Here is a 217,553-nt window from a genome sequence, read left to right on the forward strand (position 1 = left end):
CGCGGCCATCGACAACAGCCGGGCCTATCTGATGACCGGGGCGCTGGCCCTGAGCTGGACCCCGCTGATGCTGGTGGCCCTGCGGGACGCGGTGCGCTCGGAGAAGAAGACCTAGACCAGCGTGGAATACAGCGCCCGCGCCTCAGCCGGGGGGCCTCGGCGTTCCCCCAGGCCCTCCACCGACACGGCGATGAGCCGGCCGCCGACCGCGAAGACCAGCTGATCTCCGATCTTCAAGGGGCGCGCGCACTTGTCGATGCGGGTCTCGGTGCCGGCGCGGGTAAGGCGGACCTTGCCCTCGTCCAGGAACTTGGCGGCCAGCGAGCGGGTCTTGAAGAACCGCGCTCGCCACAGCCAGACATCGGCGCGGCAGCCCGTCTCGCTCATGGATTGGCGGCCTTGCCTTTGCGGCGGCGGCGCGGACGGCGGGCGGGGGTGGGCTTGTCCTTCAGGGCGGCCAAGGCGGAGAAGGGCGAACTGGGCGACGGCGCGCTCGGGCGCAGGTCGGGCTTCTCGCCCCGGCGGCGCCAGACCATGGCCTCGCCGGCCTTGGGCTTGGTGGTGGGGGCGAATCCCAGGGCGCGCAGGATGTCCTTGGCCTCCTGCTCGCTCCAGCCCAGGGCCTCGCGGTCGGCGTCGGTGAGCTGGCCGGGCTTGCCGGCCCGCATCAGGTCGTCCATCCGCTCCAGGGTCTCGACGGGAACCGCGTGCCGTCCCACGGCCCGCAGGCCGAAGGCCGACAGGGCCGTCGCGGCGGGGGGCGGGTCCGGCAGGCGGCTGATCGCCTGGGTGGGGGGGCGCCAGGCCCGGTCGGCGAACCCCTGGACGAAGCTCAAGGCCTCAGGCCGCAGCATGGCGGGCAGGTAAAGGGTGAAGTGGCCCAGGCGCACGCCCAGGCCCTTGAGCATGCGCCGTTCGACTTGGCTCAGCGCCTTGGTCTCGGCATGGACAGTGGTGCGGTCGAGGATCCCCCCGGCCTCGATGAGGCGGTAGGCGAGGCCACGGGCCAGGCCCTTGATCCTGCCCTCCGACACGGCGGTCTCGAGCCGGCGCAGGGCGCCCAGCCGGCGGACCGCCTCGGCGGCGAGGAAGGCCTCCAGCCGGCGGGCGGCGCGTTCGCGGGCGGCAGGATTGCCCAACTCCCCCAGCAGCCGCACGCGCGGCGCAAAGGGCGAGCCGCCGGAGATGGCGCCGGCCGCCTGGCCGCGCCACAGGACCAGGCCGTCCGGGGTCAGGCGGAAGGCCTCGTCGGCCTCGCCGGCCAGTTGGCCCAGCCGCTTGGCGATCTCCGGCCCCACCGCCAGGGTGGCGGCGGCGCGCAGGGCCTTCTCCTCCATGATCGAGGCCCCGTGCTCGGCCTCGAAGGTGACGCCCTGGAGCTTGCCGACATAGTGGCCCTCGACGGTGACCGTGCCGTCCTCGGCGACCCCCGCCAGCATGTCCTCGTGCACGCGCAGGCCGCGCATCAGGGCGCTGGTCCGGCGGTCCACGAAGCGGGCCATCAGCTTCTCGTGCAGGGTGTCGGAGAGCTTGTCCTCCAGCACCCGGGTCTTGGCCTGCCAGGCGCCGGCGTCGGCCAGCCAGTCGGGGCGGTTGGCGACGTAGGCCAGGGTCCGGACGCTGGCCAGGCGGGCCGACAGGGTGTCGATCTCCCCGTCGGTGCGGTCCAGGTGGCGGTACTGGCCGGCGATCCAGTCCTCGGGAATCCGGCGGGTCCCGCGGGTGAGGTGGTGGAAGAACTCCCGTGTCAGCCGCAGGTGCTCCTCGTGGCTCTGCTTGCGGAAGTCCGGGGTCTGGCAGACATCCCACAGCCGCATCAGGGAGGGCCGGTCGCGGCAGCGGTCGGCGATGTCGGGGTCGCCCGCCAGTTGGCGCAGGGTGATCTCGTCCAGGCTCTCGGCCGAGGCCTTCAGGACATCGAAGGTGGGGGGCGCGGCCAGGGAGGACATCAGGCTGGGGAGCGAGGTGAAGTCGAGCTTGGCGTTGCGCCACTCGGCGGCGGCCACCGGCTGGAAGCGGTGCTCCTGAACGGCCTCCACCAGATCGGCGTCCATGTCCTCGCACTCGCCGGTGACCCCGAAGGTGCCATCGGTGCGGAAGCGCCCGGCGCGGCCGGCGATCTGACCCACCTCCTGGGGATGCAGATAGCGGGTGCGCTTGCCGTCGAACTTGCGCAGACCGGCGAAGGCCACGTGGTCGACGTCCATGTTCAGGCCCATGCCGATGGCGTCGGTGGCCACCAGGAAGTCGACTTCCCCGGACTGGTAGAGGGCGACCTGGGCGTTGCGGGTGCGGGGGCTGAGGGAGCCCATCACCACGGCGGCCCCGCCCCGCTGGCGGCGGATCAGCTCGGCGATGGCGTAGACCTGGTCGGCGGAGAAGGCGACGACCGCCGAGCGGCGGGGCAGGCGGGTGAGCTTCTTGGGTCCCGCATAGGTCAGGCTGGAGAACCGCTCGCGGGTGACGATCTCGGCATGCGGCAGCAGCCGGCGGATCAGGGGCGCCATGGTGCCGGCGCCCATCAGCATGGTCTCGTAGGCGCCGCGCGCGTGCAGCAGGCGGTGGGTGAAGACGTGGCCGCGCTCGGGATCGGCGCAGAGCTGGATCTCGTCCACCGCCAGGAACTCAACCTCGCGGCTGAGCGGCATGGCCTCGACGGTGCAGACGAAATAGACGGCACGCGGCGGGACGATCTTCTCCTCGCCGGTGATCAGGGCCACGCAGCGCGCGCCGCGGGCCTTGACGATGCGGTCGTAGATCTCGCGCGCCAGCAGCCGCAGCGGCAGGCCGATCATCCCCGAGGCGTGGCCCAGCATCCGCTCGACGGCGAGGTGGGTCTTGCCGGTGTTTGTCGGCCCCAGCACCGCCACGAGGCGGGGCGGCGGCGCGCCGGTCGGGCGGTGACTCATGGCTTCAAGTTGGGGTGGGAATCGGCGGTCGGCAAGCGGCGCCGTGACTTGCCGGCCTCCTCATGATGCCGCATGCTCGGAACGGTTGAGGCTGGGGGGCGTCAATGGCTGAGATTGAACAGGCCGGGGGGGAGCCGGAGATCTTCGGCGCCCAGCTGACCGAACGGTTCAAGAGCGCCGGGACCTACATCACAGGCGGCTTTGTCGCCCTGCTGCTGATCTATGTGACGGCCGTGGAGATGAACTTTTCCACCATCAGTCCCGATTGGATCCGATACGTCGTCCTGGATCAGGTCTACGGCAAGATCAATCGGCGCGACGGCCACAGGCCCCCGCCGGTTCCCCTGCCCAGGCCGCCGCCCGACAAGGTGATCGGCAAGATCGCGGGCCTGAAGGCCGAGCGGCCCCGAACCTATCGCCTGATCGTGCCCCCACCCTCCGGGGCGCAGGCGCCCGTTCGGGATGGTGAGGACGCGGCTGACTTCGACGCTCAACTCCGGTCCAAGGCGACCAAGTCGGCGGCAACCAGTTCGGGCGTGGTGACACTGGAGGAAGTTGAGGATTCCTCGTCCGCCATCGGCAAGCTGCGCAAGAGCCTGGGCGATAAGCTGCGGGAGCGGGCGGACTTCTCGCTGCTGGGCTTCTCGATGAAACTGCCGCTCGCCCTGCTGACCGCGGCCTGGCTGCTGGGCTCGGCACTACTGATGTTCCAGGCCGGACGGCAGCGGGACGCCTTCTACCGGGCCCTGGCGAAGGCGGCGGAGGCGCCGGTCACGACCAAGGCTGATCCGCCGCCGCTCTGGACCCTACCGTTCGTTTGGCAGACCAAGCCGGCGGTCATGATCCGAGCGGCCTTCGAAGACCGGAACCAGCTGGCCTGGTCCATCGGCCTCACGGTCTTCGCGCTTCTGTTCCTACTGGTGACGCTCGAAGTGGCCTTGCTGGGTCACGAGGCCCACTCGATCTTTGCCCGGGTCTCGGAGGCACCGTTCCAAACCTTCCGCAGCCGCCTGGGGGATGTGCTCACGTGGGCGCTCACCTTCCTGCCGGTTGGCGTCGCGGTGTGGGGAGCGGCCTATGCCATCTCCTCGCCACACGCGCCGAAGCCAGGGACCGCGCCGGTGGGTCTCAAGGCGCGTCGCGAGCTGCTGGGCGGCCTGATCGCCGGAGCGGTCGCTGTTCCGGCGGTCTGGGCGGTCCGAAGGCTGTCCCTGCCGTTGGACCGGCGCCTGACCGACATGGTCTGGCGCGAGACGACGCGCTACAGCAAGCGCCGGAAGCTGAGAAAGAAGGTGGCGGCGCCGGCTCTGAGCTTCCTGCTGAATCCGAAGTCCGAGCGGTATCACTTCGTGGAGCGCGACCAGCAGGTGAGGGGACTCGCTGATGGTCTTAAGGTGAGCTCGTGGAAGTCACTGGAGGCGCGACCTCACCTCGCCGTTTTCAACGGCCCTCGTCGCGTCGCCGCAATCGAAGCCCACGCCCTGGTTGAGGTCACGAAATACGCCGACAAGGTCGAGGCCGCATACGCCGGTGCTCGGTTTGTATTGGCTTATGTCGGAGCCCTTTCAATCTCTGGAAGGTCAACGATCCGGTTGTTCGACCTGGCGGCGGGACTTGCCGTCCGAGCGAGAAACCCAGACCTGTTGGGCGAGGTCCTAGCCCTGGCGGAGGAGCAGCTGCCGCCTAAGGATATGGAGCGCCGCTCTGTCGTTTGGCGTCGGCATGTGGGGGCGCTGCATGCGGTGCTGGCGGGACGACGGGCTGAACTCTCGCGCTGGGGCGCGCGATGGCTGAGTTCGGCCGACATCCCCTGGAAACAACCTTGACGGCAGCGGGGCGTCGTCTCACCTTCGCAGCAAGTGCGGTGTTCTAGGGGAAGATATCCGTCGCTTATGGCGGAGATGCGGGTTCGAATCCCGCCCGCACCCTAATCAAGGGTCCGCCGATACCGGGCCATGGCCAGCGCCGTGACCACGCAGACGAAGGCCAACAGGGCCAGCAGTTCGCGCCACATGTCGGTGAGGCTCTGGCCCTTCAGCAGGGCGCCGCGGACCACCCGCAGGAAGTGGGTGACCGGGATGGCCTGGCCAATGGCCTGGGCCCAGGCAGGCATGCCCCGGAAGGGGAACATGAAGCCCGAGAGCAGGATCGAGGGCATGATGTAGAAGAAGCTCATCTGCATGGCCTGCAGCTGCGACCGCGCCGCCGTGGAGATGAGAAAGCCGAGCGCCAGGGAGCCCACGATGAACAGGGTGACCCCCAGGGTCAGGCCGATCCAGCCCCCCATCATCGGCACGTGGAACAGCAGCTTGGCGATGACCAGGATGATCACCGCCTGGGCCACCCCCACCAGGACATAGGGGGCCAGTTTTCCGATCATCACCTCAATCGGTTCGACAGGCGTGGCCAGCAGGCTTTCCATGGTGCCGCGCTCGGTCTCGCGGGTGACGCTCAGCGAGGTCATCATGACCAGCGTCATGGAGAGGATCACTCCCAGCAGGCCCGGCACGATGTTGTAGGCGGTGACCGCCTCGGGATTGTAGCGGCGGTGGACCACGACCTCGAAGGCCGGCTGGGACCGGCCCCTGGGCGCCAGGGCGCCCTTCAGGTCAGCGGCGAGCGCCTGGGCGGGCAGGGCGGCGAGGGCGGCCACCGCGCCGCCGGTGGCCGAGGGGTCGGTGGCGTCGGCCTCCACCAGGATCTGGGCCTTGTCGCCGCGGGCCACCCGGCGGGTGAAGTCGCCGGGGATGGTGATGGCGAACTGGACGTCGCCGCGGCGGATCATCTCGTCCAGCTCGGCCGGCGTGCGGGCCTGGGCCGTGAGGTCGAAATAGGCGCTGTTGCGCAAGGACGACAGGATCGAGCGGGCGAAGACGCTGTCCTCCTGCACCAGGACGGCCGTGGGCAGGTGGCGGGGCTCGGAGTTGATGGCGTAGCCGAACAGCAGCAGCTGGATCACCGGCAGGGCCAGGATCATGGCGTAGGTCAGGCGGTCGCGGGTGAGCTGCTTGAACTCCTTGATCAGCACCGCCCAGACCCGGGTCGTGGAGAATCCTGCTTCGCGCCTCGGGGCGCTTCGCAGGACAGGTCCTTGCTGGGGGGCTCGCCCTTCGGAGCCTCGGCGAAGAAGGGTCATCGGAAGTTGTCCTCCGCCCCTTCCATCAGCTGGATGAAGACGTCCTCCAGGGTGGGGTCGACCTCGGTCCAGCGGAACGGCGCGCGGCGATAGGGGGCGATGGCGGCCTCCAGGGCGGCGCGGTCGGAGCCGCTGACGTGCAGGGCGGCGCCGAAGGGGGCGGCCATCTCCACCCCGGGGCGGGCGGCCAGTTCCCCCGACAGCCGGTCGATCCCCGGCCCTTCGCCGTTGAAGGTCACCAGGTTGGAGCGGGCGACCACCTCGTCGGCCGTGCCGCGGGCGATCAGCTTGCCATAGGCGATATAGGCGATCTCGTGACAGCGCTCGGCCTCGTCCATGTAGTGGGTGGAGACCAGCACGGTCAGGCCCTCGGCGGAGAGCGCGTGGATCTCGTCCCAGAAGGTGCGGCGGGCCTTGGGATCGACCCCGGCCGTGGGTTCGTCCAGCAGCAGCAGCTTGGGCTCGTGCAGGGTGGCGGTGGCCAGGGCCAGCCGCTGCTTCCAGCCGCCCGACAGCGTCCCGGCCAGCTGGCCGCGCCGCTCCAGCAGGCCCAGGCGCTCCAGGGCGTGGATCACCCGCTCCTTGCGATGGTCCAGCTCATGGACCCGGGCGGAGAACATCAGGTTCTCCTCCAGGGTCAGGTCCTCGTAGAGCGAGAACTTCTGGGTCATGTAGCCGGTCTGGCGCTTGATGGCGTTCGCCTCCCCGATGATGTCCAGGCCCAGGCACGTGCCCTGGCCGCTGTCGGGGGTGAGCAGGCCGCAGAGCATGCGCAGGGTGGTGGTCTTTCCCGAGCCGTTGGGGCCCAGGAAGCCGCAGATCCGGCCATGCTCCACCTGGATGGAGACGTCCTGGACGACGCGCTTGTCGCCGAAGCTCTTGTTCAGGCCGTGGACGTCGATGGCCAGGTTCACCGGGCCGCTCCCAGGGGCGTCACGTCCACCGGCTGGCCGGGATTGAGCCGCGCGGAGGGGCGGGCCTCCACCATGTAGACCAGGCGGTCGCGGGCCTCGCGGCTGTAGATGACCGGCGGGGTGAACTCCGGGCGGGGGCTGACGAAGGTGATCTTGGCGGTCATGCCCTTGGCGCAGCCGTCGCAGGCGAAGCGGACCGTCGCGCCGATGCGATAGGCCGAGAGATTACGCTCGGGCACGAAGAAGCGCAGCTTGATGCGGTCGTCGGGTAGCAGGGACAGGATGGGCTGGTTGGCGCTGGCCCATTCGCCCTGCTGGAAGAAGACCTCCTCCACCCGCGCGTCGGACGGGGCGACGGGGGCGAGATCGGAGAGGCGGGCGTCGGCGGCCGAGAGGCCGGCCAGGGCCTGGGCCACGCGGCTGTCGGCGGCCTGGACCTGGCCCTCGCGGGCGCCCAGGGCCGCGGCGTCCCGCTGGCGGCGGGCGGCGACGAGCTGGGCGTTGGCGGTCTGCAGGGCGGCGCGCACATCGTCCAGGCGGGCGGGCGCATAGATGCCCTTGCGCACCAGGGGCTGGACCCGGCGCATGTCGGCCGCGGCGTCGCGGGCCCTCGCCTCCGCGGCGGCGATATTGGCGTCATAGACGGCCAGTTCGAGGGGGCGCAGCCCCTTGCGGGCGTCCTGCGCCTGGGCCTCGGCGGCGCCCACCTCGGCCTGGGCCTGGGCGCGCTGGGCGGTGAGCTGCTTGGGGTCGACCACGAAGAGGCGGTCCCCGGCCTTCACCCGGTCGCCGCGCTGGACCCGGATCTCGGCCACGGCGCCCGAGACCGGGGCGGCCAGATAGAGCGGCTCGCCCTCCACATAGCCCGAGAGGACGGCCGTGCGGTTCAGGCGCGGGACCAGGAACAGCGCGCCGACCATGGCCGCGGCGGCCAGCAGCAGGACGATGACGAGGAGGCGTTGTTTCATGGGACCATTCCCCGCAGCAGGGTCTCGACGTGTTGGGTGGCCAGGGCCGGCAGGTCGAAGGGCTCGGCCCCGATAGGCAGGAAGGTCTCGCGCCAGATCACCCCCACCAGCAGGGGCGAGATCAGGGAGACGGCGTAGTGGCGCGGGTCGCCGGGGCGGATCTCGCCGCGCGCCTGGGCCGCGGCGATGGCGGCGGTCAGGCCCCCCAGGGCCGGGACGATCAGCCGGTCGTGCCAGACCCGGGCCAGCTCCGGGAAGTTCCGGGCCTCGCCGATGACCATCTTCACGATCCCCCCGAGCGGCGTGGCGCCGGCCAGGTGGGCGATCAGGCCCACGGCGCCGCGCAGGGTGTCGGGAAAGTTGGGCGCGCCGGCCAGGGCCTGGATGTGGGCCAGGTTGGGGGCCACCCCCTGGTCCACCACGGCGCGGAAGATGTCCTCCTTGGTGGCGAAGTAGAGATAGATCGCCCCCTTGGAGACCCCCGCCCGGGCGGCGATGTCGTCCAGCCGCGCGGCGGCGAACCCCTTCTGCGCGAACACCTCGAAGGCCGCGGCGATGATCTCGTCGGGGCGGTCGGCCTTGCGGCGGCGGAACTTGGGCTGGCCGGCGGGGAGCATGGATGCCCACTAATAACTGACTGGTCAGTTATCAATATGCCCGGTCCGCAGGTATGGCAAGCTTCACCCTGTAGCGCCCAGGCCTCACTGTCCGTGAAAAGACCGATCTAGCGTTGCGGGGGGGCTGGCTCGGCCCGCGCGAAGGCCTATGAAGCCCGTCCGGGGCGGGGAGCCCCATTCCAATGTTCATGCGCCACCTCATCCTGCTCGCCGCAGCGTGCCTCTGCGGCTGCTCCGCCGTTCCCGGCTCGCCCCCGCATGACGCGCGGGCGCACGCGGTCGTGCGCGTGCTGGACGGGGACACCCTGGTGGTGGACGGCGAGGGGGTGCGCCTGGCCAATGTCGACGCCCCGGAACTGCCGCCGGAGGCCCGCTGCTGGGGCGAGGGCGCCCTGGGGGTCCAGGCCGCCGCCAAGGCGCAGGACCTGGTGAGCCATGCCGCCCGCATCGAGCTCGTGCGCGAGGGCCATGACCGCTACGGCCGCACCCTGGCCCGCGTGACTCTCAACGAGAGCCGCGACCTGGGGGACGCCCTGGTCTTCGCCGGCGTTGCGGCGCGCAAGGGCGAACGGGCCTGGGACTGGTGCGGTCCGGCCGATTTCCGTCTGGCCGGCGGCCCCGGCTTCGACACCGGACCGGTGGCCAATCCGCGCTTCATGGCCTGGGTCAGCGCCGAGCAACTCCCCGCCCTGTCGCCGGACGTCGCCAGCCTGATGCTCTCCAACGAGGACGGCGAGCCCCTCAGCCCGTTCTTCTGAGCCCCGGCTCTCCCTGGACGGCTTGGCCGTCGCGCCGGCCCATGCCACCGTGAGGCGAGCGGGGCGCTCACGGCCCCCTACGGAGACCCGATGAGCGACCAGGTCCGCAACCTCGCCTTCCACACCCTCTCCGACGAGTGGGCGACCCTGAAGCGGGTGACCTTCGACTATCGCCGCCGCGACGGGACCTGGGAGACCCAGGTGCGCCAGACCTACGACCGCGGCGACGGGGCGGTGATCCTGCCCTACGACCCCGAACGCGGGACCGTGCTGCTGACCCGCCAGTTCCGCATCCCGGCCTATGTCACCGGCCACCCGGAGCCGCTGATCGAGGCCGCCGCCGGCCTGCTGGACGCCGACGATCCGGAGACCGCCATCCGGCGCGAGGCCGAGGAGGAGCTGGGCTACCGGTTCTCAGCCGTCACCCCGGTCTTCAAGGTCTATATGAGCCCCGGCAGCGTCACCGAGCAGCTCAGCTTCTTCACCGCCCGCTACTCGCCGGCTGACAAGGTCGGCGCCGGCGGCGGCCACGCCGAGGAGGGCGAGGACATCGAGGTCTTGGAGATGCCGCTCGACCGGGCCCTGGCCCTGGTGGCCGAGGGCGTCATCGTCGACGCCAAGACCATCATGCTGATCCAGCACCTCAAGCTGGCGGAGAGCGCCTAGAACCTCGCATTGATCCCCACGAAGAACCGGCGGCCCAGGACGTCGAAGCTGGACGGGTCGGTGTTGGAGTTGGGATAGCTGGTGAAGTAGGGCGGGTCCTTGTCGCCGATATTGTTCACCCCCGCCCGCAGGCTGACCCGGTCGTCGATCTTCCACGAGCCCGACAGGTCGTAGACGTTGTAGTCGGGGGTGTTGACCGCCGTGGGGCTGAAGGTAGGCACGCTGCGGGCGTCGGTCATGGCGCCGATGCGCCGCCAGCGCAGGGTGGTCTTCACCGGGCCGACGCTCCAGGTCGCCGACAGCACCGACTTCCATTCCGGCAGGGCGCCGCCGGAGAGATCGGCGCCGATGGTCCCGGCATATTGCACGAAGGCCGCGCCTGGCCTGGCCTGGCGCTCGAAGCTGTCGAGCTTGGAGACCACCAGGTTGAAGGCCAGGGCTCCGGCCTCCTGCGGCAGGCCGAGATCGGCGAGGTCGAAGCCCCAGTCCACCTGCGCGTCGAGGCCGGCGGTCTTCACCGAGGCCAGGTTCACCTGGGTCTGGGTCACCCCGGTGATGTTGCCCGAGGCCAGGCGAGTGAACTGCTGGCAGTAGAAGTTGGCGTTGGAGAGCCCCGGGTTGGAGCCGTCGGCGTTGAAACAGGAGGAGAGGATGGTGGGGACCCCGATGGTCCCCACAACGTCGGCCACCTCGATCCGGTAATAGTCCAGGCTGACGCTGAACCGGCGCAGGAAGCGGCCGTCCACGGCGGGGGACCAGACGGCCCCGGCGGTGACGCTGTCGGCCGTCTCCTCGGTGAGGTTGGGATTGCCCCCGCCGGTGATCTCCACCTGGGTCGAGGCCTGGTTGAAGCTGTCGATAATCGAGGCCGGCACCCCTTGCGCCAGGCAGAGGGTCCGCACCGCCGCGGCGTTGGCGCCCGTGCGGAAGGAGGAGCGCACGTCGCACGGGTCACCCGCCGTGGTGCCGGCGCCCGGCGTGCCGACGCCGACGAAGCCCAGGGACTGGGGGGAGAACAGCTCGGCGATGTTGGGGGCGCGCACCGCCCGCTGATAGCCGCCGCGCACCAGCAGGCTGGAAACCGGCTTCCAGGTGAGGTCGGCCTTGTAGGCGCTGACCTGGCCGGTGGTGGAATAGTCGGCCACCCGGCCCCCCAGGGTGACGTCCAGGCTCTCGATCAGCGGCAGCTCGGCCAGGATCGGGACCAGCAGCTCGGCATAGATCTCCTTCGACGTGATGTCGCCGCTGACCGGCACCGCCGGATTGAAGCCGACGATGTCGGGGCCCTGCAGCAGGGCGTCGGGGGCGTAGTCGAAGTCGTCCTTGCGGTACTGGGCGCCGGCCGAGAATTTCAGCGGGCCCGCTGGCAGGTCGACCAGGCTGCCGGTGGCGTAGCCCTCGACGACCGTCTGCTTGATGGTGGTGGAATTGGTGACGTTGCGGGCGATGTAGGCCGCGCAGCCGGGGCTCACCTTGCCGGCCCCGAAGATGTTGAAGCCGCCGCAGAGGGCCGCCCCCCCGTCGGCGGCGAAGGTCAGGGTGCGCATGGCCGCCCGGCTGACATTGCCGAACTGGTGCTCGGTGTGGTCCATCTGGCCGTAGCTGGCGTAGAGGTCCCACTTCCAGTCCTTCACCGGCAGGGCGCCGCGCAGGCCGCCCACCAGCTGCAGGGTCTCATAGGTGTTGTTGGAGAGCCGGCCCCCCACTTCGGTGAAGGCCCGGCGGGGATAGAAGTCCGCGGTCGGATTGGCCCGCGAGGCCAGCAGGGTGCGCAGGTCGGTCGGGATGAAGGGGTTGGTCACCGGGACCACGATGTCGGGGCCTGGGAAGGCGCCGTCGCTGGCCGAGGCCGGGCCGAGCTGCCGCGAGACGTCATAGGTGGTGTAGCTGGCCGTCCCATAGGCCTCCACGGCGTCGCTCAGGTCATAGCGGCCGGTGGCGTAGAGGCTCCAGCGCTCCAGGGGGAGGTTCAGGTAGCGGTAGGCGGCGCTGTTGAAGGTGTAGCTGGTGGCCGAGAAGCCGGGGTCGCGGGCGCCCTTGTAGTTGTTCACCGGGGCGGTGGAGAACAGGGTCCCGTCGGCGTTGAAGCTGAGGCTGGCGCCGCGGGCCACGGTCCCGGGCGCGAAGCCATAGGCGCCGAAAACCGCGTTCATCGCCGCCTGGCTGGGCAGGTTGGCCGCGCCGCCAGCGTTGGAGGTCGGATCGAAGCGGCCGTCGGGGATGGTGGCGGCGCCCGAGGGCGTCAGGCCGGTGGTGAGGATCGAATAGCCCACGGCCGCCCAGTCGCGGTCGGCGGCCAGCAGACCCTCGCGCTTGTCGTAGGTGAGCGCCATCGCGACATTGCCCCGGCCGTCGGCGAGGCTGCGGCCCCAGCCGGCGGAGACCGTCGTCTGGCCGGCGTCGTTGCGGCTGGCGGCCCCGAACTGGGCGTCGACCTGGAACCCCTCGAAATCGCGCTTCAGCTTGAAGTTCACCACCCCGGCGATGGCGTCCGAGCCGTAGACTGCCGAGGCGCCCCCGGTGATGGTCTCCACGCTCTCCACCAGGAAGGTCGGGACGGTGTTGAGGTCCACCACGGCGTTGGGGTTGCCGGCCACCACCCGGCGGCCGTCGATCAGCACCAGGGTGCGGGTGGGGCCCAGGCCCCGCAGGTTGGCGTAGGCCTGGCCCGGCGTGGTGACGAAGTTGGTGGTGTTGGTGCCGGCCCCGTTCGAGGGCGTGAACTGGGGCAGCTGGTTGAGGGTGTTCTCGATCGTCACCATGCCCACGGCGGCGATCTGGTCTGCGCCCACCGTGACGATGGGGCTTTCGGAGACGTAGTCCTTACGCGCGATGCGGCTGCCGGTGACCACGATCTCGGAAACCTCCGAGTCGGGGGTCTGCGCCGCCGCCGGGGCGGCCTGGAACGCCAGGAGGCTCGCCAGGGCGCTGGCGCACAGCAGGCCCGATCGCATCGTCGTCATTTGAATATCCCCACCCGGAACAGCCCGATCCACCCTCGCGGGTGATTTGCAGCCCAGGCTAGGGGAAGCGCCGCGCCGCCGCTACAGGTCGCGCAAGGCCTTGGGATTAACGGGATTGGGGAACCGCGGGAACACGCCCGCAACGAATCAGGACCGAATCGGTGACTCGGCGCGATTCGGGATTTGTTCCCTACAAGGTATTGTAGCTCAGACCGCTCGAGGCACAAGTCGCCGGGTTCGGCGACCGACGGCCTCGATGAGAAGAATGCGCCCGCGCGAGCTGCGAAGGGCGGCTCCGCCTTGACGCCGCCGCTTCCCTTCGACTATATCGCCCGCTCTCGCGCGGGTCCGCTCGCCGTCACTCTTTTCTCGCTTAGGTCTTAAGCCATGTCGCGTCGTTGCGAACTCACCGGTATCGGCCCCATGGTCGGCCACAATGTGAGCCACTCGAATATCAAGACGAAGCGCCGCTTCCTGCCTGCCCTGGCGCCCGCCAGCCTGCAGTCGGACGCGCTGGGTCAGACCTTCAAGCTGCGCATCTCCAATGCGGCCCGCCGCACCCTGGACTTCCGCGGCGGCCTGGACGTCTTCCTGGTCAAGGCCAAGGACGAGCAGCTCTCGCCCCGCGCCCTGAAGATCAAGCGCCAACTGAAGGCCAAGCTCGCCGCGCAAGCGCCGGCCGTCGCCTAAGCGTCACACGCTTCGAGATTTGGAAAAGGCCGGCGGTGACGCCGGCCTTTTTCTTTGGGTGGTTATTTCAGCGTCTCGTCGAACAGCGCGATCAGTTCGCGCCAGTGGCGCTCGGCGCCCTGCGGATTGTGCACCGGCATGTCGCTGGGCACCCAGCCGTGCTTGCAGCCCTCCCAGGTCGAGACCTCGGCGTCGACGCCGGCCTCGCTCAGGGACTTGATCAGACGGTCCTTCTGGGCGTCGTCGAAGCTGCGGTCCTCGATGGCGCCGGCCACCAGCACCTTGGCCTTGATCTTGGGGGCCAGCAGGTGGGGGCTGCGCTCGTCGTCGGTGGCCATGTTGCCGCCATGGAAGGAGGCCGCCGCGGCGATCCTGTCGGGATAGGTCCCGGCGGCGCGCAGGGCGATGGAGCCGCCCATGCAATAGCCGGTGACGCCCACCTTGCCCGGCTTGGCGTCCGGATCGGCCTCGATGTAGTCGAGGCAGGCCTTCACGTCGGTCATCTGGCGTCCGACGCCGGTGCTGGCCCGCAGCTTGGCGAACAGGGCGCCGGCCTCCGGATCGCCCGCCCGGGCCGCGGCGATGTCCAGGGGCGGGTAGGGCCCGGCGCGCCAGAACAGGTCCGGCAGCAGGACGTAGTAGCCGGCGGCGGCCAGGCGCTCGCCCATCTCGAACAGGGCCGGGCGGATGGCCGGGGCGTCCATGGCGATGATGGCGGCGGGCCAGGGGCCGGCGCCGGTGTCGGGCTTGAAGACGAAGGCGCGAGCGTCGCCCTCGGGGGTGGGGAGGGCGATTTCGGTACGGCTCATAATGGCGCCTCGCGGGAGGGAGTGAGGAAAGGTGGGAGCGCGCTTTCCGCCCGCATCCCGCGCAAATTCAATGTTTCTGCGGCTTCCAGTCGAAGGCCAGCAGCAGGGTCTTCTGGGACTTTGAAAAGTTGTCGTCGGAAATCAGGTAGAAGCGCGTCGTGCCGTCCCTGTTGGGGACCGCCGAGACGCCCTCGATATTGTCCACGGTCAGGGGCCGGGCCAGGTCCAGGCGGGCCACCTCGCCGGCGGGGCCGAGAATCTTCAGGGTGATGCGGCTGCCCTGCAGCGGATCCCAGGCGCGGAACAGCCAGGCGGTGTTCCCACCCGCCAGCCGGTTGACGGCCACCACGCCGAACTCGACCGGCTTCTGCAGGGTGGGGCCCTTCACGCAGGGACTGCTGACCTTGCAGGTCCAGGTTTCACCGGAGTCCTCGCCCGCCGTCACATAGGCGTCGGGGCCGGCGTCCGGATCGGCCGCCAGGGCCTCCATGCCGCCGTTGGAGGGGAAGGTCGCCACCGGGGCGGGAACCACGCGCGGGACGCCGCCCTTGGCCGGATAGAGCAGGATGCGGTCGATGGCCTCGAAGCTCACCAGGCGGTCGCCATTGGCCAGCACCGCCAGACCCTCGGCGTCGGCCTCCTTCTTGCCCTGCAGCGGCTTGCCGTCGGGGCCGGTCAGGACGGTGAGCTTGCCCGGCCCCAGCCCCGCCAGGCGCCCGGCCTTGTCCAGCACCAGCCGGGTCTCCAGCAGATCGCCCTCGTCGCTCAGGGACAGCAGCTTGCCGTCCGGGGTGACCCTCAGGTCCGACAAGCCGTGCAGCCGCGCGGTCTGCTCGGAGGACAGCACCAGGCCGCCGGCATAGACGAAGTCGCCGACCCGATCCTGGGCCGGGTCCTGGGGATTGAGGGCGACGGGCGTCGCGGTGAGGGTGATCCCGGAGCCGGCGGCCACCGGTCCCTTGGGCAGGGTGGCCGGTTGGGCGCAGGCGGTGAGCGCCGCGAGCGCCGCCCCCAGGATCAGTCGCCTCACGCCACGGCCCTCCGGACTTCCTTGAAGGTGGACCGGCGCGCCGCTCCGCCCTGCGGCCCTTGCGTATTGGGCGGCGGCTGCAGCAGGCCCGCGGTCTTGCGGTTGGCCTTGCGCGGCTCCTCCTGGAAGAGTTCGGCCAGTTGCTCGACGATGGCGCCGGCCAGTTGCTCGACATCCACGATGGTCACCGCGCGGCGGTAGTAGCGGGTGACGTCGTGGCCGATGCCGATGGCGATCAGCTGCACCGGGCTCTTGTCCTGGATCTCGGCGATCACCTCGCGCAGGTGGCGCTCCAGATAGTGGCCGGAGTTCACCGACAGGGTGGAGTCGTCCACCGGCGCGCCGTCGGAGATCACCATCAGGATGCGGCGCGCTTCCGAGCGGCCGATCAGCCGTTGGTGGGCCCACATCAGGGCCTCCCCGTCGATGTTCTCCTTCAGCAGCCCCTCGCGCATCATCAGGCCGAGGTTGCGCCGGGCGCGGCGCCAGGGGGCGTCGGCGGACTTGTAGATGATATGGCGCAGGTCGTTCAGGCGGCCGGGCTGGGCGGGCTTGCCGGCCTTCAGCCAGTCCTCGCGGCTCGCGCCGCCCTTCCAGGCCCGGGTGGTGAAGCCGAGGATCTCGGTCTTCACGCCGCAGCGTTCCAGGGTGCGGGCCAGGATGTCGGCGCAGACAGCCGCCACCATGATCGGGCGCCCGCGCATCGAGCCGGAATTGTCGATCAGGATGGTGACCACCGTGTCGCGGAACTCGGTGTCTTCCTCCTCCTTGAAGGCCAGGGAGGCGGTGGGGTCGGTGATCACGCGGGTCAGGCGCGCCACGTCCAGCATCCCTTCCTCCAGGTCGAAGGTCCAGGAGCGGTTCTGCTGGGCCATCAGCTTGCGCTGCAGCTTGTTGGCCAGGCGGGAGACCACGCTCGACAGGCTGGCGAGCTGCTGGTCGAGATAGGCCCGCAGCCGGGTCAGCTCCTCGAGGTCGCAGAGCTCCTCGGCGGCCACCACCTCGTCGTTGGCGGTGGTGAAGACCTTGTAGGTCGGGGTCTTGGCGTCCCCCTTGAGGTCAGGGCGTGCGGGCTGCTCGCCCTCGCCCATCTCCGGCGGTTCGTCGGAGTCCTCGGCGTTGGGATCGTCCTCGGCCTGCATCATCTGGCTGTCGGCGTCCTCGCTTTCGCTGTGGGTCGCCTCGCTCTCGTCCATGGAGGCCTGCTGCGGGGACTGGCCCTCGCCGTCGCCCTCGCCGCCGTCCTCGGAGGACTCGGCCTCGCCCTCGTCGCCTTCCTCGTCGTCCTGATCGGCCTGGTCGGGGGCGTCGGAGAGATCGTCGCCCATGGAGAGGTCGCGCAGGATGGTGCGCGCCATCTTGGCATAGGCCTTCTGGTCGTCGATCTTGTCGATCAGCTTGTCGAGATCCTCGCCGGCGCGCGCCTCGATCTCGTCGCGGAACATGTCCACCAGCAGCTTGGCGTTCGGTGGCGACTCGACCCCCGTCAGTCGTTCGCGCGCCATCAGGGCCACGATGTCGGCCATGGGCGGATTGGCCTGGGCGTCGACGGGATTGAAGGGGCGCTTGGCCCAGGCCTGCTCGTGCACGACCTTGAGATTCTCGCGGACGCCGCCGAGCGCGTTGGACCCGATGGCCTCGATGCGGACCTGCTCCAGGGCGTCGTAGAGCGGCGCCCCCAGGGCCGAGCCAGGCCGGGTGCGGGCGTGGACCTGGGCGTCGTGGTGCGAGATGCGCAGGGCCATCTGATCGGCCAGGCCGCGGATGCGCGCGGCGTCCATGGGCGTCAGGTCGCGAGGCGGGTGCGGCAAGACCGCGCGATTGCCGCTGAGCAGGGGGCCTTCCCCGGAGTAGACGATCTCCAGATCGGGCGACTCCGCCAGGGAGCGCGCCGCGTTCGCAAGCGCGCGTTTAAAGGGCTCGAGCGGGCTTTCCGGGTTCTTGGCCATGATCGAACTTCATAGCCTGACGGGGGGAACCGAGGAAAGTCCTGCTTGGCCGATGGCCCGCGGCGAAAACTTGTCAGCAGCAATCTGTTTACGTCTTCCAGCGCCCCTGGGCGGTGGGGCCCGGGTTAGGAGTTGAGCGGTGACGGCGGTTGCGTGTCTGAGGGTGGCGGTGGATGTGGAGAAGACGGGGCTTAGCCCCGCCGTCCTCGGTCCCCTGGTCGCCAAGTTTTCCGGCATCTACCTGGAGGGCCGCTGGCAGTGGCCCCGCCAGTTCGCGCCCCTGACCCACTATTCCTTCCTGCTGACCGACCCGCGGGCCGATGAGCTGGACGTGCAGGAACTGGCCCGCCTGGGGGAAGAGCTCCAGATCAAGCTGTTCGGCGAGGGTGAGGACGGCGACGTCCGCCTGCTGCTGTTCGAAGGCACGCCGGACGCCGTCCAGGCCTTCGCCGCCATGGACGAGGCGGCTGTCGGTCGGGCGCTGCTGGATCCTTCCCTGCTGGCGCCGGGCCGTCTGAGCCGGGTCGAGAGCACAGACGGGGTGGCCCGACGCACAGAGCAGGCCGATCCCGCCGTCGGCGCCGAGGCCGGCCCCAACTGGGTGGAACAGCATCTGGCGCACGGTGCGCCCGGCGAGGTGGTCGCCGGCCGCCCCATGCCGCAGCTCGAGGGCGTCCAGGGCATCTACTTCACCCTGCGCGGTGTCTTCGTGGGCGACGTGGTGAGTTCGACGCCCGGCGCGGCGAAGACGCACTACAGCCTGGTGGAGGGCGACGACCACATGCCCGCCGACACCCAGGCCTTCGACGCCGATTGCGCGGCCGCGGCGGTCCGGATCCTGTCCCAGCCGGGATCCCACGCGACGCTCTACCTGCCCGTCTGCTATTCCAACCTGGTCCGCGCCTCGCGGCGCACGGCCTATGAGACGATGCTCGCCACCCTGCCGGCGGCGCACAAGGCCCAGCTGGCCGCCGCCGTCTACGACGTCCCGCGAGACCCCGCCTTCACCGCCTTGGCCACCATCAAGGCCACCCTGTCGCGCTATGTCACCAATATCGACCTGCGGACCCAGGATCCCGGGTTCGAGATCGAGAAGCTGCCGCCCCAGGCGGTGACCAGCGTCACCCTGGTCCTGCCCCAGGGCGATCAGCGGGCGCGGCTGGCGGCCCTGCGGCGGTTCGCCGACCGTTTGCACCTCTATCGCAAGAAGCAGATCTGGGCGGCGGTCACCAACGTGCGCAACCGACTCGAGCTCGACGCCTGCATCGCCGCCCACGTTCCCTTCGTCACCGGGCCGGGGGTCTGCCGGCTGCAGATGGCGCCGGTGGGCGGCCGCATGCAGCCCCCCGAAGCCCTGCCCCTACTGGCCGCCTGAGCCCAGCTTCTCCATCACCAGGGGCGCGCCCCCGGCGGGATCGGCGACATAGGCGCCCTGCGCCTTGGGTTCGAACCGCAGGAGAGTGTGGCGCAGCGGATCGATGAGGCCGATGGCGCCGTTCGGATAGACCGTCCAGGCCGCCACGTCCCGGCTCAACCCTACCGACCTGAAGCACCGCCGGGGGATGGCCAGCCGCCAGCCGCCGATCGCCGCGCCCTTCTTCAGCGTGAGGGTGCAGGCCGCGTCGCCCTCGTCGACCCCCGCCAGGGACCAGACGCCGGCGAAGGCCCCGGGCGCATTGGCCTGGGTCATCGCCATGGGCGCGGCGCTGGCCGGCGCCGCCGCCGCCAGGAACGCGACGGCGAGGCCTGCGTTGAGCAAGCAAGACCTTGGATATCTCTGGCTGGAGTTCGACATGTTGAAATGGGCCCTGATTTTCGCGGTGGTCGCCTTGATCGCCGGCGCCCTCGGTTTCACCGGCATGGCCGGCGCCGCCGCAGGTATCGCCAAGCTGCTCTTCTTTGTCGCCGTGATCGGCTTTGTGCTGTTCCTGGCCCTGGGCGCCTTCGTGGGCAAGAAGATCAGCGGCGGCTGAACCGCCTTCCACCCTGATCGGAGAAGGGCGCGGAGTCACCTCCGCGCCTTTCTGATTCAGGCTGTGGCGGTCGCACCCGTGGCGGGCTCGGCCTGGGCCGACAGCGCCTCGTCGATGGCCGCGAACAGCCTGGCCGCCTCGATGGGCTTGGGCACGAAGCCCGTCATGCCGGCGGCGAGGTACTCGCTGACCTGGTGGCGCATGACATTGGCCGACAGCGCCAGGATCGGCAGGGGCGGACGGCCCTGTTCGGCCTCCAGCCGCCGGATGGCCTCGGTGGCCTCGACGCCGTTCATCTCGGGCATCTGGACGTCCATCAGCACCAGGTCGAAGGCCTGGGCCCGGACCGCGTCCACCGCCTCACGGCCGTTGGAGACCACGGTGAGGTCCACGCCGAAGGGCTCCAGCAGGGACTTCAGGATCAGCTGGTTGGTGGCGTTGTCCTCGGCCGCCAGGATCTTGGCCACATAGGTCTCGGCCGAGGGCTCGTCGGCCTGGGCCGCGCGCGGCCGCGCCTCGGCCCGCTTCTCGAGGGGCAGGGTGAAGCTGAAGGTCGAGCCCTCGCCCGCCGCGCTGGTCACGCCGATCTGTCCCCCCATCAGCTCCACCAGCTCGCGGCAGATGGCCAGGCCCAGGCCGGTGCCCCCGAAACGGCGGCTGGTGGAGGCGTCCACCTGGTTGAACTTCTGGAACAGGTCCCCCAGGCGCTCGGGCGGGATGCCGATGCCGCTGTCGCGCACGGAGAAGGCCAGGCCCTGGGCCGCGGGGGCCACGCTCACCCTCACCGCGCCATCGGCGGTGAACTTGATGGCGTTGGAGACCAGGTTGGCGATGACCTGGCGCAGTCGGGCGCCGTCGCCCCACCAGATCCCGTGCGCCTCGGGCGCGATCTCGACGATCAGCTCGACGTCCTTCTGGGCGGCGAGGTTGATGAAGGTGGCGCAGGCCTGGTTCACCGCCTCGGCCAGGTCGAACTCGTGGGCGTCGACGTCGAGCCGGCCGGCCTCGATCTTGGAGATGTCCAGGACGTCGTTCAGCACGCCGAGCAGGGTCTGGCCGGAGGTGCGGATCACGCCCAGCCGGTCGGCCTGGGCCGGGGTCAGCTCGTCGCGCTCCATCACCTGGGCCATGCCGAGGATGCCGTTCAGGGGCGTGCGGATCTCGTGGCTCATATTGGCCAGGAACTGCGACTTGGCGATATTGGCGGTGTCGGCCTGATCGCGGGCGCGCACCAGTTGCGACATGGTCCGGTCCAGGGCGGCGTCCCCGGCGGCGAGGTCGCGCAGGATCGCCCGGATGCGGAGCGCCAGGGCGCCGCCGCTCATCAGCAGCACCAGGAAGGCCAGGACGAAGATGGGCGCGGCGTCCCTCAGGACCTTCAGCCCCGGCCGCTTCTGGGTCCAGGCCAGGTCGCCGACGACGAAGCCGTTGGCGTCGACGATGGAGGTGCTGGCGCGGGTCTTCACCGTGCCGGGCGGGGTGATCCTGGCGCCGGAGACCCGCAGGTTGCTTTCCATCTCCCTCAGGAAGCCGCCGTCCATGCGGCGGGCGGAGACGATGATCGGCGCCGGGCCAGGCCGCTGCGTTGGGCCGGCGGTCTCGGCCGTCACCGAGGTGGCGCCCACCAGGAAGTAGTGGCCGCTCGAGACGACGACCCCGCTGGTGGTCGTTTCGGCCTCCAGGCCGTAGGGCTTGCCGGCCCGGCTGACGCCCCGGGCCTGTTCCTCGGACCGCAGCCGCGCCAGCAGGGGCGCCACGTCGCGCGGGAAGGCGCCGAGCTGGTCGGCCGCGACCCGGCCCTCGCCGCGCCACGCGTAGACGGGGCGGTCCTGGCCGTCGAAGATCAGGCTGAGGTCGTGATGCAGGTACTGGGCGTAGTAGCGGCCGATGTTCTCGTCGGCCCAGGTCTCGTCGATGTTGGGTCCAAGCCGCACATAGGCGTCGTCCCAGACGCTGGCGGAGCTGATGTCGGTGACGATCTGCTCCAGGGTCCGTTCGACCCGCCGCGCCACCAGCAGCCGCTCTTCCTGCACCTGGACCTGGTCCACCGAGGCCGCGGTATAGGCCAGCATCGCCACGCCGCCAGCCACGACGATCGCCAGGATCACCATCGCGAGCTGGATGATCCTTCGCGCGGCTCTCTGGCTGTGGGGAAGTTTGGGGGACATCAAACTCACAAAGGGAACAGGCCTCGTTCCTAGCAAGGTGAGGTCATCAAACTGTAAAGCCGAGGCCGAATCTACTTTACCCAAAATGAGTGTAGTCGATTTGACGGAATGTTTAGTGCTGGTCCGGCAGAACAGACCTCTGTTCCACCAGAGGTTTCTTCATGCTGCGTCTCGCCCTGATCTCGATCGCCGCCCTCTCTGTCGCCGGGGCCGCGCAGGCGCAGGATCTCAAGCTGTCGGGAGACCTGGCGGTGGTGTCCGACTACCGGTTCCGCGGCTATTCCCTGTCGGACGAACAGCCGGCCGTGCAGGGCGGCCTGACCCTGACCGGATCGTCGGGCTTCTACGCCGGCGCCTGGGCATCGACCATCGACGAGTACGGGGCCGACGCGGCCGGCAAGGGCGCGACGGTCGAGTTCGATCTCAGCCTGGGCCGCGCCTTCAGCCTGGGCGCCTATGACTTCGACGTCGGGCTGGCGGCCTACACCTATCCCGGCGGGCAGGACGTGAACTTCGTGGAGATCCCGGTCTCGGTGGCGCGCACGGCCGGCGCCTGGACCTGGACCCTGGGCGGCGCCTACGCCCCGGCCCAGGCCAACACCGGGGACGAGGACAACACCTATGTCTATGGCTCGGCCGCCCTGGCGCCCGCAGCCTGGCCGGTGAGCCTGGACGCGACGCTCGGCTGGGAGGACGGCGCCTTCGCCGACCGCAAGACCGACTGGTCGCTCGGGGTCAGCAAGAGCTTCGGCCCGGTCAGCCTCTCGGCCCGCTATGTCGGGACCGACGCCGCCGGGGTGGACTCGACCGTGGTGGCCTCGCTCGGGGTGGCCTTCTAGGCCACCCGCACGCGGGCGGTCGATTCCGGCAGGTCCTGACCGAAGGCGCGCTGGAAGAACTCGGCGACGGTGCCGCGCTCCAGCTCGTCGCACTTGTTCAGGAAGGTCATCCGGAAGCCGAGCGCGATGTCGCCGCCGAAGATCTCGGTGTTCTGCGCCCAGGTGATCACCGTCCGCGGGCTCATGACCGTGGAGATGTCCCCGTTCATGAAGGCGTTGCGGGTCATGTCGGCGACGCGGACCATGGCGGCGATCGTGCGCTTGCCCTCGGGGGTGTTGTAGTGCGGCGCCTTGGACAGCACGATCTCGGCTTCCACGTCGTGGGCCAGGTAGTTCAGGGTGGTGACGATCGACCAGCGGTCCATCTGGCCTTGGTTGATCTGCTGGGTGCCGTGATAGAGGCCGGTGGTGTCGCCCAGACCGATGGTGTTGGTGGTCGAGAACAGCCGGAAGAACGGGTTGGGCCGGATCACGCGGTTCTGGTCCAGCAGGGTCAGCTTGCCCTGGGCCTCCAGGATGCGCTGGATCACGAACATCACGTCCGGGCGGCCGGCGTCGTATTCGTCGAACACCAGGGCCACCGGCCGCTGGATCGACCAGGGCAGGATGCCTTCACGGAATTCGGTGACCTGCTTACCGTCCTTCAGGACGATGGCGTCCTTGCCCACCAGGTCGATACGGCTGACGTGGCTGTCCAGGTTCACCCGGATCAGCGGCCAGTTGAGGCGCGCGGCCACCTGCTCGATGTGGGTCGACTTGCCCGTGCCGTGATAGCCCTGGACCATCACCCGGCGGTCGAAGGCGAAGCCCGCGCAGATCGCCCGGGTGGTCTCCGGATCGAACTTGTAGGACGGGTCGAGGTCCGGGACATGGCTGTCGCGCTCGCTGAAGGCGGGCACGGTCATGTCCACATCCACGCCGAAGGTTTCGCGGACGGAAACCTTCCGGTCCGGGACCAGGGTGAGGAGCTTGTCGTCTTGGTTTTCGGCGAAGGAAGTCATGGTGCGGTTCGATTACAGGCTTACGCGTGCGAAGCAAACGTGTGTTTGATGAAGGTCTGTCCCTGCGACCCATACCGGAATGACGAAGGGAGCGTCCACCCATGTTGCAGCAAGCCGTGCGGCCATATCGTGCGATTCAGGTCTTCGCCACTGAGTCGGGCTTCGGCGCCGAGATCGTCGGCGTGGACCTGTCGCGCCCGCTTTCCCCAGAGGCCCGCGAGGAAATCCGCACCGCCTGGGCCCGTCATTCGGTGGTCAGCTTCCCGGACCAGCCCCTGAGCCTGGACGAGCTTGAGGCCTTCACCCTGGAGATGGGAAAATTCGGGGTCGACCCGTTCATCGCCCCCATGCCCGGCCATCCCAACGTCCTGGAGCTGCGCCGGGAGCCCGACGAGAAGGCCACCAACTTCGGCGCGGGCTGGCATTCCGACTGGAGTTTCCAGGAAAAGCCCCCCGCCGCCACCCTGCTGCACTCCCAGGTCGTCCCGCCGGTGGGCGGCGACACCCTGTTCGCCGACTGCGCCAGCGCCTACGACGCGCTGTCGCCGGCCATGAAGGCCCTGCTGGCGCCGATGAAGGCCGTGCACTCGGCCGGCCGCGCCTATGGGACCAAGGGGGTCTTCGCCCGCGAGACCGAGAAGCGGACCATGGCCATCATCGTCTCCGAGGCGGCCGACCAGAGCCTGACCCATCCCCTGGTCCGCACCCACCCGGTCACCGGCCGCAAGGCCCTGTTCGTCAGCCCGGTCTACACGGTGGGCATCGAGGGGTTCGAGGCCAAGGAGGCCCAGGCCATCCTCGGCTTCCTGTTCGCCCACATCACCCAGGACCGGTTCGTCTATCGCCACAAATGGCGGCCCAACATGCTGCTGATGTGGGACAACCGCTGCACGGTCCACTTCGCCGAGGGCGGCTATGACGGCCACCTGCGCCTGATGCATCGGACCACGGTGGCCGGAGAGACGCCGGTCTGACCGCGCCCCTAGGCCATCTTGGCCTTGCGGAGCTGCTGGTAGGCCTTGATGACCCGCTGCAGCTTGTGCTCGGCCGAGCGGTCGCCGCCGTTGGAGTCCGGGTGGGTGCGCTTCACCAGCTCGATGTAGCGGGCGCGGATCGCCGGGCCGTCGGCGTTCTCGTCCAGGTCCAGGTCGGCCAGGGCGTTGCGCTCCAGCTTGCCCAGGCGTCGGCGCTCAGGGGCGTTGGCGGCCCGTGGGTTGCCGTTGCCGCTGCCGAACAGGTTGAAGGGGTCGCGATAGCCCTTGCCCTGACCAAAGCCCTGGGCCGCGGCGGCGGCCTCGCGGGAGAAGCGGCCGGCCTTGAAGTCCCAGGTCGGACGGTCGCCCTGGGCGCTCTGGGCCTGGCGCTGCTTGATCTCGCCCTCGCTCATCCCGGCGAAGAAGTTCCAGTTGCGGTTATATTCCGCCGCGTGCGGCTGGCAGAACCAGTAGTGCTCGTTGAGCATGTCCCGGGACTTGGGCGCGCGCGCGCTGCCCGCCAGCCGGCATCCCGGATGGTCGCAAGCCCGTTCCCCGGGCTTGAGCGCATAGACGTCGTCGGTCTGCGCGGCCTCCCCGGGGGTCGGCGGGCGCACCCGGATATCGACGAACTTAGGCTTGTATTGAAACGCGCCGGCCATGACCCAAGTATGAAGCGGTCTGAGACCCTTTCAAGAATTGAAGATTATCCAAATGGGCGCCATATTTGAGGCCATCCACGACAAGCTCACCGAAGCGTTCTCCCCCACCCGCCTGGAAATCGAAGACGATTCCGCCCGACATGCGGGACATGCGGGGGCCAGCGCCTCGGGCGAGAGCCATTTTAATGTAGTCATTCAAGCCCAGGCCTTCGAGGGCGCCCCCAAGGTGGCGCGGCAGCGGATGGTCTACCGGACATTGGCCGAGGAGCTGGCAGGTCCCCTGCATGCGCTCTCGGTGAAGGCCCTCGCACCGGGCGAGGACTGATCTAACTTTCGAAATGGCGCCGCCGGCCAAGGCGGCCCCGCGCTGGGGAGGCGTGTTTGAAGACGACCATCACCGTAAACGGGCAGGCGAGGGCGCTCGACCTCGATCCCCGCACCAGCCTGCTCGACGCCCTGCGCGAGCATCTCAACCTCAAGGGCTCCAAGAAGGGCTGCGACCACGGCCAGTGCGGCGCCTGCACCGTCCTGGTGAACGGGGTGCGGATCAATGCCTGCCTCAGCCTGGCGGTGATGCACGACGGCCATGAGGTCACCACCATCGAGGGCATCGGCGGCGAGGCCAACCTGCACCCGATGCAGCAGGCCTTCCTGGAGCAGGACGCCTTCCAGTGCGGCTACTGCACCCCCGGCCAGATCTGCTCGGCCGTGGGCATGCTGCAGGAGGCCGCGGAGAACTGGCCCAGCCAGGCCACCGACGACCTCACCGGCGCCATCGCGCTCACCGACGCCGAGATTCGCGAACGGATGAGCGGCAACATCTGCCGCTGCTCGGCCTATCCCCAGATCATCGCGGCGATCCGCGACGTGGCCGGAGAGGTGGCATGAGGCCCTTCACCTACGAACGTCCCACCGATGTCGCCGCCGCGGTGAAGGCCGTGGCCGCCACGCCGGGCGCCAAGTTCCTGGCCGGCGGAACCAACCTGCTGGACCTGATGAAGCTCGATATCGAGCAGCCCACCCACCTGGTGGACGTCAACCGCCTGCCGCTGTCGGCCATCGAGGACACCGCCGAGGGCGGCCTGCGGATCGGCGCCATGGTCACCAACAGCCACCTGGCCGCCGACGCCCGGGTTCGCGCCCGCTATTCGGTCCTGACCCAGGCCATCGTCTCGGGCGGCTCGGGCCAGTTGCGCAACAAGGCCACCACCGGCGGCAACCTGCTGCAGCGGACCCGGTGCGCCTATTTCTATGATCCCTCCAAGCCCTGCAACAAGCGCCACCCCGGCTCCGGCTGCAGCGCGCTGGAGGGCCTGAACCGCAACAGCGCCATCTTCGGCGCCAGCGACGCCTGCATCGCCACCCATCCCTCGGACATGGCCGTGGCGCTCACCGCCCTGGACGCCCAGGTGGAGACGGTGACGCCGCAGGGGGCCACGCGGACCCTGGCGGTGGCCGACCTGCACCGCCTGCCCGGCGACACCCCACACATCGAGACCAACCTGGCGCCCGGCGAGCTGATCGCCGCGGTGATCCTGCCCCCGGCGGCTGCGGGCGGGCAGATCTATCACAAGGCCCGCGACCGGGCCTCCTACGCCGGCGGCCTGGCCAGCGTCGCGGTGGTGGGGACCAAGGTCGCCTTCGGCGCCGTGGCCCACAAGCCCTGGCGGGCGGAGAAGGCCGAGGCCGCGCTCGCCGCCGGCGCCAGCGCCGTCGAGGCCGCCCACGCCGAACTGGCCGGCGCACAGGACAATGGCAAGAACGGCTTCAAGATCGCCCTGGTGGCCCGCATGACGGCGGCGGCCCTGGACGAGGCCAAGCAAGGGAGAGGCGCATGAGCTCGGTCAAGGATTGGGCGGCCCCGAACCCCGTCACGGAAAACCGCAGCGGCATCATCGGCAAGGGCGTCGACCGCTACGAGGGCAAGCTGAAGGTCACCGGCACGGCGGCCTACGCCTATGAGGTCGAGCCGCCCTCGCCGCCGGCCTATGGCTACCTGCTGCCGGCCACCATCGCGCGAGGCCGGATCACCGCCATCGACACCGCCGCCGCCGAAGCGTCCCCCGGCGTCCAGATCGTCTGGACCCACCTGAACGTTCCCAAACAGGCCCGCCGGGGCGAGCGGGCCAACCCCCGCAGCCAGCGGGCGGCCAACCCGGCCCTGGCCTCCGACCGCGTGGAATTCTTCGGTCAGCCGGTGGCCTTCGTCGCCGCCGACACCTGGGAGAATGCGCGGGCCGCCGCCCACCTGATCCGGATCGACTATGCCGCCGAGCCGGCGGTGCTGGACTTCCGCGCCGCCCTCGCCTCTGCCGAAATGCCCCACGGGGAGGAGGACGTCCGCATCGGGGATTTCGACGGCGCCTACGCCAAGGCCCCGGTGCAGATCGACGAGACCTATTTCAGCCCGATCCAGAACCATGTGCAGATGGAGCCCTGCGCCACCACCGCCTGGTGGGATGGCGACAAGGTCACGGTCCACACCTCGATCCAGATGGTGAAGGGCGGCCAGCACGCCCTGGCCGAGACCCTGGCCATCCCCTCGGACCGGGTCCACCTGCTGACCCGCTACATCGGCGGCGGCTTCGGCGGCAAGGGCCAGTCCTATGACGACCTGACGCTCGCGGCCCTGGGCGCCCAGGCGCTGGGGCGGCCGGTGAAGGTGGCCTACACCCGCCAACAGATGTTCCAGGCCACGATCCACCGCCCGGCGGTCAGCATGCGGGTGCGCCTGGGGGCCGAGCCCGACGGCCGACTGAACGCCTTCGCGGTCGAGGCGGTCACCCACTGCGCCCGCAACGCCCCCTTCGTGGAGCACGCGGCCAACTTCTCCCGCAACCTCTACGCCGCCCCCAACCGCCTCACCGGCCACCGGCTGGTGAAGATGGACATCCCGGCCGCCGGCCCCATGCGGGCGCCGGGGGAGGCCTCGGGCATGCTCAGCCTGGAATGCGCCATGGACGAGCTGGCGGAGAAACTGGGGATCGACCCCATCGAGTTGCGCCTGCGCAACGAGCCGGACGTCGACCCGGAGACGGGCAAGCCCTTCTCCATCCGCCAACTGGTCCAGTGCCTGAACACCGGCGCCCAGCGCTTCGGTTGGGAGCGCCGCAACCCCAAACCCGGGCAGGTGCGTGACGGCCGCTGGCTGGTGGGCATGGGCATGGCCTGCGCCATCCGCGGCAACTTCCTGCTGCCGGCCAAGGCCGGGGTTCGGATCGACGCCGACGGCACGGTCACCCTGCGCCAGGGCATGACCGACATCGGCACCGGCACCTACACCATCCTGGCCCAGATCACCGCCGAGACCATGGGGGTGACGATGGAGCAGGTGAAGATCGAGCTGGGGGATTCCGACTTCCCGCCCGCCCCCGGCTCCGGCGGCCAGTTCGGGGCGGCCACGGCGGGCTCGGCGGCCTTCGAGGCCAATATGAACCTGCGCAAGGCGCTCGCCGAACTGGCCATCGGCGACCCCAACTCGCCGCTCTATGGCGGGGATCCCACCTACGTCACCTTCGGCAATGGCAATATCGCCATCGAGAACCGCTCGGAGAGCCTGGGCGCCCTGGTGGCCCGCGCCGCGCCGGAGGGGGTCTATGTGGAGGGCTCCATCACGCCCGCCGCCGACGCCCGCGACTATTCCCAGCACACCTACGGCGCCCACTTCGCCGAGGTCGGGGTGGACACGGTCACCGGCGAGGTGCGCATGCGCAAGATGTTCGGGGTGTTCGCCGCCGGCCGCATCCTCAACGCCAAGACCGCCCGGAGCCAGGTCACCGGCGGCATGATCTGGGGCGTCGGCACGGCGCTCACGGAGGGCAATGTGGTGGACGCCCGCTACGGCTCCTTCATCAACCAGGACATGGCCGGCTACCTGGTGCCCACCCATGCCGACATCGTCGACCTGGACGCGATCTTCCTCGACGAGGCCGACGACAAGGCCAATCCCATGGGGATCAAGGGGGTGGGAGAGCTGGGAATCTGCGGCGCCGGGGCGGCGGTGGCCAACGCCATCTACAACGCCTGCGGGGTCCGCCTGCGTGACTTCCCGATGACCCCGGATAAGGTGCTGGAAGGCCTGATGGCGAAGGGTCTCTAGGGCCCTTCAGCCTCGGCGATCACTTGTTTCGATTGAGATAGGTGATCGCCAGGCCCGCGGCGCAGCCCAGGAACAGGATGCCCGCGATCACCCGGATCGCGTCGATCAGGAAGCCCGCGATCGCCGCGGCCACCATGACGGCGAGGAAGACGCCGGCCCACTTGGCCATGGCGGTCTAGCCGACCTTGGCGCGCAGTTCGCCCAGGATGCGGGCCAGGTCGCTCTCGCGGAAGGGTTTCTGCAGGACCGGCGAACCCCTGTCGACGTCGCGCAGGCCCGCGTCGCCATAGCCGGTGGCGAAGGCGAAGGGCGCGCCCTTGGCCCGCAGGATGTCGGCCAGCGGAAAGATCGGCTGGCCCCCCAGGTTCACGTCCAGGACCGCGCAGTCGATGGGGGTGGATTCGGCCAGCGCGATGGCCTCGTCCAGGCGCGCGGCCGGGCCGATCACCACGCAGCCGAGGTCCGACAGCATGTCCTCGATCAGCATCGAGACCATCATCTCGTCCTCGACCACGAGAACCCGCAGACCCGCCAGATCGGTCAGAGCGCTCATTGGGAAATCTCCAGCAGGTTTACCGACGTCACCATATCGCAGGACGGCTCCGGGCCACGATAGTCAAGTCCGGTGTGGCCGTCTGTCCGGTGCCGCACATGGTCAAGCTGGCTCCCCGCCCGCATTTCGCCTTGCGAGAAAACCACGCGGCCTTCGGTTCGGTTCCACACGGTGAAAACTCCCGTCTGGCCGCGTCATGCCTCCAGCGGGGCGTTCTGATCCAGGGGCGGCGATATGCGCAGGGTGGTGATCTGGTTCCGGACCCGTTTGACCACCTGGAAGCGGTGGCGGTGGAAGATGAAGGTCTGGCCGATCTTCGGAATGGTCTGGGCCTCGTGGATCACCAGGCCGGCCACGGTCACCGCGTCGTCGTCGGGCAGGTCCCAGTCCATGGCGCGATTGAGATCGCGGATGGTCACCGAGCCGTCCACCACCACCGCCCCGTCGGCCTGGCGGCGGACGCCGTGGATGGCGCTGTCGTGCTCGTCGTCGATCTCGCCGACGATCTCCTCGAGGATGTCCTCCAGGGTCACCAGGCCCTGCAGGGCGCCGTACTCGTCCACCACCAGGGCGAAGTGGCTCTGGCGCTTGAGGAAGGCGTTCAGCTGGTCCTTCAGGTTGGTGGTCTCGGGTATGAACCAGGGCTCGCGGATGATCTCGGAGACCCTGAGGTCGTCCATCCGGCCGCCGGAGTCGGCGATCGCCTGCAGCAGGTCCTTGGCGTGCAGCACGCCGACGATGTTTTCGGCGTCGTCCCGATAGAGCGGCACCCGGGTGTGGGCGCTGGCCAGCATGGCGGTCACCAGCTCGGCGGGCGGCAGGTCGGCGTCGATCATCGAGATCGACATGCGGTGGACCATCACCTCGCTGACGTCCATGTGGGAGAGGTCCAGCACGCCCCCCAGCATGCGGCGGTCGCGCTCCTCCACCAGGCCCTCGGAGTGGTGGTACTCCACCGCCCCGCGGATCTCCTCGTGGGCGGCCAGGACGTCGATGTCCATGGACAGCTTGATGCCGAAGGGCCTCAGGGTCTGACGCACCACCCACTGGGCGCCGTTGGCGAGCGGCCCGAAGATGCGCACCACCCAATAGGTGGGGATCGACAGGGCCCGGGCCACGTCGTCGGCCCGGGCGATGGCCAGGGACTTGGGCAGGATCTCGCTGAAGATCACGATCAGCACCGTCATCACCCCGGTGGCGATCAGGGCCCCCAGGGGCCCTGGGAAGGCGGTGGACAGCGCCAGAGTGGTGAGGGCCGAGGCGCCGATGTTGATGACGTTGTTGGAGAGCAGGATGGCCCCGATCATCTTCTCCTGATCGGACATCATCACGTTGATGCGGCGGGCGGCGCGGTCGCCCTCGCGCTCCAGCTGGTGCATCCGGCCGCGGCTGGCCGCCGTCATCGAGGTCTCCGCCGCCGAGATCAGGCCCGACAGGCTGAGCAGGGCGATCAGGATGGGGGCGAGACCTGCGATGATCGCCAGGACGCTCACGGCTTGGCTCCTTCCGAGATGAGGAATTCACGCACGGCCTGGGCGCTGACGTCCTTGGCCACGAAGGTGTCGCCGAGCGCGCGCGCCAGGATGAAGGTCAGCTTGCCGCCGTCGGCCTTCTTGTCCTGGCCCATATGGCGGACCAGGGCCTCGGCGTGGAAGGGCGCGGGCGTCACCGCGTCCATGCGGGTGGGCAGGCCGGCCGCGGCGATGGCGGCCTCGGCGCGGACCGCGTCCTGGGCCGAACACAGCCCCTGGGCGGCGGAGAACCGGAAGGCGATGGCCGAACCCGCCGCGACGGCCTCGCCGTGCAGCAGGGCCTCGCCGTAGCCGGTCTCGGCTTCCAGGGCGTGGCCGAAGGTGTGGCCGAGATTGAGCAGGGCCCGGCGGCCCGCCTCCTTCTCATCCTCGATGACGATCTCGGCCTTCATCTCCACGGAACGCGCGACGGCATGGGAAAGCGCCTCGGGTTGCCGCGTCAGGACGGCGGCGGCGTTGGCCTCCAGCCACTCGAAAAAGGAAAAATCCCCCAGCAGGCCGTACTTGATGACCTCGGCGTAGCCCGCCCGCATTTCGCGGTCGCTGAGGGTGGACAGCACGTCGAGGTCGGCCAGGACCAGGCGCGGCTGGTGGAAGGCGCCCACCAGGTTCTTGCCGCGCGGGGTGTCGATGGCGGTCTTGCCCCCCACCGAGGAGTCCACCTGGGCCAGCAGGGTGGTGGGGATCTGCACGAAATCGACGCCGCGCTTGTAGATGGCCGCGGCGAAGCCGGCGAGATCGCCCACCACCCCGCCGCCGAAGGCCACGATCAGGTCGTTCCGGTCCAGCTCCAGGGCCAGCAGGCGGTCCGACAGGTCGGCCAGACCCTCGAAGCTCTTGGTCTGTTCCCCCGGCGGCACCACGATGGCCGGGCAGGCGATGCCGGCGGCCTCCAGCGAGGCGGTCAGCCGCGCGCCGTGCAGGCGCCACACGGTCTCGTCGCTGACCACCGCCACGCGCTTGTTCTTCACGAAGGGGGCGATGCGCGTCCCGGCTTCGTCCAGCAGCCCTCGGCCGATCACGACCTCGTAGGACCGCTCGGCGAGACCCACGGGGACGATGCGGGGCGTCATGACGAGGCTTCCTCGGACTTCGACTGCACGTAGGCCGACAGGGCCTGGATGACCTGGTCCACCGTCACGTGATGGGCGGCGTCGCCGGTCTCCACCATGACGTCGGCCTGGGCGTAGATGGGGTAGCGCTCGGCGGCCTGGTCCTGCAGCACGCTCAAGGGGTCGCGGCCGGCGATGAGCGGGCGGTTGTCCTTGCGCGACACCCGGCGGGCCAGGACCTCCAGGTCGGCCTTCAGCCAGACGGAGATGGAGCGGGCCTTGATGAGGGCGCGGGTCTCGGGGTTCATGAAGGCGCCCCCGCCGGTGGCCAGTACGTGGGGCGGCTCGTCCAGCAGGCGGGCGATCACCCGGCGCTCGCCCTCGCGGAAGGCGGGCTCCCCCAGATCGGCGAAGATGTCGGGGATGGAGCGGCCGGCGGCGGCCTCCACCTCGGCGTCGGCGTCGCGGAACGGCAGTTCCAGAGCGTTGGCCAGGCGACGGCCCACGCTGGATTTGCCGACCCCCATCAGGCCGACGAGGGTGATGGTGCGGGCGCGTAGCGGTTTGTAACGGTCCATGAACGGCGCAGGTCTACATCAGGGCGAGCCCGCGCGCCAATGCCCGCGCTGTGCGTTAGGATAAGGCCATGATCGGTCGAAGCGTTTCCCTGGCGGTCCTGACCGCCCTCGTCCTGGCCCCGCAGGCCTCCGCCCAGGCCGTGGAGGTCGCGCCTCTCGCGGCGCCTGACTTCTTCTCCACCGGGGCCCGGGACACCGGGCTTCCGCCGGAACTCTGGCGCGGCGCCTCGGGCCAGACGATGCGGACGGTCCTGCCCCTGCTGACCGCGAAGCCCCTGTCGCCGGCCGCCCAGGCCCTGGCGCGGCGCGTCTTGGCCACCGGCGCGGCTGGTCCCGATGACGCCGGGCGCGACGCCGGCGTGGCCGGCGCCCGGGTCGGCGCCCTGATCGCCCTGGGCGGGGTGAAGGACGCCGCGGCCATCCTGTCGCGCACCGCGGGCCTGGATCAGAACCCGGTCCTGGCCCAGGCCGGGGCGGAGGCGGCCCTGCTGTCGGCGGACGACGACGGCGCCTGCGCGATCTCCGACAAGCTCGTCGCCGGGCGCGAGGAGGCCTACTGGCTGCGCCTGCGGGCCTATTGCCAGCTCAAGGCGGGCAATTCCGGCGCCGCCCAGCTCACCTTCGACCTGGCCCAGAGCCAGGCCCGCGATCCCGTCTACGGCCGCTTGATGGGCGCCAAGCTGGCCGGCGGCGGCGATCCCGGCGCACCCTCCCTGCGCAATGGCCTGGACTACGCCCTGACCCGCAATCTTGGCCTGCCGGTGAACGGCCCGGCCGCCCCTGCCGTCGCCGCCGCCCTCGCCGGCGCGGGCGCCGGTCCCGCGACCTGGCCCATCGAGGGCGGCCCGGGTCCGGTGAAGGCCGCCATGGCCGCGATGGCGGCCGGCGACCTGGCGACCGCCCAGACGATGCGGTCGGGCCTGACCTCCGACACGATCCCGGGCGCCACCATCACCGACCTGGCCCTGCTGGACGCCATGATCTCGGCGGTCTCGGGCAAGGCCGACCCCCAGACCCTGGACCGCCTCATCGAGCGCGGCGCGGTGGGCGACCCCAAGACCCGCGCCCGGGCCCAGCAGGCCGCCCTGCTGCTGGCCGCCCTGGGCGCCCCCATGAGCCCCCAGGCCCGGGGTCAGTTCGCGGGCTTCACCGCCGCCGAGGCCAAGGCGCCGGCCGCCCGCGCCTTCGCCCTCGACCGGGCCGGCGCCGAGAAGTTGCCGGGGGAGACCGCCCTGCTGGCCCTGTGGATTTCCGCCGACGCCGGGGCTGCCGGTCCCGCCGCCGGGGACCGGGCGCGGATCGTCCGCGCGCTCAAGGCTGCGGGCCTGGAGGAGGACGCGCGGGCCTTCGCCGTCGAAGGCCTCCTGGCCGTCCGATGAGCGCCGCATCCGGCTGGGCCGAGGCCTTCCTGGAAATGATGGCCGTGGAGCGGGCGGCGGCCAAGAACACCATCACCGCCTACGGCAAGGACCTGGCCGACGCGAGCGGCTTCCTGGCCGGGCGCGGCCGCGACCTGGGCGACGCCTCGGCCGAGGACATCGAGGCCTATTTCGCCGCCATCGGCGCGCGCGGCCTGTCCCCGGCCACCGCCTCGCGCCGCCGCGCGGCGGTTCGGCAATTCTACCGCTTCGTCCTGGGGGAGGGCTGGCGCAACGACGACCCGTCGCGCCGGGTGGACGCCCCCAAGCGCGGCCGCCCCCTGCCCAAGGTCCTGAGCCGCGACGAGGTGGACCGCATCATCGCCGCGGCCAGCGCCAAGGACGGCGCCCAGGGCCTGCGGATCGGTTGCGTGGTGGAGCTGATCTACGCCTCGGGCCTGCGGATCTCCGAGCTCACCGCCCTGCCGCTGGCGGCCCTGGCGCGGGACCCCGCCTACCTCATGGTCACCGGCAAGGGCGGCAAGGATCGGCTCGCCCCCCTCAATGACGCCGCGCGCACGGCGGTGAAGGCCTATCTGGAGGTCCGCAAGGTCTTCCTGCCCAAGGGGGACCTCGCCAATCCCTGGCTGTTCCCCTCGCGCGGCAAGGCCGGGCGCATGACGCCGCGCCGCTTCGCCCAGCTGCTGGACGAGGCCGCCGCCGACGCCGGGATCGACCCGGCCCGGGTCAGCCCCCACGTCCTGCGCCACGCCTTCGCCACCCACCTGCTGGAGGGCGGCGCCGACCTGCGGGTGGTGCAGAAGCTGCTGGGCCACGCCGACATCGCCACCACCCAGATCTACACCCACATGGCCGGCGAGCGCCTGGCCCAGGTGGTGGCCAGCAAGCATCCGCTCTCGAGAAAGTCCTGAACGGGAAAAGCCGCCCGCGTGAGCGGACGGCTTCCCTCAGGGCTCTGGATCAGGCTGGGGGTCAGCCGGTGATCCGATAGCGGCCCTGGCTGTCGGGGCAGACGCGGACGTAGCGCACGTCGCGGCCGTACTCGTCCACCGGCGCGGGGGCCAGGCGGCAGCGGCTGCGGTTGTAGTAGCTGTAGTCGTACTGGCCCGTGCGCTGGCCGCGGTCGTAGCGGCTTTCGCGATAGGGCACGGTCTCGGCGTAGTTGTAGTAGTAGCCGGCCTGGTCGCACTTGGCCTTGGCCGACTGCTTGCCGATCTGCGAGCCGGCGAGGCCGCCGACCACGGCGCCCAGCACCGCGCCCTCGGTCCGCGCGTTGCGGGCCGCGACGTTGGAGCCGATAGCCGCGCCGGCCAGGGCGCCGATCAGGCCGCCGGCCACCTGGCCGTTACGGTTGTTGGACGAGCGGCAGGGGTCGGCATAGGCCGAACCCGAATAGGAGGTGTCGCGGCCATAGCCGTTGGCGTCCCAGCGCGCGGAATCCCAGGTCGGGGCGGGACCGTAGGAGCGGGCATAGGCGCCGTAGCCGTAGCGGGCGTCATAGCGGGCGCGGTCGCGCTCATAGCGGTCGCGCCTGGCGTCGTATTCGGCCCGGGCGCGATCGTACTCGGCGCGAGTGACCTGATAGTCGGCCTGGTCCTGCTGGTAGGCGCGCATGTCGCGCTGGTACTGCTGGGTGGGTTGGTATTGGGCGAAGGCGGGGGCGGCCGTGGCCAGCATCGCCGTCGTCACCAAAGCGGTCTTAAGCGTCTTCATGGTGTGCGTTCTCCTCGAACAAACGACGGACCGCTCCCGTCCCGGCGGTCTCGTGAACAATGGGGTCCTTGCGACCTCGGCTTACCAAACGTGGAGTCTTGGCGGCGGTTGCACGAACACTGTTCGAATACGCTAGACCTTGCGGGCAGGGCTCTTGAGCAACTCTACCAGGGCGAGAGACAGGGCCCGGGTGGAGGTCAGCTTGTCGGCCAAGCTCAAGGCGATGACCGGCCCGACGTCGGTCTTGTTGACGTCGACGATGTAGATCTTGCCGCTGGGCTCATCGCGCAGGATGTCCAGCCCGCCCCAGTCGAGTCCCATGCGCGCCGCGAACCGCGCGATCAGATCCAGCTCCTGCCGGCTGTAGATATCCTCCGGGGCCGCGCGGGTGACCGCCAGGTTGTGGATCGAGAAACGGTTCGCCGCCGGCTTTCGCTTGATCCAGACCACGGCGGGCTTGCCCCCCACGCAGGGGGTCCGCAGGTCGTGGATGTAGGGGCCGACCGAGGTGTCGACGAGCTTCTGGTAGGTCTTGCCCGGCGCCCGGGGGTGGGGGCAGATGATCACCCGCCCGTCATGCACGCCGTTCAATTCGCCCTTTTCCACCGCCGGGCCGACGAAGGTCTCCGGATCGATGGCCAGGGGATAGCCGAACACCTCCTCGAACACCGCCGCGACGCGGCTCTTGGAGACGTCCAGGCAGCCGAAGTTGAAGGCCCGCGCGTGGGCAGGCGTGGCCCTCAGGCCCCAGGTGGCGTCCTCGAAGCAGAAGCTGGCGTCGGCCTCGTCCGGTGACCTGGCCATGCGACAGCCGCTCCAGGCCATGGCCGCCCAGATGAGGTACCAGGGTCGCGGCTTGTCGGGGACGAACCAGATGGCCGGCCCCGGGGCCCGCGTCGCCATCAGCCACCAGGACCGGGCGCGGACGATCAGGTGATAGCCGAACCAGTTGAGACACTCCCCGATCAGGGTGGCGTCCAGGGCGATCTTCGTCCCGGTCTTGTGGACGGTCAGGCCGCCGCGATGGAACTGGAAGTCGCTGAACCAGCCGCCCTTGGGCGAGAGCCCGGACGCCCCCGGCATCAGGGGCGAGGGCGTCTGCAGTTCGCTCATGGGAGCCTCGCAATGTCTCAGAGACCGGGCACGACCCCATAGTGAACCCGCCAGGCCAATACGCTCAAGCTGGCGAGGCGTTCCCGGCCGTCTCCATCACGGCGCCCACCGCGGCGATGCGGTCGACCCGGCGATAGGCGGGGTGCAGCAGCATGCCGCCGAAGACGTCGGGATCGATCTCGCGATAGCGCAGGCTCGCCCCCAGCTCGGCCGCCACGGTCTCCAGCTCGGCCTTCAGCCGGTCGCGCCCCTCGACGATGGCGCTGCCGGTGTAGAGCAGCAGGCGGCCGCCGGGCGGCAGACGGGCGAGCGCCGCCCGCGCCCAGTCCAGGGACAGCCGCGCCCCCAGCAGGTCGCCACCGTCGCGATAGGTCCGGCCGCCCGAGCCCAGCAGATAGGGCGGATTGGCGATCGCCGTGTCGAAGGGCCCGATCACCTTGGCCAGGCCGTCGCTCTCGACGATCTCGGCGCTGACCACGGCGGCCGCGGCGTTGATCCGAGCCAGGCGCAGGGCCTGGGGATTGATGTCGGCCAGCACGATGGCGGCCTGGGGACAGACCCGCGCCGCGGCGATCCCGCCGACCCCGGCGCCCGCGCCGATGTCGACGATGCGCCGAGCCGGGCCCAGCTCGGCGCGCAGGAAGTCGGCGAACCGGTAGCTGTCGGGGCCGAAGAACACCGCGTCCTTGGCCCGGGGCGGGAAGGCCGAGTGCAGGAACAGGTCCTCGCCGAGGCTGGCGACCCGCACCTTGCTGGAGAGCCGCGGGCCGCGCTCGGCCAGCACGCCGCCGGACCGCATCAGGTCGAGGATCTCGCTGTCGACGTCGCCGGAGCGGAACGGCCGGTTCCAGCCGAAGATGTCGCGCAGGGTGTGACGCCCGCCCTGGAACAGCCGCCACAGCACCTTGCGGTGGGTGTCGGGGGTGGGGGTGACGAACCGGTAGTCGCGGGCCTTCAGGGCCTGAAGCAGGGCCACCAGGGCCTCGTCCTCCGCCGTCACGAGGCGTGCGCCTGGGCGAGCGCTTCCTTGCGCAGGGCCAGCATGGAGGCCGGCATGCCCTTGGCCACCGCGCCGCGCACCATGCCGGCCGGGACGGGGGCGTCCACCGCCACGTGCAGCTCATAGGTCACGTGGGTTCCTCCGGGGATCGGGCGTAGCCGCCACTCGCCGTCCGAGCGCTTCCAGTCTCCGCCGGTGCGGTGGAAGGCCAGGCGGCGGGGCGGCTCCAGGGTCGTGCGGAAGACATTGCGCATCACCGGCTTGAAGGCGGCGCCCTGCAGACGGTGCTCGCGCACGTCCCACCGGCCCGCGGGGTCGCGCTCCAGGGTCTTGCAGGAGAGCAGCTTGGGCATGTAGCGCGGAGCGTCCGCGCAGTCGCTCAGCACCTTCCAGACCACGGCGGGCGGGGCGGCCACGTCCATGGCGGCGCGGATCACCCCGGCCGAGCCGCCCTCGGCCTGGGCCGAGACGGTGGGCGGGGCGTTGAAGCCGCCGGCGGCCAGGGCGGGGGAGGCCAGGCCGGCGGCCAGCAGCAGGGGAAGGGCGATTTTCATCCTGGCTGAGGTCTTCAGGGCTGATTTCGTTCCCGTTCGGGGCCACAGGGAACTGGCGCCGCGCCACCTACTTGTTAGGCTGAAGGTTCCCGCCTAGTTTCCGGCGCTTCCGCAAACGGAAGGAAGATTCCGCGCATGGTCGGCCACTATCTCGAATTCGAGCGCCCCATCGCCGACCTCGAAGCCAAGATCGAGGAGCTCTCCAAACTGTCGGAGACCACCGGTTCCGGCGCCCTGGAGACCGAGATCGAGGCTCTGCGCAGCCGCGCGCAGAAGATGCGCCGCGAGGCCTATTCCAAGCTGGACGCCTGGCAGAAGACCCTGGTGGCCCGCCACCCGGACCGCCCCCACTTCGTCGATTACGCCGCCGGCCTGATCGAGGAGTTCGTGGAGCTGCGCGGCGACCGGAAGTTCGCCGACGACCAGGCGATCATGGGCGGCCTGGGCCGTTTCCGCGGCCAGCCCGTGGTGGTGATGGGCAACGAGAAGGGCCGCGACACCGTCACCCGGGTGAAGCACAATTTCGGCTATGGCCGTCCCGAGGGCTACCGCAAAGCCATCCGCCTGATGGAGATGGCCGAGCGTTTCCACCTGCCGGTGATCTCCTTCGTCGACACCGCCGCGGCCTATCCCGGCGTCGGCTCGGAGGAACGTGGCGTGGCCGAGGCCATCGCGCGCGCCACCGAGAAGTCCCTGATGCTGGGCGTGCCCATGGTGGCGGTGGTCACCGGCGAGGGCGGCTCGGGCGGAGCGCTGGGCATCGCCTGCGGCAACCGGGTGCTGATGCTGGAGCACGCCATCTACACCGTGATCCCGCCGGAGGGGGCCAACTCCATCCTCTGGCGCGGCGCCCGCACCGCCGAGGAGGCCGCAAAGGCCCTGAAGATCACCGCCCAGGACCTGATCGCCATGAAGATCGTCGACCGGATCATCCCCGAACCCCCCGGCGGCGCCCATTCCGATCCGGAAGCCACCATCGCCTCGGTGGGGGACGCGGTGGAGGAAGAGCTGGCCACCCTGATCAAGATGGACTCCGCCCAGCTCAAGAAGCAGCGGGCCGATCGCTTCTACGCCATCGGCCGGACGGGCCTGCAATGAGGGCCCTGCTGATCGCCGCCGTGCTCGCGGCCGCGCTTCCGACGGTCTCGCAGGCGGCGCCGAAGACCGCCCTGGACCGCTGCCTGGCCTCGCCGGCCGGCGCCAGCACCATGGGTCAGATCCAGTGCATCGGTGACGCCGTTCAGGCGCAGGACGCACGCCTGAACCAGAACTACGCCAAGGCCATGAAGCCCCTGACCCCGGCGCAGAAGGCGAAGCTCCGCGCCGCCCAGCGCGCCTGGATCGCCTTCAAGGCCGCCGACTGCCAGTCGCTGCAGGACGATGAATGGGGCACGATATCCCGCGTGACCGCCAACATGTGCGTCCTGGACCGCACCACCGAACGCGCCGACGAGCTGGCGAACTATCCCGACCGCTGACCGCGTGGGGTGATCATGACCCCGTTCCGCGACTATTCCGGCTTCCAGGATCTGCGCGCCATGCAGAGCCTGACCCAACGCATTTGGTCGCCGACCACTCCGTTTCACATCGGCAACCTGGCCTGGGAGCGGTTCGAACATGTCGGCCGCGAACCGGAGTGGAAAACCAGGCTGTGGTTTGAGGGCGAGACCGTCCTCGCCTGGGGCTGGATCCACGATGGAAGTCACCTCTATTTCCAGATCGATCCGGCGCGGCTCGATCTGTTCGAGGAGGTCTTCAGCTGGTTCGAGACGGCGGCGATCGAGCCTGACCTCACCACCATGGTCCTGGACGCTCAGGCCGATCTGCTGGCCCGTCTCGCGGGCCGCGGCTACCGTGTGGTCGGCGACGATCATCCGTTCGGCCTTCGCACCTCGCGGGACCTGGAGAACCTCAAGCCCGTGGTTCTGCCGTGGGGCCACCGCGCCCTGTCCATGGCCGACCTGCGCGATCCCGAGCGCCGGGCCCTGGCCCATCGCAACGCCTGGAGCCGGATCGCCGGACGGGAAGCGGACCCTCCCGGGCGCTCCAGGGTGACGGGAGAGAGCTACCGCCAGGTGATGGCCGCCTGGCCGTATCGTCCCGACCTGGACTGGGTGATCGAGGCGCCAGACGGCCGGCTTGCGGCCAACGCCTGCGTCTGGCTCGATGAGGTCAACGGCGTCGGCCTCTTCGAGCCGGTCGGGACGGACGCGGACTTCCGCCGCCTTGGCTTGGCGCAGGCTGTTTGCCTCGCGGCGCTTCATGCCCTGAAGGCGGCCGGAGCGCGGCTCGCCTTGGTGGGGCCGCGGGGTGACGAGGGCTATCCGGCGCCCCGCGCCTTGTATGCCGGCCTCGGCTTCACGGCCTGCGGCCGTGAGATGATCCACGCGCGCAAACGGCTTGCTTGACCCGGCGTCGCGGGTTTCAACTGTCTCAAACATCCGTTTGGGAGGACGTCATGGCCCTGAAGACCCGTTTCACCGAGCTCGTCGGGATTGAGCACCCCATCGTCCAGGGCGGGATGCAGTGGGTCGGTCGCGCCGAGCTGGTGGCGGCCGTGGCCAACGCCGGGGGCCTGGGCTTCATCACCGCCCTGACCCAGCCCACGCCGGACAAGCTGCGCGAGGAGATCGCCCGCTGCCGGACCCTGACGGACAAGCCCTTCGGCGTGAACCTGACCATCCTGCCGGCGATCAACCCGCCGCCCTACGCCGAGTATCGCCAGGCGATCATCGACAGCGGCGTCAAGATCGTCGAGACGGCCGGCAACAAGCCCCAGGAACACGTCGACGAGTTCAAGAAGCACGGCATCATCGTGGTCCATAAGTGCACCTCGGTCCGCCACGGCCTGTCGGCCGAGCGGATGGGGGTGGACGCCATCTCCATCGACGGCTTCGAATGCGCCGGCCACCCGGGCGAGGACGACGTCCCCGGCCTGATCCTGATCCCGGCCGCCGCCGACAAGATCAAAATCCCGATGATCGCCTCGGGCGGCTTCGGCGATGCGCGCGGCCTGGTGGCGGCCCTGGCCCTGGGCGCCGAGGGCATCAACATGGGCACCCGCTTCATGGCCACCAAGGAAAGCCCCATCCACCAGGCCATCAAGGAGCAGATCGTCGCCAATGACGAGCGCTCCACCGACCTGATCTTCCGCACCATGCACAACACCAGCCGGGTGGCCCGCAACGCCGTCAGCCAGCAGGTGGTGGCGCTGGAGAAGCAGGGCGCCAAGTTCGAGGACGTGCGCGAACTGGTGGCCGGCAGCCGCGGCCGCAACGTCTACGAGGTGGGCGACAACGACGCCGGCATCTGGTCGGCCGGCCAGATCCAGGGCCTGATCCACGACATCCCCTCCTGCGAGGAGCTGATCCACCGCATCGTGGCCGAGGCCGAGGCCCTGATCACCGGGCGCCTGGCCAACTTCGTCACCAAGAAGCAGATGGCCAGCGCCTGATATCCCAGGTCGTATCGGCGCGGGTTGTGTAAGCTGAAGGTTCCCCGGAGCCTTCGAGACACAGCCCGCCCGTGCCGCCCCCCAGTCTGACACCCAAGGCCAAGGCCAACGTCTCGACGGTGATCGAGACCATGTACGCCATCGCCGCCGAACCCGATCGGTGGGAGCAGATCGTCCAGGCCCTGGATGTCGACGCCAGCGAGGCGCCGCCCGAGGCCCAGGGCGCCGCCCGCCTGGCGGTCCTCGCCGCCGACCGGGCCGAGCCCGCCTCGGTGGGGGTGGTGCTGATCAACGCCAGCGGCGGGGCCAGCGCGTGGAACGCCGCGGGCGAGGCGGTCTTCCACCAGCGCCTGGGGGTCATCGAGGCTCAGGGGCTTCGGTTCTTCAACCCCGCCAACCACGAGGCCCTCGACCAGGCCCGCCATCGCCTGCGTGGGACCCAGGGCCGCCAGGTCATCGTCAAGTTCGCCCAGGCCAATGACGAGGCGCCCCACTTCGCCTACGTGGTCCCCGCCGACGGCCTGCCCCCGGCCCTGGCCACCGGCCTCGGCGGCCCCGCGGCCACGGGGGAGGGCGCCTGCGCGGTGGTCTTCCCGGCGGTGGAGGCCACCGACCGCCTGTGGGCCAACCTGCGCGAGAGCTTCGGCCTGACCCCGGCCGAGACCCGGCTGGCCGCCCGGCTGAAGGACGGCCTGACCCTGAAGGAGGCCGCGGGCGAGCTGAACGTCAGCTTCAACACCGTCCGCAACCAGCTGCGCGCCATCTTCGACAAGGTGGGCCTGTCGCGGCAGAGCGAGTTGATCCGCACCCTGACCCAGCTCGGATCCCTGGCCACCTCGTTCCAGGAGAGCTCCAGCCGCGGCCTGCTGGGCCCGCCCATCGCCGCCACCGAGCGCGGGGCGGTGGAGGCCGCGCCGCCCATCCGCCTCCTGACCCTGCCCGACGGCCGCCGCCTGGCCTGGCGGGCCTATGGCGATCCCAAGGGCCGGCCCGTGCTGATCGTCCACCAGGGCCTGGGTTGCAGCGTCATGCCCCGCGGCACCGACATCCTGGCCCGCGATCTCGGTCTGCGCCTGATCTGTCCCGAACGTCCGGGCGCGGGCCGCTCCGATGCGCGACCCGACTTCAGCTATGAGGGGGTCGGCCGCGACCTGGCCGACCTGTGCCGCGACCAGGGCCTGTCCCAGGTCCAGGTGGCCGCCTTCATGTCCGGCGCCCCCTTCGCCCTGATGGCCGCCCGCGACCTCGGCCCCCTGGCCAGCCGGGTGCTGCTGGCCTCGGCCCGGCCGTCGGGCCAGACCCTCGAGACCGAGAAGGACAGGGGCCACGCGGTGGTGCTGTTCCGGCGCCGAATCCTGCGCAACGCCTGGCTGGCCGACATGATCTTCGCGGTCATGCGCCTGCAGCTCACCCGTCGGCAGCTGGAGAAATTCGTCCGCGCCGCGGCCTCGGCCCCTGGCGACGCGGCCTATCTGCGCAGCCATCCCGGCGTGCTGGACTTCATCATCGACTACATCTCGGTGTCCCTCGCCGTGACCAGCCGGGGCATCGCCGACGAGATCAAGTGCTCGGCCCGCAGCCCGACCCTGGACCTGGCGGGCCTGGGCGCCCCCATCACCGTCTGGCACGGGGAGGAGGATCCCATGTCCAGCGCCGCCGATGTCACGGCCTGGCTGAACGATCGCCAGCAGGCCGTCCGCACCTTCCCGGGGGTGGGCCATTTCCTGCCGCACAAGCATTGGCCCGAGGTTCTGGCCTGGCTGGCTAGCGGATAGAGGCGAGCGCCTGGCCCAGCTCGTCCACGGCCTCGGGGGTCGTGGCCCAGGAGCACATGAACCGCACCGAGCCGTCGATGAAGCGGTAGACGAACCAGCCGGCCTTGTGCAGCCGCTTCAGGGTGGCCTCGTCCATGGTGACGAAGACCGCGTTGGCCTCCACCGGGTGGGCCAGGGGGAAGGGCATGAGGCCCGCCAGGCGCCGGGCCATGGCGTTGGCGTGGGCGGCGTGGCGGACGAAGGCGCCGTCGGCCAGCATGCCGATGAAGGGGGCGGCGTAGAAGCGCCCCTTGGAGGGCAGCTGCCCCGACTGCTTCAGCCGCGCGTCGAGCCGGCGGGCCAGGGCGGGGTCGAAGATCACCACCGCCTCCGACGGCGTCATCCCCGACTTGGTTCCCCCCACCACCAGGATGTCGACCCCCAGGTCCTTGATGGCCGTCAGGTCGAAGCCGGCCGCCGCGGCGTTGGCCAGGCGCGCGCCGTCGAGGTGGACCCGGTAGCCCTTGGCCTTCACAGGATCGATCAGGGCCTTCAGGGCTTCGACAGAATAGACCGTGCCGTATTCGGTGGCGTTGGTGACCGACAGGACCGCCGGAGCCTGCCAGTGGGGCTGGTCGGGGGCGGCCAGGGGCGCGACGAGGCTCGCCGGATCGATGCGCCCCGAGGCGCCGGGCAGGGGGATCATCCCCAGGCCGTGGCCGAAGAAGCCGGGCGCCCCGGTCTCGTCGGTGGCGACGTGGGAGTGCTCGTGGCAGAGCACGGCCTCGAAGGGCTGGCACAGGGTCGCCAATGAGATGGCGTTGGCCGCCGTGCCCGAGGCCACGAACCGCACCGTGGCGTCGGCGTCCAGCAGGGCGCGCACGGCGTCGGCGCCGGCCTTGGTGATGTGATCGGAGCCGTAGCCCGAGGTGACGCCGCTGTTGGCGGCCACCAGGGCGTCCATCGCCTCGGGGGTGGCGGGGGCGGTGTTGTCGGATGCGAAGTCGTATCGGGCCATCCGCCGAATAGAACCGATCCCGCCGTCTTGGAAACCGCTTTTGCGCCTAGACGCCGCGGCCCCAGTCCCGCACGTCGGCGACGAAGAGGTCCGGCTCCTCCATGGCCGCGAAGTGCCCGCCCCGGGGCATCTCGGTCCAGCGGCTGATGTTGTAGGCCCGGTCGGCCCAGGAGCGGGGCGGGGCGGTGTAGAGCGGCTCGCCGGGGAAGTTGGCGAAGGCCGTCGGAGTCTCGCAGCGCTCGCCCTCCTGGAAGGCGATCCCGCCTTCCTCCAGCAGGCCGCGATAGTACCAGGCGCCGGTCGCGAAGCTGCCGGTCATCACGTAGATCATGATGTTGGTGAGCATCCGGTCCTTGGGATGGGCCGCGTCCAGGGACTTCTCGCGCAGGTCCGACCAGTCGTGGAAGCGCTCGGCGATCCAGGCGGCCTGGCCCACGGGATTGCCCGCCCCCATCCAGGCCAGGGACTGCGGCTTGGACGCCTGCAGGCGGAAATAGGCGCCCATGACGTCCATCATGGCGCCCTGGCGGGTGAGCCACGCGATCTCGTCGGGGGTCTGAGGGCCGCCGAACGGGCGGAAGGCCATCATGTTCAGGTGGATGGCGCGGACCTGGGTCCCATGGTCGTGGCCGAGCCAGGAGGTCACCATGGCGCCCCAGTCGCCGCCCTGGGCGATGTAGCTGGGATAGCCCAGGACCTCGGTCATCAGCCTGTTGAACAGCCGCGCCGTGGTCCGCTGGCCGATGGGGCGGGCGGGCTTGGAGGAGAATCCGAAGCCGGGCAGGGAGGGGATCACCAGGTCGAAGGCGTCCTTGGCGTCGCCCCCGAAGCGGGAGGGGAAGGCCAGCTTCTCGATTGCGCCCCAGAACTCGTAGTGGGAGCCGGGCCAGCCGTGGGTCACCAGCAGGGGCCGCTTGCCGCCCGCCTCGCCCACCACGTGCAGGAAGTGCAGGTCGTAGTCCTCCACCTTGGCGGTGAACTGCGGGAAACGGTTGAGGTCGGCCACCGCCGAGCGCCAGTCGTAGCGCTCGGTCCAGTGTTCGCAGAGCCCCTTCAGATAGCCCGCGTCGCAACCATAGGCCCAGCCGTCCGGAACCTGCGGGATCGCCGGCCAGGGATAGGCGCGCACCTGGTCCAGCACGGCCTGGACATCGGCCTCGGCCCAGCGGACTTCAAACGGTCGAATCTCGGCCACACGCGCCTCCCTTTGGAATTTGGCGGCAAGCTCGGCCAATGACGCAGGGGCGGTCAAGCGGGGAGCTAGTTTCCCGGGCGCAGGCCCCGGGCCAGGGCATGGTTCAGGTGGCGGTGCAGTTCGCGGGCCGCGCCCGGCGGCAGTTTGCCGGCCAGCTCAAGGCCCACCGCGCCGTGGGCCGCGGCCCAGAACATCTTGCCGATCTCCTCGGGGTCGCCCTGCAGCACGCCGTCAGCCACCAGGGTCTTGACGTACTGGGTCTGGGTCTCGTGGGCCCGATGTCCCGCCGCCACCAGTTCGGGATATTTCTCGACGTGCGGCTGATCGAGGTCGAACATCAGCTTGTAGGTCTGGGGATGCTCGAAGGCGAAGTTCAGATAGGCCTCGCCGACCGCCGCCCCCTTGGCCCGCGCCCCCTCGGCCTTGGCGTAGGCGGTCTCCAGGGCCTCGGCGAAGCGGTTGAAGCCGTTGGTTCGCACCGCCGCCAGGATGTCCTCCTTGTCGGCGAAGTAGCGGTAGGGGGTCATGGGACTGACCCCGAGCTCGGCGGCCAGCTGTCGCATGGTCACCGCGTCGGGCCCGCGCTCGGCGAACAGCTTCTCGGCCGCCTCGCACAGGCGCTCCCGGAAATCGGCGACATCGGTCTCGGACAGGACGCGGGGCATACCGGAAACTCTACCAAACAATTCGCTTGCAAGGCGTTACCTCTTACGCAATAAATTTACAACGTAAGAAAAGACAAGGGCGGATGATGGGCGATTGGGACCTGCTGGTGGACCGCAAGGACCTGCGCAAGGCGCAGATTGTCCCGGCTCAGGCGCCGCCCCTGGCCGACGGCGAGGTTCGCCTCCGGGTCGAGCGCTTCGCCTTCACCGCCAACAACGTCACCTACGGCCTGATGGGGGACTCCTTCGGCTACTGGAAGTTCTTCCCGGCCCCCGCGGGCCAGGGTCGCATCCCGGTCTGGGGCTTCGCCACCATCGTCGAGTCCAGGGTCCCCGAGGCGCCGGTGGGGCTGCGCCTGTTCGGCTACCTGCCGATGTCGAGCGCCTTCACCATGCAGCTCGCCAAGGGCCGCACGGGCTTCGTCGACCGGGCGCCCCACCGCGCCGACCTGCCGCCCACCTACAACGCCTATGCCGAGGCCCCGGCCGATCCGCTGGACGACCACCGCGCCCTGCTGCGGCCCCTGCTGATGACCTCGTTCCTGCTGGACGACTTCCTGGGGGAGGACGCGAACCTCAGGTCCCTCGTGCTCTCCAGCGCCTCGAGCAAGACCGCCATGGGCCTGGCCTGGTTCGCCAAGGCCCGCGGCCGGGAAGTCATCGGCCTCACCTCGCCGGCCAACGCCAAGCTGATCGCGGGACTCGGTCTCTATGACAAGGTCCTGACCTATGACGAGGTCGCCTCGCTGAAGACCAAGGGTCCCGCCGCCTTCGTGGACTTCGCGGGCGACCGGGCGGCGACCGCCAGGGTGCATGCGGCCCTGGGCGCGAGCCTGGCCCGCAGCATCATCGTCGGCGCCACCCACTGGGAAGCGGGGCGCGACGAGATCGCCATTGTCGGGCCAACGCCGACCCTGTTCTTCGCGCCGGACCAGATCCGCAAGCGCATGGCCGACTGGGGACCCGGCGAGGTGGAGACGCGCTTCGATGCGGGCCTGCGCGCCTTCGTCGCCGACGCGGGTTGGTTGAACCTGGTCCAGCACCAAGGTCAGACGGGCCTGACCGACGCCTATCACCAGGTCCTGGAAGGCCGCGTGCGGCCCCAGGACGGACACATCATAACGCCGGGCTGAACCGGCCAAAAAAAGGGAGACACGCCATGGACGGCGAGGTTCGCATCAACCCCTATCTGTCGGGCAACTTCGCCCCCGTGCGGTCGGAGGACGACTTTGATCTGGCCGTCACCGGCGAGATTCCGGCGGGCCTGCGCGGCACGCTCTACCGCACCGGCCCCAACCCGCAGTTCGAGCCGCGGGACCCCAACTATCACTGGTTCACCGGCGACGGCATGCTGCACGCCTTCCGGGTCGAGGACGGCAAGGTCAGCTATCGCAACCGCTATGTCCGCACCCCGAAGTGGGAGCTGGAGCACGAGCACGGCCGCTCGCTGTTCGGCGGCTTCAACCCGATGCTCAGCGACCCGCTGGCCGCCGGCAAGGACAGCGGCGTGGCCAACACCAACATCCTCTGGCACGCGGGTCATCTGCTGGCCCTGGAGGAGGGCCATATGCCCTTCGAGGTCGCGCCGGGGACCATGACCCCCATGGGCTATTCGCAGCAGTACAAGGGCCGGGTCACCGCCCACCCGAAGATCGACCCCAAGACCGGCGAAATGGTCTGGTTCGGCTACGGCGTCGGTGAGGCGCCGCTGTCGGCGGGGATGAGCTACGGCGTTACCGACGCCAAGGGCGTGGTCACCCGCCGCTCGGACTTCCAGGCGCCCTATTCGGCCATGATCCACGACTTCCTGGTCACCGAGAACTACGTCCTGTTCCCGGTCCTGCCCCTGACCGGCAGCCTGGAGCGGGCCATGAAGGGCCTGCCGCCCTATGCCTGGGAGCCGGAGAAGGGCGGCTATGTCGGGGTCATGCGCCGCGACGCCGACGTCTCCACGATCCGCTGGTTCAACGTGGCCGCCTGCTACGTCTTCCACCCGATGAACGCCTACGAGGTCGACGGCAAGATCGTCGCCGAGGTGGCCCGCTACGACGCCGCCCCCCTGTTCCCCATGGCCGACGGCTCGCCCGGCCTGCGCACCGCCGCGCGCCTCTATCGCTGGACCTTCGATCTGTCGGGCGCCAGCGACGCGATCAAGGAAGAGGCCATCGACGACCTCGACTGCGAGTTCCCCCGCTTCGACGAACGTCTGGCGGGCGGGGCCTATCGCCACGGCTTCTATGCTGGCGACACAACCAACTCGAAGTCGGTGAAGCTCAACGCCATCGCCCACATCGACCTGACCACCGGCAAGCGGCAGGTCCACGCCTTCACCGGCGGCGACCTGACCTCCGAGCCGGTCTTCACCCCCCGCGCCCCCGACGCGTCCGAGGGCGACGGCTGGCTGACGGCGGTGGTCTACCGCGCCGCCGAGGACCGGAGCGACTTCGTGGTCTTCGACGCCCAGGACGTGGCCAAGGGCCCCATCGGCATGGCTCACATGCCCCGCCGCGTGCCCTTCGGCTTCCACGGCAACTGGGTGGCCGACTAGGTCTTCGCCAAGACCCTGGCCAGGTAGGTCTCAAGCCGCGTCAGGTCCTTCAGGGACCCGCGGGCGGCCACCACCTGGTCGGGGCGGATCAGCACCCAGCCCGGCCCCCGCACGCGATAGCGGCGGGCCGCGGTTCCCTGTCGGGGGTCCAGGGCCATGACCTGCAGCCGCTCGCCGGCCGGCTTGGTGAGGCTCGCGACCCTGGCGGCGGGGACGCCGAACAGCATCAGGCTATGGCAGGGCCGGGAGATCCTCGGCCACAGGGTCGTCCCGTCTCCCAGCTCGGCGTCGAGGGCGCGGGCGCCGGCCTCGCCCCGCCCGGCGCGCCGCCGCGGCGCCCCCAGGGTGACGAGGCCGCCCCCGCGGTAGACGATCTCCGTCTCCGATAGCTCCGCCTGCAGGCGCCGCTGCACCACCGGCAGCCGGCCGATCACCGCGACGGCGGCGTCGCGCGCGAGGCCCAGCTTCGAGGGCGCCATGCCCAGGCGCAGCTTCTGGGCGGCGGCGGCCACTACCGCCTTGGCCACCGGGCGCCGCTCGGCCTCATAGCTTTGCAGCAGCAGGTCGCGGTCGCCGTGGCCGCTCACCGCGTGGGCCAGCTTCCAGCCCAGGTTCACCGCGTCCTGCAGGCCAGTGTTCATGCCCTGGCCGCCGGCCGGGCTGTGGATGTGGGCTGCGTCGCCCGCCAGGAAGCAGCGTCCTTTGCGGTAGCGGGCGGCCAGCCGTTCGTTGATCTTGAAGGCCGAGAGCCACGTCGCGTCGCTCAGCCTCAGGCCGCGCGGCCCATGGCGGTCGGTCAGGGCCTGCAGCTCTTCGAGGCTCGGAGGCGCCTGGCCGAGCGCCGCATCGTCACGGGCCGCGACGATGCGCCAGACGTCCTCTCCGAAGGGAAAGAGGGCGATGGAGCTGTCGTTCCGCCAGCGGACATAGATGCTGCGCCGGTCCAGCTTCCCGCCGGCGATCCTGACGTCCCCCAGCAGATAGGTCTCCGGCTCGGTGAACCCCTCGAAGGGAATCTCCAGGGCGTGGCGCACGAAGCTGCCGGCCCCGTCGCATCCGCCCAGATAGAGCGCCTGGGCGGCCTCCGTGGAGCCGTCGGGACGCCGCAGGGTGGCGACGACTCCGTTCATCTCCTGCTCCAGGCCAGTCAGTTCCAGGCCGCGCTCCACCTCCACCCCGAGGGACGAGAGCCGGTCCGTCAGCAGGGCCTCGGTGCGCGATTGCGGGACCAGCAGGGGGTAGCCGAAGGGGCTGTCGATCCCGACGCCCACCGCCAGCCGGGCCAGCTCATGGTCGCCGTGGCCCAGGGAGAGGGCGCGGAGCCGCACGCCCTCGGCGACGAAGGCCTCTGCCGCGCCCATGCCCTGCAGGGCCTCCAGGCTGGCGCTCCAGACCGCCAGGGCCTTGGAGACCGTCGTCGCCTGGGCGGCGCGGTCGATGATCCGCACCCGCACCCCGAACTGCCGAAGGGTGACGGCGAGCGCCAGGCCGGTCGGTCCGGCCCCCACCACCAGGACGTCGGTCATGGTGGGGTTCAGGCTGGCATCGCGGCGAACCGCTCGGGCTGCATATAGGCGGCGTATTCCTGGGCCATCTCCTCGGTGACCACCTCCAGCAGGATGCGGTTCTCCACCCAGAACTCGATGACGTGGAAGGCCGGGGGCCTGCCCGGCGCGGCGCGGCCGAAGAAGCGGGTGCGCCAGCCCTCCCGCTCGCCGATGGCCTCCACCGCCGCCCGGCTGCGGGGGGTGGAGATCAGCAGGTGGAATGGCGCCAGGCCGCAGGCCTCGTCGGCCGGGGCGTAGATCACCTGCTGCTCGCCCTCGCCCGGCGCCATCACCACCAGGTCGGGATAGACCTCGATCATGGTGCCGTGCGGGTCGCCGCTCACCGCCATCCGCGCGCCGGGCAGGGGACCGGAGAAGGGAAAGGCGCGGCCGCCGATCAGTTCGGCCAGGACCTCCGCGACCCGGGTCGGGTCGTGGGCGGGGATGGAGACGTGATGGATCATGGTCTGTCCTCCGGGGGGAGGCCCTGCTTCAGGGCCTGGATGAGGGTGCGGACCGTCCAGCTCGCCGAGGCGACGGCGTCGGCCTGGGTCAGGCCGCCGGTGTCGGTCAGCCAGCGCCAGTGGGTCGGCGACCAGCAACTGGCCACGGCCAGTCCGCCACGGCGCCGTTCGTCGGCCGCCAGGTGCGGCAGCTCCGCCCCGATCGCCTCGATCCAGGCGCCGATGCGCCGGTCGCGCCCGGCCAGCCGGCGGCGGTCCCAGCTCGGGCTGTCCATCAGCTTGCGCAGCAGGGCGCCGTTGGCCTCGTAGAGCGCGAACAGCCGCGCCGGCATTCCCGGCAGCTCGGCCAGGGGCGGCAGGGGCTCGTCCATGCCGATGCGCGGCGACAGCCACTGGAAGAAGGCCGCCATTAGGTCGTCGAGGGTGGGGAAATGGGCGTAGACGGTGGGCGGCGAGACCTGGGCCAGCTCGGCGGCGCGGCGCAGGGTCAGGCCGTCGATGTCGTTGGCCTCCAGGAAGCTTCGCGCCGCCTCCAGGATGCGCTCCCGGGTCTGGGCGGCCTGGGCCTCCCGCAGGGGGCTCTTGTAGACTCTGGCGTTGGTCATGGCGGGGTCCGTTCGCCGCTTTCAATTCACATTACAGATGAAAGATGAATTGTCACGCCTCATCGCGCTTGCCGCGCGGTTGCGCGGCGCCCACCATCGCGGCATGACCTCCCAGCCCCTCGATATCGGCCGACCCCATCCGCGTCTGCGGGCCGGACTCCGATGGCTGCTGGCCCTGATCTACGCCTTCGTCGGCCTGGCCCACCTGCGCGGCGCCCACGGCTTCCTGGCCATCATGCCGGCCTGGATCCCCTATCCGCTGGAGGTCGTTCTGGTCACCGGGGTCTGCGAGATCCTCGGCGCGATCGGCCTGTTGATCCCGCGCCTGCGCTGGCTTTCGGGACTCATGCTGGCGCTCTATGCGATCTGCGTCTATCCGGCCAACCTGCACCACGCCTTCGGCGGGGTGACCGTGGGCGGCCTGCGCTCCAGCTGGTGGTACCACGCACCTCGGCTGGCCTTTCAGCCGGTCTTCGTCTGGTGGGCCCTGTTCGCCGGCGGGGTGATCGACTGGCCGTTCAAGCGGAGCGCGACATGAAGGCGATCTGGTACGACCGCACGGGCCCGGCCCGCGAGGTCCTGGAATTCGGCGAGCGGCCGACCCCGGAGCCCGGCCACGGCCAGGCCCTGATCCGGGTGAGGGCCTCGGGCGTCAATCCGTCGGACGCCGGGATGCGGGCCGGCCCCGCGGCCATGGCCTATCCGCGCATCACCCCCAACAGCGACGGCGCCGGCGTCGTCGAGGCGGTGGGCCCCGGCGTGGCCCAGACCTGGGTCGGCAAGCGGGTCTGGTTCTACAACGGTCAGCGCAACGGCCGGGCCTTCGGCTCGGCGGCCGAATATATCGAGCTCGACACCGACCTGCTGATGGAGCTTCCCGACAGCGTGGACTTCGCGCAGGGCGCCACCCTGGGCATTCCTTGCATGACCGCCCACCGCAGCCTGTTCGTGGCCGGTCCGATCCAGGGCCGCACAGTGCTGGTGACCGGCGGGGCGGGCGCCGTGGGCCACTACGCCGTGCAGCTCGCCAAGTGGGCGGGCGCCACGGTGATCGCCACGGTCAGTTCCGAGGAGAAGGCCGAACGCGCGAGGGCCGGCGGCGCCGACCACGTCATCGACTACCGCCAGGAGAAGGTGGCCCGACGCGTCCGCGAGCTGACGGACGGAGAGGGTGTCCACCACGTCGTCGACGTCGACTTCGGCGGCAATATCGCCACCACCCTGCAGGTGCTGCGGATGAACGGCTCGGTGGCCTTCTACGCCACCAAGGGCGATCGTGAGCCGGTGGTCCCGGCGGGGGCGGTGATGGGGTTGAACCTCGGCGTTCACGGGGTCTATCTGCCGGTCACCCCGCACGAGGCCCGCAAGCGCGCGCAGGCCGACATCACGCGGTGGATCGCGACCGGGGCGCGCATCCTCTCCGTCGCCGGCCGCTTCCCCCTGGCCGACTGCGCCGGGGCCCACGAGTTGGTGGAGTCGGGCGGCAAGGTCGGCACCGTGGTGGTGGAGCCGTGACCCCGGCCGAGACGGCCATCCGCGCGCGGCGTAAGCTGACCAACAAGCTGATCGCCGGCCACGAGGCCGCCCGCCTGCGGCCGTTCCTTGCGCCGGACATCAACCTGATCTCCGGGGACGGCGGCCTGCTCGTGGGGATCGAGGCGGTGCTGGCCGCCTTCGAGGCGCAGTTCCGCGATCCGAGCTTCGTCACCTATCTGCGCACCACCGAGACCGTCCGCCCCGACCAGGACGAGGCCCGCGCCGCTGAGACCGGAACCTGGGTCGCCACCTGGCGCGGCGCTCCCACCCTGACCGGAACCTACCTGGCCGTCTGGCGGAAGGTCACCGGCCAATGGGTCATCGAATCCGAGCTCTATGTCACCCTGGCCGCCGCCTGACCCCATGCAGTCCTGCAGAGCGGGTCTGCAAACTTGGCCACTAACGCAAGGGTCAAGCTACCCCCATATCAGGGCCGTCGCCGCTCCCCCGGCGACGATCTTGCTCTTGGAGATAGACGTGAAAATCCTTTGGCCGCTGCTGACGCTCGGCGTGACGATCAGCATGGCGATGTCGACCTGGTCCGGTCACGCCTTCAGCTGACCTATCGGCCCGACTCGGCGAAGCCCGGGACGGGCGGGGTCGAGGCTAGGCCTTGACCGTCGCCGGGATCAGCGAGGGCCGGCTGTTCAGCGCCTCGCGATCGAAGCCGGCGAGCTTCTTGTATTCCCCCGCCGTCGCCTCCAGCTCCTCGCGGCTGATCACGTCGTGGACGTGGGAGAAGCCCTTGGGCGCTCGCTCCTCGGCCATCTGCATCACCTGCTCGGGGCCGTTGCCGCGGTTGGAGAGCACGATGCGGCTGGTGGCGGGCCGTCTGCCCCCCTCATAGGCCGCCAGGGCCGCGTCGACGTCGTTCCGGGTCGCCAGCTCATAGGCCAGGGTGCGGGCGTCCAGGATGGCCTGGGAGGCCCCGTTGGAGCCGATCGGGTACATGGGATGGGCGGCGTCCCCCAGCAGGGTGGTGCGGCCGAAGGTCCAGCGCTCCACGGGGTCGCGGTCCACCAGGGGGTATTCGTAGACCTGGCTCGCCCCGCGGATGATGTCGGGCACGTCCAGCCAGCCGAAGTCCCAGGTCTCGAACCGGGGCAGGAAGTCGGCCAGCTCGCCCTTTCGGTTCCAGTCCTCGCGGCGCCACTCCACCGTCTCGGGGAAGCGCAGCTCGGCGATCCAGTTGATCGTGGAGGTCCCCCGTCCCTTGGCCTTGGGGTCGATGGGGTAGCAGACGAACTTCATGTCCTGATGGCCGGCCATGACCATGGTCGCCCCGCCCAGGAAGGGGGCGCCCTCGGTCACCCCGCGCCACAGCACCCGGCGGTTCCAGATCGGCGGCCCCTCGTCGGGGTAGAACTGGGCGCGCAGGGCCGAGTGGATGCCGTCGGCGGCCACCACCACGTCGCCATGGGCGCTGGGCAAGTCGGCGCCCGTCGTCCGGGAGCGGAAGCGCACCGTGGCGCCGTCCTCGCCGGTCTCGACGCTGATCGCCTCGTGGTCCAGGCGCACCGCCCCCTTGCCCAGGCGCTCGCGCACGGCGTTGAACAGCAGGAGCTGCAGCACGCCGCGATGGATGGAGTACTGAGGCCAGTTGTAGCCGGCGTGGCGGCCGCGCGGCTCGCGCCAGATCTCCTGGCCGAACCTGTTGGCGTACATCAGGGCCTCGGTGGCCACGCCGTTGTCGGCCAGGCGGTCGGCGAGCCCCAGGTCGGTCAGCTCTCGGACCGCGTGGGGCAGGACATTGATCCCGACCCCCAGGGGCAGGATTTCCGGGGCGGCCTCGTAGACCTCCGCCTCGATCCCGGCGGCGTGCAGGCTGAGCGCCAGGGTGAGGCCGCCGATCCCGGCGCCGACAATGACGACACGCATATAGTTGAACCTTCCCCGTAATTGCGCTCGTTGCTAGGCGGGCGGGGGCGAAGGCGCAAGCCTGGATGCGGGCTTGGCGGTCAGCTCAGCAGGCGGCGGATCGTCTCACGGACGCCCTTCCAGGGCGCCGGCAGGCCGTCGGGGGTCACCTGGGACTGGGGCTCCTTGCGGGAGACCAGAACCTCGATGTACTCGGCCCGGATGCCCCGGCTCATGTCGTCCAGGGTCCAGATGGTGGTGGACAGGCCGCTGGCCTCGTCCAGGTAGTCGGCGATGTCGTAGCCCCAGTCGACGGTCACCAGGGAGCCCTGAACGTCGATGGGATTGGCGTGATAGACCGGCTCCATCAGGTGCTCGACCTTGCCCTGCCGGTCGCGCCGGGCCCGCCGCACCGAGGGCGCGGCCTTGTTGACGATCGGCACGGTGCAGATGTGGAAGCCGCCCGGCTTGAGGGTGCGCGCCACCTCGGCGATGGCCCGGTCGGGCGCGAACAGGTGCTCGAACACGTCCTGGGTCACCACCAGGTCGAAGCTCTTGTCGGGAAAGGTCTGGTTCTCCAGGTCCTCGCAGCGCCAGCCCCATTGCGGATGGGCGGTTCCCAGCGGCACGTCGGGGCCGTAGTGGCTGGACACGTAGCCCGGCGCCTCGGCCGCCAGCCGGCGGCTGGCCGCCGTGCCCGGCGAACTCTCATGGATGGCCAGGCTCCGCCAGTCGGGGCGCAGGTCGGCCAGGACCTTCATCAGGGCCCGCTCGCGGGGCTGGCTGCCGCAGTTCCCGCACAGGAAATGGTCGCGCAGCCAGTCGTCCTTGGCCGTGAAGGTGACCTGCTGTTCGCAGACCGGGCAGACGCCATCGACCTCCAGCAGGAAGCCTGACACCTAGATCAGCGCCCCGTGGCAGTGCTTGAACTTCTTGCCCGAGCCGCAGGGGCAGGGCGAGTTGCGTCCGGTCTGCTGCCAGCCGTCCGGCAGGGCTGACAGCGGCAGGGCCTGGCGCTGCTCCACCGACAGCCCGTCCGGCAGGGCGCCCATCTCGGCGGCGTTCTCGCCGGTGAGCGGGTCCATGTGGACCTCGGTGTAGTTGGAGAGCGGCGCGGGCTCTTCCGGCTCGGCGTAGCTGAACTCCACCGTCATCAGCCAGCGGGTCACGTTCTGGCGCAGGTCCACCAGCAGCTTCTCGAACAGGGAGAAGGCCTCGGTCTTGTACTCGTTCAGCGGATCGCGCTGGGCGTAGCCGCGCAGGCCGATGACGTTGCGCAGGTGGTCAAGGTGCATCAGGTGCTCGCGCCACTGAAGGTCCACCATCTGCAGCAGGAAGCTCTTCTCGATGGTGCGCATCTGCTCAGGCGAGACCGCGGCCTCGCGCTCGGCGGCGCGCGCGTCGGCGGCCTTCTGGATGCGCTCCTGGATTTCCTCGTTGGCGATGCCCTCCTCGGCCGCCCACTGGGCGATCGGCAGGTCCATGCCCAGCATGGCCACCACGTGCTCATGCAGCCCGACCACGTCCCACTGCTCGGCATAGGCCTTGGGCGGCAGGTGGCGGGTGACCAGGTCCTCGATGGTGTCCTGGCGCATCTCGGTGATGACGTCGGACAGGTCGGCGGCGTCCATGAACTCGGCGCGTTGCTCGAACACCGCCTTGCGCTGGTCGTTCACGACGTCGTCGTACTTCAGCAGGTTCTTGCGGATCTCGTAGTTGCGCTGCTCGACGCGCTTCTGGGCCGTGGCGATGGCGCCGTTCAGCCACTTGTGGGTGATCGCCTCACCCTCCTGGACGCCGAAGGTGCGCATGATCCCGTCGAGGCGCTCGCCGGCGAAGATCCGCAGCAGGTCGTCCTCGCAGGAGAGGAAGAACTTCGAGTGGCCCGGGTCGCCCTGACGGCCGGTGCGGCCGCGCAGCTGGTTGTCGATCCGGCGGCTCTCGTGGCGCTCTGTGCCCAGCACGAACAGGCCGCCGGCGGCCAGGGCCTGGACCTTCAGATCGGCGATCTCGGTCTCGATCTCGGCCTTGCGCTTGATGGCCATCTCCGGCGTGACCTCGATGCCCAGGCCCAGCTGTTCCTCGCGCCACTTCAGCACCCGCATGTCGACGTTGCCGCCGAGCTGGATGTCGGTGCCGCGGCCGGCCATGTTGGTGGCGATGGTCACCGCGCCGGGAATGCCGGCGTCGGCCACGATCAGGGCTTCCTGCTCGTGGTAGCGGGCGTTCAGCACGTTGTGCGGGATGCCCTTGACGGTCTTGCCGTTGGCGTCGGTGAACTTGTGGGCCTTCAGCAGCTCCGACAGGGTCTCCGACTTCTCGATGGAGACGGTGCCCACCAGGATCGGCTGGCCGCGCAGGTGGCATTCCTCGATCTGCTTGAGGATGGCCAGGTTCTTCTCGGCCTCGGTCCGGTAGACCTCGTCGTCGTCGTCGATCCGCGCCACCGGGCGGTTGGTGGGGATCTCCATGACGTCCATCTTGTAGATGTCGCCGAATTCCTGAGCCTCGGTGGTGGCCGTGCCGGTCATGCCCGACAGCTTCGAATAGAGGCGGAAGTAGTTCTGGATGGTGACCGAGGCCAGAGTCTGGTTCTCGGGCTGGACGTGGGCGCCTTCCTTGGCCTCGATGGCCTGGTGCAGACCTTCGGACAGGCGGCGGCCCTGCATCATGCGGCCGGTGAACTCGTCGATCAGGATCACCTCGCCGGAGCGGACGATGTAGTCCTTCTCGCGGGTGTAGAGGACGTTGGCCCGCAGGGCCTGGTTCACGTGGTGGACGATGGAGACGTTGGCGGCGTCGTAGAGGCCCGCGGAATCCTCGGCCAGGTGGCCGCCGGACATCAGGATGTCCTCGATCTTCTCGGCGCCCTCCTCGGTGAGGATGACCTGCTTCTGCTTCTCGTCGTGGTCGAAGGTGCTGGGATCCTTGATCAGCTCCTTCACCAGCAGGTCGATGGTCTTGTAGAGCTCGCTGCGGTCCTCGGTGGGGCCGGAGATGATGAGCGGGGTGCGCGCCTCGTCGATCAGGATGGAGTCCACCTCGTCGACGATCACGAAGTGATGGCCGCGCTGCACCATCTCGCTGGCGTCATAGACCAGGTTGTCACGCAGGTAGTCGAAGCCGAACTCGTTGTTGGTGCCGTAGGTGATGTCGGCGTTGTAGGCCGCCTGGCGCTGGCCCTGGGACAGGCCGTGCACGATGTTGCCGCTGGTCAGGCCGAGGAAGCTGTAGACCTGGCCCATCCAGTCGCCGTGAAGTTGGGCGAGGTAGTCGTTGACGGTGATGACGTGGACGCCCTTGCCGGCGAGCGCGTTCAGATAGACCGGCGCGGTGGCCACCAGGGTCTTGCCTTCCCCGGTGCGCATCTCGGCGATGCCGCCCTGGTGCAGGACCATGCCCCCCACCAGCTGGACGTCGAAGTGGCGCTGGCCCAGGACCCGGCGGGCGGCCTCGCGCACGACGGCGAAGGCTTCCTCCAGCAGCTGGTCGAGGGTCTCGCCCTTGGCCAGACGCGCCTTGAACTCGGCGGTCTTGCCCCGCAGCGCCTCGTCGGAGAGGCCCTGAATCTGGGGTTCGAGGGCGTTGATCTTCGCGACCCGCGCCATCATGGCCTTGACCTTGCGGTCGTTGGAAGAGCCGAAGAACCGTTGGAAGAGCATGCGAGGGGGACGTCCGGATGATGCGGGGCGGCGGCGGCGGCCGCACTGGACCCTTCGCCTGCCCGGAAATTCCGCTCTTTTCAGGGCGCGCGAGACTTAAGCAGCGCCCCTCCAAGTGTCAACGCGGCGAGGGTGAACCAGCTTAACGCTCAAGCTCGGGATTCGCCCAAAGAAAAGGCCCTCCCGGTGAGGGGAGGGCCGATCTCGTCGTTCAATTCGGCTTCCCAGGTCTTAGTAGACCTCGAACAGGCCCGCAGCGCCCATGCCGCCGCCGATGCACATCGACACAACGGCCCACTTGGCGTTGCGGCGCTTGCCTTCCTGCAGCACGTGGCCGGCCAGACGGGCGCCGGTCATGCCGTAGGGGTGGCCGATGGCGATGGAGCCGCCGTTGACGTTGTACTTCTCGGGATCGATGCCGAGCTTGTCGCGGGAATAGAGGCACTGGGAGGCGAAGGCCTCGTTCAGCTCCCACAGATCGATGTCGTCGATCTTCAGGCCGTGGCGTTCCAGCAGGCGCGGGATGGCGAAGACCGGGCCGATGCCCATCTCGTCGGGCTCGCAGCCGGCGACGGCCCAGCCCTTGAAGGCGCCCATGGGCGACAGGCCGGCCTTTTCGGCGGCCTTGGAGTCCATGATCACCACGGCGGCGGCGCCGTCGGAAAGCTGGCTGGCGTTGCCGGCGGTGATGAACTTGTTGTCGCCTTCACGGACCGGCTTCAGCTTGGCCAGGCCTTCCAGGGTGGTGTCGGGACGGTTGCATTCGTCCTTGTCGACCACGGCGTCGACGATCGACTCTTCCTTGGTCTCCTTGTTGACGACCTTCATCTTGGTCTTCAGGGGGACGATCTCGTCCTTGAACTTGCCGGCCTGCTGGGCGGCGGCCATGCGGCGTTGGGATTCCAGGCTGTATTCGTCCTGGGATTCGCGGCTGACCTTGTAGCGCTCGGCGACGATGTCGGCGGTGTCGATCATCGGCATGAACACGCCGGGATACTGCTGGAACAGGGCAGGGTCGTTGTTTTCACGCGAGCCGCCGCCGCCGGGGAAGGACAGGCTCTCCACGCCGCCGGCGACGACCGCATCGGCGCCGTCGTTGCGCACGTAGTTGGCCGCCGTGGCGATGGTGTTGAGGCCCGAGGAGCAGAAGCGGTTGATGGTCATGCCCGAGGTGGTGATCGGCATACCGGCCAGCAGGGCGACCTGACGGCCGAGGTTGCCGGCGCCGTGCGCGACGTTGCCGATGACGCAGTCTTCGATGGCCGAGGGATCGAGGCCCGACTTGGCCACGGCGTGCTTCACGGCGTGGGCGCCCATGGTCATGGTGGGGGTCATGTTGAAGCCCCCACGACCGGACTTGGCCAGGCCCGTACGGGCATAGGAAACGATTACGGCTTCGCGCGTCATGAAAATAGATCCTCCCGGAAAATGAACCGCGTCGACCGCAATGTTAGAGCCGCGCGGGGCTATATCGGCGGCAACCTTTGCATCCCGTGGCGTAAATGGCTAGGGACGGACGCCGGACGAGTGGCGATTTTCGACTTAGAGGTATGGCCGATGGCGCAGGGAAGTTTCACCCGCATTTCGCACCCGGTCCGCACGATGTTTGTCGTGCTGGCGGCGACCCTGATGCTGGCTTCCTGCGGGAACCGCACGGGCGCGGAACATCCTCCCGAGCCGGGCGATGCGGCGGTGGCCAAGGTCGACGGCCACACGGTGTGGGCCTCTGACGTCAAGCGCGAGGCCGTCGCGCAAGGCCTGATCGGCGAGGGCGAGCCCCTGGACGTCTCGTCGGATCTGTTCCGGCGGGTGATGGACGAGGTGGTGGACCAGAAGCTGCTGGCCAGCGAGGCCCTGAAGCGCAAGCTCGACAAGGACCCCGCCGCCCAGCGCCGCCTGGCCGCGGCCCGCGAGCGCATCCTCGGCGACATGCTGGTGGAGAGCACCGTCTCCGACGCCGTCAACGAGAACGCGATCCGCGGCCTCTACCAGGAGCAGCTCAAGCTCGCCAAGCAGTCGGAGGAGATCAAGGCCCGCCAGATCGTGCTGGCCAGCCTGGCCGAGGCCGACGCGGTCAAGAAGCTGCTGGCGACCGGCGCCTCCTTCGAGGCCCTGGCCATGGAGCGCTCCACCGACGCGGCCACCCGCTTCAACGGCGGCGACCTGGGCTACTTCACCACCGACGTCATGCCCGAGGCCTACGACGCCAACCTCAAGGCCGCCAAGGCCGGCCAGATCGTCGGCCCCTTCGAGGTCGACGGCGGCTGGGCCCTGGTCAAGGTCGAGGACCGGCGCCTGGAGCAGCCCATAACCCTGGAGGCCGCCCGGCCTCAGATCGTGCGCTTCCTGACCTATGACCAGGTCCGCGACCTGCTGGAGAAGCTGCGCGCCCGCTCCAAGATCCAGACCCTGATCCGCGCGCCCCAGGACGTGCCCGGCGCGCCCAAGGAGCCCGCCAGCGCCCCGCCGGCCGCCCCCGGCGCCGCTCCGGTTCCCGCCGCGCCTGTGGCCGGCGCGCCGGCGGTCAAGGCGCCCGCGCCCGCCGCCAAGGCCCCCGTGCAACCCGCAGCCAAGGCGGCCAAGCCATGACCCGTCCGCCCGCCAAGACCCCCAAGGCCGCCCAGCCTGCAGCCAAGAAGGCTCCGGCCAAGACGCCGCCCAAGGCCGCCGGCAAGACCCCGGCCGCCATCGCCATGGAGGTCGCCTCCAAGCCGGTTGAGGTGATGGGCCAGACGATCGAGCGGGCCCTGGACCCGCTGGCGACGGCCCTGAAGCGCGCGACCCAGAAGCGGTCCGACAAGCCGGCCGAGGCCGCCGCCGCCGCCGCGGCTCCCGCGCCGGCCAAGGGCGCCCTGCCGGTCTCGCCCCTGGCGGTGCCCTTCCCCAAGATCCCGCCCATCGCCGGCGTCCAGATCGCCACCGCCCGGGCCGGCTACTACAAGCATGACCGCGAGGACCTGATGGTCATGCGGTTCGCCCGCGGCACCTCGGCCGCGGGGGTGTTCACCCGCCACGGCATCGGCTCGGCGCCGGTGGACTGGTGCAAGAAGCATCTGGAGATGTCCAAGGGCGCCGACGCGCGGGCGCTGGTGGTCAACGCCGGCTGCGCTAACTCCTTCACCGGCAAGCCCGGCGCCGACGCGGTGCGCCGGGTGGCCTCGGCCGTGGCCAAGCGCTTCGACTGCCGCCAGCGCGACGTGATGGTGGCCTCCACGGGCGTCATCGGCGTGCTGCTGGACGACGCCAAGATCACCCAGCGCCTGCCCGACATCGAGACCCGCCTCACCGACGACGGCTGGGCCGGGGCGGCGCGGGCCATCATGACCACCGACACCTTCCCCAAGGGGGCCTATGCGGAGGCGATGATCGACGGCGAGAAGGTCAAGATCGCCGGGATCTGCAAGGGCTCGGGGATGATCGCCCCGGACATGGCCACCATGCTGGCCTTCGTGGCCACCGACGCCGCCATCTCGCCCGCCGCCCTGCAGACGCTCGCCAGCCTCTATACGCGGACCACCTTCAACTGCGTGACCGTCGACGGCGACCGCTCCACCAACGACACCCTGCTGCTGTTCGCCACCGGCCAGTCCAACGCGCCCAATATCAGCCGCGCCGGCGACAAGCGCCTGGCCGACTTCCGCGAGAAGCTGGAGGCCGTGCTACTGGACCTGGCCCTGCAACTGGTCCGCGACGGCGAGGGCGCCAGCAAGTTCGTCAAGATCAACGTCACCGGCGCCGAGAGCCCGGCCTCGGCCCGCAAGATCGCCCGCACCATCGCCGAGAGCCCGCTGGTGAAGACCGCCTTCGCCGGCGAGGACGCCAACTGGGGCCGCATCGCCATGGCCGTCGGCCGCGCCGACGAGCCCATCGACCGCGACCGGGTGAAGATCCAGTTCGGTCCGCTGGTGGCCGCCCAGGACGGCCTCATCTCGCCCACCTATGACGAGGCCAAGATGAGCGCCTACATGAAGAACCCGGAGCTGGAGGTCAGCGTCGACGTCGGCGTCGGCCGCGGCGCCGCCAGCGTCTGGACCTGCGATCTCACCAAGCAGTACGTCGCCATCAACGGCGACTACCGCAGCTAGGCCGCGCGTTCGTCCGCCGCTTCGTCGCCGCGCCAGGCGGTCAGGAACGGGCCCAGCTCCGCCAGGGGGATGGGACGCGAGACCAGGTAGCCTTGGATGGCGTCGCAGCCGAGCAAGGCCAGGGTCGCCTGGACCTCCCGGGTCTCCACGCCCTCGGCCACCACCACCATGCCCAGGCTGTGGGCCAGGTCGATGGTCGACTTGACGATCAGGCGGTCGCGCTGGCTCTCGGTGACCGAGACCACCAGGGACTTGTCGATCTTCAGCTCGTCGGCGTCGAGCAGCTTCAGATAGGACAGGGACGAGAGACCGACGCCATAGTCGTCGATGGACACCTTCAGGCCGGCGGCGCGGAAGTCGCCGATCGCCGCGGTGGCCGACGCCGGGTTCTCGATCACCGCGGTCTCGGTGATCTCCAGGCAGAGGCCATGGTCCTTGCCCGCGACCAGGGCCCGCACCTGATCGCAGAACCCCCGGTCGGCCAGCAGGCGCGCCGAGATGTTCACCGAGACCAGGAGGTCATGGCCGGCGGCCTTCAACGCGGCGCGGTCGGCGAGGGCGCGTTCCAGGGTCCATTCGGTGAGTTCCCGGATGCTGCCGGTCTCCTCGGCGACGCCGATGAAGTTGTCGGGCGCGATATTGCCACGGACCGGATGCTTCCAGCGGATCAGGGCCTCGACGCCGCGGATGACGCCGTCGGCGGCGGTGAGCTTGGGCTGGTAGTGCAGCGCCAGCTCGCCGGCCCCCAGGCCGCGGCGCATCTCCGACATCAGGGCCAGGTTGAGGGAGGGATCGACATAGGCGCCGGCGTCGAAGGCCACCAGCCGCCGGTTCGACCGGCGGGCCTCGTCCAGGGCCAGGGTCGCGTGCTCCAGCAGGCCTTCGGCGTCCTGGTCGGTGGAGGTCCTGTGGGCGACGCCGAGCTTGAGGAATACGTCAACGGCGTGGCCGGCCACCTGGCGCCCGGGGTCCAGGCCCTCCAGGCGCTGAAGGTCGGCCGCCAGCGCCTCGGCGTCGGGGCGGCGCAGGATCGCCCCCAGGACCGAGGTGGAGAGGTGAGCCACCTCGCCATCCTGGCACAGCGTCTGCAGTTCGGCGGCCACGTCGCGGACGATGAGGTTGGAAAGGCTGTAGCCCACCGCGCCGCGCATGGTCGGATAGCGGTCGATGCCCACGGCCACCACCGCCAGGGCGTCGCTGTCGGACCCCGCCAGCCGCGCCTCGAGGTTCCGCAACAGGGCGCGGCGGTTGGGCAGGCCGGTCTCCGGCTCGTGCATGGCCAGGTGCAGCAGACTGGCCTCCCGCGCCCGGACGATGGACTTGGCGCGCCGGTCCAGCTCCGCCCGCGTCGCCCACAACAGGCAGAGCAACTGGGCGACCAGCAGGGGCGCCACCGAGAGGCTGACCGGAGCCAGGTCCTGGATCAGGACAGGCAGGGCCAGCAGGCCGACACCCACGGCGGCGTGCCGCCGGGACAGGGACTTCAGATAGGCCGCGCCGGCCTCGACCCGCAGCACCCAGGCCAGCAGGCAGGCCAGGGCGAAGGTCATCCAGGCGGGCGGAGTCATCAGGGCCCGGCCGGCCGCCAGGTTCTCGAAGGCCAGGGCGTGGATATAGACGCCGTTGACGGTGCCGGCCTGCGGCGTGGCGAACTCGTCTCCGAGCTCCAGCGCCGTGGCGCCGATCAGGATGGTGCGACCCCGCACCGCCTTGGGGTCAAATCGGTTGCGGTAGACGTCCTCGAAACTGAGGTGCGGAATCTCGGTCGCCTTCATCCCGTAGTCGATGAGGAAGGTGTCGTTCCGCTGATTGGGGATGTTCGCGAGGGACGCGGCCATGGACTGGCGGTAGTTGTCCGCCTCGCCGAAGCCGTAGGCGTAGCGCCGCACGCGGCCGTCGGCGTCGACCGGCACGTTGACGCTGGCCAGCAGGGCCTCCGCCGAGAGGCCCCCCAGGGGCGAGGTCTCGACGAGTCGGTCGTCGGCCCGGTCCGCCGGTTGGACGAAGGTGGGCAGGATCACCGATCCCGGCTGCCGGGCGATGGCCTTGGCCAGGATCTGGTCGGCCTCGGGCGCGGCGTGGGCGCTGAAGTCGACGTCGAAGGCGACCACCTTGGCGCCGGCGGCCTGCAGGTTGGCGATGGCGGTGGCGAACCGGTCTCGGCCCCAGGGCCAGCGGCCGGCGGCGCGCAGGCTGGGGACGTCGATCTCCACCACCGTGATCTGGTGGCTGGTGGGCCGCTGGACGCCCGTGAAGCGAAGGGTCGCCAGGCCGTCCTCGAGGGGAACGAGGACCCCGGTGGCCATGGCCAGGGCCACGGCCACGGCGACGATTCCCAGCCCTAGGACCGACTGGAATCGCCGCGCCAGGCCGAGCAGTCGGCTCACTTCGTCACTTTGCCCGAGCCGTTTCCGGCGCCGTTCCCGGCGCCGGCGCCGGTGATCACGACGCCGGTGTCGGTGGAGGCTCCGCCGTTTCCGTTGCCGTTGTTCCCATTGCCGTTTCCGGTGGTCACGGCGCCGGTGGTGGCTCCGCCGTTTCCGTTGCCGTTCCCGTTGTTCCCGTTACCGTTGCCGGTGGTCACGGTCCCGGCGTCGGTGGCGCCCCCGCCATCCCCGTTGCCGTTGTTCCCGTTGCCGTTGCCGGTGGTCACGGCGCCGGTGTCGGTGGAGGCGCCGCCATTCCCGTTGCCGTTTCCGTTGTTTCCGTTGCCGTTCCCAGTGGTCACGGCGCTGGCGTCGGTGGCGCCGCCGCCATTCCCGTTACCGTTGCCGTTGTTTCCGTTGCCGTTCCCAGTGGTCACGGCGCTGGTGTCGGTGGCGCCGCCGCCATTCCCGTTGCCGTTTCCGTTGTTCCCGTTTCCAGCGTTTCCGCTGTTTCCCGGAGCAGCGTCCGTCGAGGTCGCGCCGTTCCCGTTCCCGGCGCCATTGTTTCCGGTCCCGGCGTCGCCGCTGTTGCCAGGCGCGTTGTCGGTCGAGGTCTGACCGCCGCCGCCGTTCCCGGCGGACAATTCCGGCTGGCGTTCGTTGCGGGCCACTTGGCTGGCCACGGCGGACGGGCCGCCGGCTTCGGCGGCGCCGCTGGGCGCGCCGGTCGCGGCGGCGATGGCGCGCGCCTCGCTGGCGATGGCCGCCGGTCCGCCGGAGTCCACCAGACCGCCGGAGACGCTCTTGTAGTCCAGGGGCTCGATCTTCACGGCCGCCGTGTCTCCGGACGTCGGCGTCACCGCCGCCCCGACCTGGACGGCCTGCGGCGCGTTGCGCCAGATGGTGCCGCTGGCGCCGGCCGGCACGTCGCTGCCGGTGTCGGCGGCGTTGGCGCGCACCTCCACCAGGCCTTCGGCGACGTTCACCGCGTCGGCCTGCGGCCCCACCACGACGGTGAAGGTGGTGCCCTTGACGATGGCGGCCAGCAGGGGCGTGTCGACCCGGAAGTGGGGCGCCTTCTGCTTGTCCACCTTGAACATGATCGCGCCGAGATCCTGGGCGATGCGGGTGAAGCCGCCGGCGTCCGGAGCCACGGTCATGCGGCTGTTGGGCCCCACCACGATGTGCTGCGCCCCGTTGTCGAGGCTCGCCCGCGCGCCGAGGGTGGTGGTGACGCTGGAGCCGGTCGGCAGGATCTGGTTCAGGCGCGCCGGGGCGGCCTCCGCGCCTGGAACGGCGATCCGCACCGTGCCGGTGACCTCGGTCAGCCGCCATTCGGCCGCCTGGGCCGAACCGGCGGCGAGGGCCAAGGCGAGGGCCGAACAGGCGAGCAGGCGGGCGTGCGCGCGGGAAGGTTGAAGCATGGTCTGGCGCCTCCACGAGGCAGATAAAATTAGCGTTGGAGACAGAAATACCGCGCTCGTGGCTAAGCCTTTGCTAAAGCGGGAGAAATTTTTGATCTGTTAGGGTGTCGTTCACCATATTCCGGCACCACGGTCCGTTGTGGTTCGCAGGTGGGCAAGGCGTGTCGGGGATATCAGCAGCAGCGGAGCGGACCGCGAACTGGCCGGTCCGCCTGGCCATGCTGATCGCCGCGGTCATGTTCGTCGCGGTTCCGGTCTTCGCCTGGCCAGGGTCTGACGCCCCCATCGGCGCGGCCTGCGGCCAGCCCGACAGCGGCTGCTTCCAGCTCAACGCCGTCGGCCTCGAGGGCGTCACGGTCTACAAGCCCGGCGAGCTCGCCCCGCTCTACCAGGCCTATCTGACCCGCGAGGTCAGCACCTCCGACCTGGTGGCCATCGCCACGGCGATCACCGACAAGTACCGGGCCGACGGCTATTTCCTCTCCCGCGCCGTGGTGCCGCCCCAGACCCCGGGGACCGGCGTGGCGCGCATCCGGATCTATGAGGGCTATATCAGCGCCGTGGAGCTGACCGGGATCGGCGCCCCGGCGGTCAGCCCCTATCTGAAGGGCCTGGCCGAACAGCGCCCCCTACGGCTGGCCGACCTCGAACGCCGCCTCAGTCTTGCCGGCGACGAGCCGGGCGTCAGGGTCCGGACCGAACTGGAGCCGGTCCTGGACGATCCGGCCCGCCATCGGCTGATCGCGGTGGCCGAGCTGAAGCCCCTGGTGGTGACCACCTACGTCGACAATCGCGGCCCCAAGACCAGCGGCCCCTGGCAGGCCTACGCCCGCGGCGCCCGCAACTCGGTCATCCGTCCCGGCGACCAGCTGGCCCTGGCGGTGCTCACCGTGCCCAACGATCCGCGCGCCTTCACCTATGGCGAGGTCAGCTATTCGGCCCCCCTGCAGGGCGGCGCCCGCCTGCGCGGGTCGATCGGCGTCGCCCGGGCCCGCGATGGCGCCAATCCCGCCTCGAAGGACGTGGGCAGCGAGAGCCTGGCCGCCAGCCTCAGCTACGTGAAGCCCCTGCAGCGCAGCCGCAAGCTCAACACCTGGGCCCAGGCCACCGCCCAGGCCCGCCACATCGAGCAGGACTGGACCGACACCGGCGGCTACGCCGACAACGTGGTGGTGCTGCGCGGGGCGCTGAACGCCGACGTGACCGAGCCGGGGCGCGCCAGCAACCTGTTCGCCCAGGTCTCGGCCGGCCAGCGCGGCAAGCCCGGCCTGCAGCCGGGACGCGGACTCTCCCGGGCCGACGCCTCGAAGACCTTCGTGAAGGTCAACGCCCACGCCTCGCACTACCGCGACCTCGGCCCCTGGGCCGGACTCTATCTCTCGGCCGACGGCCAATGGTCCCCCCACCGCCTGCTCGCCTCCGAGGAGTTCGTGGTGGGCGGCGCGCCCTATGGCCGGGGCTACAACTACGCCGAGATCGGCGGCGACAGCGGCCTGGCGGGCTCGGCCGAGCTGCGGGCCGGCTTCAGCCCCAAGTCCGGGCCCTTCAGCTTCCTGCAGGGCTACGGCTTCCTCGACGCCGGCAAGGTCTGGAACCTCAAGCCCACCGGCGGTCGCGCCGACCTGGCCTCCACGGGGATCGGCGTCCGCGCTCGCTTCGGCGACCGCGCCACCCTCGGGGTCGAGGCCGCCCGGCCCCTGACCCGCACCCCCTACGACCGGCGCAAGAAGGGCTGGCGACCCTTCTTCTCGCTCTCGACGCGGTTCTAGCCACAGCAAAACGCCCCGCGGCGTAAGCCACGGGGCGCTTGGTATCTTCAGATCAGATCAGGCCACCGGCTAGTCGATGGGGCTCCAGCGCTTGGCCGGGGCCTCGTCGCGCTTGGGGCCCTTGAAGGCCGCCTGGCTGATGGGGGTGGTGGAGGCCCGCTCGCCGCCCGTGCGGGCGCCGTGGGGGTGACGATCGCCACCGCCGCCGTTACCGCCAGCCGCCTTGGCCGGACGGTTGCGCTGCTTGCGCAGGCCGCCCGGCAGGTCGCTGCGGCCCTGAGGCTTGCGCTGGCCACGGTCGGTGTTGCGGTCGCCGGCGCGATCGCCGCCGTGGTTCTTGCGGCCGGCCTCGGCGCGCTCGGCGGCCACTTCGGGCATGGCTTGCGTCATGACCATCAGGGCGCGGTCGCCGCGGCGTTCCTCGGTGGGGATGGTCTGGCGGGTCACCTTCTGGATGTCGCGCAGCAGGTTGCGTTCGTCGTCGGCGCAGAAGGCCACGGCCGAACCGCCGGCCCCGGCGCGGGCCGTACGGCCGATCCGGTGGACGTAGGATTCCGGCACGTTGGGCAGTTCGTACTGCACCACGTGGCTGACGGCGTCGACGTCGATGCCGCGGGCGGCGATGTCGGTGGCCACCAGGGCGCGGACCTCACCGGCCTTGAAGGCGGCGAGCGCGCGTTCCCGCTGGCCCTGGCTCTTGTCGCCATGGATGGCCGCGGCTTCGACGCCGGCGGCTTCCAGGGACTTGGCCACCCGGTCGGCGCCGCGCTTGGTGCGGGTGAAGACGATGACGCGCTTGAAGTTCTTCTCGGCGAACAGCTCGCAGAGCAGGGCGCGCTTGCGGGCCGTCTCGACGAAGATCACCTTCTGGTCGACCCGTTCCACGGTGGTGGCCTGCGGGGTGACCGAGACCTTCAGCGGGTTGGGGTTCAGCAGCTCGCCGGCCAGCTTGCCGATCTCGGTGGGCATGGTGGCGGAGAAGAACAGGTTCTGCCGTTCCTTGGGCAGGTACTTCACGATCCGGCGGATGGGCAGGATGAAGCCCATGTCCAGCATCTGGTCGGCCTCGTCGAGGACGAAGATCTCCACGCCGCCAAGGGTGATGGTCTTTTCGCCCAGGTGGTCGATCAGGCGGCCGGGGGTGGCCACCAGCACGTCGACGCCGCCGGCCAGGGCGCGCATCTGGCCGCCGTACTTCACGCCGCCGAACACGACGGCGACGGAGACGCCCAGGTGCTTGCCGTAGGTCTTGAAGCTCTCGCCGATCTGGGTGGCGAGTTCGCGGGTGGGGGAGAGCACCAGGACGCGGCAGCCGCGGCGCGGCGCGGGCTTACGGTCGGCGGCCAGGCGATGCAGGATCGGCAGGGCGAAGGCGGCGGTCTTGCCGGTGCCCGTCTGGGCGATGCCCAGCAGGTCCTTGCCGGTCATGACGCCGGGGATGGCCTGGGCCTGGATCGGGGTGGGGCTGGTGTAGCCTTCGTCGGCCAGGGCCTTCAGCAGGGGTTGGGCGAGGCCGAAGTCGGTGAACTTGGTCAAAACGGATGTATCTTTCACATATGCGCCGAATGCGGCCGCTCGCCGATGGCGAGGGTCGCGAAGACGCGGGTCATTTGTGGAAAGCCCCCGCGTGGCGGGGCGATCTATGCGATCTCTTTCGGCGCTCGACAGGCTGGGACCTTCGAAAATCCCATCACGCGGCTGGAGCGCCATAGCGCCGCGAATTGCTGCAGCGCGGGGCTCATATGGGCTGCGAAGCCTTGGAAGTCAACCGAATACGGCCTAGCTGGTTCGCAGGTGCGGCGCCTAAGTCGAGCCGAGCGCTTCCCTACGAGTGTCATCCCGGAAAGCCCGGAGGGCTTGTCCGGGACCCAGACGCGCGGGGCGCGCCGGAAAGATCGGTGCTTCTGGGTCCCGGTCTTCCGCGCCGCGGAAACCGGGATGACACCTTAGGAGCGCGCCACCACCCCCGGATCATCCCCCGCCGCATAGGGTCGCATCTCGAAGCTGAGGACATGGACGCCGGCGCCGATCTTGTAGCGGTCCAGGGTGTCGGGACCGCAGCTCGCGGTCCCCAGGCCGCGCTGGCGGACGTCCAGGTTCACCCAGGTCTCCGCACGCGGCGTCAGGTCCGTCGTGTGGGTCGCGGCGAACAGGTCGGCGGGCGTGAAGTGGCTGGCCGAGCCCTCGCACTGAGCCACGAACACCAGTCCCGCCTCCGGCCCCTCGACCGCCAGCCAGCGCAGGTCGGTGCGGTTTCCGTGTTCCTGGGGCAGGACATAGGGCACGTACTGGCCGCTCACCGTCCCCGCGAACCGCCCGATCCAGCCAGCGGCCTTGCGGTCCACATAGGTGTCGCCAGGGCCTCGGCCGAACCAGGCCATCTGTTCGAAGCCATCCGGCAGGGCCAGGGTCACCCCTAGGCGCGGCAGGTCGGGCAGGACCTCGTCGACCTCGAAGCGGTTGGTCACCGCCAGCCGGCCGTCGGGGGTGATCTTGTAGACGTGGAGATGGACCACGGCCTGGGGGCTGGCGGCGCAGGCCCAGGCCTGGCTCACCGTGACGACGACCCCGCTGGCCGCCTCCGCCACCGAGACCTGCGGCGCGGCCGGCGCCAGGGCGTCCAGCCCCGCCGCCAGCCAGCGGCCGAGCGGCTTGGCGTCCTGGTTGGACCAGCCCTTGATCCCGTCATTGTCGGTGGCCCCGCGCCAGACCTGCAGCCGCGGTCCTTCCAGCAGCAGCGGGTGGTTGCGCCAGAGGTAGCGCTCCAGGGTCCCGGAGCTCTTGGAGAAGACGAGCTCGAAGCCGTCGCCGCTGACCCGCACCGTCTCGTCGGTCTCGGCCAGCACAAGGGTTCCGGTGACACGTTCGGCGGGCGGCGCCTCCGCGACTGGCAGGTCCGCCGGCAGCTGGACCCAGGCCACCTCGTGTCCCGCCGGCGCCCAGGCGGTGGCCTCGGCCTGGTTGAGCCGCACCATCAGGAAGGCCTCCTGACCCGGCTGGATCTCGGGCCTCGGCAGGTCCAGCGCCACGATCTCCGTCATGCCCGGCGCGGTGGTCAGCCGGGGCAGGGCGCCCTGCGCCACCGCCCGCCCGTCGACCTCCAGGCTCCAGGTCCCCCTCAGGTCCCCGAGCGTCGTGAAGTCGCGCCGGTTGGTGACCGCCAGCCGTTCGCCGTCCCAGGTCACGCCCACCGGCTGGGCCAGGGTCTTGAATTCCCAGAGACCCGGATGCGGGACCCGGTCGGCGCCGACGATGCCGTCGCAGCAGAAGTTGAGGTCGTTGGGGCTGTCCCCGAAGTCGCCGCCATAGGCCATGTAGGTGCGGCCGTCGGCGGTCTGCCGGGCGATGCCGTGGTCGGCCCATTCCCAGATGAAACCGCCCTGCAAACCGCGATGGGTCTCGAAGGCCTCCCAGTAGTCCGAGAGGCTGCCGTTGGAATTGCCCATGGCGTGGGAATATTCGCAGAGGATCATCGGCCGCCGGTCGGCGGGATCGTCGGCCCTCGCCCAGGCCACGATGTTCTCGATAGGGGGATACATCGGGCAGACGATGTCGCTGGCCAGGGCGCCCGGCGCGCCGCCCGCCTTCACCCCGCCCACGGCGGTGATGTGCTGCAGGGCGGCGCTGGGGTCCCAGCCCCAGATGGCGCCCTCGTAGTGCAGGGGGCGGGAGGGATCGTACTGGCGGATCCAGCCGGCCATGGCGTCGTGGTTGGGGCCGTAGCCGCTCTCGTTGCCCAGGGACCAGAGGATGACGCTGGGATGGTTCTTGTCCCGCTCCACCATCCGCAGCCCGCGCTCCAGGAACTGGCTGGCGTAGCGGGGATCGCGGCAGAGGCCGTGCAGGAAGTCGTGGCTCTCGATATCGGCCTCGTCCACCAGGTAGAGGCCGTATTCGTCGCAGAGGTCGTACCAGGCCTCGTGGTTCGGATAGTGGCTGGTGCGCACCGCGTTGACGTTGAAGGCCTTCATCAGCAGCACGTCGGCCAGCATGTCCTCTCGCGTGATGGCCTTGCCCCGGGTGGGGTGATGCTCGTGGCGGTTCATGCCGGCGATCATCACCGCCTTGCCGTTGATCAGCAGCTCGCGGTCGCCGATCTCCACCCGCCGGAAGCCGACCCGGATCGAGGTCGCCTCCACCGCCGGACCGTCGCCCCGGTGCAGGCTGACCACCAGGGTGTAGAGGTTGGGCGTCTCGGACGACCACGGGCGCGGCGCGGGCACGACGGCCTCCAGCACCGCCTGGCCCAGGGGCGGGCGATAGGGATTGTGCCCCTTCACCGCCGACCAGACCTTCTTGCGGAGCGGCGTTTCCAGCACGGCGGTGTCGCCGTCATAGAGCTGGGCCTGCACCACCCAGCCGTCGTCGGGCTCGCCCGGGAAGCCCAGCTTGGCGGTGATCCGCAGCGTCCCGGTGGCGTAGTCGTCCTCCAGCCCCGCCAGGGCGAAGACGTCGGCGAGGTGGGTGGGGGCGGTGGAATAGAGGGTCACGTCGCGGTGGATGCCCCCCATCCACCACTGGTCCTGGTCCTCGATGAAGGAGGCGTCCGACCACTTCACCACCACGCAGGCCAGCAGGTTCTCCCCACCCGGCCGCACGAAGGCGGTGACGTCGAAGTCCTGCGGCAGGCGGCTGTCCTTGCCCATCCCCACCGCCTGGCCGTTCACCCAGACATAGAGCACGCTCTCGGCCGCCCCGACCCGCAGCACGATGCGCCGCCCGTCCCAGTCGGCCGGGACCTCGAAGCGGGTTCGGTAGAGGCCCGTCGGGTTCTCGTCGGGCACGTTGGGCGCGGCGAGCGGGAAGGGCATCTGGACGTTGGTGTAGTGGGGCTTGTCGTAGCCGTGCATCGTCCAGTTGGACGGCACGTGCAGCCGGTCCCAGCCGGCGTCGTCGAAGGCCTCCTGCGTGAAGTCCGCCGGGACCGCCTCGGGGCGCTCGGCCAGGGCGAACTTCCAGTCGCCGTTCAGGGACCGGACGAAGGGTGAGGGGCCTCGCGCCCGGGCGCTGTCGGCGTCGCCATAGGGGGTGAAGGTCGCCCGCGCGGGCAGCCGGCCCAGGGAGACGGTTTCCGGATGCGTCCACGTCCGGACCGCGCCTTGGACAAGCATTTCCATCAGGGTCTCGGGCTAGAGGTCGAGGCGGTAGATCTGGGTCGCCGTGCCGGAGAACAGCGCGGTCTTCTCGCTCTCCGAGGCGCCCTTGGCGAGCACCTTGAAGGCGTTCCACAGCACATCGTAGTCGCAGCTGCCGATGTCGACGGGGAAGTTGCTCTCGAACATGCAGCGCCGCGGTCCGAAGGCCTCGATGCAGGTCTCGATATAGGGCTTCCACTCCGCCGCCAGGGTCTCCGACGACGCGGGCGGGAAGGCCATGAAGGAGTCGAACCCCGGGAACACCATGGCCAGGCCCCCCAGCTTCACCGCCACGTTGGGCAGGGCCGCGAACTTCAGGATGTTGTCCTTCCAGATCGGGAACCGCTCGTCGCGCTTGCCGGCGTAGCTGGCGATCCCCAGCGGGGTGCCGACGTGGTCGAGGATGATCTGGGTCTCGGGGAAGGCCTTGGCGAGGTCGATGAGGTCGGGGAGCTGCGGCTCCAGCATCCAGGCGTCGAAGGACAGGCCGAGCGGCGCCAGCTGGGCGAAGCCCTCGCGGAACTTCGGCGACAGGTAGAGCCCGCCCTCGATGCGGTGCAGGGGGCCCAGCACGTCCTTGTCGGGATTGGCCGAGGCGCTCTGGCGGATGCCGCGGAAGCGCCCGCCGCCGGCGGCGATGTGGGCCTCCAGGGTCTCGCGAACCGCCGCGCCGAGATTGCAGTCGGCGTGGCCGACGATGCCGGCGCAGGCCAGGACGTCGCCATAGAGGCCGCTGGCCGACATGGCCGCGATCCCGTTGACGAACTCGGTTTCCCCCACCGGTTTGAGGGCCGCGGGGCCGCGGCCGCGGTACATGGAGCCGCACTCCATGTAGACGGTGGCCTTGACGTTGTGGCCGCGCTTCATGTCGGCCAGCAGTTCGTCCAGCAGGTAGCGGGGGACCTTGCGGATGATGTGCTCAAAGCCGTGCTTGGGCGGGGGCAGGGCGGCGATCAGGGCGGCCGGGCGGTCCCACAAATGATGGTGCGGATCGACGATCGGCAGATCGGGTTCGAGGATGGCTTCGCTCACGAATGGACCTCCTGCAGGATGGCGTCGGCCATCAGGGTCTGGGTGGTGGCCTGGAGGGCCGGGGCGGTCTCGGACAGCAGCTGGACCATGCCGACGAAGATCAGGTCATGGGTGGGATCGACCCAGAACCAGGTCCCGGCCGCGCCGTCCCAGTGATAGGTCCCCAGGCCCGCCGGCACCCCGGCCGCGGCGGGATCGGTGAACACCACCCCGTTGTAGCCGAAGCCGAACCCCGGCCGGATCTGCTGCAGGCCGATGCCGAAGCCGCCGGCCATGATCTCGTCGGAGATCTGGTTGGTCATCATCTGCTTCACCCCCGCGGCGCTGACGATCCGCCGGCCGGCGAACTCGCCGCCGTTCAGCAGCATCTGGGCGAAACGGGCGTAGTCGCCCACCGTGGAGATCAGGCCCCCGCCCCCTGAGGCCAGGGCCGGCGGCCTTTCGTGGTCGGGCAGCAAGGGGTTGCCCGCCAGGGGGACGAGCCCTCGGCTGGCGCTGTTGCGGTAGAGGGTCGCCAGTCGGTGCTTCTTCTCCGGCGGGGTGTGGAAGGCGGTGTCCACCATCCCCAGGGGCCCGAAGATCTCGGCCTGCATGAAGTCGGGCAGGCTCTGGCCCGAGAGCGCCTCGATGATCGCCCCCTGCAGGTCCATGGAGAGGCCGTAGAACCACTGGCTCCCCGGCTGGAAGGCGAGCGGCAGGCCGGCCAGCTTGTCGGCCATCTCCGCAAGGCTGGCGGAGCGCCAGACATCGGCGGCCTTGTAGAGGTCCTCCAGCCCGCCCAGGGGCTCGTGCCCATAGATCAGGCCCGCCGTGTGGGTCAGCAGCTCCCGCAGGGTGGGGGGGTGGTCGGGGGCGAGCCGGATGACCTCGCCGGCGGCGTCCACCCCGCCGAACACCTTCACGCCCTCGAAGGCCGGCAGATGCCTGGCGATGGGGTCGTCGGGGGACCAGAGGCCGCGATCGTGCAGGATCATCATGGCCACGGCCGTCACCGGCTTGGTCATGGAGAAGATGCGGAACATCGTGTCGGGCGCCATCGGCTCGCCTGAGGCGATGTCCTTCTTCCCGATGGTGCTGAGGTGGGCGCGCCTGCCGTGCCGCGCGGTCAGGGTGACGAAGCCGGCGTTGATCCCCTGGTCCACCAGGCCCTGCAGATAGGCGTCGATGGCCGCCAAGCCGGCGCTGGAGAGGCCCGCCTCGGCGGGGGTGGAGGGCGTCAGATCACGGTTGGGCATCAGGTCGCAGCCCTCGCCGCCAGGACCGCGGCCCGCACCAGGGGCAGGCGGTCATTGCCGAAATACATGTCCGTCCCCCCCACGAAGATCGTCGGCGATCCGAAGCCGCCGCGGGCCATCACCTCCTCGGTGTTGAGGCGCAACTGCTCCTTGATGGCGGTCTCGGCGATCCCGGCCAGGAAGGCGGCGGGCTCGACTCCGACCTCGTGGCAGATCCCCGCCAGCACCTCGTCCTGGGAGATGTCGAGATTGTCGCCCCAATAGGCCTCGAACACCTTGGTGGCGAAGGGAACCAGCTTGCCCTGGGGCGTCAGCCACAGGCAGCCGCGCATGGCCTTGACGCTGTTCACCGGGAAGACCTTGGGCGGGAAGGTGATCCGGATCCCGGAATACCGGGCCCAGTCCTCCAGGTCCTTCTTCATGTAGCGCGCCTTGGCCGGCACCGGGGTCGCCCGCTGCTCGTAGACCGAGGGGTTCACCGTGTTGAAGATGCCCCCCACCAGGATCGGCCGCCAGCTCACCTCGACCGCCAGCTCGGCGGCCAGGGGCTGCAGGTTGTGGAAGGCCAGATAGGTCCAGGGGCTGGAGCAGTCGAAGAAGCACTCGATCATGTTGCGGCGATCCCGAAGAGGTTCTGCTTGGTCTGCGCGTCCATCTCGCCCGGCCGCGCCATCCGCCCGACGCTCGTGCCCGCCACCACGCCGGGCCGGGCCCGCACCTGCGCGAACCAGCGCTTGATGTTCGGGTAGTCGTCCAGGGTGAGCCCTTGCGCCTTGTGGGTGATCAGCCACGGGAAACAGGCCATGTCGGCGATGCTGTAGTCGTCGCCGGCCACATAGGCGCCGGTCCGCTCGAGCTGGCCGTCGAGCACGCCGTAGAGACGGGCCGCCTCCCGCTCGTAGCGGTCGATCGCGTAGGGGATCTTCTCCGGGGCGTAGAGCTTGAAGTGGCCGTTCTGGCCCAGCATCGGCCCCAGGCCCCCCACCTGCCACATCAGCCACTGCATCGCGACGCTGCGTCCGCGCACATCGTGGGGCAGGAAGCGCCCGGTCTTCTCCGCCAGATAGACCAGGATCGCCCCGGTCTCGAAGATCGGGATCGGCGCCCCGCCGTCCGCCGGGTCCTGGTCGACGATGGCCGGGATGCGGTTGTTGGGGCTGAGCTTCAGGAAATCGGCCGCGAACTGCTCCCCGCGCCCCAGGTTCACCGGATGGACGGCGTACGGCAGGCCGCACTCCTCCAGCATGATGCTGATCTTCCAGCCGTTGGGGGTGGCGGCGTAATGGAGGTCGATCACCGGCGTCTCCCGGGCCTCTGGGCGGGCCTTGGCCGACAGACTACCGGCCTGACGTCTCGACGCCAGCCTCTCCGCGCGTCAGGCCTGTTGCATTCGGCCGCCAAGCCCGCGATGCAGGCGTCATGGCTGATCCCAAACCCATGGTGCTCGTCGCCGCCGCCGCCCTCATCGACTCCGACGGCCGGGTGCTGATCGCCCAGCGGCCGGAGGGCAAGCAACTGGCCGGGCTGTGGGAGTTTCCCGGCGGCAAGGTGGAGCCCGGCGAGACCCCGGAGGAATGCCTGATCCGCGAGTTGGACGAAGAGCTGGGCATCCGCGTCACCAACGCCTGCCTGGCCCCCTTCGTCTTCGCCAGCCATGGTTATGAGTCCTTTCACCTGCTGATGCCACTCTACCTGTGCCGTCGCTGGGACGGCGTGGTCACGGCCCGGGAGCATTCGGCGCTGGCATGGGTGAAGCCCTCAAGACTCAGCGACTATCCGATGCCGCCGGCCGATGCGCCGCTGGTGGCCTGGCTGCGCGATCTTATCTGAGCCGTTTCCTGCGCGACGAGCGCGGGGCGACCATGATCGAGTACGCCATCCTGGCCGGGGTGCTGGGCATGGCGGTGGTGGCCGCCATCGGCGCCTTCCAGACCGTCCTGTTCGACCTGATGAACAAGGCCGCCAGCGCCATCGAGGCGGCGATCTAGGCTAGGGTCCCGCCATGGACGCCTGGCTTTCCGACTTCATCGCCGCCGAGGGCCTGCCGCCCGACTTCGCCGCCACCGCGACGGCGATCTGCGCGCCGCTCGCCGAGCGGATCATGGCCGCGGCGCGGGCGCCGGGCTTCGTGGTGGGGATCTGCGGGACCCAGGCCAGCGGCAAGTCCACCCTGACCGCCGTGCTCCGGCACATGCTGGAGGTCCGGGGCCTGAAGGTGGCCTCCCTCTCCCTGGACGACCTCTACCTGACCCATGCCGCCCGCCAGGCCCTGGCCCGCGAGGTCCATCCCCTGCTGGCCACCCGCGGCGCGCCCGGAACCCATGACGTGGCCCTGGGCCTGGCGGTCCTCGACGGCCTGACCCGACCCGGCGAGACCCTGCTGCCGAGCTTCGACAAGAGCACCGACGATCGCCGCCCCGATGGCGTCCCCGTCGCCGGCCCGGCGGATGTGATCCTGTTCGAGGGCTGGTGCGTCGGGGCGGCCCCCCAGGACCGCGCCGCCCTGGCCGAGCCGATCAACGCCCTGGAACGGGAGCGCGACCCCGACGGCCGCTGGCGAGCCTTCGTCAACGCCGCCCTGGCCGGCCCCTACCAGGACCTGTTCTCCCGCATCGACCTGCTGGTCCTGCTCAAGGCCCCCAGCTTCGAGGTGGTCCTGGCCTGGCGGCGCGAGCAGGAGGCCAAGCTCCGCGCCCGCCTGGCCCGCGAGGGGGGCGACCTCAAGCGCGCCATGACCGACGACGAGGTGGCCGCCTTCATCGCCCACTACGAACGGCTGACGCGACACATCCTGGCCGAGATGCCGGGGCGGGCGGACGTGGTGGTGGAGCTGGACGCCGAGCGGCGGCCGAGGATCTAGTCGCAGCCGTCACGCCCCTCCGCGGCCGCCACCCTTGCCGCGTGCCGCGCCTTCATCCTTTCGATGTCCTCGGCCCGGCGCTCCTCCATCACCCGTCGCCACTTGGCGCGCAGGACGGCAGGCCGCTCTGGGTAGCGATCCTCGAGGAACTCCGCGCCCGTCACCCGATCGGCGCGGAAGGAGCGGAAGTCCTGGCGCATCTCGCACCAGGCCATCAGCATGCGGACGGTGTCGTGATAGCCGATGGTCACCGGCCAGATCACCCGCTGGCTGTCGCGGCCCTGCTCGTCCTTGTAGTGGATGGAGATCTTGCGGCCGGCGTGGATCTGGGCGCGCACCTGGGCCATGTCGATGGCGTCCGGATGGATCTTCCAGGACGTGGCGGCGCCCAGGGAGGGCGCGTCGATATAGGGGCGCAGGCGCTCGGGGATGGCGGCGCTGATCTTGGCGATCAGGTCCTCGGCGGCCCGGGCGAGCGCTGGGTCGCCTCGGCCGGCCACCCACTGGGCGCCCAGCACCGCGGCCTCGATCTCGTCGGGGGTCAGCATCAGCGGCGGCAGGTCGTAGCCCTGGTCCAGGACATAGCCGATGCCCGCCTCGCCCCGCACCGGCACCCGCTGGGCCATCAGGTCGGCGACGTCGCGATAGACGGTGCGCTTGGAGGTCTCCAGCTCCTCGGCCAGCGCGTCGGCGGTCACCGGCCGGCGGGCGCGGCGCAGGATCTGGATGATCTGGAACAGGCGGTCGGCGCGTCTCATGAGTCCAGAAGCTCCACCATTGCTGCCACCATGTTGGCAGCAGGATGGCAATAGAACCGGGATCGACGCAACCGGAGAAACGCCATGACCAAGCTGATCACCCTCTACGCCTGCGGCGAAGGCTTCGGTCTGCCGGAAGTCAGCCCCTATGTGACCAAGAGCGAGGTCCAACTCCAGATGGCCGGCCTGGCCTATGTGAAGGTCCAGGGCTGGCGCGAGGACTCGCCCAAGGGCCAGCTCCCCTACATCGAGGACGCCGGCCAGAAGATCGCCGACTCCACCTTCATCCGCGGCCACATCGAGGCGCGCTACGGCGTGGATCTGGACGCTGGCCTCACCACGGTGGCGCGCGCCCAGGCCTGGGCCATCGAGCGGATGTGCGAGAACCACCTGGCCTGGACCTCGGGCTATTTCCGCTTCCTGCTGCCGGAGAACTTCGAGAAGGGCCCCGCCCATTGGTTCGACAACGCGCCGGAGACCGCCCGGCCGGTGCTGAGGGCCCAACTGCTGGAGGCGGTCGCGGCCAATATCCGCGCCGTCGGGGTCGGACGTCATTCCGAGCATGAGATCCTGGCGCTCGCCGCCCGCTCCCTGATGGCGCTGGACGCCCTGCTCGGGGACAAGGCCTTCATGATGGGAGACGAGCCCACCAGCCTCGACGCTTTCGTCTTCGCTGTCCTGGCGGGGATGCTGACGCCCTTCTTCGACTCCCCGCTGCGCCGCCGCGCCGAGCGCTTCCCGCGCCTGGTCGGCTACACCGCCCGGATGATGGCCCGCTTCTACCCCGACTTCGCCTGGGCCGCGGCGCCCGAGGCGGTGGCGGCCTAGTCTTCGTCGCGCGGTAGCGGCTGTTCGACGGCGCCCAGGGCGTCGGCCAGGCGCATCTTGGCGCTGCCGGGCTTCAGGGGCTGCTGCTGGCTGGCGTCCGGAGTCCAGCCGGTGAGGGTGAGGATCTCGAAGGTGGCCGGCACCCGGCCGTCCGGCTCGGCGAACCGCTCGACATAGAGCTGCAGGGCGCGGGCCAGGATGGTCTTGGTGAGCGCCCGGGGATGGCGGTCCGCCAGCACGCTGGTCTCCCCCATGGCCCGCAGGTCGGCCAGCAGCTTGATGGGGTGGCTGTAGCGCACCGTCACCCGGTCGACGTCGGCCACCGGCAGGGCGAAACCCGACCTCTGGAGCAGGCCCGCGGCGTCATAGGCGTCGGCGAAGGGGGAGATGCGGCTGCCCGCCCCGCCGGTCAGCTCGATCTCCGCCGACAGCAGGGAGGCGCGCAGTTCGGTCAGGGTCGCGCCCCCGAACATCGAGCCGATGAACAGGCCGTCGGGCTTCAGCGCCCGGCGGATCTGGATCAGGGCGCCCACCACGTCGTTGGTCCAGTGCAGGGCGAGCGTCGAGACCACCAGGTCCAGCGAACCGAAGGCGAAGGGCAGGCGCTCCTCGTCGGCGACGATGCGGGGGCCGTCGCGGTCGGCCAGCATGGCCGCGGAGAGATCGGCCTCCACCAGCAGCCCCACGCGGGCGGCGGCGTCGCTCTGGGCCAGGGCCCGGCGGAAGGCCCCGTTGCGGGCCCCCAGGTCGACGGCGCGCGGAAACTCGCGCAGGATCGCCTCCAGGCGAACCACGGCGTCCTCCGCCGCGCGGCGCTTGAGGAAGTCGGCGTTCCCGTAGCCGGGGGCGGCGCGGGTGAGACGGGCGCGCAGGGTGGCGCGGTCGAAGAGCAGGGGTGGGGCGGACATGAGCCTGCAAGATGGCCTGTCGGAGGCCTGGTGGAAACCTGGGCCGCGTCTAAAATCCGCCGCGCGGTCCGCCCTCGACCTGCTGTTCCCGCCCCAGGCCCTGGATGACGGCCCTCGGCCCCTGGCCACCGGCCTCTCGGCGGCGGGCTGGAGCCAGATCAGCTTCCTCGACGATCCGGTCTGCGACGGCTGCGGGACGCCCTTCGAATATCCCCTGGGCGAGGGCGTGCGTTGCGCCGCCTGCATGGCCAGGCCCCGCGCCTTCGACCGGGCCCGGGCCGCCTGCCTCTATGACGACGCCTCCCGGGGACCGATCCTGCAGCTGAAGCACGCAGACCGCACCGACCTCGCGCCCCTGTTCGCCCGCTGGATCAGCCGCTCGGCGCGGGCTCTGCTGGCGGACGCCGACGCCATCGCGCCTGTGCCCCTGCATCCGACCCGCCTGCTGGGCCGCCGCTACAACCAGGCCGCCGAGATCGCCCGCCCGCTGAGCCGGCTGGCGCGCGTGGCCTACCTGCCCGACGCGCTGATCCGGGTGCGCGCCACGCAGACCCAAGGGGGCAAGTCCGGCTCCGGACGGCGCAGGAACGTGGCGGCGGCCTTCTCCGTGCCCGCCTCGCGGGCGAAACAGGTGGCGGGCAAGCGAATCCTGCTGATTGATGACGTCATGACCACCGGGGCCACCGTCGAGGGCTGCGCGCGGGCCCTGCTGAAGGCGGGGGCGAGCTGCGTCGATGTGGCGGTGGTGGCCCGGGTGAAAGAAGCCGCGAACACCACCATATAGGACCCATCAACCCCTTTCGGCGTTAGTTGAGACATGGCCCAAGTCACCATCTACACCAAGCCCTATTGCCCCTACTGCGTCCGCGCGGTCTCCCTGCTGGAGAAGAAGGGCGTCGACTTCACCGAGATCGAGGCCGCCTTCGATCCCGAGAAGCGCAAGGAGATGATGCAGCGCGCCGGTGGCCGCGCCACCTTCCCGCAGATCTTCATCGGCGAGGAACACATCGGCGGCTGCGACGACATGATGGCCCTGGAGCAGGCGGGCAAGCTGGACCCCCTGCTGGCGGCTTGAGCCTTGCCAAGCCAGGGCTGACCGGCTTCTAGAGAAGGCCATGACCTTGCGCGTCGGACTGATCCAGACCCGGACCCCCGCCAGCCATGCCGCGGCGCTCGAACACCTGACGCCCCTGGTGCGCGAGGCCGCCGCCCAAGGCGCGAGCTTTATCGCCACGCCCGAGGGCAGCAATATCCTGCAGAAGGACAAGGCCGCCCTGCTGCCGCAGCTGACCCTGCTGGCCGACGATCCGGTGGTGCGGGGGATGCAGGCGCTCGCCAGGGAGCTTTCCGTCTGGCTGCTGATTGGCTCGGCCCTGGTCAAGCGCGAGGACGGCAAGGCCGCCAACCGCGCGGCCCTGATCTCCCCGGCCGGCGAGATCACCGCCACCTACGACAAGCTGCACATGTTCGACGTCGACCTGCCCACCGGGGAGACGGCGCGCGAGAGCGAGACCTACGAGCCCGGCGACCGCGCCGTGACCGCCATGGCCGGTGAGACGCCGCTGGGCCTGACCATCTGCTACGACATGCGCTTCCCGGCGGTCTATCGGGCGCTTGCGCTGGCCGGCGCCCAGGTGATGCTGGTCCCGGCCGCCTTCACCCGGCCCACCGGCGAGGCCCATTGGGAAATCCTGCTGCGCGCCCGGGCCATCGAGACTGGCAGCTTCGTGCTCGCGCCCGCCCAGGGCGGCTTCCACGAGGACCGCCGCGGCACCTGGGGCCACACGATCGCCATCGCCCCCTGGGGCGAGATCGTCGGCCAGCTCGCCCATGACGAGCCTGGCGTGCTGGTGGTGGACCTCGACCTCGACGCCGTCGCCAAGGCTCGTTCGGCGATCCCGGCCCTCGCCAACGCCCGGCCCTTCGCCGCCCCGACGCCGCTGTCATGATCCGCTACGCGCTTGCCTGCGACCACGCCCATGAGTTCGAGGGCTGGTTCGGCTCGTCCGACGACTTCGAGGCCCAGGCCGCCGCCGGCCAGATCGGTTGCCCGGTCTGCGGCTCGACCGCCGTCACCAAGCAGATCATGGCCCCCATGGTGGCCGGCACGAAACGCAACACCCCCGACATGACCCCCGCCGCCCGCGAGGTGATGATGCAGGCCCTGGCCCAGGTCCGCCAGCACGTGGAGGAGAATTTCGACTATGTCGGCGAGGACTTCGCCGACGAGGCCCGCGCCATCCACGCCGGCAAGTCCGAGGAACGCGGCATCTATGGCGAGGCCTCCCTGGCCGAGGTCCGCGAGCTGGCGGAAGAGGGCGTCAATATCGCGCCACTGCCCCCGGCGCCGGTGAAGAAGGCGTCGCTGAACTAGGCGGCCAGTCGCGATCCGCGCCGGACGCGTGACATTCCTTGCGGCGAGCCAAAGCGGCGCCTACGGTCTGCGCAAAGCGTAACCGGGGCCCGTCCATGAAACTCACCCTCCTCGCCGCCGTCGGCGCCGCGACCCTCTCGGCCTCCGCCGCCCAGGCTCAGACGCGGCCCGACCAGGCCGCCTTCCGGGCGCTCTACAAGGAGCTGGTGGAGACCAACACCACGCTCTCGGTGGGCAGCTGCACCGCCGCCGCCGAGAAGATGGGCGCGCGCCTGAAGGCCGCCGGCTATGCGGATAAGGATGTCCAGGTCCTGGTCCCGACGGAGCGTCCCAAGGACGGCGCCCTGGTGGCGACCCTGGCCGGAACCGACCCCAAGCTGAAGCCGATCATGCTGCTGGCCCATATCGACGTGGTGGAGGCCAACCGCGCCGACTGGGTGCGCGATCCCTTCACCCTGATCGAGGAGGGCGGCTATTTCTACGCCCGGGGCGCCAGCGACGATAAGGCCATGGCCTCGGTCTTCACCGACTCCATGATCCGCTACAAGACCGAGGGCTTCAAACCCCGCCGGGGCCTGAAGCTGGTGCTGACCTGCGGCGAGGAAACCTCCGACACCTTCGACGGGGTCGAGTGGCTGCTGAAGAATCACCGCCCGCTGATGGACGCCGAATTCGCCCTGAACGAGGGCGCCGGCGGCCGGCTGAACGAGAAGGGCGAGCGCCAGTTCCTGGGCATCCAGGCCGGGGAGAAGGTCTATCAGGACTTCACCCTGGTCACGACCAACCCCGGCGGCCACTCCTCGCGGCCCTCCAAGGACAACGCCATCTACCACCTGGCCGCGGCCCTGGACCGGCTGGCCGCCTACGACTTCCCGATCCGCCTCAACGAGGCGACCAAGAACCACTTCGAGAAGATGGCGGTGATCGAGGGCGGCGCCTCGGGCGCGGCCATGGCCGCCGTGGCCAAGGACCCCACCGACGCCGCGGCCGTGGCCGAGGTGATCAAGGAGGCCAGCCGCAACTCGATGATGCGCACCACCTGCGTGGCCACCATGGTCAACGCCGGCCACGCCCCCAACGCCCTGCCGCAGCGGGCCGAGGCCAACGTCAACTGCCGCATCCTGCCCGGCGAGAGCCTGGACTCGGTGAAGGCCCAGCTGGTGAAGGTCTTCGCCGACGACAAGATCGCCGTCTCGATGGTGGGGGTCCCCAGCCCGGTCTCGCCGCCGCCGCCGCTCACCAAGGCCATCGTCGGCCCCATCGAGCAGGTCTCCCACAAGATGTGGCCCGGCGTCGCCTTCGTGCCGGCCATGTCCACCGGCGCCACCGACAGCCGCTTCACCAACGCCGCCGGCATTCCCAGCTACGGCCTCTCGGGCATGTTCGGCGACCCGGACGGCGGCGGCGTCCACGGCCTGAACGAACGCATCCGGGTGCGCTCGCTCTATGAGGGCCGCGACTTCCTCTATGAGGTGGTGAAGCTCTACGCGACCCAGAAATAGGGGCTGCAAGCCCCTCTTTCCGTCCTCCGGAAAAACTGGCATCTCTTCTGCCAATAGTTTTCCGGAGGTCGAGATGGCGGCGAAGATCGGGCGAACCCTGGCGGACTCGACCCCCTATTGGCCGCCGGCGCCCAAGGCGCCGAAGGGGGCGCCCAACATCCTGGTGGTGCTGTTCGACGACGTCGGCTTCTCCGACTTCGGCTGCTACGGCTCACCCATCAAGACGCCGACCATCGACGCCCTGGCCGCCGAGGGTCTGCGCTATACGGGCTTCCACACCACGGCCATGTGCTCCACCACCCGGGCGGCCCTGCTGACCGGGCGCAACCACCACTCGGTGGGCATGGGCTGCCTGTCGAACTTCGACTCAGGCTTCCCCGGCTATCGCGGCAAGATCGCCCGTGAGGCCGGGACCCTGCCGGAGATGCTCAAGCCGCACGGCTACTCCACCTACATGGTGGGCAAGTGGCACGCGACGCCGCTCACCGAGACCGGACCGTCGGGTCCGTTCGACGGTTGGCCGCTCGGCCGCGGTTTCGACCGCTTCTACGGCTTCATGGACGCCGAGACCGACCAGTTCGCCCCGGAACTGGTGCGCGACAACACCCCCATCGAGCAGCCCGCCAGCTACGCCGAGGGCTATCACCTGACCGCCGACCTGGTGGACCAGTCGATCCGCTTCATCGCCGACCACGAGGCCGATGCGCCCGACAAGCCCTGGCTTCTGTGGCTGGCGCCCGGCGCCTGCCACGCCCCCCACCAGGCGCCGCAGCACATCATTCGCCAGTACGACCCGGTGTTCGAACACGGCTGGGACGTGGAGCGCGAGCAGCGCCTAGCGCGCCAGAAGGCCATGGGCATCGTGCCCGCCGACACCGTCATGCCCGAGCGCAACGACGGCATCCGGCCCTGGGACGAGTGCCTGCCCGACGACAAGCGGGTCTTCACCCGCCTGCAGAGCGCCTATGCTGGCATGCTCGACCACGCCGATCGTCACCTGGCCCGGCTGATCGCCTTCCTGGAGGACGCGGGGATCAAGGACGACACCCTGATCGTCGTCATGTCCGACAACGGCGCCAGCCAGGAGGGCGGGCCGCTGGGCATGGTCAACGCCATGGGGCCCTACAATCTGAAGTTCGAGCCCATGGCCGAGAAGCTGGCCCGCCTCGACGACATCGGCAGCCCCGACAGCCATTCCAACTTCCCGCAGGGCTGGGCCATGGCCTCCAACACCCCCCTGCGCCGCTACAAGCAGAACACCCACGGCGGCGGTATCCGCGATCCCCTGGTGATCAGCTGGAAGAACGGCCTGCCGGCGCGCGGCGAGCTGCGCACCCAGTTCGCCCACGTTTGCGACTTCACGCCGACCCTGCTGGACATCCTGGGCATCGAGCCGCCGGCGGTCATCGCCGGCGTGCCGCAGATGCCCCTGGAGGGCGTCAGCTTCGCCGCCTCCCTGAAGGACCCCGCCGCTCCCAGCAGGACCAAGGCCCAGCACTTCGAGATGTTCGGGCACCGCGGCCTCTGGAAGGATGGCTGGAAGGCGGTGGCCTTCCATCCGCCGGGCACGGCCTTCGACACCGATGTCTGGGAGCTCTACCACCTGGACGCCGACTTCTCGGAGACCCGCGACCTGGCGTCCGCAGAGCCGGAAAAGCTGGCGGACCTGGTGGCCGAATGGTGGAAGGCGGCCGAGGCCTACAAGGTCCTGCCCCTGGACGACCGCTTCGGCCCCCGCTTCGCCGAGAACGCCCTGCGCTATCACGGCGCCCGCAAGCGCTTCGTCTTCCACCCCGGCATGGGCCACCTGCCCGCCGACGTGGCGCCCGACGTGCGGAGCCGCTCCTATATCATCGAGGCCGAGGCGATCATCCCGCCCGGCGGCGCGGAGGGGGTGTTGCTGGCCCACGGCGACGCCACCTGCGGCTATAGCTTCTACCTTCAGGACGGCCGCCTGCATCACACCCTCAACGTCGGCGGGGCCCTGGCCACGGTCAGCTCCGCCGAGCCCATCGCGCCGGGCCTGCGCAAGCTCGCCCTGCGCTGCCGCCAGACCTCCGACGGCCGGACCTTCACCCTGGCGGTGGACGGCCGCGTGGCCGGCGAGGTGAAGACCCACATCGGCTTCGCCACCTTCATCTCCTGGTCGGGCCTGGATATCGGCCGCGACCGGGGCAGCCCCGTGGCCCCCTATCCGGCGCCGTTCACCTTCACCGGCAAGCTGCGGCGGGTGGTGGTGACCATGGACGCCGACCAGGATCTGGACGGCGAGCTGCTGGGCGAGGCGGAGATGGCGCGGCAGTAAACCTAGAGCCGGGCGGCGGCGTACAGGATGCCGGCGATCGCCGCCGGGGTGGCCGGCGCCTGGCCCGAGAGCCAGGCGGCCAGCAGGCCCATCTGCCCCCCGGCGAGGTGGGCCGCCTGAAGGGCCGGGTTCCCGACCTCGGGTCGGGCCCGCAGCCGCGTCTCGATCAGCCCGGCCAGAGTCTTGGCCAGCAGCGGCCGGGTCGGGCCGGCGAACAGCACGTTGCCCACCCGCCGGTTCTCCCAGAAGTGCTCCACCACCGCCAGCAGCCGGGCGTCGTCGTGCTGCGGGCCGAGCATGTCGGCCAGGACCCCGAAGGGCCCCGACAGACCGGCCTTCAGAAGTTCGTCCTTGCCCTCGTAGTGCTCGTAGAAGGTCGATCGTCCGACCCCGGCGCGGGCGATGATGTCGGCCACCTTCAACTGGTCGTAGCGGCGTTCCAGCACCAGTTCGACGAAGGCGTCGAACAGGGCGGCCTTGGTGCGCTGGACCGGCCGACTGTCTGCGAGATCCACCACGATCACCTCCGGACCGGACAATGCGCGCCCGGTGTCCGGAAACCGGACAGACCGCGCGCCGTGTCCGGCCTGGGCGGGTCGGACTGACGCTAGAGGTTAGGGCCAGGGCGGGGCGGCGCAAGGCCCCGCCGATCCCGATGGAGCCCGCTCATGACCACCAAGGCCGATCGTCGAAATCCTCACAGCCACATGTGGCTGATGGGGGTTCTGGGCATAGCGGCGGGCCTGGCCTTCATGGTCTTCGTGCCCCGACTGACGGTGGTGTCGAAGTCCCTGCTGCTGTTCGCCGGCTTCCACGTGGTGGGCGGGGTGGTCCTGCTCAGCAGCCTCTATGTCTCGGGTCTGCGGGATCCGGTCCGCAGGCTCACCGGCGCGGCCGCGCGGCCGGCGGCGACCTACGATTTCGGCTGGGGGCCGGGCTGGATGAACGGTCTGGCCATCGCCGCCCTCATCGCCCTGGCGGCGGCTGTCGTCCTGCAACTGACCCATCCGGGCGCCTGGCCCCTGACCTTCATCCTGGTGGCGGCCTCGGGCCTGCTGCTGGTGGGCAATGCGGTGATGCGCAGCTTCCGCCGCACCGACCATGTGGTCCTGCCGATGGTGGACCTGCTGTCGAGCGACCATGACCTGGTGCTCGACGCCGGCTGCGGCGCCGGGCGGACCACCATCGCCCTGGCCCGCATCCTGAAGTCGGGCCGGGTGGTGGGCCTCGACCGCTTCGACGCCGGCTATATCGACGACGGCGGCCGGGCCCTGCTGGACAACAACCTCAAGCTGGCCGGCCTCGCGGGGAAGGTCCAGGTGGAGACCGGCGACCTGACCGCCATGGTGTTCGCGGACAACCACTTCGACGCCGCCGTCAGCACCCACGTCTATGACCACCTGGGGCAGGGCAAGGCCCAGGCGCTGCGGGAGACCGCTCGCGTGCTCAAGCCCGGCGGTCGGTTTCTGATGGCGGTCTGGGTCCCCGGTCCGACCATGTTCGCGGTGGCCAACATCCTGTCCCTGTTCCTCACCACCAAGGCCCAGTGGCGGACCCTGGCCGAGCAGGCGGGATTCCGGGTGTTGGACGAAGGCATGTTCAATCACGCCTGGTTCGTGCTGCTGGAGAAGCCGGCCGCCTAGGCCCCGGGGTTGCCATCGGCGGCGGGGGGCACGATCTAGCGGGCGCGCCCTGGAGCCCGTCGTCATGGCCTACCGATACCTCGACCTGCTCGCCACCCCCCGCGTCCAGGCGGCCCAGGCCGCCAACGGCGCGCGCGAGATCTGGGAGCGCTTCGAGGGCGACCGCGCCTCGGATCGCTTCACCGAGAGCGAGGCCGCCTTCATCGCCGAGCGGGACAGCTTCTACCTGGCCAGCGTCTCGGAGAGCGGCTGGCCCTATGTGCAGCACCGGGGCGGCCCGGCGGGCTTCCTGCGGGTCCTGGACGAGACCACCCTGGGCTTCGCCGACTACCGGGGAAACCGCCAATATATCAGCCTGGGCAATGTGGCCGCCGACGACCGGGTGGCCCTGATCCTGATGGACTATCCCAATCAGGCGCGGCTCAAGATCCTGGCCCACATGGAGGCCCGCGACCTGACGGCCGACCCGGACCTGGCCGCGCGGCTCGCCAGCCCGGGCTACAAGGGGCGGCCGGAGCGCGGGTTCGTGCTGAGGCTGGAGACCTTCGACTGGAACTGCGCCCAGCACATCACCCGGCGCTTCACCGGCCCGCAGATCGAGAGCGTGCTGGCGCCCCTGCGCAACCGGGTCGCCGAACTTGAGGCCGAGAACCAGGCGCTGCGGGATCGCCTGGCGGCGCGCTGAGTTTTCCTCCGGCGCTCCCTTGTGTGGCGCAAAGGCCACACCTACATCGGGCCCGTGGAGGTTGCGCTTGATCAAGGCGACCCCGCTAATCCGCCTTACGAGGGGACCTCATGAATATCGACCTCTACTCCGATCGCGCCAAACAGGCGATCCAGTCCGCCCAGAGCTTGGCCATGGCCCGCGGCCATCAGCAGCTCGCCCCCGAACACCTGCTCAAGGTTCTGCTTGAGGAGAAGGACGGCCTCTCCCGCGCCCTCATCGAGAGCGCCGGCGGCCGCCCCGATGTGGTGGAACAGGCTGTCGACAGCCTGCTCACCAAGCGCCCTCGCGTGGAGGGCGGCTCGGGCCAGATCTACATGGCCCCGGAGACCGCGCGGGTCTTCAACGAGGCCGAAACCGGCGCCAAGGGCGCGGGGGACGCCTTCGTCACCACCGAGCGCCTGCTGATCGCCATCGCCAAGGAAGGCGGCGACGCGGGCAAGGCCCTGTCGGCCGCCGGCGCCACGAACGCCGGTCTGGAGGAGGCCGCCAAGGCCGTCCGCAAGGGCCGGACCGCCGATAGCGCCTCGGCCGAGGAAGGCTATGACGCCCTGAAGCGCTACGCCCGCGACCTGACCCAGGCCGCCCGAGACGGCAAGCTCGACCCGGTGATCGGTCGCGACGAAGAGATCCGCCGCACCATCCAGGTCCTGCAGCGGCGCACCAAGAACAACCCCGTCCTGATCGGCGAACCCGGCGTCGGCAAGACCGCCATCGTCGAGGGCCTGGCCCTGCGCATCGTCAATGGCGACGTGCCGGAGGGGCTGAAGGACAAGAAGCTGCTGTCCCTCGACATGGGCGCACTGATCGCCGGGGCGAAGTACCGCGGCGAGTTCGAGGAGCGCCTGAAGGCCGTGCTCAACGAGGTGATCGCCGCCGAGGGCTCGATCATCCTGTTCATCGACGAGATGCACACCCTGGTGGGCGCCGGGAAGAGCGACGGGGCGATGGACGCCTCCAACCTGCTCAAGCCGGCCCTGGCGCGGGGCGAACTGCACTGCGTCGGCGCCACCACGCTCGATGAGTACCGCAAGCACGTGGAGAAGGACCCGGCGCTGGCCCGCCGCTTCCAGCCCGTCTTCGTCGACGAGCCCACGGTGGAGGACACCGTCTCGATCCTGCGCGGCCTGAAGGAGAAGTACGAGCTGCACCACGGGGTGCGGATCTCCGACAGCGCCATCGTGGCCGCCGCCACCCTCTCGCACCGCTACATCACCGACCGTTTCCTGCCCGACAAGGCCATCGACCTCATCGACGAGGCCGGCAGCCGCGTGCGCATGGCCGTCGACTCCAAGCCCGAGGAGCTCGACGAGATCGACCGTCGCGTCGTGCAGCTGAAGATCGAGCGCGAGGCCCTCACCAAGGAGACCGACGCGGCCTCCAAGCACCGCCTCGAGAAGCTTGAGGAGGAACTCGGCGAACTCGAGGCCGAGTCCGAGGAGATGACCGCCAAGTGGCGCGCCGAGAAGGAGAAGGTCGGCCAGTCCGCCCAGCTCCGCGAGGCCGTCGACCGCCTGCGGGCCGAACTCGTCGCCGCCCAGCGCCGCGGCGACCTGCAGCGCGCCTCCGAGATCGCCTATGGCGAGATCCCCGGCCTTGAGCGCCGCCTGGCGGAGGAGGAGGCCAAGGAGCCGGCCGACGCCGTCAGCCCCGAGGTCGTCGACGCCGAACAGATCGCCGCCGTGGTCAGCCGCTGGACCGGTGTTCCCGTCGAGAAGATGCTCGAGGGCGAACGCGAGAAGCTGCTGAAGATGGAGGACAGCCTGCGCAATCGCGTGGTGGGCCAGGAGGAGGCGCTGGTCGCCGTCTCCGACGCCGTGCGCCGCGCCCGCGCCGGCCTGCAGGATCCCGCCCGCCCGATCGGCTCCTTCCTGTTCCTCGGCCCCACGGGCGTTGGCAAGACCGAGCTGACCAAGGCTCTGGCCGAGTTCATGTTCGACGACGAGGCCGCCATCACCCGGATGGACATGAGCGAGTACATGGAGAAGCACTCGGTCAGCCGCATGATCGGCGCGCCCCCCGGCTATGTCGGCTACGACGAGGGCGGGGCGCTGACCGAGGCCGTGCGCCGCCGGCCCTATCAGGTCGTGCTGTTCGACGAGGTGGAGAAGGCCCACCCCGACGTCTTCAACATCCTGCTGCAGGTGCTGGACGACGGTCGCCTGACCGACGGCCAGGGCCGCACCGTCGACTTCCGCAACACCATCCTGATCATGACCTCCAACCTCGGTTCGGAGTTCCTGGCCGGCCAGGCGGACGGCGAGGATGTGGATGAGGTCCGGCCGATGGTCATGGACGTCGTGCGCCGCCACTTCCGGCCCGAGTTCCTGAACCGGATCGACGAGATCATCCTGTTCAAGCGGCTGGGCCGCTCGGAGATGGACAACATCGTCGGTATCCAGATGCAGCGGGTCGAGAAGCTGCTGGCCGCCCGGCGGATGTCCATCGTCCTGGACGCCGCCGCCAGTCACTGGATCGCCGAACGCGGCTACGACCCGGTCTACGGGGCCCGGCCGCTGAAGCGGGTGATCCAGAAGGAGCTGATCGACCCCATCGCCAAGCGGCTCCTGGCCGGCGACTTCCAGGACGGCTCGGTGATCGAGGTCGGCGCCAGCGACGAGGGCCTGGAGATCGGCAAGGCCAAGGTCCACTAGCCCAAACCAAAACGGCCCCGCTCAGCGATGAGCGGGGCCGGATTCTGTCTGAGGTCAGGCCAGCCTAGAGCCGGCAGCGCACCCAGACGCGACCCGTGAAGTACATGTCGCGGGCGGGGCTGTAGCTGCGATAGCGCATCTGGCAGGCGCGGACGTGGCCATACCAGCTGCCGCTGTGGCGCCAATGGCGCGGGGGCGGAGCCGGGTGACGGCCCCAGCGGTTGTCCCAGCGGCCATAGCGGTTGTCGTACCCGTCATGGCGGTTGCGGACGCCGTCTCCGTCACGGTCGCGGTCGTAGCGGTTTGGAACGCCGTCACGGTCGAGGTCGCCGTAAGGCCGGGGCTGGGCCGAGGCCGCGCCAACGCCAGCCGATGCGGCTAACGTGATGGCGGCCAGGCCAATAGTGATGAGTTTACGCATCCAGTCACTCCCTTGGGTTCCGTCCCGGCACAGTTAACGCCCTGGTCATGGGTTAGTTCGGCAAAACCCGCCGATCTGTGCTATGGGTGTGGATATGACAGATCGCGTCTCTGCTGTTCGCGCCTGCGAACGCCTGCGCGTCTCCCACGACCAGTAAGGAATCCCGCCCCATGCCCGAGGAACAATTCATCCAGATGTATGTCCGCGACTTCGCCACCATGGCGTCGCGGGTCGAGGCCGGGTCCGACATCGAGGCCCAGCTCAACAAGCGCATCTCGGAAACCCGTTCGCACGCCGCCCTGATGGACGCGCGCAAGGCTGAGGGTCACCTGGCCGCCGTGATCGACCGCCTGCGCTCGGAGGCCCGCAAGGACGCCTCCCAGGCGGTGAAGAACACCCCCGACCCGATCGCCGCCGCCGCGCGCCGCCAGGAATTCATGCTGCGCGTGGCCGACATGCTCGACGCCGAGATGGCCGAGCCCGAAAAGCGCGGCGCCGCCCGCTTCTAGAGCGGGACAGCCCGACACCGCACTCCCGGCCTTCGCCGGGACGCGCGGGTTCTTACAGTTCGATCGCCACGGCCTTGCCCTGGCGGATCTCGACGCGGCGCATGATCGCCATGTCGGGGCCGCCGCCGCTCACCGGCTTGGCCACCGTGATCACGAACCACGCCCCATTGGCCAGGCCCTGGAAGCTGAAGTGGTCGGCGGCGTCGCAGGTGGTGCGGCGCACGAAGGCCGAATAGTCGCCGCTGGGGGCCGAGGGCGTGCGGGCCCGCACCTGTTCGGCCGGCAGGGCCGCGCGGTCGGGCGAGTTGTAGAGGATGGTCATCCGCCGACGGGTCCACAGGGTCTCCGGCGTCAGCACCACCCCGGCGCCGGCGCAGGTGTAGCGCGACACCCCGCTGCGGAAGGTCATCTTCCCGTCGATCCGTCCCTTGCCGGGCACCGCCGACCAGGAGAAGTCGCCCGGCCTGAAGACGCCCGCCGACGGCGGCCCCCCCGCGCCCGGCGGCGGCGGCGGCGGGCCCATGGGCGCGGTGGTGGCGCAGGCCGAAAGCCCTACGAGGGCGGCGGAGATCAGCAGGAGTCGAGCGGGGGTCATGACGCGCGCACCATAGGCAAGGGGAGGGGCGCGCGCCAAGGGGGTTCGTCACCTGGCGTAAGCTAGTCTTCCCCGCGGACCTTGCCCCGGGTCGCCTTCACCCCGCCGCGCTTGACCTTGGAGTCCACCCGCCGGGCCTTGGCGGCCTTGCTGACCTTGGTCTTCTTGCGGGGCGGCGGCGGCGGTTCGGCCGCCTTGCGGATCAGCTCCAGCAGGCGGTCCAGCGCGTCGGCCCGGTTCCGCTCCTGGGTGCGGTGGGTCATGGCCACCAGGACGAGCACCCCGTCCTGGGTCACCTTGCGCCCCCCCAGCTTCATCAGCCGAATCGCCACGTCATTAGGCAGGGAGGGGGAGCCGCGCACGTCGAAGCGCAGCTCCACGGCTGTCGAGACCTTGTTGACGTTCTGCCCGCCGGGACCGGCGGCGCGGATGAACCGCTCCTGGACCTCGTCGTCGTTCAGGCTGATGTCGGGGGTGACTTCGATCATGGCTTCCAGCAGCGCTTGTGAGCCGCTAGTCTCACATCATGCGCAGCGTAGCGACCCTTATGCAGATTTGCACCGCCCGGCCCGGGCTGGTGAGAGCTGCTGTGCGCTAGGACCTCTACGACACGCCGCAGATTCACCAGCCCCGCCGGCGACGGACGGGGCTTTTTCTTGGCCCTCTCCGCGCCGACCCTTGGAGAGAGACCATGAGCGACATCCTGATCCGCGCGCGAGAGCCGGCGGACATGGCCGACCTGACCGAACTGCTGAACCAGCCGCGCGCCATCTGGGGCACGCTCCAGATGCCCTTCGTCAGCCTCGACGCGCGCCAGAAGCGCGCCGCCGCCGGCTCACCGAACGACCTGCACCTGATGGCGGTGATCGACGGCAAGGTGATCGGCTCGGCCAGTCTCAACCGCTTCGAGAACCGCCGCGCCCACGCCGGCTCGATCGGCATGGCGGTGCATGACGCCTATGCCGGGCGCGGGGCGGGCACGGCCCTGATGGCGGCGCTCATCGGCCAGGCCGACAACTGGCTGAACCTGAAGCGGCTGGAACTGAACGTCTGGTCCGACAACAGCCGCGCCATCGCCCTCTACGAACGCTTCGGCTTCGAGCGGGAAGGGCTGTTCCGGAACTACGCCTGGCGGGACGGCGCCTATGCCGACTCCGTCGCCATGGCGCGGCTGCGGCCCTGACCTACTGGCAGGCGGGGCAGAGGCCCCGGGCCTCCAGAGTCACCGCCCGCACGGCGTAGCCCGCCGGCGCGGCGGCGGCGATCTGGGTGTCGAGGTCGGGTTCGAACTCCTCGGCCGCCCCGCAGCAGTCGCAGATCAGGAAGGCCGCCCGATGGCTCTGATCCTCACGGCGGCAGGGCACATAGGCGTTGAGGCTCTCGATGCGGTGGGCGAAGCCCAGGCGCTCCAGGAACTCCAGGGCGCGGTAGACGGTGGGGGGCTTGGCCGGCTCCCCGTCGGCGCCGAAGGCCGCGATCAGGTCATAGGCCTTGAGCGGCGCGTCGGCCTTCAGCAGCAGCTCCAGCACGCGGCGGCGCGGGGTGGTCAGGCGCTCCTGGGTCAGGGCGCAGCGGCTCTCGGCCTCCACCAGGGCATGGGAGAGGTCCGCGCCCTTGATGCCCGCGTGCGCGCCGTCCTCGTGATGGCACTCTGTTCCCATGCCTATTGGCTACCTGTCCGCGCGGTTTCCCGCAACAGGGGGAAGATGGGGAGCCGGGACCCAAAATGCGAAGGCCGGGATCATCGATCCCGGCCCCGCTGGAGTTCTAGGCGTCTTCGGTTTCCGAAGGAGGGCCGCCTTCGCCGCCCTCGAAGCTGCGCGGGGCGCGGCGACGCTTGGGCTTGGCGGGCGTCTCATCGGCGGCCGCCGCGGCGGCCGGGGCCTCGGCGCGGGGCGCGCGGGGCGCCCGCGGCGGGGCGGCCTTCAGGAAGGCCGGGGCGTGGCTCTCGCCGCCGTCGTCGTCGCGCAGCACCGGGGAGCTGCGGGTCTCGGCGGCCACCAGGGGCGCGCTCTGCGGCTCCACCACGGCGAGGGGATCGCGCTCGGGGCGGTCCTCGCGCGGGCGGTCGTCGCGCTCGCGCCAGCGGTCACGGCGTCCGCCGCCCTCGGTCCGGGGGCCGTCGGTGCGCTCGCCACGGGGGCGATCGTCGCGCGGCCGGTCGTCGCGGTTGCGGGCCTCGCCCTGCGGACGGTCCTCACGGGGGCGGTCCTCACGGGGACGGTCGTCCCTGGGGCGGTCGTCGCGATTGCGGTTCTCGCCCTGGGGACGGTCATCGCGGTTGCGGTTCTCGTCGCGGGGCCGGTCCTGACGATCCTGCCGGGGGCGGTCGTCACGATTGCGGTTCTCGCCCTGAGGACGATCGTCGCGGTTGCGGTTCTCGCCCTGCGGGCGGTCGTCGCGGTCGCGCCAGCCAGTGTTCCGGTCGCGGCTCTCGACAGCTTCGGAGCTGGCTTCGGAGCCGTCTTCCTTGTCGGCCTTCTCGGCGGCGTCGGCGTCCGCCTGGGCGGCGGCCTGGGCGCCGCTCTCGTCCTCGAAGTCGATGTCGAAGCCGGAGGAGAATTGATCGCGGCCCAGGATCTCGCTGGCCGGGCGAGTCGGCTGCATGGCGCGCACGACCCGGAAATAGTGTTCTGCGTGTTGCAGGTAGTTCTCGGCGAGGACCCGGTCCCCGGCCGTGGAGGCGTCTCGCGCCAACTGCTGGTATTTCTCGAAGACGTGCTGGGCGTTGCCGCGGACCTTCGCGCCTTCCGGCCCGTTGGAGTCGAACGCCCGGTTGGCGTTCTGCTGCTGCGGTTTCCCGCCGCCACCACCGCCGCCGCGATTGCGACCGCGCTGACGCTTCATACCCTTGAAATCTCTCATTATTCGCTAACCGTTCCGCCGGCGCTCCAGCTCATGCTGGTATGCGCGGACTTGCCTTTTCGCCTTTGCCTTGGGCCAGGGGCCCAAGATCCGTGTTGAAGACGTAAGTGTTCCCCGTCATCCGCCCTGAGCTGAGGCGAGCGCCACTTGAAGCCGCGCCTGTCGGTGTGGTGCTCGATTCCTGCTTTTCAGGAGGCCGAACCCCGGGCGCCGACGAATTGGGTGGAGACAGGTATCTGATCTAGCGATTCAGACCCGAGTTTCCAAGGGGTTTTTCGTGCCCGTGACAACACGGTCGCGGGTGGAGAGGTCGCGGATGGTCCTCACCCCCCGGGCGCCGGCCGCGCGGAACAGGTCCTCGACGGCCTGCTTCTGGTCAAAGCCGATCTCCACGGCGAACATGCCGCCGGGCTTGAGCACCCGCAGGATCTCCGGCGCCAGGATGCGGTAGTGGTCCAGGCCGTCGGGGCCGCCGTCCAGGGCCAGGCGCGGTTCGTGGTCGCGCACCTCCGGCTCCAGGGTCTCGATGACGTCGGTGGCGATATAGGGCGGGTTGGAGACCACCAGGTCGAAACTCTCGTCTCCCAGGCCCGCGGTCCAGTCGCCCCGCAGCAGGGCCAGGCGGCCGGCCAGGCCCAGATTGGCGGCGTTCTCGCGGGCCACGGCCAGGGCCTCCTCGGAGACGTCGATCCCCAGGCCCTTGGCGGCGGGCCGCTCGGCCAGGATGGCCAGCAGGATGGCGCCCGAGCCCACCCCCAGGTCCAGGACGTTGAAGGCCATCTCCTCCGGGAAGGCCGGCAGGACGGCGTCCATGATGGTCTCGGTGTCCGGGCGCGGGGTCAGGACGTCGGGGGTGACCGACAGCATGATCTTCCAGAAGCCCTTGCGGCCCAGGATGTGGCTCACCGGCTCGCGGTTCTCGCGACGGTTCAGATAGTCGGCCAGCGTCACCTCCTGTTCGGCGGTCAGCTGGCGGTAGGGGTCGCCGACGATGTCGGCCCGGGTGGCGCCGGCCGCGGCCTCCACCAGCAGGCGGGCGTCGATCACCGGCCCGCCGAGGCCTGCGGCCTCCAGCCGGGCCTTGGCGCTCTGCCAGGCCTGCAACAGGGTCAGGCTCATCGGACGGGCTCCATCTGGGGGGCGGTGCAGGCGTCGCCCACGGTGATCCGGCCGCCGTCGGTGACGTGCAGGTAGATGCCGCAGAACATGTGACCGTAGTTGTCGAACAGGGCCTTCACCACGTCCATGTCCCGCTCGGCGGTCTCCGGATCGACGTGGGTGGCTGCGCAGCGGACGATGGGCTTGAACACCTTGGCCCGCGCGAAGCCCACCATCAGCTCGCGGCCGGCCCAGTCCATCTCCGCCCAGGGCTCCCAGCCCTCCACATAGAGGTTGGCCCGGAATCGCAGGGGATCCAGCGGGCGGCCGATCCTCTGTTCCAGGTCCCGCAGGCTGGCCAGGTTGATGATGGAGACGTGGCCCAGGGGGTGGTCCATGAACCGGTGGCCGGGGGCCTCGATGACCTTCAGCTCGCCGCGCGCCTCCTCGCCGAGCAGGGCGGTGAGCCAGGCGGCGAAGGCCGCGCGGCCGGCGGGCTCGGTCATGACGCCCTCGAAGTCCGGCTGGCCCTTGGCGCTGGCGCGCAGGGTCCCGGTGGCCTCGTCATAGGCCGTCCGCGCCCTGGCCACGTCGGCGATCGCCATCAGGACGGTGAACTTCTGCTTGGGAATGAAGGCCGGAGCGGCCGGATCGAACCCCGAGGGGCCGTTCTCCACCGCCCACATCCGGTCGCAGGGGAACGGCTGGCCCGCCGCCAGATCGGCGAAGTTCAGGCGCTCGGGCGTGAATCCCTTGATCGGGTGTCGATAGAGGGCGGCGAGGTGACCGGTCATCCCGCCCTGTTGCCGCAAGCCCCCGCCGCGTGCAACCGGAGCCGCGCCACATTCATGGCGCCGCTCGGGACCAGCCTTGGGGTTAAGGTCACCCAGGGCCCACGGAACGCCTGTCGCAAATGGGTGTTCAAGCTGTGGCTTTGCGCCTGGAGGGTGGGAGAACTTGCGCAGGCTGTTTGCGAGGAAGTGGACGGCGAAACAGGTGGCGCCCCTGGTGATCCAGGCCGCCCCCTGGCTGGCGCTCGCCGCCCTGGCCGCCTTCTGGCCCCGCGGCCACGGCAAGCCCAAGCCCGGGCTCAGCGTCCAGGCCGCCGCCGAACCGGAATCCTTCGAGGTGGCCGAGCCCGGCCGCGGCCGCCTGGCCGACGCCCCCCACCGCATCCCCATGCGCGGCTGGAAGGACGTGCTCTGGCGCACCTACCGCGAGATCACCTGCGACCGGCTGAGCGCGGTGGCCGGGGGCGTGACCTTCTACACCCTGCTGGCCCTGTTCCCGGCCATCGGGGTCTTTGTCTCGCTCTATGGCCTGTTCAACGACGTCACCGCCGTCCAGACCCAGCTCGTCCAGTTCGCCGCGGTGATTCCCGGCTCGGTCATCGACATCGTCGGCGACCAGATGCTGCGCCTGGCCACGCGGCCCCACGCCTCCCTCAGCGCGGCCTTCGTCATCTCCCTGCTGCTGTCGGTCTGGAGCGCCAACGCCGGGATGAAGGCGCTCTTCGACGGCCTGAACATCGCCTATGACGAGTCCGAGAAACGAAGCTACGTGCTCCGCACGGCCATGACCTACGCCTTCACCCTGGGCCTGCTGGTCTTCCTGACCCTGGTCACCGCCATCCTGGTGGCCGTGCCGCTCTATTTCAGGGACGCGGGCCTGGCGGACTTCGCCGTGGTCTGGGCGCCGATGCGCTGGCTGGTGATCCTGGGGTTGGCAGCGACCGCCTTCGCCATGGTCTACCGCTATGGTCCCAGCCGCGCCCAGGCCCGCTGGCGCTGGGTCAGTCCGGGCGGGGTGTTCGCCGCCCTGCTGTGGCTCGGGGGCTCCCTGGGCTTCTCCTGGTACGTCAACAACGTCGCCCACTTCGACGTCACCTACGGTTCCCTGGGGGCGGTTATCGGCTTCATGATGTGGATCTGGTTCTCGGTGATGGTGGTGCTGATCGGGGCCGAGCTGAACGCCGAGATCGAGCACCAGACGGCGCTGGACTCCACCACCGGCGCCCCCCAGCCCATGGGCGCGCGCGGGGCGGCCATGGCCGACACGGTGGGCCTGGCCTTCCACCTGGACCTGAAGAAGCTGACCTCGAAGGTCTGGATCGACGGCCGTGACCAGGCCGAGCGGGTGCTGACCGCCGCCCGCCTGCGCAAGCCTCAGCCGAACTCGTCTTCCAGCGCCGAGAGCCGCGCGGCCTGATCCTCGGCGATCAGCGGGTTGATGATGTCGTCGAGATCGTCGCCGCTCATCACCTTGGGCAGGTTGTAGAGGGTCAGGTTGATGCGGTGGTCGGTGACCCGCCCTTGCGGGAAGTTGTAGGTGCGGATGCGCTCGGAGCGGTCGCCGGACCCCACCTGGCTCTTGCGGGCGTCGGCCCGGGCGGTGTCGAGGGCCTCGCGCTTCTGGTCGTAGAGCCGGGCCTGCAGCACCTTCATGGCCCGCGCCCGGTTCTGGTGCTGCGACTTCTCCGAGGAGGTCACCACGATGCCGGTGGGCAGGTGGGTGATGCGCACGGCCGAGTCGGTCTTGTTGACGTGCTGGCCGCCGGCGCCGGAGGAGCGATAGGTGTCGATGCGCAGGTCGGCGTCGTTGATGACGATGTCGACGTCCTCCACCTCGGGCAGGACCGCCACGGTGGCGGCCGAGGTGTGGATGCGGCCGCCGGCCTCGGTCTCGGGCACCCGCTGCACGCGGTGGACGCCGCTCTCGAACTTCAGGCGGCCGAACACCCCGTCGCCGGTGATGGAGGCGATGATCTCCTTGTAGCCCCCGACCTCGCCCTCCGAGACGCTGTCGATCTCCATCTTCCAGCCGTGCAGGGCGGCGTAGCGCTGGTACATGCGGAACAGGTCGCCGGCGAACAGGGCCGCCTCGTCGCCGCCGGTGCCCGCCCGGACCTCGAGAATCGCCGAAGCGTTCTCGTCGCGGTCCTTGGGCGCCAGCAGCAGGGCCACCTCGCGCTCCAGGGCCGGCAGCTTGTCGTTGAGGATCTGAAGCTCGTCGCGGGCCATGGCCGCCATCTCGGGATCGCCCGAGGCGGCCATCTCCTCAAGCTCCGGCCCCTCGGCGCGCACGCGGGCGAGGGTCATGACGGCGTCGGCCACCGGCTTGAGCTCGGCATGCTCCTTGGACAGCCGCACGATCTCCTGGCCGTCCGAGGCCGCGCCCATACGGGCCTCGATCTCGCGGAAGCGGTCGAGAACCTGGTCGAGTCTGGCTTGGGGAAGGCGCACGGGGTGATCACCGGAGAAAACGGAGGCTTCCTCTAACGCCCCGGGGCGGGCTTGCCAAACACCCACTCGCCCGTCGCGGGGCGCCGGCTTGCCAAAGCCAGGCTTTGGTGGTCGTTAACCATGACCATGGGGGCATGTCGTTCAGGGGGCGTGGGCTGGTGAGTCGCGGAATCGGGAGGCTGGGCGGTGAGTGACCACGGCGCGCCCGCGACGCCGGCGGCGACGCCTGGGCAATCGGCCATCTGCCGCTGCGGCTTCGCGGGATTCGCCCAGCCGATGATGGTCTGCACCTGCCCGCTGCACCCGGCCCCGGCCAAGCCCGAGGCCCCCAAGAAGCCCGAGCCCCCCACCTTCAGCGACCAGGTCCCCGAGGCCTTCGCCAAGGGGTTCAAGGATGTCTGGGCCGGCGTCGCCTCGGGCCGCTCGCCGGTGGGGCTGATCGCCGACTGCCGGATGCTGCTGGCCGTGCTGCTGGTGGAGCTGGAGCGCCGCACGGGCGGCCCCCAGAAGTCGCCGTGGCCCAGTCGCCAGGCCAAGGCCGGGCTGAAGGCCAAGATCGATTCGCTGGTGGCCCGGCATGTCCTGCTGCAGGGGGTCGCCGACCTCGCCCGGCGCATCTCCCAGCTGGAGCCGGGCTCGGAGGTCAATGTCCTCTATCCCATGGGCGATCCGGCCCAGGCCCGCGACTATATGAACCTGATCTGGCAGGTGGCCGAGCAGGGATTCGAGCACGACCGCTGGAGCCGCACCGGAGAGCTCCCTCCGCGTGTGGCGCCGGCCGCCAAGGACCATCATTGAGGGAGTTGTTCGCCTCCCACCCCAGTCTGGGCGCCGATGTTTCGCCTGCGGCGCGTTGACGGGTTTCGCCCCGGCGAGAGCCCACGTAAGGTTGCGACATGCCGTCGATCCTAGAGCCCGAAAAACGCCGACCGCGCCGGACCAAGACGTCCGGCCGTGTCGATCCGCTGGTGGGCGAGATCGCCGAGGCCCTGCTGCGCTTCGGCGGCTCGGCCCATCGTGACCGGGTGATCGAGTACCTGGCCCTCAACCGCTCCCCGGAGGGCGGCGTCCAGCTCAGCCTGCGGGCCCGGGCGGTGGCGGCCTTCGACGCCCACAGCGGATCCGACCGCGACAGCCGCGGGGTGCGGCCCCTGTTCCGCAAGCCCTTCGGCCCGGGCTCCCATCGCTGGGCGCTCACCGCCGAGGCCGAGGCCTTCCTGCGGGCCGGCGGCGCCGCCCGCGACGTGGAGAGCGCCGCCAGCCTCTAGGCGGGCAGGGCCTCCAGGTCCGAGCCGTCGTCCTCGAGGCTCACCCCGATCCGCTTCAGGTGGATGTAGAGGCGACGCAGGTTCAGGAAGCTGGCCCGGCAGATGCGGGTCATCTGCTCGCCGGCCATCACCTGGGTCGGCACGATCAGGCCGCCCTCGACCCGCGCCAGCAGACCCTGGGCGATGAGGGTCTTCACCTTGCGGCGCACCGTTTCGTTGGGAATCCCCAGGGTGGCGGCCAGGGCCACGCCGGTGACCGGCCGGCGCATGCTGTCGGGGGGCACGCGGTCCATGCCCTCCAGGCCGGCGGCGGCCTCGGGCGTGCGCGACAGGTGGCCGATATTGGCCTCCAGCACGGCGGCGAAGACCAGGGCCAGGGTTATGTCCCCGCCCAGTTCCTTGTTCACGGTGTCCACGGCGCGCAGGATCGCGCTGATCGCCATGCGCACGGCAAGGCGTTCCTTCAACTCACTGTCCAAGACCAAGCCCCCGATTGGCCCGCGGCGACGGCCCGCGGAGGCGCCCATTATGGTGAGGGTCGAGGGTAAGTGCGATCTCCGACTCACCCGAATTGGGGAGTTTTGACAATGGTTTACATTCTCAGGTCGGAGGCGCGAAAAAGGGCGGCCCGGCATGGTCGCCAAACCGCCCCTTCGAAATCTGAACGCAGTTAGCCTTAGGCGCGGGTGCCGGTCAGCGGCGCGTTGCCGAAGGCGCCCAGCTTCACGTTGCCGGTCATCGTGTCACCGCTGACGGTGGCCTCGAATTCCAGGGTCATGGGCATGGGCTGGGTGATGGCGGTGGACCAGGTCAGCTTGTCGCCGTCGACCTTGCCTTCGATGGCCTGTTCACCGGCAGGCGTTTGGGTGGTTCCCGTGAAGGCGCCGCCATTGGTCTTGATGGTGGCGGTGACCTTCTGCGCGCCCATGGGCGAGTTGATGGTGATGTTCCAGTTGCCGTCCGCGGACATGGTGTCCCTCCCTAATGGAGGCGGCACCTAATCAAGGCTCTCGCTCGCGCGCAAGTGGTGACGCTGGCGTCATCTTTGAATTCGTCTGCGGATCGCCGGTCAGGCCGGCTCCCCGAAGCTGAACCCGACCCCGCGCAGGGCGCTCACCAGGCTCATCACCCGGGCGTAGAGCTCGTTGTTGCCGTCCATCATCTGCGGCCGGGTGAAGACCGCCGACGGCACAACCAGCCCGCCGGGGACCCGCTCGACGATCCCCTCGGCTTCGAGGGTCTCGACATAGCGGGCCACGATGTCCTCGGGCATGCACAGCATGTGGACCAGGTCCTCCTGCGGGATGGGCCGGCGCTGGCTGTCGGGCGGGATGTCGTTCTGTTCGGCGTAGCGGCCCTTTGTCCCCAGCAGGTGCTGGGTGTTGGCGCTCCAGATCCCGCTGAACACAAGGAACTGGATCATGTCCCCGCCGCCCGACCGGGCCATGGCCGCCAGGCCGCGGAGCACCTCGTGGGTCATGATCCGGGCCAGGACACGGCGGTTGTCGACAGACTTGGGCGGGGGAACTGACATGACACTGTACCGAACACATTCAACGCCCGAACAGTGTCAGGGGTTCGTGACGGCGGGGTAAACGGGCGGGCCCGGCGCGGGCCGCGCGCCTGCGGCTATTCCGCCGCTTCCAGGGTGCTGGCGGCGGCGTCCAGCTCGGCGGCCTTGGCCTCCACCAGGGCGACGATGTGGTCGACCATGCCCTCGTTGTCCATCTTGTGGTCGGGTTTGCCGGCCAGATAGACCATGCCCGCCCCCTTGCCGCCGCCTGTGAAGCCGACATCGGTCATCAGGGCCTCGCCGGGGCCGTTCACCACGCAGCCGATGATCGACAGGCTCATGGGGGTGGAGATGTGCGCCAGGCGGCTTTCCAGGGCCTCCACCGTCTTGATGACGTTGAAGCCCTGCCGGGCGCAGGAGGGGCAGGCGATGATGTTCACGCCGCGGTGGCGCAGGCCCAGCGACTTCAGCATGTCGAAGCCGACCTTGATCTCCTCCACCGGATCGGCGGCCAGGCTGACGCGGATGGTGTCGCCGATCCCGGCCCACAGCAGGTTGCCCATGCCGATGGAGGACTTGATGGTGCCCGAGCGCAGGCCGCCGGCCTCGGTGACGCCGACGTGCAGCGGGCAGTCGATGGCCTCCGCCAACATCTGATAGGCGGCCACGGTCATGAAGATGTCCGAGGCCTTCACGCTGATCTTGAACTCGTGGAAGTCGTGGTCCTGCAGGATGCGGGCGTGGTCCAGCGCGCTCTCCACCATGGCCTCGGGGCAGGGCTCGCCGTACTTCTCCAGCAGATGGGGCTCGAGGGACCCGGCGTTGACGCCGATCCGCATGGAGCAGCCGTGGTCGCGGGCCGCCTGGATCACGTCACGCACCCGGTCGGGCCGGCCGATATTGCCCGGATTGATCCGCAGGCAGGCCGCCCCGGCCTGGGCCGCCTCGATGCCGCGTTTGTAGTGGAAGTGGATGTCGGCCACGATCGGGACCTTGGAGGCCTTCACGATCGTGCTCAGCGCCGCCGTCGACTCCACGTCGGGGCAGGAGACGCGGACGATGTCGGCCCCGGCCTCCTCCAGCTGACGGATCTGGCCGATGGTGGCGTTGGCGTCGGCCGTCAGGGTGTTGGTCATCGACTGGACGGTGATCGGGGCGTCGCCGCCGACCTCCACGTTCCCGACCCGGATCTTGCGCGAGGGCCGGCGCGTGATGGCGCGCCACGGACGGAGATGGGTGTGATCGGTCATGATGCCCTCGAAAATAGGCGGCTTGGGCGGAAATCCCAAGCCCGTCCCTTCGAGACTATTCCGCGGTGAGCTTGGCCACCGAGGTTTGGGCCGCCGGCAGCAGGCCCTTGCTGTGGCCGCCCACGAAGACCTGCATGGCCCCGGGGTCGGAGACGTCCACGGTCAGGCCCTTCAGCATGGGCGCGCGATAGGCCTCTCCGGCCGCCAGTTGGCGGGCGAAATAGACCGAATTGTCGGCCCCCCGCACGATCAGCGAGGTGGGCTTGCGCGCCTGCAGGGTCAGGATCGAGGCCGCGGCGGGGGCGCCATAGACCGGGCCCTTGGCGGTGAAGGTGCTGGCCAGGGGCTCGCTGGGGGCGGCCACCACGTTCTCGGGATGCTCGCGGGCCAGCTTGGCGGCGTCGTCGGCGGCCTTGCTGGAGCCGTCGCCGGCGGTGGCGGCCTCCAGGCCGGGGGTCTCGTAGGGGGTCGGGGTGGTGGATTCCACCGGGGCGGGCAGGGGGGCGCCCAGCGCCACGGGGCCTTCGGTGACGGGCGCCAGGGCCACGCCGACGGCGGCGGCCTCCGGGGCGGTGGGGGGCGGGGGCGCCTGCTCGCTCATGGCGCGCTGGGCGATGTTCCACATGACGATCGCGCCGACGATCAGCAGGCCGACGATGACGATGGCCATGACCCGCGGGTCGCCGTCGCGACGCACGCCGACCGGCGCGCGCAGGGGCTCATCGGGGGCCGGCTCGTCGGACTTGAAGCGCTCGACCGCCGCCTCGCCGTCCATGCCGAGCGCATTGGCGTAGGCGCGGACATAGCCGATGGTGAAGGGCCGCGAGGGCAGCTCGTCCAGGCGCATGTCTTCGATGGCCGCCAGGTAGGCGCGGCGGATGCGGGTGGAATCGGCGACGTCCTGCAGCGTCAGGCCGCGGAACTCGCGCGCCGACTTGAGGGCCGCGCCAATGTCTGGTCCGGTGTCCATGGTGGGCATGTAGGAGTCCGACAGACCGGGATCGCGATCCCCGTCCGCTCGCAAATGCAGATTTGTAACCCCGCCAGTATCGAGAGGCATGGCTACCTGACACCCCACTGTTTGACCGCGGCTTAACTTCGCGGCGACGCCCCGCTCCGCGTGTTCGCGGAGTTGTTAATTCAATAGTGTGGATATCACGCTAGGTTACGGAATTCAATGCGTTATTTGGTCACCGATGGTTAACTCGCGCGGCGGGCGAAGCCTGGGAGCTTGGCCGCATTTCTGCAGGTTCCGGCGCCGCTTGTTCTGAAGCGGGACGCTTTCGCGCCCTCGCCGCTGCGGGGAATGTCGCGCTATAGGCTGCAGGCCGAGCGAGGGGACCCGCCACATGCGCGCGCAGGACGTTGCAGGGATCAACCAGGCCGGCTGGGACCGTCGGGTCGAGGCGGCCGACATCTGGACCCGCCCGGTCTCGGCCGAGGCGGTCGACCGCGCCCGCCGGGGCGACTGGTCGGTGGTGCTGACCCCCAACAAGCCCGTCCCCCGCGACTGGTTCGGCGAGGTCGCCGGCAAGGACGTCCTGGGCCTGGCCTCCGGCGGCGGCCAGCAGGGCCCGATCCTGGCGGCGGCCGGCGCGCGGGTGACGGTGTTCGACGCCTCGCCGCGCCAACTGGCCCAGGACGAGGCGGTGGCCGCCCGGGACGGCCTGTCGCTCACCACCCGCCAGGGCTTCATGCACGACCTCTCGGCCTTCGAGGAGGCCAGCTTCGACATCGTCTTCCACCCGGTCTCCAACTGTTTCGCCCCGGAGATCCTGCCGGTCTGGCGCGAGGTCGCCCGGGTGCTGCGGCCCGGCGGCGCCCTGCTGGCCGGCTTCATGAACCCTATGGTCTACATCTTCGACGCCGAGGCCCAGGACCGCGGCGAGTTGGTGGTGCGTCACCGGCTGCCCTATGCCGATATCGACGACCTGCCCGCCGAGGAGCTGGGGCGGCTGGTGGCCCGCGACCACACCGTGGAGTTCAGCCACAGCCTGGAGACCCAGATCGGCGGCCAGCTCCAGGCGGGCCTCGTCCTCACCCACCTGTTCGAGGACCACGACAGCGGCGGCGGCGAGAGCGGCCGCTCGCGCTACTTCCCCACCTGCCTGGCGACGCGGGCGGTGAAGCCCTAGGCGAAGCCCTGCCGCTCTAGGCGGCCACCAGCCGTCGCACGCCCCCGCCGTCGTCATTGACCAGCAGGGCCGCGATGCCGTCGGCGCCGATGGGGCGGGAATAGAGGAAGCCCTGGATGTGCGAGCATCCGGCCCGGCGCAGGCCCCGGCGCTGGGCGTCGGTCTCCACCCCCTCGGCGATCACCTCCAGATTCAGCGCCCGGGCCAGCTTGACGATGGCGCTCACCACCGCCTCGGATTCCTGTTCGACCCCCAGGCCGGTGATGAAGGAGCGGTCGATCTTGATCTTGTCCACCGGATAGCGCCGCAGATAGGCCAGGCTGGAATAGCCGGTCCCGAAGTCGTCCAGGGCCAGGGAGAAGCCCAGGCTCCGCAGGGCGTTCAGGGTGTCGTGGGTCACCTCGTCGTCCTCCAGCAGGACGCTCTCGGTGATCTCCAGTTCGATCCGTTTGGGATCGGCGCCCGTCGCCTTCAGCACCGTGGCGGCCAGGTCGGCGAAGCCGCCGCCCCGGATCTGGCTGGCCGAGACGTTCACGGCCACCTTCAGGGTCGGCCAGCGCAGGCTGTCGCTGAAGGCGCGGCGCAGGGTGAATTCGCCGAGCGCCTCGATCAGTCCGCACTCCTCGGCGATGGAGACGAAGAAGGCCGGCGACACCGGTCCGCGCACGGGGTGGTCCCAGCGGACCAGGGCCTCGACCCCGACGACTTCGCCGTCGCCGTCCACCTGCGGCTGGTAGGCCATGGTCAGGACGTCGTTCGCCAGGGCCTCGCGCAGGTCCTGCTCCAGGGCGCGGCGGGCCTTGAGGGCCAGGTCCATGTCGGGCTCGAAGAAGTGGTAGCGGCCGCGCCCGGCGTCCTTGGCGCGGTACATGGCCAGGTCCGCCTGGCGCAGGGCTTCCTGGCCGTCGATATGGGTGTCGCTCACCAGGGTCACCCCCACCGACACGCTGGGGAAGACGCGGCCGAAGGGCAGGTCGATGGGCCGCGACAGGGTCTTGACGATCCTTTCGGCCAGGGCCGCCAGGCCGTGGGGGGAGGCGTTGGCCTGCAGGATCGCGAACTCGTCGCCCCCCAGCCGCACCACCGTGTCCCCGGCCCGCGCCAGAGCCTTCAGGCGACCGGCGATCTCGACGATCAGCGCGTCGCCCGCCCCGTGGCCATAGGTGTCGTTGATCAGCTTGAAGCGGTCCAGGTCCAGGGCCAGCACCCCCACGGCGCGGGCGTCGCGGCGCATGGCGGCCAGGGCGTGGGAGATCCGCTCGCTGAACATGGCCCGGTTCGGCAGGCCGGTCAGGTGGTCGTGATAGGCCATGTGCTTGGCCTGGGACTCGCTGGCGATCAGGGCCCGCGCCGTGTTGCGGCCGCGCAGGAAGATGGCGGTGGTCAGGGAGCAGAAGATCATCATGGCCGCGATCAGGCCCGGCAGGGTGCGCATCAGCAGCTTGTGGCCCGGGCGCTGCGGGGTCCAGTCCAGCCGGGCGACCCGCGCGCCGTCGCCGCGGCGCAGGTCCGCCGAGGCGCCCAGGGTTCGCGGGGCGTCGGCCGGGACGACCCGCAGATCCTCCAGCAGGAAGCGGGCGCTGAACCGGGCCAGCAGGTCGGGGTCGATGGCCTCCAGGGTGACGATGATCGGCGCCCGGCCGCGCAAGGCGACCTTGCCGAAGTCGGACTGCACCAGGGTGGCGGTGACGATGTTGGGCTGGCCCGCCACCAGCTCGACGGCGCTGGCCTGGATGGCCGGGGGCATGGGCGGGGCGGCGCCCTGGACCGGGCGGGCCGCCGGGCGGGCGGTCTCCGCCGAACGGACGCGCGCCACCAGGGCCGCGGCGGCGGCGCGCCTGGCGGCGTCGGTCGCCGGCGGCTCGTCGCGCCCGTCCGCCATGGCGTAGAGCGGCTGGTCGGCGCCATCCAGCACATAGGCCTGCTCGAAGCCGGAGACGTCGTGCAGGAAGACGCCGATATTCTCGTGCGCCCAGGCGGCGTTGTAGGCCTCGCCCAGGTTGAGGGCGGCGGCGTCCCAGGTGGTCTGGCCGACCACCTTGCCCTCCACCTCGCCGATCCAGCCCCGCAGGCCGTTCTCGATGAGCGTCTGCTCCCGCGCGCCGACGTTCCGGTCCGAGACGGTGGCGGTATAGACCCGCACGGCGATCAGGCTCGCCATGAGGGTGAGCGCCAGGGCGGCCACGGCCGCGGCGGATCTCGATCCGAACGTCATCTTCCAGAACTCCCAGTCCGGCCGGGAGTTAGCGCGGTCACGCTTAAGGGAGGAATAAGTTCAGAGACGAAATATTATACCCAGAACGAGTGTACGAACTCGGGACATCAATCATTCGGGTTAGGTTCGAAGTATATGTTGAGTAGATGTTCGCCTTGGAGGGCTCGACGTCTGACCTGGTGTCGCGCGCAAGGCCTGGGTCGCCCTGCGCCTATTGCGAAGGGTCGGCGGCGGCGCGCGGAGGACGACCCCGCGCGCCGCGCCGCGCCAAGGTCAGGCGGTGGCCGTCACCGGCGGCAGTTGGTAGGGCGGGGCGCCGGGGGGCCGGCCGATCCAGATCTGGCCGCTGCGGGCCATGACCTTGCCGCCGGCGTCGAACAGGGCGACGCCGGCGAAGTGCTTGCGGCCCTCGACCTTGTCGGCCCAGGCGACGACGACATAGGTCTCGCCGGCCCGCGGCTTGACCAGAACCTCGCCGGCCATGGTGCCCAGCAGGCCCACCGGGGTGTCGGTCTTCATCCACCAGGCCATGGAGCCCGAGCAGTCCAGCGCCGCCCAGGTGATCTCGTCGGGGATGGTCCCGTCCGGATTGGCGAAGTTGGCGTGCGGGGTCCAGGTCCCGGCGCAGACGCCGGGCTCGGCGCCCTCGATCTGGCCGACATGGACCCCCAGGCCCTCGCCGGCCTCGCGCTCCACGCAGCAGGAGAAGCAGCCGCGGTGCAGGGACTTCTGCGCGAACCGCGAGGCCGCGGCGTAGCGCTTGGCGTCCTCGACGCTGGGCGGGGCCGGCGGCATGGGGATGGCGTCGTCGGCGGCGGGCTTGGCCGAGCCCAGGGGCTGGCCCTCGGCGTTGCTCAGCACCACGCCGCCGTCCTCGGTGGGCGTCAGGGTGACGGGGACGTCCAGCGGCACCCCGCTGCGCAGCATGGCGCTGCCGCGGCCGCCGACCGCATTGGAGAGCACGCCGCAGATATAGCCGCCGTTGGCGGTGACGGGCGGGCCGCGGAATTGTCTCGGAACAATGATCTCAGACATGGAAATGGATCTCAGGTTCGTTGAAATGAAAAAGGCTATGACCGTTCTCTGCCGTCGCACGGCCAAGTTCGCAATGGGTCTGGGCGCCACAGGCCCTCAAGAATTGCGCGGCGGCCTCAATCGCGGCAGGGTCGCCGCCAATTGAAAAGGGAGGGTGCGTTCATGAACCCCAAGGCCGAATTCGACATCATCGTCTATGGCGCCACCGGCTTCACGGGCCGTCTGGTGGCCGAGTATCTCGCCCGGACCTACGGGGTCGGCGGCGAGGTGAAGTGGGCCATGGCCGGCCGGTCCGCCGACAAGCTGGCCGCGGTCCGCGACGAGATCGGCGCGCCCAAGGACACCCCGCTGATCGTGGCCGACGCTTCGGACCCGGCCTCGGTGAAGGCCATGGTCTCCCGCGCCAAGGCGATCCTCACCACCGTCGGTCCCTACCAGCTCTATGGCTCCGACCTGGTGGCCGAGTGCGCCGCCCAGGGGACCGACTATCTGGACCTCTCCGGCGAGCCCAACTGGATGGCCGAGATGATCGGCAAGCACGAGGCCGCCGCCAAGCAGAGCGGCGCGCGCATCCTGTTCTCCTGCGGCTTCGACTCGATCCCCTTCGAACTGGGCGTCTATTTCGCCCAGAAGACGGCGAAGGAAAAACTCGGCGCCATGGTCCCCCGTGTGAAGGGCCGGATGCGCAAGATGCGCGGCGGCCTGTCGGGCGGCACGGCGGCCTCGGGCCGGGCCACCATGGCGGCCCTGCAGAAGGACCCCAGCCTGTTCGCCCTGATGATCAACCCCTTCGCCCTGACGCCGGGGTTCACCGGCCCGCCGCAGCCTCCGGGCAACAAGCAGGAGCACGATCCGGACGTCGGCGCCGAGGTCGGCCCCTTCATGATGGCGGCCATCAACACCAAGAACGTCCACCGCTCGAACCTGCTGCAGGGCCACCCCTACGGGACCGACTTCGTCTATGACGAGATGTCGATCATCGACCCCAACACGCCGGCCGCCTTCGCCGACATGCCCGCCGAGGGCGGTCCGCAACCGGGCGAGGGGCCCAGCAAGGAGGAGCGGGAGGCGGGCTTCTACGACGCCCTCTTCATCGCCATCGCGCCGGACGGCCGCAAGGTCCAGGTGTCGGTCTATGGCGACAAGGACCCCGGCTACGGCTCCACGTCGAAGATCATCGCCGAGACCGCCATCGCCCTGGTCAACGCGCCCGACGTGGCGGGCGGGATCTGGACGCCCGGCGCGGCCCTGGGGAACCGGCTGGTGAAGCGGCTGTCGGACAAGGCGGGCCTGACCTTCAAGGTCGAGAGCTGAAAGCGGCTCTGGGGCGTTACACGCTCCAGAGCCCGAGGAACTGTCCATGAGCGTTGCGTTCACCAAGGAAGGGGATGCCGAGGCCACCGCCGCGGATCTCCCCGACCGCCCGATCTCGCCCCACCCGAACCTGGTCACCGTCGAGGGCCTGGCGGCCATCGACGCGGCCCTGGCCCAGGCGCGGGCGGCCTATACGGCGGCCCAGAGCGCCGGCGGCATCGAGGCCGACCGCACCGCCATGGCGCGCGCCACCCGCGACCTGCGCTACTATTCGGCCCGTCGCGCCAACGCCCAGCTGGTGGAGACGACGGGCCAGACCGACACCGTGCGCTTCGGCGGCGGGGTCACCATCGACCGCGAGGACGGCCGCCGCCAGACCTTCCGCATCGTGGGCGAGGACGAGGCCGATCCCGCTCACGGCAGCGTCTCCCACGTCTCCCCCCTGGCCCGCGCCCTGCTGGGCAAGCACGTCGGCGACACCGCCATCCTGGCCGGCGCCGAGGTGGAGATCGTCGCGGTCGACTGAGGCCTTCAAAGGCAGGACCCGCGCCCGGCGCCCGTGGCGAGGCCGATTGTCGATCCCGGGGTTGGGAAAACGCCGTTCGCCGCTTGGCGGGGCCGACAACCTGCACAATAGTCGCCGGTGCAGTCGACCAGGCTGATCGGTCGGCGTCACAGGGTCCCGGGGGGAACGAGATGGCCACAGTGTCCTATGGATCGCCCGCGTCGGCTGGCCGCGACGAGGGCTTCTTCCTCCGCGGCGCCGCCGCCATGGCCCTGGTGATCGTCGCCGGTTTCTCGGTGCAACTGGCGATGGGGCGATCAAGCTTCTCCTCGCCGCCCCTCGTCCACGCCCATGCCATCGTGTTCATGGGCTGGGTGGTGATCTATCTGCTGCAGAACGTCTTCGCCGCGACGGACCGCATGGCCCTCCACCGTCGTCTTGGCTGGATCGCGGCGGCTTGGGTCGTGCCCATGATCGTCCTGGGGTTCGCCGTGACCCTCGCCATTGTGCGTCGCGGCCAGGTCCCGTTCTTCTTCCAGCCGCTGCAGTTCCTGGTCTTCGACCCCGTGACGCTGCTCACCTTCGCCGGCCTGACCACGGCCGCGATCCTGCTGCGCGGCCGCACGGACTGGCATCGGCGTCTGCACTTCAGCGCGATGTCGATCCTGCTGGGCCCCGGCTTCGGTCGGCTGCTGCCGATGCCGCTGATCTCGCCCTGGGCCTGGGAGGTCATCCTCGCGGTGTGCCTGTTCTTCCCCCTGGCGGGAATGTGGGCGGACAAGCGGCGCAGCGGTCGGGTTCATCCGGCCTGGTTCTGGGGCGTCGCCGCGATGATCGGCTGCCTGCTGGTGACGGAGGCGATCACCTACAGCCCGGTCGGCGAGGCGATCTATCGGAGCGTCGTGGCGGGAACGCCGGGCGAGGCCGTGGCGCCCCTGGCCTTCGCGTCCCCGCCCGGGCCGCCGCCCGCGCCCTAACCCCTTCGCCCGCGACCGCCCGGACGGATCGGGGAGGGCGCGGCCTGGCCGCCGCGCGTGCGGCCGCCCGCATCCTGCCAGCGGGGTCGGGAGGCGCCGTGCGCGCCCTTGGAGGCCGCGCCCGCCATCGCCTCCCACTTCACGACATAGCGGACGAAGGCCAGGGTCTGGGCCACCGCCCGCGGGTCGGCGGGCGCCAGCTTGGCGGCCAGGGGTGATCGCCCGATGGCCCAGGCGCTGTCGATCAGCCCCGCCCACTTCGGATCGAGTCGAGCCTTGGCCCAGGCGCTGGCGGCCTTCTTGGAGGTCACCGTTCCGGTCTCCAGGCTGTGCAGCATCCGGCAGTAGAAGGTGACGATGAAGGCCTGCAGCCAGGCCTGGTCGATCTTCCCCGGCGCGCCGAGCCACAAGGCCGTCACCCGCCGGAACAGCGGCAGGATCTCGGCCCGCAGGGCCTGGGGCGTCACCGGGTCCACCAGGTCGGCGGGCGGCGGGCCGGCCAGCGCGATCCCCTTCTCCCGCAGGCACCAGCGGACCACCTGGCTGTTGTCGTGCTCGGAGCGCACCAGGCGGTCGGCGCCGTTGTCGAGATAGAGGAAGGGATAGACCCGCGCCGGCAGGTCCGACATGCCAGGATCGCCCCAGCCCGGCTCGCGCGGCTCCTCCGGCGGATCGCGAGGCTCGGTGCTCCAGCGGCGGAGGATGGCGGCCGGCGCATAGGAGCCCTCCAGGTGCTGCGCCCAGCGCGAGGGATGGTGGAACAGTTCGGCGTGCATCGCCTGCAGGGCCGGCTGCTCGGCCAGGGTCACGTCGCGGCGGGTGACGATGAGGAAGTCGACGTCGCTGGCCTCGTCGGCGTCGCCCACCGCGAAGGAGCCCTGCAGATAGGCGCCGACGAAATTGTCGCCGAGCACGGACCGGGCGCGGGTCACGAGCTGGTCGAGCACGCCGTTCAGCTCGGCGTACGGAGTCGCGCCCGCGGGCGCCGGGGTGTGGGATTGGGTCATGGAATATCCGTGGAGAGCCGGCGCGCGGCGGCGCGGGCTCGGCTTGAGAGCGATGAGCGGGAAAAGCTGGCGCGCCTGGCGCCGCCCGATCAGCTGTCTGTGGCCACGGAAGAGTCCTCCGGCAGGAGGCTGGAGCCTAGACCGGCTTTCGGCCGCCCGTCTAGATGGCGGAGATCTTGCGGGCCAGGGTCTCGATCTCGTTGCGGATCGAGCCGGCCGAGCTCTTGATCAGGGCCGAGACCCCGCGCCGGGCGGCCTCCCGGTCGCAGGCCAGCACCATCTGCTTCACCGGCCCGATGCCGGCCGGGGGCATGGACAGCCGGTCGAAGCCCAGGGCCACCAGGACGAAGGCCTCCAGGGGCCGGCCGGCCATCTCGCCGCAGACCGAGACGGGGGTGCCGGTCTCGGCGCAGGCCTGCTGGATCTGCTGCAGGGCGCGCAGGGCCGGGGGCGACAGGAAGTCGTAGCGGTCGGCCACCCGCGGGTTCCCGCGGTCGGCGGCGAACAGGTACTGCATCAGGTCGTTGGTCCCGACACTGACGAAGTCGGTCATCGGCAGCAGGGCGTCCAGGTGCCAGATCAGGGACGGCGCCTCGATCATGGCGCCCACCTCCAGCCGCGAGGGGGCCGCGCGGCCCCGCCGCTGGGCCCAGGCGATCTCGTGGTCCACCAGGGCGCGGGCGGCGCGGAACTCGTCCACATTGGCCACCAGGGGGAACATGATCCGCAGCGGCCGTCCGCGCGCCGCGGCGATCAGGGCCCGCAGTTGCAGCCGCAGCAGGGCCGGGCGGTCCAGGCCCATGCGGATGGCCCGCCAGCCCAGGGCCGGATTGTCCTCCCGCTCGGCCTCCAGATAGGGCAGCACCTTGTCGCCCCCCAGATCCAGGGTGCGGAAGGTGACGGCCAGGTCGCCGGCGGCGTCCATCACCCGGCCATAGAGGGCCGTCTGGGCGTTGAAGCGCGGCATCTCCTCGGCGACCATGAACTGGAACTCGGTGCGGAACAGGCCGATGCCCTCCGCGCCGGTCTCCCCCAGGATGTCGAGGTCGACATCCAGGCCGGCGTTCATCAGCAGGGTGATCTTGTGGCCGTCGCGGGTGAAGGCCGGGGTGTCCCGCAGCTTGGCGAACTCCGCCTGCCGCTGCTGGCGGACCTCCAGCCGGGCCTGCAGGGCCTTGATGACGTCGGGCCGGGGCCGCAGGTAGGCCTCGCCGGTCTCGGCGTCGACGATGACGGGATCGCCCTCCGACACCTTGTCGCGCAGGCCGGCCAGGCGTCCCACGCAGGGGATGTCCAGGGCGCGGGCCACGATGGCCGCGTGGCTCGCCGCCGAGCCCTCCTCCAGCAGCAGCCCCTTGAGCTTGGTGCGGTCGTATTCCAGCAGGTCGGCGGGGCCCAGGTTGCGGGCGATCAGGATGGCGTTGGGGGGCAGCTCTCGGGCCTTGTGGCCGTCGCCCGACAGGTGGCGCAGCAGCCGGTCGTTGAGGTCCTCCAGGTCGTGCAGCCGCTCGCGCAGATAGGGGTCGCGGGCCTGGCCCAGGCGGGCGCGGTGCTCGGAGCGCACCCGTTCCACGGCGGCCTCGGCGGTCAGGCCGTTGCGGACGGCGTCCTCCAGGCTGCGGTTCCAGCCGCGGTCGTGGGCGAACATCCGGTAGGTGTCGAGCACCTCGTAGCTGGCCTCGACGAGGCCGTGCTGGCCCTCCAGCATCTCGTCGATCTGGGCCTGCAGGCTGGCGATGGCCTCGGCCAGGCGAACCTCCTCGGCGGCCACGTCGTCGCTGAGCAGCTTGCTGGTCGCCACCGGCGGCTCGTGCAGCACCACCACCCCGAGCGCCAGGCCGTCGGCGAACTTGGCGCCCTTCAGCCGCTCGGGCCGGTGCGGCACCAGGTCGACGTTCTTCAGGGCGCCTTCGCTGGCCAGCTCGCTGCCGGCCACCATCTCGGCCAGCACCATGGCGACGATCTGCAGGTCCTCGACCTCGTCGTCGGAATAGACCCGCTCGGTGCGGTTCTGGACCACCAGCACCCCGATGGCCCGGCCGCCGCGCAGCAGCGGCACCCCCATGAAGGCGTGGAACGGGTCTTCGCCGGTTTCCGGGCGGTAGGAGAAGGCCGGATGGTTCGGCGCGTCCGACAGGTTCAGCGGCCGGCCCAGGCGCATGATCTCGCCCACCAGGCCCTCGCCGGGCTTCAGGCGGGTGACGTGGACGGCGGTGGGGTCCAGGCCCTCGGTGGCGAACAGCTCCAGATCGTTGGAGGCGCCGCGCATATAGAGCGAGCAGACCTCGGCCACCATCGAGCGGGCGATGATCCGCACCACCATGTCGAGTCGCTGCTGCGCGGGCCCACCGCCGGCCAGCGCCTCGCGGATCTGCCGCAGCAGGCTCCGCTGTCCTCGAATGGCGATGCCTGGAATGGCCATCGTCCCCGTCTCACTCCCTCAACTGACCGCCCCTTCGGACGGCCCCGCGGCCAGCCCGACCGTCTTGTCCGCTCCCTAGCAGCTTTGGACGTCGGAACGGAGACGGAAATGAGGAGGATGTGCGCAGGAATGTTGCGGGTGGCGGAAGTTTAAGCGCTGAAACGGCCACGCTCGAACCCGCCTTGATCTGGCTCAATGCGGCTCAAGCCGTCCGCACCCGACCCTGCCGGCGCCGACGCGCAACGACGCGGCCGGTTTAGGGGAGGGAACCATGGCGTCATCGGGCGGGCTGCCGCGCGTGAACAGGATCGGCGTGGGCGCGCCGTTCCGCTGGCTGGGGGGCGCCTGGAAGGACCTCTGGCGGGCCTGGCCGCCGCTGCTGGCCTACGGCCTGGCGCTCGCGGCCTTCAGCCTCTGGATCAGCCTGAGCTTCGTGGCCACCGGCGGCGCCTTCTGGGTGTTCGCGCTGACCTGCGGCTTCGTCTTCGTGGCGCCCATGCTGGCCATGGGGCTCTACGAGGCCGGCGCCCTGCTGGCCCGCGGCGAGCGTCCGACGCTCGCCCGCATGCTGTTCGTACCCCGGGCGCTCTCGGCCGACGTCGCCATCCTGGGGCTGGCGCTGCTGATGATCTTCTTCTTCTGGTTGCAGATCGCCCAGATCGTCTACGGCCTGTCGACCTGGGTCATCTATCGCACGGTGGCGACCCTGGCGGCCTTCGCCCTGACCACGCCGGAGGGCCACCGGATGCTGATCGCCGGATCGCTGATCGGCGGCGCCATCGCCTTCCTCACCTATGGCCTGGTGGTGGTCTCGGCGCCCATGCTGCTGGACCGGGGCACCAGCGTCTTCGTCGCCACCATCACCAGCTTCCGCACCGTGGCCGCCAACTTCGGGCCGATGATCGTCTGGGCCCTGCTGATCTCGGTCCTGACCCTGTCGACCATCCTCACCGGCTTCCTGGCCCTGGTGATCGTCTTTCCCTGGCTCGGCCTGGCCACCTGGCGCGCCTATGGGGACCTGGTGGAGGCGCCTGCCTGAGCGCGGCGCTTGACTCGATATGTTGATATCAACATAACTCGTTCATGCCCGACGCCCCCGCCGTCTCCCTGCAGACCACCCTGGCCGTCCGCGACACCTGCCTGTGCCTGCACACCCAGCGGGCGGCCCGGGCCCTGGCGCGGCGGTTCGACGAGGTGCTGCGGCCGGCGGGCCTCACCAACGGCCAGTTCTCCCTGCTCAACGCCCTGAACGGGCCCGCCCCCGCGCCGATGAGCCGGGTGGCCGCCACCCTGGGGGCCGACCGCACCACCCTGACCGCCGCCCTGAAGCCCCTGGTGCGCGAGGGCCTGGCCCTGGTCAGCGTCGATCCCGACGACCAGCGCGCCCGCCGCGTGGCCCTGACCGCCGCCGGCCTGGCCCGGCTGGCCGCCGCCCTGCCCCTGTGGGCGGCCGCCCATGCCGCGCTGGAGACCGAACTCGCCGACCCGGACCGGGCCCGCGGCGACCTGCTGGCCCTGTCGGCGCCCCGTCCGGGCGTGGCCGCCGCCCCGATTTGCGAGTCCTGAAAGGAGCTTCCCCATGACCATCCAGTTCACCGCCTTCCGCTGGGTGCCGCCCTTCGCCCAGGGTTTCGTCCGCGACCTGCGGGTCCGCTGGGCCCTGGAGGAGGCGGGCCTGCCCTATGAGGTGGTGCTGATCGACGGGAGCACCGAGGACTATCGCCAGTGGCAGCCCTTCGGCCAGGTGCCGGCCTATCGCGACGACGAGGTGGAGATGTTCGAGTCCGGCGCCATCGTCCTGCGCCTGGCCGGCATGTCCGAGGCGCTCGCCCCCCGCGATCCGGCCGCCCTGGCCCGGGTCAGCACCTGGATCTTCGCCGCGCTCAACTCCATCGAGCCCCACACCCAGAACCTGCTGAGCCTGGACTCCTTCTATGCCGGCCAGCCCTGGACGGAGGGCCGCCGCCCCTCGGCCAAGGCCCTGTTGGACATGCGCCTGACCTCGCTGGCCAACGCCCTGGGCGACAAGGACTACCTGGAGGGCCGCTTCACCGCCGGCGACATCGTCATGGCCACGGTGCTGCGCGAGCTGGAGGAGAACGGCATCCTCAAGGCCTATCCCAATCTAGACGCCTACCGCGCCCGGGCCCTGGCCCGCCCCGCCTTCGCCAAGGCCCTGGAGGACCAGCTGGCCACCTTCCGCGAGAACGCGCCCGCCATGGCCTAACCGGCCGTCGCGGGACGGCGCCCGCGCGCCGCCAGCCACAGCTCGGCGATGATCAGGTTGGGGACCCAGCACAGGAAGGAGATGGCCCGGTAGATGTCGTCGCCGCCCAGCGGGGAGAGGAAGGCGAGCGGCAGGTAGAGTCGCAGGGTCACCGCCGCCAGGGTCAGGGCGAAGCTGCGGATCATCCACCGCTCATGCTCCACGAACCGCCGCGCCCGCGCCAGCCGCCAAGCCTGGATCGTGGTCCCCAGCCAGGCCAGGGCCAGCAACCCGAAGCCGGCGGTGGAGATCGGCCCGGTCTGGGCCCCAAAGGCCAGGACCAGCCCCGCCAGCCCCGCCACGACGCAGCAGATCAGATAGGTCGTGCCGATCCGCCGGTGCAGGGCGGGCCGTTTGCGCCGTAGGCCCGCCAGGAACTGGAACGGCCCCAGGATCAGGGCGGTGGAGGCGAACCCCGCATGCACGGTCAGGGCCCCGATCGGGGTGAATCGGTTGGCCAGGATCGGCGGCGCCAGGGCCGGGCCGTCGGGGATCAGGTAGCGGTAGGAGACCAGCCCCACCAGGACGGCCAGCACCGCCATCACCCACCATCCCGCCGTCCGCGCCATGTCCGCCCCCTGTCCCATCACCATGGTCCCGGCCGCGGCGAAGCGAGAGCCGGATGACGGGGCATTCTGGAGGCTGGGGCCGCGTGCCCGCAAGAGGCGAAGGCGGCCCGTCCAACCCGCGAGGGTGGCGCCCCCAGGGGCTTGCCGCTTCAGGCGCCCGTCACGCTCGAAACATGGGCTGGCTCTAGGGTGTCACGGTGATCCGGTAGCCCGGCGGCAGGCCCTTCAGGGTCGCGGCCACGTCGGTGGCCTGCTCGATGCCGAAGGCCGCCAGGCCGGCGTTCTTGCCGCCGCACTCGGCGGCCTGGCCGGTGTCGCGCCCCGACCCGGTGGCCGCCCCCACCAGGCGCGGTTCGAAGACCTGGTTGAGCCCCAGCAGGTCGGCCTCGATCAGCCGCTGGAACTGGGCGCGCCGGGCCTCGTCCAGCTCATGACAGCGGCCCTCCCAGATCCAGGCGGCATAGGCGACGGCGAAGACGGTCAGCGCCCCGATGGCGCGATCCTGGGGCGTCTTGGCCTCCTGCGCCGCGGCCCCCGAGGCCGCGAGGCAACCGGCCAGCGCCAGGGCCGCCATCCCCCGCCGGACCCTCACTTCACCGCCCCGTGGGCGATCAGCAGGGCCTGCACCTGGCGGCAGGCGGCCTGCTTGGACGGATCGTCGGCGTAATATTCGGGATGCAGGCGCCCCAGCACCGTCTCCCCGGCCGAGCGGAGGTTGGGCGAGGCGCCGTGATCCAGCAGCACCCGGACCATGGGCAGCTGGCAGAAGCGCCCGGAGTCGGCCAGGGCGGTGTTGCCGAACCTGTCCTGCGCGTCGACCGGAAAGCCGTGGTCCAGCAGCAGCTGGGCGATGGCCGCCCCCTCGGCCTCGGAGATGAAGCCGGGGGTGTTGGAGGCGACATGGCTCAGGGTCGAGGCGCCGTTCTTGTCGCGGGCGCCGACCTTGGCGCCCCGGGCGATCAGCAGCCGCGCCGCCGCCGCGCTCTGCACCGAGACGATCGGGGTCTGGCCCTGGTAGCCGTGCGGGTCGTTGGCGTCGGCGCCGGCCGCCAGCAGGGCCTCCAGGGCGCCGAGATTGTTCTTCGACACCGCCGTGTGGATGGGGTGGTAGCCGTACTCGCACGACGTCGTCAGGCTGGCTCCGCCCGCCAGCAGCGCCTTGACCTCCGCCCCCGATCCCCCGGCCGCCGCCTGGCAGATGGGGGTGGTCTCCTGGGCGGCCGCGGGACCGGCGAAGAGCCCCAGGACAAGACCGAAGCAGGCGAGATGGCGCATGGCGTCCTCCACGGGTTTCCCCCGCAGCATAGACGCAACGGCCGAGCTCGTCGAACGACGTTATGCGGATTGGCGCCCGCGCCATTGGATGGCCGTCTGCCGCGGCCCCCTAGGGCGCGTCTTCGGCCAATGTGTGCGCGACGATCGCGTTGGCGTGGCCGTGACCCATGCCATGCTCGTCCTTGAGCATGGCCACTAGCTCCATGTGCTTGGCCGGATAGCGCTTTCGCACCAGGGCTTTCCAATCGGCGATGGGGCGGCCGTATTTCTTCTCGATGGAGGGGAAATAGGACGCAGGACCTTTGGTCGGTTCGTCGGTCATGTCGTGATTTCAAACGCCGAAGACCGCGCGGGTCAAGATTGTCGCCTCCCGGCCCGCGACGGGCGCGGATCGGTGGGTCACCATCCCATCTCACCGCCTGGACCAACCTCCCCGCCACCCCCATAGTCCTGGCCGACATACGTCTGGGGAGGCGACCGATGCTGCGCAAATGGGGGCCGCTGGCCCTGGGTCTGATCCTGATCCTGGCCGGCTCGGCCCTGGCCCACGCGGTCCAGACCACCCACGGCGTCACGGTCACCGAGGTTCGGTTTCCCGGCGAGAAGGGGGTGGTGATGAGCGGGCTGCTCTATCGCCCCGCCACCGCCACGGCGGCGCGTCCCGCGCCGGGTGTCCTGGCCAGCCACGGCTATATCAACACCCGCGAGATGCAGAGCCCCTTCGCCATCGAGCTCTCGCGGCGCGGCTTCGTGGTCCTGGCCATGGACATGACCGGCCACGGCTATTCCGGCGGCGCGGTGGGGAGCCAGGGCTTTGGCGGACCCGCGGCCCTGCGCTACCTGCGGGGGCTGCCCTTCGTGGACGCGCACAATATCGGCCTGGAGGGCCACAGCCTGGGGGGCGGGCCGGTGGTCGCCGCCGCCGAGACCTATCCCGGCGGCTACCAGGCCGTGGTGCTGGAGGGCTCGACCCCCGCCATCGGCGCGGTGTTCGGCCAGGGCGCCAAGGCCCCCCTGCGCAACCTCGCCGTGGTGTTCGGCCGCTATGACGAGTTCGCCCCCCTGATGTGGCAGGTGGCCAAGGGCGCCGACGTGGCCCGCTCCAAGGCCCTGCAGGCCATGTTCGGTTCGGCGGGTCCGGTCGTGGAGGGCCGGGTCTATGGCGACCCGGCCGCCGGGACCGCCAAGGTGCTCTACAATCCCCCCGTCACCCACCCCTGGGAGCATTTCTCCTCGGCCGGCGTCGGCCACGCGACAGACTGGTTCCAGACCAGGCTTTCGGGCGCGGCCAGGCCCCTGCCGCCCGGCGACCAGATCTGGCTGTGGAAGGAGGTCGGCACGGGCGTCGGCTTCCTGGGCTTCGTCCTGCTGCTCCTGGGCGCCTTCCAGGTGCTGCTGGCGACGCCGGTGTTCGCGGGCCTCGCCCATCCCGCCGAGCCGGCGGGCGCCGTGCGCGACGGCCGCTGGTGGCTGGCGGCCATGCTGACGGCGGTGGTCCCGGCGGCCACCTTCTTCACCTTCATGGAGCTGGGGAACCTGTTCTTCCCCATGCGGCTGTTCCCGCAGTTCATCACCAACCAGCTGCTGGTCTGGGCGCTGCTCAACGGCGTGCTGACCCTGGTCCTGGGGCTGTTTCTCAAGGGCGGCAAGCCGGCCTTCTCCAACGCCTGGCTTCGCGGGCCCCTGATCGGGGTCGCCACGGTGGCCGTGGGCTACCTGGCCCTGGTCGCCGTCGACGCGGTGTTCAAGGTGGACTTCCGCTTCTGGGTCCTGGGGCTCAAGCCCCTGGACGGCCCCCACGCCCTGATGGCCCTGGCCTATCTGCCCCTGTGGACGGCCTTCTTCCTGGTCTCCCTGCGGGCCCTGCACGCCAACCTGGCGATCAAGGGGGAGGGGGCGGCGACGGCCTATCTCGCCTCGGGTCTGGCGATGAGCCTGGGTTTTGTCCTGCTGCTGGCCATCCAGTACGCCAGCCTCTTCCTCACCGGCCTGCTGGCGGTGCCCAACGAACCCCTGAACACCATCGTGGCGATCCAGTTCGTGCCGCTGCTGGCCATGGTGGGGGTGATCGCGGCCTTCACCTACCGGCGCACCAATTCCTACGTCCCGGGCGCGGTGATCTGCGCCCTGGTGATCTGCTGGTACGTGACGGCGGGGACGGCGACCCACTGGTCGCCGGAGGTCAAGCCGCCCGGGCCGCCGGCGGCGACCCGATAGGCCAGGACCCCTCCCCTGGCGGGGAGGGGCCGGTCTTGTCTAGCGGATGAGGGCCGAAACCACCTCGGCGATCACGCCGCTGCGGGTCTGGGCCAGGTAGTACTGGTTATCCACCTGGACCCAGCGATAGCCGGTCGGCGGCGCGCGCAGGCGGTTGGCCTCGGGATTGGCCACATAGTAGCGCTGGTCGATGTAGCTGCTGGGCAGGCGCTGGCCCTGGCGATACATCTTCTTGTACTGGCCGGGGGGCATGCCGCCCGGCTTCTTGGCCAGGCCCGGCGGCGTCCAGGCGCCGCTGTGGGGCTCTTCGGCCTGATAGCGTGCGGCCTCGTGGCCCTTGTCGTGACCCTTGGCGCCGTGGCCGTTTCCGTGTCCGCCGGGATCGGCCTGGGCGGCGAGAGGCGCGGCGAGCGCGAGGCTGGCGACGGCGGCGGCGGCGAGAAGCGTTTTCATAGGTTATCCTTCGAGGTGGTCCCTCAGGCCACCCCAACGCCCCGTTCGCCCATAGGCTCCCGGCTCAGGCTGCGACCCGATAGGCGCAGCGGCGCGCCCCGGCCAGGATATGCTCGGTCCGCTCCACCCGGGCCGGGGCCAGCAGCATCGCAAACAGCGCCAGCTCGGAGCGGCAGAAGCCCTGGCAGGCCGCCGCCGCCGCGCAGATCGGGCAGTGGTTCTCCACCAGCAGATAGGACCCGTCCGCCTGCCGCGACCACTCGGCCATGTAGCCCTCGGCGGCGCGCAGGGCGGTCAGGCGGCTGAGGCGGTCCTCCAGCCCGGCGTCCCCCACCGCGGCCCGGTAGCCCTCCGCGATCGCCTGCTCCCGGCGGGCCACCAGCCGGTCCAGGCCCGTGGCCCCGAACTCCTCGCGCACCGCCTCGATCAGCTCGACGGTCATCTGGGCGTGGGTGTCGGGGAAGCGGCCGTGGCCCTTGTCGGTGAGGGACCAGGTGCGCTTGGGCCGGCCCACCCCGGCCCGCTCGGTGAGGTGCTGGACCAGCCCGTCGGCCACCAGCTTCTCCAGGGCCTGCCGCGCCGCCTGGCGGCTGACCCCCGCGCGCTGCGCCAGGGCCAGGGTCTGGCTGGGGCCCCGGGTCTTCATCGCAAACAGCAGGTCGTCGGCCAGGCTTCGCATTTGACAACCAAACTATTGCAAATTTCCGCCGCCCCGTCTACCCATCCTCGCCAGACCCTGTTGAGCCTGTCGACATGAAACCACCCCCCACCCCCGATGGCGGCTGGGCCGACGTCCTCGGCGAGGGCCGCGCGCCGCGCTTCATCCTCATCTGCCTGGGGGTCTGGATCGGCGCCGCCGACAGCCTGGTCACCGCCACCATCATGCCCAGCGTCGGCGCCGACCTCGGCGGCTACGCCTATTTCGGCTGGGCCACGGCCGGCTACCTGCTGGGCTCGGTCATGGCCGGCGCCAGCTCTGGCCTGCTGGCCCAGCGCTTCGGCCTGCGCCGCGCCACCGCCTGCGCGGCCCTGCTCTACGCCCTGGGCTGCGGGCTGAGCGCCGCGGGGCCGGACATCGTGAGCTTCCTGGTGGGCCGCCTGCTGCAGGGGATCGGCGGCGGCTGGGTCACCGGCTTCTGCTCGGTGGCCATCGGCCTGCTGTTCCCCAACCGCCTGCTGCCCCGGGTCTACGCCGCCATCACCGCGGTCTGGGGCATCGCCAGCCTGGTGGGCCCGATGATCGGCGGGGTCTTCGCCGACGCCGGGGTCTGGCGCTGGGTCTTCTGGTTCTTCGCGATCCAGGCCGTGGCGGTGGCGGTCGCAGCCTACGCCATGCTGCCCAAGGGCGAAGACGGGGAGGGCGGCTCGGGCGTGGCCTGGGGCCAGCTTGGCCTGATCGCCGCCGGGGTCGCCGCTATCGGCGCGGCCGACATCGCCGGGACCTTCGCCCGCTCGGCCGGGCTGACCGCCGTGGGCGTCGTCCTGCTGCTGGCCATGGTCTGGCTCGACGAGCGGGCCATCGTCCGCCTGCTGCCCCGGGGCTCGGGCTCCCTGCGCACCATCCCCGGGTCCGGCTACGCCAGCATGTTCCTGCTGACGGCGGCCTCCATGGGTTTCTCCATCTACGGTCCTGCGATCCTGCAGCAGCTCGCCGGTTTGTCTGCCCTGACCGCCGGCTATGTGATCGCGGGAGAGGCGGCGGCCTGGACCCTCGCGGGTCTGGCCGTCGCCCATCTCACCGGGCGCTGGCCGGGACGCATGATCCTGATCGGCGCGCTCTGCGCCACCGCCGGGGTGGGGGCCAGCGCCCTGGTCTTCCCCACCGGCTCGGTGGTGGGGGTGGTGCTGGCCGGCGCGGTCCTGGGGGCGGGGTTCGGCCTCTCCTGGGCCTTCATGAGCCAGGCCATCCTGGGCGCCCTGCCCGACTCCGAGCGCGCCATCGGGGCGGCCGGCATCACCACGGTGCGCCTGACCGGCTCGGCGGCCGGGGCCGCGGTGGCCGCGGCGGTGGCCAATCTGGTGGGCTTCTCCCACGGCCTGACCGACGCCACGGCGCGCGCGGCCGGGGTCTGGGTCTTCGCCGCCGCCCTGCCGGTGGCCCTGGCGGGCCTGTGGACAGCCCGGCGCCTGGCCGGCTACCGGGCGCAGTCCGCCTAGAGCTGGTCCAGGCCGTAGGCGGCGTGCAGGGCGCGGACCGCCAGCTCGGTATAGGCCGCGTCGATCAGCACGCTGATCTTGATCTCGCTGGTGGAGATCACCTGGATGTTGACGCCCTTCTCGGCCAGGGCGCTGAACATGGTCTTGGCGACGCCGGTGTGGCTGCGCATGCCCACCCCGATCACCGAGACCTTGGCGACATCCTCGTTGACGGCCACGTCCTCGAAGCCGATCTGCGGCTGGGCGGCGCGGACGATCTCCACGGCGCGCTGGGCGTCGCGCTTGCCCACCGTGAACTCCATGTTGGCGGTGTCGGCGGTGCGGGCGTGGCTCTGGACGATCATGTCCACATTGACGTTGGCGTCGGCCAGGGCGCCGAAGATCGCCGAGGACACGCCGGGGTGGTCGGGCAGGCCGTACAGCGTGATCTTGGCCTCGTCGCGGCTATAGGCGACCCCGCTCACGATGCGCTTTTCCATGATCTCTTCCTCGTCGCACACGATGGTGCCTTGGCCGGGCGCTTCGCCGGGCTCGACAAAACTGGACAGCACCCGCACCGGCACGTTCTTGGCCATGGCGAGTTCGACGGAGCGGGTCTGCAGGACCTTGGCGCCCAGGGACGCCATCTCCAGCATCTCCTCGTAGGAGATCTTGTTGAGCTTGCGGGCCTTGCTCTCGATGCGCGGGTCGGTGGTGTAGACCCCGTCCACGTCGGTGTAGATGTCGCAGCGGATGGCGCTCACCGCCGCGGCGATGGCCACGGCGCTGGTGTCGGAGCCGCCGCGGCCCAGGGTGGCGATGCGGCCGTCGCGGGTCACGCCCTGGAAGCCGGCGATCACCGCCACCTGGCCCGAATCCATGGCGGCCACCAGGTTCTCCGGCGGGACGTCGTCGATGCGGGCGCGGCCGTGGGCGTCGTCGGCGATGATCGGAATCTGCCAGCCCATCCAGGAGCGCGCCGGCAGGCCCATGTTGCGCAGGGTCATGGCCAGCAGGCCGGCGGTCACCTGTTCGCCCGACGCCACCACGACGTCGTACTCGTCGTCGGAAGGTTCGAGCCCCTGGGCCGCGGCGCCGGCGCCGTCGGTCCAGGCCACCAGCTCATTGGTCTTGCCGGACATGGCCGAGACCACCACGGCCACCTGATGGCCCGCGGCCACCTCGGCGGCCACCAGCCGACCCACGCGCCGGATGCGCTCCAGGTCGGCGACGGACGTACCGCCGAATTTCATCACCAGCCGGGACATGGGCGTGGTCACAAGCTCCTTGAGGGGAGAGGGAAGGGCCGCGTTCTAGCGACGCTGGGGCCGCGGGGCAACGCCGGGCTTCGCCTTGGCGCCGATGGCGCGTAGAAGGGGCCCATGACCGTCGCTTCCAGCATCGACCCCGCGGACGTCGAGCGCTTCTCCCGCATCGCCGCCGAATGGTGGGATCCGCGGGGCAAGTTCGCGCCCCTGCACAAGTTCAATCCGGTTCGCCTGGCCTTCATCCGCGAGCAGGCCCTGATCCGGTTCGGCCGCGACAGCCAGGCGCGCAGGCCCTTCGAGGGGCTCAAGCTGCTGGACATCGGCTGCGGCGGCGGCCTGCTGAGCGAGCCGATGGCGCGCCTGGGCTTTTCCGTCACCGGGGTCGACGCCTCGGAGCGCAATATCGGCACCGCCAGGGCCCACGCCGCCGAGCAGGGCCTGGCCATCGACTATCGCGCCGGCACCGCCGAGGGGCTGGAGGCCGAGGGGGCGGGTCCCTACGACCTGATCCTCAACATGGAGGTCATCGAGCACGTCGCCGACCCGGGCGAGTTCCTGCGCAGCTGCTCGCGCCTGCTGGCGCCCGGCGGCCTGATGATCGTGGCCACCCTCAACCGCACGCTCAAAGCCTTCGCCCTGGCCAAGGTGGGGGCCGAATACGTCCTGCGCTGGCTGCCCGCCGGCACCCACGACTGGACCAAGTTCCTCAAGCCCGACGAACTCCGAACCTTCCTCAAGGACGAGGCCCTGCGGGTCCAGGGTCCCTTCGGGGTGAGCTTCGATCCGCTCAACGGCCGTTGGTGCCGGTCTTCGGACTGCGACATCAACTACATGATGACGGTCACGCGCGACGCGTCGTAAAGACGGCACGTTCAAAGGAAGTCCTCATGGCCTCGATCCGCGTGCTCGGCCACGCTTTCCGCGCTTGGCGGCGCAATATGAAGTGGGCGAAGCACGAGCCGGAGACGCCGTACCTGGCCGACCTGCTGTCGGGGGCGCCGGTCTGCCTGCACGTCGGCGCCAGCGACGGGCGCCATTCCTATGTCATGACCCAGGTGGCGCCTGACGCGCGCATCTATGCCTTCGAGCCCTCGGCCTTCACCTTCGAGGTGCTGAAGCACTGCCTGGCCTGGCACGGCATCTCCCGTCAGGTGACCCCGATCCACGCGGCGGTGTCCGACACCCCAGGCGAGATGCTGCTGGTGACGCCGAAGAAGACCTCCGGCCGCATGGGCCGCGCCTACGCCTTCGTCTCCGACGCGCCCCCCGAGGGCAAGGTCCGCCCCGACCTCGAGGATGTCGGCGTCGAATTGCAGCCCACCCCGGTGGTGACCCTCGACGGCTATTGCCAGGCGCACGGGATCAATCGGGTGGACTTCATCCGCATGGACATCGAGGGGGCCGAGCAGAAGGCGCTGAACGGCGCGCTCGGCATCATCGACCGCGACCGGCCCCACGTGCTGCTCGAAATCCACCCGGCCATGCTGGAGGCCCGCTTCGGCGGCACCGCCGAGGGCGTGGTGGAGATGTTCCGTTCCCGCGGCTACCGCATGTTCGCCCTGAACGGCGACCGGCTGGAGGAGCGCACCACCGTGGTGCCGAACCTGCCCTGGAAGGACTACTTCTTCGTCCACCCCAGCCGAGCCCCCAAGCTTCCCGACGGCGTCTTCAAGGCGCGAATGGCGGCCTAGAGGCCGGTGGGCCGCCGCGTCGTCCTGGTCGACGCCGTCTGCCGCTTCCGGGTCCTGGTGGCCCACCAGCTGAGCGGAGTGATCTTCGGCTATGCCGGACGGCTGGACTAGGGGATGGCGAGGCGGCGAGCCACCGCCTCCAGAAACACGCGGGTCTTGGTGGCCAGATGACGGGTGGACGGCATCAGGGCGTAGACGGGGGCCGGGGCGCTGCGCCAGTCGGGTAGCACCCGCTCCAGCCGTCCGGCCCGAAGGTCGTCCGCGACGTCTATGCTGGACTTCAGCATGATCCCGTGGCCGGCGACGGCCCAGTCGTGGACGGCGTCGCCATTGTCCGAGCGCAGGCGCCCTCGGGCTGGCAGCTCGACCGCCGCGCCGCCAGGGCCCTCCAGCCGGATCGGATCTCCGCCCTCCCCGTAGCGTACCCAGGTATGCCCCTCGATATCTTCCGGCGTCCCGGGCCGACCACGGCGTGTCAGGTATTCCGGCGCGGCCACCAGGATGCGGTGATTGTCCGCCAGCCTGCGCATCACCGCGGCGCTGTCCTGTGGCGGGCCGATGCGCACGGCGATGTCGATCCGCTCGTCCACCAGGTCGACGATGCGGTCGCTGAGCTTCAGATCGATGTCGAGCTGCGGGTGCTGGTCGATGAGTTGCGCCGCGACGGGCGCCAAATGGATACGCCCGAAGGAGATGGGCGCGCTGACCCGAAGCAGGCCCTGGGGGCCTTTCCGATTGCCGGCCAGCCGGGCCTCGGCGGCGTCCAGCTCTTCCAGCATTCGCTCGACGTGAACCAGCAGACCCAGGCCCTCGTCGGTCGGTGACAGGCTTCGCGTCGTGCGGTTGACCAGCCGTACGCCCGCGCGCCGTTCCAAAGTGGCCAGGCGCTTACTCACCACCGCCAGGCCAACGCCGAGATCCCGCGCGGCCGCCGATAGGCTGCCGAGGGCCAGGATGCGCTGGAAGGTTCTCAGTTCGTTGAGGTCGCCGAGCATTATCAACTTACATGCATGAATGTGTCGACTAATGCGCCAATTCTCTTGGATTGGGCAAGAGTCTAGCTCTGCTCCCGAACCGCGGCGCTCGCCGCCAGTCAGGACAGCTCCAATGACGACGCCTCTCTCGACGCCTCTGACCCTGCCGGGCGGCGCGGTCTTGCCCAACCGTATCGCCAAGGCGGCGATGAGCGAGGGGATGGCCGACGCCGCCAACCACGCGACCCCGCGCTTGGAAAGGCTCTATCGGACCTGGGCTACCTCCGGTGCGGGCCTCCTGCTCTCCGGCAACATCCAGGTCGATCGCTGGCATCTGGAACGGCCGGGCAATGTCGTACTGGAAGACGAGAGCGGCCTTGCCGAGCTGCGTAGGACAACGGCCGCGGCGACCTCCGACGGCGCACATTTCTGGGCCCAGCTCGGTCACACCGGCCGCCAGGTGGAGAGCGCCATCAACGCCCAACCCCTGGCGCCCTCCAGCGTCGAGATCGATCTGATCCGCGGCACGGGCCTGTCCTTCGCCGTCCCGCGGGCGATGACAGAGGCGGAGATCGGTCACGCCATCGGTCAGTTCGCGGTCTCGGCCAGGCTGGCCAAGGCCGCGGGCTTCACAGGGGTCCAGCTCCACGCCGCCCACGGCTATCTGTTCTCCCAGTTCCTCAGCCCACTGGCCAACCGCCGCACCGATCGCTGGGGCGGCCCGTTGGAGAACCGGGCCCGCCTGCTGCTGGAGACCCTCGCCGCGGTTCGCGCCGCTGTGGGTCCGGGCTTCCCCATCGGCGTCAAACTCAACGCCTCGGACTTCCAGAAGGGCGGCTTCACCAGCGCCGACTGTCTGCAACTGACGGCTTGGCTCAACGACACATCCCTCGACCTGCTGGAGCTCTCGGGGGGCTCGTTGGAGCAGCCAAAGCAAGTTGGCGTCTCGGTGAAGGACGAGGGGGAGGACTTCCGTCCACCGAGCACCGTCGCCCGTGAGGCCTATTTCGTCGCCTTCGCCGGGGCGGTGCGCGCGGTCGCCACCATGCCGGTCATGGTCACCGGCGGCTTTCGCGGAACTGCGGGCATGACCGCCGCCCTGGAGGCTGGCGAGCTGGATGTGGTGGGGATCGGCCGGCCGTTCATCGCCGATCCTCTGACCGCGACGCGCCTGCTTTCGGGGGAGATCGAGAGGGCGGTGACGCCGGAGACCGGGATCAACCTCTTCCACCTGTTGGGCTGGAACAACACCCAGCTCGAACGGCTGGGCGATGGCTTGGCGCCGGACCTCACCCTCGGTGGCGAGGAGGCTACGACCATCTTCCGCGCGCGAGAGGCCCAGGTCCTGGCGGCGCTCCTGGACCACCGAGAGCGGAAGGCGGCCTGATGGGCGGCGTGAGGCTGGCTCACTATGCAGTGCGGGCCGCCGACCTCGAAGCGTCCCGCCGGTTCTATGTCGAGGTTCTGGGTCTGCGGGTCGGTTCTCGTCCCGGCTTTGGCTTTCCCGGCCTCTGGCTCTACGCTGGCGAGGATGAGTCCCAGTTCGGCGTCGTCCACCTGATCGGCGCCGGCGAGGGACTGCAGGCCTATCTCGGCGACGGCGCCATTCCCCAGGTCGGGACCGGCGCCCTTGACCACATCGCCTTTCTGGCGGCTGACTGGCCCGGCCAGCAGCGACGGTGCGCGCGCCACGGGATTGACTATGTGGAGCGAACGGCGCCGGATCTCGGGCTGCGCCAGGTCTTCCTGCGCGATCCCGACGGCGTGACGGTGGAGCTGAACTACCCGGCCACGGAAGCCAACGCCGAGTCCCCCCTGGCGCACCCCCATGGGCCGTCCTAGAACCGGCCCAAGAAGATATCGGGGAGGGGACAGCGATGCTGGCCTTGATGATGGACCGGGCGCTCAGCCTGCCGTCCATCCTGGAATATGCGGCGGCCTATCATGGCGACCGGGAGGTGGTGACACGCACCGTCGAGGGGCCGATCCACCGCTACACCTATGCCGACGCCCTGGCCCGCGCCAAGCGGATGGCCAAGGCCCTGACCGCGCTGGGCGTCAAGCGTGGCGACCGGGTCGCGACCCTCGCCTGGAGCACCCACCGCCACTTCGAGCTCTACTACGCCGTCAGCGGCATCGGCGCGGTTCTGCACACCATCAATCCCCGCCTGCATCCCGACCAGGTGGCCTGGGTGGCCAACCATGCCGAGGACAGCCTGCTGCTGTTCGACATCAGCTTCGGCGAACTGGTGGGGGAGCTGGCGGCCAAGCTGCCCCTGGTGAAGACCTTCGTGGCCCTGACCGATCGCGAGCACCTGCCCAAGGAGTCGCCGCCCGGGACCCTGGTCTATGAGGAGCTGATCGCCGCCCAGACGCCGGACTTCACCTGGCCGGAGCTGGACGAGCGGACCGCCTCGGGCCTTTGCTACACCTCCGGCACCACGGGCAATCCGAAGGGGGTGCTCTATTCGCACCGGGCCACCGTGCTGCACGCCATGGCCATGGTGCAGCCCGACGCCTTCGACCTGGGCGCCCGCGACGCCGTCCTGCCCTGCGCCCAGATGTATCACGCCAACGCCTGGTGCACGCCCTATGGGGCGCCCCTGGTGGGGGCCAAGCTGATCCTGCCCGGCCGCCACCTGGACGGCCCCTCGATCTGCGAGCTGGCGGTGGCCGAGAAGGCCACCTTCCTGCTGGGGGTGCCCACCATCTGGGTCGGCGTCCTCGACCACCTGGACCAGACCCACCAGAAGCTCACCAGCGTGCGGACCGTGGCGGTCGGGGGCTCGGCGCCGACGGCGGCCCTGATCGGGCGCATCGAGGACCAGATGGGCGCCACGGTGCGCCAGATCTGGGGGATGACCGAGACCAGCCCCATGGGGGTGATCAACACCCCCCTGCCGACCCACGCCGGCGAGGATCCCGCCATCAGCGTGGCCCGCAAGCTGAAGCAGGGCCGCGGCCTCTGGGGCGTGGAGATGCGCATTGTCGCCGACGACGGGACCCTGCAACCCCGCGACGGCGCCAGTCCCGGCGCCCTGCAGGTGCGCGGGCCGTGGGTGTCCTCGGCCTATTTCAAGAACGAGGGGGCCCAGGCCTTCACCGACGATGGCTGGTTCGACACCGGCGACATCGCCACGATCGACGCCGAGGGCTACCTGCGGCTCACCGACCGGGCCAAGGACGTCATCAAGTCGGGCGGGGAGTGGATCTCCACCCTGGACCTTGAGGACGCCGTGTCCTCCCACCCGGCCGTGGCGATGGCGGCGGCCATCGGGGTGCCGCACCCCAAGTGGGATGAGCGGCCCCTGCTGCTGGTCACCCTGCGGCCCGGCCAGACCGCCGATCCGGAGGTGTTGAAGGCCCATGTCGCCGCCCGGGTCGCCAAGTGGTGGACCCCGGACGAGGTGCGGATCGTCGAGGCCCTGCCCATCGGACCGACCGGAAAGGTGCTCAAGCGCGAGCTGCGCGAGCAAATCACCGCCGCCGGCCCGTCCAGTTAGAACCGGCCTTGTGATCGCGCGTTCAAGCCCCAGGTAATATTCCAAGACCTGGCGGAGTTCGACACGTGGCGCGCAGACGGCCCAAGGGTGTGCTTGAAATTACGTGGGCGGTGGCGGAGTCGGCGGCCTGGGGTCGCACCGAGCACGTGCCGGTCTCCGACGACTATCCCGATCACGTGGTCCGCCGCACGACCTTCAGCGCCGGCGGTGACCTGGGCTGGAAGCTGTCGGCCATCGAGAGCCCGCGCGCCAAGCCCGCCCCCTGGAAGATCGTCGTGGTGACCGGCGCCCCCTCCTGGGCGGAGTACTGGGCGCCGGCCATCGCCGCCCTGCCGCAGGACCGCGAGATGGTGGTGGTCGACCGGCCCGGCTACGCCGGCTCCGAACCCGTGGAATATGTCGGCGACATCCGCCAGCAGGCCCTGGCGCTGAGCCCCCTGCTGCAGGCGCGGCCCGGTCAGAAGATCCTGCTGGTGGGCCAGTCCTACGGCGCGGCCATCGCCACCCTGATGGCGGCCTCCAATCCCGGCAAGGTGGCGGGCCTGGTGCTGCTCTCGGGCTATTACGGCCAGCCCGGGCCGACGGCCGAGTGGCTGCTCAAGGTCGGGGCCAGGATGCTGAAGATCATTCCTCGCGACGTGCGCCACGCCGTCCTGGAGGTCACCAACCAGCCCGACCAGCTGCACGGTATGCATACGGCCCTGCGCAACCTGAAGGTCCCGGTCCACGTCGTGCACGGCGACCAGGACGACTTCGCCCCCATCGAGCTGGCCGAGAAGCTGGTGGCCGAGACCCGCACGCGGCGGCCGATGCGGTTCGAGCGGGTGGCCGGCGCCAACCATTTCCTGAACGACGGACCCGCTGAGGACCTGCTGGCCACCCTGGAGGGTTGCATCCCGCCGCGTTGGGAATTGCGCCTGCGCTGGCCGAAATGGCCCGCGGGCTGGCCCAGGCGTCTGGGTCTCTCGAAGCCGGCGTCTCTCCACGCCTGAGGGAACAAGCTACGGTTGTCGTGGGTTTGAGGGGGCGGCGGGGCTCTCAAGGAGACGACCGACATGAACACCAAACTGCTTCTCGCCGCCGCGGCGGCCACCCTGATCGCTGTTCCGGCCATGGCGCAGGTCGCCGGAACCGCCGGCGTGAAGGCTGGCGTCAGCACCCCGGCCGCGGGCGCGACGGCGGGGTCGGCCATGGGCGTCCAGACCAACCTCCCGGCCGCCACGCCGCCGGTCGACACCGGCGCGGTGAACCCGCCCGCGACCTCGGCGACCACCTCCGCCACCGGGTCCGCCAGCCTGGGCGCGGCCACCGGGACGGCCACCAACACCGCGGCCACCGCCGCCGACCTGACCGTCGGGGCGCCGGTCACCGACTCCACCGGCGCGCCCATCGGCACCATCTCCAAGGTGACCAAGGGCAAGACCAGCGCCGAGACCATGGTCACCCTCAGCGCCTCGGGGAAGACAGCCACCCTTCCGGCGGCCAGCCTCTCCCTGAGCGGCGGCAACCTGGTCTCCACCCAGACCAAGGCCTCCATCTGGGGCCAGAAGTAAACGAACGACGTCCCGCGGGTTCGGGCCTCGGCGCCCGGACCCGCAACCTCGCCAATTTCCCTTGGCGCGCGACATCTGAACGGCGATAAGGTTCGCCTCTCGGAAGTCTCGGGCATACCCGGACTTCGATAATCCGCCCGCTTAGACGGGCGCTGTTCGGGGAACGCCAGGATGAAAGCCGCCGTGCTGCGCGAAGTGGGCAAGCCGCTTCAAATCGAAGACGTCCAGATCAACAAGCCGGGCCCGCACGAGGTCCTCATCCGCACCAAGGCCGCCGGCCTGTGCCACTCCGATCTGCACTTCATGGAAGGCTCCTATCCCCACCCGCTGCCGGCGGTGCTGGGCCATGAGAGCGCCGGCGTCGTCGAGCAGGTGGGCTCGGAGGTCCGCACGGTGAAGGTGGGCGACCACGTCATCACCTGCCTGTCGGCCTATTGCGGCCACTGCGACCAGTGCCTCACCGGCCACCTCTCGCTCTGCGTCTCGCCCGAGACCAAGCGCGGCGCCGATGAGGAGCCCCGCCTGACCACCCCGGCCGGGCCGATGATCCAGTTCTTGAACCTGTCGTCCTTCGCCGAACACATGCTGATCCACGAGCATGCCTGCGTGGCGATCCGCAAGGACATGCCGCTGGACCGCGCCGCCCTCATCGGCTGCTCGGTGATGACCGGCGTCGGCGCGGCGATCCACACCTCGGGCGTCCGTCCCGGCGAGACCGTGGCCGTCATCGGCTGCGGCGGCGTGGGCCTCTCGGCCATCAACGGCGCGGCCATCGCCGGCGCCGGCCGCATCATCGCCATCGACATGGTGGCCTCCAAGGGCAACCTGGCCATGGAGTTCGGCGCCACCGACTTCATCGACGCCTCCCAGACCGACGCGGTCAAGGAAGTGCTCGAAATGACCAAGGGCGGCGTGCACCATTCCTTCGAGGCCATCGGCCTGTCGAAGACCGCCGAGCAGGCCTTCAACATGCTGCGCCGCGGCGGCACCGCCAACATCATCGGCATGATCCCGGTCGGTCAGAGCATCACCCTGATGGGCGCGGCCTTCCTGGGCGAGAAGAAGCTGCAGGGCTCGATGATGGGCTCCAACCGCTTCCCGGTCGACATGCCGCGTCTGGTGGACTTCTACATGAACGGCAAGCTCAAGCTCGACCAGATGATCTCCCAGCGCATCAAGCTGGAGCAGGTCAATGAAGGCTTCGCCGACATGAAGCGCGGCGAGCTGGCCCGCTCGGTGATCATCTTCGACTGAACCCCGTCGGATTGACCGGAACGTCAGAGGCCCTCCCGCGCGGGAGGGCCTTTTTCGTGGCCGCGTTAGGGTTAAATAGTTGTATTCCACAAATAAAATGTCGGCGGGCGAAACCGACGCGGGGGACGGGTGTTTGAGTCGGCGTCCCCCTCCGGAGCTCTCCCCATGGCTGACGAGACCGACCCCGAGCTGACGCGTCTGACCAGCATCTGGCGCATGCGGTTCGGCGAGCCGCCGCCGATCCTGGCGGAGGCGGCCCTGATCCGTCGAATCCTGGACTCCCTCCCCAGCGACGAGGACGAGGACTAGGCCTGCAGCACCTTGCGGACGCCGGGATTCGGGTCCTGGACGACCTTGCTCTCCACATCGAAGATCATGGTGGACCGGGTCTTGACGTCATAGGCGGGCCAGGCCGGCAGATCCGGCCCATTGGGGCTGCCCGTGCGGGCGAAGGCCAGCCAGGCGCTGGACATCTGGTCGGCCACCGCCTGGGGCTCGTCGCCGCGGCCCACGAAGTTGCGGGCGCGCTCGACATTGTCGAACACCAGCGGGATCTCCAGGGCGTGGGGGCATTTGAGCCGCCCCCGCGACACCGGCGTCTCCCAGGTCAGCATGTACATGTAGGCGGGCGCGGCCTGCTGGGCGGCCTTGCGTTCGGCCAGGGTGATGGAGCCCAACCACATCCCCGTGGCGGTCTGGGCGGCGCTGGCCAGGTAGGTCGGCGAATAGTCGGGGTGGACCTTGCGCAGCTCGGCCACCAGGGCGTCGGCCTTGTCGCCGGCGGCGGCCTTGGCGCGCTTGGCCAGGTCCTCCTCTGTCAGCTCCCCGAACTTCGGGTCACCGATCATGAACAGGGTGCTCTCGTCCTTGTTGGTGCCGATCATCACCGGGACGTCGGCGCTTAGGACCGGCGCGTCGGGGACGAAGGGATCGCGGGGCAGGGCGACGCCGTCCACCACGGGGCTGAAGTTGCGCATGCGGTCCCCGGGGACCTTGACGCTGGCCCGGCTGATCACCTCGGTGGGCAGGGCCGCCAGGGCCGCGGCGTCCTTCACCTCCAGGGCGTCCAGCAGGGCCTGGGCGGTCTTGGCCGCATCGGCCTCGGCCGCGCCGCGCAGGCCGGGGCCGGACTGGACGATGGCCTTGTGGAACAGGCCCTTGGCGCCGGGCATGCCCATCAGCAGGGAGACCTTCCAGCCGCCGCCGCTCTCACCGAAGATGGTGACATTGGCCGGATCGCCGCCGAAGGCCTCGATATTGTCGCGCACCCATTCCAGCACCTGGACGATGTCCAGCATGCCGGCGACCCCGGACTGGGCGTAATCGGGGCCGAAGGCCTCCCCCAGGTGCAGGTAGCCGAAGACGTTGAGGCGGTGGTTGACGGTGACCGTCACCACGTCGCCCTTCCGCGCCAGGGCGCCGCCGTCGTACATGGCCGCCCCGCCCGAGCCGTTGGCGAAGCCGCCGCCATGCAGCCAGACCATCACCGGCCGCCTGGCCTGGTCGAGGCCCGGGGTCCAGACATTGAGGAACAGACAGTCCTCCGAGGAGGCCGGTTCGTCCGGGGCCGGGGGATCGCCGGCCGAGGAGCCGCGCTCGCCCGGCGCCATGCCCGACTGGATGGCCGGGGCGCCATAGCTGACAGCCTCGGCGGCCTCGGTCCAGGGCGCCGGCCGGCGCGGCGGCTTGAAGCGATGCTCGCCCGTGGGCGGCGCCCCGTAGCGCAGGCCCTTGAACACCTGCAGCACGTCCTCGACATAGCCTCGCACCGGGCCATTGCTGGTGGAGACCACCGCGGTTCGGGTGAGCGGCGCGCGCGCCAGGTCGTCGGCCATCGTCATTCCTCCATCCGGCCGCCCCATTCTTGCCCGCGGTACGGACGTGAGGCTGTTCGTCTTGGAGATCAGTCTGCGCCCGGAAGCGCGCCGATGGCAATCACAGTCAGGGGATGAAGACACCCATGAGGACCGGCCGGGCATAGTCCTCCATCACCCGATCCGTGGAGCCGGGATGGTGGCGGGGGTCCATGGAATTGGCGCCGTTGAAGGCCACCATCAGCATCTGGGCGGCCAGCAGGGGGTCCACCGGGCGCAGGGTGCCGTCGGCGATCCCGTCGCTGATCTGGCCGGCGAAGGCGTGGGCGATCTGCTGGAAGCGCAGCCGCAGGCGGCGGCGCGAGGCGGGGGGCGCCGCGGCCATGGCGTAGTGGCGCAGCATGCGGCCGGCCTCGCCGGAAGCCTGGTGCAGGATCAGGGAACAGACCGCCAGCCAGATGCGGCGCCAGCCGTCCGGGGCCTCGGCGGCCCGGCGCTTGGCCTCGTCGATCAGGTCGAAGGTGCGCTCGAAACAGGCTGCGGCCAGCTCATCCTTGTCGGTGTTGTGGTGGTAGAACGAGCCCTTGGTGACGTTGAGCTGGGCCGAGATCTTGTCCACGGAGGCGCCGCGATAGCCCTCGCGGTTGATCAGGTTGGTGGCGGCGATCAGGAAGCGCTCGCGGGTCACCTCGTCGTTCTGCGCCACGGGCGAGCCCAGGGTCAGGAGCGGCAGGTCGGGCCAGGGTTGATCGCGGCCGGCGATGCCGTCCAGCATCAGGTCGGCGATGCGGGCGGCGACGCGGGGATAGTCGCTGGGCTCATAGGACTCCAGCCAGGCGTCGGCCCAGCCGAGCTGGTCGATGATCAGGCGGGCCAGGGCCGTGCGCCGGGCCCGGGTCATCCACGGCATGTCGGGCGTCTTGGCGAAGCGGCCGATGCGGACATAGAGCTCGCGGAAGGCCTCCATCAGCGGCTGCTGCTGGTCGCCCTCGATCAAGCTGATCTCACTGAAGGGGGCGAGCGGCGGGGCCTCGCCCAGGGCGATCCGCCGGCGCACCTCGAAATAGGCCTCCACGAACCGGCGCAGACGGGCGGGCGGCTCGGTCTCCAGATAGGCCTCGTCCAGCATCAGGTCGTAGCGCGCGATGGTGTCGCGCAGGACCGCGGCGGCCAGGTCTTCCTTGCGCTTGAAATAGTAGGTCAGGCTGACCGGGTGCAGGTCCATCCGCTTGGCCACGGCGGCCAGGGTGAAGCCCGAGACCCCGCGGTCGTTGAAGACCTCCGTGGCCGCGGCCATGATCGCCTCGCGCTTGGCGGCGTAGCGGGCGCGGGCCTTTGGCGGGGCGACGGCTTGCGGCATGGAATCCTCTGCTCCGACAGGACCTTAGGTCTGAGCTTAGAGCTTTGCCGGTCGCCCGCCTAGCGACGCAGGCCCGCGACCTTGATCGGGTCTGTGTCCGCCGCGGCCAGCTTGCGGGTTTCGCTCTTGTCGTCCCTGGCGACCTCGGCGGCCTCGCCGCTGTTCACCAGGTGGTCGATGTGGGCCTTCTTGGCGCGGAAGGCGGCCAGTTGGGCGCCGGCCAGGACCGTGCCGGTGGGCACCTTCACCCCGATCGGATTGACCCGCGCGCCCTTCAGCCAGGTCTCGTAGTGCAGGTGCGGGCCGGTGGACGCGCCGGTGGAGCCCACATAGGCCACCAGCTGGCCCTGGCGCACGTGCATGCCGGGTTTCAGCCCCTTGGCGTAGCGCGACAGGTGTCCGTAGCCGGTCTCCCAGCCGTTGGAGTGCCGGATGCGCAGCCAGTTGCCATAGCCGCCCCAGCGCCGGGCCTCGACCACCACGCCGTCGCCGGCGGCCAGGACGGGGGTGCCCATGCCGGCGCCGAAGTCGATGCCCTGGTGCATGCGATTGAAGCCGAGGATCGGGTGGCGGCGCATGCCGAAGGTGGAGGTCATCCGCGCGCCGTCCACCGGGGTGCGCAGCAGGAAGCCCTTGATGTTCTTGCCCGCGTCGTCGAGGTACTCGACATCGCCGCCGGGCATGACGAAGCGGTAGAAGCGGATGCCCTTGATCTCGGCGTATTCGAGGTCGCCGGTCTCCACGGTGCGGCCGCTCTCGGTGACCTTGCGGTCGAAGACCAGCTCGAACTTGTCGCCCGGCTTGATGTCGCGGTCGAAGTCGATCTTGTGGGAGAACAGCTTCACCATCTGGGCGGTGATCGAGGAGGTGGCCCCCAGGCGCGAGGCGCTCTCGTAGAGCGAACCGGTGATGGCGCCCTGGGCGACGGTGGTCTCGTCGCGGATCTTCTCTTCCATCTCCCGCAGGCGCAGGGCGCCGTCGAAGGTGCGCGAGACGGTGACGGCGGTGGCGGGGCCGGTGCGCAGGGACAGGCCGATCAGCCGGGCCGGGCCGCGCTGGCCGCGGGGCCGGGCGACGGCGGCGTCGAAGGCCATGCCGGCCTTGATGTGGACGGTGTCCATGGCCTCGCCCAGGGTCTGGACGGCCTGGCGGGCCTCGTCGGGGGCGACGCCGGCGCGCAGGACGGCGTCCTCGAAGGTCTCGCCGGGCTGGATCTTGACGGCGATGTTCTCAGGGCGCGCGAAACCCGGCTGGGCCTCGGCCTGGGTGAAGGCGGTGTGTTGCAGGGCGGCGATGGCGGCGGGATCGAGGGGCGGCGGGGTCGGGGCGGTGGCCTCGGCGGCCGTGAGCTTCCAGCCCAGGGCCAGGGCGGCGAAGCCCGCCACGCCCACCAGCAGGCGGGGGGCGATACGAAGGGTCGGCCGTCGCGGATCGAACTCGTGCATCGTGCCCCCGTTACTAACGACGCTCTAGCCTAGCTTGGCCTTAAGCTAGCTTCAAAATGGCGCATCTGGCAGATAAGCCAGCAAAACGCAGGCCGCATCATTCTGCCCTGCGCTGGTTAACCGTGAATGAGGACCGTGTGGACCGGTCGTATTGTCACGGGCAGAGGTCATCTTATGAGAATGCGGCGAGAAATCGTCGCCCTCGCATCGCGTTTGCTTATCGGCCCCTCCGACTTACAGAAGACCCAGAACCAACTCCGCGGGACGGCACAGGGCCGCGCCCTTCGGGGTGACCACAATAGGCCGATTCACCAGGATCGGGTCGAGGATCATCGCGGCGAACAGGGCCTCGTCGGAGGCCGCCGGATCGCTCAGGCCCAGCTCGTCGGCACGGGTGCCGCGCACTCGCAGGATCTCGTGGGCGCCCACCCCCATGGCCTTGGTGAGGGCCGCCAGCTGATCCCGGGTCCAGCCCTCCTTCAGATACTCCACGACCTTGGGCTCCACGCCCTTTTCCCGCAGCAGGGCCAGGGTGTTGCGCGAGGTGCCGCAGGCGGGGTTGTGATAGATGGTGATGTCGCTCATGGGCCCCTTTTAGCGGCCCGATCTCACCAGGTGAACCTCTGCTCGCCGGTGACGATGGTCGCGCCCGAGATGTTGTTGGCCGAGACCTTGGGCGGCCGGGCGGGCAGGGGGCGGGCGTCCTTCGGCCAGGCCTCGGTCACCGCGGCGTAGCGGGTGTCGATGACGCCGGGGCCCTTGGCGCGGAAGCCGACGGCCACGCCCTCGGGCGCCGCCTGCCAGCGGACGCGGGTCCACTGGCCGGGCTCGGCCAGGATCTTCGCTGGGCGGCCATTGACGGTGGCGTCGGTGAGGCGGCCGGTGGGGCGCAGGTCCAGGGCGACGGTCCGCGCGCCGGCGGGAGGGATGATCCTGACCTGCAGAGAGCCGTCGATCAGCCGCTCGAGGGCCACCGAGGGCGGAACCGGGGTCACCGGCTTGGCCCAGGCCGACTGGGCGGTCTCGGTCCGCCAGCCCACGGGCGGGTCGTCCTTGACGATATGGCCGCCGTCGGCCCGTAGCACGCCGCGGGTCCATTCCGGCGGGTTCGGCGCCAGGCTGAAGCGCTTGGCCTGGCCGGTGGCGCCGTCCACCACATAGGCCAGGATGCTGGGTTGGGGGTGACGCGCGCTCCAGGGCGGCAGGACCCGCACCAGGCCCACGGTCAGGAACCCCAGGAGCAGGACCACCAGGGCCACGGTGCGCGGCCGCGTCTCCTCGGGCTCGGCCTGGATCAGGGGCCAGACCAGCAGGGCGGCGAGCCAGGCGAACAGGGCCTGGACCTCCACCCGGTCGATGCCGACGAACACCCCGTGGGCGAAGACCAGCACCCATTGCAGGGCCAGGGCCGCCAGCAGACCCACCCCCGCCGTGACCGCCGCGGGCCGCCAGGTCCCCAGGGCGCTCACCGCCCCGGCCAGGGCGGCGAAGGCGAGCGGCCAGGCGATCAGGAAGGCCGCCGTGGGGGCTGCGACCTGCAGGGCCAGGGCGGCGGCGAAGGCCAGGCCCAGGACGCCGGTCCAGGTTCCGGCCACCCCGGCGGGGCGTCCGAAGGCCAGCAGCGCGATGATGGCCGCCGCGCCCCCCAGGCCCAGGCCGATCAGGTTCCAGCCGGACAGGGCGGTGCAGAGCGCCCCGGCCAGCAGGGCCAGGCCCGCGGCGCCCAGGCGCATGCGCCCGCGCCCGACGCTGGCGGCGGCGAACAGGATGGCGCCGATTCCCACCAGCAGCAGGGCCGCCTCCCACAGGCCGGCCTGGGCCAGCAGGGGCTGCTGCTCGTAGAAGCCGAAGCCCGCGCCGGTGGCCCAGCGCGACAGCATGAACAGGACGGCGCTGGTCAGGATCAGATAGAGGGCGGCCCCCAACCCCTTGGCCACGTCGGCCAGGACGAAGGCGTCGGCCCGCCGGGCGCGCCAGACCGCCAGCGCCATCAGGGCGGCGATCCCCGCCAGCACCGCCCAGCCCACCAGGGTCGGATAGGTCAGCAGGTGGCCGCCGAAGGTGTTGGCGTAGACGGCGTCCGGCGCCTTGGCCGGCAGGGTCTTGGCGAAGGCGACCGCGCGGGCGGTGGCAAGGACCTCGTCGCCCAGGTGCTGCAGGCTGCCCTGGCTGAGGTTCTCCGGCGTGGAGACCGGGGAGTGATAGTCGAACTGCCGGGCGATGAAGGCGTAGTTCAGCCCGGGGACCCCGGCCTTGCGCGGCACGGTGAAGTCGGTGTCGTTGGGGAGCTGCTTGTAGAGATAGACGATCAGCGAACTGGAGGCCGGGGAGGGGGAGGCCGCGCGGAACATCTCCACCACGGCGCCGTTCTCCGGCGCGGTCTCGAACATGTTGGCCCGGCCGCCGCCGCCGCGGGACTCCATGTTGATGACGAAGCCGACGTGGGGGGGCAGGGGATGGGACTGGAAGAAGGCCGTGGCGCCCAGCAGGCCCGCCTCCTCGCCGTCGGTGAGCACCAGGACCACGTCGCGGGCCGGCGTTCCCTGGGTCTTGATGGCGCGGATCACCTCCAGGGCCGCGGAGACCCCGGCGGCGTCGTCGGCCGCGCCGGGAGAGCCGGGCACGCTGTCATAGTGGGCCATCAGGGCGAGCGCCGGGGCGGACCGGTCGGCGCCCGGCAGGACGCCGACGACATTCTCCACCACCCCGCCCAGCACCAGGGGCTCCTTGCCCGGAATCTGCTCGAAGGCGTCGGCCCGCTGCACCTGGGGGCCGAGGCCGAGGGCGGTCATGCGCTGGACCAGGTGGTTGCGGACCGCGAAATTGGCCGGCGAGCCCACGGGGTGGGGCGTCCTGGCGATCACCCGGTCGTCGACCATGGCCCGGCCGGCGGAGAAGGCCCCGGCCGGGGCGTCGGGGCCCAGGGGCCGCGGGGTCATGCCCGCCCACACGGCCACGATCAGGGCGGCCACGAACGCGGCGGCCAGGACGACATCTTTTCTCAAGGTCACGCTCCCCAGCGGTCAGGCCGGGGGAGGTTAACGGCAGAGGTGGTCCAGGCCAAACCCAAAGCGGGGACCCAGGGTGGCGCCCACACAGAAACGCCCGCCGCGAGGGCGGGCGCTCTGCCGAATTCCTGGACGTGAAAGGCCTGGCGGCGTTGTTCTGATTAGGCCGCGACGGCGCTCTCTTGGGGGTCGCGCAGCACGTAGCCGCGGCCCCAGACGGTTTCGATGTGGTGCTTGCCGTCGGCGGCCGCGGCCAGCTTCTTGCGCAGCTTGCAGATGAACACGTCGATGATCTTCAGCTCGGGCTCGTCCATGCCGCCATAGAGGTGGTTGAGGAACATTTCCTTGGTGAGCGTCGTGCCCTTGCGGAGCGAGAGCAGCTCCAGCATCTGGTATTCCTTGCCGGTCAGGTGGACGCGGCTGGAGTTCACTTCGACGGTCTTGGCGTCGAGGTTGACGGTGATGTCGCCGGTCTTGATGACCGATTGGGCGTGGCCCTTGGAGCGGCGGACCACGGCGTGGATGCGCGCCACCAGTTCGTCCTTGTGGAAGGGCTTGGTCATGTAGTCGTCGCCGCCGGCGCCGAACGTCTTGACCTTGGTGTCGATCTCGGCCGAGCCCGACAGGATCATGATCGGGGTGTTGATCTTGCCGACCCGCAGCGTGCGCAGCACGTCCATGCCGCTCATGTCGGGCAGGTTGAGGTCCAGAAGGATCAGGTCGTAGTCGTAGATCTTGCCCAGATCCACGCCCTCTTCACCGAGGTCCGTCGTATAGACGTTGAAGCCTTCCGACTTGAGCATCAACTCGATGCTCTGCGCGGTGGCGCTGTCGTCCTCGATCAACAGTACGCGCATAAAATTCTCCTGAACCGCCCGCGCCTAAGATTGGATTCTTCGGAATCCACGTCGTCCCTCACGGCTAGCTTGCCAGCGAGTTAATTTAAGACCGGTTAATAGTGAAAGGCCTCTGACCGAATCGTTAACTCGATTTCGGAATCACCAGCAAGCGCGGCCTCGGAACCGCGAGTCGCGGCGCTGTTGAATCTTTTGTGATTGGACAGGCCTGGGCCTGCTTCGCGCGCGCCGCCCCAATCCGGCCTGATCGGCCCCCGGCCGGTCGGGACGGCGGGAAGCCTGAGTCCGTTCAACGGTTTGAGTCCGCTGTGAGGTCTCACATGGTCGTCCGGGCGCTGGGGCGCCAGCCTGTGGCGGGCGGGCGAAGTCGGGCGGCGACCGGGCCTTCGGCCGCCGCCGCGTCCGAACGACGCATCCTTAAGAAGGAGCTCGTTCGGGAGGGCGCGGGCCCCTCGCCGACGGAACGGGCGAGGGCCTGGAGAGTTTGCACGGGCGAACCCCTTGAAGGACATTCCCATGCCCACGCCGTCCAAGTCCGCCAACGACGCCCTCGCCCTGGCCCCCGTGCTCAATGAGCCCCTCGAGGTGAGCGCCGGCGTCCTGCAGGGCGCCGCGGCCAACGACGCGGTCACCGGCGATCCCCTGGCCGGGGTCGCCCCCGCCGCCAAGCCCACCCTGCGCGAGCAGATCCGCAAGCATCCGATCCTGACCCTGGCCCTCGGCGGCCTGGTGATCGGCGGCATCGCCGCCATCGCCGGCCGCGGCGCCATCGTCCGCACCGCGCGGCCCATCCTGGTTCGCGCCGCCCGCCCGGCCCTGATCAAGGCCGCCGCCCGCCATCCCTTCAACACCGCCAGGCTCGCCGCGCGCTACCCCAAGGCCGCCGCGCGCATCGCCGCCGGCCTGCGCCGGGCCGGCTGACCCGTTGGGCGGCCGCGCTAGCGCGGCCGCCGTGCTTCCCCGCCCGTCCTGTCACGGAGCTGTGGGCGGAACGTCACGCTCCTGAAGCTTGGCCGTTAAGAAGCGCTGCTACCCCACCACGCCGGAACCGCAAAGGGCGGTCCCGACCGACTGGGGGCAACCATGAAACGTCATCTTCTCGCCGGCGCCGCGCTGGGCGTCATTCTCTTCGGCTGGACGAACGCCATGGCCGCCGAGGCCGCCGCCGATGCGGTGGAAACGGGCGCGGTGGAGGAGCTTGTCGTCTTTGGCCGCGGCGAGGCCCGGCAGGTCCAGACCGTCGATGGCTCGGATCTCCAGCTGGAGGTGGCCGGCGCCAGCCCGCTCAAGATGGTCGAGAAGCTGCCCAATGTGAACCTGCAGTCGGCCGACCCCTTCGGCGCCTATGAGTGGTCCTCGCGCATCTCCATCCGCGGCTTCGACCGCAACCGCCTGGGCTTCACCCTGGACGACGTGCCGCTGGGGGACATGACCTACGGCAACCACAACGGCCTGCACATCTCCCGCGCCATCGCCGGCGAGAACGTCGGCCAGGCGACCCTGGCCCAGGGCGCGGGCGCCCTGGGGGTCGCCTCGGTGAGCGACCTGGGGGGCTCGCTGCAATTCCGCTCCCGCGATCCCTCGGCCGAGTTCGCGGTCCTGGCCGCGGCCACCGCCGGCTCCAACGACACCTATCGCGGCTTCGTCCGCCTCGACAGCGGCGAGCTGGCCACCGGCGCGCGGGGCTATCTGAGCTACTCCTACAACACCGCCGGCAAGTGGAAGGGCGACGGCGAGCAGCGCCAGACCCAGGTCAACTTCAAGGCGGTCCAGCCGATCGGCGAAGGCTCCCTCACCGGCTGGGTCAACTGGTCGACCCGCCAGGAGAACGACTACCAGGACCTGTCCCTGGAGATGATCAGCCGCCTGGGCCTGAGCTGGGACAACTTCGCCCCCAACTATGCCGGCGCCATCCAGGTGGCCGAGATCGGCAACAACCGCGGCGACACGGGGGTCACCCCGAGGTTCCCCGCCTACGGGACCGTCTATCCGGGCAAGATCGTCAGCCCCGACGACGCCTATTACGACGCCTCGGGCCTGCGCGACGACCTGATCGGCGCCGTGACCCTGGACATGCCGATCACCGAGGCCCTGCGGGTCAAGGCCACCGCCTACGGCCACACCAACGAGGGCCAGGGCCTGTGGGTCACGCCCTACGTCCCCTCGCCCAACTATGGCGTCGCCGGGGCCACCACCAATGACTCGCCGCTCTCGATCCGCACCACCGAGTACGACATCAACCGTCGCGGCCTGGTGGCCGGCGCCACCCTGACCCTCGGCGCCCACGAGATCGAGGGTGGCTTCTGGTACGAGGACAACGACTTCACCCAGGCCCGGCGCTTCTACGCCCTGAACCGCGCCTCGTTCTCGCGGGACATGCTGGAGATGCAGTCGGGCGCCTTCCGCACCGACTGGGAGTACGATTTCAAGACCACCACCCGGAAGTTCTACCTCTCCGACACCTGGTCGATCAGCGACGCCCTGGCGGTGAACTTCGGCTTCAAGTCGCTGTCGGTGGAGAACGAGGCCACCACCGTGGTGGGCGCCAACAAGACCGGGACGATCAAGGCCGAGGAGAACTTCCTGCCGCAGATCGGCGTCCGCTACGACCTGACCCCCGACAGCCAGGTCTTCCTCGGCTATTCGGAGAACATGCGGGCCTTCGCCAGCTCGGGCACGTCGGGCCCGTTCTCCACCACCCAGGCCGGCTTCAACGCCATCAAGGACAAGCTGAAGCCGGAGCTGTCGCAGACCTTCGAGGCCGGCTGGCGCTACAAGACCCCGGACTTCCAGGGGGTGATCGCCCTCTACCACGTGCAGTTCAAGAACCGGCTGTTCGGGGTAGCCGTGGGCTCGGGCATCCAGGGCAACCCGGCGGTGCTGTCCAATGTCGGCGGGGTCACGGCCAAGGGCTTCGAGGCCGCCGGGGACTGGAACTTCGCCCCCGACTGGTCGCTGTTCGCCTCCTACGCCTACAACGACTCGACCTATGACGAGGACACCCGCGACGGCAACGGCGTCATCGTCGCCCGCACCGCCGGCAAGACCACGGTGGACACGCCGGAGAACCTCTTCAAGGCCGAGCTGAACTACGACAACGGATCGCTGTTCGGGAAGTTCGGCCTGTCCTATCTGAGCGAGCGCTTCTTCACCTACGAGAACGACCGCGGCGTTCCCTCCCAGACCCTGGCCGAACTGACCCTGGGCTACCGGTTCTCCGGCTCCCCGATGCTGGAGGGCCTGGAGCTGCAGCTCAACGTCAGCAACCTGTTCGACGAGGCCTATATCTCCACCATCGACTCCAACGGCTTCGCCATCCGCGGCGACAGCCAGACCCTGCTCGCCGGCGCGCCGCGGCAGGTCTTCGTCACGGTCCGCAAGACCTTCTAGTCTATCCCCGAACTGGAGCCGGGCCGCCGCGCCCGGCTCCTCTTTTCGAACTCCGGGAGCGCCCCATGACCCTGCGACGCCTGCTGATCGCGGCCTTCGCCCTGGCGCTCGCCGCCGCCGGCCCCGCCCTGGCCAGGGATCCCGATCGCCGCCTGGTCCTGGTGACCGTGGACGGGCTGAGCTGGCAGGAGGTGTTCCGCGGCGCCGATCCGGTCCGCGCCGCCGACAAGACCTTCGTCGAGAATCCGGCCGCCCTGAAGGCGCGGTTCGTCGAGGTTCCAGACCGCCCCCGCGCCCTGACCCCCTTCCTGCACGACGTGGTGGCCCGGCAGGGCGTCCTGCTCGGGGACCGCGACCACGGGGGCTGCGCGGCGGTGACCAACGACATGTGGTTCTCCTATCCCGGCTACAACGAGATCCTCACCGGCCGGCCCGACCCGGCCATCACCTCCAACGAGCACGGCCTCAACAGGAACCTCACCGTCCTGGAGTGGCTGAACGGGCGTCCCGAATTCCGCGGCAAGGTCCGCGCCGTGGCGTCCTGGAACGTCTTCGACGACATCCTGGCGGCCGCCCGCAGCAAGCTGCCGGTCAACGCCGGCTGGGCGACCCCGGCCTCGCGCACGCCCATGGAGGCGACCCTGGCCCGCCTGCAGGCCCAGACCCCGCGCCGCTGGGCCGGGGTGCGGTTCGACCTCTTCACCCACGGCTACGCCCTGGAGACCCTGAAGCACGACAAGCCCCGGGTGCTGTTCGTCTCCTACGGCGAGACCGACGACTTCGCCCATGAGGGCCTCTACGACCAGACCCTGATCGCCGCCCGCCGCACCGACGACTTCCTCGGCGAGCTCTGGGCCGCCCTGCAGGCCGACCCGGCCTATGCCGGCAAGACCACCCTGATCGTCACCACCGACCACGGCCGCGGGACCGACGAGCGCACGATCGCCTGGAAGAGCCACGGCAAGCCCGCCTGGCCCGGTTCCGACCAAACCTGGATCGCCGCCATCGGCCCCGGCATCGCGCCCCAGACGGCCCCGTCCAAGGCCTGCGCGGGCGCCAACCAGGTGGCCGCCACGGGGCTCCAGGCGCTCGGCCTGGACTGGAAAGCCTTCGACCCCGCGGCCGGCCCGCCCCTGCCGATCTTCAAGGCCGGGGGCAGGGTGTCGCAGCCTTGAATCTTCATCCGAAGTTAAGGCCGCAGGGCGGATTCTGGCGGGGCTGAACCGCGCTCCGGAGTGACCCCTTGCGTAACCTCGTCGCCGCCGTCGAGCGGATCGATCCGCTGACCGTCTGCGGCCGCGTCGCGGCAGTGAACGGCCTGCTGATCGAGGCCCGTGGCGGGCTGACGCGGCTGTCGGTGGGAGCTCGGGCCGAGATCGAGCGCCGGGCCGACAAACCCCTGCAGGCCGAGGTCGTGGGCTTCCGCGAGACCCGCGCCCTGCTGATGCCCTTCGGCCCCGTCGAGGGCGTGGCCCCGGGGGCCGAGATCCGCATCGATCCCATGGGTTCGGCTGTGCGCCCCACCCGCGCCTGGCTCGGCCGGGTCATCGACGCCTTCGGCGAGCCCATCGACGGCCTCGGACCCCTGCCCCAGGGCCCCGTCGGCTATCCCCTGCGCGCCGCCCCCCCCGCCGCCCATGCGCGGGGCCGGGTGGGCGAGCGGCTGGACCTCGGGGTCCGGTCCATGAACGTCTTCACCACCTGCTGCCGCGGCCAGCGCCTGGGCGTGTTCGCCGGCTCCGGCGTCGGCAAGTCGGTGCTGCTCTCCATGCTGGCCAAGGAGGCCGACTGCGACGCCGTCGTGGTGGGGCTGATCGGCGAGCGGGGCCGTGAGGTCCGCGAATTCATCGAGGAGACCCTGGGCGAGGAGGGCCTCAAGCGCGCCATCGTCGTGGTGGCCACCTCCGACGAGCCGGCCCTCAAGCGCCGCCAGGCCGCCTATATGACCCTGGCCATCGCCGAGTTCCTCCGCGACCAGGATCTCGAGGTCCTGTGCATGATGGACAGCGTCACCCGCTTCGCCATGGCCCAGCGCGAGATCGGCCTGGCCGCCGGCGAGCCCCCCACCACCAAGGGCTACACCCCCACCGTCTTCACCGAGCTGCCCAAGCTGCTGGAGCGGGCCGGGCCCGGGCCGGTGCGTCCGGACGGCACCACGGCGGGGCCGATCACCGGCATCTTCACCGTGCTGGTGGACGGTGACGACCACAACGAGCCCATCGCCGACGCCGTGCGCGGCATCCTCGACGGCCACATCGTCATGGAGCGCGCCATCGCCGAGCGCGGCCGCTTCCCGGCCATCAACGTGCTGAAGTCCATCAGCCGCACCATGCCCGGCTGCCAGCTGCCGCACGAACGGCAGATCGTCACCAACGCCCGCCAGACGCTGTCGGCCTACGCCAACATGGAGGAGCTGATCCGCATCGGCGCCTACCGCACCGGCGCCGACCCCGCGGTCGACCGGGCCATCGCGCTCAATCCGCAACTGGAAGCCTTCCTTGGCCAGGACAAGGACGAGGCCACGAGCCTCGACGAAAGCTTCGACCTCCTGGCGCAGATATTGATGGGTGAAGCCGCGTGAGTTGGGCCGACAGTCTGATCAAGCTTTCGACCTACGAGGTCGAGATCCTGCAAAAGCGCCTGGGCGAGATCTCCGACCGGCGGATGGCCGCGGAGATGAAACTGGTCATGCTGGAGGCCGAGGGGGAGGCGGAGTCCCTGCGGGCCCGCGCCGACGCCGAGAACGGCTGGTACCAGGTGGGATTCCTGGAGGGGCTGCGCATGCGCAAGGCCGCCGTTCACGAGGAGATCAAGCTGATCGCCGTCGAGGAGGCCGGAGCCCGCGACGCCCTGTCGCTGGCCTTCGAGGAGCAGAAGAAATACGAGCTGGTGGCCGAGGGCATCGCGCTGACCCGCCGCAAGGAGGTCGCCCGCCAGGAGACCGCCGCCCTCGACGAACTGGGCCTGAGGCGCGCGGCGGGCGCCCGATGAGCCCCGGGCTTCACCGGCGCGCCTTCGTCGGTTCGGCCCTGGCGCTCGGCGCCTGCAACCGCCGGGCCGACGCCCAGCCTGCCCCCATCAGCCTGCCGCCCCTGAAGTCCGTCGCCCGCTTCCCGGTGGGCGCCTGCATCCAGGCGGTTCACCTGCAGGATCCCGAACTGGCCCGCCTGGTGGTGGAGCAGGTGTCCCAGCTCACGCCGGAGTGGGAGATGAAGATGGAGTACATCTGCCAGCCGGACGGCTCCTTCCGCTTCGACGGCCCAGACCAGATCGCCGCCTTCGCCAGGACGCACGGCCTGCGCCTCTTCGGCCATACCCTGGTCTGGTACGACCAGCCGCCGGGGGCCTTCGCCAATCTCGACGAGAGCCGGGTGCGGTTCGCCGACGCCTATCGCAACTACATCCTCGCCGTGGTGGGCCGCTATCGCGGCCAGGCCGTGGGCTGGGACGTGGTCAACGAGACCGTCGAGGACGATGGCGGCGGCATCCGCGACAGCCTCTGGGCCCGGAAGCTCGGCAAGCTCGAACACATCGTCCTGGCCTTCCAGCACGCCCGGGAAGCCGACCCCGACGCTGTGCTGTTCCTCAACGACTTCTTCCTCGAGACCCATCCCGAAAAGCGCCGGGCCTTCCTGAAGTTGGCCGAGACCCTGCTGAAGGCGGGCGCCCCGCTGGGGGGCCTGGGCACCCAGACCCACCTGGCCGCCGGCGACCAGAAGGGGCTGATCAAGGCGGCCATCGCCGACCTCGCCTCCCTGGGCCTGCCGATCCACATCTCGGAGATGGACGTCTCCCTGCAGGAGGGTGGCAGCCGCGCCGATCGCCTGACCCGCCAGGCCGACCTCTACCGCGAGGCCGCCGAGGCCTATTCCGCCCTGCCGGCCCGCCAGCAGTTCGCCTTCACCATGTGGGGGCTGCGCGACCGGGAGTCGTGGCGCAAGCGGGAGGACGCGTCGGACGCGCCCCTGTTGTTCGACGTGAATGGCCGTCCGAAGGCCGCCGCGGCGGCCTGGGTGCAGGGGTTGGGCTGACCTACCGCTGAGGCGGGGGCGGCGGGGCCCGGACGGAATGCTCGGCGTCCGTCGCCTGGCGGATGGCGTGCAGGTCGTCGCTGAGGCGGAACAGAGCCACGTAGAGCTCGCAGAACGAACGCCACAGCAGCACCAGGGCGCCCACCACCAGGAAGCCGCCCACCAGCACGCTGAGGGCCAGCAGCACCCCCATGAACAGCTCCTCGCGCAGGGCGACCCCCACCGCGGTGCCGATGAAGCCGAAGGCGATCAGGGCGATGACCCCCAGGCCCGCCCAGTAGATCAGGTGGATGACCTGGTTGGTCATCAGCCGCTCGAACGTCAGCAGATCCCAGAACAGGCTCGCGCCGACGCCGCGCCGGGTGTTGGGTTTGGATGGCCGCATGCGATGTCCAAGCTCGGAGCCGACAATCGCCCCGTGGGCGAAACCGCTACCAGTCGAAATGCGCCTCGGCAACGGCCCACGCGTAGGACGGCGCCTCGCGGGCCGGTTTCAGCCCTAGATGGTCCCGACGGTCTTCAGGCGGGCCTTGGGATGGACCTCGTTCTGGCTCATCACCGGGGTCTGGCCGCGGAAGCGTTCGATGATCGAGCGGACATAGGGGCGGACCTGCGGGCTGGTGAGCAGCACCGGTGAGTCGCCGTTGAGCGCCGCCCGCTCGAAGGCGTCGCGCACGCCGCGGATGAAGTCCTGCAGGCGCGAGGGCGCGAGCGACAGCTGCTTGTCGTCGCCATTGCCCATGAGGGCGTCGGCGAAGGCGTTCTCCCACTCGGCCGACATGGTGATGATCGGCAGGGCGCCGTCCTCGCCGCGGTGGGCGAAGGAGAGCTGGCGGGCCAGGCGGCCGCGGACCTGTTCCACCAGCAGGGTGATGGACTGGGTGTGGGGCGCGGCCTCGCCGATGCCCTCCAGGATCGAGGGCAGGTCGCGGATGGAGACCCGCTCCCGCAGCAGGGCCTGCAGCACCCGCTGGATGGTGGTGGCCGAGACCACCTGGGGCACCAGGTCGTCCACCAGCTTCTTCTGGTCGGGACCCAGGTCCTTGAGCATCTTCTGCAGCTCCGCGTAGGAGAGCAGGTCGGGCATGTTTTCCTTCAGGATCTCGGTCAGGTGGGTGGTGAGCACCGTGGCCGGATCGACGATGGTGTAGCCGCGGAAGGTGGCTTCCTCCCGCAGGCTGTCGTCCACCCAGGTGGCCGGCAGACCGAAGGCCGGCTCGCGGATGTGCTCGCCGGGCAGCTCCACCTGGCCGCCGCGCGGGTCCATGGCCATCAGCGACCCCAGCCGCACCTCGCCGCCCCCGGCCTCCATCTCCTTGATGCGGATCATGTAGCCCTGGGAGGGCAGGCGCATGTTGTCGAGGATGCGCACCGCCGGCATGACGAAGCCGTAGTCGGTGGCCAGCGTCCGGCGCAGGGCCTTGATCTGGTCGGTGAGGCGGCGGCCCTCCAGGTCGTTGATCAGGGGCAGCAGGCCGTAGCCCAGCTCGATCTTGATCTCGTCGATGGCCAGGGTCTGGCTGATCGGCTCTTCCTGCTCCTCGGCGGTGGGGGCCGAGACGGTGAGCGCGTTCTGCTCGGGCGCCTCGGGCTTGGCGTGACCGCGCCGCCAGGCCAGGCCGCCGGCCGCCAGGGAGACGATGGCGAAGGGGATGACCGGCATGCCCGGGATCAGGGCCACGACCCCGGCGGTGGCCGAGACCATGCCCAGCGCCACGGGGTTCATCGCCAGCTGGGTCACCAGGGCCTTGTCGGCCGAGCCGTCGACCCCGGCCTTGGACACCAGGAAGCCCGCGGCGATGGAGATGATCAGGGCCGGCAGCTGGCTGACCAGGCCGTCGCCGATGGTCATGATGGTGTAGGTGGCCGCCGCCTGGGCGATCGGCACGTGGTGCTGGATCACCCCGATCAGGATGCCGCCGATGACGTTGATGGCCACGATGATCAGGCCGGCCACGGCGTCGCCGCGCACGAACTTCGAGGCGCCGTCCATGGCCCCGAAGAAGGTGCTCTCCTGCTCCAGCTCCTTGCGGCGCTTCTTGGCGACGTCCTCGTCGATCAGGCCCGCCGACAGGTCGGCGTCGATGGCCATCTGCTTGCCGGGCATGGAGTCCAGGGTGAAGCGGGCCGCCACCTCGGCGATCCGCCCCGAACCCTTGGTGATGACGACGAAGTTCACGATCACCAGGATGGCGAAGACGATCAGGCCGATGGCGAAACTGCCGCCGGTCATCAACTGGCCGAAGGCCCCGATCACCTTGCCCGCGCCGTGCGCGCCTTCGTGGCCGTGGCCGAGGATCAGGCGCGTGGAGGCGACGTTCAGCGCCAGGCGGAACAGGGTGGTGACCAGCAGCACGGTCGGGAAGGCGGTGAACTCCAGCGGCCGGGTGATCAGCAGCGAGGTCATCAGGATGAGGACCGCGCTGGTCACCGAGATGGCCAGCAGCCCGTCCAGCACGAAGGCCGGAATGGGCAGGATCAGCAGGACGATGACCCCGATGACCCCCATGGCCAGGGCCACCTCGCCACGCGCGATCCAGCTCCACATCTCTCCGGGAGAGGGGCGGTTCGTGCCGTAGCCTGCGGGGACGTCAGCCATGGAAGAGGTCCGAAGCGTCCGTCCCCCGAGTGGGGGGACGGACCGGGAAAACGAGGATCAGGCGATCAGGCGGCGTTGGCGCCCATGCCCTGGGGCGCTGGCACCGAGACGCCGGCCTCGGTGTATTCCTTCAGCTTGTTGCGCAGCGTCCGGATCGAGATGCCCAGGATGTTGGCCGCGTGGGTGCGGTTGCCCAGGCAGTGTTCCAGGGTGTCGATGATCAGCTGCTGCTCCATGGTGGCCACGGTCTGGCCCACGAAGGCCCGGGTGGCCGATTCCGCGGCGGTGGCCGCGGCGTAGGCGGCGCGCGAGCCGGGGTCGGGGGCGGCCAGGGGCTGGCCGTCGGGCAGGCGGATGGCGGCCTCGTCGATCTCGGGTCCCACGGCCAGCAGCACCGCGCGGTGCATGGCGTTCTCCAGCTCGCGGACGTTGCCCGGCCAGCGGTGGGCGGCCAGGCGGCGCTTGGCTTCCCCCGACAGCGGGCGCTCGGCCACGCCATTGGCGGCGGCGTATTTCTTGACGAAGAATTCGGCCAGGGCGACCACGTCGCCGGGCCGCTCGCGCAGGGCCGGCAGGCGCAGGTTCACGACGTTGAGGCGATAGAGCAGGTCCTCGCGGAAGGTCTGGTCCTTCACCGCCTGGACCAGGTCGCGGTTGGAGGTGGCCAGGATGCGGATGTCCACCTTGACCGGCTTGGAGCCGCCCACCCGGTCGATCTCGCGTTCCTGGATGGCCCGCAGCAGCTTGGCCTGCAGGCGGACGTCCATCTCGCTGATCTCGTCCAGCAGCAGGGTGCCGCCGTTGGCTTCCTCGAACTTGCCGATCCGCCGGGCCACCGCGCCGGTGAAGGCGCCCTTCTCGTGGCCGAACAGCTCGCTCTCCAGCAGGTTCTCCGGAATGGCGGCGCAGTTGACCGAGATGAAGGGCTTGCTGGCGCGGCGCGACTTCTGGTGCACGTAGCGGGCGATGACTTCCTTACCCGAGCCGCTCTCCCCGGTGATCAGGATGGAGGCTTCCGAGCCCGCCACCTGGTCGGCCAGGGCGATCACCGACTGCATGGCCGCGTCGCGGACCACCATGGGCTTGTTGTCGTCGGAGACCGCGGCCAGCACCGCGGCGATCATCTCCGCCTCGGGGGGCAGGGGGATGAACTCCTTGGCGCCCGCGCGGATGGCGTCGCCGGCCCTCTTGGGATCGGCGTCGACACCGCAGGCCACCACCGGCACCCGGATCCGCTCGGCCTCGTTGGCCGCGATCAGGGCGGCGATGTCGAGGTCGTAGTCCACCAGCAGCAGGTCGGCGCCCTGGCCGGCCCGCAGGGCGTGGGTGGCCGCCGCGATGGTCTCCACGTGGCTCACCTTGGCGCCCGCCGACATCGCCATCTTCACGGCGGTGGACAGTTGTCCGTTCAGTTTTCCGACGACCAGAAGCCGCATGCTCAAATCTCCTCAGACACCCGCCGCCATCAGGCCGCGGTGTCGCCGTCCTTGATGATTTCCGTCATGGTCACGCCCAGGCGTTCGTCGACGATGACGACCTCGCCCCGGGCGACCAGGCGGTTGTTGACGTAGATGTCGATGGCCTCGCCCACCTTGCGGTCGAGCTCCAGCACGCTGCCGGAACTGAGCTGCAGCAGCTGGGCCACCGACATGGTGGCGCGGCCCAACACCGCGGAGATGGACACCGGGACGTCGAAGACCGGAGCCAGGTCGCTGGCGGTCTTGTCCTCCATGTCCATGGACATGTCGGCGAGGGGATCGCCGGCGGCGAATTCGTCGAGTTCGAGTCCGTTCTCGGCCATGGGGATCAGCCTTCACTTCCAGGAATAAGGGGTTCTGCGTGCAGGCCCTCGGCGGCGAGCGCCGCATCGAGGACGGCGGCCACGCGGTCTGCGGCGGCGGCGGGGTCGTAGGCGGCCGAGCCGTCGCCGAAGTCGAGGGTGAAGGCGGCCAGGCCGAAGCCGTCGGCCGGCTTGATATGGATGGCCCCGGCATAGCCGATGCCCTGGGCCACCTCGGCCAGCAGCGGCTCCAGCGCCGCGGCCAGGTCGGGGGCGGCGGCCACCACCAGGCGGGGGGCGGCCTCGATCTCGCGGGCCAGGGACTCGAAGGCCGCCTGGATCGGGGCCTCGGGGAAGCGCATCAGGGCCGCGTCGGCGATGGCCTTGGCGCAGGCCAGCGCCAGGTGGGCCGAGCCCAGCCGGTGGTCATGGGCGACTTCGGCCAGGGTCGGCAGGGCGGCGCGGGCGGCGTCGGCGATCTGGGCCAGGGCCTGGGCCTGCAGGGCGGCCATCGAGGCCAGGCCCCGGCTCTCGCCCTCGGCCAGGGCCGCCTGGCGCACGGCCTCGACCTCCTCGACGCTGTAGGCGCGCTTGGGCCGGGGCGCGGCGAAGGCCACGTCCCCGGAGCTGTCGAACACCGTGTCGAAGCCGAACTTTTCGTGGGGGATGGGATCGGACATCAGTAGATCAGCTCATCATCGGTGCCGGAGCCGGCCAGCATGATCTCGCCCTTGGCGGCGAGGTCCTTGGCGACCTGGACCATGGCCATCTGGGCCTGATCGACGTCGCGCAGGCGCACCGGACCCATGTTCTCCATGTCCTCGCGCATGATCTTGGCGGCGCGCTCGGACATGTTGGAGAAGAACATTTCCCGCAGGGAGTCCGACGAGCCCTTGAGCGCCAGGCCCAGCTGGTTCTTCTCCACGGCCCGCAGCAGGGTCTGGACCCCGCCGGGATCGAGCTTGGAGAGGTCCTCGAAGACGAACATCAGGGCCCGGATGCGCTCGGCGCTCTCGCGGTTGCGTTCCTCCAGGGCCGCGATGAAGCGCGCCTCGGTCTGGCGGTCGAAGGCGTTGAAGATGTCGGCCATCATCTCGTGGCTGTCGCGCTTGGAGGTGCGCGCCAGGTTGGACATGAACTCGGTCCGCAGGGTCTGCTCGATCTTGTCGAGGATCTCGCGCTGCACCGGCTCCATGCGCAGCATGCGGGTGACGCACTCCAGGGCGAAGTCCTCGGGCAGGGCGGCCAGCACGCGTGCGGCGTGGTCGGACTTCACCTTGGACAGCACCACGGCGACGGTCTGGGGGTATTCGTTCTTCAGATAGTTGGCGAGCACCGCCTCGTTCACGTTGCCCAGCTTGTCCCACATGGTGCGACCCGCCGGACCGCGGATCTCCTCCATGAGGGTGTCGACCTTCTCCGGCGGCAGGAAGGCCGCCAGCAGGCGCTGGGTCTGCTCGAAGGAGCCCATGATCGCGCCGGCGCCGGACATGCCGGAGATGAAGTCCACCAGCAGCTGCTCGACCACCGAGGCCGCCACGTTGCCGAGGCCGGCCATGGCCTGGGAGATCTCCTTGATCTCCTCGTCGTCCAGCTGCTGCCAGATGGTGCCGTGGTCCTCGCCGAGCGCCAGCAGGATGACGGCAGCCTTCTCCGGCCCGCTGAGGCGGGCGACGTCGGTGATCGCCTTGCCTTTGGAGCCGACGGCCATCAGGTGGTCTCATGCAGCCAGGTTCGCAGCAGCGACACCGACTCTTCTGGGTGGCTGTCGACGAACTCGGCGACGCGCTTGACGGAGGAGGCCTTCACCTGGCCCTCGATGCGGGCGATGTCGATCCGCGACTCCAGTTCGTTGCCGGGGCCGGGCAGGGCGAGCGGCTGGCCGGTGTTGGGGTCCACCGCCACCTGCATGGGCTGGCCGTCGGCGGTGGTGATGATGCGGGTCATCTGCGGGGCGCTGGCCATGGTCAGGGCCGGCAGGCCGCCGCCGCCCCCACCCCCGCCGCCACCGCCGCCGCGCAGCATCGGGCGGACCACGAAGAACATCATGGCCAGCGCCACGATGGCCATGATGCCCAGCTCGACGGCGCGCATGATGTCGTTCTTGTCGAAGCCCATCAGCGGGTTGGCGGCCGTGGTGCCGTCGGCGTCCACCGGGGCGGGGAAGCGGACATTGACCACGGTGACCTGGTCGCCGCGGGTCTGGTCGTAGCCGACCGCCGTGCGCACCAGCTGCTCGATGCGCTGCATCTCCTGGGCGCTGCGCGGGGTGTAGGCGCCGGGCTTGCCGTCCTTGCCGGGGGCGGTGATCCCGTCCACGGCCACGGCCACCGAGACCCGCTTCAGCTGGCCGGGCTCCTTCACCTCGGTGCGGGTGGTCTTGGAGATCTCGTAGTTGGTGGTGGATTCGGTGCTGCCGCTGTTGGAGACGCTGTTGTCGCCCTCCGAGCCCGTGCCGCCGGGGATGTTGTTGGCCGCCGAGGCCTGGCCGTTGGAGCTCGGGGCGTTTTCCTTGGCGGTCTGTTCCGTGGTCGATTCCGAGCGGATCACCTGGCCGTCCGGATCGAACCTCTCCTCGGCGATGGTGACGCGCGACAGGTCGAGGTCGGCGGTGACGTTGACGCGGGTCTTGCCCGGACCGACCACGCCCTCCACCAGGGACTTGATGGTCTTGGCGATGCGGGCCTCGACGTCGCTCTTGCGGCCGTCGGCGGCCATGGCGTCGCCGGCCTCGCCGCCCGACAGGGTCTTGGCGTGCTGGTCCACCACGGTGACGCGGTCGGGCTTCAGGTTGGGGACGGCGCCGGCCACCAGGTTCTGCATGGCGCGCACCTGGTCGGCGCCGGGCTCGCGCCCGCCGACCCCGATGCTCACCGAGGCGGAGGGCTGCTCGGCCTCTTCCTCGAACAGTTCGCGCTTGGGCAGCACCAGGTGGACGCGGGCCGAGGTGATGCCGTCCAGGGCCTGGATGGTGCGGGCCAGTTCGCCTTCCAGGGCGCGCTGGCGGTTGAGCTGCTGGACGAAGTCGGTCTGGCCCATGGCGGCGCCGCCGTCGAAGATCTCGTAGCCCACCGAGCCGGAGGTCGGCAGGCCCTTGGAGGAGAGCATCAGGCGCGTGGCGCCCACCTGGTCGCGGTCCACCAGGATGGTGGAGCCGTCGCCCTTGACCTCGTACTTCACATTGCCCTGGTCGAGGGCCGCGGTGATGGAGCCGGCTTCCTTGAGATCAAGGTTCGAATACAGCAGGGCCTTGGGCTGGCCGAGGTTCATGCTCAGCGCGACGGCGGCGGCCACCACCCCGATGCCGATGCCCAGCATGGCGGCGAGACGTCCGATACCGAACCGTTGCAAGGCGGCGACGAAACTGTTCAACGCGAGGCCGCCCCTGTTTCCAAACAGGCGGGCTCTCACAGACTGCGCCCGCCGCTAGGCAGGATTTACCCAGTGCTTGGTAAACGCCGCGTTTACATCTGGCGGCCGCTCAACTCAGATCGGGGACTCGATGTCGCACCTCGAACCCCTTGCCGGGTCGGGAATCAACCGCCCCAGGGGATGATCGGGCCCCAGGGGATCAACGCGCCCCACAGGCCCAACACCACGGAATAGGCGGCGTAGAGCAACACCGTGAAGGTGAAGCCCGCCTTGCGCAGCTGGCTCCAGCTGTCGACCCGGCGCCCGCCGCGCCAGACCATGGGCGCCATGAACAGGGTGGCGGCGGTCAGGAAGGCGGCCACCAGGGCGCAGGCCGAGGCGATCACCAGGGCGCCGCCGGGCCAGCTGTACATGACGTTGGCGATGTCGCCGGTCTTGGACGCCCAGGCCATGAACAGCAGGCTGGCGGTCAACCACAGGGCCGCCTGGGTGTTCTGGATCAGGCCGGCGAGGCTCTGGATCGAGGTCTCGCGGAACTCGCGGCGGTTGCGCAGCAGGATCCCGCCCAGGGTGGCCGCCGCGGCCAGCAGGCTCAGGCCCGAGAGGATCAGCAGGGCGCTGGGCCGGTACCAGAAGCCGGCGCGTTCGAAGGTCGTCGCGCCGTTGGCGGGGATCATCCGCACCGCCCTGCCGCCGTCGAGGTCGAAGCTCAGCCGCTCGCCGCCGGTGCTGGCGACGAACTGGCCGCTCGCCGGATCGCCGACCGGAACCCAGCTGCGGGTGGGGCCGCTCAGCCCGGCCGAGGTGACCAGCCGGCCGTCGTCGGTGACCCGCACCGAAGCCCCGCTGATCAGGCGTCCCACGAAGGACTCCAGGCCGTAATAGGCCCGGCGGGTCCCCAGATAGTAGCCCTGATAGATGTCGCGGCTCTGGGCCAGGGCCGGGACGCCCTTGCGGGGGAAGGGCTGGGCCGGGGCGTAGAACTGGGCCACCACCCGATCAGGCAGGCGCTCGGCCAGGTCGGAGCCGGTGTCGGTGTTGGTGCTGATGAACACCCCGAGCTTCAGGTCGGGGACCACCACCATGTTGGACATGAAGGACAGGGTCGCGCCGGCGTGTCCGAAGCCCCGGTGACCGCCGGGCAGGTCATAGGCGATGAAGCCGTGGCGCCAGCCGTTGATCCCCGGCGCGGTCCGGCGCAGCGGGGTGTTGAAGGCCTGGGCCGTGCGGGGGCCGTAGATCGCCGCCCCGTCGAGGGTCCCGCCGTTCAGCAGCATCTGCATGTAGCGCGCCATGTCGCCGGCGGTGGAGGAGGCCGATCCGGCCGGGGCGACATGGCCGATCAGCTCGTAGGGCCGCGCGCCGTAGCCGGTGGCGGTCCAGCGGTAGCCCTGGGAGACGTCGCGCTGCAGCGCCTGGGGCATGACCCCCGGCAGCAGCGGGCTGGCGGGACGGATCTCGCGGAAGGTGGTGTGGTTCATCGACAGCGGCAGGAGGATCTCCTCCTCGATCAGCCGCTCGAAGGGCTTGCCGGCGACATAGGACACCGCCTCGCCGGCCAGGGCCGCGCCATAGTTGGAGTAGCTGGCGAACTGCCCGGGCGCATGCACCCGGCGCGGGCGCTCCTGGCGCAGGTAGCTGCCGAGCGGCCGTTCACGGGCCGGGTTCTTCTCGAACAACTGGCCCAGGGCGCGGTCCTCGAAGCCCGCGGAATGATCCAGCAGGTTGCGCACCCGGATCGGGGTGCGGAAGCCCTGGTCGCGGATCTGCAGCTGTTCGGGCAGGTAGAGGTTGATCGGCTGGTTCAGGCGGATGCGGTCGGCCTCCACCTCCTTCATCAGGGCGATCCAGGTGAAGGTCTTGGAGATCGAGCCGATGCGGAACAGGGTCGTGTCGGGATCGACCTTGCGGGCCGGCGTCAGGCTGGCGAAGCCGTAGCCCTTCTTCAGCACCACCTGGCCGTTCTGGATCACCGCGACCGTGACGCCGGCGATGTGCTCGCGGTCCATGGCGTCCTTCACCACCCCGTCGACATAGGCCTCCAGCTCCGCCGGCGGCAGGCTCTCGCCGCTCGTCAGCCGCGCGCCGGACGGGGCGAGCGGCAGGGCGGGGGCGATGGGAGTCAGGCTGGGGGTCGCCGGGGTCGTGGGCTTGGCCACGATGCGGGTGGCGGGGCGGACGGCGGGCTTGGCCGGGGTGCGCAGCGCCTCGTAGGGAACCGGGCCTTGAGGGTTGGCCGTCGCGGCGGGGGCGGCCGTGTCCTGAGCGGCGGCCGGGGCGGCCAGGAGCAGGAGGAACGCGGCGGCGGCTTTGGCGACGAAATTCATAGGGGGATCGGCTTCGGGTGAGGGGCTGGCGTCCCCTTGTAGAGCCCCGGGCGCGGTCTTCAACCCGGCGCCGGGCGGCAAATGGGGACAGGTTGTCACCCTTTGGGCGGCGGTCCCTGCGGGAAGGGGTAGAGGGGCAGCATCGGGCGCAGTTGCGGGCCGATCCAGACCTGGGGTTCGGAGGGCGGGGTCATGCCCTCCTTCTTCTCCCGCGCCGCCACGCAGGCCTGGATTCCGCGTCCCAGGCTGGGAAAGTCCTGGGCGCCGGGAGTCGACTGCAGGAAGCACTCGTCGAAGAAGGGATACTTGTTGGCCTCGCCGCAGCCGAAGGAGGTCCGGTCGGGCCGCGCGGCGGTCAGGATCATGCGGTTGGGCTGGGCCAGCTCGGGGATGAAGACGCCGGAGAAGCAGGCCGAGATCACCACGACGGTCGGCCGCTGGCCGCAGGTGCGGTCCAGGATCGCGCCCAGCAGGGGCGGCGGCAGGATGCTCTGGTCCACCAGCACCCCCTGGGGCGCCCCGTGCGAGGAGAAATAGACCAGGCAGCCGCCCTGGGCCTTGGGGGTCAGCTGGGCCAGGGCCTCATAGATGGCCCGCGGCTCGGACTTGCCCGGCTTGATGTCCTTGTAGCGCTCCGGCCGCACCGAGAACTGGCGCAGGTTGGCCTTGTCAAAGCCGATCCGCTCCAGCTCCTGGGAGACGTCCCGGCGGGCGTTGTCGAAGGCCTCGGAGGGGCCGCCGGAATGGGCGTGCCAGTCGCCGGCCACCACGACGGCGGCCCAGTCGGCGAAGGGGCCTGCCGCGGCGAGCGCCGGGGTCGTCCAGCCCAGCAGCAGGACGGTGAGGACGCCGAGGAAGCTTCGGCGCGCGCTCATCCTACTTCTTGTAGTTCTGGAAGGGGGTGGGGACCGCGGTGCCCGTGGCCTTGGCCACCAGCCGCCCGTCGGCGTCGTAGAGCTCGCCCTCGGTGAAGGCGATGGTCCGCCCCCACTTGGCCACCCGGCCGATGGCCTTCAGGGTTCCGGGCAGGGCGGGCCGGTAGAAGGTGGTCTTCATCTCGGCGGTGGGGGCGACGTGGGTCATGCCCGAGGCCACCATGCAGGCCGTCGACATGGCCTCGTCCAGCATGGCGCAGAGATAGCCGCCCTGAATCTGCTTCATCGGGTTGAGCAGCAGTTCGGCCTTGGCCTCGAAGGCGACCTCCACCGACTTCTCGGCCTGGCTGACCGCCACCATGCGGAAGCCCAGGGTCTGGGATCCGGTGGGCTGGTTCTTGGAGCGCAGGAAGCGCGCCAGGATCGCCTCGTCGGTCAGGGCCTCGGGCTCCGGGGCTGCGACGTCGGTCATGGGTCAGGCGCTCACTTCTTGCGGAATTGGTCCAGGGAGACGACGTTGGCGGCCTCGGGATCGACATCGCCCTCGGCGGCGGGCGCGGCCGCCTTGTCGCTGGCGGGCGCGGCGGCCTCGCCGGGCGCGGGCGTGCTCTCGAAGGACAGCAGGAACTGGACGCTGGGATCGTAGAACCGCGTCACCGCCGCGTAGGGCACCGACAGCCGCTTGGGCTGGCCGCCGAACTTCAGGGTGACGGAGAAGAAGGTCTCCCCCGGGGCCAGGTCCCAGTACTGGTGCTGCAGGACGATGGTCATCTCGTCGGGGTACTTGCCCAGCAGGTCGGCGGGGCCGGAGACGCCGGGCGCCTCGCTCTTGAAGGTGATGTAGAAATGGTGCGCGCCCGGCAGGCCGTCGGGAGCCGCGGCGCGCTTCAGGGCGGCCTTGACCACACCCCGAAGCGCTTCCTGAGCCATCGCCTCGTAGTGCATCTGGTCTTGGGCCGGCGGGTCCTGGGCCATGGAGTCTCCGAGGGGCGCTATTCAACTGGCCGAAGGGTAACGCCTCCCGCCGTCCGCGCAAGGCGCAGGCGAGTCAAAACCCACGATGGGGCGTCGGCGCCACGGCCTTGGCGCTCGGGGCGGAACTGCTTATTCGGGTTCCGACCGGGGGACGCCTTCACCGCACATGCTGTTTGCCTCGCCAACCTTCCTGTTCGTCTTCCTGCCCCTGTGCCTGGCGGCCTATTTCGCCGGGCCCTCGGTCAAGGCCAAGAACGCGATCCTGCTGACCGCCTCCCTGGTCTTCTACGGCTGGGGCGAGCCGGTCTACGTCCTGCTCATGGCGGGCATGACCCTGGTGAACTACGCCGCGGCCCTGGCCATCGACGCCCGCGACGGGGCGGCGCGCCAGCGGGCCCTGGCCCTGGCCGTGGCCCTCAATCTCGGCGCTCTGGCGGTGTTCAAGTACGCCGGCTTCATCGCCCTGACCCTGGGCCTTCCGGTCCCGAGGATTCCCCTGCCGCTGGGAATCTCCTTCTTCACCTTCCATTGCCTGTCCTACCTGATCGACACCTACCGGCGGCGGTTCCCCGCCAATCGCGACGTCACCCAGGTGGCGCTCTACATCGCCCTGTTCCCGCAGCTGATCGCCGGACCCATCGTCCGCTACAAGACCATCGCCAAGCGCCTGGCGGTGCGTCGCCACAGCCTGGGCCGCGCCTCGGCGGGGATGCGGATCTTCATCATCGGCCTGGCCCAGAAGCTGCTGATCGCCGATCCCATCGCCCCCCTGGCCGACGCGGTGTTCGATCACGCCAAGGCGCCGGGCCTGATCGAGGCCTGGCTGGGGGCGGGCGCCTACGCCCTGCAGATCTATTTCGACTTCGCCGGCTACTCGACCATGGCCATCGGCCTGGGGGTGATCTTCGGCTTCACCCTGCCCCGCAACTTCGCGATCCCCTACGCCTCGGCCTCCATCACCGAGTTCTGGCGGCGCTGGCACATCAGCCTGTCCACCTGGTTCCGCGACTATCTCTACATCCCGCTGGGGGGAAATCGGGGGCCGGCCTGGAAGACCTGGCGCAACCTGATCGTGGTCTTCCTGCTCTGCGGCCTCTGGCACGGGGCGGCCTGGACCTTCGTGCTCTGGGGCGCCTGGCACGGCGTCTTCCTGGTGCTGGAGCGGGCGGGGCTGGGACGGCTCTTGTCGCGCCTGCCGCGCCCGATCGGCTGGGCCTATGCGCTCGCCGCCGTCACCCTGGGCTGGGTGCTGTTCCGCAGCCCGGACATGGGCCGTGTCCTCGACCTCTGGACCGGCATGGCCGGCCTGCGCGGACCTGGCGGCCTGCAGGCGGCGACCCACGCGGCCCTGCAGCCCCTGCACCTGTGGCTGCTGCCCCTGGCCGGCGCCCTGGCGGTGTTCGGCCTGCCCGGGGGCCTGCGGCGGCTGCGCGGCCTGGCCTGGGCCGACACCGCCGTCATCGTGCTGCTGCTGGCGCTCTGCCTGCTGAAGGTCGCCTGGGGCGCCTACAGCCCCTTCCTCTATTTCCGGTTCTGAGGGGAGGGACGCCATGCCGCTCATGACCCGCTCCCGCCGACCGCTGATCCTGGCGGTCCTGGCCGCGCTGATCGCCCCGGTGATCGCCCTGCCCCTGGTCCCCTACCGGACGGTGTCCCTGCAGGAGAACCGCCGCCTGGCGCCCGCCCCGGCCCTGCCGCGCACGGCCGGGCAATGGCGCACCCTGCCGCGCGCCCTCGACGCCTGGCTGGCCGACCATTTCGGCTTCCGCGATCCGATGATGCGGACCGCCGCCAAGCTGCAGCGCCGCCTGGGCGGGGAGGGGGCCGCGGCGGCCGCCGTCACGGGCCGGCAGGGGCAGATGTTCCTGGTCGACGGCCTGCTGCGCTCCACCGGCCAGGAGATCGATCCGGCCCGGGCCGCCGACTACGCCGCCTTCGTCTGCGAGGCCAAGGCCAGGCTGGCCGGGGCGACCGTGGTGGCCAGTCTCGCCCCCTCGCCGGCCGAGATCGAGCCGGACCTGGCCCCCGACTGGGCGGGACCCGCGAAATCCCCCACCGAGTACGACCTGGTCCTCCAGGGCCTGGCCCGCTGCGGCGTCGCCACCGTCGACCTTCGCCCGGTGCTGCGGGCGGCGCGCGCCGACGGTCAGGTCTACCGGCGGCTCGATAGCCACTGGAGCCTCCGCGGCTCCCTGGTGGGCTACAACCGGATCGTCGAGGCCATGGGCCAGCCCGGTTGGCGGATCGATCCCAAGGCGCTCTCCTGGACGACCGTCCCGCTCGACAATGGCGACCTGCCGCGCCTGGCCGGCCAGGCGCCGGGGCTCGAGCAGGTGGAGATCCACGACCGCACCGGCCTGCCGCCCGGCGCCGGCCGCGCCCTGCTGCCGGGGCTGGAGGCCCGGGCGGCCCAGCCCTTCGTGGTGGACACCGGCAAGCCCGGCCCCACCGTGCTGATCGTCGGCGACAGCTTCACCGCCGATCCCATGCCGCCCTATTTCGCGCCCTTCGTGGGCAAGGTGGCCTGGATCCACGAGGACCGCTGCGCCTTCGACTGGCGGGTGGTGGGGCAGGTGCGGCCCGACTACGTGCTCTTCCTGCCGGCCGCGCGCGAAGCCGTCTGCGCCGGGGCGAGGCCCGCGCACTTCAACTGATCTTGGGGAGGAAAGGTGGAGGGCTTCTGTTGCAAGGCGCCCTCCGGGCCCCGCCTAGCGCTGCTAAGACGCTAGGAGTTTAGGTCGAAATCTATCGGGTCGCTTACGCGGCCAAACGGACTTCTTCAGCGAAGTTATCGTTCGCATTTAGATTAAGGCCCGAAACGGTGGGCCAAGCCGGAAGAAAGCAACACCTTTAGACGTCTGTCGATGCTGATCGGCCCCGCACTTGCCCGCGATAACCGGGGGAAGATTTGGTGGAGCCGCCGGGAATCGCACCCGGGTCCAGTCCGCTTATTATGTGCGCGTTTATCCTCATAGTCGGGCCGAAACCCGACAGGACACATATAGGCGCGATGGGTTCACATTTGAAGAACCGATCGAAAAAAGCCGCCCTTCGCCGCTCACGATGCGCCAACGGCGCGGCGGTTTCGTGGATCGCCGCGGTTTCTGCGCCAGCGGGTTAGGGGCCCGGCGCGGCGGTTGGCTAGGCTTGCGCCCATCGCTGTTCCGCTCTCGAGGTCCCTCCCATGCATCCGCTGCTCTACGCCGCCCGTCCCCTGGTGATGGACTTTCTGGCCACCATCGTCTTCCTGATCCTGGTGGCCCTGAAGGTCGATCCGGCGCTCGCCGCCGGGGTGGCCATCGCCATCGGGGTGGGGCAGGTGGCGGCGCTCAAGCTCACCGGCCGGCCGGTGGCGCCCCTGCAGTGGCTGGGCCTGGGCCTGGTCCTGGTGTTCGGCACGGCCAGCCTGCTGACCCACGACATCCGCTTCCTGATGGTCAAGCCGACGGTGATCTACCTGCTGATCGGCGGCGCCATGCTCCAGCGCGGCTGGATGCTCCGCTATATGCCCCCCATCGCCACGGGCCACGCCGAGGATGTGATGGTGGCGTTCGGCTATGTCTGGGCGGGGCTGATGTTCCTCAGCGCCGTGGCCAACGCGGTGGTGGCCATCGCCTTCACCGACCACTGGGTGGCCTTCATGGCGATCTTCCCGATGGCCTCGAAGATCGCGCTGTTCGCGGTCCAGTACCTGACCACCCGCGCCGTCGTCCGCCGCCGCATCCTGCTGACCCGCGCCGCGCCGGAGGCGGCGGTCGCCTGATCCTTCAGGCGGTGGCGCGGCCGGCGGCGGCCTTGGCCAGGAGGTCCCCGATCAGGGTCTCCTTGTAGCGCTTGAGCAGGGCGAAGGAGCGTTCCACCTGATCCCGGTCGCCGGTGACCAGCAACTCCATGGCCAGGCCGCGCATGGCGGCCATGTGCAGGCCGACCATGGCCTCGATGGCCTCGCGGTCCTCGACGCCGATCTCCTGGGCCAGGGTCCACATGCGCTCGCGGCGGTTCTGCTCGATGCTGTTGAACATGTCGGGCAGCTTGGCGGCCAGCACCTGGTCGGAGCGGGCGGCCATCATGATCTCCAGCTTGGCCATGGCCGGCGCCTGGGTCAGCATCCGCCAGGTCAGGTCGGTCCGCGACATGAAGTAGGCCAGCTTGTCGTCGTCGTCGTTCAGGGCCGGCGGCTGGCTGGAGCGCTCATCGGCGCCCGAGGCGTAGGCCACCACGGCCAGCATCAGATCCACCTTGGACGGGAACTGGTGCAGCATGCCGCCGCGGCTCACCCCGGCGGCCTCGGCGATCGTCGAGAGGGTGGTGGCCGAATAGCCCAGGCGGTTGAGGCAATCGACGGCGGCGTCGATCAGCCGGGCGCGCATGCTGGCGGTGCGCTCGGCCTGGCTGCGCCGGACCTCCGTCGCGGTGACCGCCTTGTCCGTCATGATCGGTGAGTTCCTAACCTGTCGCCAGTCTGGCGGCGTTCCGCAGCGACAGGCAAGCGCGCGGAAAAGGACGCCGGCGCGGGATGCGCGCCGGCGTCAGTGCCCAGACGATCTCTCTGACCGTTTGGGAGGACCTCTGTGATGGGTGAAACTTCGCGCCCGATATCGGAGCGCGACGCCTGCGCGAACCCGCGCAGACGCCGGCGCCGAAGGTGAGCCATGACGCCCGCGACATCCTTGCGGAGCCGCCGGCGTCGAGCCGTCTGAATGTCAAATTCATCCACGTCAAAACTAACCAGCGCAGCTCGACCCATAATTGGCCCGAGATGCAAATATTTCAAAATCTATCAATAAAAACAAAGATATACTGGCGATGAATGGATCGCCTGCCGTTTCCAAATCCCCGTCTGGGCCAGACCTTCTCCAGGCCCCGAGGGGCTTGGCCGGTCGGCCGCGTTTCGTGCAGGGAAATGACCACCCCGAGCAGGCGGCGTCAACAAACAAACCGACCAAACGGTCTGTTTTTCACGAACCTGTGTCAGGCCTAGAAGCGTTCCGCCCCGCGGGTGATGGACAACACCCCCGTGCGCGACAGCTCCACCAGGCCCAGGGGCCGCATCAGGTCGACGAACTTGTCGATCTTCGAAGAGGCGCCGGTCAGCTCGAAGATGAAGCTGTCGATGGTGGTGTCCAGCACCTTGGCGCGGAAGATGTCGGCGATGCGCAGGGCCTCGACCCGGTCGCCGCCGGAGCCCTTCACCTTCACCAGGGCCAGCTCGCGCTCCAGGCCGTTGGGGTCGCGGGTGATGTCCTGCACGTGGCGGGTGGCCACCATCTTCTCGAGCTGGGCCTCGATCTGGGCCAGGACGTGGGGCGTGCCGCGGGTGACGATGGTGACGCGGCTGGTGTGCGCCCGGCGGTCGGTCTCGGCCACCGTCAGGCTCTCGATATTGTAGCCCCGGGCCGCGAACAGCCCCACCAGCCGGTGCAGAACGCCGGGCTCGTTGTCCACCAGGATGGCGAAGGTCGCCAGGCTCTCGGCCTCTTCCGAGGGCGTCAGGTCATAGACGGAGGCGGGCTGGGTGTCGGACATGCGGGGTCTCGCGGAAAGCTTCGGCAACGACCTCTCACATGCGCGCGGACGGGGCAACCTCGCCTGCGTCCTTCGCGCCACAGGGAGAGGCCGGTGGGCAATTCTCGGTTGCTCGGCTGAAATGCCGGTGTTATCCGCCGCGCCCCGAAAGGAACGCCGCCATGACCTGTATGGTCCTAACCTATTCGTCCGCCAGTTCGCAGCCCGGCCAAAAGGCCGAGCGCGATCTTGCGCGCGTCTGGGAGGGAGCTTCGGTCTAGGTCGATCTGATCTGGAACGTACGAAGGAACCCCTCCCGGCCCGGCCGGGAGGGGTTCCTTGTTTCAGAGGCGCGCTTTCCGAAACCGGACCCGGGAGGGGATGGGAAATAGGAAAGGGGAACCCCATGAGCGGGTTCGAAGTGATCGAGAGCAAGAACGGCCTGATCAAGGCCTGGACCCGGGGGGTTCCGATCGAGAAGTCCGCCCTCAAGCAGCTGCGCAATGTCGCCGGCCTGCCCTTCATCCACAGCCATGTCGCGGTCATGCCCGACGTGCACTGGGGCATGGGGGCCACGGTCGGCTCGGTGATCGCCACCTCCGGCGCCATCATCCCGGCGGCGGTCGGGGTCGACATCGGCTGCGGCATGATGGCTGTGCGAACCTCCATCCGCGCCGAGCACCTGCCCGACAATCTGGCGGGAATCCGCTCAGCCATCGAGGCCGCCGTGCCGCACGGGCGGACCGACAACGGCGGGCGCAACGACAAGGGCGCGCACGCCGACGAGCCGCCGGCCATCGCAATCGCCAAGTGGGCGGAACTGGAGGCTGGCTACCAGGCGGTCGTGGACCACCACGCCAAGGCGGCGCACCCGCGCGGCCTGGGTCACCTCGGCACGCTGGGAACCGGCAACCACTTCATCGAGCTCTGCCTCGACGAGGCGGGCGACGTCTGGGTCATGCTGCACTCCGGCTCTCGGGGTGTCGGCAACCGGTTCGGAGCCTACTTCATCGAGCGGGCCAAGGCCGACATGCGGCGTTGGTTCATCAACCTGCCGGACGCCGACCTGGCCTACTTCCCGGAAGGGTCGGAAGGCTTCGTCGACTACATCCGGGCGGTCAGCTGGGCGCAGAAGTACGCCAAGGCCAACCGCGAGGTGATGATCGCGCGCGTGCTGGAGGTGCTCCGGGAAACCTTCCCGGATCTGGCGACGACGGAGGAGGCGGTGAACTGCCACCACAACTACGTCACCAGCGAGCGGCACTTCGGCAAGCAGGTCTTCGTGACCCGCAAGGGCGCGGTGAAGGCGGGTGAAGGCGACCTCGGCATCATCCCCGGCTCCATGGGCGCCCGGTCGTTCATCGTGCGGGGGAAGGGGAACCGGGACTCGTTCTGCACCTGCTCGCACGGCGCCGGCCGGGCCATGAGCCGGACCGAAGCCAAGCGCCGGTTCACGGTGGACGACCACATCGCGGCGACCCACGGTGTCGAGTGCCGGAAGGACTCCGAGGTGATCGACGAAACGCCGATGGCCTACAAGGACATCGACGCGGTCATGGCGGCGCAAGCCGACCTGGTGGAGATCGTCCACACGCTCCGGCAGGTGGTGTGCGTGAAGGGATGAGACGGGCGGGCGAGGCTATCGGCTTCGCCCGCCTTACCACCCGGGGCCTGAACAGGCCGAAAATCGCTGGCCTTCCCCTGGGGCGATGTCGGACAACCCAGCTTAACAACAAGCACGGGAGGCCTCGGGCCATGGCGATTTCACTCTACGACGTCAGTGTCACCTCGTTCCTGCAGTCGCTGAACGGCGTCGCGGGCTTCCTGGATCGCGGGCTGTCCCACTTCACCGACAACAATGTCGATCCCAACAGCATCGTCGACATCCGCCTGTTCCCGGACATGCTGCCCTTCTGGTTCCAGATCTCCTCGGTGGTCCATCACTCGATCGACGCCATCGAGGGCGTGCGGGCCGGGACCTTCTCGCCGGGCGGGGCCGCGCCGCCGTTGAGCTACGCCGACCTGCAGAAGCTGGTGGCCGACGCCCAGGCCGCCCTGAAGGCCCTGGATCCCGCCGAGATCAACGGCTTCGAGGGCAAGGACATGGCCTTCGTCATGGGCTCCATGCGGATGCCCTTCACCGCCGAGGGCTTCCTGATGTCCTTCTCCCTGCCCAACCTGCATTTCCACGCCACCACCGCCTACGACATCCTGCGCATGCAGGGCGTGCCGCTCGGCAAGCGCGACTATCTGGGCGGCCTGCGTCTGAAGGCCTAGTCGGGGTCGCCGCCGCTCTGCAGGCCGGACCGGGCGAAGGCCAGCTGGTGGTCCAGGGTCTTGATCCGGGCCAGCAGGGCCTCGCGCTCCGCCATCCAGGGCCAGCGCCCGTCGGCCCGGGTGCGGGGCAGGGTGTCCTTCAGGAAGGCCAGCATGGCGGCGCGGCGGGCCCCCGCGTCGGGCGCCGCGCCCGCCGCCGCGATGGCCTCGCGATAGAGCGCTTCCAGCCGGTCGAGGGAGTCCTCCAGGCTGGCGGTCTCGCGGAGCTGCAGGCTGACGGCCCGGGCCTCGCTCGCCTCATAGCGGCCGATCTCGGCGGTGATGCTCTCGACCGTGACCCGCCCGGTCAGGCTGCGCAGGCCGAAGTTCAGGTCGCGCAGGCGCGGCAGGTTCTCCGGCGTCACCAGGCCGGCCAGCCCGCGCGCGTCGCAGACCACCACGGCGCAGCCGGCGCACAGAGCCTCCAGAGCCATGCGCGCGGTGGCGAAGACGATGTCGTAGCCGACCAGCTCCTCCTCCGGCGCGGCCACCACCCGGTCGGCCCCCAGGCCGAGGATGTCGAGCTTGATCCCGGCCTTGGCGCAGGCGGCGCGCAGGATCGGGATCTGGGCCTTGTTCTTGGTGAAGGCCAGGGCCAGGGTCGGGCGCTTGGGCAGCGGCCTCGGCCGCGGCGGGATGCGGGTCAGGTCCACGGCGTTGAGCAGGATCTCGACCCGGGCCGGATCGATGGCTTCCATCTGCACAAGCCTGTCGCGAACGGCCTCGTCCACCGCCAGGTAGCGATGGATCTGCGGGAAGCGCGGCGGGCGCTCCTGCCAGAAGGGCCAGGCGTGGGTCATCGAAACCAGGGGCGCGTCCGGGAAGTGGAGGATGGCCTCGGCGGTCTGGACATAGTGGTGGCCGTGGATCACGTCGGGGGCCTCGGCCATCTGCGCCAGGTCGGAGATCACCGCGACGCCGCGGGCGTGCAGCTCCTGCGCCAGGGGCCCGAGATGCGGCGAATAGACGATCGGCCGATGGCCCCGGCGCTGGAACCCGATGGCCAGGTCACGCACCACGCTCTCGGTGCCGCCCCGGCCGTCCAGCCAGACATTGGTGATCAGGATCTTCAACGGCGCGGCGCTCATGACGTCACCGCGGCGAGCGCCATGACGACGGGCTCCACATGGCGCCAGCGCAGCACCGTGCCGTAGAGACCCGACGCCACCCGCGCCTCGCCGTACTGTTCGTACAGTGGGGTCTGTCCGGGGCTCGGGACAAGCTCGCCCAAGGGCCGCAGGTCATGCAGGGTCTCGTGCGCCAGCAAGGCCTCGCCGCCGTGGGCCCGCACCTCGGCGACATCGCCGCCGATCTCGGGGAAGGCCGCCGCCAGGGCGAGCTTGCGCGCCACCTCGGACTGGGAGAGGTCAAGCCGCAGCCGTTCCGCACCGGGCTGCGGAGTGACCATCGAAGGCGGCACCACCGGATAGTCCAGCACCTCGATGGGCCGGCCCGAGCGCGCCGCGGCTCTGCGGACCGCCACCTCGACGGTGAGCCGCCACAGGTCGTGGACCACGTTGTAGAGCTGCCAGGAGTCGGTCACCACCCGGCCCACGCCGCGCGCCGCGAAGCTCTCGGCCAGTTCGTCGGCCAGGGACAGGAACGGCGCGGGGTCGCCGGCCAGGATCCAGCCATAGACCTCACGGTCGAGGTGGCGGCCGAACACCTCGGCCGGCGTGGCGCCGAGCTCGTGGGCCAGGTCGCGGCTGGCCTGGACCCGGCTGCGCGACGTCCCGCTACGGGAGCCGGAGGTGAGGATGAAGACGGCGGGGCCGGTCTGCTCAATCCATTTCATCAACCGCAGCTCATGACCCGGATGGGAGATGGCCAGGGCGGTCGGGCGCGCGAAGGTGTCGCCCGTCGGGGTACTCAAGACGCAGATCTCACTGATGGGCGCGCCACGGGGGAGTCTGGCCGCACACCTCCTCCTAGTGCTTAAGCCTCTAAATAACAAAGGTTTTTGGGATTTCAATCTGACGGTCAAGCTAGTCCGGAAACGGCGGTCGCATCGCGACGCCACACCCGCCTTGCCCTGGCGGTCCAGGTCGTCATGCTAGGCCCATGCACGCAGACCGGGCCCGCATCGCCGCCAACCTCGCGGCCTTCCCGCGCATCGCCCTGGAGACAGGCGCGCGCCGGCGGGCCGCCGTGGCCATCGTGCTGTCGTCCCAGGACGGCGAGCTCACCTACCTGCTGACCCGCCGGGCGCTGACCATGCGCCGCGGGGCCGGCAACTACGCCCTGCCGGGCGGCAACCTGGAGCCTGGCGAGGACGCGGTCACCGCCGCCATCCGCGAGACCTCCGAGGAGCTGGGGGTCGCCATCACGCCCTCCGAGGCGCTGGGGATGCTGGACGACTTCGAGACCCTGGGCGGTCACGTGGTGACGCCGGTGGTGTTCTGGAGCGACGAGACCCTGAGCCTCAATCCCGATCCCACCGAGGTGGACCGCGCCTGGTTCGAGCCCGTCGAGCGCCTGAACCATCCCGACGCGCCGATGAGCGAGGCCCATCCCGACGGCGGCGAGCCGATCCTGCGGATGTTCGCCGACGACAACTGGATCAACCCGCCCACCGCCGCCTGGCTCTATCAATTCCGCGAGGTCGGCCTGCACGGCCGGCTCATCCGCGTGAGCCGGATCGGCCAGCCGGAGTGGACGGCGCGCTAGCTGGCCCTAGACCCTGACCGTTTCAGATGGACGCATCTGAAACGGCAAGAAGGGTCTAGATTCAAAGTATTAGAGCACGTCGGGCGGCGGAACCGGTATCCACTTCCGCCTGACGTGCTCTAGAGTAGCCGGTATAGGATTTTCAGAGCGGCGAGAGACCGCACAGGAGAGGGAGCCAATGGCCGCCAAGACATTTCCCGTGGAAGCGGGGCACATCCTCATGTTCGCCCGATCGGTCGGCGACGATAACCGCGTCTATTCCGACGCCGACTACGCCAAGACCACCGAGGCCGGCGGCATTATCGCGCCCCCGACCTTCGCCCAGGCCAGCGCCCAGTTCGATCCCGACTACGGCCTGCGGCCCAAGATCGGCCAGCCCTGGTTCGGCTCCGGCAAGAACCCCACCGGCATCACCCGCGCGCCGGGCGGCGGCGGGGGAGGGGGCGGCGGCGGCCTGCATGCCGAACAGCACTTCGAATACCACCGTCCCTTGAGGGCCGGCGACGTGCTCACCGCCACGACGACCCCGGGCAAGACCTGGGAGAAGGAAGGCAAGCGTTCGGGCAAGCTGGTCTTCTCCGAGAGCGTCACCGAATACCGCGATCAGAAGGGCGAACTGGTGATCACCGCGCGCGGCGTCGGTGTCCGCACCGAACGTCCCGTCGAGCAGAAGTAGGGAGGCTGTCATGGCGCTCAGCGCGAAATCACTGAAGGTGGGCGACGCCCACACCGCCCGCCTGGTGGAAGACCTCAAGCGGACCCAGATCGTCCAGTACGCCGGCGCGTCCGGCGACTACAACCCGCTGCACACCGACGAGATCTTCACCACCCAGGTGGCCGGCTACCCGTCGGTCTTCGCCCACGGCATGCTGACCATGGGCATGACCGGCAAGATGCTCACCGACTATGTCGGCGACGCCCGCCTCACCAAGTACGGGGTGCGCTTCACCAGCCAGGTCTGGCCGGGCGACACCCTGGACGCCACGGCGACCCTGAAGGCGATCACCGAGAAGGACGGCGTCAAGCTTGCCGAGTTCGACGTCAAGACGGTCAACCAGGCCGGCGTCGAGGTGCTCAGCGGCTACGCCGAGGCCCGGGTCGACGACTAACGAAAGGGGCGGAGGCCGGCTGCCGGTCTCCGCCGCCTGTTACACCAGCCCCTTGCCCTCGTCGTCGATGACCGTGCCCAGGTCGCTGCCGTCGTCGGCCAGGATCATCTCGTTGTGGGCCTTGCCCGAGGGGATCATGGGGAAGCAGTTCTCTTCCTTGGTGACCCGGCAGTCGAACAGCACCGGCTTGTTCACCGAGATCATCTCCAGGATCTTGTCGTCCAGCTCGGCCGGCGTCTCGGCGCGGATGCCGACCCCGCCGAAGGCCTCGGCCATCTTCACGAAGTCGGGCAGGCTGGCCGAATAGGAGTGGCTGTAGCGCTCCCCGTGCAGCAGCTGCTGCCACTGGCGCACCATCCCCATCCACTCGTTGTTGAGGATGAAGATCTTGATCGGCAGCTCGTACTGAATGGCCGTGGCGATCTCCTGCATGGTCATCTGCACGCTGGCGTCGCCGGCGATGTCGATGACCAGCGAGTCCGGGTGGGCCATCTGCACGCCGACCGCGGCCGGCAGGCCGTAGCCCATGGTGCCGAGGCCGCCCGAGGTCATCCAGCGGTTGGGCTGCTCGAAGCGGTAGTACTGGGCCGCCCACATCTGGTGCTGGCCGACCTCGGTGGTGATGTAGGTGTCCCGGTCCTTGGTCAGCTCGTACAGCCGCTCCACGGCGTACTGCGGCTTGATCAGGGTGGCGTCCGGGGCGTAGCGGAAGCCCTGCCGGGCGCGCCAGGCGTCGATCTGGGTCCACCAGGCCTTCAGGGCCGCCTTGTCGGTGGACATCTTCCGCGCGGTCCAGACCGCGATCAGGTCCTCCAGCACCGAGCCGGCGTCGCCGACGATGCCGATGTCGGCCTTGACGTTCTTGGAGATCGAGGAGGCGTCGATGTCGATGTGGATCTTCTTCGACCCCGGCGAGAAGGCGTCCAGCCGGCCGGTGACCCGGTCGTCGAAGCGGGCGCCGACGCAGATCATCACGTCGCAGTCGTGCATGGCGTGGTTGGCCTCATAAGCCCCGTGCATGCCCAGCATCCCCAGCCACTGCGGGTCCGAGGCGGGGAAGGCGCCCAGGCCCATCAGGGTGGAGGTCACCGGCGCCCCGGTCAGCTTGGCGAAGTCGCGCAGCAGCTGGGCGGCCTTGGGGCCGGCGTTGATGACGCCGCCGCCGGTATAGAGGATCGGCTTGCGCGCCCCGGCGATCAGGGCCGCGGCCTCGGCGATCTTGCCGGCGTCGCCCTTGGTGCGGGGATTGTACTCGTGGTTGTGCTTGACCGCCTTGGGGCCCTGATAGGCGCCCTTGGAGAACTGCACGTCCTTGGGAATGTCGATGACCACCGGGCCCGGACGGCCGGAGGTGGCGATGTGGAAGGCCTCGTGCAGGATGCGCGGCAGCTCCTCCACCGACTTCACCAGATAGTTCTGCTTGGTGATCGACCGGGTGATGCCGACCGTGTCGCACTCTTGGAAGGCGTCGGTGCCGATCAGGTGGGTGGCGACCTGGCCGGTGATGACCACCATCGGAATGGAGTCCATCAGGGCGTCGACGATGCCGGTGACCGCATTGGTGGCGCCGGGGCCGGAGGTCACCAGGACCACGCCGCACTTGCCGGTGGAGCGGGCATAGCCCTCGGCGGCGTGGGTCGCCCCCTGCTCGTGGCGGACCAGGACGTGCTGCAGGCGCGGCTCGTCGAACAGGGCGTCATAGATCGGCAGCACCGCGCCGCCCGGATAGCCGAAGAGCACCTCGACCCCCTGGTCGATCAGGGCGCGGACGACGATCTCGGCGCCGGTCAGGGTTTCGATGTCGGCTTCGATGGTCTGGTGGGCGGTCATTTGGGTAGCGCCTAGTGTGGGGCAATAAAAAAGGCCCTCGAGGGGGCCTGGGCAAGCGACCTTGGTCAGGCTGACGTGATCGTCAGCCCGCGACAGGTCGCCGTACAAGTACAAGAATCTCGCGCACGAGCATTCTCCGAAACGAAGGTCCTTGCTGATGCCATGCCCCCGTCAGGCCGTCAAGCCGGGGTTGAGCGCAAGAAACTGCCTCCATTGTGCGTCCGGGTCGGTGGCGGTGATCCGCGGCCAGTCCGCCATCTGGCCCCGCAGCCAGGTGGATTGGCGCTTGGCGTAGCGGCGGGTCTCCTGCTGGGCGGCCGCCAGGGCCCGGGCCGGAGTCAGTTCGCCGCGCAGCTGGGCGGCCAGCTCGCGCACCCCGACGGCCTTCAGGATCGGCAGGGCGGGGTCGAGATCGCGCGCCATCAGCTGGCCCACCTCCTCCAGGGCGCCGGCCGCCAGCATGGCCTCCAGCCGCAGGTCGCAACGGTCGTAGAGCCAGCGCCGGTCGGGCTCCAGGGCCACGGCCGCGTAGGATCCCTTGGCCAGCGTCGGATCGGTCCTGTCCTGCCAGTCGGAGAGCGCGGTTCCGCTGGCGGCGAACACCTCCCAGGCGCGGACCAGGCGCTGGCGGTCGCCGGGACTGATCCGGGCGGCGGCGGCCGGATCGGCCTGGGCCAGCCGCGCGCGGAACCCGGCCTCGCCCAGGGCGTCATAGTCGGCGGCGGCCTGGTCGCGGACCTCCGGCGGGATGGCCGGGATCTCCGCCAGGCCATGGGTCAGGGCGCGGAAATAGAGGCCGGTGCCGCCCACCACCACCACCGGCCGTCCGCGCCCGACGATCTCGTTGATCTCCTGCGTCGCCGCCCGCAGCCAGCGGCCCACCGACCAGCCGTCGGCGGCGTCCACCGTGCCCACCAGATGATGCGGGACCCACGCCTCCTCCTCGCGGGAGGGGCGGGCGGTCACCACCCGCAGGTCGCGATAGATCTGCAGGGCGTCGGCGCCGACGATCTCGGCCCCGGTCTTCTGCGCCAAACGCAGGGCGAGCGCCGACTTGCCGCTTGCCGTGGGCCCGGCGATCAGCCAGATGCGGGGCTCCATGCAGCTCGCCCTTACCCTCGTCAGTCCCACGCCCGAAACGGCCCAGGCCGGTGTCGACCTCGTCAGCGCAGCGCTCGCAGGCGTACGCGCCCGCGTCAAGGAGCCCCGGCTCCTCGGTCCCGGCGCCTATGACCTGGCGCTGGAGGCCGAGGCCATCGCCCCGGTGCGGATCGCCGTCGCCAACGCCCTGGAGGGCCTGCCCGTCGACGCGGCCGTCCAGCACTGGAACGGCCGCCGCAAGCGCCTGCTGATCGCCGACATGGACTCCACCATCATCGGCTGCGAGTGCATCGACGAGCTGGCCGACTTCGCCGGGGTCAAGGACAGGGTCTCGGAGATCACCGAGCGCGCCATGCGCGGCGAGCTCGACTTCGAATCGGCCCTGCGCGAGCGCGTCGCCATGCTGAAGGGCCTGTCGGTGGACGTCCTGCAGCGCTGCTACGACGAACGGGTCGAGCTGAACCTCGGCGCGCGGACCCTGGTGCGCACCATGGCCGCCCATGGCGCGCGGGCCTTCCTGGTCTCTGGCGGCTTCTCGTTCTTCACCAGCCGGGTGGCGCAGGCCGCGGGCTTCCACGCCAACCGCGCCAACACCCTGGTCGAGGCCGACGGCGTCCTGACCGGCGAGGTGGGCCGCCCCATCCTCGGCCGCGAGGCCAAGCTGGCCGCCCTGCGCGAGGAGACCGCCGCCCTGGGGGTCACCCCCGCCGAGGCGCTCGCCGTCGGCGACGGCGCCAACGACCTGGCCATGATCAACGAGGCGGGCCTGGGCGTCGCCTACCGCGCCAAGCCCATCGTCGCCGCCGAGGCCGACGCCAAGGTCGACCACTTCGACCTCACCGCCCTGCTGCACTTCCAGGGCTACGCCATCCAGGACTTCGTTACAGACTGACGCGAGGCTTGATTTCGCGCCGCCCCGCCAACTGGGCTATGGCCGGGGCATGAGCCTGCCCCGCACCCCCAAGGCCGTCGTCTTCGACATGGACGGCCTGCTCTGCGACACCGAGGTCGTCTATCGCGACGCCATGATCGCCACGGCCGCCGAGCACGGTCACCACATGCCGCTCTCCCTGTTCAAAAGCATGATCGGCCTGCCGGGCCCCATGAGCGACCGTCAGGTGCTCAACCACTTCGGCGAGGACTTCCCCATCATTCACTTCAACAGCCGGGTGATGGAGCATGTCGACCGCGCCTGCGAGGAAGGCATCGCCCTGAAGGCCGGGGTGCTGGAGCTGCTGGACGCCCTGGACGCCCTGGGCCTGCCGCGCGCCATCGCCACCTCGTCGAGCCACCGCGCCGTGGAGGCCCACCTGGGCAAGTCCGGGATCATCCCGCGCTTCCACGCCGTCGTCGCCCGCGGCGACTACGTCAACGGCAAGCCCAACCCGGACCCCTTCCTCAAGGCCGCCGAGCGCCTGGAGATCGCACCCCATCTCTGCCTGGCCCTGGAGGACAGCCACAACGGCGTCCGCGCGGCGTCGGCGGCCGGCATGATGACCGTCATGGTCCCCGACCTGCTGGATCCCACGCAGGAGATGCACGCCCTCTGCGTCCGCATCGCCGCGGACCTGCACGAGGTCAGGGGTCTGCTGACCTAGTCGGCGGCGGTGTGGCCCTCGCCCAGCCGGCCTGGGCCCGTCGTCCGACATAGGAACCAAGGCCTCCGCTCGGGATTGCAGGGCGCGGAGGCGCATCATGAGCAAACCCTTCAGCCCACCCCCCGTCACCGGTTCAGGCCGGCGGGAGCTTCCGGCCTATGTCGCCAACGGCGTCATCGGACTGCGAGTCCGCGACATGCCGCTGGCCGCCGGCATGGCCTTGGTCAGCGGCTATACCGGCGAGCACTTTGAGCGCCAGATCGAGGCCGCCGCCGTCGCCCCCTATCCGATCGCCGCCGACCTCGCCCTGGACGGGGTCTGGCTGTCCGACGCCCCGCATCAGGTCGCCGATCTGGAACAGGCCTACGACTTCGCGTCTGGCGAGCTCACCAGCCGCTTCACCTTCGCCGCCTCGGGTCGCGTCGCCCGGGTGGAGGTGTTGACCTTCTGCAGCCGCGACGAGCCGACCCTGGTCTGCCAGGAAATCAGCCTCCTCGTCGACGGCGCCTGCGCGGTGGGTCTTCGCGCCGTCGTCGACGCCGGGGGATCGGACGGCCGCGCCCTGCGCCACCGGCGCGACACCCCAGGCGAGCCCGAGCCCGCCGTTGACGGCGCCCTGCTCTGGGAGTCGGCCGGCGGCTATTCCACCTGTGGCGTGGCCCTGGTCACCGAACTGCTGGGGGCCGGCGAACAGGCTCCGGCATTCCCTTCCCTTCGCGACCACCAGCTGGTCACCGAATACGGCTTTCGCGCGCGGGCCGGCCGCAAGGTCCGGCTGCGTCAGATCGCCAGCCTGATCCCCAAGGCCCTGCACCAGGTCCCCGACCAGCAGGCCGTCCGCCTGGCGGCCAAGGCGCGCAAGGATGGCTTCGAGGCCCTGCGCACCCGCAACCGCGCGATCTGGGACGAACTCTGGAAGGGCCGCATCCGGCTGGTGGGGGCGAGCGCGCGTTGGCAGGCGCTCGCGGACGCGGCCTTCTTCTACCTGAACACCTCGGTGCATTCGTCGTCGCCGGCCTCGACCTCGATCTTCGGTTTGGCGACCTGGCACGACTATCACTACTATTTCGGCCATGTGATGTGGGACATCGAGGCCTTCGCGGTTCCGCCCCTCTCGGTGCTGCAGCCGGAGGCGGCCGAGGCCCTGCTGGACTACCGTTTCAGGCATCTTGAGGGGGCCCGCCGCAACGCCCGGGTCTTCGGCCGGCGCGGACTGCAGTTCCCCTGGGAGAGCGGGCCGGGCAGCGGCGAGGAGACCGCGCCCCTGCCGGGGACGGCGGCCTGGCACGAGGACCACGTCTCCCTCGACGTCGCCCGCGCCTTCTCCTTCCACGCCGACGCCACCGGGGACGCGGCGTTCCTGCGCAACAAGGTATGGCCGGTATTGTCCGGCGTGGCCGAGTGGCTCACCAGCCGGGTGACCGGGACCCGAACGGGCTACGACATCGCCGCCTCCATGGGTATCGCCGAGCGCGAGCAGCCGGTGAACAACGCGGCCTTCACCAACATGGGCGCGGTGGTGGTGCTGACCGCCGCCACGGCCCTGGCCGAGCGCCTGGGCCGCGCCGCCGATCCGACATGGATCAGGATCGCCGACGGGCTGGCCATCCCCACCCGCGGCAAGGCCATCGTCTCTCACGACGCCTATCGCAGCAACGAGGAGAAGGGGGCGACCCCGGACCCGTTGATGGGCCTCTTCCCGTTCGGCTATCCGGCCGGCAGGGCCACCGAACAGGCGACCCTGAAACTCTATCTGGAACTCGCCCAGGACTATGTCGGCAGTCCGATGCTCTCGGCCCTCTACGGGATCTGGGCGGCGCAGGCCGGGGACCGGGCCCTGTCCCTGAAGCTGCTGGAGGACGGCTATGGCCGGTTCTGCGTCGGCCGGTTCCTGCAGACCCTGGAATACCGCCCCGACGTCTTCCCCGAGCAGCCGCAGGCCGGACCCTTCTTCGCCAATATCGGGGGCTTCCTGACGGGCCTGCTGTTCGGCTTCCCGGGTCTGAGGGTCGGTCCCGGCGCGCCGGAGACCTGGGCTGAGCGCCCGGTGGTCCTGCCGGAAGGGTGGCGCGCCATCGAGGTGGATCGCCTTTGGATCAGGGGGCGGCCCTACCGACTGGTAGCCCGTCAGGGGGCGGAGCGCGCGGAGCTGATGGCGCGCGACTGAGGCCGCCGTGGCTCGGAGGCGCTTGACGTCGCCTATATAATTCCATATTTCTCGAAATATAGAATCAACCACTCGGAGCCAGCCATGAAGCGCCTTCACATCCACGTCGGTGTCGCCGATCTCGACCAGTCGATCGGCTTCTATTCGACCCTGTTCAATACCGCGCCCAGCGTCGTCGAGAGCGACTACGCCAAGTGGATGCTGGAGGACCCGCGGGTGAACTTCGCCATCTCGGCCCGCCAGCGCGCGCCGGGGATCGACCACCTGGGCATCCAGGTCGACAGCCGCGCCGAGCTGGACGAACTGTCGGGCCGGCTGAAGGCGGCCGGCGAGACCACCCTGGATCAGGAGGCCGCCACCTGCTGCTACGCCAAGTCCGACAAGGCCTGGGTCAACGACCCGGCCGGGGTGCGCTGGGAGACCTTCTTCACCTTCGGCGGCGCCACCAGCTACGGCGAGGACGAGCAGCCCTCGGCGGCCAAGCCGGCGGCCCAGGCCTGCGGGGTATCGGCCGCGTCCTGCTGCTGATCAGTCGGACCCGGCCGTCAGGTCGGGGAAGGCGATCGGCTCGGCGGGCTGGCCCTCATCGGTGGCGAGGGCCAGCCGCCACCAGCCGACATCGCGCCAGGCGCCCAGCTTGAACCCCACCTCGCGATAGACGCCGATAGGGGTGAACCCCATGGCCTCGTGCAGGGCCACGCTGCCGGCGTTGGGCAGGGCGATGCCGGCGAAGGCCGACCGGAACCCCTGTCGCTTCAGGATCGGGATCAGGGCGCCGTACAGCGCCTGGCCCACCCCGGAGCGATGGGCCGAGGCCGCGACATAGACCGTGACGTCGCAGGACCAGCGATAGGCGGCCCGCTCGCGGTGGGCGCCGGCATAGGCGTATCCCACCACCTCGCCGCCGCGCACGGCGGTCAGCCACGGATGGGTGGCCAGGGTCTTGGCGACCCGGCCGGCCATCACCTCCGGCGACGGCGGCTCGGTCTCGAAGGAGATCGCCGTGTCGGTGACGATCGGCGCGTAGATCGCGGCGAAGGCGCCGGCGTCCGCCGGCTGCGCGACCCGGATTCCGACAACCTCCGCCATGGGCCCCTACCGCGCGTTGGGGCCGCGTTCGAAGTACTTGAAGAAGGCGCTGTCGGGGGAGAGCACCATCGTCGTGTCGCCCTGGCCCAGCGAGGCCTCATAGGCCTGCATCGACCGGTAGAAGGCCGCGAAGCCGGGATCGCGCCCGAAGCTCTGGGCGAAGATCCGGGTGCGCTGGGCGTCGCCCTGGCCTCGGGTGGTCTCGGCCTCCTCGGTGGCGGTGGCCAGCGTGATGGCCACTTCCTTGTCGGCGCCGGCGATGATCTCGCGCTTCTTCTGCTCGCCCTCGGCGCGCCGCTGGGCGGCCTCCTGCTGGCGGCTGGTCTGCATGCGGCGGTAGACGGCCGCCTGGTTGGCGGCCGGCAGGTCGGCGCGCTTGATCCGCACGTCGATGATCTGGATGCCCAGGCGCGAGGAATTGGCGCGCTTGGCCACGTCCACCTTGGTCTGGGCCATCAGGGCGCCGCGGCGTCCCGAGATGATGTCGCTGGAGGTGGCCGAGCCCAGGATCTGGCGCAGGGACGAGTTCAGCAGCCGCTCGATGCGGTCGTTGGCGGTGCGTTCGTCGCGCAGGGTCCGGTAGTACTGCAGCGGGTTGGAGATGCGGTAGCGGACGAAGGCGTCCACCACCAGGCGCTCCTGGTCGGCGGCGATCACCTCTTCCTGGTCGGCCTCGAGCTTCAGGTTGCGCTTGTCGAGCTTGATGACGTTCTCGAGGAAGGGCGCCTTGATCTTCAGGCCCGGGGCGTTCTCGCCGGGCGCATTGATCACGCGCACCGGTTCGCCGAAGCGGACCACGATGGCCTGCTGGCGCTGCTCGACGATGAACACGGTGTTGAACAACACGACGAGGACGCCAAGCGCGATGACGCCCCAGACGGTGAGGCGGCGGTTCATTGCGGGGCTCCCGGGCTGGGCGTGACCACACGGCCGCCCTCGGCCTGCGGCTCGACGCGGACGGCGGCGGTCTTGGGGCGGAAGACGTCCGGCGGCAGGATGATCGGGGCGCTGGCGCCCTTGCCGTCGATGACCACCTTGTTGGAACGCGACAGCACCCGCTGCATGGTCTCGATATAGAGGCGGTCGCGGGTCACGCCCGGCGCGCGCTTGTACTCGGTGAGGATCTGGCTGAAGCGCGAGGCCTCGCCGATGGCTTCCCGCACGGCCTGTTCGCGATAGCCCTGGGCCGACTGGGTCAGCTTGGCGGCGTCCCCCTTGGCCTCGTTGATCACCCGGTTGCGATAGGAATTGGCCTCGTTGACGGCGCTCTCGGCGTCCTGGCCGGCGTTGGCCACCTCGCGGAAGGCGGCGACCACCTCCTGCGGCGGGTTGGCGCTGCGGATCTGCACCTCGACGACGCTGACGCCGGCGCCCCAGCCGTCCAGGGTCCTCTGCATCAGTTCCGCCGACTGGGTCTGCACCTTGCCGCGGCCGGTGGTCAGGATGTCCTGCAGGGTGGTCTTGCCCACCACCTCGCGCATGGCGCTCTCGGCCACGGCCTTCACCGCGTCCTCCTGGTCGCGGACCGTGAAGACGTACTTGGCGGCGTCGGCGACGCGCCAGGTGACGCTAAAGTCCAGGTTCACGATGTTCTCGTCGCCCGTGAGCATCAGGCTCTCTTCGGGCACGTCGGCGCCGGCCGAGCCGCCGATGTCGATGCGGTTCAGGCTGGTGACCGCCACCTTCTCCACATGCTCGATGGGGGAGGGCAGGCGGTAGCGCAGGCCGGGCGTCTCCGAGCGCGAATAGGCGCCGAAGGTGGTGACCACGGCCTCCTCGTTGGGCTGGACGATGTAGAGGCCCGACAGGGCCCAGATGGCGAAGCCGGCGCCGGCCACCGCGGCCAGGGCGCCGGGCCGCACGGGATCGCCGGGACCCCGGCCGCCGAACATGCCGCGCAGCTGGGCGACCAGGCGATCGAAGACGGCGGAGATGTCGGGACCGTTCGGCCCGCCGGGGCCGCCCGGACGGCGCGGGCCGCCGCCGCCGCGTTGCGGGCCCTGGCTCTTGGGGGGCTGCTTGTCGCCGCCCTCACCAGACGGCGGAGAGCCCCAGGGGCCGGGGTTCGCATTGTCGTTCCAGGGCATGGTCGCGTCGTCTGCTTCTTTTGTCTCGGCGCGGCGGCTGCGTTGGCTGCCTGTCGTCGGGCTTGTAAACCGGCGCTGTCAGCCGGATATGAGGCGCGCGAGCCCGCAAAGCAAGACACACAGGCGTCATGGATAGTCCGACCGCCCCCGAACGCGCCCTGATCCTGGCCGCCCTCGACCAGGTGCTCGACCCCAAGACCGGCAAGGGGTTGGTCTCCGCCCGCCTGGTGCACGGCCTCAACCTGGCGCCCGGCCGCGCCGGCTTCGTGCTGGAGGTGGCCGCCACCGACATCCCGCTCTACGAACCCACTCGCGCCGAGGCCGAGCGGGCGCTGGCTCGGGTCGACGGTGTCGCCCAGGCCCAGGTGCTGCTGACGGTGCAGGCCGACGCCCCGCCGCCGCCGGCGCCCGGCGTCACCCGCGTGGTCAAGGGCGCCCGCGTGACCCAGGATCCCGCCGCCGCCCCCAAGCCGCCGGTGGACGCCGCCCGGCCCGACCACGTCCGCCGCGTCATCGCCGTGGCCAGCGGCAAGGGCGGGGTGGGCAAGTCCACCATCTCGGTGAACCTGGCCGCCGCCTTCGCCGCCATGGGCCTGAGGGTCGGCCTGCTGGACGCCGACATCTATGGGCCCTCGGCCCCGCGCATGCTGGGGATCGACGGCGACCCGGGCTTCGGCCCCGACAAGAAGCTGATCCCGCTGGAGGCCTGGGGGATGAAGGTGATGTCCATCGGCTTCCTGGTGGACGAGGCCGCCCCGATGATCTGGCGCGGGCCCATGGCCTCCTCGGCCGTGCGCCAGATGGCCAACGACGTGGCCTGGGGCACCGAGGCCGAGCCCCTCGACATCCTGGTGGTCGACATGCCGCCGGGCACCGGCGACATCCAGCTGACCCTGGTTCAGAAGATCAAGCTGGACGGGGTGGTGATCGTGTCCACGCCGCAGGAGATCGCCCTGATCGACGCCCGCCGGGCCGTGGCCATGTTCCAGAAGACCGCCACCCCGATCCTGGGGTTCGTGGAGAACATGTCCTACTTCCCCGACCCGGCCACCGGCGCCCGCATCCCGATCTTCGGCGAGGGCGGCGGCAAGGCCGAGGCGGCCAAGCTCGGCCTGCCCCTGCTGGGCGAGATCCCGCTGGATCAGGCCCTGCGCCAGGCCTGCGACGACGGCCGGCCGGTGACGGCCGCCGCGCCCCAGAGCCCGGCGGCCAATGTCTTCAACCAGATCGCCAAGGCGCTGCTTTAAGCCTTACCGGGTGGGCGAAATCGGCGAGGGCCCGGAGCTCACTCCCACCAGGGGTTCGTCCTCGACGGCCTCGGTGAAGCCCGCCTCCTGCTCGTCCAGCTGCCGGCGGATGTCGGCGTGCCGGTCGCGGTCCAGCTTGTAGCCGAAGAAGCAGGCGCCGCCGACCAGCACCAGGGCGATGGGAGCGAAGAGGTAGCAGGTCTCCAGGCCGCGGATCGCCGCCTCGGTGTTGATGGCGCCGTCCTTGGCGTTGTAGCCGACGAAGGCCAACACCGGGAACACGATGGCCACGGTGATCGAGGACCCGAACTTCTGGGTCATGGTGACCAGGGCGTAGAGCAGGCCCGTCTGTTCCTTGCCGGTCTTCAGCCTCAACTCGTCGCCGACGTCGGCCACCATGGCGCGCACCAGCAGGACGAAGGCGCTGGCGCAGAAGCCGACGGCGAACATGCCCACGGCGGTGGGGATGAACAGGCCCTTGGGGATGGCCATCAGGATGGTCTGGGCCACGGCGTAGCAGACGCAGGCCACCTGCAGGGTGCGGTGCTTGCCGAGCTTCTGGGCGATGCGGGCCCAGAACGGCGCGCCGAACAGGCCCGCCCCGATATAGGGGATCAGCAGCAGGCTCACCTGGCTGATGGGGAAGCCCTTCGCGTCGTGGAAGAAGAAGATGTAGATCGGGCCGGTGGTGCCGGGACCCAGCACCAGGAACAGGTCGGCGATCACCAGCCGCACCATCGAGGGCTGGGTGAAGACCGACATGTAGTCCTTGAGCTTGGCGTGCTCGGGACGCTCGGCCGAGACCTTTTCCGGGGCGAAGAAGATGCTGGCCGCCGCCGTGAACGGCATCAGGCCGATGATCAGATAGCCGATGGCCTGCATGCTGGAGCCCTCGCCGGGCTTGATGGCCCCGTGGGTCAGCAGGGGCATCATCAGCAGGGTCACCGACCCCATCACCGCCACCGCCTGCATCCAGCCGTAGACGCGCGAGCGCTCGTTGTAGCCGGTGGCCAGCGCCGCGGCCCAGGCGGCGTGCGACAGGCCGGTGATCGAGGTGCCGGTATAGGTCACCAGCAGCCAGAGGATCAGGTAGCCGGCGCCGGCGTCGGCCGGCGGATTGAGGATCTTGTAGATCGACAGGATCAGGATCGGCATGCCCAGCGCGTACCAGACCCGGTAGCGGCCGAACCGCGTGCGGGTGCGGTCCATGGCGCCGCCGATCACCAGGTCGAAGCCCAGGTCGATGATCCGCACCAGGGCGACGGCCCCGGCCACGGCGGTCAGCGAGATGCCGATATGGCCGGCGTAGAAGCGGGGCAGGTAGGTGCCCAGGATCAGGGCGAGCATGGCGCCGGGAATGCCGGCGCTGGCGAAGGCGAATATGACGGGTGTCGATAAACGGCCCGCCGCCGGATTGGCGGTTATGGAAGCCACGAGCGTCTCCTCAAAATGACTGGTGCGCCTCTGGGGGCGCTTATCCAATCAGGAGAGCGTGGCCGGAGCAGCCGCGCAAGCACTTTCCGTCGGGGCGGCGGGGCTCCGGCCCCCGACTCAGGGCTGGCTGGCGTCGGGCAGGTCGACCCCCGAGGTGGTCTGCAGCAGCCCGGCCTCTGCCGACATGGCGTCGCGAAGATCGAGCTGCCGGCGGACTTCGCCGTGGCGGGCGGCGTCGAGCTTCCAGCCGATGAAGGCGGCCCCGCCGAAGAACACCAGGATGACGGGCGCGAACACGTAGCAGAGCTCCAGCCCGCGAATGGCTTCTGGCGTGTTCACCGCGCCTTCGCTCGGATTGTAGCCCACCAGTCCCAGAACATAGAAGCTGACGCCGACCGTGATGGCCCCGCCAATCTTCTGGGTGGTGGTGACCAGGGCGTAGAGCAATCCGGCCCGCTCCTCACCCGTTTCCAGGCGGATCTCGTCGGCGACATCGGCGACCATGGCGCGCACGATCAGCACGAAGGCGGAAGAGACGAACCCCACGGCGAACATGCCGGGGATGGCGAGCGCCATGGTGGCCTTGGGGATGATCATCAGGGCCGACTGGGCGAAGGCGTAGCAGACCGAGGTCAGCATGAGCGTGCGGTGCTTGCCCAGCTTCTGCGCCACCCAGCTCCAGAAGATGGCGCCGGCCAGGCCCGCGGCGATGTAGAACATCAGCAGGAAAGAGGTCTGGGCCGCGCTGTAGCCCCGGGCGTCGTGGAAGAAGAACAGGTAGAGGGCCGCCGTGGTGCCGGGACCAAGCGCCATCACGAAGTCGGCGAAGATCAGCCGCAGCATCTCGGGCCGGATGATCAGCTTCCAATAGTCGGCGAAGCTCGCATGCTGGCTCGTCGCCTTGGGCGCGACCCGCTCGGGCGTGAACACGCTGCAGATGATCACCGTGATCGGCAGCAGGGCGATGCAGAACCAGCCCATCGCGTGGACGCTGTCGGCGAAGCCGGTCTTCACCCCGACCTGCACGAATAGGATCAGGACGGCGCCGACGACGCCAACGGCGCTGATCACGCCGTAGACGCGGCTACGATCATTGTAGCCCGTCGCGAGCGCCGCGCCCCAGGCCGCCTGGGCCAGGGTGACGATAGAAATCCCCAGATACAGCACCAGCAGCCAGCCAATGATGTAGCCCTCGGTGACCCCCTTGTCGGCCATGAACAGCATGTAGACCGCCGCCATCACCAGCGGCGTGCCCACCACCAGCCAGGGGCGGTAGCGGCCCCAGCGGGACTTGGTCCGGTCCATCGCCATGCCCAAGAGGGGATCGAGGCCGAGGTCGATCAGCCGCACGATCATGATCGCGCCGCCCACCGCGGCCATGCTGAGCCCCAGGTGCCCGGCGAAGAACTTGGGCAGATAGACCCCCATCACCAGGCCGATGGCCGCGATCGGCAGGGCCGTCGAGGCGAAGGATAGGGCGATCGGCAGGGATAGCCGCTGGCTTGGGGGCGAAACCGCCATGAAGGATCTCCAAATGGGGTGGCGCTGAGGGCGCCGGCTTTAAAAAAATGCAGTCTGCGCCAAAATCGGCGCGAAGGAAAAAGGTGTCGTCAGCCCTTGTCGGCCACCACGTTGCCCGGTTCGGCGGCGACGCTTTCGATGATGGCGGCCTCGTCATAGAGGGCGTCGCGCTCGTCGAGCTGGCGGCGCACCTCGGCGTGATTCTTGGCGTCGAGCTTGTAGCCGATGAAGCAGGCGCCCCCGAGCATCACGAAGACGATGGGGCCGATCAGATAGGCCAGCTCCAGATTGTGGATCGCCGTCGGCGTGTTGAGCGCGCCTTCCTTGGCGTTGTAGCCGACCCGGGCCAGCACGGTGAAGGTCAGGAAGATCGAGAAGGCGCCGGCCACCTTGCCGGTCAGGACGGTCAGGGCATAGATCAGGCCGATCCGCTCCTTGCCGCCGTCCAGCCGCACCTCGTCGCCGATGTCGGCGGTGATCGCCCGGGTCATGACCCCGAAGCCGGCGGCCAGGAAGCCGGCCATGAACATGGCCGGGGTGGCGAACAGCAGGTCGCCCTGGGGCAGGATGCCCACCAGCATCAGCATGATCGAATAGCCGGTGGTGGTGACCATCACCGCCCGGTGCTTGCTGATCTTGTTGGCCAGCCAGCCCACCGACGGCGCGCCGGCGAAGCCGGCCAGGATGTAGACCGCCAGCAGGATGTTGGCCTGGCCGGTGGAGAAGCCCCGGGCGTCCTTGAAATAGAACAGGTAGAGCGCCGCCATCCAGCCGGGGCCGAGGGACAGGCAGAGGTCGGCCAGCAGGATGCGGATCATGTTGGGCCGCGAGATCAGGGCCCAGTAGTCGCTCAGATTGAAGTGCTTGGCGCCCACGTCCACCGTGATGCGCTCGGGGGTGCGCCAGACCACCAGGCCGACGGCGATGGGGGTCAGGCCGATGATGAACCAGCCCATGGCCTGCACGCCCTGGGCGTCGGTCATGCCCCGCTGCTCCAGCACGATGGGGATGACCAGGACCAGGACCGAGCCCAGCACGCCGACGGCGGTCATCACCCCGAAGATGCGTGAGCGCTCATGGTACTTGGTGGCCAGCGTCGCGGCCCAGGCCGAGTGCGAGAGCGAGAGGATCGAGGTGCCCAGGTACATGATCAGCAGCCAGCCCATCAGGTAGAGCTTTCCCGATCCCTCGGGGGCCTGGAACAGCATCAGCAGGGCCAGCATCAGGATCGGCGCCCCGATCACCGTCCACACGCGATAGCGGCCCCAGCGGGTCCGCGTGCGGTCCATGAGCATGCCCAGGGCCGGGTCGAGGGGGATGTCGATGGCCCGCACCGTGGCGAAGACCGCGCCCACCACCGCCAGCTCCACGCCGATGTGGCTGGCGAAGTAGCGCGGCAGGTAGACCGAGATGGCGATGGCCAGGGCCGAGAGCGGCAGGCTGGTGCAGGCGAAGGCGAGAATGGTTGCGAGAGATAGGCGTCCGGAGCTGGCGGCCGTCTGGGCTTGGGTCAAAGTCTCGCATCCTCCGAAGGTGGCTCACCTCTCTGTGGGAGGTCTGAGTCAGGGTGTCAGGTTACGCGCGATCACCCACGGCGAAGCAAGCGGATTCAGCGCGATCGGCATTACAGAATCGAAAGGGCGGCCCTTTGCGGAGCCGCCCTTTGCACCATTTGGCGATGTGGGCGTGTGCCCTAGCCGCCCTGCATCTTGCGGAAGAACTTCCCGCTCTGCTCGCCGCCGTTCAGATAGGCCTGTTGGCCGGCCGGGTCGGAGATCTTGGCCCAGTTGTCGCGGACCTCCTCCACCGACAGGCCGCCCTCGCCGAGATAGACGCCCTCGGTCTCGTAGAGGCGGGTCAGCGCGAAGGCGCCGGCGCCGGCGGTCAGGATCGCGCCGGTGGGGGCTTCCTCCGAGGCCAGGTAGACCACGCCCGGCGTCACGTATTCCGGCTTCAGCTTTTCCAGGATGGCGGGGGGCATCAGGTTCTCGGTCATCCGCGTGGCGGCGACCGGGCTGATGGCGTTGATGTGGATGTTGTTCTTCTGGCCCTCCAGGCGGATCGTGTTCATGAACCCGATGATGCCCAGTTTGGCCGCGCCGTAGTTGGACTGGCCGAAGTTGCCGTACATGCCCGAGGACGAGGTGGTCACGACGATGCGGCCGTAGTTCTGCTCGCGCATGATGTCCCAGACGGCCTTGGTCGGCTTGACCGTGCCCATCAGGTGGACGTTCACCACCAGCTCGAAGTCTTCCATGGTCATCTTGGCGAAGGACTTGTCGCGCAGGATGCCGGCGTTGGCGATCAGGACGTCGATGCGGCCCCAGGCGTCCATGGCCTGCTTGACCATGTGGGCGACGCCGGCGTCGTCGGTGACCGAGGAGCCGTTGGCCAGGGCTTCGCCGCCCATGGCCTTGATCTCTTCCACCACCGCGTCGGCCGCGGCGGAGGATCCGCCCGAGCCGTCCATCGAGCCGCCCAGGTCGTTCACCACCACCTTGGCCCCGCGCCGCGCCAGCTCCAGCGCGTGCTGCTTGCCCAGGCCGCCGCCGGCGCCGGTGACGATCGCGACTTTGCCGTCGAAGCGGATGTCCGCCATGGAAGTCTCTCCAAACAAGGGTTCGAATTTCGCGCGGTTTGTGCGGCGCGGGATGGTCAAGGTCAAGCGCCCAGCGGTCGCCAGGCCCGGCCGGGCGGGCTAGGATTCCGCCCATGACCGCCTCGACCCGAACCTCGCGGATCATCAAGGCCGCGCCCGAAGCCCTCTACGCCGCCTTCATGGATCCCGACCTCCTGCTCCAGTGGCTGCCGCCGGCGGAGATGAGCGGCCGGATCCACGCCTTCGACGCTCGGGTGGGCGGCGGCTACGAGATGTCTCTCGACTATCCCGAGACCGAGCACGACTTCCGCGGCAAGACCACCGAGCGGGAGGACCGGGTGCGGGTGCGGTTCCTGGAGCTCCAGCCCCCGCGCCGCATCGTCGAGGCCGTCACCTTCGTCACCGACGACCCCGCCCTTCAGGGGGAGATGACCCACACCATCACCTTCGAGGCCGCCGCCGGCGGGACCTGCGTCACCCTGCTGTTCACGAACCTGCCCCCCGGCCTGAGGCCGCGGGACAATGACGAGGGCGCCCGGATCTCCCTGGAGCAGCTCGCCGGCCGGTTCGAATAGGCCCGTCCCGCCCAACTGCCCGATCCCTGGCCACTTTCGCGCCGCATCCGTCAAAGCGCAGGCAGCCCGCTCAAAAGCCGCGCGCCCCCGCACTGTCGGTTGGCGCCGGCGCGGCCGGGTTCGTACCCACAGGCTCGGTCGAGATCAGGGGAGGGCGCCCACATGGAACAGACGGGTCAGAGGACGACGCGGCGGCAGCTGCTGTCCACCATCGGCATGCTGGGGGGCTCGGCCCTCATGTACAACATGATGACCACCCTGGGGTACGCCGCCGAGACCCAGTTCAAGGGCCCGCCCAACCTGTCGGGCGCCAAGAAGGGCGCCTCGGTCATCGTCCTGGGGGCCGGCCTGGCCGGCATGCTGGCGGCCTATGAGCTCACCAAGGCCGGCTACAAGGTCAAGGTGCTGGAGTACCAGGACCGCGCGGGGGGCCGGAACTGGTCCCTCTACGGCGGCGACACCGTCACCGAGATGGGCGGGGCGACCCAGAAGGTGGGGTTCGCCGAGGGCAACTATCTGAACCCCGGTCCCTGGCGCATCCCGCACCATCACCGGACCCTGCTGCACTACTGCAAGGCCTTCAATGTCGAGCTGCAGCCCTTCATCCAGTTCAACCACAACGCCTATGTCCACAACACCGACGCCTTCGGCGGCAAGCCGCAGCGCTTCAAGGCGCTGGCCGCCGACTTCGAGGGCAACGTGGCCGAGCTGCTGGGCAAGGCCATCGACCAGAAGAGCCTCGACGCCAGCGTCACGGCCGAGGACCGCGACCGCCTGAAGGAAGCCCTGCGCGAGTGGGGCATGCTGGACGGCGACATGAGGTACGCCAAGAACCTGCGCTCCTCGGAGCACCGCGGCTTCGACCGCCCGCCCGGCGGCGGGGTGAACGGCGCGCCGACCCCCTCCGACGTCTTCGCCCTGAAGGACGTCCTGGACTCCAGGATCTGGCGCAACATGGCGTTCTTCATGAACGACGAGTTCCAGACCACCATGTTCCAGCCGGTGGGCGGCATGGGCATGATCGGCAAGGCCTTCGCCAAGGAGGTCCAGCCCCTGATCACCTACAACGCCAAGGTCTCCAAGATCGACCAGGGCAAGAAGGGCGTCACCGTCACCTATGCCGACACCGGCACGGGGGTGGTGACCGAGGCCAAGGCCGACTGGTGCGTCTGCACCATTCCGCTGACGGTGCTCAGCCAGATCGAGAACAACATGTCGGCGAAGATGAACGCCGCCATCGCCGCCGTGCCCTATTCCAACTCGGTGAAGATCGGCCTGGAGATGAAGCGCCGCTTCTGGGAGGAGGACGCCTCCATCTATGGCGGCCACTCATTCACCAACCAGGAGATCAGCCTGGTCTCCTACCCCAACAACAACTTCCTCAAGGACGGCCCCGCCGTCCTGCTGGGCGCCTTCGCCAGCGGCATGGGCGGCTATCACCTGGCCGGCATGCCCCCGGAGCAGCGGATCGAGGCGGCCCTGGCGCAAGGGTCCGTCTTCCACCCGGAAAGCTACCGCAAGGAGTTTTCCAACGGCGCCTCGGTGGCCTGGAACCGCGTCCCCTGGATCCTCGGCTGCTGCGCCCGCTGGACCGAGGAAACCCGGGCGGCCCACTACCAGGACCTGGTGGCCATGGACGGCCGCGTGGTCCTGGCCGGCGAGCACGCGTCTTACGTCGGCTGCTGGATGGAGGGGGCGCTGCTCTCCTCCATCGACGCCATCACCCGCCTGCACAAGCGCGCCCTGGAGGCCTGACCATGACGTCCAAGCTCGCCCTCGCCGCGGCCGCCGCCGCCCTTGTCCTCGCCGCCCCGGCCCTGGCCGACGAGCCCGGCCCCGGCGGCTCCAAGCCGCCTGTCCCCGTCACCGGCCAGCAGGTCTACCAGATGGTCTGCCAGACCTGTCACATGGCCGACGGCAAGGGCGCCGTGGGCGCGGGGACCTTCCCGTCCCTGGCCAGCAATCCCAAGCTCAAGGTCGCCGCCTATCCCATCGTCATGGTCACCAAGGGCCGCGGCGCCATGCCCTGGTTCAGCGACCTGCTGAGCCCGGCCCAGACCGCCGCCGTGATCACCTATGTCCGCACCAATTTCGGCAACGCCTATCCCGAGCCGGTGACGGCCGAGGACGTCGCCCGCCTCTCGCCGCCCGCCGCCCGCCACTAGGTCATGCAGAAGGCGCAGAGCTTGTTGCCGTCCAGGTCGCGGAAGTAGCAGAACCACCAGTCGGGGCCCCGCACCCCGGGCGCCCCCTCGTCGGTTCCGCCCAGCGCCAGGGCCGTGGCGTGAAAGGCGGTCACCGCCTCGCGGGTCGGGAACTGGAAGGCGAACATCGACCCGTTGCCCACCGTGGCCGGCCCGCCGTCGAAGGGGCCCAGGACCGCGAAGTTGGGGACTCCGTCCTTGCCATAGACCCGGCCGCCGGAGGGATGTTCGAACAGGGGCGGGAGTCCCGCCAGGTCCATGAGGACGTCATAGAAGGCCTTGGCCGCCTCCAGCTGGTTGGACCCCACCGTGCCGTAGACCATCGCCGCCATCTCGCCCCCCCCCGACTGTGACTTCGCCCGGATACTCGACCGCCCGGGCGGCCTGATCCACTGGAAATTGACCGCCGGGACGTCGACAGACGCCCGCCGCGCGGCCAGACTTCACCCACCTCCCCCTCGCCGGAAAGCCCCTGATGAAGACGATCCTGCTGGCCGCCGCCCTGAGCCTGGCCGCCGCCCCCGCCCTGGCCCAGAGCGCCGCCTGGGCCCAGCCCGCCGCCCCCTACCGGATCATCGGCGACACCTACCAGGTGGGCACGGCGGGCCTCAGCGCCCTGCTGATCAAGACACCGAAGGGCGCCGTGCTCATCGATGTCGGCCTGCCGCAGAACGCCGCCCTGGTGGAGAAGAACATCCTGGCCCTGGGGGTGAAGCTCAGCGACATCAAGCTGCTGCTCACCAGCCACGCTCACTTCGACCACGCCGGCGGCCTGGCCAGGCTGAAGGCCGACACCGGGGCCCAACTGATCTCCACCGAGGGGGAGCGTTACGCCCTGGAGAAGGGGGTCTATCCGGGCTCCGAGAGCACCAGGAGCTTCGACTTCCCGCCGGTGAAGCTCGACCGCGCGGTCAAGGACGGCGAGAGCATCGAGCTGGGCGGGCTGAAGCTCACCGCCCACCTGACGCCAGGCCATACCAAGGGCTGCACCAGCTGGTCCTGGCCGGTCATCGACAGCGACGGGAGCCACCACACCGCGCTCTATTTCTGCAGCGCCAGCGTCGCGGCCAACCGTCTGGTTCCCGAGCAGTATCCCGGCATCGTCGCCGACTACCGCCACACCTTCGCCATCGCCCGGTCCCTGCCCGGCGACGTCTTCCTGGCCCCGCACCCGGAGTTCTTCGACGCCCCGGCCAAGCAGGCCCGCCTGGGCAAGCCCGGCCCCAACCCCTTCATCGACCGCGCCGGCTATCTCGCCCTGATCGACGCCCAGCAGGCCGACTTCGAAAAGCAGCTCGCCAAGCAGCAGGCGAAACGTTGAGCCCCGGCGCGCCCGGTTTGACCGGCGTCATTTCGCCCGGCCACCGGAGCCGCCAATGATCCCGTGCGTCCTGGATCCTCCAGGACGCGGACGGCGTCGCCGCGCCAGGAAAGGGAACGCCGATGAAGGGCTTTGTCGCAGACATCGAGGAACTGACGGAGGACAACAAGGACTTCCGCCGCGTGCTCTATACCGGCAAGCACCTGCAGCTGGTGCTGATGGCGCTGAGGCCGGGCGAAGACATCGGCGAGGAGGTCCACCCGGACCACGACCAGTTCTTCCGGGTCGAAAAGGGCAAGGGCGAGGTCTGGATCGACGGCGTGCGCACCAAGATCAAGGGCGACGACGCGATCATCGTGCCCGCCGGCGCCAAGCACAACGTCATCAACACCGGCGACAAGTCCCTCAAGCTCTACACCATCTATGGCCCCCCCGATCATAAGGACGGGATCGTGCGGGCCACGAAGGCGGAGGCGGAAGCCACCGAGGAGCACTTCGACGGGAAGACCACCGAATAGACCCCCGACGGTCGACGCGGCGTCGAACCCCGCGCAGATCGGCGCGGGGCCCTCGGGTCTTGGCTAGACTTCCCCTCCGTCGCCCGGCGAAGTTGCCGGCGCAAAAGCAAAGACAGGGAAAGACACCATGGATCTCACCAACGCCTCGGCCCTGGTCACCGGCGGCGCCGGCGGCTTCGGCAGCGCCACGGCGCGCCGCCTCGCCCAGCGGGGCATGAAGGTGGTGATCGCCGACGTGGCCGACGCCCGCGGCGAGGCCCTCGCCAAGGAGCTCGGCAACGGCTCGGTCTATGTCCGCACCGACATCATGGACGAGGAGTCCATCGCCCGGGCCGTCCAGGCCGCCGTGGACCTCGGTCCCCTGCGCGCCGCCGTGGTGGTGCATGGCGGGCCTCCGGCGCCCGGCGCCACGGGCGCGGCCCGCACGGTCAATCGCGAGGGCAAGCGCATCCCGCTGGCCCACTTCGCCCACACGGTCGGGGTCTATCTCAACAGCGCCTTCGCAGTCACCAGCCAGGCGGCCGAGGCCATGGCGAAGAACGAGCCGCTCGCCTCCAACCAGCGCGGCGTGGTGATCAACACCGCCTCCATCGCCGGCTACGAAGGCCAGCCCGGCCAGGCGGCCTATTCGGCGGCCAAGGGCGGCATCATCGGCATGACCCTGACCATCGCCCGCGACCTGGCCCCGATCGGGATCCGCGCCATGGCCATCGCGCCCGGCACCTTCCTGACCCTGGCCTATTCCGCCCGCATGACCGACGAGGAGGCCCAGGCCAAGTGGGGGCCCATGGTCCCCAACCCCCACCGCATGGGCGATCCCGACGAATACGCCCAGCTGGCCGCCCACATCTGCGAGAACGACTTCCTCAACGGCGCCACCATCCGCCTGGACGGCGCGCAGCGGTTCTAGGGGGAGGGCGGGCGATCGGGTCCGGCCGTCGAGGGCCTATCGAAGCCAGTTCACGACGGTCAGCCCATCGACGCGCCCGAACTCACGCTCGTTGTCGGTGACGACCGAACAGCCGGACGAGATCGCATGGGCGGCGATCAGCATGTCGTTGCCGCCTATCGGCGTGCCCGCCGCCTCGAGCCGGGCGCGAAGATCCCCATAGGCCGCGTCGGCCGGCGCCTCGAAGGGCAGGACCTCCAGCGCGGCCAGCACCAACTCGAGTTGGGCGGTCAGCCGCGGGGAGCCCTTCTTGGCGGCGCCGAACCGCAGCTCGGCGGCGACGATGATGCTGGTGCAGACCGCGCCCTCGCCCACCTGGGCGATCCGCGCGGCGATTTGACCCTGCGGATTGCGCACCAGATCGGAGACGATGTTGGTGTCCAGCAGGTGGCGCATCACAGATCGACAGGGTCCGGAACGCGATCCTCGATCTCAGGGAAGTCCTCGTCGATCGGCGACAGCCCGGCCAGGACGGCCAGCAGCGACTTGGCCGGGGCGGCCTCGAGGATCAACCGGTCGCCTTCCCGGTGCATGATCGCGTCCTCCCCCGGCAGTTCGAACTCTCGCGGGATGCGGACGGCCTGGTTGCGGCCGTTCTTGAACAGCTTGACGTAACGGTGCGCGGTCATAAAAATAGACTAGCATAGGCTGAGGCATATGCCAATCTCCGCCCCTACCGCGCCGCCATCTCCGTCCCGCGCAGGAACTTCACCAGCACCCGCTGCCCGATCAGGAAGGGCGCGCCGTCGGCGCTGACCACCACCTCGACGACCCGGTCGTCGGTGCGCTCGCTGGGGTCGTCGGAGACCAGCTTGCGGGCGCCGAACACCGCGGCCTGGCGCAGCACCGTGCCGCGATAGACCTTGGAGGGGTCGCTCTCCGGGGCGATCTGCACGGTCTGGCCGATACGCACGAAGGGCAGGGCGCCCTCGGCGATCTCGGCGCGGACGATGTGCGGGGCCTCCGGCTCCAGGTCGAACATGGTCGAGACGTTCAGGGTCGAGGCGCCGGCGCCGGGATTGGCGTAGCGCCGGGCGATGCGGCCGTCGGCCGGCGCGCGGACGATGGCCAGTTCCTGGTTGTAGCGGGCCTGGGCCAGGTTGGCCTCGGCGGTGGCGATGGCGGCGCGCTGGGCCTCCAGGGTCGCCTCGGCTTCGCGGATCTTGTCCTGGGCCTGGTCGAGCCGCTGGCCGGCCACGAAGTTCGTCGCCACCAGACCCTGCAGCCGGGCGCGCTCGCGCCGGGCGGTGGTGAGCTGGACCTGCGTCATCGCCAGCTGGGCGCGGGCCTGGCGCACGGCGGCGGCGGCCTCGGCGGCGGCCAGGCGCGGCTCGTCGTCCTCCTGGCGGGCCAGGACCTGGCCCTTGGCGACCCGGTCGCCCTCCTTGACCAGCACCTCGCGCACGATGCCGGCGCGCCGCGCGGCCACCTGGATCATGCCGCCCTCGACATCGGCCTTGCCGTTGGCGATGGCCACATAGGGGCTCTTGGGCGCCTTGGCTGCGGCCACCTTGGCGGCCTGGGCCTTCTGGGCCTTGGCCTTGCCGCTCATCATCAGCCCCCCGCCCGCGGCGAGGGCGATGACCAGGACGACGAGCCAGACAACGTGGCGGCGGAGGAAAGCGAACATGGTCTTCAGGCTCCGATGAGCTCAGGGGTCCGGGTCGGGGCCGGCGTCGTGCGCCGGTCGTCCAGGATGGTCCCGTCTTCGATGTGGATGATGCGGTCGGCATAGGCCTCGAGCCGCGGGTCGTGGGTGACGCAGATCACCGCCGCCCCATGGCTCTTGGCGGCCCGTTGCAGCAGCTGGATGACCACCTGGCCGTTCTCGCCGTCCAGCGCGCTGGTGGGCTCGTCGGCGAACAGCAGGTGCGGCTCCTTGGCGAGCGCGCGGGCGATGGCCACCCGCTGCTTCTCGCCGCCCGACAGCTCCGCGGGGCGCTGGTGCATGCGGTTGGCCAGGCCCACTTCGGAGAGCGCGATCTCGGCGCGGGCCCGAGCCTCGGCGGGACTGAAGCCCTTGTACTTCAGGATGATGGCCACCTGCTGCAGGGCGGTCAGGGCCCCGAACAGGTTGAAGCCCTGGAAGATGAAGCCGCAGTGGTCCAGGCGGAACTTGTCGATCTGGCCCGGGCGCAGCTTCCACAGGTCCTCGCCCATGGCGCTCACCCCGCCACCGTCGGGCTTCAGCAGGCCCGAGAGCGTCGCCACCAGGGTCGACTTGCCCGAGCCCGAGGGGCCCATGACCATGGTCACGTCCCCGTGCAGGGCGTCGAAGTCGACGGACTTCAGCACCTCGATATGGGTGCGGCCGGTCTTGAACCGCTTGGTCAGGCCCTTGGCCACCAGGGCGTGCGCGCCGAGGGCGCCGGAGGAGAGGCTCATCGCAGCAGGTCCGCAGGTTGGCTCTTCTTCAGGATGCCCAGCGCCATCAGGCCCGAGGCCAGGGAGATGACCAGCAGCAGGATGGCGACCCCGATCACCCAGGGCAGGGGGAAGCCCATGGGCAGGCCGCCGCTCCTGGCCAGCAGGGAGATCAGGAAGGTCAGCAGGGCCGTGGCCCCCAGGCCCACGATCCCGACCCAGAAGGACAGCTCGATGACGATCAGGCGCAGGGAGCCCATGGAGACCCCGAGCGCGCGCAGGCTGGCGAACTCCTTGATATTGGCGAGGATCGCCCCGCGCAGGGTCTGGGAGGTGATCCCCACCCCGATCAGGAAGCCCAGGAACACCGAGAAGCCCAGCATCACCCCGATGATCTGCTCCTTCATCAGGGCGCCCTCGTTGGCCTTGGAAAGCTCGGCCCGGGTCCAGGCGCGATAGGCGCCCCGGGCGTTGGCGTTGAGGGCGTCGCGCACCGCGTCGGCGCGGCTGGAGTCGGCGATCTGCACCATCAGCGGCCCGGTCTTGTCGCTCTTCTCCCCCATGCCCAGCAGCCGCATGGTGTCGCGGGAGATCACCACCGAGGGCTGGTTGATGTCGGGATAGCCGTCCAGGACGGCGCGCACCTTGACCGACTTGCCGTTGATGGCCGCCCCGTCCCCGGGCTTGACCCCCAGGCGGGCGAGGGCCGTGCGGTCGATGGCCACGGCGTAGGGTTCCTGCAGGGCCAGGCGCACGCTCTCGGGATAGTCCACGGGCAGGGTCACCGCGCCCTGGCGGGTGTCGACCATATTGACCTGGACATAGGTGGTGATGGCCTTCTTGCCGTCGGTGGGCCGGTTGTTCCAGCGCGCGCCGTCGCCGTCGAAGCTGGCCACCTCCACCACCTCGGGGTTCATGTAGATCTGCGGCTGGATGCGGCGGGGCAGGCCCGAGGGGCCGGAATTGATCAGGCTCTCGGACTTGGCCGGCAGGATCATGATGTCGGCCCGCGAGCGGTCGATGGTCGCCGTGGCGCCCTTCACGATGCCGGTGAACATCCCCACCTGGGCCAGGATCAGCAGGCCCGAAAAGGCCAGCGCGATCACGGCCGCCAGGTACCGGCGCCATTCGTAGACGAGCGTGGCCAAGGCCAGTGACATCGGGTCCCTCCAACCGCCGCAGGATGTGTGCGCAGGGCCGCCCGGAACCTAGTTAAAACCCTGTAAGGCGGCGCTTTTGGGGCCCTAATCGCATGAATTATAAGTAACTTTCCAGGCCGACCCGGCTAAGCCCTTGATCGCAAAAGGCTCTAGCCAGGGGGCTGTTACGTTGTTACGGAACGCCCCTCGCGGCCTCCCCCGGCGCCGCGAAACCTCATCGGGATATTCATGCTTCGAAAGACCCTGGGCGGAGCCCTCGCGCTCGCCGCCGCCGTCGCCTTCTCCGCCGCCCCGGCCCTCGCCGACGAGGGCATGTGGACCTTCGACAACTTCCCCGCCGCCAAGGTGCAGGCGGCCTATGGCGTGAAGGTCGACCAGAAGTGGCTCGACCGCGTGCAGGCGGCCTCCGTGCGCCTCACCAGCGGCTGCTCGGCCTCGCTCGTCTCCAAGGACGGCCTGGTCTTCACCAACCACCACTGCGTCGTCGACTGCGCCCAGAGCCTGTCGGACGGCAAGACCGACTATGTGAAGGACGGCTTCCTCACCGCCGCCCGCGCCGAGGAGAAGAAGTGCCCCGGCATGCAGGCCGAGGTGCTGGTGGGCGTCACCGACCTGACCGCCGACATCGCCAGGGCCACCGCCGGCAAGACCGGCCTGGACTTCGTCAAGGCCCGCGACGCCGCCCGGGGCGCGGCCGAGACCGTGGCCTGCGGGACCGACCCGGCCTTCCGCTGCCAGCTCGTCACCCTCTACCGGGGCGGCCAGTACAAGCTCTACAAGTACCGCAAGTACGCCGACGTCCGCCTGGTCTTCGCCCCGGAATTCGCCACCGCCTTCTTCGGCGGCGACCCGGACAACTTCAACTTCCCGCGCTTCAATCTCGATACCGCCTTCGTGCGGCTCTATGAGAACGGCAAGCCGATCGCCTCGCCCCAGCACCTGATCTGGCAGAGCCGCGCGCCCAAGGCCGGCGAGGTCACCTTCGTCTCCGGCAATCCCGGCGGCACCGACCGCATGCTCACGGTCGCCCAGCTGGAGACCCAGCGAGACCTGACCCTGCCCATCAGCCAGCTGCAGCGCTCGGAGCTGCGCGGCCGGCTGATCGAGTTCTCCGGCCGCGACGCGGAGTCCAAGCGCATCGCCACCGATCCCCTGTTCGGTGTCGAGAACAGCTTCAAGGTCTTCTACGGTCGCCAGTTCGCCCTCAACGACCGGGCCTTCATGGACGCCAAGCGCGCCGCCGAGGCCGACCTGCGGGCCAGGGTCGCCGCCGACCCGAAGCTGGCCGCCGACATCGGCGACCCCTGGGGCGAGATCGCCAAGGCCCAGACCGCCTACGGCGACCGCTACCTGCGCTACCGCCAGCTCGAGCAGGCCGCCGGCTCGCTCTCCGAGACCTTCACCTATGCCCGCGAGCTGGTCCGCGCCGCCCAGGAGCGCGCCAAGCCCGCGGCCGAGCGCCTGCCGGAATACGGCGACGCCGGGCTCGCCCTGATGGCCAAGGAGATCCTCGACGAACAGCCGGTCGATCCCACCCTGGAGCAGCTCTACCTGGCCTTCTGGCTCTCCAAGACCCGCGAATACCTCACCACCGACGACGCCGCGGTGAAGCTGCTGCTGGGCAAGGAGAGCCCCGAGGGCCTGGCCGCCCGCCTGGTGGCCGGAACCAAGCTGGCCGACCCCGCCGAGCGCAAGCGCCTCTGGGACGGCGGCCTGGCCGCCATCACCGCCTCCGACGACCCGATGATCCAGCTGGCCCTGCGCCTCGATCCCGCCGCGCGCGAGGTCCGCACCGCCTGGGAGACCGAGGTCTCCGGCCCCACCGACCGCGCCGCCGAACGCATCGCCCGCGCCCGTTTCGCCGCCTATGGCGACGCGGTCTATCCCGACGCCACCTTCACCCTGCGCCTGTCCTACGGAAAGGTGGCCGGCTGGACCCATCGGGGTGTGACCGTCGCCCCCTTCACCACCTTCGCCGGCCTCTACGACCGCGCCACCGGCGCCGAGCCCTACCAGCTCGCCCCCCGCTGGGTCGCCGCCAAGGACAGGCTGAACCCGAACACCGTCTTCGACTTCGTCACCACCAACGACATCATCGGCGGCAACTCCGGCTCCCCGGTGGTCAACGCCAAGGCCGAGATCCTCGGCGCCGCCTTCGACGGCAACATCCACTCTCTCGGCGGCGACTACGGCTACGACGGCGCCCTCAACCGCACGGTGGTGGTGGCCACCTCAGCGGCGACGGAAGCCCTGGAAAAGGTCTACGGCCGCACGGCCCTGGTGAAGGAACTGACGGGGAGGTAGCGGACCTGTTCCTCCCCTACGTAGCGGGGGAGGGGGACCGCGCCGCAGGCGTGGTGGGGGGGGCGGCCCCACCCACGGCGCTCGGTCTCGCCCCCTCCACCGCTATCGACGGTTCCCCCTCCCCCGTGAACGGGGGAGGAAAGGGGTCAGCGCTCCGGCTCGTCGTCCAACACCACCGGCGAGGCGTAGCCCGGCGACCTGTCGTCAGCGGACCATCTCACGTGGTGAAAGCGCGGATGGTGTCCCAGCGCTTCGCCCAACCGCATCAATTGACATGACACAGTAGGCGCCTGACCCTTCGGGTCGATGGGGTGGGATGATCCTGTAGGGCGGCTGAGCGATCCAACAGCGGACGAGTTCCGTAAGTGGGTCTCCTGGCCCCGTGTCCACGAGTTCTTCGGCGTCCCGGGCCCGTCATATGCCGTCGTCGAGAAGCTCTTGCGTCGCCTCACGGCTGGCACCCTCTTCGCTGGCGCCGAGATAGCTTCGTGGCTGTCTGACGGCGTGAGAAAGACGCGGGGTCGCACAAGCGTTGATCCGTCGTGGTGGGCGTCAATCAGTGCGACGGCGCTGACCGACGCGATTGAAGCCGGCGATATTGTGATTTCCGTGCCGGATCGCGACACGGGGGCCGTTTCAACCATCAACCTGGAAAACATGCGCTTCGAGTGGTCGGGGATTTACGACGCACTGCCCGGTCTTCAGGCGAAACTCCACCCCATGACTGCCGGCGCCGCTCAGAGCCCGCCGCCCATCCCAACTCGCTCGATTGCAAGCTTGCCAGCGGCCCCGGCACCCAAGCCGCCTTCTTCAGATATCGATCCGGATGACGCTTCCCCAGAGGATTTCGCCCGCTGGCTGACCCCAGCAGAGACGCTCGCGTCGCTTAAGGAGCTGGGGCAGCAGGCCGCTGTTGATGAGGTTCTGCGGCGTGCGAAGGTTGGGCGCGTGCGGGCGGCGGGCAGCGCAAACTGGCGCAGCGACGGCGAGGATCGCAGCGAAGAGTGCGCCGTCATACCTAATGGATGGTGGGAACGGGGCGAAGGCCTGCTGCACCCCCACGAGCACTTCTGGAAGACCGGCGGGATCACCTTCCACGTCCGGACACGCGGCATTAGAGACCCCACGGTTCCCATCCACTACTTCGGAGTGAAGTTTCAGCCCAAGGGCATATTCGGCATCCTAGGCAGAGAACCGCCGCCGACCGAGGAGGCCCGACGAGCCGATAACCAAGCCTCCTGGGCGAAGCTGGCAGAGACTGTGATGCCGGCTCTAGAGTCTGCGGTCGCAAAGATGAAGCCTGAGATGGACAAGGTTTCTGCGAGCCCCCTACCGCCTCATGAAGATGGACCCGCCCCCAAGGGGATCGCGAGGCGCAACGGGCAACGGAAGGCCATCGGCGACTTGCCATTCGCGCCGGATGACAAGCTCACCATTTGGTACGAGCAATATCATGCGAGGCGACCTGGCGACGTCTATCGGGTGGTAAAGCCTCTCGCCGAAAAGCACTTCCATGGTCGGTTCAAGGTCGGGAAAAACCAACTCTACGACATCATGAGAGTTGTCCATGGCGGAAAGCTAAAGTCCGGAAAACGCTAAATTTCCCACCTATTTCTGGGAAATATAACTTCCCCAGTGGGAAATATAATCGGGAAGTTACAACGTCCCAGTGGCGGGTAATTTTCCGATCAAGGAACCTGTCTCTCGATGGCGCTTCGGCAATCCAGCCAACGCCAGGGGAGACGCCGATGCGCTTCACCAGAGGCCCATGATCCTAGAGCCAGAAACGGAGACGGACGGCCTGCGCTAACAGGTCGCCCGTCCGTTCCAACCGGGCCGCGTCGCGGCGAGGAAGGCTCTCAATGCCCAAACCCTCTCACGGCGCGGCCCAAAGTGCCAACCTCTTTCAGAGGAAAAATGCCCGTGAACACTCGTGTCAAACTGCGGCGCCCGCGCCGTGTCCGTCACGTCTTCCGGGTCCGCCACGCTTACCGGCGTCCGGACCCGATCTAACCTTTAGGAGGGCTGCGCGGGGAAACTCGCGCGGCTTTTCCGCGCCTACCGCAGCCCCGCAGCCTTCGCCTCGCTCCGGTCCTTCGCCCAGCGGAAACCCAGCAGCGCCATGATCGCCACCCGCAGACCCCACAGCAGCCCATCGCTCGTCCCCGCCGGGGCCAGCAGGCTGACGGGCAGCCCGGCGAACAGCAGCAGCTTCAGGCTCCAGCGACGCCACAGGCGCGCGCGATACCCCGCTTGCCACGCCGCATGCTCGGCGTCCTCCTCGGTCTCTGACCCCGTCAACACCCCCGCCGGCACAGCGATCCGCTCCACCTTCGGAGAAGGCGAAGCCGCAGCCGCCCGCGCCACCGGCGGCGGGGCGTAACTCGGAACCTGTCTGCGTCCAAAGCTCATGGCGGCAGGCTAGGCCCGCCACCCTGAACGCCCCGTTAGTCCGGCTTGCCGAACGGCGTGGAGTCGAAGATCGCCTGCTCGTCGGGGGTCATCTCCACCGGCACGTCGGCGAACAGCGGGGTCGACAGATAGCGCTCCCCGGTGTCGGGCAGCATGCAGAGGATGTTGGCCCCCTTGGGCGCCGACTGCGCGATCTTCAGGGCCCCGGCGAAGGTGGCGCCCGAGGTGATGCCCACGAACACGCCCTCCTGGTCGGCCAGCTTGCGGCTCATGGCCATGGATTCGGGGCCGGCGATCGGCAGGATCTGGTCGATCAGCGATAGGGCCACGGCGTCCCCGGTGAGCTTGGGGATGAAGTCCGGCGTCCAGCCCTGCATGGGGTGGGGCTTCCAGGCCGGGTGGCCGGCCGCGGCCGAGCCGTCGGGATTGCGCGCCTGCTCGGCCCCGCTCCCCAGCAGCTGGGCGTCCTCCGGCTCGCAGACGATGATCTTGGTCTTGGGGCTCTTGTCCTTCAGCACCCGGGCCACCCCCTTCAGGGTGCCGCCGGTGCCGTAGCCGGTGACCCAGTAGTCCAGGGTCTCGCCCTCGAAGTCCTCCAGGATCTCCAGGGCCGTGGTCTTGGAGTGCATGTCCGGATTGGCTTCGTTCTCGAACTGACGGGTCAGGAACCAGCCGTGCTTCTCGGCCAGCTCCACGGCCTTGGCCACCATGCCGGTGCCCCGCAGGGCGGCCGGGGTGGTGATCACCTTGGCGCCCAGGAACCGCATCAGCTTGCGCCGCTCCACCGAGAAGCTCTCGGCCATGGTGACGACGAGGGGGTAGCCCTTCTGGGCGCAGACCATGGCCAGGCCGATGCCGGTATTGCCGCTGGTGGCCTCGATCACCGTCTGGCCGGGCTTCAGCGCCCCGGACTTCTCGGCGGCCTCGATGACGCCGAGCGCCAGGCGGTCCTTCACCGAGCCCAGGGGATTGAAGGCCTCGACCTTGACCCACAGGTTCACGCCGGGCGGGCCCAGCTTGTTGATCCGCACCACCGGCGTGCGGCCGATGGTTTCGAGGATGGACTGGTATCGGGCCATGGGAAGTCTCCGCTCTTGCGCCGGGCGCGTCGGGGCTCAACCTATGGCGCATCCCCGCCACCGCAACCCCGGAGTGCGATCATGCCCAGCCGCGCCGCCGTCGAGGCCTTCGTGGCCCAGGTGCTTTCCGGCGCCCACGACCAGGCCATCCTCGACCACTACGTGGAGGACGCCTGGATGCAGGAGAACCAGGGCGAGCCCCGCCGCGGCCGCGACGCCCTGGCCGAGGGCGAACGCAAGACGCTGGCGCGCGTGAAGGGGGTGCGCACCGAAATCCTCGGCCCCGCCCTCATCGACGGCGACACCGTGGCCATCCGCTGGCGCTTCACCTTCACGCCCATGGAGGGCCCCGACCGCGCGCTTGAGGAGGTCGCCTGGCAGACCTGGCGCGGCGACAAGATCGCCGGCGAGACCTTCTTCTACGACCCCGCCCAGATGGCGGGCTAGTCGAACGCCACCCCCATCGTCGTGGTGGCCGCCTCATGCCAGTCCTTGCGGGTGCGGCTGTAGATCAGGCAATCGGCCGGATCGCCCGCGCCGAAGCCGGAGCTGCGCAGCAGGCCCTCGCGGGTGAAGCCGCAGCGTTCGGCCAGCTTCCAGGAGGCGGTGTTCCAGGCCTCGATCATCAGCTGCTGGCGGTAGAGTCCCGGCCGCTGGTCAAACAGCAGGTCGGAGAATTCCCGCACCGCCGGCGCCGCCAGGCCCCGGCCCCGGTCGGCGGGATCGTGCAGGATATAGCCCAGCTCGAAGCCGTGGATGCAGGGGGCGGACCGGTAGAACTGGCAGGTCCCTACCAGCCGCTCCTCGACGGTGATGGCCACGGCGCCGGACTCCGGCGTCCAGAAGCCGTTGGCGGCGAAGGTCTCCGCCAGACGGTCGGGGTCGGTCATCGGTTCGGTGATGGAGAGGGTGAAGGGATAGCGGGCGATCTGCGGCAGATCGCTGGCCTGGATACGTCGGATGGTGGTCATGGGAAGGCCTTCGGACATGGGACGTCGGAGCCCGCGAAAGCTCGCGGGCGGCGAGGCGCTCGGTCGCGCCGATGTCCGGGGTCAGGCCATGGGGGAAGGCTAGCGGAGATCGCCGGGGCGTCAACGGCCCAGATCCTCCCCCAGGCGCGTCGCGCCGATGTGGGGGAGGTGGCGCGGGCCGCAGGTCCGCGTCGGAGGGGGATCGACGTAGTCGACTGCCGTCAAACGAGAGTCAAAATCCCCCTCAGTCAGCTTCGCTGACAGCTCCCCCAGCGGGGGAGCATCTGACGCCCCCGACGCCGGGTCACCCTTTCTCACCTCCGCGCCGCGCCCTAAGCTCGGCGCAACGAAATGAGAGGAAACCCCATGGCCCAAGACACCCAACTCGTCGGCAAGACCTGCTTCGTCGCCGGCGCCTCCAGCGGCATCAATCTCGGCATCGCCAAGCGCTTCGCCGCGGCCGGCGGCAATGTCGTCATCATCAGCCGCAGCGAGGAGAAGATTCAGGCCGCCGCCAAGGAGGTCTCCACCTTCGGCAAGCCCTGCATCGGCATCGCCGCCGACGTCCGCGACTACGCCGCCGTCGAGGCCGCGCTGAAGCGCACCCACACCGAGTTCGGCGACATCGACATCGTGCTCTCCGGGGCGGCGGGCAACTTCGTGGCCCCGGCGCTCGGCATGAGCGCCAACGGCTTCAAGACCGTCGTCGACATCGACCTGATCGGCACCTTCAACGTCCTGCGCGCCTCCTTCGAGTTCCTGCGCCGGCCCGGCGCGAGCCTGATCTCCATCACCGCCGGCCAGGGCGAGCGGGCCTCGATGTTCCAGGCCCATGTCTGCGCCGCCAAGGCCGGGATCAACATGCTCACCAAGTGCCTGGCCCTGGAGTGGGGTCCCGCCGGCGTCCGCGTCAACGCCGTCTCGCCCGGCCCCATCGCCGACACCGAGGGCATGGCCCGCCTGGCCTCGACCCCCGAGGCCGAGGAGCGGGTGAAGAGCCGCAATCCGATGCGCCGCTACGGCACCAAGGACGAGATCGCCGACATGTGCCTGTTCCTGTCCTCGGATCAGGCCAAGTACGTCAACGGCGCCATCGTCCCCGTCGACGGCGGCTCCGGCTGCGGCGACGCCTCCGGCAACGCGCTCGCCAACTACGCCTGAGGTTTAGGCCTTCCCCGGGGTGCGCGGCGCGCCGGGGGAGGCTACCGCGCCCTTGTCCCCACCACCCCGCCGATCCAGGCGCAGGGCAGGGCGGTGGCCGCGAGCGCGATGGGATACCAGCGCGGCCCCAGGTCCAGGTTCCAGGTGGCCGCGACGCCCAGGGTGGCGACCGCCGTTCCGAACGCCCCCAGGATCATCGCGTGGGCCATCGGCCGCGAGGGCGCCAGGCGGGCGGCGATATAGCTGCCCAGGGCGCCGAACACGCAGCGGTAGGACAGGGCCAGCAGGTTGTCCCCCGTCTCGTTCATCGGCTCGCGCCCCGGCGGGTAGACCCCCAGCGCCTGCAACACCGTGTCCGCCGCGATGGACAGCACCGCCACCGCGGCGAACCCCGCCAGCAGCGCCACCACGCTCTGCAGCCAGGCGTGGAGCTTCGTCGTTCCCCTGGTCGTTTCGACTGTCATGCCCGTCCCCTCCCGTCTCCCAGGCCCCCAGGACGCTGGGGAGACCGCCGATCCGACAACCTGCGCGAGCTTTTGTCGAGTGTCAGGACACAAATCCGCCGCGTCCGGACAGGACTCCGGTTGCGCCCCGCCCGCCGCCCGGCCAGGCAGGCTCACCCGACCCCCAGCCAGGACCGCCATGTCAGCCAAGCCCACCCCTCGCGACGAATGGATCGAGATCGCCCGCACCGTCGCCTACGCCCTGCTCATCGCCCTGGTGCTGCGGGTCGGCCTGTTCCAGCCCTTCACCATCCCCTCGGCCTCCATGGAGCCGGTTCTGCGCCAGGGGGACTACGTCATCGTCACCAAGTTCGACTACGGCTGGAGCCGCTACTCCATCCCCTTCAGCCCGCCCCTGCCGGCCGGCCGGCTGTTCGGCAAGCCACCGGCCCGCGGCGACGTGGTGGTGTTCAAGCTGCCCCGCGACCCGCACATCGACTACATCAAGCGGGTGGTCGGCCTGCCCGGCGACCGCATCCGCGTCTCGCGCGGCGCGCTGCTGGTCAACGGCGTGGCCGTGCCGCGCAAGCCCCTGGCGCCGGGGCAGGACACCGCCGGCGTCCCGGTCCGGCGCTTCGCCGAGACCCAGGGCCCCGGCCGCACCTACGTCACCTACGACCAGGGACCCGGCCACCAGGGCGACGACACCGAGACCTATGTGGTGCCGCCGGGCCGCTACTTCATGATGGGGGACAACCGCGACAACTCCCTCGACAGCCGCTGGCCCGCCGAGCTCGGCGTCGGCCTGGTCCCGGCCGACAACCTGGTGGGCCGCGCCCGCACGATCCTGATCTCCTGGCGCCCCGGCGCCTCGATCCTCAAGCCCTGGACCTGGCTGAACCTCGACCTGTCGCGGAGTTTCAAGGCGGTGGGGTGAGCCTCGAACTCAGCGCCGCGCGCCGGCCCCGTATTCGGCGAAGCTCACCACCCCGTCGCCGTTGGCGTCCAGCCGCCGGAACTCCGCGGGGCTGACGGCCCGGTCGCCGTCGGCGTCCAGGCGTTCGAACTCGGCGGCCAGGCTGGGCCTGGCCAGGGAGGGCAGGGCCGCGGCCCCCACGGCGGCGGCCACCAGGGCGCCGGCCGCCAGCCGCCGGATCCGTCGCGCCCGGACCGGCGCCGCGGCGGCCAGGTCCTGCTCGATGAAGCCGCGCAGGGCCTCGCTGGCCGAGCGGCCCTGGGCCTGGCAGCGGGCCATGAAGGCCTGCTTGGTGGGATGGGGCAGGCGGATCTCCAGGGAGTCGCTCTTCTTCAGGCGTTCGGACATGGGCATGACGGACGTGACGCGGCCGGTCGCCGCCACCCCAGCCAAGCCCATTTCGCGCCCGGGCGACAGCATATTCCTGTCCGGACAGGCCGGCTTGCTCGAAAAAATTACACATGTAATCTCGACTCCGCGCGGTGGTCGCGAAGGAGAACGGCGATGCGGACGATCCTGTGCGCGGCCCTGCTGGGCCTCCTGGCGCTCGCCGCCCCCGCCGCGGCCCAGGCGCCCCTCGACTACGGCCAGCCGGGAAGCTGGGTCTGCCGCCCCGACGCCCCCTGCCGCGACGACCTCACCGCCACCGTGCTGGAGGCCGACGGCGGGCGGCGGATCGAGACCTTCGCCCCCGCCGCCGATCCGCCGGTGGACTGCTTCTACGTCTATCCGACCGTCTCCAACGGCCCGGGGATCAGCGCGCCGGCGGCGGTCACCGAGGACGAGCGCCGCGCCGTGCGCCAGCAGGTGGCCCGCCTGGCCTCGGTCTGCCGCCTCTATGTCCCGCTCTATCGTCAGATAACCGTGACCTCGATGCTCGACCGGTCCCTGCCGCCGGAGCCGGACGCCGGACCCCGCGCCCAGGCCGATGTCCTCGCCGCCTGGGACAGCTATCTCGCCCGCGACAACCACGGGCGCGGGGTGGTCCTGATCGGCCACAGCCAGGGCGCGGCCATGATCATCGAGCTGATGAAGCGCCAGATCGACGGAACGCCCCTGCAGGGCCGCCTGGTCTCCGCCATCACGCCGGGCTTCTTCGTCCTGGCCCCGGCCGGGCGGGATGTGGGCGGGACCTTCAAGGCCATTCCCGCCTGCCGCCGCGCGGGCCAGACCGGCTGCGTCCTCGCCTGGAACAGCTATCGCGCCGAGGCGCCGATCCCGGAGGCGATGGTCATCCCCTTCCGCGACGGCCTGGAACCCATCTGCACCAACCCTGCGTCCCTCTCCGGCGGGGCCGGGGACCTGAAGCCCTATTTCTCAAGCGAGGGCGAGACCATCATCCCCCAGCTCACCGCGCCCCAGGGCCCGTGGACGAAAGGCCCGCAGCCCGACACCCCCTTCGTCGCCCTGACGGGCCTGCGGGCCGAGTGCCGCCACGACGCCCACGGCGTCTGGCTGGCGGTGAGGGGGCCGGGGGGCTTTACCGGCGACTGGATGGCGGGCGGCCGGCGCGACCCCACCATGGGCCTGCACCTGCTGGACCTGAACCTGGTCCAGGGCAACCTCCTCGACCTCATCGCCGCCCAGGCCGCCGCCTACGCCGCGCGGCGCTAGCCTCGCGGCCAGCCCGGCGACCGCCGGGGCGGCCTTGAACCGGGGGCGGGGGTTTGCTTTGCTGACGCCCGGGCGCCACAGGCCGGCCCCCGACTGCGTGAGGAGACGGGATGACCCCGCACCGCGTCTACCGAATGAGCGTCGCCAAGGTCTATGCAGCCCTGGTCGCCAAGGCCGAGCGCAAGGGCCGCACCCGGGCCGAGGTCGACCAGATCATCGGCTGGCTGACCGGCTACGACCATGAGGGGCTCGCGGCCCAGCTGGCCAACGACACCGACTACGAGACCTTCTTCGCCCAGGCCCCGGCCCTCAATCCGGCCCGCGCCGACATCCGCGGCGTGGTCTGCGGCGTCCGCGTCGAGGAGATCGCCGAGCCGGTGATGCGGGAGATCCGCTACCTCGACAAGCTCATCGACGAACTCGCCAAGGGCAAGGCGATGGACAAGATCCTCAACCGCCAGCCCGCCAAGGTCTGAGGTTCGCGCCTTCAAGCCGGCTTCCCTTCCCAGGGCGTGGACCGCTCGTCCCTCGATTCGCGGGGGAGGCGGGGATCAGGTGCTCACCCCTTCGTGCGAACGCGCCATGGCGCGCTTGTAGGCGTCGCGGCCGGTGGTGCGGGCGAGGTAGGCCTGCTCGGCGTCGCCGAGGGCGATCCCGCAGTTCCGTTGGCCCAGGTTCAGGGCGTAGGTCACCGAGATGTCGGCGGCTGTGAACGTCTCGCCGGCAAGATAGGGCGAGACGGCAAGCCGTTGGCTGACCAGCTTCAGCCGCTTCTGGAACGCCTGCAGACACCAGGTCGCGCCCCAGTTCTCCCGCTCGCCCTGCGGCGCCATGAAGCGGCTGACGACGACGGGCATCATCAGGGTCGCGAGGCCGGCTTCGCCCAGGTGCAGAAATTGCTGGTAGGCGGGGAAGGTCGGATCCTGCGGCGCGGGCGCCAGCGGCGTCGGCCCGTAGCGGGCCATCAGGTACTCCATGATCGCGATCGACTCGACCATGGCGACGTCGCCGTCCTGGATCGCCGGGATGTAGTCGGCGGGGTTGACCGCCAGGAACTCCGGGTCCTGCTCGGCGGCCAGCATGTCCACCTGCCGCACGCGGTAGGGAAGGCCCATCTCCTCCAGCACCCATACGACCCGGATCGATCGTGAGGTCTGTCCCCCCCAAACGGTGATCATGCGCCGGCCCTTTCTGGTGTGACTGAGGATCGAGCCTAGCGAACCCCATATGTCCGTCGCGCTCAAGCCTCGGGCGAAGCTGGGCCTCAGCAAGGTCCGCCCGCCACCCCTCCGCGACCTTCCGATGGTCCGCTCTTCGACGATCGCCGCTCATCGCGCGCATTGAACCCCCGGCGAAACGCCGTTACCCCTGGGTCCATTCAAACGCCCGTTCGTGGGCGATCATTGGTCAGGACCCAATTTTCATGAAGCTCTATTCCGGCGACCTCTCGCCCTATTCCGCCAAGGTGCGGATGCAGATCTACGCCAAGGGCATCTCCGACATCGAGATCACCCTGCCGCCCGGCTTCATGACCGGGGAGTTCCACAAGACCTCGCCCCTGGCCCGCATCCCGGTGCTCGACCTGGGGAACGGCGACCTGATCCCGGAATCCGAGGTCATCTCCGAGTACCTGGAGGAGATCTATCCGCAGAACCCCATGCTGGGCGCCACGCCCCGTGAGACCGCCGCCATCCGCGCGGTGTCGCGCATCGCCGACATCTACCTGATGAACAACATGTTCATGCTCTCGGGCCAGGGCCGCGCCTCCACCCGCAGCGCCGACATCGTCAAGCTGCTGAGCGGCCAGGTGATCCGCGGCGTCAAGGCGCTGGAACACTATATCGGGACCGACGGCTTCGCGGTCTCCGGCCGCCTGACCCTCGCCGACTGCACCCTGGTCCCGGCCCTGTTCCTGGTGGAGAACGTCATCGGCACGGTGGAGGTGGAAAACCCCATCCCCGCCGCCCCCAAGGTCGCCGCCTACTGGGCCGCCATCCAGCGGAACGAGCACGCCGCCAGGACCCTGGTGGAGCTCCACCGCGGCCTCGTCGAACGCCGCGAACTGATCGCCAAGATGGCCGCCAAGGAAAAGGCCAAGGCCGCCGCCGCCGCGGGCGCCTAGTCGCGGTCTTCGCCTCTCCCCCTTGGGGGGAGAGGGCAGGGTGAGGGGGCCTCCGCGCGGCGGAGGTCTTCCCGCGTCCGGAGCGCCCTAGGTGTGGGTGTGCAGCGCCAGATGCTTGGCCACCTCGGCCGCGTAGCGCTGGCTGACGGGCTCGAAGCGGTTCGCCGCCTCGTCCCAGGCGTTCACCTCGCCGTCGGCGATGTCATAGACCCAGCCATGCAGCCGCAGGTCGCCGCGCGCCAGCCGCACGGCGACGGCGGGATGGGTCCGCAGGTGCGTCAGCTGCAGGATGACGTTCTGCTCCAGCAGCATCCGGGCGCGGCCGCGCTCGTCCAAATCCTTGCCCAGCTCGTTGGTGATCTCCACGGCGGCCCGCGCATAGGACAGCCATTCCTTCACGTGGGGCAGGGCGCCCAGCCCCTCCAGGTGCATCGCCCCGTGCATGGCGCCGCATTGGGTGTGGCCGCAGATGACGATGTGCGGGACGTTCAGCGCGATGCAGGCATATTCGATGGCGGCGGTCGTGCTGCCGGTCTCGCGGGTGTGGGGCGGCACGATATTGCCGGCGTTGCGCACGATGAACAGGTCGCCCGGCTGGCTCTGGGTCAGCATGCCCGTCTCGATCCGCGAGTCCGAGCAGGTGATGAACAGCGCCTCCGGCGCCTGGCCCTCGACCAGCTTCTCGAACAGCCCGGCGTTGCCCGGGAAAACGTCCTGCTGGAATTTGACGACGCCCGCGGCGAACTTCGGCATGGCTTGCTTCCCTGCTGGTGGCGGCCCTTCGATGACGCGCCGCGGGTCGATCTGCAAGGGCCCTGTCAGCTCAGAGTGGCGCAGGTCCCACTGGGAAGGTGACGCTCGCCCAGGCGCCTCGCCGCCCCGAAGCTTGCAGCGGGGGCAGTTGGCTGAGGGCCAAATCCGGAAGCTGGCTCCGGGCCCGCAAGCCGGCCCTGCGCCGAGAGATTCCGCTCACCGGACCGACGGCAAGGACCGCAGCCGACCCATTGGAGACGTTCGGTTCGTCTGCTTGTCCGATGATGACGCCTCCACCATAGTCTTGAGGAATGAAGCGCCGCCTACACCTTGGTCGCAGAGTAACCGCTGTTGGATTGGCGATTTGCGCGCTTTCCATGGCGACTACAACGCGTGCCGCGCAGCCCGCGGTCACCGTCGCACAAGTCTTGAGCGACCCTGCGGCACATGACGGCAAGCAGGTTCGGGTGCACGGGTTTGTCACTTTAGAGTTTGAGAACAATCGGCTCTGGCGCGATGAGACGGCGTTCCGAAACTATGAGCCGACGCAAGCCATCTACTTGAGAGATACCTCCAGCCTCCCACGCTCCACGATTGATGCGACCAAAGGCCGTCTAGCGTTCGTAACAGGTACTTTCGAGGTCGGGGGCGATGACGAGAGAGATGCCGCGAAGCTTACCAACTTAACCAGCGTTGAGCGTGATCCCGCTGATCACAAGCCTGATCGCGGTTGGTGGTCCGACCCTGACTTCGGATGGCTCGTCGCTATCTTGGGCGTGCTGGGCTTTGTTGCGATGTCGCTTGCTCTCGCTGTCAAAGCACGACCGTCGACGTTGACGTCTTGGAAGCCGAACAGGCCGCGTGCGCACACAGCTACGCGCCGGGCTCCGACGCGATAATTCGCACATGTCTGCTTCCCACCCTTCTCAGACATCGGCAGGGGGCGGTTTGGGACGATCTCGGGGAAAGTGTGGTTGCGGCGACCGCGCTTCGTTCCGCATCCGACCCATAGCGGATGTTCGCGCTGCCTTACCCTTGAGTGGTCTTGGCCTGCTGCATCCGGGCTTCATGGGCCGCCACGAGAATATGGTCGACGATGCCCTCGAACTCCTCAACGCCAATGGGATCCATATCAGTGTAGTTCTCCGGCAGGCCCCTCCCGAACCAACCGTGACGCTGCCCATACCCGAAGAGAATTTCGGCGGCTGCTCGCACTTCCGCGTCGGAAGGCACGTGGCGCATGGTGTCTCTCAACCCTCGTCTCTTGGCACCGTAGAGGTTGCCATCCCAGACGTCCGCAATCCACCCTTCCCAGACATCGACGGGGTCCGCTATCCGCCAATCTGGGGAACCGGCGCAAGGCTCGCCAGAAGGAGCATTGATGCTTGTTCGCTTCACTAGCGTGGTGTGGGAAGACGTTGCCGACGCGGTCCTGGTCGCCCTGACGGCAATCGGAAATCAAGTGGCGCCGCTCCTTGAGAAGAGAGACTATGGAGCCGGTGTCGATGCCTTTCTGGGCGTCCTGGTCTCAGTCGATGACGAGGACAATTCTCGGTTCGCAAAGCCACACAATCGGCTGGGGACCGTTACAGACGCGAAGGGGCGTCGGTTCAAGCAGCTCAGTATGGCCCTCGAGCTTTCACCCGATCTTCTGGCAGGCCAGACGGCGGCTGAACTGCGCAGGCTCCTCGCCCAGCAATTTGCGCGTCGTTTGAATGAACGTCCCTTCAGGCTCGCCAAGGGGTTCGATTGGACTTCCTTCAGCGTGGACCTTCAACTGGCCCTCGGCGCGGCCGAACGCGGCGATGCTTAGCGTCCGCATTCCACCCTTCTCTGAAGTTCGGAGGGTCCCCTCTCGGCGGTTAGGTCGAAGGTCCGCTGTCGGGCTCGCGTCCGACTTCTGCATCCGACATGTTGCGGACTGATAGTCCGCTCCAGGTCGTGCATGATGCTTCCAAGCATGCTGGTCACGACAAGATCCGCGTCCCGCACCGTTCCGGGGCGAAGTGGAGTTCACGCCCGCGGTGAATCTGGTGTCGATCTGCGGCGAGGGCGTATCGGGTTTGGCGTCGAAGGAGACCCACGTGGAAGCGTTGCAGTTGCTCGCGTCGGCCGTCCGGGCCGTCTGCTTCCTTGGCGCATTTGCAGCGACGGCCGTCGCGTTCGTGTCTTACATCTGCATGCACTCCGAACGACGCGTGCCCCTTGCCCAGTGGCTGTTCAACGGCCTCTGGTTCCTGATGGACGAGCACCTTTCGGCGCGCGGCCTTGTCCATAGGCGAAGATGGTGGCGAGCGTTGCTGGTCGCCCTGGGGCTAGGAATTGCAGGCGCCGCCTGCATTCTGTTGGGGCCACCGGGCGGTCTGGACGCCGCCTATCCCGGCCGGTTTCCTTGACCTAACGGTCGTCGGCCAAGTGGCGTTCATGCTCGTAGTCCCGTGGTCACCGGCTGCCTTGCCTCGCTCATGTGAACCGCGCATCGCCACAG

The 217,553-nt window shown here is 69.9% G+C and carries 212 protein-coding genes, 1 tRNA gene and 1 other RNA gene (1 of these 214 only partly in view); 100 read left to right on the forward strand and 114 right to left on the reverse strand.

The window, feature by feature from the left end:
• Positions 1 to 115, forward strand: the final stretch of a protein-coding gene (locus AC1RN5_RS02195) for a hypothetical protein (protein WP_493039637.1). Its footprint begins 581 nt before the window's first position; only the last 115 of its 696 coding nucleotides appear in the window; its start codon lies beyond the left edge, outside the window; the stop codon is at positions 113 to 115.
• On the opposite strand, the gene AC1RN5_RS02200 is transcribed toward AC1RN5_RS02195, so the two are convergent.
• Positions 112 to 387 (reverse strand): S4 domain-containing protein, encoded by a 276-nt coding sequence (locus tag AC1RN5_RS02200; protein ID WP_493039638.1) that lies wholly within the window; start codon positions 385 to 387, stop codon positions 112 to 114. The two genes, AC1RN5_RS02195 and AC1RN5_RS02200, sit on opposite strands and share 4 nt — an antisense overlap.
• Positions 384 to 2,909, reverse strand: coding sequence for a helicase-related protein (locus AC1RN5_RS02205; RefSeq protein WP_493039639.1), 2,526 nt, complete (start codon positions 2,907 to 2,909; stop codon positions 384 to 386). The genes AC1RN5_RS02200 and AC1RN5_RS02205 overlap by 4 nt, the downstream gene beginning before the upstream one ends.
• A 104-nt stretch (positions 2,910 to 3,013) precedes the next feature.
• Here AC1RN5_RS02205 and AC1RN5_RS02210 point away from each other — a divergent pair, with 104 nt between their 5' ends.
• Together AC1RN5_RS02210 and AC1RN5_RS02215 are read left to right on the forward strand one after the other, a co-directional pair.
• Entirely contained in the window at positions 3,014 to 4,735 is a 1,722-nt protein-coding gene (locus AC1RN5_RS02210) for a hypothetical protein (protein WP_493039640.1), read from the forward strand.
• A gap of 33 nt (positions 4,736 to 4,768) precedes the next feature.
• Positions 4,769 to 4,837: transfer RNA gene (locus tag AC1RN5_RS02215), tRNA-OTHER, on the forward strand.
• On the opposite strand, the gene AC1RN5_RS02220 is transcribed toward AC1RN5_RS02215, so the two are convergent.
• The 4 genes from AC1RN5_RS02220 to AC1RN5_RS02235 form a co-directional block, all read right to left on the reverse strand.
• Entirely contained in the window at positions 4,837 to 5,937 is a 1,101-nt protein-coding gene (locus AC1RN5_RS02220; RefSeq protein ID WP_493039641.1) for an ABC transporter permease, read from the reverse strand. The genes AC1RN5_RS02215 and AC1RN5_RS02220 overlap by 1 nt on opposite strands.
• Positions 5,938 to 6,041: 104 nt before the next feature.
• A complete protein-coding gene (locus AC1RN5_RS02225; protein WP_493039642.1) occupies positions 6,042 to 6,959 on the reverse strand; it encodes an ABC transporter ATP-binding protein in 918 nt (305 codons plus the stop codon).
• The gene (locus tag AC1RN5_RS02230) at positions 6,956 to 7,927 is read right to left on the reverse strand and encodes an HlyD family secretion protein (protein ID WP_493039643.1); all 972 of its coding nucleotides are present in this window, start codon (positions 7,925 to 7,927) and stop codon (positions 6,956 to 6,958) included. Before AC1RN5_RS02230 ends, AC1RN5_RS02225 begins: the two co-directional genes overlap by 4 nt.
• Positions 7,924 to 8,544: a TetR/AcrR family transcriptional regulator gene (locus tag AC1RN5_RS02235; RefSeq protein WP_493039644.1), complete on the reverse strand. Its 621-nt coding sequence runs from the start codon at positions 8,542 to 8,544 to the stop codon at positions 7,924 to 7,926. The genes AC1RN5_RS02230 and AC1RN5_RS02235 overlap by 4 nt, the downstream gene beginning before the upstream one ends.
• Positions 8,545 to 8,726: 182 nt before the next feature.
• Between AC1RN5_RS02235 and AC1RN5_RS02240 the strand changes: the two genes are divergently transcribed.
• Both AC1RN5_RS02240 and AC1RN5_RS02245 read left to right on the forward strand, forming a co-directional pair.
• Positions 8,727 to 9,302: a thermonuclease family protein gene (locus AC1RN5_RS02240; protein WP_493039645.1), complete on the forward strand. Its 576-nt coding sequence runs from the start codon at positions 8,727 to 8,729 to the stop codon at positions 9,300 to 9,302.
• A 90-nt stretch (positions 9,303 to 9,392) separates the two neighbouring features.
• Positions 9,393 to 9,968, forward strand: a complete 576-nt coding sequence (locus tag AC1RN5_RS02245) for an NUDIX domain-containing protein (protein ID WP_493039646.1) — start codon at positions 9,393 to 9,395, stop codon at positions 9,966 to 9,968.
• Here the strand turns inward: AC1RN5_RS02245 and AC1RN5_RS02250 are convergent.
• On the reverse strand, positions 9,965 to 12,931 hold the full coding sequence (locus AC1RN5_RS02250) for a TonB-dependent receptor domain-containing protein (RefSeq protein WP_493039647.1): 2,967 nt from the start codon (positions 12,929 to 12,931) through the stop codon (positions 9,965 to 9,967). The genes AC1RN5_RS02245 and AC1RN5_RS02250 overlap by 4 nt on opposite strands.
• Positions 12,932 to 13,318: 387 nt before the next feature.
• Here AC1RN5_RS02250 and rpmB point away from each other — a divergent pair, with 387 nt between their 5' ends.
• A complete protein-coding gene (gene rpmB, locus AC1RN5_RS02255; RefSeq protein WP_493039648.1) occupies positions 13,319 to 13,621 on the forward strand; it encodes a 50S ribosomal protein L28 in 303 nt (100 codons plus the stop codon).
• A gap of 62 nt (positions 13,622 to 13,683) precedes the next feature.
• On the opposite strand, the gene AC1RN5_RS02260 is transcribed toward rpmB, so the two are convergent.
• The 3 genes from AC1RN5_RS02260 to cobT all read right to left on the reverse strand — a co-directional run bounded on the left by AC1RN5_RS02260 (position 13,684) and on the right by cobT (position 17,409).
• Positions 13,684 to 14,430: a dienelactone hydrolase family protein gene (locus AC1RN5_RS02260; RefSeq protein WP_493039649.1), complete on the reverse strand. Its 747-nt coding sequence runs from the start codon at positions 14,428 to 14,430 to the stop codon at positions 13,684 to 13,686.
• A gap of 67 nt (positions 14,431 to 14,497) precedes the next feature.
• Positions 14,498 to 15,460 carry an esterase-like activity of phytase family protein gene (locus AC1RN5_RS02265; RefSeq protein WP_493039650.1) on the reverse strand — a complete coding sequence of 321 codons (963 nt, stop codon included), beginning with the start codon at positions 15,458 to 15,460 and terminating at the stop codon, positions 14,498 to 14,500.
• A complete protein-coding gene (gene cobT, locus AC1RN5_RS02270; RefSeq protein WP_493039651.1) occupies positions 15,457 to 17,409 on the reverse strand; it encodes a cobaltochelatase subunit CobT in 1,953 nt (650 codons plus the stop codon). The genes AC1RN5_RS02265 and cobT overlap by 4 nt, the downstream gene beginning before the upstream one ends.
• A 139-nt stretch (positions 17,410 to 17,548) precedes the next feature.
• On the opposite strand from cobT, the gene AC1RN5_RS02275 reads away from it, so the two are divergent.
• Entirely contained in the window at positions 17,549 to 18,784 is a 1,236-nt protein-coding gene (locus tag AC1RN5_RS02275; protein ID WP_493039652.1) for a hypothetical protein, read from the forward strand.
• Here AC1RN5_RS02275 and AC1RN5_RS02280 read toward each other — a convergent pair.
• On the reverse strand, positions 18,770 to 19,105 hold the full coding sequence (locus tag AC1RN5_RS02280) for an AprI/Inh family metalloprotease inhibitor (protein ID WP_493039653.1): 336 nt from the start codon (positions 19,103 to 19,105) through the stop codon (positions 18,770 to 18,772). The genes AC1RN5_RS02275 and AC1RN5_RS02280 overlap by 15 nt on opposite strands.
• Positions 19,106 to 19,202: 97 nt before the next feature.
• Between AC1RN5_RS02280 and AC1RN5_RS02285 the strand changes: the two genes are divergently transcribed.
• A complete protein-coding gene (locus AC1RN5_RS02285) occupies positions 19,203 to 19,382 on the forward strand; it encodes a DUF1328 domain-containing protein (RefSeq protein WP_215338773.1) in 180 nt (59 codons plus the stop codon).
• A gap of 56 nt (positions 19,383 to 19,438) precedes the next feature.
• Here the strand turns inward: AC1RN5_RS02285 and AC1RN5_RS02290 are convergent, their stop codons facing one another.
• On the reverse strand, positions 19,439 to 21,550 hold the full coding sequence (locus AC1RN5_RS02290) for an ATP-binding protein (RefSeq protein WP_493039654.1): 2,112 nt from the start codon (positions 21,548 to 21,550) through the stop codon (positions 19,439 to 19,441).
• A 161-nt stretch (positions 21,551 to 21,711) separates the two neighbouring features.
• Between AC1RN5_RS02290 and AC1RN5_RS02295 the strand changes: the two genes are divergently transcribed.
• Complete coding sequence (locus AC1RN5_RS02295) at positions 21,712 to 22,389, forward strand: TorF family putative porin (protein ID WP_493039655.1); 678 nt, start codon at positions 21,712 to 21,714, stop codon at positions 22,387 to 22,389.
• Here the strand turns inward: AC1RN5_RS02295 and cobS are convergent.
• Positions 22,386 to 23,390, reverse strand: a complete 1,005-nt coding sequence (cobS, locus tag AC1RN5_RS02300) for a cobaltochelatase subunit CobS (RefSeq protein WP_421932807.1) — start codon at positions 23,388 to 23,390, stop codon at positions 22,386 to 22,388. The two genes, AC1RN5_RS02295 and cobS, sit on opposite strands and share 4 nt — an antisense overlap.
• Positions 23,391 to 23,491: 101 nt before the next feature.
• Between cobS and AC1RN5_RS02305 the strand changes: the two genes are divergently transcribed.
• Positions 23,492 to 24,364 (forward strand): TauD/TfdA dioxygenase family protein, encoded by an 873-nt coding sequence (locus AC1RN5_RS02305; protein WP_493039656.1) that lies wholly within the window; start codon positions 23,492 to 23,494, stop codon positions 24,362 to 24,364.
• An 8-nt stretch (positions 24,365 to 24,372) separates the two neighbouring features.
• Here AC1RN5_RS02305 and AC1RN5_RS02310 read toward each other — a convergent pair whose 3' ends face one another.
• On the reverse strand, positions 24,373 to 25,026 hold the full coding sequence (locus tag AC1RN5_RS02310) for a J domain-containing protein (protein WP_493039657.1): 654 nt from the start codon (positions 25,024 to 25,026) through the stop codon (positions 24,373 to 24,375).
• A 52-nt stretch (positions 25,027 to 25,078) separates the two neighbouring features.
• Here AC1RN5_RS02310 and AC1RN5_RS02315 point away from each other — a divergent pair, with 52 nt between their 5' ends.
• From AC1RN5_RS02315 to AC1RN5_RS02330, 4 genes are read left to right on the forward strand one after another with little or no spacing between them, the layout of a single operon-like run.
• Entirely contained in the window at positions 25,079 to 25,351 is a 273-nt protein-coding gene (locus AC1RN5_RS02315) for a BolA family protein (protein ID WP_493039658.1), read from the forward strand.
• A 56-nt stretch (positions 25,352 to 25,407) separates the two neighbouring features.
• On the forward strand, positions 25,408 to 25,914 hold the full coding sequence (locus AC1RN5_RS02320; protein ID WP_493039659.1) for a 2Fe-2S iron-sulfur cluster-binding protein: 507 nt from the start codon (positions 25,408 to 25,410) through the stop codon (positions 25,912 to 25,914).
• Positions 25,911 to 26,864: an FAD binding domain-containing protein gene (locus tag AC1RN5_RS02325; RefSeq protein ID WP_493039660.1), complete on the forward strand. Its 954-nt coding sequence runs from the start codon at positions 25,911 to 25,913 to the stop codon at positions 26,862 to 26,864. Before AC1RN5_RS02320 ends, AC1RN5_RS02325 begins: the two co-directional genes overlap by 4 nt.
• The gene (locus AC1RN5_RS02330) at positions 26,861 to 29,125 is read left to right on the forward strand and encodes a molybdopterin cofactor-binding domain-containing protein (protein ID WP_493039661.1); all 2,265 of its coding nucleotides are present in this window, start codon (positions 26,861 to 26,863) and stop codon (positions 29,123 to 29,125) included. Before AC1RN5_RS02325 ends, AC1RN5_RS02330 begins: the two co-directional genes overlap by 4 nt.
• A 19-nt stretch (positions 29,126 to 29,144) precedes the next feature.
• On the opposite strand, the gene AC1RN5_RS02335 is transcribed toward AC1RN5_RS02330, so the two are convergent.
• The 5 genes from AC1RN5_RS02335 to AC1RN5_RS02355 all read right to left on the reverse strand — a co-directional run bounded on the left by AC1RN5_RS02335 (position 29,145) and on the right by AC1RN5_RS02355 (position 32,840).
• On the reverse strand, positions 29,145 to 29,294 hold the full coding sequence (locus AC1RN5_RS02335) for a hypothetical protein (RefSeq protein WP_493039662.1): 150 nt from the start codon (positions 29,292 to 29,294) through the stop codon (positions 29,145 to 29,147).
• A gap of 6 nt (positions 29,295 to 29,300) precedes the next feature.
• Positions 29,301 to 29,678 carry a response regulator gene (locus tag AC1RN5_RS02340; protein ID WP_493039663.1) on the reverse strand — a complete coding sequence of 126 codons (378 nt, stop codon included), beginning with the start codon at positions 29,676 to 29,678 and terminating at the stop codon, positions 29,301 to 29,303.
• A gap of 194 nt (positions 29,679 to 29,872) precedes the next feature.
• Positions 29,873 to 31,171: an HlyC/CorC family transporter gene (locus AC1RN5_RS02345; RefSeq protein ID WP_493039664.1), complete on the reverse strand. Its 1,299-nt coding sequence runs from the start codon at positions 31,169 to 31,171 to the stop codon at positions 29,873 to 29,875.
• Positions 31,168 to 32,283 carry a 3-dehydroquinate synthase gene (aroB, locus tag AC1RN5_RS02350; protein WP_493039665.1) on the reverse strand — a complete coding sequence of 372 codons (1,116 nt, stop codon included), beginning with the start codon at positions 32,281 to 32,283 and terminating at the stop codon, positions 31,168 to 31,170. Before aroB ends, AC1RN5_RS02345 begins: the two co-directional genes overlap by 4 nt.
• On the reverse strand, positions 32,280 to 32,840 hold the full coding sequence (locus AC1RN5_RS02355; protein WP_421932796.1) for a shikimate kinase: 561 nt from the start codon (positions 32,838 to 32,840) through the stop codon (positions 32,280 to 32,282). Before AC1RN5_RS02355 ends, aroB begins: the two co-directional genes overlap by 4 nt.
• Before the next feature lie 68 nt (positions 32,841 to 32,908).
• On the opposite strand from AC1RN5_RS02355, the gene AC1RN5_RS02360 reads away from it, so the two are divergent.
• Positions 32,909 to 34,219 carry a hypothetical protein gene (locus AC1RN5_RS02360; protein WP_493039666.1) on the forward strand — a complete coding sequence of 437 codons (1,311 nt, stop codon included), beginning with the start codon at positions 32,909 to 32,911 and terminating at the stop codon, positions 34,217 to 34,219.
• Entirely contained in the window at positions 34,216 to 35,130 is a 915-nt protein-coding gene (locus AC1RN5_RS02365) for a site-specific tyrosine recombinase XerD (RefSeq protein ID WP_493039667.1), read from the forward strand. The genes AC1RN5_RS02360 and AC1RN5_RS02365 overlap by 4 nt, the downstream gene beginning before the upstream one ends.
• A 61-nt stretch (positions 35,131 to 35,191) precedes the next feature.
• On the opposite strand, the gene AC1RN5_RS02370 is transcribed toward AC1RN5_RS02365, so the two are convergent.
• The 4 genes from AC1RN5_RS02370 to AC1RN5_RS02385 all read right to left on the reverse strand — a co-directional run bounded on the left by AC1RN5_RS02370 (position 35,192) and on the right by AC1RN5_RS02385 (position 38,599).
• On the reverse strand, positions 35,192 to 35,932 hold the full coding sequence (locus AC1RN5_RS02370) for a glycine zipper 2TM domain-containing protein (RefSeq protein WP_493039668.1): 741 nt from the start codon (positions 35,930 to 35,932) through the stop codon (positions 35,192 to 35,194).
• A gap of 132 nt (positions 35,933 to 36,064) precedes the next feature.
• On the reverse strand, positions 36,065 to 37,045 hold the full coding sequence (locus tag AC1RN5_RS02375) for a hypothetical protein (RefSeq protein WP_493039669.1): 981 nt from the start codon (positions 37,043 to 37,045) through the stop codon (positions 36,065 to 36,067).
• Positions 37,046 to 37,109: 64 nt separating this feature from the next.
• Positions 37,110 to 38,045: a methyltransferase gene (locus AC1RN5_RS02380; protein WP_493039670.1), complete on the reverse strand. Its 936-nt coding sequence runs from the start codon at positions 38,043 to 38,045 to the stop codon at positions 37,110 to 37,112.
• Complete coding sequence (locus AC1RN5_RS02385) at positions 38,042 to 38,599, reverse strand: SRPBCC family protein (RefSeq protein ID WP_493039671.1); 558 nt, start codon at positions 38,597 to 38,599, stop codon at positions 38,042 to 38,044. Before AC1RN5_RS02385 ends, AC1RN5_RS02380 begins: the two co-directional genes overlap by 4 nt.
• A gap of 135 nt (positions 38,600 to 38,734) precedes the next feature.
• On the opposite strand from AC1RN5_RS02385, the gene AC1RN5_RS02390 reads away from it, so the two are divergent.
• The 5 genes from AC1RN5_RS02390 to AC1RN5_RS02410 all read left to right on the forward strand — a co-directional run bounded on the left by AC1RN5_RS02390 (position 38,735) and on the right by AC1RN5_RS02410 (position 43,828).
• Entirely contained in the window at positions 38,735 to 39,697 is a 963-nt protein-coding gene (locus AC1RN5_RS02390; RefSeq protein WP_493039672.1) for an acetyl-CoA carboxylase carboxyltransferase subunit alpha, read from the forward strand.
• A complete protein-coding gene (locus tag AC1RN5_RS02395; protein WP_493039673.1) occupies positions 39,694 to 40,077 on the forward strand; it encodes a lysozyme inhibitor LprI family protein in 384 nt (127 codons plus the stop codon). The genes AC1RN5_RS02390 and AC1RN5_RS02395 overlap by 4 nt, the downstream gene beginning before the upstream one ends.
• 15 nt (positions 40,078 to 40,092) lie before the next feature.
• Entirely contained in the window at positions 40,093 to 41,007 is a 915-nt protein-coding gene (locus AC1RN5_RS02400; protein ID WP_493039674.1) for a hypothetical protein, read from the forward strand.
• A gap of 20 nt (positions 41,008 to 41,027) precedes the next feature.
• Positions 41,028 to 42,053, forward strand: a complete 1,026-nt coding sequence (locus AC1RN5_RS02405) for an NAD(P)H-dependent flavin oxidoreductase (protein ID WP_493041465.1) — start codon at positions 41,028 to 41,030, stop codon at positions 42,051 to 42,053.
• A 71-nt stretch (positions 42,054 to 42,124) separates the two neighbouring features.
• Complete coding sequence (locus AC1RN5_RS02410; protein ID WP_493039675.1) at positions 42,125 to 43,828, forward strand: bifunctional helix-turn-helix transcriptional regulator/alpha/beta hydrolase; 1,704 nt, start codon at positions 42,125 to 42,127, stop codon at positions 43,826 to 43,828.
• On the opposite strand, the gene AC1RN5_RS02415 is transcribed toward AC1RN5_RS02410, so the two are convergent.
• The 3 genes from AC1RN5_RS02415 to AC1RN5_RS02425 form a co-directional block, all read right to left on the reverse strand.
• Positions 43,818 to 44,825 carry a threonine aldolase family protein gene (locus AC1RN5_RS02415; protein WP_493039676.1) on the reverse strand — a complete coding sequence of 336 codons (1,008 nt, stop codon included), beginning with the start codon at positions 44,823 to 44,825 and terminating at the stop codon, positions 43,818 to 43,820. The two genes, AC1RN5_RS02410 and AC1RN5_RS02415, sit on opposite strands and share 11 nt — an antisense overlap.
• 46 nt (positions 44,826 to 44,871) lie before the next feature.
• Entirely contained in the window at positions 44,872 to 46,020 is a 1,149-nt protein-coding gene (locus tag AC1RN5_RS02420; protein ID WP_493039677.1) for an epoxide hydrolase family protein, read from the reverse strand.
• A 65-nt stretch (positions 46,021 to 46,085) separates the two neighbouring features.
• A complete protein-coding gene (locus tag AC1RN5_RS02425) occupies positions 46,086 to 46,685 on the reverse strand; it encodes a TetR/AcrR family transcriptional regulator (protein WP_493039678.1) in 600 nt (199 codons plus the stop codon).
• Between the two features lie 83 nt (positions 46,686 to 46,768).
• On the opposite strand from AC1RN5_RS02425, the gene AC1RN5_RS02430 reads away from it, so the two are divergent.
• Together AC1RN5_RS02430 and AC1RN5_RS02435 are read left to right on the forward strand one after the other, a co-directional pair.
• Positions 46,769 to 47,818, forward strand: coding sequence for a DUF2855 family protein (locus AC1RN5_RS02430; protein WP_493039679.1), 1,050 nt, complete (start codon positions 46,769 to 46,771; stop codon positions 47,816 to 47,818).
• Positions 47,819 to 47,844: 26 nt separating this feature from the next.
• Positions 47,845 to 49,233, forward strand: coding sequence for a carotenoid oxygenase family protein (locus AC1RN5_RS02435; RefSeq protein WP_493039680.1), 1,389 nt, complete (start codon positions 47,845 to 47,847; stop codon positions 49,231 to 49,233).
• Here the strand turns inward: AC1RN5_RS02435 and AC1RN5_RS02440 are convergent.
• From AC1RN5_RS02440 to AC1RN5_RS02450, 3 genes are read right to left on the reverse strand one after another with little or no spacing between them, the layout of a single operon-like run.
• Positions 49,230 to 50,759, reverse strand: a complete 1,530-nt coding sequence (locus AC1RN5_RS02440) for an FAD-dependent monooxygenase (RefSeq protein ID WP_493039681.1) — start codon at positions 50,757 to 50,759, stop codon at positions 49,230 to 49,232. The two genes, AC1RN5_RS02435 and AC1RN5_RS02440, sit on opposite strands and share 4 nt — an antisense overlap.
• 8 nt (positions 50,760 to 50,767) lie before the next feature.
• The gene (locus tag AC1RN5_RS02445) at positions 50,768 to 51,244 is read right to left on the reverse strand and encodes a hypothetical protein (RefSeq protein WP_493039682.1); all 477 of its coding nucleotides are present in this window, start codon (positions 51,242 to 51,244) and stop codon (positions 50,768 to 50,770) included.
• The gene (locus AC1RN5_RS02450) at positions 51,241 to 51,849 is read right to left on the reverse strand and encodes a TetR/AcrR family transcriptional regulator (RefSeq protein ID WP_493039683.1); all 609 of its coding nucleotides are present in this window, start codon (positions 51,847 to 51,849) and stop codon (positions 51,241 to 51,243) included. The genes AC1RN5_RS02445 and AC1RN5_RS02450 overlap by 4 nt, the downstream gene beginning before the upstream one ends.
• A 49-nt stretch (positions 51,850 to 51,898) precedes the next feature.
• On the opposite strand from AC1RN5_RS02450, the gene AC1RN5_RS02455 reads away from it, so the two are divergent.
• Genes AC1RN5_RS02455 through AC1RN5_RS02465 form a run of 3 tightly spaced genes read left to right on the forward strand, consistent with a single transcriptional unit; the run spans position 51,899 to position 53,744 of the window.
• Positions 51,899 to 52,387 carry a DoxX family protein gene (locus tag AC1RN5_RS02455; RefSeq protein WP_493039684.1) on the forward strand — a complete coding sequence of 163 codons (489 nt, stop codon included), beginning with the start codon at positions 51,899 to 51,901 and terminating at the stop codon, positions 52,385 to 52,387.
• Positions 52,384 to 53,364, forward strand: coding sequence for an NADPH:quinone reductase (locus AC1RN5_RS02460; RefSeq protein WP_493039685.1), 981 nt, complete (start codon positions 52,384 to 52,386; stop codon positions 53,362 to 53,364). The genes AC1RN5_RS02455 and AC1RN5_RS02460 overlap by 4 nt, the downstream gene beginning before the upstream one ends.
• Positions 53,361 to 53,744 carry a nuclear transport factor 2 family protein gene (locus AC1RN5_RS02465; protein WP_493039686.1) on the forward strand — a complete coding sequence of 128 codons (384 nt, stop codon included), beginning with the start codon at positions 53,361 to 53,363 and terminating at the stop codon, positions 53,742 to 53,744. The genes AC1RN5_RS02460 and AC1RN5_RS02465 overlap by 4 nt, the downstream gene beginning before the upstream one ends.
• Before the next feature lie 247 nt (positions 53,745 to 53,991).
• On the opposite strand, the gene AC1RN5_RS02470 is transcribed toward AC1RN5_RS02465, so the two are convergent.
• The 4 genes from AC1RN5_RS02470 to AC1RN5_RS02485 all read right to left on the reverse strand — a co-directional run bounded on the left by AC1RN5_RS02470 (position 53,992) and on the right by AC1RN5_RS02485 (position 60,311).
• Entirely contained in the window at positions 53,992 to 55,263 is a 1,272-nt protein-coding gene (locus AC1RN5_RS02470; RefSeq protein ID WP_493039687.1) for a flavin-dependent oxidoreductase, read from the reverse strand.
• Positions 55,264 to 55,343: 80 nt separating this feature from the next.
• Positions 55,344 to 56,141, reverse strand: a complete 798-nt coding sequence (locus tag AC1RN5_RS02475; protein ID WP_493039688.1) for a methyltransferase domain-containing protein — start codon at positions 56,139 to 56,141, stop codon at positions 55,344 to 55,346.
• Complete coding sequence (gene secA / locus AC1RN5_RS02480; RefSeq protein ID WP_493039689.1) at positions 56,142 to 58,904, reverse strand: preprotein translocase subunit SecA; 2,763 nt, start codon at positions 58,902 to 58,904, stop codon at positions 56,142 to 56,144.
• A gap of 231 nt (positions 58,905 to 59,135) precedes the next feature.
• Positions 59,136 to 60,311 carry an acetyl-CoA C-acyltransferase gene (locus AC1RN5_RS02485; protein WP_493039690.1) on the reverse strand — a complete coding sequence of 392 codons (1,176 nt, stop codon included), beginning with the start codon at positions 60,309 to 60,311 and terminating at the stop codon, positions 59,136 to 59,138.
• A 150-nt stretch (positions 60,312 to 60,461) separates the two neighbouring features.
• Here AC1RN5_RS02485 and AC1RN5_RS02490 point away from each other — a divergent pair, with 150 nt between their 5' ends.
• Both AC1RN5_RS02490 and argJ read left to right on the forward strand, forming a co-directional pair.
• Entirely contained in the window at positions 60,462 to 61,493 is a 1,032-nt protein-coding gene (locus tag AC1RN5_RS02490) for a peptidylprolyl isomerase (RefSeq protein WP_493039691.1), read from the forward strand.
• Positions 61,494 to 61,597: 104 nt separating this feature from the next.
• Complete coding sequence (argJ, locus tag AC1RN5_RS02495; RefSeq protein WP_493041466.1) at positions 61,598 to 62,989, forward strand: bifunctional glutamate N-acetyltransferase/amino-acid acetyltransferase ArgJ; 1,392 nt, start codon at positions 61,598 to 61,600, stop codon at positions 62,987 to 62,989.
• Here the strand turns inward: argJ and AC1RN5_RS02500 are convergent.
• Both AC1RN5_RS02500 and AC1RN5_RS02505 read right to left on the reverse strand, forming a co-directional pair.
• The gene (locus tag AC1RN5_RS02500) at positions 62,986 to 65,376 is read right to left on the reverse strand and encodes a putative bifunctional diguanylate cyclase/phosphodiesterase (RefSeq protein ID WP_493039692.1); all 2,391 of its coding nucleotides are present in this window, start codon (positions 65,374 to 65,376) and stop codon (positions 62,986 to 62,988) included. The genes argJ and AC1RN5_RS02500 overlap by 4 nt on opposite strands.
• Complete coding sequence (locus tag AC1RN5_RS02505) at positions 65,373 to 66,779, reverse strand: FecR domain-containing protein (protein WP_493039693.1); 1,407 nt, start codon at positions 66,777 to 66,779, stop codon at positions 65,373 to 65,375. Before AC1RN5_RS02505 ends, AC1RN5_RS02500 begins: the two co-directional genes overlap by 4 nt.
• A 161-nt stretch (positions 66,780 to 66,940) precedes the next feature.
• On the opposite strand from AC1RN5_RS02505, the gene AC1RN5_RS02510 reads away from it, so the two are divergent.
• Positions 66,941 to 68,548: a ShlB/FhaC/HecB family hemolysin secretion/activation protein gene (locus tag AC1RN5_RS02510; protein WP_493039694.1), complete on the forward strand. Its 1,608-nt coding sequence runs from the start codon at positions 66,941 to 66,943 to the stop codon at positions 68,546 to 68,548.
• 69 nt (positions 68,549 to 68,617) lie between these two features.
• Here AC1RN5_RS02510 and AC1RN5_RS02515 read toward each other — a convergent pair whose 3' ends face one another.
• The 6 genes from AC1RN5_RS02515 to AC1RN5_RS02540 form a co-directional block, all read right to left on the reverse strand.
• Positions 68,618 to 70,084 carry a DEAD/DEAH box helicase gene (locus AC1RN5_RS02515; RefSeq protein WP_493039695.1) on the reverse strand — a complete coding sequence of 489 codons (1,467 nt, stop codon included), beginning with the start codon at positions 70,082 to 70,084 and terminating at the stop codon, positions 68,618 to 68,620.
• Between the two features lie 410 nt (positions 70,085 to 70,494).
• Positions 70,495 to 73,665 carry a glycoside hydrolase family 2 TIM barrel-domain containing protein gene (locus tag AC1RN5_RS02520; protein ID WP_493039696.1) on the reverse strand — a complete coding sequence of 1,057 codons (3,171 nt, stop codon included), beginning with the start codon at positions 73,663 to 73,665 and terminating at the stop codon, positions 70,495 to 70,497.
• A 12-nt stretch (positions 73,666 to 73,677) separates the two neighbouring features.
• A complete protein-coding gene (locus AC1RN5_RS02525; RefSeq protein ID WP_493039697.1) occupies positions 73,678 to 74,715 on the reverse strand; it encodes an amidohydrolase family protein in 1,038 nt (345 codons plus the stop codon).
• Entirely contained in the window at positions 74,712 to 75,950 is a 1,239-nt protein-coding gene (locus AC1RN5_RS02530) for a serine hydrolase domain-containing protein (RefSeq protein WP_493039698.1), read from the reverse strand. Before AC1RN5_RS02530 ends, AC1RN5_RS02525 begins: the two co-directional genes overlap by 4 nt.
• The gene (locus tag AC1RN5_RS02535; RefSeq protein WP_493039699.1) at positions 75,950 to 76,561 is read right to left on the reverse strand and encodes a 2-hydroxychromene-2-carboxylate isomerase; all 612 of its coding nucleotides are present in this window, start codon (positions 76,559 to 76,561) and stop codon (positions 75,950 to 75,952) included. Before AC1RN5_RS02535 ends, AC1RN5_RS02530 begins: the two co-directional genes overlap by 1 nt.
• Complete coding sequence (locus tag AC1RN5_RS02540) at positions 76,558 to 77,247, reverse strand: glutathione binding-like protein (protein WP_493039700.1); 690 nt, start codon at positions 77,245 to 77,247, stop codon at positions 76,558 to 76,560. The genes AC1RN5_RS02535 and AC1RN5_RS02540 overlap by 4 nt, the downstream gene beginning before the upstream one ends.
• Before the next feature lie 122 nt (positions 77,248 to 77,369).
• On the opposite strand from AC1RN5_RS02540, the gene mutT reads away from it, so the two are divergent.
• Genes mutT through AC1RN5_RS02555 form a run of 3 tightly spaced genes read left to right on the forward strand, consistent with a single transcriptional unit; the run spans position 77,370 to position 78,810 of the window.
• Complete coding sequence (gene mutT, locus AC1RN5_RS02545) at positions 77,370 to 77,780, forward strand: 8-oxo-dGTP diphosphatase MutT (protein ID WP_493039701.1); 411 nt, start codon at positions 77,370 to 77,372, stop codon at positions 77,778 to 77,780.
• A gap of 32 nt (positions 77,781 to 77,812) precedes the next feature.
• A complete protein-coding gene (locus AC1RN5_RS02550; protein WP_493039702.1) occupies positions 77,813 to 77,938 on the forward strand; it encodes a hypothetical protein in 126 nt (41 codons plus the stop codon).
• Between the two features lie 14 nt (positions 77,939 to 77,952).
• Complete coding sequence (locus AC1RN5_RS02555) at positions 77,953 to 78,810, forward strand: kinase (RefSeq protein WP_493039703.1); 858 nt, start codon at positions 77,953 to 77,955, stop codon at positions 78,808 to 78,810.
• Here AC1RN5_RS02555 and AC1RN5_RS02560 read toward each other — a convergent pair.
• Complete coding sequence (locus AC1RN5_RS02560) at positions 78,807 to 79,568, reverse strand: helix-turn-helix transcriptional regulator (protein WP_493039704.1); 762 nt, start codon at positions 79,566 to 79,568, stop codon at positions 78,807 to 78,809. The genes AC1RN5_RS02555 and AC1RN5_RS02560 overlap by 4 nt on opposite strands.
• An 84-nt stretch (positions 79,569 to 79,652) precedes the next feature.
• Here AC1RN5_RS02560 and AC1RN5_RS02565 point away from each other — a divergent pair, with 84 nt between their 5' ends.
• Positions 79,653 to 80,396: a glutathione S-transferase family protein gene (locus AC1RN5_RS02565; RefSeq protein WP_493039705.1), complete on the forward strand. Its 744-nt coding sequence runs from the start codon at positions 79,653 to 79,655 to the stop codon at positions 80,394 to 80,396.
• Here AC1RN5_RS02565 and AC1RN5_RS02570 read toward each other — a convergent pair.
• Positions 80,393 to 81,304 (reverse strand): methyltransferase domain-containing protein, encoded by a 912-nt coding sequence (locus AC1RN5_RS02570; RefSeq protein ID WP_493039706.1) that lies wholly within the window; start codon positions 81,302 to 81,304, stop codon positions 80,393 to 80,395. The two genes, AC1RN5_RS02565 and AC1RN5_RS02570, sit on opposite strands and share 4 nt — an antisense overlap.
• Here AC1RN5_RS02570 and AC1RN5_RS02575 point away from each other — a divergent pair.
• From AC1RN5_RS02575 to AC1RN5_RS02600, 6 genes are all read left to right on the forward strand, one after another.
• Positions 81,303 to 82,088, forward strand: coding sequence for a ComF family protein (locus tag AC1RN5_RS02575; protein ID WP_493039707.1), 786 nt, complete (start codon positions 81,303 to 81,305; stop codon positions 82,086 to 82,088). The genes AC1RN5_RS02570 and AC1RN5_RS02575 overlap by 2 nt on opposite strands.
• Positions 82,089 to 82,121: 33 nt before the next feature.
• Positions 82,122 to 82,379: a glutaredoxin 3 gene (gene grxC, locus AC1RN5_RS02580; RefSeq protein ID WP_493039708.1), complete on the forward strand. Its 258-nt coding sequence runs from the start codon at positions 82,122 to 82,124 to the stop codon at positions 82,377 to 82,379.
• 40 nt (positions 82,380 to 82,419) lie between these two features.
• Positions 82,420 to 83,253 (forward strand): carbon-nitrogen hydrolase family protein, encoded by an 834-nt coding sequence (locus AC1RN5_RS02585; RefSeq protein WP_493039709.1) that lies wholly within the window; start codon positions 82,420 to 82,422, stop codon positions 83,251 to 83,253.
• Positions 83,250 to 83,678 (forward strand): DUF1178 family protein, encoded by a 429-nt coding sequence (locus AC1RN5_RS02590; RefSeq protein WP_493039710.1) that lies wholly within the window; start codon positions 83,250 to 83,252, stop codon positions 83,676 to 83,678. Before AC1RN5_RS02585 ends, AC1RN5_RS02590 begins: the two co-directional genes overlap by 4 nt.
• 95 nt (positions 83,679 to 83,773) lie before the next feature.
• A complete protein-coding gene (locus AC1RN5_RS02595) occupies positions 83,774 to 85,180 on the forward strand; it encodes a M20/M25/M40 family metallo-hydrolase (RefSeq protein ID WP_493039711.1) in 1,407 nt (468 codons plus the stop codon).
• Positions 85,181 to 85,253: 73 nt separating this feature from the next.
• On the forward strand, positions 85,254 to 87,485 hold the full coding sequence (locus tag AC1RN5_RS02600; RefSeq protein WP_493039712.1) for an arylsulfatase: 2,232 nt from the start codon (positions 85,254 to 85,256) through the stop codon (positions 87,483 to 87,485).
• Positions 87,486 to 87,487: 2 nt separating this feature from the next.
• Here the strand turns inward: AC1RN5_RS02600 and AC1RN5_RS02605 are convergent, their stop codons facing one another.
• The gene (locus AC1RN5_RS02605) at positions 87,488 to 88,003 is read right to left on the reverse strand and encodes a TetR/AcrR family transcriptional regulator (RefSeq protein ID WP_493039713.1); all 516 of its coding nucleotides are present in this window, start codon (positions 88,001 to 88,003) and stop codon (positions 87,488 to 87,490) included.
• A 150-nt stretch (positions 88,004 to 88,153) separates the two neighbouring features.
• On the opposite strand from AC1RN5_RS02605, the gene AC1RN5_RS02610 reads away from it, so the two are divergent.
• The 3 genes from AC1RN5_RS02610 to clpB all read left to right on the forward strand — a co-directional run bounded on the left by AC1RN5_RS02610 (position 88,154) and on the right by clpB (position 92,506).
• Positions 88,154 to 89,128 (forward strand): methyltransferase domain-containing protein, encoded by a 975-nt coding sequence (locus AC1RN5_RS02610; protein WP_493039714.1) that lies wholly within the window; start codon positions 88,154 to 88,156, stop codon positions 89,126 to 89,128.
• A 64-nt stretch (positions 89,129 to 89,192) separates the two neighbouring features.
• A complete protein-coding gene (locus AC1RN5_RS02615; RefSeq protein WP_493039715.1) occupies positions 89,193 to 89,813 on the forward strand; it encodes a pyridoxamine 5'-phosphate oxidase family protein in 621 nt (206 codons plus the stop codon).
• 110 nt (positions 89,814 to 89,923) lie between these two features.
• Positions 89,924 to 92,506 carry an ATP-dependent chaperone ClpB gene (clpB, locus tag AC1RN5_RS02620; protein ID WP_493039716.1) on the forward strand — a complete coding sequence of 861 codons (2,583 nt, stop codon included), beginning with the start codon at positions 89,924 to 89,926 and terminating at the stop codon, positions 92,504 to 92,506.
• A 64-nt stretch (positions 92,507 to 92,570) separates the two neighbouring features.
• Here the strand turns inward: clpB and AC1RN5_RS02625 are convergent, their stop codons facing one another.
• Positions 92,571 to 92,927, reverse strand: coding sequence for a hypothetical protein (locus AC1RN5_RS02625; protein ID WP_493039717.1), 357 nt, complete (start codon positions 92,925 to 92,927; stop codon positions 92,571 to 92,573).
• Between the two features lie 170 nt (positions 92,928 to 93,097).
• Between AC1RN5_RS02625 and AC1RN5_RS02630 the strand changes: the two genes are divergently transcribed.
• Positions 93,098 to 93,436, forward strand: coding sequence for a hypothetical protein (locus tag AC1RN5_RS02630; protein WP_304699325.1), 339 nt, complete (start codon positions 93,098 to 93,100; stop codon positions 93,434 to 93,436).
• Between the two features lie 52 nt (positions 93,437 to 93,488).
• Here AC1RN5_RS02630 and AC1RN5_RS02635 read toward each other — a convergent pair whose 3' ends face one another.
• On the reverse strand, positions 93,489 to 94,031 hold the full coding sequence (locus AC1RN5_RS02635) for a hypothetical protein (RefSeq protein WP_493039718.1): 543 nt from the start codon (positions 94,029 to 94,031) through the stop codon (positions 93,489 to 93,491).
• A gap of 62 nt (positions 94,032 to 94,093) precedes the next feature.
• Positions 94,094 to 94,519 (reverse strand): alternative ribosome rescue aminoacyl-tRNA hydrolase ArfB, encoded by a 426-nt coding sequence (arfB, locus tag AC1RN5_RS02640; RefSeq protein ID WP_493039719.1) that lies wholly within the window; start codon positions 94,517 to 94,519, stop codon positions 94,094 to 94,096.
• Between the two features lie 203 nt (positions 94,520 to 94,722).
• Here arfB and AC1RN5_RS02645 point away from each other — a divergent pair, with 203 nt between their 5' ends.
• Entirely contained in the window at positions 94,723 to 95,214 is a 492-nt protein-coding gene (locus AC1RN5_RS02645) for a GNAT family N-acetyltransferase (RefSeq protein ID WP_493039720.1), read from the forward strand.
• 1 nt (position 95,215) lies between these two features.
• On the opposite strand, the gene AC1RN5_RS02650 is transcribed toward AC1RN5_RS02645, so the two are convergent.
• The 4 genes from AC1RN5_RS02650 to AC1RN5_RS02665 all read right to left on the reverse strand — a co-directional run bounded on the left by AC1RN5_RS02650 (position 95,216) and on the right by AC1RN5_RS02665 (position 98,788).
• Positions 95,216 to 95,692, reverse strand: a complete 477-nt coding sequence (locus tag AC1RN5_RS02650) for a Fur family transcriptional regulator (RefSeq protein WP_493039721.1) — start codon at positions 95,690 to 95,692, stop codon at positions 95,216 to 95,218.
• A gap of 106 nt (positions 95,693 to 95,798) precedes the next feature.
• Positions 95,799 to 96,878 (reverse strand): DUF4167 domain-containing protein, encoded by a 1,080-nt coding sequence (locus tag AC1RN5_RS02655; RefSeq protein WP_493039722.1) that lies wholly within the window; start codon positions 96,876 to 96,878, stop codon positions 95,799 to 95,801.
• Between the two features lie 267 nt (positions 96,879 to 97,145).
• Entirely contained in the window at positions 97,146 to 98,015 is an 870-nt protein-coding gene (gene prmC, locus AC1RN5_RS02660) for a peptide chain release factor N(5)-glutamine methyltransferase (RefSeq protein ID WP_493039723.1), read from the reverse strand.
• Positions 98,012 to 98,788, reverse strand: coding sequence for an MOSC domain-containing protein (locus tag AC1RN5_RS02665; protein ID WP_493039724.1), 777 nt, complete (start codon positions 98,786 to 98,788; stop codon positions 98,012 to 98,014). Before AC1RN5_RS02665 ends, prmC begins: the two co-directional genes overlap by 4 nt.
• 163 nt (positions 98,789 to 98,951) lie before the next feature.
• Here AC1RN5_RS02665 and AC1RN5_RS02670 point away from each other — a divergent pair, with 163 nt between their 5' ends.
• Complete coding sequence (locus tag AC1RN5_RS02670) at positions 98,952 to 100,202, forward strand: YihY/virulence factor BrkB family protein (protein WP_493039725.1); 1,251 nt, start codon at positions 98,952 to 98,954, stop codon at positions 100,200 to 100,202.
• Here AC1RN5_RS02670 and prfA read toward each other — a convergent pair.
• Entirely contained in the window at positions 100,160 to 101,236 is a 1,077-nt protein-coding gene (gene prfA, locus AC1RN5_RS02675) for a peptide chain release factor 1 (protein WP_493039726.1), read from the reverse strand. The two genes, AC1RN5_RS02670 and prfA, sit on opposite strands and share 43 nt — an antisense overlap.
• 186 nt (positions 101,237 to 101,422) lie before the next feature.
• On the opposite strand from prfA, the gene AC1RN5_RS02680 reads away from it, so the two are divergent.
• Positions 101,423 to 102,034 (forward strand): hypothetical protein, encoded by a 612-nt coding sequence (locus AC1RN5_RS02680; protein WP_493039727.1) that lies wholly within the window; start codon positions 101,423 to 101,425, stop codon positions 102,032 to 102,034.
• A 98-nt stretch (positions 102,035 to 102,132) separates the two neighbouring features.
• Positions 102,133 to 102,504, forward strand: a complete 372-nt coding sequence (locus AC1RN5_RS02685) for a hypothetical protein (protein WP_493039728.1) — start codon at positions 102,133 to 102,135, stop codon at positions 102,502 to 102,504.
• Here the strand turns inward: AC1RN5_RS02685 and AC1RN5_RS02690 are convergent.
• From AC1RN5_RS02690 to AC1RN5_RS02710, 5 genes are all read right to left on the reverse strand, one after another.
• Positions 102,501 to 102,971: a DeoR family transcriptional regulator gene (locus AC1RN5_RS02690; RefSeq protein WP_493039729.1), complete on the reverse strand. Its 471-nt coding sequence runs from the start codon at positions 102,969 to 102,971 to the stop codon at positions 102,501 to 102,503. The genes AC1RN5_RS02685 and AC1RN5_RS02690 overlap by 4 nt on opposite strands.
• A gap of 209 nt (positions 102,972 to 103,180) precedes the next feature.
• Positions 103,181 to 103,474, reverse strand: a complete 294-nt coding sequence (locus AC1RN5_RS02695; protein WP_304700977.1) for a hypothetical protein — start codon at positions 103,472 to 103,474, stop codon at positions 103,181 to 103,183.
• A 99-nt stretch (positions 103,475 to 103,573) separates the two neighbouring features.
• Positions 103,574 to 104,038 (reverse strand): hypothetical protein, encoded by a 465-nt coding sequence (locus tag AC1RN5_RS02700; protein ID WP_493039730.1) that lies wholly within the window; start codon positions 104,036 to 104,038, stop codon positions 103,574 to 103,576.
• A 95-nt stretch (positions 104,039 to 104,133) separates the two neighbouring features.
• Complete coding sequence (gene ispG / locus AC1RN5_RS02705) at positions 104,134 to 105,270, reverse strand: flavodoxin-dependent (E)-4-hydroxy-3-methylbut-2-enyl-diphosphate synthase (RefSeq protein ID WP_493041467.1); 1,137 nt, start codon at positions 105,268 to 105,270, stop codon at positions 104,134 to 104,136.
• A gap of 52 nt (positions 105,271 to 105,322) precedes the next feature.
• A complete protein-coding gene (locus AC1RN5_RS02710) occupies positions 105,323 to 106,327 on the reverse strand; it encodes a helix-turn-helix domain-containing protein (RefSeq protein ID WP_493039731.1) in 1,005 nt (334 codons plus the stop codon).
• Positions 106,328 to 106,616: 289 nt separating this feature from the next.
• Here AC1RN5_RS02710 and AC1RN5_RS02715 point away from each other — a divergent pair, with 289 nt between their 5' ends.
• Positions 106,617 to 107,402, forward strand: a complete 786-nt coding sequence (locus AC1RN5_RS02715; RefSeq protein WP_493039732.1) for a class I SAM-dependent methyltransferase — start codon at positions 106,617 to 106,619, stop codon at positions 107,400 to 107,402.
• 16 nt (positions 107,403 to 107,418) lie between these two features.
• Here AC1RN5_RS02715 and AC1RN5_RS02720 read toward each other — a convergent pair whose 3' ends face one another.
• Positions 107,419 to 109,617, reverse strand: coding sequence for a putative bifunctional diguanylate cyclase/phosphodiesterase (locus tag AC1RN5_RS02720; protein WP_493039733.1), 2,199 nt, complete (start codon positions 109,615 to 109,617; stop codon positions 107,419 to 107,421).
• A gap of 273 nt (positions 109,618 to 109,890) precedes the next feature.
• Positions 109,891 to 110,652, reverse strand: a complete 762-nt coding sequence (locus AC1RN5_RS02725) for a hypothetical protein (RefSeq protein ID WP_493039734.1) — start codon at positions 110,650 to 110,652, stop codon at positions 109,891 to 109,893.
• A 162-nt stretch (positions 110,653 to 110,814) separates the two neighbouring features.
• Between AC1RN5_RS02725 and AC1RN5_RS02730 the strand changes: the two genes are divergently transcribed.
• The 3 genes from AC1RN5_RS02730 (at position 110,815) to AC1RN5_RS02740 (ending at position 113,448) form a co-directional block, all read left to right on the forward strand.
• On the forward strand, positions 110,815 to 111,966 hold the full coding sequence (locus AC1RN5_RS02730; protein WP_493039735.1) for a saccharopine dehydrogenase family protein: 1,152 nt from the start codon (positions 110,815 to 110,817) through the stop codon (positions 111,964 to 111,966).
• A 46-nt stretch (positions 111,967 to 112,012) separates the two neighbouring features.
• On the forward strand, positions 112,013 to 112,492 hold the full coding sequence (gene greA / locus AC1RN5_RS02735) for a transcription elongation factor GreA (RefSeq protein WP_493039736.1): 480 nt from the start codon (positions 112,013 to 112,015) through the stop codon (positions 112,490 to 112,492).
• Positions 112,493 to 112,662: 170 nt separating this feature from the next.
• Positions 112,663 to 113,448, forward strand: a complete 786-nt coding sequence (locus tag AC1RN5_RS02740) for a hypothetical protein (protein WP_493039737.1) — start codon at positions 112,663 to 112,665, stop codon at positions 113,446 to 113,448.
• On the opposite strand, the gene AC1RN5_RS02745 is transcribed toward AC1RN5_RS02740, so the two are convergent.
• Together AC1RN5_RS02745 and ptsP are read right to left on the reverse strand one after the other, a co-directional pair.
• Positions 113,445 to 114,455 (reverse strand): nucleotidyltransferase domain-containing protein, encoded by a 1,011-nt coding sequence (locus AC1RN5_RS02745; RefSeq protein WP_493039738.1) that lies wholly within the window; start codon positions 114,453 to 114,455, stop codon positions 113,445 to 113,447. The two genes, AC1RN5_RS02740 and AC1RN5_RS02745, sit on opposite strands and share 4 nt — an antisense overlap.
• 160 nt (positions 114,456 to 114,615) lie before the next feature.
• Positions 114,616 to 116,877, reverse strand: coding sequence for a phosphoenolpyruvate--protein phosphotransferase (gene ptsP / locus AC1RN5_RS02750; protein ID WP_421932720.1), 2,262 nt, complete (start codon positions 116,875 to 116,877; stop codon positions 114,616 to 114,618).
• A 271-nt stretch (positions 116,878 to 117,148) separates the two neighbouring features.
• Here ptsP and AC1RN5_RS02755 point away from each other — a divergent pair, with 271 nt between their 5' ends.
• Genes AC1RN5_RS02755 through AC1RN5_RS02765 form a run of 3 tightly spaced genes read left to right on the forward strand, consistent with a single transcriptional unit; the run spans position 117,149 to position 119,104 of the window.
• The gene (locus AC1RN5_RS02755) at positions 117,149 to 117,916 is read left to right on the forward strand and encodes a DUF2189 domain-containing protein (RefSeq protein WP_493039739.1); all 768 of its coding nucleotides are present in this window, start codon (positions 117,149 to 117,151) and stop codon (positions 117,914 to 117,916) included.
• Between the two features lie 44 nt (positions 117,917 to 117,960).
• Positions 117,961 to 118,443 (forward strand): MarR family winged helix-turn-helix transcriptional regulator, encoded by a 483-nt coding sequence (locus AC1RN5_RS02760; RefSeq protein WP_493039740.1) that lies wholly within the window; start codon positions 117,961 to 117,963, stop codon positions 118,441 to 118,443.
• Positions 118,444 to 118,456: 13 nt separating this feature from the next.
• Positions 118,457 to 119,104, forward strand: a complete 648-nt coding sequence (locus tag AC1RN5_RS02765; RefSeq protein WP_493039741.1) for a glutathione S-transferase family protein — start codon at positions 118,457 to 118,459, stop codon at positions 119,102 to 119,104.
• Here AC1RN5_RS02765 and AC1RN5_RS02770 read toward each other — a convergent pair.
• From AC1RN5_RS02770 to AC1RN5_RS02785, 4 genes are all read right to left on the reverse strand, one after another.
• Positions 119,101 to 119,712: a DUF2306 domain-containing protein gene (locus AC1RN5_RS02770; protein ID WP_493039742.1), complete on the reverse strand. Its 612-nt coding sequence runs from the start codon at positions 119,710 to 119,712 to the stop codon at positions 119,101 to 119,103. The two genes, AC1RN5_RS02765 and AC1RN5_RS02770, sit on opposite strands and share 4 nt — an antisense overlap.
• A gap of 184 nt (positions 119,713 to 119,896) precedes the next feature.
• Positions 119,897 to 120,286, reverse strand: coding sequence for a hypothetical protein (locus AC1RN5_RS02775; protein ID WP_493039743.1), 390 nt, complete (start codon positions 120,284 to 120,286; stop codon positions 119,897 to 119,899).
• Positions 120,287 to 120,300: 14 nt separating this feature from the next.
• Positions 120,301 to 120,987 carry an ankyrin repeat domain-containing protein gene (locus AC1RN5_RS02780; protein ID WP_493039744.1) on the reverse strand — a complete coding sequence of 229 codons (687 nt, stop codon included), beginning with the start codon at positions 120,985 to 120,987 and terminating at the stop codon, positions 120,301 to 120,303.
• Between the two features lie 109 nt (positions 120,988 to 121,096).
• Positions 121,097 to 121,309 carry a DUF4287 domain-containing protein gene (locus AC1RN5_RS02785; RefSeq protein WP_493039745.1) on the reverse strand — a complete coding sequence of 71 codons (213 nt, stop codon included), beginning with the start codon at positions 121,307 to 121,309 and terminating at the stop codon, positions 121,097 to 121,099.
• A 158-nt stretch (positions 121,310 to 121,467) separates the two neighbouring features.
• Here AC1RN5_RS02785 and AC1RN5_RS02790 point away from each other — a divergent pair, with 158 nt between their 5' ends.
• Entirely contained in the window at positions 121,468 to 123,204 is a 1,737-nt protein-coding gene (locus AC1RN5_RS02790; RefSeq protein WP_493039746.1) for an alpha/beta hydrolase, read from the forward strand.
• Positions 123,205 to 123,243: 39 nt separating this feature from the next.
• Here AC1RN5_RS02790 and AC1RN5_RS02795 read toward each other — a convergent pair whose 3' ends face one another.
• Both AC1RN5_RS02795 and AC1RN5_RS02800 read right to left on the reverse strand, forming a co-directional pair.
• Entirely contained in the window at positions 123,244 to 123,657 is a 414-nt protein-coding gene (locus AC1RN5_RS02795; RefSeq protein ID WP_493039747.1) for an RcnB family protein, read from the reverse strand.
• 64 nt (positions 123,658 to 123,721) lie between these two features.
• On the reverse strand, positions 123,722 to 124,336 hold the full coding sequence (locus AC1RN5_RS02800; RefSeq protein ID WP_493039748.1) for a helix-turn-helix transcriptional regulator: 615 nt from the start codon (positions 124,334 to 124,336) through the stop codon (positions 123,722 to 123,724).
• A gap of 74 nt (positions 124,337 to 124,410) precedes the next feature.
• On the opposite strand from AC1RN5_RS02800, the gene AC1RN5_RS02805 reads away from it, so the two are divergent.
• Complete coding sequence (locus AC1RN5_RS02805; protein ID WP_493039749.1) at positions 124,411 to 125,814, forward strand: MFS transporter; 1,404 nt, start codon at positions 124,411 to 124,413, stop codon at positions 125,812 to 125,814.
• Here AC1RN5_RS02805 and AC1RN5_RS02810 read toward each other — a convergent pair.
• Positions 125,811 to 127,061, reverse strand: a complete 1,251-nt coding sequence (locus AC1RN5_RS02810; RefSeq protein WP_493041468.1) for an aspartate kinase — start codon at positions 127,059 to 127,061, stop codon at positions 125,811 to 125,813. The two genes, AC1RN5_RS02805 and AC1RN5_RS02810, sit on opposite strands and share 4 nt — an antisense overlap.
• A gap of 114 nt (positions 127,062 to 127,175) precedes the next feature.
• Here AC1RN5_RS02810 and ubiG point away from each other — a divergent pair, with 114 nt between their 5' ends.
• Both ubiG and AC1RN5_RS02820 read left to right on the forward strand, forming a co-directional pair.
• Positions 127,176 to 127,922, forward strand: a complete 747-nt coding sequence (gene ubiG / locus AC1RN5_RS02815; protein ID WP_493039750.1) for a bifunctional 2-polyprenyl-6-hydroxyphenol methylase/3-demethylubiquinol 3-O-methyltransferase UbiG — start codon at positions 127,176 to 127,178, stop codon at positions 127,920 to 127,922.
• A 26-nt stretch (positions 127,923 to 127,948) separates the two neighbouring features.
• Positions 127,949 to 128,752: an FkbM family methyltransferase gene (locus AC1RN5_RS02820; protein ID WP_493039751.1), complete on the forward strand. Its 804-nt coding sequence runs from the start codon at positions 127,949 to 127,951 to the stop codon at positions 128,750 to 128,752.
• Between the two features lie 107 nt (positions 128,753 to 128,859).
• Here AC1RN5_RS02820 and AC1RN5_RS02825 read toward each other — a convergent pair whose 3' ends face one another.
• A complete protein-coding gene (locus AC1RN5_RS02825) occupies positions 128,860 to 129,747 on the reverse strand; it encodes a LysR family transcriptional regulator (protein WP_493039752.1) in 888 nt (295 codons plus the stop codon).
• A gap of 112 nt (positions 129,748 to 129,859) precedes the next feature.
• On the opposite strand from AC1RN5_RS02825, the gene AC1RN5_RS02830 reads away from it, so the two are divergent.
• The 7 genes from AC1RN5_RS02830 to AC1RN5_RS02860 all read left to right on the forward strand — a co-directional run bounded on the left by AC1RN5_RS02830 (position 129,860) and on the right by AC1RN5_RS02860 (position 136,345).
• The gene (locus AC1RN5_RS02830) at positions 129,860 to 131,113 is read left to right on the forward strand and encodes an NADH:flavin oxidoreductase/NADH oxidase family protein (RefSeq protein WP_493039753.1); all 1,254 of its coding nucleotides are present in this window, start codon (positions 129,860 to 129,862) and stop codon (positions 131,111 to 131,113) included.
• Complete coding sequence (locus AC1RN5_RS02835; protein ID WP_493039754.1) at positions 131,113 to 131,568, forward strand: VOC family protein; 456 nt, start codon at positions 131,113 to 131,115, stop codon at positions 131,566 to 131,568. The genes AC1RN5_RS02830 and AC1RN5_RS02835 overlap by 1 nt, the downstream gene beginning before the upstream one ends.
• Before the next feature lie 35 nt (positions 131,569 to 131,603).
• Positions 131,604 to 133,229, forward strand: coding sequence for a long-chain fatty acid--CoA ligase (locus tag AC1RN5_RS02840; RefSeq protein ID WP_493039755.1), 1,626 nt, complete (start codon positions 131,604 to 131,606; stop codon positions 133,227 to 133,229).
• Between the two features lie 65 nt (positions 133,230 to 133,294).
• Complete coding sequence (locus AC1RN5_RS02845; protein WP_493039756.1) at positions 133,295 to 134,221, forward strand: alpha/beta fold hydrolase; 927 nt, start codon at positions 133,295 to 133,297, stop codon at positions 134,219 to 134,221.
• Positions 134,222 to 134,284: 63 nt separating this feature from the next.
• Complete coding sequence (locus AC1RN5_RS02850) at positions 134,285 to 134,782, forward strand: hypothetical protein (RefSeq protein ID WP_493039757.1); 498 nt, start codon at positions 134,285 to 134,287, stop codon at positions 134,780 to 134,782.
• A 171-nt stretch (positions 134,783 to 134,953) separates the two neighbouring features.
• On the forward strand, positions 134,954 to 136,036 hold the full coding sequence (locus AC1RN5_RS02855; protein WP_421932698.1) for a Zn-dependent alcohol dehydrogenase: 1,083 nt from the start codon (positions 134,954 to 134,956) through the stop codon (positions 136,034 to 136,036).
• A gap of 165 nt (positions 136,037 to 136,201) precedes the next feature.
• Positions 136,202 to 136,345 carry a hypothetical protein gene (locus AC1RN5_RS02860; RefSeq protein WP_493039758.1) on the forward strand — a complete coding sequence of 48 codons (144 nt, stop codon included), beginning with the start codon at positions 136,202 to 136,204 and terminating at the stop codon, positions 136,343 to 136,345.
• Here AC1RN5_RS02860 and AC1RN5_RS02865 read toward each other — a convergent pair.
• From AC1RN5_RS02865 to ctrA, 6 genes are all read right to left on the reverse strand, one after another.
• Positions 136,342 to 137,871 (reverse strand): carboxylesterase/lipase family protein, encoded by a 1,530-nt coding sequence (locus tag AC1RN5_RS02865; RefSeq protein WP_493039759.1) that lies wholly within the window; start codon positions 137,869 to 137,871, stop codon positions 136,342 to 136,344. The two genes, AC1RN5_RS02860 and AC1RN5_RS02865, sit on opposite strands and share 4 nt — an antisense overlap.
• A 106-nt stretch (positions 137,872 to 137,977) precedes the next feature.
• Positions 137,978 to 139,210 (reverse strand): TetR/AcrR family transcriptional regulator, encoded by a 1,233-nt coding sequence (locus AC1RN5_RS02870; protein ID WP_493039760.1) that lies wholly within the window; start codon positions 139,208 to 139,210, stop codon positions 137,978 to 137,980.
• Between the two features lie 59 nt (positions 139,211 to 139,269).
• A complete protein-coding gene (locus tag AC1RN5_RS02875) occupies positions 139,270 to 140,655 on the reverse strand; it encodes a peptidoglycan DD-metalloendopeptidase family protein (protein WP_421932694.1) in 1,386 nt (461 codons plus the stop codon).
• 234 nt (positions 140,656 to 140,889) lie between these two features.
• Positions 140,890 to 141,240, reverse strand: a complete 351-nt coding sequence (gene arsC, locus AC1RN5_RS02880) for an arsenate reductase (glutaredoxin) (protein ID WP_493039761.1) — start codon at positions 141,238 to 141,240, stop codon at positions 140,890 to 140,892.
• A 23-nt stretch (positions 141,241 to 141,263) separates the two neighbouring features.
• Positions 141,264 to 143,660, reverse strand: coding sequence for a M20/M25/M40 family metallo-hydrolase (locus AC1RN5_RS02885; RefSeq protein WP_493039762.1), 2,397 nt, complete (start codon positions 143,658 to 143,660; stop codon positions 141,264 to 141,266).
• A 164-nt stretch (positions 143,661 to 143,824) separates the two neighbouring features.
• On the reverse strand, positions 143,825 to 144,520 hold the full coding sequence (ctrA, locus tag AC1RN5_RS02890) for a response regulator transcription factor CtrA (protein WP_293494050.1): 696 nt from the start codon (positions 144,518 to 144,520) through the stop codon (positions 143,825 to 143,827).
• A gap of 516 nt (positions 144,521 to 145,036) precedes the next feature.
• Here ctrA and AC1RN5_RS02895 point away from each other — a divergent pair.
• From AC1RN5_RS02895 to AC1RN5_RS02920, 6 genes are all read left to right on the forward strand, one after another.
• The gene (locus AC1RN5_RS02895) at positions 145,037 to 145,441 is read left to right on the forward strand and encodes a hypothetical protein (protein WP_493039763.1); all 405 of its coding nucleotides are present in this window, start codon (positions 145,037 to 145,039) and stop codon (positions 145,439 to 145,441) included.
• A gap of 162 nt (positions 145,442 to 145,603) precedes the next feature.
• Positions 145,604 to 147,910: a TonB-dependent receptor gene (locus AC1RN5_RS02900; protein ID WP_493039764.1), complete on the forward strand. Its 2,307-nt coding sequence runs from the start codon at positions 145,604 to 145,606 to the stop codon at positions 147,908 to 147,910.
• 65 nt (positions 147,911 to 147,975) lie between these two features.
• Positions 147,976 to 149,085, forward strand: a complete 1,110-nt coding sequence (locus tag AC1RN5_RS02905) for an alkaline phosphatase family protein (protein ID WP_493039765.1) — start codon at positions 147,976 to 147,978, stop codon at positions 149,083 to 149,085.
• Positions 149,086 to 149,153: 68 nt separating this feature from the next.
• Positions 149,154 to 150,491 (forward strand): flagellar protein export ATPase FliI, encoded by a 1,338-nt coding sequence (gene fliI / locus AC1RN5_RS02910; protein ID WP_421932688.1) that lies wholly within the window; start codon positions 149,154 to 149,156, stop codon positions 150,489 to 150,491.
• Positions 150,488 to 150,901 carry a flagellar FliJ family protein gene (locus tag AC1RN5_RS02915; RefSeq protein WP_493039766.1) on the forward strand — a complete coding sequence of 138 codons (414 nt, stop codon included), beginning with the start codon at positions 150,488 to 150,490 and terminating at the stop codon, positions 150,899 to 150,901. Before fliI ends, AC1RN5_RS02915 begins: the two co-directional genes overlap by 4 nt.
• Entirely contained in the window at positions 150,898 to 151,941 is a 1,044-nt protein-coding gene (locus AC1RN5_RS02920) for an endo-1,4-beta-xylanase (RefSeq protein WP_493039767.1), read from the forward strand. Before AC1RN5_RS02915 ends, AC1RN5_RS02920 begins: the two co-directional genes overlap by 4 nt.
• Before the next feature lies 1 nt (position 151,942).
• Here AC1RN5_RS02920 and AC1RN5_RS02925 read toward each other — a convergent pair whose 3' ends face one another.
• From AC1RN5_RS02925 to AC1RN5_RS02975, 11 genes are all read right to left on the reverse strand, one after another.
• On the reverse strand, positions 151,943 to 152,326 hold the full coding sequence (locus tag AC1RN5_RS02925; RefSeq protein ID WP_493039768.1) for a DUF4282 domain-containing protein: 384 nt from the start codon (positions 152,324 to 152,326) through the stop codon (positions 151,943 to 151,945).
• Between the two features lie 114 nt (positions 152,327 to 152,440).
• Complete coding sequence (gene flhA, locus AC1RN5_RS02930) at positions 152,441 to 154,489, reverse strand: flagellar biosynthesis protein FlhA (protein WP_493041469.1); 2,049 nt, start codon at positions 154,487 to 154,489, stop codon at positions 152,441 to 152,443.
• A 116-nt stretch (positions 154,490 to 154,605) separates the two neighbouring features.
• A complete protein-coding gene (gene flbD, locus AC1RN5_RS02935; RefSeq protein WP_421932683.1) occupies positions 154,606 to 155,976 on the reverse strand; it encodes a sigma-54-dependent transcriptional regulator FlbD in 1,371 nt (456 codons plus the stop codon).
• 29 nt (positions 155,977 to 156,005) lie between these two features.
• Positions 156,006 to 156,341, reverse strand: a complete 336-nt coding sequence (gene fliN, locus AC1RN5_RS02940; RefSeq protein WP_421932682.1) for a flagellar motor switch protein FliN — start codon at positions 156,339 to 156,341, stop codon at positions 156,006 to 156,008.
• 5 nt (positions 156,342 to 156,346) lie between these two features.
• Positions 156,347 to 157,000 carry a FliH/SctL family protein gene (locus AC1RN5_RS02945; RefSeq protein WP_493039769.1) on the reverse strand — a complete coding sequence of 218 codons (654 nt, stop codon included), beginning with the start codon at positions 156,998 to 157,000 and terminating at the stop codon, positions 156,347 to 156,349.
• On the reverse strand, positions 157,000 to 158,031 hold the full coding sequence (gene fliG, locus AC1RN5_RS02950) for a flagellar motor switch protein FliG (protein WP_421932680.1): 1,032 nt from the start codon (positions 158,029 to 158,031) through the stop codon (positions 157,000 to 157,002). The genes AC1RN5_RS02945 and fliG overlap by 1 nt, the downstream gene beginning before the upstream one ends.
• Entirely contained in the window at positions 158,031 to 159,692 is a 1,662-nt protein-coding gene (fliF, locus tag AC1RN5_RS02955; protein ID WP_493039770.1) for a flagellar basal-body MS-ring/collar protein FliF, read from the reverse strand. Before fliF ends, fliG begins: the two co-directional genes overlap by 1 nt.
• Positions 159,693 to 159,856: 164 nt before the next feature.
• Positions 159,857 to 162,019, reverse strand: a complete 2,163-nt coding sequence (locus tag AC1RN5_RS02960) for a serine hydrolase domain-containing protein (protein WP_493039771.1) — start codon at positions 162,017 to 162,019, stop codon at positions 159,857 to 159,859.
• A 95-nt stretch (positions 162,020 to 162,114) separates the two neighbouring features.
• On the reverse strand, positions 162,115 to 162,894 hold the full coding sequence (locus AC1RN5_RS02965) for a C13 family peptidase (protein WP_493039772.1): 780 nt from the start codon (positions 162,892 to 162,894) through the stop codon (positions 162,115 to 162,117).
• Between the two features lies 1 nt (position 162,895).
• Positions 162,896 to 163,366, reverse strand: coding sequence for a PaaI family thioesterase (locus AC1RN5_RS02970; RefSeq protein ID WP_493039773.1), 471 nt, complete (start codon positions 163,364 to 163,366; stop codon positions 162,896 to 162,898).
• A gap of 11 nt (positions 163,367 to 163,377) precedes the next feature.
• Positions 163,378 to 163,869, reverse strand: coding sequence for an SspB family protein (locus AC1RN5_RS02975; protein WP_493039774.1), 492 nt, complete (start codon positions 163,867 to 163,869; stop codon positions 163,378 to 163,380).
• 166 nt (positions 163,870 to 164,035) lie between these two features.
• Between AC1RN5_RS02975 and AC1RN5_RS02980 the strand changes: the two genes are divergently transcribed.
• Positions 164,036 to 165,406: an MBOAT family O-acyltransferase gene (locus AC1RN5_RS02980; RefSeq protein WP_493039775.1), complete on the forward strand. Its 1,371-nt coding sequence runs from the start codon at positions 164,036 to 164,038 to the stop codon at positions 165,404 to 165,406.
• A gap of 13 nt (positions 165,407 to 165,419) precedes the next feature.
• Positions 165,420 to 166,523: an alginate O-acetyltransferase AlgX-related protein gene (locus AC1RN5_RS02985; protein WP_493039776.1), complete on the forward strand. Its 1,104-nt coding sequence runs from the start codon at positions 165,420 to 165,422 to the stop codon at positions 166,521 to 166,523.
• A gap of 14 nt (positions 166,524 to 166,537) precedes the next feature.
• Here the strand turns inward: AC1RN5_RS02985 and ssrA are convergent.
• Positions 166,538 to 166,900: a transfer-messenger RNA gene (gene ssrA / locus AC1RN5_RS02990) on the reverse strand.
• Positions 166,901 to 167,053: 153 nt separating this feature from the next.
• Here ssrA and AC1RN5_RS02995 point away from each other — a divergent pair.
• Complete coding sequence (locus AC1RN5_RS02995) at positions 167,054 to 167,632, forward strand: inner membrane-spanning protein YciB (RefSeq protein WP_493039777.1); 579 nt, start codon at positions 167,054 to 167,056, stop codon at positions 167,630 to 167,632.
• Between the two features lie 4 nt (positions 167,633 to 167,636).
• Here AC1RN5_RS02995 and AC1RN5_RS03000 read toward each other — a convergent pair whose 3' ends face one another.
• Positions 167,637 to 168,302 carry a TetR/AcrR family transcriptional regulator gene (locus AC1RN5_RS03000; RefSeq protein WP_493039778.1) on the reverse strand — a complete coding sequence of 222 codons (666 nt, stop codon included), beginning with the start codon at positions 168,300 to 168,302 and terminating at the stop codon, positions 167,637 to 167,639.
• 544 nt (positions 168,303 to 168,846) lie between these two features.
• A complete protein-coding gene (gene ilvN / locus AC1RN5_RS03005) occupies positions 168,847 to 169,395 on the reverse strand; it encodes an acetolactate synthase small subunit (protein WP_493039779.1) in 549 nt (182 codons plus the stop codon).
• A 385-nt stretch (positions 169,396 to 169,780) separates the two neighbouring features.
• Here ilvN and AC1RN5_RS03010 point away from each other — a divergent pair, with 385 nt between their 5' ends.
• Both AC1RN5_RS03010 and AC1RN5_RS03015 read left to right on the forward strand, forming a co-directional pair.
• Positions 169,781 to 170,998 carry an RtcB family protein gene (locus AC1RN5_RS03010; protein ID WP_493039780.1) on the forward strand — a complete coding sequence of 406 codons (1,218 nt, stop codon included), beginning with the start codon at positions 169,781 to 169,783 and terminating at the stop codon, positions 170,996 to 170,998.
• A 131-nt stretch (positions 170,999 to 171,129) separates the two neighbouring features.
• Positions 171,130 to 171,651, forward strand: coding sequence for a DUF1993 domain-containing protein (locus AC1RN5_RS03015; RefSeq protein ID WP_493039781.1), 522 nt, complete (start codon positions 171,130 to 171,132; stop codon positions 171,649 to 171,651).
• Here AC1RN5_RS03015 and AC1RN5_RS03020 read toward each other — a convergent pair.
• Positions 171,648 to 172,778 carry a glycosyltransferase family 4 protein gene (locus tag AC1RN5_RS03020; RefSeq protein WP_493039782.1) on the reverse strand — a complete coding sequence of 377 codons (1,131 nt, stop codon included), beginning with the start codon at positions 172,776 to 172,778 and terminating at the stop codon, positions 171,648 to 171,650. The two genes, AC1RN5_RS03015 and AC1RN5_RS03020, sit on opposite strands and share 4 nt — an antisense overlap.
• Positions 172,775 to 173,563 (reverse strand): hypothetical protein, encoded by a 789-nt coding sequence (locus AC1RN5_RS03025; RefSeq protein WP_493039783.1) that lies wholly within the window; start codon positions 173,561 to 173,563, stop codon positions 172,775 to 172,777. The genes AC1RN5_RS03020 and AC1RN5_RS03025 overlap by 4 nt, the downstream gene beginning before the upstream one ends.
• A 188-nt stretch (positions 173,564 to 173,751) precedes the next feature.
• Here AC1RN5_RS03025 and AC1RN5_RS03030 point away from each other — a divergent pair, with 188 nt between their 5' ends.
• The 3 genes from AC1RN5_RS03030 (at position 173,752) to AC1RN5_RS03040 (ending at position 175,466) form a co-directional block, all read left to right on the forward strand.
• Complete coding sequence (locus tag AC1RN5_RS03030; RefSeq protein WP_493039784.1) at positions 173,752 to 174,357, forward strand: NUDIX hydrolase; 606 nt, start codon at positions 173,752 to 173,754, stop codon at positions 174,355 to 174,357.
• A gap of 178 nt (positions 174,358 to 174,535) precedes the next feature.
• The gene (locus AC1RN5_RS03035) at positions 174,536 to 175,033 is read left to right on the forward strand and encodes an FAS1-like dehydratase domain-containing protein (protein WP_493039785.1); all 498 of its coding nucleotides are present in this window, start codon (positions 174,536 to 174,538) and stop codon (positions 175,031 to 175,033) included.
• Between the two features lie 10 nt (positions 175,034 to 175,043).
• A complete protein-coding gene (locus tag AC1RN5_RS03040; protein WP_493039786.1) occupies positions 175,044 to 175,466 on the forward strand; it encodes a MaoC/PaaZ C-terminal domain-containing protein in 423 nt (140 codons plus the stop codon).
• Between the two features lie 39 nt (positions 175,467 to 175,505).
• Here the strand turns inward: AC1RN5_RS03040 and AC1RN5_RS03045 are convergent, their stop codons facing one another.
• Positions 175,506 to 177,296: an acetolactate synthase 3 large subunit gene (locus AC1RN5_RS03045; RefSeq protein WP_421932663.1), complete on the reverse strand. Its 1,791-nt coding sequence runs from the start codon at positions 177,294 to 177,296 to the stop codon at positions 175,506 to 175,508.
• Positions 177,297 to 177,467: 171 nt separating this feature from the next.
• Positions 177,468 to 178,397 (reverse strand): tRNA (adenosine(37)-N6)-dimethylallyltransferase MiaA, encoded by a 930-nt coding sequence (gene miaA / locus AC1RN5_RS03050; RefSeq protein WP_493039787.1) that lies wholly within the window; start codon positions 178,395 to 178,397, stop codon positions 177,468 to 177,470.
• Between miaA and serB the strand changes: the two genes are divergently transcribed.
• From serB to AC1RN5_RS03070, 4 genes are all read left to right on the forward strand, one after another.
• Complete coding sequence (gene serB, locus AC1RN5_RS03055) at positions 178,396 to 179,289, forward strand: phosphoserine phosphatase SerB (RefSeq protein WP_493039788.1); 894 nt, start codon at positions 178,396 to 178,398, stop codon at positions 179,287 to 179,289. The two genes, miaA and serB, sit on opposite strands and share 2 nt — an antisense overlap.
• Positions 179,290 to 179,338: 49 nt before the next feature.
• The gene (locus AC1RN5_RS03060; protein WP_493039789.1) at positions 179,339 to 179,995 is read left to right on the forward strand and encodes an HAD family hydrolase; all 657 of its coding nucleotides are present in this window, start codon (positions 179,339 to 179,341) and stop codon (positions 179,993 to 179,995) included.
• A 97-nt stretch (positions 179,996 to 180,092) separates the two neighbouring features.
• On the forward strand, positions 180,093 to 182,162 hold the full coding sequence (locus tag AC1RN5_RS03065; RefSeq protein WP_493039790.1) for a glycoside hydrolase family 65 protein: 2,070 nt from the start codon (positions 180,093 to 180,095) through the stop codon (positions 182,160 to 182,162).
• 84 nt (positions 182,163 to 182,246) lie between these two features.
• On the forward strand, positions 182,247 to 182,690 hold the full coding sequence (locus AC1RN5_RS03070) for an ArsI/CadI family heavy metal resistance metalloenzyme (RefSeq protein WP_493039791.1): 444 nt from the start codon (positions 182,247 to 182,249) through the stop codon (positions 182,688 to 182,690).
• Here the strand turns inward: AC1RN5_RS03070 and AC1RN5_RS03075 are convergent, their stop codons facing one another.
• The 3 genes from AC1RN5_RS03075 to hflK are packed head-to-tail and all read right to left on the reverse strand — an operon-like array spanning position 182,691 to position 185,338.
• Positions 182,691 to 183,251, reverse strand: coding sequence for an arsinothricin resistance N-acetyltransferase ArsN1 family B (locus AC1RN5_RS03075; protein WP_493039792.1), 561 nt, complete (start codon positions 183,249 to 183,251; stop codon positions 182,691 to 182,693). It abuts the gene before it with no gap.
• Between the two features lie 6 nt (positions 183,252 to 183,257).
• Positions 183,258 to 184,148: a protease modulator HflC gene (hflC, locus tag AC1RN5_RS03080; protein ID WP_493039793.1), complete on the reverse strand. Its 891-nt coding sequence runs from the start codon at positions 184,146 to 184,148 to the stop codon at positions 183,258 to 183,260.
• Positions 184,145 to 185,338 carry an FtsH protease activity modulator HflK gene (gene hflK / locus AC1RN5_RS03085; RefSeq protein ID WP_493039794.1) on the reverse strand — a complete coding sequence of 398 codons (1,194 nt, stop codon included), beginning with the start codon at positions 185,336 to 185,338 and terminating at the stop codon, positions 184,145 to 184,147. Before hflK ends, hflC begins: the two co-directional genes overlap by 4 nt.
• A gap of 128 nt (positions 185,339 to 185,466) precedes the next feature.
• On the opposite strand from hflK, the gene AC1RN5_RS03090 reads away from it, so the two are divergent.
• Positions 185,467 to 186,585, forward strand: a complete 1,119-nt coding sequence (locus AC1RN5_RS03090; protein WP_493039795.1) for an Mrp/NBP35 family ATP-binding protein — start codon at positions 185,467 to 185,469, stop codon at positions 186,583 to 186,585.
• A 3-nt stretch (positions 186,586 to 186,588) separates the two neighbouring features.
• Here AC1RN5_RS03090 and AC1RN5_RS03095 read toward each other — a convergent pair whose 3' ends face one another.
• The 4 genes from AC1RN5_RS03095 to AC1RN5_RS03110 form a co-directional block, all read right to left on the reverse strand.
• Positions 186,589 to 188,019 (reverse strand): MFS transporter, encoded by a 1,431-nt coding sequence (locus AC1RN5_RS03095; protein WP_493039796.1) that lies wholly within the window; start codon positions 188,017 to 188,019, stop codon positions 186,589 to 186,591.
• Positions 188,020 to 188,136: 117 nt separating this feature from the next.
• Positions 188,137 to 189,540: an MFS transporter gene (locus AC1RN5_RS03100; RefSeq protein WP_493039797.1), complete on the reverse strand. Its 1,404-nt coding sequence runs from the start codon at positions 189,538 to 189,540 to the stop codon at positions 188,137 to 188,139.
• A gap of 89 nt (positions 189,541 to 189,629) precedes the next feature.
• The gene (locus tag AC1RN5_RS03105; protein WP_493039798.1) at positions 189,630 to 191,054 is read right to left on the reverse strand and encodes an MFS transporter; all 1,425 of its coding nucleotides are present in this window, start codon (positions 191,052 to 191,054) and stop codon (positions 189,630 to 189,632) included.
• Positions 191,055 to 191,233: 179 nt separating this feature from the next.
• On the reverse strand, positions 191,234 to 192,139 hold the full coding sequence (locus tag AC1RN5_RS03110) for an SDR family oxidoreductase (protein WP_421932649.1): 906 nt from the start codon (positions 192,137 to 192,139) through the stop codon (positions 191,234 to 191,236).
• Between the two features lie 113 nt (positions 192,140 to 192,252).
• On the opposite strand from AC1RN5_RS03110, the gene AC1RN5_RS03115 reads away from it, so the two are divergent.
• The 3 genes from AC1RN5_RS03115 to AC1RN5_RS03125 all read left to right on the forward strand — a co-directional run bounded on the left by AC1RN5_RS03115 (position 192,253) and on the right by AC1RN5_RS03125 (position 194,879).
• A complete protein-coding gene (locus tag AC1RN5_RS03115; protein WP_493039799.1) occupies positions 192,253 to 192,714 on the forward strand; it encodes an SRPBCC domain-containing protein in 462 nt (153 codons plus the stop codon).
• 162 nt (positions 192,715 to 192,876) lie between these two features.
• Positions 192,877 to 194,469 carry a flavin monoamine oxidase family protein gene (locus AC1RN5_RS03120; RefSeq protein ID WP_493039800.1) on the forward strand — a complete coding sequence of 531 codons (1,593 nt, stop codon included), beginning with the start codon at positions 192,877 to 192,879 and terminating at the stop codon, positions 194,467 to 194,469.
• 2 nt (positions 194,470 to 194,471) lie between these two features.
• Positions 194,472 to 194,879, forward strand: coding sequence for a c-type cytochrome (locus tag AC1RN5_RS03125; protein WP_493039801.1), 408 nt, complete (start codon positions 194,472 to 194,474; stop codon positions 194,877 to 194,879).
• Here the strand turns inward: AC1RN5_RS03125 and AC1RN5_RS03130 are convergent.
• A complete protein-coding gene (locus tag AC1RN5_RS03130) occupies positions 194,876 to 195,250 on the reverse strand; it encodes a VOC family protein (RefSeq protein WP_493039802.1) in 375 nt (124 codons plus the stop codon). The two genes, AC1RN5_RS03125 and AC1RN5_RS03130, sit on opposite strands and share 4 nt — an antisense overlap.
• A gap of 143 nt (positions 195,251 to 195,393) precedes the next feature.
• Here AC1RN5_RS03130 and bla point away from each other — a divergent pair, with 143 nt between their 5' ends.
• From bla to AC1RN5_RS03145, 3 genes are all read left to right on the forward strand, one after another.
• Positions 195,394 to 196,239, forward strand: coding sequence for a subclass B3 metallo-beta-lactamase (bla, locus tag AC1RN5_RS03135; RefSeq protein ID WP_493039803.1), 846 nt, complete (start codon positions 195,394 to 195,396; stop codon positions 196,237 to 196,239).
• Positions 196,240 to 196,361: 122 nt separating this feature from the next.
• Positions 196,362 to 196,757, forward strand: a complete 396-nt coding sequence (locus tag AC1RN5_RS03140; RefSeq protein ID WP_493039804.1) for a cupin domain-containing protein — start codon at positions 196,362 to 196,364, stop codon at positions 196,755 to 196,757.
• A 127-nt stretch (positions 196,758 to 196,884) separates the two neighbouring features.
• The gene (locus AC1RN5_RS03145; protein ID WP_493039805.1) at positions 196,885 to 197,667 is read left to right on the forward strand and encodes an SDR family NAD(P)-dependent oxidoreductase; all 783 of its coding nucleotides are present in this window, start codon (positions 196,885 to 196,887) and stop codon (positions 197,665 to 197,667) included.
• A gap of 36 nt (positions 197,668 to 197,703) precedes the next feature.
• Here AC1RN5_RS03145 and AC1RN5_RS03150 read toward each other — a convergent pair whose 3' ends face one another.
• From AC1RN5_RS03150 to AC1RN5_RS03170, 5 genes are read right to left on the reverse strand one after another with little or no spacing between them, the layout of a single operon-like run.
• Positions 197,704 to 198,102, reverse strand: a complete 399-nt coding sequence (locus AC1RN5_RS03150) for a type II toxin-antitoxin system VapC family toxin (RefSeq protein WP_493039806.1) — start codon at positions 198,100 to 198,102, stop codon at positions 197,704 to 197,706.
• The gene (locus AC1RN5_RS03155) at positions 198,102 to 198,335 is read right to left on the reverse strand and encodes an antitoxin (RefSeq protein ID WP_493039807.1); all 234 of its coding nucleotides are present in this window, start codon (positions 198,333 to 198,335) and stop codon (positions 198,102 to 198,104) included. Before AC1RN5_RS03155 ends, AC1RN5_RS03150 begins: the two co-directional genes overlap by 1 nt.
• Before the next feature lie 44 nt (positions 198,336 to 198,379).
• The gene (locus AC1RN5_RS03160; RefSeq protein WP_493039808.1) at positions 198,380 to 199,336 is read right to left on the reverse strand and encodes an HlyD family secretion protein; all 957 of its coding nucleotides are present in this window, start codon (positions 199,334 to 199,336) and stop codon (positions 198,380 to 198,382) included.
• A gap of 5 nt (positions 199,337 to 199,341) precedes the next feature.
• A complete protein-coding gene (locus AC1RN5_RS03165; protein WP_493039809.1) occupies positions 199,342 to 200,091 on the reverse strand; it encodes an ABC transporter ATP-binding protein in 750 nt (249 codons plus the stop codon).
• On the reverse strand, positions 200,088 to 201,230 hold the full coding sequence (locus tag AC1RN5_RS03170; protein ID WP_493039810.1) for an ABC transporter permease: 1,143 nt from the start codon (positions 201,228 to 201,230) through the stop codon (positions 200,088 to 200,090). Before AC1RN5_RS03170 ends, AC1RN5_RS03165 begins: the two co-directional genes overlap by 4 nt.
• 228 nt (positions 201,231 to 201,458) lie before the next feature.
• Here AC1RN5_RS03170 and AC1RN5_RS03175 point away from each other — a divergent pair, with 228 nt between their 5' ends.
• Together AC1RN5_RS03175 and AC1RN5_RS03180 are read left to right on the forward strand one after the other, a co-directional pair.
• Positions 201,459 to 203,534 carry a S46 family peptidase gene (locus tag AC1RN5_RS03175; protein ID WP_493039811.1) on the forward strand — a complete coding sequence of 692 codons (2,076 nt, stop codon included), beginning with the start codon at positions 201,459 to 201,461 and terminating at the stop codon, positions 203,532 to 203,534.
• A gap of 306 nt (positions 203,535 to 203,840) precedes the next feature.
• Entirely contained in the window at positions 203,841 to 205,133 is a 1,293-nt protein-coding gene (locus AC1RN5_RS03180) for a hypothetical protein (protein ID WP_493039812.1), read from the forward strand.
• A gap of 459 nt (positions 205,134 to 205,592) precedes the next feature.
• Here the strand turns inward: AC1RN5_RS03180 and AC1RN5_RS03185 are convergent, their stop codons facing one another.
• The gene (locus AC1RN5_RS03185) at positions 205,593 to 205,946 is read right to left on the reverse strand and encodes a hypothetical protein (RefSeq protein WP_493039813.1); all 354 of its coding nucleotides are present in this window, start codon (positions 205,944 to 205,946) and stop codon (positions 205,593 to 205,595) included.
• 35 nt (positions 205,947 to 205,981) lie between these two features.
• The gene (cysK, locus tag AC1RN5_RS03190) at positions 205,982 to 207,025 is read right to left on the reverse strand and encodes a cysteine synthase A (protein ID WP_493039814.1); all 1,044 of its coding nucleotides are present in this window, start codon (positions 207,023 to 207,025) and stop codon (positions 205,982 to 205,984) included.
• Positions 207,026 to 207,106: 81 nt separating this feature from the next.
• On the opposite strand from cysK, the gene AC1RN5_RS03195 reads away from it, so the two are divergent.
• Positions 207,107 to 207,472 carry a nuclear transport factor 2 family protein gene (locus AC1RN5_RS03195; protein ID WP_493039815.1) on the forward strand — a complete coding sequence of 122 codons (366 nt, stop codon included), beginning with the start codon at positions 207,107 to 207,109 and terminating at the stop codon, positions 207,470 to 207,472.
• On the opposite strand, the gene AC1RN5_RS03200 is transcribed toward AC1RN5_RS03195, so the two are convergent.
• On the reverse strand, positions 207,469 to 207,996 hold the full coding sequence (locus tag AC1RN5_RS03200; protein ID WP_493039816.1) for a GNAT family N-acetyltransferase: 528 nt from the start codon (positions 207,994 to 207,996) through the stop codon (positions 207,469 to 207,471). The two genes, AC1RN5_RS03195 and AC1RN5_RS03200, sit on opposite strands and share 4 nt — an antisense overlap.
• Positions 207,997 to 208,362: 366 nt before the next feature.
• Between AC1RN5_RS03200 and AC1RN5_RS03205 the strand changes: the two genes are divergently transcribed.
• Positions 208,363 to 209,157, forward strand: coding sequence for an SDR family oxidoreductase (locus tag AC1RN5_RS03205; RefSeq protein WP_493039817.1), 795 nt, complete (start codon positions 208,363 to 208,365; stop codon positions 209,155 to 209,157).
• 41 nt (positions 209,158 to 209,198) lie between these two features.
• Here the strand turns inward: AC1RN5_RS03205 and AC1RN5_RS03210 are convergent, their stop codons facing one another.
• Complete coding sequence (locus AC1RN5_RS03210; protein WP_493039818.1) at positions 209,199 to 209,621, reverse strand: hypothetical protein; 423 nt, start codon at positions 209,619 to 209,621, stop codon at positions 209,199 to 209,201.
• 178 nt (positions 209,622 to 209,799) lie between these two features.
• Here AC1RN5_RS03210 and lepB point away from each other — a divergent pair, with 178 nt between their 5' ends.
• The gene (gene lepB, locus AC1RN5_RS03215) at positions 209,800 to 210,537 is read left to right on the forward strand and encodes a signal peptidase I (protein ID WP_493039819.1); all 738 of its coding nucleotides are present in this window, start codon (positions 209,800 to 209,802) and stop codon (positions 210,535 to 210,537) included.
• A 9-nt stretch (positions 210,538 to 210,546) separates the two neighbouring features.
• Here the strand turns inward: lepB and AC1RN5_RS03220 are convergent, their stop codons facing one another.
• Entirely contained in the window at positions 210,547 to 210,996 is a 450-nt protein-coding gene (locus tag AC1RN5_RS03220; protein ID WP_493039820.1) for a hypothetical protein, read from the reverse strand.
• 84 nt (positions 210,997 to 211,080) lie between these two features.
• Between AC1RN5_RS03220 and AC1RN5_RS03225 the strand changes: the two genes are divergently transcribed.
• Positions 211,081 to 212,190, forward strand: coding sequence for a DUF3089 domain-containing protein (locus AC1RN5_RS03225; RefSeq protein WP_493039821.1), 1,110 nt, complete (start codon positions 211,081 to 211,083; stop codon positions 212,188 to 212,190).
• A 110-nt stretch (positions 212,191 to 212,300) separates the two neighbouring features.
• Complete coding sequence (locus AC1RN5_RS03230; RefSeq protein ID WP_493039822.1) at positions 212,301 to 212,666, forward strand: DUF2200 domain-containing protein; 366 nt, start codon at positions 212,301 to 212,303, stop codon at positions 212,664 to 212,666.
• Between the two features lie 75 nt (positions 212,667 to 212,741).
• Here AC1RN5_RS03230 and AC1RN5_RS03235 read toward each other — a convergent pair whose 3' ends face one another.
• Positions 212,742 to 213,368, reverse strand: coding sequence for a glutathione S-transferase family protein (locus tag AC1RN5_RS03235; RefSeq protein ID WP_493039823.1), 627 nt, complete (start codon positions 213,366 to 213,368; stop codon positions 212,742 to 212,744).
• A 245-nt stretch (positions 213,369 to 213,613) separates the two neighbouring features.
• Between AC1RN5_RS03235 and AC1RN5_RS03240 the strand changes: the two genes are divergently transcribed.
• A complete protein-coding gene (locus AC1RN5_RS03240; RefSeq protein WP_493039824.1) occupies positions 213,614 to 214,312 on the forward strand; it encodes a glutathione S-transferase family protein in 699 nt (232 codons plus the stop codon).
• 87 nt (positions 214,313 to 214,399) lie between these two features.
• On the opposite strand, the gene AC1RN5_RS03245 is transcribed toward AC1RN5_RS03240, so the two are convergent.
• Complete coding sequence (locus AC1RN5_RS03245) at positions 214,400 to 215,065, reverse strand: carbonic anhydrase (RefSeq protein ID WP_493039825.1); 666 nt, start codon at positions 215,063 to 215,065, stop codon at positions 214,400 to 214,402.
• 1,029 nt (positions 215,066 to 216,094) lie between these two features.
• The gene (locus AC1RN5_RS03250) at positions 216,095 to 216,307 is read right to left on the reverse strand and encodes a hypothetical protein (RefSeq protein WP_493039826.1); all 213 of its coding nucleotides are present in this window, start codon (positions 216,305 to 216,307) and stop codon (positions 216,095 to 216,097) included.
• Positions 216,308 to 216,446: 139 nt separating this feature from the next.
• Between AC1RN5_RS03250 and AC1RN5_RS03255 the strand changes: the two genes are divergently transcribed.
• Both AC1RN5_RS03255 and AC1RN5_RS03260 read left to right on the forward strand, forming a co-directional pair.
• Positions 216,447 to 216,878 (forward strand): hypothetical protein, encoded by a 432-nt coding sequence (locus AC1RN5_RS03255; protein WP_493039827.1) that lies wholly within the window; start codon positions 216,447 to 216,449, stop codon positions 216,876 to 216,878.
• A 193-nt stretch (positions 216,879 to 217,071) separates the two neighbouring features.
• Positions 217,072 to 217,461, forward strand: coding sequence for a hypothetical protein (locus AC1RN5_RS03260; protein WP_493039828.1), 390 nt, complete (start codon positions 217,072 to 217,074; stop codon positions 217,459 to 217,461).
• Positions 217,462 to 217,553: the final 92 nt, after the last annotated feature.

Source organism: Phenylobacterium sp. GW821-FHT12F10 (genome assembly GCF_058806695.1).

Coding starts and splice junctions, on each gene's coding strand:
- AC1RN5_RS02485 (WP_493039690.1), bottom strand. CDS start 60,311: ATGACGCGCGAAGCCGTAATCGTTTCCTATGCCCGTACGGGCCTGGCC.
- AC1RN5_RS02205 (WP_493039639.1), bottom strand. CDS start 2,909: ATGAGTCACCGCCCGACCGGCGCGCCGCCGCCCCGCCTCGTGGCGGTG.
- AC1RN5_RS02870 (WP_493039760.1), bottom strand. CDS start 139,210: ATGCCGCAAGCCGTCGCCCCGCCAAAGGCCCGCGCCCGCTACGCCGCC.
- AC1RN5_RS03130 (WP_493039802.1), bottom strand. CDS start 195,250: ATGGCGGCGATGGTCTACGGCACGGTGGGGTCCAACCAGCTGGAGGCG.
- AC1RN5_RS03040 (WP_493039786.1), top strand. CDS start 175,044: ATGGCGCTCAGCGCGAAATCACTGAAGGTGGGCGACGCCCACACCGCC.
- AC1RN5_RS03045 (WP_421932663.1), bottom strand. CDS start 177,296: ATGACCGCCCACCAGACCATCGAAGCCGACATCGAAACCCTGACCGGC.
- AC1RN5_RS02355 (WP_421932796.1), bottom strand. CDS start 32,840: ATGGACCGTTACAAACCGCTACGCGCCCGCACCATCACCCTCGTCGGC.
- AC1RN5_RS02740 (WP_493039737.1), top strand. CDS start 112,663: ATGGCCACAGTGTCCTATGGATCGCCCGCGTCGGCTGGCCGCGACGAG.
- AC1RN5_RS03170 (WP_493039810.1), bottom strand. CDS start 201,230: ATGTCACTGGCCTTGGCCACGCTCGTCTACGAATGGCGCCGGTACCTG.
- AC1RN5_RS02810 (WP_493041468.1), bottom strand. CDS start 127,061: ATGTCCCGGCTGGTGATGAAATTCGGCGGTACGTCCGTCGCCGACCTG.
- AC1RN5_RS03070 (WP_493039791.1), top strand. CDS start 182,247: ATGAAGCGCCTTCACATCCACGTCGGTGTCGCCGATCTCGACCAGTCG.
- hflC (WP_493039793.1), bottom strand. CDS start 184,148: ATGAACCGCCGCCTCACCGTCTGGGGCGTCATCGCGCTTGGCGTCCTC.
- AC1RN5_RS02340 (WP_493039663.1), bottom strand. CDS start 29,678: ATGAGCGCTCTGACCGATCTGGCGGGTCTGCGGGTTCTCGTGGTCGAG.
- AC1RN5_RS02830 (WP_493039753.1), top strand. CDS start 129,860: ATGACGACGCCTCTCTCGACGCCTCTGACCCTGCCGGGCGGCGCGGTC.
- AC1RN5_RS02570 (WP_493039706.1), bottom strand. CDS start 81,304: ATGTCCGCCCCACCCCTGCTCTTCGACCGCGCCACCCTGCGCGCCCGT.
- AC1RN5_RS02555 (WP_493039703.1), top strand. CDS start 77,953: ATGGACGCCTGGCTTTCCGACTTCATCGCCGCCGAGGGCCTGCCGCCC.
- AC1RN5_RS02295 (WP_493039655.1), top strand. CDS start 21,712: ATGCTGCGTCTCGCCCTGATCTCGATCGCCGCCCTCTCTGTCGCCGGG.
- AC1RN5_RS02210 (WP_493039640.1), top strand. CDS start 3,014: ATGGCTGAGATTGAACAGGCCGGGGGGGAGCCGGAGATCTTCGGCGCC.
- AC1RN5_RS03125 (WP_493039801.1), top strand. CDS start 194,472: ATGACGTCCAAGCTCGCCCTCGCCGCGGCCGCCGCCGCCCTTGTCCTC.
- AC1RN5_RS03175 (WP_493039811.1), top strand. CDS start 201,459: ATGCTTCGAAAGACCCTGGGCGGAGCCCTCGCGCTCGCCGCCGCCGTC.
- AC1RN5_RS02860 (WP_493039758.1), top strand. CDS start 136,202: ATGGCTGACGAGACCGACCCCGAGCTGACGCGTCTGACCAGCATCTGG.
- greA (WP_493039736.1), top strand. CDS start 112,013: ATGAGCGTTGCGTTCACCAAGGAAGGGGATGCCGAGGCCACCGCCGCG.
- AC1RN5_RS02970 (WP_493039773.1), bottom strand. CDS start 163,366: ATGACCGACGTCGCAGCCCCGGAGCCCGAGGCCCTGACCGACGAGGCG.
- AC1RN5_RS03065 (WP_493039790.1), top strand. CDS start 180,093: ATGAGCAAACCCTTCAGCCCACCCCCCGTCACCGGTTCAGGCCGGCGG.
- miaA (WP_493039787.1), bottom strand. CDS start 178,397: ATGGAGCCCCGCATCTGGCTGATCGCCGGGCCCACGGCAAGCGGCAAG.
- AC1RN5_RS03205 (WP_493039817.1), top strand. CDS start 208,363: ATGGCCCAAGACACCCAACTCGTCGGCAAGACCTGCTTCGTCGCCGGC.
- AC1RN5_RS03090 (WP_493039795.1), top strand. CDS start 185,467: ATGGATAGTCCGACCGCCCCCGAACGCGCCCTGATCCTGGCCGCCCTC.
- AC1RN5_RS02235 (WP_493039644.1), bottom strand. CDS start 8,544: ATGCTCCCCGCCGGCCAGCCCAAGTTCCGCCGCCGCAAGGCCGACCGC.
- AC1RN5_RS03035 (WP_493039785.1), top strand. CDS start 174,536: ATGGCCGCCAAGACATTTCCCGTGGAAGCGGGGCACATCCTCATGTTC.
- AC1RN5_RS02600 (WP_493039712.1), top strand. CDS start 85,254: ATGGCGGCGAAGATCGGGCGAACCCTGGCGGACTCGACCCCCTATTGG.
- AC1RN5_RS02335 (WP_493039662.1), bottom strand. CDS start 29,294: ATGGCCAAGTGGGCCGGCGTCTTCCTCGCCGTCATGGTGGCCGCGGCG.
- AC1RN5_RS03220 (WP_493039820.1), bottom strand. CDS start 210,996: ATGCTGTCGCCCGGGCGCGAAATGGGCTTGGCTGGGGTGGCGGCGACC.
- AC1RN5_RS02925 (WP_493039768.1), bottom strand. CDS start 152,326: ATGCGGCCATCCAAACCCAACACCCGGCGCGGCGTCGGCGCGAGCCTG.
- AC1RN5_RS03230 (WP_493039822.1), top strand. CDS start 212,301: ATGACCCCGCACCGCGTCTACCGAATGAGCGTCGCCAAGGTCTATGCA.
- cobS (WP_421932807.1), bottom strand. CDS start 23,390: ATGACTTCCTTCGCCGAAAACCAAGACGACAAGCTCCTCACCCTGGTC.
- AC1RN5_RS03185 (WP_493039813.1), bottom strand. CDS start 205,946: ATGAGCTTTGGACGCAGACAGGTTCCGAGTTACGCCCCGCCGCCGGTG.
- rpmB (WP_493039648.1), top strand. CDS start 13,319: ATGTCGCGTCGTTGCGAACTCACCGGTATCGGCCCCATGGTCGGCCAC.
- AC1RN5_RS02240 (WP_493039645.1), top strand. CDS start 8,727: ATGTTCATGCGCCACCTCATCCTGCTCGCCGCAGCGTGCCTCTGCGGC.
- AC1RN5_RS03195 (WP_493039815.1), top strand. CDS start 207,107: ATGCCCAGCCGCGCCGCCGTCGAGGCCTTCGTGGCCCAGGTGCTTTCC.
- AC1RN5_RS03240 (WP_493039824.1), top strand. CDS start 213,614: ATGAAGCTCTATTCCGGCGACCTCTCGCCCTATTCCGCCAAGGTGCGG.
- AC1RN5_RS03245 (WP_493039825.1), bottom strand. CDS start 215,065: ATGCCGAAGTTCGCCGCGGGCGTCGTCAAATTCCAGCAGGACGTTTTC.
- AC1RN5_RS02535 (WP_493039699.1), bottom strand. CDS start 76,561: ATGATCGAGTGCTTCTTCGACTGCTCCAGCCCCTGGACCTATCTGGCC.
- AC1RN5_RS02530 (WP_493039698.1), bottom strand. CDS start 75,950: ATGCCCAACCGTGATCTGACGCCCTCCACCCCCGCCGAGGCGGGCCTC.
- AC1RN5_RS03210 (WP_493039818.1), bottom strand. CDS start 209,621: ATGACAGTCGAAACGACCAGGGGAACGACGAAGCTCCACGCCTGGCTG.
- AC1RN5_RS02785 (WP_493039745.1), bottom strand. CDS start 121,309: ATGACCGACGAACCGACCAAAGGTCCTGCGTCCTATTTCCCCTCCATC.
- AC1RN5_RS02630 (WP_304699325.1), top strand. CDS start 93,098: ATGCCCGAGGAACAATTCATCCAGATGTATGTCCGCGACTTCGCCACC.
- AC1RN5_RS02965 (WP_493039772.1), bottom strand. CDS start 162,894: ATGAGCGCGCGCCGAAGCTTCCTCGGCGTCCTCACCGTCCTGCTGCTG.
- AC1RN5_RS02520 (WP_493039696.1), bottom strand. CDS start 73,665: ATGGAAATGCTTGTCCAAGGCGCGGTCCGGACGTGGACGCATCCGGAA.
- AC1RN5_RS02490 (WP_493039691.1), top strand. CDS start 60,462: ATGGCGCAGGGAAGTTTCACCCGCATTTCGCACCCGGTCCGCACGATG.
- arsC (WP_493039761.1), bottom strand. CDS start 141,240: ATGAGCGACATCACCATCTATCACAACCCCGCCTGCGGCACCTCGCGC.
- cysK (WP_493039814.1), bottom strand. CDS start 207,025: ATGGCCCGATACCAGTCCATCCTCGAAACCATCGGCCGCACGCCGGTG.
- AC1RN5_RS02715 (WP_493039732.1), top strand. CDS start 106,617: ATGCGCGCGCAGGACGTTGCAGGGATCAACCAGGCCGGCTGGGACCGT.
- AC1RN5_RS03010 (WP_493039780.1), top strand. CDS start 169,781: ATGAGCGGGTTCGAAGTGATCGAGAGCAAGAACGGCCTGATCAAGGCC.
- ilvN (WP_493039779.1), bottom strand. CDS start 169,395: ATGTCCGACACCCAGCCCGCCTCCGTCTATGACCTGACGCCCTCGGAA.
- hflK (WP_493039794.1), bottom strand. CDS start 185,338: ATGCCCTGGAACGACAATGCGAACCCCGGCCCCTGGGGCTCTCCGCCG.
- AC1RN5_RS02720 (WP_493039733.1), bottom strand. CDS start 109,617: ATGACGTTCGGATCGAGATCCGCCGCGGCCGTGGCCGCCCTGGCGCTC.
- AC1RN5_RS02770 (WP_493039742.1), bottom strand. CDS start 119,712: ATGGCGCGGACGGCGGGATGGTGGGTGATGGCGGTGCTGGCCGTCCTG.
- AC1RN5_RS02390 (WP_493039672.1), top strand. CDS start 38,735: ATGGTCGGCCACTATCTCGAATTCGAGCGCCCCATCGCCGACCTCGAA.
- AC1RN5_RS02505 (WP_493039693.1), bottom strand. CDS start 66,779: ATGCTTCAACCTTCCCGCGCGCACGCCCGCCTGCTCGCCTGTTCGGCC.
- fliG (WP_421932680.1), bottom strand. CDS start 158,031: ATGGCCGTCGGCTCCAAAGGCAAGGCGATCACCGACGTCGCCCGCCTC.
- AC1RN5_RS02695 (WP_304700977.1), bottom strand. CDS start 103,474: ATGTCCGCGGACGGCAACTGGAACATCACCATCAACTCGCCCATGGGC.
- mutT (WP_493039701.1), top strand. CDS start 77,370: ATGGCTGATCCCAAACCCATGGTGCTCGTCGCCGCCGCCGCCCTCATC.
- argJ (WP_493041466.1), top strand. CDS start 61,598: ATGGAGGTCGCCTCCAAGCCGGTTGAGGTGATGGGCCAGACGATCGAG.
- AC1RN5_RS02960 (WP_493039771.1), bottom strand. CDS start 162,019: ATGAATTTCGTCGCCAAAGCCGCCGCCGCGTTCCTCCTGCTCCTGGCC.
- AC1RN5_RS02775 (WP_493039743.1), bottom strand. CDS start 120,286: ATGGCGGCCCTGGCGCTGGCCGGTTGCCTCGCGGCCTCGGGGGCCGCG.
- AC1RN5_RS02395 (WP_493039673.1), top strand. CDS start 39,694: ATGAGGGCCCTGCTGATCGCCGCCGTGCTCGCGGCCGCGCTTCCGACG.
- AC1RN5_RS02825 (WP_493039752.1), bottom strand. CDS start 129,747: ATGCTCGGCGACCTCAACGAACTGAGAACCTTCCAGCGCATCCTGGCC.
- AC1RN5_RS03120 (WP_493039800.1), top strand. CDS start 192,877: ATGGAACAGACGGGTCAGAGGACGACGCGGCGGCAGCTGCTGTCCACC.
- AC1RN5_RS02260 (WP_493039649.1), bottom strand. CDS start 14,430: ATGAGCCGTACCGAAATCGCCCTCCCCACCCCCGAGGGCGACGCTCGC.
- AC1RN5_RS02840 (WP_493039755.1), top strand. CDS start 131,604: ATGCTGGCCTTGATGATGGACCGGGCGCTCAGCCTGCCGTCCATCCTG.
- AC1RN5_RS02550 (WP_493039702.1), top strand. CDS start 77,813: ATGATCGAGTACGCCATCCTGGCCGGGGTGCTGGGCATGGCGGTGGTG.
- AC1RN5_RS03015 (WP_493039781.1), top strand. CDS start 171,130: ATGGCGATTTCACTCTACGACGTCAGTGTCACCTCGTTCCTGCAGTCG.
- AC1RN5_RS02725 (WP_493039734.1), bottom strand. CDS start 110,652: ATGTCTGAGATCATTGTTCCGAGACAATTCCGCGGCCCGCCCGTCACC.
- AC1RN5_RS03255 (WP_493039827.1), top strand. CDS start 216,447: ATGCTTGTTCGCTTCACTAGCGTGGTGTGGGAAGACGTTGCCGACGCG.
- AC1RN5_RS02400 (WP_493039674.1), top strand. CDS start 40,093: ATGACCCCGTTCCGCGACTATTCCGGCTTCCAGGATCTGCGCGCCATG.
- AC1RN5_RS02820 (WP_493039751.1), top strand. CDS start 127,949: ATGGCCTCGATCCGCGTGCTCGGCCACGCTTTCCGCGCTTGGCGGCGC.
- AC1RN5_RS02470 (WP_493039687.1), bottom strand. CDS start 55,263: ATGCGTGTCGTCATTGTCGGCGCCGGGATCGGCGGCCTCACCCTGGCG.
- AC1RN5_RS02330 (WP_493039661.1), top strand. CDS start 26,861: ATGAGCTCGGTCAAGGATTGGGCGGCCCCGAACCCCGTCACGGAAAAC.
- AC1RN5_RS02365 (WP_493039667.1), top strand. CDS start 34,216: ATGAGCGCCGCATCCGGCTGGGCCGAGGCCTTCCTGGAAATGATGGCC.
- AC1RN5_RS02850 (WP_493039757.1), top strand. CDS start 134,285: ATGAACACCAAACTGCTTCTCGCCGCCGCGGCGGCCACCCTGATCGCT.
- flhA (WP_493041469.1), bottom strand. CDS start 154,489: ATGTGGAGCTGGATCGCGCGTGGCGAGGTGGCCCTGGCCATGGGGGTC.
- AC1RN5_RS03180 (WP_493039812.1), top strand. CDS start 203,841: ATGGGGTGGGATGATCCTGTAGGGCGGCTGAGCGATCCAACAGCGGAC.
- AC1RN5_RS02560 (WP_493039704.1), bottom strand. CDS start 79,568: ATGAGACGCGCCGACCGCCTGTTCCAGATCATCCAGATCCTGCGCCGC.
- AC1RN5_RS02945 (WP_493039769.1), bottom strand. CDS start 157,000: ATGTCCGATCCCATCCCCCACGAAAAGTTCGGCTTCGACACGGTGTTC.
- AC1RN5_RS02565 (WP_493039705.1), top strand. CDS start 79,653: ATGACCAAGCTGATCACCCTCTACGCCTGCGGCGAAGGCTTCGGTCTG.
- AC1RN5_RS02795 (WP_493039747.1), bottom strand. CDS start 123,657: ATGAAAACGCTTCTCGCCGCCGCCGCCGTCGCCAGCCTCGCGCTCGCC.
- AC1RN5_RS02625 (WP_493039717.1), bottom strand. CDS start 92,927: ATGCGTAAACTCATCACTATTGGCCTGGCCGCCATCACGTTAGCCGCA.
- AC1RN5_RS02875 (WP_421932694.1), bottom strand. CDS start 140,655: ATGCACGAGTTCGATCCGCGACGGCCGACCCTTCGTATCGCCCCCCGC.
- secA (WP_493039689.1), bottom strand. CDS start 58,904: ATGCTCTTCCAACGGTTCTTCGGCTCTTCCAACGACCGCAAGGTCAAG.
- AC1RN5_RS02760 (WP_493039740.1), top strand. CDS start 117,961: ATGCCCGACGCCCCCGCCGTCTCCCTGCAGACCACCCTGGCCGTCCGC.
- AC1RN5_RS02980 (WP_493039775.1), top strand. CDS start 164,036: ATGCTGTTTGCCTCGCCAACCTTCCTGTTCGTCTTCCTGCCCCTGTGC.
- AC1RN5_RS02200 (WP_493039638.1), bottom strand. CDS start 387: ATGAGCGAGACGGGCTGCCGCGCCGATGTCTGGCTGTGGCGAGCGCGG.
- AC1RN5_RS02315 (WP_493039658.1), top strand. CDS start 25,079: ATGGGCGCCATATTTGAGGCCATCCACGACAAGCTCACCGAAGCGTTC.
- AC1RN5_RS03150 (WP_493039806.1), bottom strand. CDS start 198,102: ATGCGCCACCTGCTGGACACCAACATCGTCTCCGATCTGGTGCGCAAT.
- arfB (WP_493039719.1), bottom strand. CDS start 94,519: ATGATCGAAGTCACCCCCGACATCAGCCTGAACGACGACGAGGTCCAG.
- AC1RN5_RS02440 (WP_493039681.1), bottom strand. CDS start 50,759: ATGACCGACGTCCTGGTGGTGGGGGCCGGACCGACCGGCCTGGCGCTC.
- AC1RN5_RS02375 (WP_493039669.1), bottom strand. CDS start 37,045: ATGAGCGAACTGCAGACGCCCTCGCCCCTGATGCCGGGGGCGTCCGGG.
- AC1RN5_RS02920 (WP_493039767.1), top strand. CDS start 150,898: ATGAGCCCCGGGCTTCACCGGCGCGCCTTCGTCGGTTCGGCCCTGGCG.
- AC1RN5_RS02280 (WP_493039653.1), bottom strand. CDS start 19,105: ATGGCGATGACCCAGGCCAATGCGCCCGGGGCCTTCGCCGGCGTCTGG.
- AC1RN5_RS03140 (WP_493039804.1), top strand. CDS start 196,362: ATGAAGGGCTTTGTCGCAGACATCGAGGAACTGACGGAGGACAACAAG.
- AC1RN5_RS03075 (WP_493039792.1), bottom strand. CDS start 183,251: ATGGCGGAGGTTGTCGGAATCCGGGTCGCGCAGCCGGCGGACGCCGGC.
- ptsP (WP_421932720.1), bottom strand. CDS start 116,877: ATGGCCATTCCAGGCATCGCCATTCGAGGACAGCGGAGCCTGCTGCGG.
- AC1RN5_RS02360 (WP_493039666.1), top strand. CDS start 32,909: ATGATCGGTCGAAGCGTTTCCCTGGCGGTCCTGACCGCCCTCGTCCTG.
- AC1RN5_RS02895 (WP_493039763.1), top strand. CDS start 145,037: ATGCCCACGCCGTCCAAGTCCGCCAACGACGCCCTCGCCCTGGCCCCC.
- AC1RN5_RS02615 (WP_493039715.1), top strand. CDS start 89,193: ATGGCCTACCGATACCTCGACCTGCTCGCCACCCCCCGCGTCCAGGCG.
- AC1RN5_RS03060 (WP_493039789.1), top strand. CDS start 179,339: ATGAGCCTGCCCCGCACCCCCAAGGCCGTCGTCTTCGACATGGACGGC.
- AC1RN5_RS02610 (WP_493039714.1), top strand. CDS start 88,154: ATGACCACCAAGGCCGATCGTCGAAATCCTCACAGCCACATGTGGCTG.
- AC1RN5_RS03235 (WP_493039823.1), bottom strand. CDS start 213,368: ATGATCACCGTTTGGGGGGGACAGACCTCACGATCGATCCGGGTCGTA.
- AC1RN5_RS03165 (WP_493039809.1), bottom strand. CDS start 200,091: ATGAGCCTCTCCTCCGGCGCCCTCGGCGCGCACGCCCTGGTGGCCAAG.
- AC1RN5_RS02460 (WP_493039685.1), top strand. CDS start 52,384: ATGAAGGCGATCTGGTACGACCGCACGGGCCCGGCCCGCGAGGTCCTG.
- fliN (WP_421932682.1), bottom strand. CDS start 156,341: ATGGCCGAGAACGGACTCGAACTCGACGAATTCGCCGCCGGCGATCCC.
- lepB (WP_493039819.1), top strand. CDS start 209,800: ATGTCAGCCAAGCCCACCCCTCGCGACGAATGGATCGAGATCGCCCGC.
- AC1RN5_RS02635 (WP_493039718.1), bottom strand. CDS start 94,031: ATGACCCCCGCTCGACTCCTGCTGATCTCCGCCGCCCTCGTAGGGCTT.
- AC1RN5_RS02645 (WP_493039720.1), top strand. CDS start 94,723: ATGAGCGACATCCTGATCCGCGCGCGAGAGCCGGCGGACATGGCCGAC.
- AC1RN5_RS02805 (WP_493039749.1), top strand. CDS start 124,411: ATGAAACCACCCCCCACCCCCGATGGCGGCTGGGCCGACGTCCTCGGC.
- AC1RN5_RS02835 (WP_493039754.1), top strand. CDS start 131,113: ATGGGCGGCGTGAGGCTGGCTCACTATGCAGTGCGGGCCGCCGACCTC.
- AC1RN5_RS02575 (WP_493039707.1), top strand. CDS start 81,303: ATGAGCCTGCAAGATGGCCTGTCGGAGGCCTGGTGGAAACCTGGGCCG.
- AC1RN5_RS02900 (WP_493039764.1), top strand. CDS start 145,604: ATGAAACGTCATCTTCTCGCCGGCGCCGCGCTGGGCGTCATTCTCTTC.
- AC1RN5_RS02310 (WP_493039657.1), bottom strand. CDS start 25,026: ATGGCCGGCGCGTTTCAATACAAGCCTAAGTTCGTCGATATCCGGGTG.
- AC1RN5_RS03155 (WP_493039807.1), bottom strand. CDS start 198,335: ATGACCGCGCACCGTTACGTCAAGCTGTTCAAGAACGGCCGCAACCAG.
- AC1RN5_RS02665 (WP_493039724.1), bottom strand. CDS start 98,788: ATGACCGGTCACCTCGCCGCCCTCTATCGACACCCGATCAAGGGATTC.
- grxC (WP_493039708.1), top strand. CDS start 82,122: ATGGCCCAAGTCACCATCTACACCAAGCCCTATTGCCCCTACTGCGTC.
- AC1RN5_RS02685 (WP_493039728.1), top strand. CDS start 102,133: ATGCCGTCGATCCTAGAGCCCGAAAAACGCCGACCGCGCCGGACCAAG.
- aroB (WP_493039665.1), bottom strand. CDS start 32,283: ATGACGCCCCGCATCGTCCCCGTGGGTCTCGCCGAGCGGTCCTACGAG.
- AC1RN5_RS02790 (WP_493039746.1), top strand. CDS start 121,468: ATGCTGCGCAAATGGGGGCCGCTGGCCCTGGGTCTGATCCTGATCCTG.
- AC1RN5_RS03100 (WP_493039797.1), bottom strand. CDS start 189,540: ATGGCGGTTTCGCCCCCAAGCCAGCGGCTATCCCTGCCGATCGCCCTA.
- AC1RN5_RS02590 (WP_493039710.1), top strand. CDS start 83,250: ATGATCCGCTACGCGCTTGCCTGCGACCACGCCCATGAGTTCGAGGGC.
- ubiG (WP_493039750.1), top strand. CDS start 127,176: ATGACCGTCGCTTCCAGCATCGACCCCGCGGACGTCGAGCGCTTCTCC.
- AC1RN5_RS02370 (WP_493039668.1), bottom strand. CDS start 35,932: ATGAAGACGCTTAAGACCGCTTTGGTGACGACGGCGATGCTGGCCACG.
- AC1RN5_RS02290 (WP_493039654.1), bottom strand. CDS start 21,550: ATGTCCCCCAAACTTCCCCACAGCCAGAGAGCCGCGCGAAGGATCATC.
- AC1RN5_RS03250 (WP_493039826.1), bottom strand. CDS start 216,307: ATGCGCCACGTGCCTTCCGACGCGGAAGTGCGAGCAGCCGCCGAAATT.
- ctrA (WP_293494050.1), bottom strand. CDS start 144,520: ATGCGCGTACTGTTGATCGAGGACGACAGCGCCACCGCGCAGAGCATC.
- AC1RN5_RS03160 (WP_493039808.1), bottom strand. CDS start 199,336: ATGTTCGCTTTCCTCCGCCGCCACGTTGTCTGGCTCGTCGTCCTGGTC.
- AC1RN5_RS03030 (WP_493039784.1), top strand. CDS start 173,752: ATGCACGCAGACCGGGCCCGCATCGCCGCCAACCTCGCGGCCTTCCCG.
- prmC (WP_493039723.1), bottom strand. CDS start 98,015: ATGAGCCTGACCCTGTTGCAGGCCTGGCAGAGCGCCAAGGCCCGGCTG.
- AC1RN5_RS02230 (WP_493039643.1), bottom strand. CDS start 7,927: ATGAAACAACGCCTCCTCGTCATCGTCCTGCTGCTGGCCGCCGCGGCC.
- AC1RN5_RS03145 (WP_493039805.1), top strand. CDS start 196,885: ATGGATCTCACCAACGCCTCGGCCCTGGTCACCGGCGGCGCCGGCGGC.
- AC1RN5_RS03200 (WP_493039816.1), bottom strand. CDS start 207,996: ATGACCACCATCCGACGTATCCAGGCCAGCGATCTGCCGCAGATCGCC.
- AC1RN5_RS02700 (WP_493039730.1), bottom strand. CDS start 104,038: ATGTCAGTTCCCCCGCCCAAGTCTGTCGACAACCGCCGTGTCCTGGCC.
- clpB (WP_493039716.1), top strand. CDS start 89,924: ATGAATATCGACCTCTACTCCGATCGCGCCAAACAGGCGATCCAGTCC.
- cobT (WP_493039651.1), bottom strand. CDS start 17,409: ATGGCCAAGAACCCGGAAAGCCCGCTCGAGCCCTTTAAACGCGCGCTT.
- AC1RN5_RS02415 (WP_493039676.1), bottom strand. CDS start 44,825: ATGGCCCGATACGACTTCGCATCCGACAACACCGCCCCCGCCACCCCC.
- AC1RN5_RS02755 (WP_493039739.1), top strand. CDS start 117,149: ATGGCGTCATCGGGCGGGCTGCCGCGCGTGAACAGGATCGGCGTGGGC.
- AC1RN5_RS02445 (WP_493039682.1), bottom strand. CDS start 51,244: ATGATCCATCACGTCTCCATCCCCGCCCACGACCCGACCCGGGTCGCG.
- AC1RN5_RS02325 (WP_493039660.1), top strand. CDS start 25,911: ATGAGGCCCTTCACCTACGAACGTCCCACCGATGTCGCCGCCGCGGTG.
- AC1RN5_RS02655 (WP_493039722.1), bottom strand. CDS start 96,878: ATGAAGCGTCAGCGCGGTCGCAATCGCGGCGGCGGTGGTGGCGGCGGG.
- AC1RN5_RS02995 (WP_493039777.1), top strand. CDS start 167,054: ATGCATCCGCTGCTCTACGCCGCCCGTCCCCTGGTGATGGACTTTCTG.
- serB (WP_493039788.1), top strand. CDS start 178,396: ATGCAGCTCGCCCTTACCCTCGTCAGTCCCACGCCCGAAACGGCCCAG.
- AC1RN5_RS02975 (WP_493039774.1), bottom strand. CDS start 163,869: ATGGCCCAGGACCCGCCGGCCCAAGACCAGATGCACTACGAGGCGATG.
- AC1RN5_RS02585 (WP_493039709.1), top strand. CDS start 82,420: ATGACCTTGCGCGTCGGACTGATCCAGACCCGGACCCCCGCCAGCCAT.
- AC1RN5_RS02435 (WP_493039680.1), top strand. CDS start 47,845: ATGGACGGCGAGGTTCGCATCAACCCCTATCTGTCGGGCAACTTCGCC.
- AC1RN5_RS02780 (WP_493039744.1), bottom strand. CDS start 120,987: ATGCGCCATCTCGCCTGCTTCGGTCTTGTCCTGGGGCTCTTCGCCGGT.
- AC1RN5_RS03225 (WP_493039821.1), top strand. CDS start 211,081: ATGCGGACGATCCTGTGCGCGGCCCTGCTGGGCCTCCTGGCGCTCGCC.
- AC1RN5_RS02250 (WP_493039647.1), bottom strand. CDS start 12,931: ATGACGACGATGCGATCGGGCCTGCTGTGCGCCAGCGCCCTGGCGAGC.
- AC1RN5_RS03020 (WP_493039782.1), bottom strand. CDS start 172,778: ATGAGCGCCGCGCCGTTGAAGATCCTGATCACCAATGTCTGGCTGGAC.
- AC1RN5_RS02305 (WP_493039656.1), top strand. CDS start 23,492: ATGTTGCAGCAAGCCGTGCGGCCATATCGTGCGATTCAGGTCTTCGCC.
- AC1RN5_RS02285 (WP_215338773.1), top strand. CDS start 19,203: ATGTTGAAATGGGCCCTGATTTTCGCGGTGGTCGCCTTGATCGCCGGC.
- AC1RN5_RS02865 (WP_493039759.1), bottom strand. CDS start 137,871: ATGGCCGACGACCTGGCGCGCGCGCCGCTCACCCGAACCGCGGTGGTC.
- AC1RN5_RS03115 (WP_493039799.1), top strand. CDS start 192,253: ATGACCGCCTCGACCCGAACCTCGCGGATCATCAAGGCCGCGCCCGAA.
- AC1RN5_RS02245 (WP_493039646.1), top strand. CDS start 9,393: ATGAGCGACCAGGTCCGCAACCTCGCCTTCCACACCCTCTCCGACGAG.
- AC1RN5_RS02650 (WP_493039721.1), bottom strand. CDS start 95,692: ATGGGAACAGAGTGCCATCACGAGGACGGCGCGCACGCGGGCATCAAG.
- bla (WP_493039803.1), top strand. CDS start 195,394: ATGAAGACGATCCTGCTGGCCGCCGCCCTGAGCCTGGCCGCCGCCCCC.
- AC1RN5_RS02765 (WP_493039741.1), top strand. CDS start 118,457: ATGACCATCCAGTTCACCGCCTTCCGCTGGGTGCCGCCCTTCGCCCAG.
- AC1RN5_RS02385 (WP_493039671.1), bottom strand. CDS start 38,599: ATGAAAATCGCCCTTCCCCTGCTGCTGGCCGCCGGCCTGGCCTCCCCC.
- AC1RN5_RS03000 (WP_493039778.1), bottom strand. CDS start 168,302: ATGACGGACAAGGCGGTCACCGCGACGGAGGTCCGGCGCAGCCAGGCC.
- AC1RN5_RS02855 (WP_421932698.1), top strand. CDS start 134,954: ATGAAAGCCGCCGTGCTGCGCGAAGTGGGCAAGCCGCTTCAAATCGAA.
- AC1RN5_RS03110 (WP_421932649.1), bottom strand. CDS start 192,139: ATGGCGGACATCCGCTTCGACGGCAAAGTCGCGATCGTCACCGGCGCC.
- AC1RN5_RS02985 (WP_493039776.1), top strand. CDS start 165,420: ATGCCGCTCATGACCCGCTCCCGCCGACCGCTGATCCTGGCGGTCCTG.
- AC1RN5_RS02425 (WP_493039678.1), bottom strand. CDS start 46,685: ATGCCCCGCGTCCTGTCCGAGACCGATGTCGCCGATTTCCGGGAGCGC.
- AC1RN5_RS02745 (WP_493039738.1), bottom strand. CDS start 114,455: ATGACCCAATCCCACACCCCGGCGCCCGCGGGCGCGACTCCGTACGCC.
- AC1RN5_RS02710 (WP_493039731.1), bottom strand. CDS start 106,327: ATGCCTCTCGATACTGGCGGGGTTACAAATCTGCATTTGCGAGCGGAC.
- AC1RN5_RS02800 (WP_493039748.1), bottom strand. CDS start 124,336: ATGCGAAGCCTGGCCGACGACCTGCTGTTTGCGATGAAGACCCGGGGC.
- AC1RN5_RS02595 (WP_493039711.1), top strand. CDS start 83,774: ATGAAACTCACCCTCCTCGCCGCCGTCGGCGCCGCGACCCTCTCGGCC.
- AC1RN5_RS02450 (WP_493039683.1), bottom strand. CDS start 51,849: ATGACCAACGCCAGAGTCTACAAGAGCCCCCTGCGGGAGGCCCAGGCC.
- flbD (WP_421932683.1), bottom strand. CDS start 155,976: ATGCGGCTTCTGGTCGTCGGAAAACTGAACGGACAACTGTCCACCGCC.
- AC1RN5_RS02730 (WP_493039735.1), top strand. CDS start 110,815: ATGAACCCCAAGGCCGAATTCGACATCATCGTCTATGGCGCCACCGGC.
- AC1RN5_RS02430 (WP_493039679.1), top strand. CDS start 46,769: ATGATGGGCGATTGGGACCTGCTGGTGGACCGCAAGGACCTGCGCAAG.
- AC1RN5_RS02905 (WP_493039765.1), top strand. CDS start 147,976: ATGACCCTGCGACGCCTGCTGATCGCGGCCTTCGCCCTGGCGCTCGCC.